Origin of the sequence: Extibacter muris, assembly GCF_004345005.1 — a bacterium.
GTDB classification, from domain to species: domain Bacteria; phylum Bacillota; class Clostridia; order Lachnospirales; family Lachnospiraceae; genus Extibacter; species Extibacter muris.
Genome location: NZ_SMMX01000005.1, coordinates 57672 through 236680 on the forward strand (window position 1 = coordinate 57672; position 179009 = coordinate 236680).

The 179009-nt window shown below is 46.1% G+C and carries 166 protein-coding genes, 1 tRNA gene, 1 other RNA gene and 18 pseudogenes; 123 read left to right on the top strand and 63 right to left on the bottom strand.

Annotated features, from left to right (window positions below; all coding sequences use genetic code 11):
• Positions 1-386 precede the first annotated feature (386 nt).
• The 7 genes from E1963_RS07405 (at position 387) to E1963_RS07435 (ending at position 5538) form a co-directional block, all read left to right on the top strand.
• Positions 387-1670, top strand: a complete 1284-nt coding sequence (locus E1963_RS07405) for an L-cysteine desulfidase family protein (RefSeq protein ID WP_132276768.1) — start codon at positions 387-389, stop codon at positions 1668-1670.
• 28 nt (positions 1671-1698) lie between these two features.
• A complete protein-coding gene (gene srtB, locus E1963_RS07410; RefSeq protein ID WP_132276770.1) occupies positions 1699-2499 on the top strand; it encodes a class B sortase in 801 nt (266 codons plus the stop codon).
• 2 nt (positions 2500-2501) lie between these two features.
• Positions 2502-2690 carry a DUF951 domain-containing protein gene (locus E1963_RS07415; protein WP_132276772.1) on the top strand — a complete coding sequence of 63 codons (189 nt, stop codon included), beginning with the start codon at positions 2502-2504 and terminating at the stop codon, positions 2688-2690.
• Positions 2691-2819: 129 nt separating this feature from the next.
• A complete protein-coding gene (gene rpsF / locus E1963_RS07420) occupies positions 2820-3107 on the top strand; it encodes a 30S ribosomal protein S6 (RefSeq protein ID WP_132276774.1) in 288 nt (95 codons plus the stop codon).
• Positions 3108-3128: 21 nt separating this feature from the next.
• The gene (locus tag E1963_RS07425) at positions 3129-3572 is read left to right on the top strand and encodes a single-stranded DNA-binding protein (RefSeq protein WP_049729755.1); all 444 of its coding nucleotides are present in this window, start codon (positions 3129-3131) and stop codon (positions 3570-3572) included.
• Positions 3573-3614: 42 nt separating this feature from the next.
• Complete coding sequence (gene rpsR / locus E1963_RS07430; protein ID WP_006444751.1) at positions 3615-3881, top strand: 30S ribosomal protein S18; 267 nt, start codon at positions 3615-3617, stop codon at positions 3879-3881.
• Between the two features lie 430 nt (positions 3882-4311).
• Positions 4312-5538, top strand: coding sequence for an ATP-binding protein (locus E1963_RS07435; protein WP_132276776.1), 1227 nt, complete (start codon positions 4312-4314; stop codon positions 5536-5538).
• 193 nt (positions 5539-5731) lie between these two features.
• Here the strand turns inward: E1963_RS07435 and E1963_RS07440 are convergent, their stop codons facing one another.
• Positions 5732-6199, bottom strand: a complete 468-nt coding sequence (locus tag E1963_RS07440; protein ID WP_132276778.1) for a DapH/DapD/GlmU-related protein — start codon at positions 6197-6199, stop codon at positions 5732-5734.
• Between the two features lie 554 nt (positions 6200-6753).
• Between E1963_RS07440 and E1963_RS07445 the strand changes: the two genes are divergently transcribed.
• On the top strand, positions 6754-7008 hold the full coding sequence (locus E1963_RS07445; protein ID WP_243117643.1) for a helix-turn-helix transcriptional regulator: 255 nt from the start codon (positions 6754-6756) through the stop codon (positions 7006-7008).
• A gap of 121 nt (positions 7009-7129) precedes the next feature.
• Positions 7130-7750: a cytidylate kinase-like family protein gene (locus E1963_RS07450; protein WP_132276780.1), complete on the top strand. Its 621-nt coding sequence runs from the start codon at positions 7130-7132 to the stop codon at positions 7748-7750.
• 382 nt (positions 7751-8132) lie between these two features.
• Here the strand turns inward: E1963_RS07450 and gnpA are convergent, their stop codons facing one another.
• Positions 8133-10295, bottom strand: a complete 2163-nt coding sequence (gnpA, locus tag E1963_RS07455) for a 1,3-beta-galactosyl-N-acetylhexosamine phosphorylase (protein ID WP_132276782.1) — start codon at positions 10293-10295, stop codon at positions 8133-8135.
• A gap of 238 nt (positions 10296-10533) precedes the next feature.
• On the opposite strand from gnpA, the gene E1963_RS07460 reads away from it, so the two are divergent.
• Entirely contained in the window at positions 10534-11178 is a 645-nt protein-coding gene (locus E1963_RS07460; protein WP_243117629.1) for a carbohydrate-binding family 9-like protein, read from the top strand.
• Here E1963_RS07460 and E1963_RS07465 read toward each other — a convergent pair.
• Positions 11175-12089, bottom strand: a complete 915-nt coding sequence (locus E1963_RS07465; protein ID WP_132276784.1) for an AraC family transcriptional regulator — start codon at positions 12087-12089, stop codon at positions 11175-11177. The genes E1963_RS07460 and E1963_RS07465 overlap by 4 nt on opposite strands.
• 207 nt (positions 12090-12296) lie before the next feature.
• On the opposite strand from E1963_RS07465, the gene E1963_RS07470 reads away from it, so the two are divergent.
• From E1963_RS07470 to galE, 6 genes are all read left to right on the top strand, one after another.
• Entirely contained in the window at positions 12297-13652 is a 1356-nt protein-coding gene (locus E1963_RS07470) for an ABC transporter substrate-binding protein (RefSeq protein WP_132276786.1), read from the top strand.
• 104 nt (positions 13653-13756) lie between these two features.
• Positions 13757-14662 (top strand): carbohydrate ABC transporter permease, encoded by a 906-nt coding sequence (locus tag E1963_RS07475; protein ID WP_132276788.1) that lies wholly within the window; start codon positions 13757-13759, stop codon positions 14660-14662.
• A 15-nt stretch (positions 14663-14677) separates the two neighbouring features.
• A complete protein-coding gene (locus E1963_RS07480) occupies positions 14678-15562 on the top strand; it encodes a carbohydrate ABC transporter permease (protein ID WP_066571801.1) in 885 nt (294 codons plus the stop codon).
• 40 nt (positions 15563-15602) lie between these two features.
• Positions 15603-16529 (top strand): nucleotidyltransferase family protein, encoded by a 927-nt coding sequence (locus tag E1963_RS07485; RefSeq protein ID WP_132276790.1) that lies wholly within the window; start codon positions 15603-15605, stop codon positions 16527-16529.
• A complete protein-coding gene (locus tag E1963_RS07490) occupies positions 16529-17647 on the top strand; it encodes a phosphotransferase enzyme family protein (RefSeq protein WP_132276792.1) in 1119 nt (372 codons plus the stop codon). The genes E1963_RS07485 and E1963_RS07490 overlap by 1 nt, the downstream gene beginning before the upstream one ends.
• Positions 17648-17659: 12 nt before the next feature.
• Complete coding sequence (gene galE / locus E1963_RS07495; protein WP_132276794.1) at positions 17660-18679, top strand: UDP-glucose 4-epimerase GalE; 1020 nt, start codon at positions 17660-17662, stop codon at positions 18677-18679.
• 454 nt (positions 18680-19133) lie between these two features.
• On the opposite strand, the gene E1963_RS07500 is transcribed toward galE, so the two are convergent.
• Positions 19134-19751 carry a DUF998 domain-containing protein gene (locus tag E1963_RS07500; RefSeq protein ID WP_243117630.1) on the bottom strand — a complete coding sequence of 206 codons (618 nt, stop codon included), beginning with the start codon at positions 19749-19751 and terminating at the stop codon, positions 19134-19136.
• Positions 19738-19977: an AbrB/MazE/SpoVT family DNA-binding domain-containing protein gene (locus E1963_RS07505; protein ID WP_132276796.1), complete on the bottom strand. Its 240-nt coding sequence runs from the start codon at positions 19975-19977 to the stop codon at positions 19738-19740. The genes E1963_RS07500 and E1963_RS07505 overlap by 14 nt, the downstream gene beginning before the upstream one ends.
• A 266-nt stretch (positions 19978-20243) precedes the next feature.
• Here E1963_RS07505 and E1963_RS07510 point away from each other — a divergent pair, with 266 nt between their 5' ends.
• From E1963_RS07510 to E1963_RS07525, 4 genes are all read left to right on the top strand, one after another.
• A complete protein-coding gene (locus tag E1963_RS07510; RefSeq protein ID WP_132276798.1) occupies positions 20244-20615 on the top strand; it encodes a GntR family transcriptional regulator in 372 nt (123 codons plus the stop codon).
• A 3-nt stretch (positions 20616-20618) separates the two neighbouring features.
• Positions 20619-21470 carry an ATP-binding cassette domain-containing protein gene (locus E1963_RS07515; protein ID WP_132276800.1) on the top strand — a complete coding sequence of 284 codons (852 nt, stop codon included), beginning with the start codon at positions 20619-20621 and terminating at the stop codon, positions 21468-21470.
• The gene (locus E1963_RS07520) at positions 21467-22123 is read left to right on the top strand and encodes an ABC-2 transporter permease (RefSeq protein WP_132276802.1); all 657 of its coding nucleotides are present in this window, start codon (positions 21467-21469) and stop codon (positions 22121-22123) included. Before E1963_RS07515 ends, E1963_RS07520 begins: the two co-directional genes overlap by 4 nt.
• A 278-nt stretch (positions 22124-22401) precedes the next feature.
• Positions 22402-22587 (top strand): DUF4177 domain-containing protein, encoded by a 186-nt coding sequence (locus E1963_RS07525; RefSeq protein WP_132276804.1) that lies wholly within the window; start codon positions 22402-22404, stop codon positions 22585-22587.
• Positions 22588-22860: 273 nt separating this feature from the next.
• Here the strand turns inward: E1963_RS07525 and E1963_RS07530 are convergent.
• The 3 genes from E1963_RS07530 to E1963_RS07540 all read right to left on the bottom strand — a co-directional run bounded on the left by E1963_RS07530 (position 22861) and on the right by E1963_RS07540 (position 26310).
• A tRNA-Val gene (locus tag E1963_RS07530) sits at positions 22861-22932 on the bottom strand.
• An 86-nt stretch (positions 22933-23018) separates the two neighbouring features.
• Positions 23019-24551: a response regulator transcription factor gene (locus tag E1963_RS07535; protein WP_132276806.1), complete on the bottom strand. Its 1533-nt coding sequence runs from the start codon at positions 24549-24551 to the stop codon at positions 23019-23021.
• Positions 24526-26310, bottom strand: a complete 1785-nt coding sequence (locus E1963_RS07540) for a sensor histidine kinase (RefSeq protein WP_243117631.1) — start codon at positions 26308-26310, stop codon at positions 24526-24528. The genes E1963_RS07535 and E1963_RS07540 overlap by 26 nt, the downstream gene beginning before the upstream one ends.
• 185 nt (positions 26311-26495) lie before the next feature.
• Here E1963_RS07540 and E1963_RS07545 point away from each other — a divergent pair, with 185 nt between their 5' ends.
• From E1963_RS07545 to hxlB, 5 genes are all read left to right on the top strand, one after another.
• Positions 26496-27551, top strand: a complete 1056-nt coding sequence (locus E1963_RS07545; protein WP_132276810.1) for an autoinducer 2 ABC transporter substrate-binding protein — start codon at positions 26496-26498, stop codon at positions 27549-27551.
• Positions 27552-27625: 74 nt separating this feature from the next.
• Positions 27626-29149, top strand: coding sequence for a sugar ABC transporter ATP-binding protein (locus E1963_RS07550; RefSeq protein ID WP_132276812.1), 1524 nt, complete (start codon positions 27626-27628; stop codon positions 29147-29149).
• A complete protein-coding gene (locus E1963_RS07555; protein WP_132276814.1) occupies positions 29146-30135 on the top strand; it encodes an ABC transporter permease in 990 nt (329 codons plus the stop codon). Before E1963_RS07550 ends, E1963_RS07555 begins: the two co-directional genes overlap by 4 nt.
• Positions 30136-30146: 11 nt before the next feature.
• Entirely contained in the window at positions 30147-31160 is a 1014-nt protein-coding gene (locus E1963_RS07560; RefSeq protein WP_132276816.1) for an ABC transporter permease, read from the top strand.
• Positions 31154-31732, top strand: coding sequence for a 6-phospho-3-hexuloisomerase (gene hxlB, locus E1963_RS07565; RefSeq protein ID WP_167482140.1), 579 nt, complete (start codon positions 31154-31156; stop codon positions 31730-31732). Before E1963_RS07560 ends, hxlB begins: the two co-directional genes overlap by 7 nt.
• Before the next feature lie 114 nt (positions 31733-31846).
• Here hxlB and E1963_RS07570 read toward each other — a convergent pair whose 3' ends face one another.
• Complete coding sequence (locus E1963_RS07570; RefSeq protein ID WP_132276820.1) at positions 31847-32698, bottom strand: AraC family transcriptional regulator; 852 nt, start codon at positions 32696-32698, stop codon at positions 31847-31849.
• A 240-nt stretch (positions 32699-32938) separates the two neighbouring features.
• On the opposite strand from E1963_RS07570, the gene E1963_RS07575 reads away from it, so the two are divergent.
• Genes E1963_RS07575 through dnaB form a run of 3 tightly spaced genes read left to right on the top strand, consistent with a single transcriptional unit; the run spans position 32939 to position 36797 of the window.
• Complete coding sequence (locus E1963_RS07575) at positions 32939-34993, top strand: DHH family phosphoesterase (protein ID WP_132276822.1); 2055 nt, start codon at positions 32939-32941, stop codon at positions 34991-34993.
• Between the two features lies 1 nt (position 34994).
• Positions 34995-35444, top strand: a complete 450-nt coding sequence (rplI, locus tag E1963_RS07580; RefSeq protein ID WP_132276824.1) for a 50S ribosomal protein L9 — start codon at positions 34995-34997, stop codon at positions 35442-35444.
• A 12-nt stretch (positions 35445-35456) separates the two neighbouring features.
• Positions 35457-36797 carry a replicative DNA helicase gene (gene dnaB / locus E1963_RS07585; RefSeq protein ID WP_132276826.1) on the top strand — a complete coding sequence of 447 codons (1341 nt, stop codon included), beginning with the start codon at positions 35457-35459 and terminating at the stop codon, positions 36795-36797.
• Here the strand turns inward: dnaB and E1963_RS07590 are convergent.
• Complete coding sequence (locus tag E1963_RS07590; RefSeq protein ID WP_049729777.1) at positions 36780-37136, bottom strand: hypothetical protein; 357 nt, start codon at positions 37134-37136, stop codon at positions 36780-36782. The two genes, dnaB and E1963_RS07590, sit on opposite strands and share 18 nt — an antisense overlap.
• Before the next feature lie 210 nt (positions 37137-37346).
• Here E1963_RS07590 and E1963_RS07595 point away from each other — a divergent pair, with 210 nt between their 5' ends.
• Both E1963_RS07595 and E1963_RS07600 read left to right on the top strand, forming a co-directional pair.
• Complete coding sequence (locus E1963_RS07595; protein WP_132276828.1) at positions 37347-37778, top strand: zinc-ribbon domain-containing protein; 432 nt, start codon at positions 37347-37349, stop codon at positions 37776-37778.
• Positions 37682-38632, top strand: coding sequence for a hypothetical protein (locus E1963_RS07600; protein ID WP_132276830.1), 951 nt, complete (start codon positions 37682-37684; stop codon positions 38630-38632). Before E1963_RS07595 ends, E1963_RS07600 begins: the two co-directional genes overlap by 97 nt.
• 204 nt (positions 38633-38836) lie before the next feature.
• On the opposite strand, the gene E1963_RS07605 is transcribed toward E1963_RS07600, so the two are convergent.
• From E1963_RS07605 to pflB, 4 genes are all read right to left on the bottom strand, one after another.
• Positions 38837-39007 (bottom strand): DUF362 domain-containing protein, encoded by a 171-nt coding sequence (locus E1963_RS07605; protein ID WP_082912677.1) that lies wholly within the window; start codon positions 39005-39007, stop codon positions 38837-38839.
• Between the two features lie 132 nt (positions 39008-39139).
• On the bottom strand, positions 39140-39892 hold the full coding sequence (pflA, locus tag E1963_RS07610) for a pyruvate formate-lyase-activating protein (protein ID WP_201272013.1): 753 nt from the start codon (positions 39890-39892) through the stop codon (positions 39140-39142).
• A 99-nt stretch (positions 39893-39991) separates the two neighbouring features.
• Positions 39992-40234: an autonomous glycyl radical cofactor GrcA3 gene (gene grcA3, locus E1963_RS07615; protein ID WP_066571935.1), complete on the bottom strand. Its 243-nt coding sequence runs from the start codon at positions 40232-40234 to the stop codon at positions 39992-39994.
• Between the two features lie 58 nt (positions 40235-40292).
• A complete protein-coding gene (pflB, locus tag E1963_RS07620) occupies positions 40293-42407 on the bottom strand; it encodes a formate C-acetyltransferase (protein ID WP_132276834.1) in 2115 nt (704 codons plus the stop codon).
• A 241-nt stretch (positions 42408-42648) separates the two neighbouring features.
• On the opposite strand from pflB, the gene E1963_RS07625 reads away from it, so the two are divergent.
• Positions 42649-43839: a substrate-binding domain-containing protein gene (locus E1963_RS07625; protein ID WP_132276836.1), complete on the top strand. Its 1191-nt coding sequence runs from the start codon at positions 42649-42651 to the stop codon at positions 43837-43839.
• Positions 43840-44046: 207 nt separating this feature from the next.
• A complete protein-coding gene (locus tag E1963_RS07630; protein ID WP_243117632.1) occupies positions 44047-44697 on the top strand; it encodes a hypothetical protein in 651 nt (216 codons plus the stop codon).
• A 5-nt stretch (positions 44698-44702) separates the two neighbouring features.
• Here the strand turns inward: E1963_RS07630 and E1963_RS07635 are convergent, their stop codons facing one another.
• From E1963_RS07635 to E1963_RS07645, 3 genes are read right to left on the bottom strand one after another with little or no spacing between them, the layout of a single operon-like run.
• Positions 44703-46118 (bottom strand): sensor histidine kinase, encoded by a 1416-nt coding sequence (locus E1963_RS07635; RefSeq protein WP_132276838.1) that lies wholly within the window; start codon positions 46116-46118, stop codon positions 44703-44705.
• An 11-nt stretch (positions 46119-46129) separates the two neighbouring features.
• Positions 46130-46834: a response regulator transcription factor gene (locus E1963_RS07640; RefSeq protein WP_132276840.1), complete on the bottom strand. Its 705-nt coding sequence runs from the start codon at positions 46832-46834 to the stop codon at positions 46130-46132.
• A 19-nt stretch (positions 46835-46853) separates the two neighbouring features.
• Entirely contained in the window at positions 46854-49229 is a 2376-nt protein-coding gene (locus tag E1963_RS07645; RefSeq protein WP_132276842.1) for an endonuclease MutS2, read from the bottom strand.
• A gap of 118 nt (positions 49230-49347) precedes the next feature.
• Between E1963_RS07645 and E1963_RS07650 the strand changes: the two genes are divergently transcribed.
• The 6 genes from E1963_RS07650 to E1963_RS07675 all read left to right on the top strand — a co-directional run bounded on the left by E1963_RS07650 (position 49348) and on the right by E1963_RS07675 (position 58035).
• Positions 49348-50622 (top strand): S1C family serine protease, encoded by a 1275-nt coding sequence (locus E1963_RS07650; RefSeq protein WP_132277049.1) that lies wholly within the window; start codon positions 49348-49350, stop codon positions 50620-50622.
• 16 nt (positions 50623-50638) lie between these two features.
• On the top strand, positions 50639-51580 hold the full coding sequence (locus E1963_RS07655) for a 3'-5' exoribonuclease YhaM family protein (protein WP_132276844.1): 942 nt from the start codon (positions 50639-50641) through the stop codon (positions 51578-51580).
• Between the two features lie 85 nt (positions 51581-51665).
• Entirely contained in the window at positions 51666-53309 is a 1644-nt protein-coding gene (gene rlmD, locus E1963_RS07660; protein ID WP_132276846.1) for a 23S rRNA (uracil(1939)-C(5))-methyltransferase RlmD, read from the top strand.
• Positions 53310-53458: 149 nt separating this feature from the next.
• Positions 53459-53890, top strand: coding sequence for a hypothetical protein (locus E1963_RS07665; RefSeq protein WP_132276848.1), 432 nt, complete (start codon positions 53459-53461; stop codon positions 53888-53890).
• 46 nt (positions 53891-53936) lie between these two features.
• Positions 53937-56723 carry a hypothetical protein gene (locus E1963_RS07670; RefSeq protein ID WP_132276850.1) on the top strand — a complete coding sequence of 929 codons (2787 nt, stop codon included), beginning with the start codon at positions 53937-53939 and terminating at the stop codon, positions 56721-56723.
• 292 nt (positions 56724-57015) lie between these two features.
• Complete coding sequence (locus E1963_RS07675; RefSeq protein ID WP_132276852.1) at positions 57016-58035, top strand: virulence RhuM family protein; 1020 nt, start codon at positions 57016-57018, stop codon at positions 58033-58035.
• A 253-nt stretch (positions 58036-58288) separates the two neighbouring features.
• Here E1963_RS07675 and E1963_RS22595 read toward each other — a convergent pair.
• From E1963_RS22595 to E1963_RS07690, 4 genes and pseudogenes are all read right to left on the bottom strand, one after another.
• Positions 58289-58620, bottom strand: a pseudogene (locus E1963_RS22595) (DDE-type integrase/transposase/recombinase); the annotation flags it as partial.
• Positions 58592-58894, bottom strand: coding sequence for a transposase (locus E1963_RS22600; RefSeq protein ID WP_262201688.1), 303 nt, complete (start codon positions 58892-58894; stop codon positions 58592-58594). The pseudogene E1963_RS22595 and the gene E1963_RS22600, both read right to left, overlap by 29 nt.
• 5 nt (positions 58895-58899) lie before the next feature.
• A pseudogene (locus tag E1963_RS22605) lies at positions 58900-59137 on the bottom strand (IS110 family transposase); the annotation flags it as partial.
• Between the two features lie 327 nt (positions 59138-59464).
• Positions 59465-61243 (bottom strand): sigma-54-dependent transcriptional regulator, encoded by a 1779-nt coding sequence (locus E1963_RS07690; protein ID WP_132276854.1) that lies wholly within the window; start codon positions 61241-61243, stop codon positions 59465-59467.
• Between the two features lie 269 nt (positions 61244-61512).
• On the opposite strand from E1963_RS07690, the gene E1963_RS07695 reads away from it, so the two are divergent.
• The 7 genes from E1963_RS07695 (at position 61513) to E1963_RS07725 (ending at position 69549) form a co-directional block, all read left to right on the top strand.
• Complete coding sequence (locus E1963_RS07695; RefSeq protein WP_132276856.1) at positions 61513-62667, top strand: iron-containing alcohol dehydrogenase; 1155 nt, start codon at positions 61513-61515, stop codon at positions 62665-62667.
• 32 nt (positions 62668-62699) lie between these two features.
• Positions 62700-63743: a 4-hydroxythreonine-4-phosphate dehydrogenase PdxA gene (pdxA, locus tag E1963_RS07700; RefSeq protein WP_132276858.1), complete on the top strand. Its 1044-nt coding sequence runs from the start codon at positions 62700-62702 to the stop codon at positions 63741-63743.
• A gap of 15 nt (positions 63744-63758) precedes the next feature.
• Positions 63759-65021, top strand: a complete 1263-nt coding sequence (locus E1963_RS07705; protein WP_132276860.1) for a four-carbon acid sugar kinase family protein — start codon at positions 63759-63761, stop codon at positions 65019-65021.
• Positions 65022-65049: 28 nt separating this feature from the next.
• Positions 65050-65958, top strand: coding sequence for a 4-hydroxy-tetrahydrodipicolinate synthase (dapA, locus tag E1963_RS07710; protein ID WP_132276862.1), 909 nt, complete (start codon positions 65050-65052; stop codon positions 65956-65958).
• 71 nt (positions 65959-66029) lie between these two features.
• Complete coding sequence (locus tag E1963_RS07715) at positions 66030-67019, top strand: hydroxyacid dehydrogenase (protein WP_132276864.1); 990 nt, start codon at positions 66030-66032, stop codon at positions 67017-67019.
• 119 nt (positions 67020-67138) lie between these two features.
• Positions 67139-68467, top strand: a complete 1329-nt coding sequence (locus E1963_RS07720; protein ID WP_132276866.1) for an SLC13 family permease — start codon at positions 67139-67141, stop codon at positions 68465-68467.
• A gap of 218 nt (positions 68468-68685) precedes the next feature.
• Positions 68686-69549, top strand: a complete 864-nt coding sequence (locus E1963_RS07725) for an MBL fold metallo-hydrolase (protein WP_243117633.1) — start codon at positions 68686-68688, stop codon at positions 69547-69549.
• 399 nt (positions 69550-69948) lie between these two features.
• On the opposite strand, the pseudogene E1963_RS07730 reads toward E1963_RS07725, so the two are convergent.
• The 8 genes and pseudogenes from E1963_RS07730 to E1963_RS07765 form a co-directional block, all read right to left on the bottom strand.
• Positions 69949-71142, bottom strand: a pseudogene (locus E1963_RS07730) (integrase DNA-binding domain-containing protein).
• 79 nt (positions 71143-71221) lie between these two features.
• A pseudogene (locus E1963_RS07735) lies at positions 71222-71359 on the bottom strand (excisionase); the annotation flags it as partial.
• Between the two features lie 23 nt (positions 71360-71382).
• The gene (locus E1963_RS07740) at positions 71383-71499 is read right to left on the bottom strand and encodes a helix-turn-helix domain-containing protein (RefSeq protein ID WP_132276870.1); all 117 of its coding nucleotides are present in this window, start codon (positions 71497-71499) and stop codon (positions 71383-71385) included.
• Positions 71500-71527: 28 nt separating this feature from the next.
• Positions 71528-71923, bottom strand: a complete 396-nt coding sequence (locus E1963_RS07745) for an RNA polymerase sigma factor (protein WP_330570746.1) — start codon at positions 71921-71923, stop codon at positions 71528-71530.
• 212 nt (positions 71924-72135) lie between these two features.
• Positions 72136-74028, bottom strand: a complete 1893-nt coding sequence (locus tag E1963_RS07750; RefSeq protein ID WP_167482141.1) for a VTT domain-containing protein — start codon at positions 74026-74028, stop codon at positions 72136-72138.
• A complete protein-coding gene (locus E1963_RS07755) occupies positions 74009-75112 on the bottom strand; it encodes a hypothetical protein (RefSeq protein WP_132276874.1) in 1104 nt (367 codons plus the stop codon). Before E1963_RS07755 ends, E1963_RS07750 begins: the two co-directional genes overlap by 20 nt.
• On the bottom strand, positions 75109-76062 hold the full coding sequence (locus E1963_RS07760; protein WP_132276875.1) for a DUF4097 family beta strand repeat-containing protein: 954 nt from the start codon (positions 76060-76062) through the stop codon (positions 75109-75111). The genes E1963_RS07755 and E1963_RS07760 overlap by 4 nt, the downstream gene beginning before the upstream one ends.
• Before the next feature lie 45 nt (positions 76063-76107).
• Positions 76108-76770 (bottom strand): TetR/AcrR family transcriptional regulator, encoded by a 663-nt coding sequence (locus E1963_RS07765; protein ID WP_243117634.1) that lies wholly within the window; start codon positions 76768-76770, stop codon positions 76108-76110.
• 195 nt (positions 76771-76965) lie between these two features.
• On the opposite strand from E1963_RS07765, the gene E1963_RS07770 reads away from it, so the two are divergent.
• Entirely contained in the window at positions 76966-77325 is a 360-nt protein-coding gene (locus tag E1963_RS07770; protein WP_132276878.1) for a helix-turn-helix transcriptional regulator, read from the top strand.
• A 138-nt stretch (positions 77326-77463) separates the two neighbouring features.
• Positions 77464-78368: pseudogene (locus E1963_RS07775) on the top strand (relaxase family protein); the annotation flags it as partial.
• Positions 78369-78401: 33 nt separating this feature from the next.
• On the opposite strand, the gene E1963_RS23490 reads toward E1963_RS07775, so the two are convergent.
• The 7 genes and pseudogenes from E1963_RS23490 to E1963_RS07810 all read right to left on the bottom strand — a co-directional run bounded on the left by E1963_RS23490 (position 78402) and on the right by E1963_RS07810 (position 84361).
• Positions 78402-78611, bottom strand: coding sequence for a Maff2 family mobile element protein (locus E1963_RS23490; RefSeq protein ID WP_465221082.1), 210 nt, complete (start codon positions 78609-78611; stop codon positions 78402-78404).
• Positions 78612-78879: 268 nt separating this feature from the next.
• Positions 78880-79290, bottom strand: a pseudogene (locus E1963_RS07785) (TraM recognition domain-containing protein); the annotation flags it as partial.
• Between the two features lie 107 nt (positions 79291-79397).
• Positions 79398-81215 (bottom strand): reverse transcriptase/maturase family protein, encoded by a 1818-nt coding sequence (locus E1963_RS07790; protein WP_315974341.1) that lies wholly within the window; start codon positions 81213-81215, stop codon positions 79398-79400.
• Positions 81216-81806: 591 nt separating this feature from the next.
• A pseudogene (locus E1963_RS07795) lies at positions 81807-82883 on the bottom strand (VirD4-like conjugal transfer protein, CD1115 family); the annotation flags it as partial.
• Entirely contained in the window at positions 82880-83362 is a 483-nt protein-coding gene (locus E1963_RS07800) for a PcfB family protein (RefSeq protein WP_132276881.1), read from the bottom strand. The pseudogene E1963_RS07795 and the gene E1963_RS07800, both read right to left, overlap by 4 nt.
• Before the next feature lie 86 nt (positions 83363-83448).
• Positions 83449-83667 carry a DUF5348 domain-containing protein gene (locus E1963_RS07805; protein ID WP_132276883.1) on the bottom strand — a complete coding sequence of 73 codons (219 nt, stop codon included), beginning with the start codon at positions 83665-83667 and terminating at the stop codon, positions 83449-83451.
• Positions 83668-83681: 14 nt separating this feature from the next.
• A pseudogene (locus tag E1963_RS07810) lies at positions 83682-84361 on the bottom strand (DUF6017 domain-containing protein).
• A 468-nt stretch (positions 84362-84829) separates the two neighbouring features.
• Between E1963_RS07810 and E1963_RS07815 the strand changes: the two are divergent.
• The 9 genes from E1963_RS07815 (at position 84830) to E1963_RS07850 (ending at position 90954) form a co-directional block, all read left to right on the top strand.
• Positions 84830-85198 carry a VOC family protein gene (locus tag E1963_RS07815; RefSeq protein WP_132276885.1) on the top strand — a complete coding sequence of 123 codons (369 nt, stop codon included), beginning with the start codon at positions 84830-84832 and terminating at the stop codon, positions 85196-85198.
• A 142-nt stretch (positions 85199-85340) separates the two neighbouring features.
• Positions 85341-86198 (top strand): alpha/beta hydrolase, encoded by an 858-nt coding sequence (locus E1963_RS07820; RefSeq protein WP_132276887.1) that lies wholly within the window; start codon positions 85341-85343, stop codon positions 86196-86198.
• 78 nt (positions 86199-86276) lie between these two features.
• Complete coding sequence (locus E1963_RS07825) at positions 86277-86858, top strand: TetR/AcrR family transcriptional regulator (protein ID WP_132276889.1); 582 nt, start codon at positions 86277-86279, stop codon at positions 86856-86858.
• Positions 86859-86961: 103 nt separating this feature from the next.
• On the top strand, positions 86962-87807 hold the full coding sequence (locus E1963_RS07830) for an ABC transporter ATP-binding protein (protein ID WP_132276891.1): 846 nt from the start codon (positions 86962-86964) through the stop codon (positions 87805-87807).
• Positions 87804-88487, top strand: a complete 684-nt coding sequence (locus E1963_RS07835) for an ABC transporter permease (protein WP_132276893.1) — start codon at positions 87804-87806, stop codon at positions 88485-88487. Before E1963_RS07830 ends, E1963_RS07835 begins: the two co-directional genes overlap by 4 nt.
• Complete coding sequence (locus E1963_RS07840) at positions 88484-89182, top strand: ABC transporter permease (protein ID WP_132276895.1); 699 nt, start codon at positions 88484-88486, stop codon at positions 89180-89182. The genes E1963_RS07835 and E1963_RS07840 overlap by 4 nt, the downstream gene beginning before the upstream one ends.
• 11 nt (positions 89183-89193) lie before the next feature.
• Complete coding sequence (locus E1963_RS07845) at positions 89194-90105, top strand: cation diffusion facilitator family transporter (protein WP_132276897.1); 912 nt, start codon at positions 89194-89196, stop codon at positions 90103-90105.
• Positions 90106-90156: 51 nt separating this feature from the next.
• Complete coding sequence (locus tag E1963_RS19635) at positions 90157-90297, top strand: hypothetical protein (RefSeq protein WP_016295776.1); 141 nt, start codon at positions 90157-90159, stop codon at positions 90295-90297.
• Positions 90298-90567: 270 nt separating this feature from the next.
• The gene (locus tag E1963_RS07850; RefSeq protein ID WP_132276899.1) at positions 90568-90954 is read left to right on the top strand and encodes a MerR family transcriptional regulator; all 387 of its coding nucleotides are present in this window, start codon (positions 90568-90570) and stop codon (positions 90952-90954) included.
• 823 nt (positions 90955-91777) lie between these two features.
• Here E1963_RS07850 and E1963_RS07860 read toward each other — a convergent pair.
• Entirely contained in the window at positions 91778-92674 is an 897-nt protein-coding gene (locus E1963_RS07860) for a LysR family transcriptional regulator (RefSeq protein ID WP_132276901.1), read from the bottom strand.
• Between the two features lie 265 nt (positions 92675-92939).
• Here E1963_RS07860 and prdC point away from each other — a divergent pair, with 265 nt between their 5' ends.
• The 15 genes and pseudogenes from prdC to E1963_RS07930 all read left to right on the top strand — a co-directional run bounded on the left by prdC (position 92940) and on the right by E1963_RS07930 (position 104137).
• Positions 92940-94235 carry a proline reductase-associated electron transfer protein PrdC gene (gene prdC, locus E1963_RS07865; protein WP_132276903.1) on the top strand — a complete coding sequence of 432 codons (1296 nt, stop codon included), beginning with the start codon at positions 92940-92942 and terminating at the stop codon, positions 94233-94235.
• Positions 94236-94249: 14 nt separating this feature from the next.
• Positions 94250-96034, top strand: coding sequence for a D-proline reductase (dithiol) proprotein PrdA (prdA, locus tag E1963_RS07870; RefSeq protein WP_132276905.1), 1785 nt, complete (start codon positions 94250-94252; stop codon positions 96032-96034).
• Positions 96034-96462, top strand: coding sequence for a CBO2463/CBO2479 domain-containing protein (locus tag E1963_RS07875; protein WP_132276907.1), 429 nt, complete (start codon positions 96034-96036; stop codon positions 96460-96462). The genes prdA and E1963_RS07875 overlap by 1 nt, the downstream gene beginning before the upstream one ends.
• 23 nt (positions 96463-96485) lie before the next feature.
• Positions 96486-97211, top strand: a complete 726-nt coding sequence (gene prdB, locus E1963_RS07880) for a D-proline reductase (dithiol) protein PrdB (RefSeq protein ID WP_132276909.1) — start codon at positions 96486-96488, stop codon at positions 97209-97211.
• Positions 97212-97369: 158 nt separating this feature from the next.
• On the top strand, positions 97370-98626 hold the full coding sequence (locus E1963_RS07885) for a glycine/sarcosine/betaine reductase component B subunit (protein WP_132276911.1): 1257 nt from the start codon (positions 97370-97372) through the stop codon (positions 98624-98626).
• 79 nt (positions 98627-98705) lie between these two features.
• An RNA gene (gene ffs, locus E1963_RS07890) (signal recognition particle sRNA small type) lies at positions 98706-98804 on the top strand.
• Positions 98805-98984: 180 nt separating this feature from the next.
• Positions 98985-99218, top strand: a pseudogene (locus E1963_RS22610) (B12-binding domain-containing radical SAM protein); the annotation flags it as partial.
• 610 nt (positions 99219-99828) lie between these two features.
• Positions 99829-99980, top strand: a pseudogene (locus E1963_RS23060) (Ada metal-binding domain-containing protein); the annotation flags it as partial.
• A gap of 123 nt (positions 99981-100103) precedes the next feature.
• On the top strand, positions 100104-100433 hold the full coding sequence (locus E1963_RS07895; protein ID WP_414655368.1) for a helix-turn-helix domain-containing protein: 330 nt from the start codon (positions 100104-100106) through the stop codon (positions 100431-100433).
• A 239-nt stretch (positions 100434-100672) separates the two neighbouring features.
• Positions 100673-101212, top strand: a complete 540-nt coding sequence (locus E1963_RS07900; RefSeq protein WP_132276913.1) for a methylated-DNA--[protein]-cysteine S-methyltransferase — start codon at positions 100673-100675, stop codon at positions 101210-101212.
• Between the two features lie 370 nt (positions 101213-101582).
• Entirely contained in the window at positions 101583-101936 is a 354-nt protein-coding gene (locus tag E1963_RS07910; protein WP_262200877.1) for an ABC transporter transmembrane domain-containing protein, read from the top strand.
• 502 nt (positions 101937-102438) lie between these two features.
• Entirely contained in the window at positions 102439-103269 is an 831-nt protein-coding gene (locus tag E1963_RS07920; RefSeq protein ID WP_243117636.1) for a metallophosphoesterase, read from the top strand.
• A 20-nt stretch (positions 103270-103289) separates the two neighbouring features.
• Entirely contained in the window at positions 103290-103508 is a 219-nt protein-coding gene (locus E1963_RS21850) for a hypothetical protein (RefSeq protein WP_315974342.1), read from the top strand.
• Positions 103496-103714, top strand: coding sequence for a DUF305 domain-containing protein (locus E1963_RS21855; protein ID WP_330570748.1), 219 nt, complete (start codon positions 103496-103498; stop codon positions 103712-103714). Before E1963_RS21850 ends, E1963_RS21855 begins: the two co-directional genes overlap by 13 nt.
• A 72-nt stretch (positions 103715-103786) precedes the next feature.
• Entirely contained in the window at positions 103787-104137 is a 351-nt protein-coding gene (locus E1963_RS07930; protein ID WP_132276919.1) for an Hpt domain-containing protein, read from the top strand.
• A gap of 141 nt (positions 104138-104278) precedes the next feature.
• On the opposite strand, the gene E1963_RS07935 is transcribed toward E1963_RS07930, so the two are convergent.
• The 6 genes from E1963_RS07935 to malQ all read right to left on the bottom strand — a co-directional run bounded on the left by E1963_RS07935 (position 104279) and on the right by malQ (position 111452).
• On the bottom strand, positions 104279-105097 hold the full coding sequence (locus E1963_RS07935) for a Cof-type HAD-IIB family hydrolase (protein WP_132276921.1): 819 nt from the start codon (positions 105095-105097) through the stop codon (positions 104279-104281).
• A 35-nt stretch (positions 105098-105132) separates the two neighbouring features.
• A complete protein-coding gene (locus tag E1963_RS07940) occupies positions 105133-106506 on the bottom strand; it encodes a UDP-N-acetylmuramoyl-tripeptide--D-alanyl-D-alanine ligase (RefSeq protein ID WP_132276923.1) in 1374 nt (457 codons plus the stop codon).
• 5 nt (positions 106507-106511) lie between these two features.
• Complete coding sequence (locus tag E1963_RS07945; protein ID WP_132276925.1) at positions 106512-107576, bottom strand: D-alanine--D-alanine ligase family protein; 1065 nt, start codon at positions 107574-107576, stop codon at positions 106512-106514.
• A gap of 18 nt (positions 107577-107594) precedes the next feature.
• The gene (locus E1963_RS07950; protein WP_132276927.1) at positions 107595-109049 is read right to left on the bottom strand and encodes a nicotinate phosphoribosyltransferase; all 1455 of its coding nucleotides are present in this window, start codon (positions 109047-109049) and stop codon (positions 107595-107597) included.
• Between the two features lie 131 nt (positions 109050-109180).
• Positions 109181-109915, bottom strand: a complete 735-nt coding sequence (locus E1963_RS07955; RefSeq protein WP_132276929.1) for a lysophospholipid acyltransferase family protein — start codon at positions 109913-109915, stop codon at positions 109181-109183.
• A 25-nt stretch (positions 109916-109940) separates the two neighbouring features.
• A complete protein-coding gene (gene malQ, locus E1963_RS07960; protein ID WP_132276931.1) occupies positions 109941-111452 on the bottom strand; it encodes a 4-alpha-glucanotransferase in 1512 nt (503 codons plus the stop codon).
• Between the two features lie 131 nt (positions 111453-111583).
• On the opposite strand from malQ, the gene E1963_RS07965 reads away from it, so the two are divergent.
• The 13 genes from E1963_RS07965 to E1963_RS08025 all read left to right on the top strand — a co-directional run bounded on the left by E1963_RS07965 (position 111584) and on the right by E1963_RS08025 (position 125165).
• Entirely contained in the window at positions 111584-111991 is a 408-nt protein-coding gene (locus E1963_RS07965) for a protease complex subunit PrcB family protein (RefSeq protein ID WP_167482142.1), read from the top strand.
• 13 nt (positions 111992-112004) lie between these two features.
• Positions 112005-113564: a DUF3794 and LysM peptidoglycan-binding domain-containing protein gene (locus E1963_RS07970; RefSeq protein WP_132276935.1), complete on the top strand. Its 1560-nt coding sequence runs from the start codon at positions 112005-112007 to the stop codon at positions 113562-113564.
• Positions 113565-113630: 66 nt separating this feature from the next.
• The gene (ispE, locus tag E1963_RS07975) at positions 113631-114506 is read left to right on the top strand and encodes a 4-(cytidine 5'-diphospho)-2-C-methyl-D-erythritol kinase (RefSeq protein ID WP_132276937.1); all 876 of its coding nucleotides are present in this window, start codon (positions 113631-113633) and stop codon (positions 114504-114506) included.
• A 2-nt stretch (positions 114507-114508) separates the two neighbouring features.
• On the top strand, positions 114509-115186 hold the full coding sequence (locus tag E1963_RS07980; protein ID WP_066572085.1) for a GntR family transcriptional regulator: 678 nt from the start codon (positions 114509-114511) through the stop codon (positions 115184-115186).
• A gap of 89 nt (positions 115187-115275) precedes the next feature.
• Positions 115276-115956 (top strand): stage II sporulation protein R, encoded by a 681-nt coding sequence (gene spoIIR, locus E1963_RS07985; protein ID WP_132276939.1) that lies wholly within the window; start codon positions 115276-115278, stop codon positions 115954-115956.
• An 18-nt stretch (positions 115957-115974) separates the two neighbouring features.
• Positions 115975-117171: a cation diffusion facilitator family transporter gene (locus tag E1963_RS07990; RefSeq protein ID WP_132276941.1), complete on the top strand. Its 1197-nt coding sequence runs from the start codon at positions 115975-115977 to the stop codon at positions 117169-117171.
• A gap of 3 nt (positions 117172-117174) precedes the next feature.
• A complete protein-coding gene (locus tag E1963_RS07995) occupies positions 117175-117885 on the top strand; it encodes an acyl-[acyl-carrier-protein] thioesterase (protein WP_132276943.1) in 711 nt (236 codons plus the stop codon).
• Complete coding sequence (locus E1963_RS08000; RefSeq protein WP_132277053.1) at positions 117885-118718, top strand: CvfB family protein; 834 nt, start codon at positions 117885-117887, stop codon at positions 118716-118718. Before E1963_RS07995 ends, E1963_RS08000 begins: the two co-directional genes overlap by 1 nt.
• 141 nt (positions 118719-118859) lie before the next feature.
• Positions 118860-119093 carry a hypothetical protein gene (locus E1963_RS08005; protein ID WP_006444854.1) on the top strand — a complete coding sequence of 78 codons (234 nt, stop codon included), beginning with the start codon at positions 118860-118862 and terminating at the stop codon, positions 119091-119093.
• Positions 119094-119244: 151 nt separating this feature from the next.
• The gene (locus tag E1963_RS08010) at positions 119245-122724 is read left to right on the top strand and encodes a DNA polymerase III subunit alpha (RefSeq protein WP_132276945.1); all 3480 of its coding nucleotides are present in this window, start codon (positions 119245-119247) and stop codon (positions 122722-122724) included.
• Positions 122725-122791: 67 nt separating this feature from the next.
• A complete protein-coding gene (gene pfkA, locus E1963_RS08015; RefSeq protein ID WP_132276947.1) occupies positions 122792-123769 on the top strand; it encodes a 6-phosphofructokinase in 978 nt (325 codons plus the stop codon).
• A gap of 125 nt (positions 123770-123894) precedes the next feature.
• On the top strand, positions 123895-124713 hold the full coding sequence (gene murI, locus E1963_RS08020) for a glutamate racemase (RefSeq protein ID WP_132277055.1): 819 nt from the start codon (positions 123895-123897) through the stop codon (positions 124711-124713).
• An 8-nt stretch (positions 124714-124721) separates the two neighbouring features.
• Positions 124722-125165 (top strand): YwiB family protein, encoded by a 444-nt coding sequence (locus E1963_RS08025; protein ID WP_132276949.1) that lies wholly within the window; start codon positions 124722-124724, stop codon positions 125163-125165.
• A gap of 38 nt (positions 125166-125203) precedes the next feature.
• Here the strand turns inward: E1963_RS08025 and E1963_RS08030 are convergent, their stop codons facing one another.
• Positions 125204-125644, bottom strand: coding sequence for a hypothetical protein (locus tag E1963_RS08030; protein ID WP_132276951.1), 441 nt, complete (start codon positions 125642-125644; stop codon positions 125204-125206).
• A 143-nt stretch (positions 125645-125787) separates the two neighbouring features.
• Between E1963_RS08030 and cls the strand changes: the two genes are divergently transcribed.
• Positions 125788-127263 carry a cardiolipin synthase gene (gene cls / locus E1963_RS08035; RefSeq protein ID WP_132276953.1) on the top strand — a complete coding sequence of 492 codons (1476 nt, stop codon included), beginning with the start codon at positions 125788-125790 and terminating at the stop codon, positions 127261-127263.
• Between the two features lie 126 nt (positions 127264-127389).
• Positions 127390-128466, top strand: a complete 1077-nt coding sequence (tig, locus tag E1963_RS08040) for a trigger factor (protein WP_132276955.1) — start codon at positions 127390-127392, stop codon at positions 128464-128466.
• Positions 128467-128591: 125 nt separating this feature from the next.
• On the opposite strand, the gene E1963_RS08045 is transcribed toward tig, so the two are convergent.
• The 4 genes from E1963_RS08045 to E1963_RS08055 form a co-directional block, all read right to left on the bottom strand.
• Complete coding sequence (locus E1963_RS08045; protein WP_132276957.1) at positions 128592-128885, bottom strand: hypothetical protein; 294 nt, start codon at positions 128883-128885, stop codon at positions 128592-128594.
• Positions 128886-128926: 41 nt separating this feature from the next.
• Positions 128927-130009, bottom strand: a complete 1083-nt coding sequence (locus E1963_RS08050; RefSeq protein ID WP_315974344.1) for an EAL domain-containing protein — start codon at positions 130007-130009, stop codon at positions 128927-128929.
• The gene (locus E1963_RS21860; protein WP_315974345.1) at positions 130006-130476 is read right to left on the bottom strand and encodes a PAS domain-containing protein; all 471 of its coding nucleotides are present in this window, start codon (positions 130474-130476) and stop codon (positions 130006-130008) included. The genes E1963_RS08050 and E1963_RS21860 overlap by 4 nt, the downstream gene beginning before the upstream one ends.
• 105 nt (positions 130477-130581) lie before the next feature.
• Entirely contained in the window at positions 130582-132504 is a 1923-nt protein-coding gene (locus E1963_RS08055) for an endonuclease MutS2 (RefSeq protein WP_132276959.1), read from the bottom strand.
• Between the two features lie 497 nt (positions 132505-133001).
• On the opposite strand from E1963_RS08055, the pseudogene E1963_RS08060 reads away from it, so the two are divergent.
• Together E1963_RS08060 and E1963_RS08065 are read left to right on the top strand one after the other, a co-directional pair.
• A pseudogene (locus tag E1963_RS08060) lies at positions 133002-133127 on the top strand (sporulation transcriptional regulator SpoIIID); the annotation flags it as partial.
• A 53-nt stretch (positions 133128-133180) separates the two neighbouring features.
• A complete protein-coding gene (locus E1963_RS08065; protein WP_132276961.1) occupies positions 133181-133558 on the top strand; it encodes a TnpV protein in 378 nt (125 codons plus the stop codon).
• Positions 133559-133675: 117 nt separating this feature from the next.
• On the opposite strand, the gene E1963_RS08070 is transcribed toward E1963_RS08065, so the two are convergent.
• A complete protein-coding gene (locus E1963_RS08070; RefSeq protein WP_132276963.1) occupies positions 133676-134533 on the bottom strand; it encodes a helix-turn-helix domain-containing protein in 858 nt (285 codons plus the stop codon).
• A 313-nt stretch (positions 134534-134846) separates the two neighbouring features.
• Between E1963_RS08070 and E1963_RS08075 the strand changes: the two genes are divergently transcribed.
• The 19 genes and pseudogenes from E1963_RS08075 to guaA all read left to right on the top strand — a co-directional run bounded on the left by E1963_RS08075 (position 134847) and on the right by guaA (position 153012).
• Positions 134847-135137, top strand: a complete 291-nt coding sequence (locus E1963_RS08075) for a hypothetical protein (protein ID WP_132276965.1) — start codon at positions 134847-134849, stop codon at positions 135135-135137.
• The gene (locus tag E1963_RS08080; protein ID WP_132276967.1) at positions 135121-135429 is read left to right on the top strand and encodes a molecular chaperone; all 309 of its coding nucleotides are present in this window, start codon (positions 135121-135123) and stop codon (positions 135427-135429) included. Before E1963_RS08075 ends, E1963_RS08080 begins: the two co-directional genes overlap by 17 nt.
• 222 nt (positions 135430-135651) lie before the next feature.
• The gene (locus E1963_RS08085; RefSeq protein WP_132276970.1) at positions 135652-136257 is read left to right on the top strand and encodes a recombinase family protein; all 606 of its coding nucleotides are present in this window, start codon (positions 135652-135654) and stop codon (positions 136255-136257) included.
• A 186-nt stretch (positions 136258-136443) separates the two neighbouring features.
• A complete protein-coding gene (locus tag E1963_RS08090; RefSeq protein WP_167482143.1) occupies positions 136444-137043 on the top strand; it encodes a zinc ribbon domain-containing protein in 600 nt (199 codons plus the stop codon).
• Positions 137044-137074: 31 nt separating this feature from the next.
• Complete coding sequence (locus tag E1963_RS19640; RefSeq protein ID WP_167482138.1) at positions 137075-137311, top strand: hypothetical protein; 237 nt, start codon at positions 137075-137077, stop codon at positions 137309-137311.
• Between the two features lie 136 nt (positions 137312-137447).
• The gene (locus E1963_RS08095) at positions 137448-138830 is read left to right on the top strand and encodes a serine/arginine repetitive matrix protein 2 (RefSeq protein WP_132276974.1); all 1383 of its coding nucleotides are present in this window, start codon (positions 137448-137450) and stop codon (positions 138828-138830) included.
• A gap of 60 nt (positions 138831-138890) precedes the next feature.
• Positions 138891-139565, top strand: coding sequence for a CHC2 zinc finger domain-containing protein (locus E1963_RS08100; protein WP_132276976.1), 675 nt, complete (start codon positions 138891-138893; stop codon positions 139563-139565).
• Positions 139546-140846, top strand: a pseudogene (locus E1963_RS08105) (virulence-associated E family protein). The gene E1963_RS08100 and the pseudogene E1963_RS08105 overlap by 20 nt, the downstream one beginning before the upstream one ends.
• A gap of 321 nt (positions 140847-141167) precedes the next feature.
• A complete protein-coding gene (locus tag E1963_RS19645) occupies positions 141168-141344 on the top strand; it encodes a hypothetical protein (protein ID WP_167482144.1) in 177 nt (58 codons plus the stop codon).
• 132 nt (positions 141345-141476) lie between these two features.
• Positions 141477-142514 carry an ATP-binding protein gene (locus E1963_RS08110; protein WP_132276978.1) on the top strand — a complete coding sequence of 346 codons (1038 nt, stop codon included), beginning with the start codon at positions 141477-141479 and terminating at the stop codon, positions 142512-142514.
• Positions 142515-144764, top strand: coding sequence for a S8 family peptidase (locus E1963_RS08115; protein ID WP_132276980.1), 2250 nt, complete (start codon positions 142515-142517; stop codon positions 144762-144764).
• A gap of 172 nt (positions 144765-144936) precedes the next feature.
• Entirely contained in the window at positions 144937-146472 is a 1536-nt protein-coding gene (locus E1963_RS08120; protein WP_132276982.1) for a recombinase family protein, read from the top strand.
• A pseudogene (locus E1963_RS08125) lies at positions 146459-146647 on the top strand (sporulation transcriptional regulator SpoIIID); the annotation flags it as partial. The gene E1963_RS08120 and the pseudogene E1963_RS08125, both read left to right, overlap by 14 nt.
• Before the next feature lie 50 nt (positions 146648-146697).
• The gene (locus E1963_RS08130; RefSeq protein ID WP_243117637.1) at positions 146698-147240 is read left to right on the top strand and encodes an ABC transporter substrate-binding protein; all 543 of its coding nucleotides are present in this window, start codon (positions 146698-146700) and stop codon (positions 147238-147240) included.
• Positions 147182-147949, top strand: coding sequence for a sensor histidine kinase (locus tag E1963_RS08135; protein ID WP_243117638.1), 768 nt, complete (start codon positions 147182-147184; stop codon positions 147947-147949). Before E1963_RS08130 ends, E1963_RS08135 begins: the two co-directional genes overlap by 59 nt.
• Positions 147946-149466: a response regulator transcription factor gene (locus E1963_RS08140; protein ID WP_132276988.1), complete on the top strand. Its 1521-nt coding sequence runs from the start codon at positions 147946-147948 to the stop codon at positions 149464-149466. Before E1963_RS08135 ends, E1963_RS08140 begins: the two co-directional genes overlap by 4 nt.
• 193 nt (positions 149467-149659) lie before the next feature.
• Positions 149660-149890 carry an HPr family phosphocarrier protein gene (locus tag E1963_RS08145; RefSeq protein ID WP_066572140.1) on the top strand — a complete coding sequence of 77 codons (231 nt, stop codon included), beginning with the start codon at positions 149660-149662 and terminating at the stop codon, positions 149888-149890.
• 126 nt (positions 149891-150016) lie between these two features.
• A complete protein-coding gene (locus E1963_RS08150) occupies positions 150017-151378 on the top strand; it encodes an MATE family efflux transporter (protein WP_132276990.1) in 1362 nt (453 codons plus the stop codon).
• Between the two features lie 86 nt (positions 151379-151464).
• The gene (gene guaA, locus E1963_RS08155; RefSeq protein WP_132276992.1) at positions 151465-153012 is read left to right on the top strand and encodes a glutamine-hydrolyzing GMP synthase; all 1548 of its coding nucleotides are present in this window, start codon (positions 151465-151467) and stop codon (positions 153010-153012) included.
• 206 nt (positions 153013-153218) lie between these two features.
• Here guaA and E1963_RS08160 read toward each other — a convergent pair whose 3' ends face one another.
• Together E1963_RS08160 and E1963_RS08165 are read right to left on the bottom strand one after the other, a co-directional pair.
• On the bottom strand, positions 153219-153824 hold the full coding sequence (locus tag E1963_RS08160) for a hypothetical protein (RefSeq protein WP_132276994.1): 606 nt from the start codon (positions 153822-153824) through the stop codon (positions 153219-153221).
• Between the two features lie 15 nt (positions 153825-153839).
• Positions 153840-154370, bottom strand: a complete 531-nt coding sequence (locus E1963_RS08165) for a helix-turn-helix domain-containing protein (RefSeq protein ID WP_132276996.1) — start codon at positions 154368-154370, stop codon at positions 153840-153842.
• Positions 154371-154503: 133 nt separating this feature from the next.
• On the opposite strand from E1963_RS08165, the pseudogene E1963_RS08175 reads away from it, so the two are divergent.
• The 4 genes and pseudogenes from E1963_RS08175 to E1963_RS08190 all read left to right on the top strand — a co-directional run.
• Positions 154504-155559: pseudogene (locus E1963_RS08175) on the top strand (site-specific integrase); the annotation flags it as partial.
• Between the two features lie 492 nt (positions 155560-156051).
• Positions 156052-156483 carry a MarR family winged helix-turn-helix transcriptional regulator gene (locus tag E1963_RS08180; protein WP_132277000.1) on the top strand — a complete coding sequence of 144 codons (432 nt, stop codon included), beginning with the start codon at positions 156052-156054 and terminating at the stop codon, positions 156481-156483.
• Between the two features lie 85 nt (positions 156484-156568).
• Positions 156569-157942, top strand: a complete 1374-nt coding sequence (locus E1963_RS08185; protein WP_132277002.1) for an MATE family efflux transporter — start codon at positions 156569-156571, stop codon at positions 157940-157942.
• 12 nt (positions 157943-157954) lie between these two features.
• Positions 157955-158218, top strand: coding sequence for a helix-turn-helix domain-containing protein (locus E1963_RS08190; RefSeq protein WP_201272016.1), 264 nt, complete (start codon positions 157955-157957; stop codon positions 158216-158218).
• A gap of 71 nt (positions 158219-158289) precedes the next feature.
• Here the strand turns inward: E1963_RS08190 and E1963_RS08195 are convergent, their stop codons facing one another.
• The 5 genes and pseudogenes from E1963_RS08195 to E1963_RS08215 form a co-directional block, all read right to left on the bottom strand.
• Entirely contained in the window at positions 158290-158604 is a 315-nt protein-coding gene (locus tag E1963_RS08195) for a hypothetical protein (protein WP_132277004.1), read from the bottom strand.
• A 19-nt stretch (positions 158605-158623) separates the two neighbouring features.
• Positions 158624-159365, bottom strand: a pseudogene (locus E1963_RS22615) (plasmid recombination protein); the annotation flags it as partial.
• Positions 159366-159812: 447 nt separating this feature from the next.
• The gene (locus tag E1963_RS08205) at positions 159813-160763 is read right to left on the bottom strand and encodes an AAA family ATPase (protein ID WP_243117639.1); all 951 of its coding nucleotides are present in this window, start codon (positions 160761-160763) and stop codon (positions 159813-159815) included.
• A gap of 124 nt (positions 160764-160887) precedes the next feature.
• Positions 160888-161268 carry a plasmid mobilization protein gene (locus E1963_RS08210; protein ID WP_132277008.1) on the bottom strand — a complete coding sequence of 127 codons (381 nt, stop codon included), beginning with the start codon at positions 161266-161268 and terminating at the stop codon, positions 160888-160890.
• Positions 161265-161522, bottom strand: a pseudogene (locus tag E1963_RS08215) (tyrosine-type recombinase/integrase); the annotation flags it as partial. The gene E1963_RS08210 and the pseudogene E1963_RS08215, both read right to left, overlap by 4 nt.
• 83 nt (positions 161523-161605) lie before the next feature.
• Between E1963_RS08215 and E1963_RS22620 the strand changes: the two are divergent.
• Positions 161606-162517 (top strand): annotated as a pseudogene (locus E1963_RS22620) (transposase); the annotation flags it as partial.
• Here the strand turns inward: E1963_RS22620 and hcp are convergent.
• The 4 genes and pseudogenes from hcp to E1963_RS08240 form a co-directional block, all read right to left on the bottom strand.
• Positions 162496-163995 (bottom strand): annotated as a pseudogene (gene hcp / locus E1963_RS08225) (hydroxylamine reductase); the annotation flags it as partial. The pseudogenes E1963_RS22620 and hcp sit on opposite strands and share 22 nt — an antisense overlap.
• Before the next feature lie 56 nt (positions 163996-164051).
• Positions 164052-164201, bottom strand: coding sequence for a TIGR04076 family protein (locus tag E1963_RS23495; RefSeq protein ID WP_330570755.1), 150 nt, complete (start codon positions 164199-164201; stop codon positions 164052-164054).
• A gap of 149 nt (positions 164202-164350) precedes the next feature.
• Positions 164351-164683, bottom strand: coding sequence for a cupin domain-containing protein (locus E1963_RS08235; protein WP_132277010.1), 333 nt, complete (start codon positions 164681-164683; stop codon positions 164351-164353).
• Between the two features lie 16 nt (positions 164684-164699).
• Positions 164700-165413, bottom strand: coding sequence for an ATP-binding protein (locus tag E1963_RS08240; RefSeq protein ID WP_132277012.1), 714 nt, complete (start codon positions 165411-165413; stop codon positions 164700-164702).
• A 91-nt stretch (positions 165414-165504) separates the two neighbouring features.
• Here E1963_RS08240 and E1963_RS08245 point away from each other — a divergent pair, with 91 nt between their 5' ends.
• A complete protein-coding gene (locus E1963_RS08245) occupies positions 165505-166152 on the top strand; it encodes a Crp/Fnr family transcriptional regulator (RefSeq protein ID WP_132277014.1) in 648 nt (215 codons plus the stop codon).
• 412 nt (positions 166153-166564) lie between these two features.
• Here the strand turns inward: E1963_RS08245 and E1963_RS08250 are convergent, their stop codons facing one another.
• Positions 166565-167089: a helix-turn-helix domain-containing protein gene (locus E1963_RS08250; RefSeq protein ID WP_132277016.1), complete on the bottom strand. Its 525-nt coding sequence runs from the start codon at positions 167087-167089 to the stop codon at positions 166565-166567.
• Between the two features lie 307 nt (positions 167090-167396).
• Between E1963_RS08250 and E1963_RS22625 the strand changes: the two genes are divergently transcribed.
• The 8 genes from E1963_RS22625 to E1963_RS08295 all read left to right on the top strand — a co-directional run bounded on the left by E1963_RS22625 (position 167397) and on the right by E1963_RS08295 (position 176482).
• Positions 167397-167558, top strand: coding sequence for a MerR family transcriptional regulator (locus tag E1963_RS22625; protein ID WP_132277018.1), 162 nt, complete (start codon positions 167397-167399; stop codon positions 167556-167558).
• Between the two features lie 752 nt (positions 167559-168310).
• The gene (chvE, locus tag E1963_RS08265) at positions 168311-169423 is read left to right on the top strand and encodes a multiple monosaccharide ABC transporter substrate-binding protein (RefSeq protein WP_132277022.1); all 1113 of its coding nucleotides are present in this window, start codon (positions 168311-168313) and stop codon (positions 169421-169423) included.
• Between the two features lie 70 nt (positions 169424-169493).
• Positions 169494-171032, top strand: coding sequence for a multiple monosaccharide ABC transporter ATP-binding protein (mmsA, locus tag E1963_RS08270; RefSeq protein WP_132277024.1), 1539 nt, complete (start codon positions 169494-169496; stop codon positions 171030-171032).
• 17 nt (positions 171033-171049) lie between these two features.
• Entirely contained in the window at positions 171050-172201 is a 1152-nt protein-coding gene (gene mmsB, locus E1963_RS08275) for a multiple monosaccharide ABC transporter permease (protein WP_262202007.1), read from the top strand.
• A 12-nt stretch (positions 172202-172213) separates the two neighbouring features.
• Entirely contained in the window at positions 172214-173107 is an 894-nt protein-coding gene (locus tag E1963_RS08280; protein ID WP_132277026.1) for a 6-phosphogluconolactonase, read from the top strand.
• Positions 173108-173126: 19 nt separating this feature from the next.
• Entirely contained in the window at positions 173127-174176 is a 1050-nt protein-coding gene (locus E1963_RS08285; RefSeq protein WP_132277028.1) for a carbohydrate kinase family protein, read from the top strand.
• A gap of 25 nt (positions 174177-174201) precedes the next feature.
• Complete coding sequence (locus tag E1963_RS08290) at positions 174202-175263, top strand: aldose epimerase family protein (protein WP_132277030.1); 1062 nt, start codon at positions 174202-174204, stop codon at positions 175261-175263.
• A gap of 64 nt (positions 175264-175327) precedes the next feature.
• Positions 175328-176482, top strand: a complete 1155-nt coding sequence (locus E1963_RS08295; protein WP_132277031.1) for an ROK family transcriptional regulator — start codon at positions 175328-175330, stop codon at positions 176480-176482.
• On the opposite strand, the gene E1963_RS08300 is transcribed toward E1963_RS08295, so the two are convergent.
• Positions 176479-177138, bottom strand: a complete 660-nt coding sequence (locus E1963_RS08300) for a DUF3298 and DUF4163 domain-containing protein (protein WP_132277033.1) — start codon at positions 177136-177138, stop codon at positions 176479-176481. The two genes, E1963_RS08295 and E1963_RS08300, sit on opposite strands and share 4 nt — an antisense overlap.
• Before the next feature lie 339 nt (positions 177139-177477).
• Here E1963_RS08300 and E1963_RS08305 point away from each other — a divergent pair, with 339 nt between their 5' ends.
• Both E1963_RS08305 and E1963_RS08310 read left to right on the top strand, forming a co-directional pair.
• Positions 177478-177987 (top strand): hypothetical protein, encoded by a 510-nt coding sequence (locus E1963_RS08305; protein WP_132277035.1) that lies wholly within the window; start codon positions 177478-177480, stop codon positions 177985-177987.
• 217 nt (positions 177988-178204) lie between these two features.
• The gene (locus tag E1963_RS08310; protein ID WP_132277037.1) at positions 178205-178621 is read left to right on the top strand and encodes a YjdF family protein; all 417 of its coding nucleotides are present in this window, start codon (positions 178205-178207) and stop codon (positions 178619-178621) included.
• Between the two features lie 145 nt (positions 178622-178766).
• Here E1963_RS08310 and E1963_RS08315 read toward each other — a convergent pair.
• Positions 178767-179009 (bottom strand): transposase (locus E1963_RS08315; RefSeq protein ID WP_145964173.1); only part of this gene is annotated, 243 nt, incomplete at its 5' end.

Here is a 179009-nt window from a genome sequence, read left to right on the forward strand (position 1 = left end):
TTGCCCGTGCAGTACGTCCCCACGATATCATCGGAGATTCTCTGGAGGATACATATTGGAAGATATTTATTTCCAGAGATATTAACAATAAAAACACAAGTATGGAAATGAATATAGGTTTTTTCATAAAATTCGTGCCCCCCCTTTTGCTATCATATGGTTTTAACCTACTTTTTAGGCAAGTGAGCCCACCCATTGAATATTTTGAGTATACCTTAAATCGATGTAAATACAAGAAACGGGTGATTGACATTATGCAAAACGTTTTTGCCGGATACACATAAATTCATAAAATAATTGAGCAGTTGCCGATTGAATGCTATAATGGGAACATAGCGGTACTATGGAACCAGCCGGGAAAGTGGCGGAGCAAGGAGGGAAAAGGCATGCAGGAGCTTACGAGACTGATAAAAGAGGATATGAAGCCGGCACTCGGGGTTACAGAGCCTGGAGCTATCGCCTTTGCGGTTGCCAGGGCAAGGGAGCATACGGAAGGAGAGGTCAGGCAGGTGCGGGTGGCGCTGAACTCGGGCATGTACAAGAATGCATTTACGTGCGGCCTCCCTAATTCCGGACATTTCGGCAATCTGTACGCTGCGGCACTTGGAGCGGTGGCGGCAGATGCATCGCTGGGGCTTCAGTCTCTTGAACATATAACGGAAGAAGACGACGCACATGCGGCAAAGCTTGTGGAGGAAGGCCGGGTAGAAGTGGTTCTGGACCATATCGGCTCGGAGATAACGATTGACGCTTCGGTCACTGCGGGACAAGATCAATGCACGGTCCATATCCGGGGAGGCCATACAGATATTACTTGTATAGAGAAAAATGGGGCCGTCATCTTCAGTGCCGGGGAAAAAGCGGCAGAAGGTCACGAATCCGGACCGGAGATGCCCACCATACACACGTATACGCTTCACGAGATTCTGGACTATGTAAAGACCGTCCAGGAAGGGGAGATCAGCTTTATTCGGGATGCATTTACGATGAACATGGACCTTCTTGAAGAAGGGATACAGTCGCCGAAGACGAAGATTGTCCATCAGCTGCTGAAAGAGAATGAGAGCAGGATTATCTCCGATGATGCGAGGAAGACCGCACAGCTGCTCTGCAATGGTGCTATCGAGGCGAGGGTCCTTGGCCTGGCGCGGCCGGCAATGAGCATAACCGGGAGCGGCGCGCACGGAATTATCGCGAGCATGCCGCTGTTCGCGTTTTATGAAGTGAATTATGAAGTGGTAGATGACGATATCCTGCTGCGTGCGACGGCGCTGAGCTATCTGATTACGATGTACATCAAAGAGTATTCCGGGAAGCTGTCTGCATTCTGCGGGTGCGGGATAGCCGCAGGCACAGGGATGGCATGCGGGCTTGCATATATGAGGAACGCTTCCCAAGAGCAGATTACGATGGTCATCCAGAATATGGCGAGCGGGCTCACGGGCATGATCTGTGACGGAGGGAGCCAGGGATGTGCCATGAAAGGGATCGTGGCTGTAGATGCGGCGTTCCGGGCTGTGGACATGGCCATGGAACACGTATGCATAGATAATATCCATGGCATTAACGGGAAGACGCCGGAAGATACCATGCGGAATATGGGACGGATTGCTTCCCCCGGTATGGTGGAGACGGAGAAGACGATAGTAGAGATAATGGAGCATAAGTAATACAGAGGAGAGACAGGGGATAAGGCACATGAGTACAGACGGGAAGAATAAAAAACGCCACAGAGGGAGAAGAAAGAAGAAGGCAAAGAACAGCCTTGTCACAAATATCGTGCTGGCGGCTGCGGTAGTCGTATTCTGCGTATCGGCATTCCAGCTGATCAAGATTGCCAAGGGATATCTGGACGGGCGTAGCGAGTATAAGAAGATTGCGGACCTGGCACTGAAGGATACCGATGGCAAAGATAAATTCCGGGTGGATTTCGACGAGCTTCTGAAACTGAATCCGGATACGGTAGGCTGGCTGCGTTTCCATCCCGAACCTTCCATCATCAATTATCCGGTCGTACAGGGAGAGGATAACCAGGAATATCTGCACAAGACATTTTCCGCAAACGAAAATACGCTGGGAACCATTTTCCTGAATGTAGATAACAGTAAGGATTTTTCAGATAAAAACTCTATCGTATACGGACACAGGATGAAGGACGGTTCCATGTTCCGGCATCTGTGGGATTATGATGATCAAGAGTTCTACAGCAAGAATCCGTACTTTTACATCTATACGCCGGACGGCAGGGAAATCACGTACCATATCTTCGCCGCCGCGAAAGTGGGGGATACGTCCAAGGCTTATACCACGGTGTTTGGTTCAGAAGCGCAGTTTGAAGAAGTTGTCAAAGGAATGAAAGAAGCGTCGTTCTATAACACGAACGTAGAGGTCGGCGGGGACGATTCGATCGTCACGCTGTCCACCTGTACGGCAGAGAGCGACGATAACCGCATGATAGTATGCGGCGTGAAAGAAAAGGAAGTAAAACTGGAGGATTGAGGATGGATTATACTTATGAAATCGGGGATATCGTCACGATGAAGAAGAAGCATCCGTGCGGCTGCAAAGAATGGGAGATCCTGCGGGTCGGCGCGGACTTCCGCCTGAAGTGCCTCGGATGCGGACATCAGATAATGATTGCCCGCAAATTAGTAGAAAAAAATACGAAGCAATTAAGGAAAAAAGCTTGAAACAAGCATCGTTTTATGATATCATATTAAATCGTGATACATGAAATGTCCGTACGCAAATTGCGGCGGATATCCTTGCTCCCACCAATGAGCGGGGGCCAAAAGACCAGAAGGAGGTGCGAAGACGACATGAACAAATATGAATTAGCTGTTGTTGTCAATGCAAAAATCGAAGATGACGAGAGAGCACAGGTTATCGAAAAGGTAAAAGCGTTAGTAGAACGTTTCGGTGGCAGTGTGACAGACGTCGATGAATGGGGTAAGAAGAGATTGGCTTACGAGATTCAGAAGATGAAAGAAGCATATTACTATTTCATCCACTTCGAATCTACAGCAGAAGTTCCAGGCGAGATTGAACAGAGAATCCGCATTATGGACAACGTGCTCAGATATTTATGCGTGAAACAAGAGGCATAAGCAGGAAGAAGAGGTATAAATATGAATAAAGTAATTTTGATGGGACGCTTAACGAGAGATCCGGAAGTCAGATACTCACAGGGGGATAACCCGTTGGCTATCGCAAGATATACGCTGGCTGTCGACCGCAGGTTCAAGCGGGACGGAGAGGCTACCGCGGATTTTATTTCGTGTGTTGCATTCGGAAAACAGGCAGAGCATACGGAAAAGTATTACCGTCAGGGGCTCAAAGTTACAATCAGCGGCCGTATCCAGACAGGAAGCTATACGAACAAAGACGGTGTCAAAGTATATACGACCGAGGTCGTCGTAGAAGAGCAGGAATTTGCCGAGAGCAAGGCTGCAAGCGACGCCAATGCGGGAAGTTTCCATCAGGCGGCTCCAGCACCGGCACCGGTGTCAGACGCTGGTGACGGCTTCATGAATATTCCGGATGGAATAGATGAAGAATTACCGTTTAATTAAGCGAAAGCAATCGAATATTCATTTTCAGAAAGGAGAACAGCTATGGCTTACGATAAAGGAAATCGTCCGGAAGGCGGCTTCAAAAGAAGAGGCGGCGGACGCAGAAGAAAGAAAGTATGTGTATTCTGTGGTAAAGAGAATAACGAGATAGATTACAAAGATGTGGCAAAGTTGAGAAAATATATCTCTGAGAGAGGCAAGATTCTTCCAAGAAGAATCACAGGCAACTGTGCCAAGCATCAGAGAGCTCTTACTGTTGCTATCAAGAGAGCAAGACATATCGCTATCATGCCATATGTCCAGGAGTAATCCGAACAGATGATATGTGACCGCCGCTGCGCTGCAGCGGCGGTTTTTTGTATCATAGGAAACTTCGTTCCCTATGATATAAAAACCCTCCGGGGGATGCGCACTCGCTTTCGCGGAAGAAATCCTCCCAAAGGTCGGATGCGCTCGGCGCGGAGAGTCCGCAAGCGGACTCTTTGTTCCAGTGGTGCGCCCGGCGGGCGCACGTTCTAACCGGTGAAAGTCCGGAATCCGAACGGTAAATTCGGGGTATTGGGGACAGATGCACGCAATTATTGCCGCTGAACGCGGTACGGCTGCATTCGGCAGCACGGGGAAATAAATTATACAGAGGCGGCGCCCTCCCGCAATTTTTCCATATTGGTTGACAAAGCGAATGAATCAGGATAAAATAACATATACTTTATATTATCCTATGTAAGGAGGGCGCACAATGCAATACATTGAACGCACACTGGAAAGAAAATTTTTGCACATGAGTTCCTTTTTCAAGGCCGTTCTTGTGACAGGCGCCCGGCAGGTCGGAAAGACGACGATGCTAAAGCATTTGGCCGAGGGGCAGAGCAGAACCTATGTGTCGCTGGATAACGCGATGGTGCGGATGCTTGCCCAAACGGATCCCGTGCTGTTTTTTCAAACCTACAAGCCGCCAATTATCATTGACGAGGTACAGAAGGCCCCACAGCTTTTTGAGCAAATCAAAATCCTGTGCGACGAGAGCGAGGAAAAGGGCCTCTTTTGGCTGACTGGCTCCCAGCAGTTTAACATGATGAAGAACGTCCGGGAAACGCTGGCCGGGAGAATAGGCATCCTGGAGCTTTACAGCCTGTCAAAGAATGAAATCGAGGGGATTGCCTTTTCAGACGGCCTCGACTTCTCTCTGCCTTGCCTGCTGGAGAGGCAAAAGCAGGTTAGGAAGAACGACATCATCGACGTATTTGAGCATATTTGGCGGGGCGGTATGCCGCAGGTGCTTTATGCCGACGCAGAGCAGCGGCAGGAATACTACAATTCCTATGTGGACACTTACCTGATGCGCGATGTCGCGGAGGCGGGCGGCATCACAGATGCGGTGCGCTTCCGCAAGTTTTTGAACGCCTGTGCCGCGCTGGTGGCCGAGCAGGTCAATTATAAGACGCTGGCCGAAGCCGCCGAAATCGCACAGCCTACGGCAAAGGAATGGGTGCGGGTGCTGCAAGGGCTGGGGATTATCTACCTTTTACAGCCGTTTTCCAACAACGAATTGAAGCGGCTCACTAAAACGCCAAAGATGTATTTCTGCGACACCGGACTTTGCGCCTATCTCTCCATGTGGCTCACGCCGGACACCTTAATGAACGGCGCGGTCAACGGACATTACTTTGAAAACTATGTGGTGATGGAGCTGTTGAAATGCTATACCTATGCTAAGGCAAAGGCCAACCTGACCTATTACCGCGACTCCAACGCCAAGGAGATCGACGTTTTTGTGGAGGAAAACAATCTGATACACCCGCTGGAGATTAAGAAGTCCGCCAATCCTGACCGCCGCGAGGTGAAAAAGTATGCGCTGCTGGATAAGATGAGCCTGGAAAGAGGCTGCGGCGGCATACTCTGCATGTGCGAGGAAGTCATACCCATTGACGATAAAAACTGCTTCATTCCCTGCAATCTGATTTAGACGCGGAAACGCAAGGAACCGCAGGCGGACCGTTTCACTTCTTGCCGTTCAGTTCCTTCATGATACCGAAAATATAGGGCAGAGCCGCAAATCGACTTTTGGAATCCAGTACGAAGTATTTGCAATGTGAAATTTTAAGTTACTTGGCATTACATTGGGAAAGAACAGGAGTTAATCATTCCACCCTGCTCGTTTACAGATTTTTTACTGCCCGGCAGGGATTGCCGATCGCCAGACAGCCGGGCGGTATATCCTGGGTTACGACGCCTGCACCTACTACGGAATCCCGTCCGATTGTCACGCCGGGCAGGACTATCACGCCGCCTCCGATCCATACGTTTTCCCCGATGCTGATTGGCCGGGCGCAAGTGTGGAAAAAGGGACGGGACATGGGTGGATGCCAGCCTTCCACGAGCCGCTCGCCGGCTTTTAACGGATGGGCCGCCGTGTACAGCTGTACGTTGGAGGCAATCAGCGTATTGTCCCCTATTACGATTTTATTGCAATCTAGAATACTCTGCCTTACGTCAACGGCGTCATATTCGGAACTGTTGTACATGCGGGTCAGCCGTCGCGCATTTTTAATCATAGATACGATCTCCGGAGCATTGGCTATAAAATTTTCGCCGTCATGACATTTCTGTAATTCATCTTTGTTCATAATCCTCTCCTTAACTTGTTATCTTGCTGATTCCAACAGTTGCTGCATGTAGATTGCTGTTTATGTATTTTTATCTTATAATAATAAAAGAGCGGTGATAAGAGGATGTTATGCGCAAGACTTATAATATCATTCACATCAGAATCTATAAGGAGCATAAAAATGCAAAACAGATTTTATGTAAAACATGAGATCATTAATGTCATTAACATATCAAAAGTTGTCACGATACATTATTTTGAGGACAAGGTGGTCAAGATACCGTCTGGACTGAAAGATTTGATCTCGCAGATTATGTCGGAGGGAAAATCTGCATTCGTCCTGCCTATGCGAATAAGGATAGGCTTACGCCGAAGGAGGGTTAGGCAATCGGACCGCAGCAGCTTGTCCGGTTAAGTCTGGAACAGCTGCTCATCATGCTGCTGAGGTGCGGACAGGAAAACGAGGCGGACAGACAGGTATTTACGTCCAAGATTAAATTTGATAATTATGTGGCGGAGCAGATAAAGAGGCTGTTATAAGAACATCTGTATGGAAAGATATCTATATCCCAGATCAGCGCGCAGCTCCACTATGGAAAGACCCATGTATCGAATGTATTCAAAAAGGCATATGGCAGAAGTATCATCGACTATTATACGTATATCAAAGTGGAAGAGGCAAAGCGGCTGATTCGCGAACGGAACCACTCTATAACTGAAATCGCAGACCGCCTGAAGTTCGATACGCTGCAATACTTTTCCATGCGTTTTAGAAAATATGTAGGGATGTCACCGAGGGAATATGCAAAATCGGTTAAGGTAGATTAGAGAAGACGGAATATATTGTGCAAATTCTGAAAGTAAAAGTACACAACTATCTGAAAAAGAGTTATAATAACCATATAATCAAAGGAACCGGAGTCGGGCAGAAGGCGAGGAGATGGTTAATATGAAGAAGAACACGATAATCACGATAGGGAGGCAGTTTGGAAGCGGCGGACATGAGATTGGCAACCGGCTGGCAGAGCGCCTGGATATACCGCTCTATGACCGGAACCTGATCCAGATGGCAGCGAAGGAGCTGGGCATCAGCCATGAGACGGCAGAGACGGTCGATGAGACGATTCTCGGAAAGTTCCTGTCGGCATATGTGGTGAATATGGGCGAGTACACTTCTTTCCTGGACGGGGAGGCCACAGAACCTCTAAGCGACCAGGTATACCAGACTCAGTCAGACATCATCAGGAAGCTGGCGGGGAGAAGCCCGTGCATCATGGTAGGGAGGTGCGCGGACCACATCCTGAAATATGATTTCAACTGTATCAATGCATTTATATATGCGGAAAAAGAAGACCGGGTGCGTCGTGTCATGAGGATATACAACCTGAATGAAAAACAGGCGCAGGAGAAGATGAAAAAGACGGACAAGGAGAGGAAGCTCTACTATGAAGCCCACACGGGCCGTCCGTGGGGCAGCATAGAGTCGCACCAGATGCTGTTCAACGTGAGCAGGCTCGGGATAGATGATATCGTGGATGTGCTGGCCGCCATGTTCCGTGCCAGAAGGTAATGCAGGAATTGGAATATGATAGATTAGAAGCGTACGCCATCGTAAAGATGTGGAATAATTCCTGACTGGTCAGTGCGCTTGCAAGCTGTAAGCAAAAAGGACGCGGAAAACGCAGACTCCAGATGGATTCGAAAGGAAAGCTGAATGCTTTCCCGTCTCAGCCATCTCAAAAACCGGACTAGAGTTCCGGTTTTTGGCCTGCGTTCACCGCGTTCTTTTTGCCAACATCATGGCAAAGCTCCCTCCAACAGCCAGGAACCATCCCACATCTTACCGCTGTCTGATACACCTCAGAGCTCGAATTTTCCAAATCTTCAAGATTTCCCGCACTGTTCCAATGGATATGGGTGATATGGGTGCCGGCTGGCGCCGGGCATGTTTGCTACTTTGACCTCCAGAGGATCTCGCATGGCTTTAGCGTTATGGTCTCGTGGTTGCCTGCTCCGTCGTAGAAGGCGGTCGTCTGCACTTCGTTGGAATTGTTGAGGATTGCGTATTTTCCGCTTTCGGGGTAGGCGTTGACTTCGCAGTTCAGGTTGTCGGCGTACCATCTTTGGAAGTGATTTTCTTTATGGGCAGCGTAGTACAGGGCCCGCATCAGGAGGCGCGTGTTCTCATAGCTGTACGGAAGTCCCGCGATGTATACGCCGCGGCCTTCTCCGTAAGTGTTGGATGCGAGGTGCACTTCGTTGTCAGAGTATTCGATAATCTCCGTACCGGCGGAGAGGGCATAGATATCATGCTTGCTTTCTCCAAAGTCGAAGACGGATGTCCTGTCCTCTGTGATGAAGTGTGTATCGAGCGCTTCTTTATGATATTTGTCCGTAGAGAGGGTGAAGCCAAGCTCCTTGTCTACGCCGAGTACGTCGGCAAGCTGGAAGAAGCGCCCGCCGTGGTGCACCGCAGACGGTTCGCCTACGCCTACGAATCCGCCTCCGGCATGTATCCACCGGCGTATGGTGGTGATAAGCTGCTCATCCAGCCATTCTTCTCCGCCTGAGAATGCGGTTCCGGCATCGCCGGCATTGAGGATGATATCGATATCCTCCGGAATGCCATTGCTTCGGATATCGTCAAAGCTCAGGAACACGACATCCACGGCAGCGCCGCTCAAGGATTCCAGGATACCGAAGTAGGAATAGGTCTGCTTATACCAGAGCGCGTGGGCTACCATGTAGGTCTGCCAGGAACGTAAGCGCCCCCAGGAGTTGAGAATGGCAACCTTGAGGCCGCAGTAAGGTTTCTTTCCTTTTACATTGTCATATATAAGCCGGAACTCGTCCGTAACCTTTTCGATATAGTCTACAAATTTCGGGAACTTGTAAGCCAGGCTCAGGTATCCCCCGTAACCGATCCGGTCTACCGGGTTCCTCATAAGCGCCCTCCTTGCACTGAGCCAGTTGTCGATTGCCTCGATGCACGGGTCGTTCCCCACGTAGAACGTGTCCGGGAAGAAGTAGGGAAGGAAACGGCCTTCTGTATACTTTACTCCCGGGATGTCGGAGATGAGGCGCAGGGTGGCGCCTCCACCCACGCTGCCGACTACGGCGTCGAGCCCGATGCTCTCAAAGTGCGGGCCATATGGCTCTGTGCCGATCCAGTTGTCCCCGAGGAACATCATGGCCTCCCTTCCGGCATCGTGCACCAGATCGACAAGTTCTTTTGCTTTCCCGGCCACGAACTTCTGGATAAATGCCATGTAATCCCGGTATGCTTTCGATGGAACACGGAAGGTCGTGTTGTAATATCCGTTGTCTACGATATCCTCCGGACGGAGCGCATAGCCATACTCCTGCTCGAATTCTTCCAGTGCGCGGATAGAGACGGTGGCACCGTAACCAAACCAGTCGACAAACTTTTCCCGGGCATCCGAATTGAAGACGAGCGTAAAGTGGTAGAAGAAGGTCGTGAACCTGACCACATCCGTGTCCGGATTCTCGATAAGCCATTGCTTCAGATAGTCTTTTGCGAAGGTTCCGGAAGCAGGCTGACGGACATCGAACGGTATATCGTGAGGCTTGTCCCCCCAGTTATTCGTAATGTGATTGTACATCTGGGTCGGGTCCCATATGGCATACACGAAGAAGGATACGGTATATTCGTGGAACGGGACGGCATCTTCCACCGTGACAAGATCCTTATCGGTATCAACGGACCAGCAGCCGGCGGGAACCAATTCCTGGGTCGTACGGTCGATGACTTCCCACCACTTTTTCGGATCATGTACGTAGTCGGCCTGTACCTGTTCACGGTAATACCCGTCCAGAAAATCGATGGTGACGGTCGTATCGACTGCGAGATTGTGCCTGGACATGAGCAGCATCTGCTGGCATTCGTCCATATGTTCTTCGGCGAATGCATTATGGCCTCTTGCAACAAAGTATGTCGTATATATTTTTGCATCTAAAGATTTGATTTCATCGTCCAGTTTCGTGCCATCGCTGTCACGAAGGGCATCCGCGCCCCAACGGTCAAGCATCTCCTGCGTTTCTTTTAAAAAATCCGATTCGCTCGGAAGAGTGACCCTTCCTTTTGTTTTAGACATAATTAACCTCCCTGATTCGACGCGTGCAGAACGAAGAGTTCTGTACGCAGTATTTAATTTGAGTATATGGAATAACAGGTGAGATTACAATAGCACGATTGTTGGTTTTTTTTGTACATTTGTGTCTTATCATTTGTACAATCTTGTATTTCACAATACGGTCTGCTACATTAAAAGGCAGAGTAACAGGATGTGAACAATTGAATATCAATGTGAAAAAGGAGCTGCAAGATTGTCTATGAAGTCTATGGAAGTCGAAGTGATTCAGAGCGCTGAGGATTTGGAAATGCTGTCCCCTTTTAAAGTGGACAACAACTTGTGGGGAACAAAAACTGTCCCGGAAACATATGGGTATCTTGGATTTGTCCCGGGTGACGGATTCTATCTGAAGATGGTATGTAAGGAAGAGGATCCGCTGCGGAAGTACAGGGATATGAATGCGCCTGTATACCGTGACAGTGCCATGGAAGCCTTCTTTCTGTTTGAATCGGAACGGGAGAGGTACATACAGCCGACTTATCTGAACTTTGAAGTGAATGCCAACGGCGCCCTGCTGGCGGCATATGGCAAGGAGCGCATATACCGCACTTATTTTGCGAAGGAAGAGCATCAGGAATTCGCTTGCAGCGCACGGATAGAAGCGGACCGGTGGAGCGCGGCACTGCGCATACCGCTTTCGATCCTGGAACATATATACGGCCCCCTCTGCCTGGAGGCGGGCAGTACATTTACCTGTAATTTCTACAAGATATCGGAGGCGGCTGAAATAGAGCATTATGCATCCTGGTCTCTGATAGAGACGGACGTGCCGAGCTTCCATCTGCCGGAATACTTTGGAACGGCCGTGATATCCGGCGGACGAAGGGGCGGCGGGCAGGGCTAGAAGCTGCCCTCGGCCATCGCTTTTATGGAGGAGGCATATTCGGAAGGCGTCATTCCCGTCACCTTCTTAAACTGCCTGGAAAAATAATGGATGGAAGTATAGCCAAGGTGTTCGGATACCTGCGTGAAGTTCATGCGGTTCGTACGGATCATTTCCTTGGCTGCATCTATCTTCATCTGAGAGAAATACTCGATGATGCCGAGGGAGCTCATCTCCTTGAAGATTTTCTGCAGCTGTGAACGGCCGATAAGGTTATCACGGCAGATCTGTTCTATCGTGACGTGTGAGCTGATATTGCTTTCGAGATAATCAACGACACGGTTGAAGATCTCATTGTCGCTTCTGTTTTTGGTCGTCTTCTGGGTCGCGGCCTTCGGCAGCTTCTTATCAAATATGATCGGATTGGAATATCTTCTTATTATATGTATGAGAAACTGTTCCAGGAAGAGCCGGATAAGCTGTTCCGAACCGAACATGTCGGATTCCTTCTGAGGCATATTCTGCAGATAAGGGTCGTCCAGCCTGCAGTCAAAACACCGGCGCGCCTCAATAATAATTGAAGCGAGCAGATTCCGCTCTGTCTCGTCGATTTTCAGAATACGCTTTTTGAAAAACCGCATGGCTTCGCTGCGGCACTGGAACGACACTACGACGAGGTTAGGGGCAGAGTCGCCGGTCGCTTTTACATTATGGAATTCGTTTGGCTGATGGAATGCCACATCGCCTTTCTTCAGCACGGTGAAAGAACTGCCGCCTGTCACGCCGACCTCTCCTTTGTCCACGCAGATAAATTCCCAGAAGTCGTGGAATTCCCCTTCAAATGAGAAATCGCTCATATATTCAAAGTAGTGGATGCTGTAGATTCTGCCGACAGAAATAGAATCTTTTAATTCAACTCCGTTATATCCCATAACAATCCCCCTGTTTTGTGTGATTTGTAATATGAATGCTGTAGATTTTTGTCTAATCTTACTAATATTATACCTCTTGTTTTGTGAAAAATCAAAACTAAAATGCGGATAGTGCAAATTAAGAGGATTTTAGGACAAAGATTTTTGTGCATATTTGTAATACAATAAATCTATACACAAAGTGAACTTTATAGGAGGTAAAGTATTATGAAAAAAAGAGTTTTGAGCGTATTATTGTGCGTAACAATGATCGCTGCCATGGTTGTCGGATGTGGCAAAAAGTCTGACGGCGATGGGGGAGACAAGGGTGGAAAGAAACTTGTTTACTGGGCGATGTGGAGTGAAGGCGAACCACAGGCGAAAGTAATCAAATCCGCTATTGAAAAGTATACGAAAGATACAGGAGTAGAAGTTGACGTACAGTTCAAGGGACGTAATGGACAGCGCGAAGGTCTGCAGCCTGCATTGGATGCAAAGCAGCAGATCGACCTGTTTGATGAAGACGTCAACCGTGTGAATGGTTCATGGGGCAAATACCTGCTCGACCTGGAAGACCTTGCAAAAGACTTTGAAGCTGAGCACGGCAACGAGACACTGTACAAGATAGCCCGCAACGCATATGCACAGAACAACGACGGAGACGAGACGCTGCATTCTATTCCTTATCAGCCATCGATCTTCGGATTCTTCTACAACAAGACATTATTTGACAAAGCCGGCATCGAAGCAGTTCCTACGACATGGGAAGAATTAGATGCTGCATGTGCTAAGTTAAAGGATGCCGGTGTTACACCTATAACAGGCGACACTACATACATGACATCTTTCATGGGATACCACTTGGGACGTTACCTTGGACAGGACGGCGTGAAGGCTCTCGTTGGAGACCCGGCTGTTGCTGATAAGGTTGAATCCGGCGATATCGAGAAAGTATCCTGGGATGATGAGAAAGTAGTTCAGGCTGCAAAGGATATCGAAGATTTTGCAGCTAAGGGATACTTCTCCAAGAACATAGCATCCAACATCTATCCGGCAGGACAGAATCAGGAATTTGCTCCTGGCGAAGCTGCAATCATCCTCTGCGGTTCCTGGCTGCCGAACGAGATCAAGGTCGGAGAGAATGCTGAGGGCGATGACAAGATTGAAGTGGCAGATGACCTGACATGGGGTTACTTCAACTATCCATCTGTCAAAGACGGGAAAGACGACAGCACGGCAAACAACATTGCGAACCAGGTGCTGGCAATCAACAAAGATTCCAAGATGACAGAAGAAGCTTTTGAACTCATCACATATATCACAGCAGGAGATGCTGACAAGCAGATGACGACGGACGCTCTGTGTATCCCGGCAGACCAGGCAAATTCTGATGCATGGCCGACAGAGCTCACAGAAGTGAAGCCAGGCTTCGACGCTACGACAACATACTATGACTGGGCTGTAGGCGCAGAAAACAATGGAGACCTTACACCGGTTCTTAACGAGAACGTTGTGAAGCTGATGGCAGGAAGCATAACAGCAGATGATTTCATCAAATCTTGCAAAGAGGCATCAGGACAATAAGATCTGTGCGGTTGACAAGAACAGAAGTAAATAGGTAATATATATATATGGTGGCATGGCGTCATACGCTGCCACCATATTTTTTAAGACAAGGAGGTTGTCTGATGAAGAAGAATAAAGGAATGATTGTGGGGTTCCTCGCACCGGCCGTTATTATCTTTCTCATTGTATTCCTGTACCCGATTGTCCGTACGGTGATGATGAGCCTGTATAAGATAGAAGCCGTGACAGACACCATGGATTTATGGACATTCGTAGGAGTACAGAACTACCAGAAGCTTTTTACGACGGCTATTTTTAAGACGGCCATGATGAATATCGTGAAGATATGGCTTATCGGCGGCATTATCGTAATGGTCGTATCGCTGTTCTTTGGCGTAATCCTTACAAGCGGCATCAGAGGGAAGAAATTCTTCCGTGCCATCATCTATCTGCCGAATATCGTAAGTGCGGTCGCACTGGCTACGATGTGGCTGCAGTACGTATACAGCCCCAAATTCGGACTTTTGAAGAGCGTGCTGAACGCGCTCGGGTTACATAAGCTGGCACAGACGCAGTGGACTGCCCCGGAGAACGTATTCTGGGCCCTGCTGCTTGCATACTGCTTTGGTATGATTGGCTACCATATGCTGATCTGGATGAGCGGCATCGAGCGGATCAGTCCGGACCTGTATGAGGCTGCCACGATCGACGGGGCCAACAAGCCGCAGCAGTTCCGCTACATGACGCTCCCTCTGCTGAAGGGTGTGTTTAAGACGAATATTACGATGTGGACCGTCAGTACGGCGGCATTCTTCGTATGGTCACAGCTGTTCTCCTCTGTTACGGCCAACCGGGCCACGATAGTGCCGGTACAGTACATGTACATGCAGATATTCGGCGCGGGCAACGCAGTGACAGAACGTAATGCAGGATACGGCGCGGCTATAGGCATCATCTTGTGCCTGTGCGTAGTCCTGGTATTTACGGTATGCAACAAGTTCATCAAAGATGACGATCTGGAGTTCTAGGAAGGAGGAGCGGTCATGTCTAAGAATAAAGAAAAGAAAGTTAGAGAAAAGATTAACTGGAAAAAAGAAGCAAAACTGGCTCCGGGCTATATCGTCATCATTTTGTGGGTATTATTTACCTTGATGCTGCTTGGATGGATTATAGCAGCCAGCCTGTCTACCACCGGAGATATATTTGCGGGGAAGGCGCTGAAGTTCCCGTCAGGGCTACATTTTGAAAACTATATCGAGGCGTGGGGTTCCGGAGGCGTAGCTACCTTCTTCATGAACTCCCTGATGTACTCTATCGTCTCTTGTATACTGCTCATACTGATCTGTGCGCCTGCGGCATATGTTCTGGCGAGATTCACGTTTCTCGGGAACAAGATTATCCAGACCGGATTCGTGTCCGCGATGGGAGTCCCGATTACGATGATCGTGCTTCCGCTGTTCTGCATCGTCGCAAACATGGGGATACTGAACAGTATCGTGGCGAGCAAGGTGACGCTGATGTTCCTGTATATAGGTATCAACATACCATATACGACCATATTCCTGCTGACATTCTTCGCCAACCTCTCTCGTACATATGAGGAGGCGGCGGCTATCGACGGATGTCCCCCGACGAAGACATTCTGGAAGATTATGTTCCCGATGGCACAGTCAGGAATCGTGACAGTGACGATCTTTAACTTCATCAATATATGGAACGAATACTTCCTGTCCCTCATATTTGCAAACAGCGACGCGCTGCGTCCTGTAGCCGTAGGACTATATGGAATGCTTCAGTCCATGCAGTACACAGGCAACTGGTCAGGTATGTTTGCAGCCGTCGTCATCGTGTTCCTGCCGACATTCATCCTTTATATCTTCCTGTCAGAGAAGATTATCGGCGGTGTTACCGGTGGTATCAAAGGTTAGCTGTTACTGTTGAATAAGAATAGAGCTTGGAGGAAAGACAATGAATAAACCGGTATTGGTCATCATGGCGGCAGGAATGGGCAGCCGCTATGGTGGATTGAAACAGATTGACCCAGTAGACGAAGAAGGACATATCATCATGGATTTCTCCATGTTTGATGCCAAGAGGGCCGGATTTGAAAAGGTCATCTTCATCATCAAGAGGGAGAACGAGGCTGACTTCAAAGCGGCTGTCGGTGACCGGATGGCGAAGTACATGGATGTATCCTATGCTTACCAGGAGATTGACAATATTCCGGACGGCTACCAGGTTCCGGAAGGGCGTGTAAAGCCATGGGGAACGGCCCACGCTGTCTTAAGCTGCATCAATCAGATAGATGGCCCGTTTGCGGTCATCAATGCAGATGACTACTATGGACAGGAGGCGTTCCGGCTTATCTATGACTATCTTGCATCCCATGAGGATGATGAGAGATATCGCTACACCATGGTCGGATATGAGCTTGGCAATACGGTAACGGATAACGGGCATGTCGCACGCGGCGTATGCGATATGAACGAAGAAGGGGAGCTTGAAGCCATCCATGAGAGGACACGCATTGAGAAACGAGACGGCGGAATCGCCTACACAGAGGATGACGGCAAGACGTGGGTGAACGTACCCGCAGATACGACGGTCTCCATGAACATGTGGGGATTCACGCGGAGCATCTTGGAAGAGGTCGAGGCCGGTTTCCCGGCATTCCTGGACGAGGGGCTCAAGGCCAATCCGATGAAATGCGAGTATTTCCTGCCGGCAGTAGTAAGTGATCTGCTCAGCCAGGGCAAGGCCACGGTCGCAGTTCTTAAATCTGCGGATAAGTGGTATGGTGTTACCTACAAAGAGGATAAGCCTGTCGTCATGGCTGCAATAAAAAAGATGAAAGAAGATGGCATCTATCCGGCTCATCTCTGGGAGGAAGCGTAATGTCACAGATAACAAGGGAGCAGCGTGATGAGGTGATTGCGCATTTCCAGTATGAAGGTATGCTGGTGGAGGAAGGCCCATATGGAAGCGGGCATATCAACGATACGTTCCTGCTCGTGTTCGAGATTGCCGAGATGGGGCAGATTAAAGTGATTCTTCAGCGGATGAACAAGGACGTGTTCGAGAAGCCGGTGGAGCTTATGGAGAATATCCTTGGAGTTACGTCCTATCTCAGGGAACGGATTATCGAAAATGGCGGCGACCCGGAGAGGGAGACGCTCAATGTGATACCGACCGTGGACGGGAAACCATACTATCTGGATTCCAGGGGCGACTACTGGAGGTCTTACAAATTCATCACAGATGCCACGAGTTACAATCAGGTGGAGAAGCCGGAGCATTTTTACCAGAGCGCGGTCGCTTTCGGCAACTTCCAGAGGCTGCTGGCGGATTATCCGGCAGAGACGCTGCATGAGACGATCAAGGGCTTCCACGACACGAAAGCCAGGTTCGCGGCATTTAAAAAAGTAGTGGAAGAAGATGTGATGGGCCGGGCGGCGTCTGTACAGGAAGAGATCCAGTTCGTGCTCGACCGGGAAGAGATTGCAGATTACTTCTGCGACCTGCTTGCCAAAGGGGAGATCCCGCTCCGGGTAACGCACAATGACACGAAGCTGAATAATATCATGATTGACAACAAGACCGGGAAGGGTATCTGCGTGATTGACCTGGATACGGTCATGCCAGGGCTGGCAATGAATGACTTCGGCGATTCTATCCGTTTCGGTGCAAGCACCGCGGCTGAGGATGAGCAGAATCTTGAGAAAGTATCCTGTAGCATGGATCTGTTTGACTTATATGCCAAGGGGTTTATCGAAGGATGCGCAGGAAAGCTGACCCAAAGGGAGATAGAGCTGATGCCGATGGGGGCGAAGACGATGACTTACGAGTGCGGCATGCGTTTCCTGACAGACTATCTCCAGGGAGACACCTATTTTAAGATACACAGGGAAGGCCATAACTTGGACAGGTGCCGTACGCAGTTCAGGCTGGTTGAAGATATGGAGAAGAAGTGGTATACTATGCAGGACATCGTTAACAAGTATAGCAACAGCTAGGAGGCAGAACATATGGCAAAGATATTGATAACAGGCGGTGCTGGCTACATTGGGAGCCATACGGCGCTGGAACTGCTGAATGAAGGTTACGAAGTAGTCGTATATGACAACCTGAGCAATTCTTCCAGAGAATCAATCACAAGGGTGGAGGAGCTGACAGGGAAGAAGATTGCATTTTATGAAGGTGATGTGCTGGATGAGGCTGCGCTCGAGAAGATGTTTGACGAGCAGAAGGTGGATGCTGTCATCCACTGTGCAGCGCTCAAAGCTGTAGGAGAATCCGTACAGAAGCCTTTGGAATACTATCACAATAATATAACCGGTACGCTCAGCCTCATGAAAGTGATGAGGAAGGTGGGGGTTAAGAACATCGTGTTCAGTTCCTCTGCAACGGTGTATGGAAGTCCGGAGATCATACCGATTACGGAAGACTGCCCGAAAGGACAGTGTACGAATCCCTATGGCTGGACGAAGTCTATGATGGAGCAGATTATGACGGATGTGCAGAAGGCAGAGCCTGAGTGGAATGTCATCCTCCTGCGTTACTTCAATCCGGTGGGCGCCCACAAGAGCGGCCGTATCGGGGAGGATCCTAAGGAAATCCCGAACAACCTTATGCCTTACATCTCCCAGGTGGCGGTCGGCAAGCTCGACAAGCTCGGCGTCTTCGGAGATGACTATGATACGCCGGACGGAACCGGTGTTCGGGACTATATCCATGTCGTAGACCTGGCGGTCGGCCACGTTAAGGCGATTCAGAAGATATTCGACAAGCCGGGGCTTGCGGTATACAATCTCGGAACCGGCAAAGGGTATTCTGTCCTTGACATGGTCAAAGCGTTCTCCAAGGCGAGCGGCAAAGAAGTGCCTTATGAGATCAAGCCCCGCCGTGAAGGTGACATCGCCATGTGCTACGCAGACCCGAAGAAGGCAAGGGAAGAGCTTGGATGGGAAGCAGAGCACGGTCTGGACGAAATGTGCGAAGACACATGGAGATGGCAGTCCATGAATCCGGACGGATACAGAAGTTAAAGGAAGTAATTTTGGACAATGAAGCGGAAGCCATCGTACCCTTCACATAGGGAAGTGAAAGGTACGATGGCATCTTTGTATCAAAAAACGGGATAGTCTTAGTGGCTATACCGTTTTTTCTTTGTCTGAATGCTTCTGTTTCAAGCGTTCTTGAAACATTTCTTATATTCTTCAGCAGATGGAGCATTAATAATACCGATACCGTTATAAAAAATGTCAATGGGATATATGATTTTTCTGTCAGATATACGTTTTCTCCTTTTTCGCTGATAAAGGTTCTTGTAAAAGGGTCAATCTGAAATCCTTTTACTTGTTGCTTAATGAAAGCTGGAGAACTGGAAATTTAGCAGAAAGCCATTCGACGGTTTGCTGAAACAGTTGTTCTTTATCATCCCTAAATGAAGCGACTAATATTTTCCCATATTACCACCACCTATCTTTTAAACCTAGATACTTAATCAACGATATATATACAAGCCATAGGAATATACATAAACATTAATGATAACCGTTGCCACAATCCTTCATAGGCGATAATTGTGTTTTGGAGATTTGGTTTATCTGCCATAACAAATAGCGTAAAAGTTATGATTGCTAGAATAAAACAAATTAATGAACAAACTGCAAAAGTTGTTCTCTCCGTTTTAAAACCGTATAGGCTAAATAAGAGTGGCGTTAAAGCTAAAACCATAAAACCTATGGCTGAACCGTACCCATGTACCTTTTGTGTAATTGTAACAAGGCTTTTAGTTTCTCCTACAGAAAACAATCCTGATAGAACACAACCTCCTATCGCATAAATTAATATAGCAATAAATAGCAGTATTGCAAGTAATGTTGAATGCCTAGAAACAATTTTATATATCAGAAAATTGTTTAAGATGAGGACAATTCCTAATATTATTAGCCATATATTATAAATACCGTGTAGTGGTGCTTTATCATTTCCTAATACACTCATAACCTGCATCAAATGATTATAACCCTTGTATGATGGAGCTAAAAGAAATGGAATTAGTAAGTCAAATAATAAAACAATAGGCAATATATTAAGTATACTATTTTCCATCATCTATACCTTTACTTAAACCACCAAGCCCTTTTAGTATTTTTACAGCTAGTTCTTTCATTACATCAGCTTTTACTATTGCTATGCCTTGCTCTTCATCTCCAAGCACTAATAGTGTATCTCCTGCTTTTATATCAAAAAGCTGTCGGGCTTCCTTTGGAATGACAATTTGTCCTTTCTCACCTACTTTTACAGTTCCAAATATGTGTTGACCTTTCTTCATAGACATACAATTACCTCCGTTCATACTTTGCTATTAAGCCATACTTTTCATACTCGCAGTAAATAGTATAACTAAAATAACAATATAAGTCAAGCATAAAAGTAACATGCATTCCTATATGAGAAATACATGCTATGTTATTTCATCTAATCGTTGAAAGCGTGCATTTCTGTATGGATTTGCACGCTTTTTTTGACAAACAGTATACAACACTTGACAACAGTTGCAAACTGTTATATACTGTTATCAAGAAAAGGGGAAAGGATATAAAAATGAAAATAATAATCAACACTTCCTTAATGGTTCCTATCTATGAACAGATTGTAGACCAGATTAAAATGCTTATACGCAATGGGGAACTAAAGGAAAACGACAATCTTCCGTCTGTCCGTACTCTCTCTAAGGAATTAAAAATAAGTGCTTTAACAGTAAAGAAAGCATACGATAACTTGGAGAGTGAGGGCTTTACTATAACAGTACATGGTAAAGGAACATATGTAGCGGCTACAAATACAGAACTTCTTCTGGAAGAACAGAAAAAAGAGCTGGAAGCAGATTTAGAGCAGGCTATTCAAAAAGGCAGACGTTGTGGTATTAGTGATGAGGATATAAAAAGTTTATTTGAGTTAATATTGGAGGGCTGATGTATGTTAAATATCGAACACTTAAAAAAGCATTATGATAATTTTTCTCTTGATTGTTCATTGGAACTTATGTCTGGTTGTGTAACTGGTCTGATTGGACAAAATGGAGCCGGAAAAAGCACAACATTCAAAGCAATATTAGGGTTGATTTCAACTGACGGCGGAAACATTACGATACTTGGAAAAGATATAAAAGATTTCACGGCAAAAGATAAAGAGGATTTGGGTGTTGTATTGTCTGACTCTGGTTTTAGCGGTTATCTGAAAATAAAGGATATTATCCCTATATTGCAGAATATGTATACTAAATTTGATAAGTCTTTCTTTATTGAACAGATACAGAGATTTCAGCTACCTTTGAATAAGCAGATAAAAGATTTTTCAACAGGAATGAAAGCTAAATTAAAAGTGTTGGTTGCTATTTCACATAACGCAAAACTGTTGATACTAGACGAACCGACAGCGGGTTTAGATGTAATTGCAAGAGATGAATTGCTTGAAATGTTAAGAGAATTTATGGAAAAAGATGAAGAACGCTCCATTTTGATTAGTTCACATATTTCCAGCGATTTAGAGTCGTTATGTGACAACCTCTATATGATACATGACGGAAAAATCATTTTGCATGAAGATACGGACGTTCTACTTAGTGATTATGCTTTGTTAAAAGTGGACGCAGAACAATATGGTAAGTTGGATAAACAGTTTATATTGCGTTCCAAAAAGGAAACATACGGTTATAGCTGTTTGACAAATCAGAAACAGTATTATATAGAGAATTATCCCAAAATTGCGATTGAAAAAGGTACAATAGATGAAGTCATTACTATGATGATAAGGGGGACTGAACAATGAAAGGATTATTAGTAAAAGATTTTAAATTGATGATGTTACAGAAAAATTTCTTGTTGCTCATTTTGGCCATTGTAATTGGAATGATGGTGTTTACTGATGATATGGCATTCCCGTTAGGATTTTTGAGCTTTGTTGTATCGCTGTTTACAGTAAGTACAATAAGTTATGATGATTTTGATAATGGAAATGCGTTTTTATTTACATTACCTATTACCCGTAATAATTATGTGATTGAAAAATATTCTCTCGGCTTGTTATTTGGGTGTATAGCATGGATTTTAGCCACTGTTTTAGGAATAATCGCAACTGTATTGAAAGGAACATTGCCTATTACAGATTTATTGCTGGTTTCATTGATAATTCTCCCTATTATGATTATCATTCAAGCAATCATGCTTCCTTTTCAACTTAAATTTGGTGGCGATAAAGGTAGAATTGCTATGATTGGGGCATTTGGTGGTTTAGCCATAATTGCTCTCATTATCGTAAAAGGAGCAAACATAATTTTTGATATTGATTTGGTTCACATATTAAATACTTTACCAACTGTAAGTATGGGATTGTTAGTTGTAATTGCAGTCATAGTTGCTTTATTGTTATTACTAATTTCCATGAAAATCAGTCTGTCAATCATGAATAAAAAAGAATTTTAAAGGGGGCAGTGTATGGACTTAACAATATTAGCTGTTGTACTACTATTATGTGGTGGTATTCCTTTAAGAAATAAGATATATAAAGAACGTAAAAGGAAAAAGGAAGATAACAAGGTGGAATAACATATACACAAGGACCCATACTTTGTTTGGGAAAATACCCGTAATACGTTTTGTTTGTTGTAAATGTGGGTGTGTAGAAAACTGGATTGAAACAAAAGAAGAATTATTAGAAGTCAAGAAAGTATTTGGTTAATCGAAAGGTGGAATTTGATAATATGAAAGAATACGAATACGTAGAAGTGAAATTTGAAGCGAAAGGAGTATTATTTCACTGTACTTTTGAACCAAAAGAAATAATCAACAAATATGCGAAAGAAGGATATTCTTATGTTGGGTTTGTTCCAACATTGATAGACGCACATGGCAGTCTTAGAAAAATAAATTTAATTTTTGAAAAGTAAAAATAAAAAGGTTCGTAATAAATGGAATAGAACAATGATAAGACTAAAAAAAATGTGAAAAAACCTAAAGTGAAGTAGAGTCATAGCCATGAGAAAAAGGGAGATGTACAGTTTGTGCAATCTCCCTTGCTCTTTTTCTGTCATATCTAGGCTCATTCAATCGTAGTAAATTCGTGGTAAAACAGTTGCTTTTTTTATTGATGAATAGTTCTTAAATGCTTTATTTGTGCGGATAATCGGATTTTCTATATCAAATTTGACTTAAATAAAAAATGGAGACAACAGGACTTGAACCTGCGACCCTTCGCACGTCAAGCGAATGCTCTCCCACTGAGCTATGTCTCCATGATAGTATTATATCAATAGAAGGCTGGAAAAGCAACATATAATATAGCGTGTGGTGAGAAAGGACGGGAGCGGACCGCTCCCTCCTACTCGATTCCGACGTCACCGTGGAGCATCTTGACATATCTGCTTGGTGACATGCCGGTGGATTTCTTAAATATCTGACTGAAATATTGCGGATTGTTTCCACAGCCTACCATATCCGCCACATTCTGAATGGAGTCAAGGTCGGAGGACGCCAGTATCTCCTTTGCCCTTTTTATCCTCATGTCTGTCAGATATCTGGAGAATTTGCAGCCGGTTTCTTTTAAGAATCTTTTGCTGAGATAGTCAACGTTCATGAACAGGTAATTTTCTGCAATCCATTTCAGAGAAAGTCCTGAATCGCAGATATGTGCCTCCACGTATTCCTGTATCTTATGGCTGATATCGCCGGTGTACCGCTGTGAGTGGTATTCTTCAAAAAAGCAGGTAAGCTGCGCATCTAACAGCTTGGCGATTTCACCGCAGTCTTTTTCCTTTTCCAGCTTTATGAGGAATTCAGCCGCATCCACCATATCGAATGAGCGCAGCCTGGCGACAGAAAAGATAATCACTGAGGCCGCAAGCTGTTTTAAAAAGTCGGCGTCAGAGAGGGAGGCCAATGTACTTTTGAGTTCCAGATATGCCTGAGTGGAGACTGGCTTTTCCGGCGAGTATACGGACGCCGTCAGCCGCTGTACCTCCTTGATGATATTCTGGTAATTATAGATGGAAAGCGTATTGCTGCCCTCTGTGAAATATATGATCTCATATCTTCTTATGTGGGGAATAAGCTCTGTCAGCATATCCGCAAGGCTCGGGCAGTAATTGTGCCTGTACTTGATGGAGACGGCCTGCTCTAATGCGACAGAATTGAGATACTCATATATCTGTTCCAGATTGTCGTTTACCGACTTAAAGAAGAATATCATAGTGTTGTATACATAGATGATATGGAACGTAATGCCGGGGCAGGATCTATCGCGGAAATGCTGTAGCTTATCCAGCAGTATCGGATGGTTTTCCGGTGTTACAAAATAAATATAAAATATCTCATAAGATATATTGTCAAAATCAATGTAGCGCTTGTAGTTTGAAAAAACATAAGAAAAATCTGCATCTGTCTCCTGGCTGAGACTGTCATTGATAATGCCGACCATCAGATTCAGATTCATATTTCTGGCGATAAAGGTCTGCGCGGGGCTATCCTTCGATGTGAGGTAATTGGCATAATCCTTCTGTACGTCCCGCAGACTTTCTATTATCTGTTCCTCGTTACAGGGCTTTAGCAGATAATGTCTGACGCCGTACTGCATGGCTTTTTTGGCATATTCAAACTCCCCGTACCCGGATAGAATGATAAACTGCGTATCTTTGTTGACCGCGTGTATACGTTGAATGAGGTCGAGGCCTGAGAGTCCGGGCATCTTGATATCCGTGAGAACAATCTCCGGGTATTCGTCCAGAATGATATTGTAAGCTTCTATTCCGTCTTTCGCAGTTCCGATGAGCTGAAGGGAGAGGGAATCCCAGTCAATCAGGTCCGCTATAGTCTCGCGTATTATTTTCTCATCATCTACTATCAATACTTTCAGCATGCGTTCCTCCTGGTATTATGATTCTTGCGACTGCGTGTTCTTCGTCCCTGTTAAAAAGAATCAGGCCATAGCCGGTTCCGTAAGTAAGCTGGATGCGTTTGTGGATATTCAGAAGCCCGATGCCAAATCCGTGCGGGGTGATGAGGCCATTTTCGAGCTTCTCGAGCAGATTAGCTTCAAACTGGGAGCCGTTATTGATGACATCTATGGTAATAGTGTCCCCCAGACGGGCGCCTTCCAGCCTTATATGACACACCTCGGTGCTTTTTTCCATCGCGTAGTTGACAGAATTTTCTACGAGCGGCTGTATCGTAAAGTGAGGCAGGGAAATATCAAGTATGCCGGGCTCCACTTCCTGGGAGTAAGTCAGCCTGTCCTCAAAACGGATGCGCTGAATTGTCAGGTAGCACTGTACGATTTCCAGTTCGTGGCTCAGAGTAAAGTTCCGCGTGCCGGAGCTTAAGGTTTCGCGCAATAGAGTTCCGAGCGCCTCTACCATGGAGGATATATCCTTTTCGCCGATTGCCTTAGCCCGCCAGTTCACCGCCTCCAGCGTGTTATAAAGAAAATGAGGATTGATCTGGTTTTCCAGCGCCTTCAGCCTGGCGTCTTTAGAAAGGATTTCATTGACATAGTTCTGCTGTATCAAGTCCTGTATCTTCATGGTCATCTGGTCAAACTGGTTGTGAAGGACGCCGATCTCATCTATCCTGCTGCTGTAGTCGTAGCCGATATCAGGGGCTTTTGACTCATCTTTCCCAAAGGCCTTCATCTTATTTACAAGACGCCGGAAATCTTCTGTCACAGAACGAATCAGCATTCTGGACAGCAGAATTGCAATGAGCACGGATATGAGGATAATGGCCAGCGCCAGCAGCATGGTAAAGCTCAGAGCCTGAAAGATGCGGTCATAGGGTATCAGGCAGATATAATCCCAGGAAGTGTTCTTGATCGTTCCCTGCACCGCAAAATACCTGTCTGAATCGACAGTAACAACTCCGTAGTCCGAACTTAGCTGACGGTTTATGTCCTTGAGCTGCTTTGAGCTGATGCCGTCGGAATGATAGAATTCCGAACCATTTTCCAGCAGGGCGTACTGTGTCTCTTCCGACGGCAGGACGGAACGGGTCGAAGAACGAATCAGCCGGTTCATGTCCACACATACAACGACAGTGCCGAGCCTGTGGAAATTCATCTGTTCCACCCTTCGGGAATCACGGCCGAGAAAGAGTCCGTAGGAGTTGCAGTAGTCTGTAACAGCGCACGGGTACCCCGATACATTATTCGCCGCAGCAATCACTTCCTTGTGAACCTGTTCGGGTACGGAGGAGCTTTGGGCTTCATAACTTTGTACGACTCCGCCTGGATAATAGAGATTGATATAGCTGATGCTGTTGTTTTTGTATGTGGAATAATAATCTGCCAGCAGTGTTTCCAGAGCATTTTCCGCATTGCCGATTCGAATCTCGGATTCCTCATCATTCAGTGTGATCAGGTTCTTGCGTATATTTGAGTTAGAGACTATGGCACTTGTCATCGATTCTATATTGGATATTTTTCTGGAAATATCCTCGGCGCTGTAGGTTAAGGAACCGGCAAGGGCCTGATACAGCAGTTTGTTGCTTGAATTTAATACCATTGTAATACCTGCAATGGAGGACGATATCATAAGAAGCATTACAATTAATATGATGCCTACGATTTTAGTCCCAAGCTGCAGATTAGCGATTCTGTTTATTATTGTTTTTTTATTCTTCATCGTAAATATCTCCATGTCCGTGTGTCAACAATACTTATTATAATGTATATAAGCCGCAGGAAAAAGGCCTGAAACAAATAGAACGGAATTTTAGAAAAACAAGACGGAAAAGTTTATATCATATTGGAAATAAAGCCTCTATAATGTGCTTATGCAAAAGAAAACAAATGTAAGGAGGAATGAAGATGAAAAAATTGGTTTCAGTATTATTGTGCTTGATGCTGACGGCTGCAATGGTGACAGGATGCGGGAGCAGTGATGCAGGTTCAGGAACCGGGGGCAAGAGTACGAAGGAGACAAAAGAGACGGGGGAGGAAAAGACCGCAGACCCGGAGGAGTATCAGGTTGTCATGGTCGTAAAGCAGAGCGATTCATGGTTCGATGACATGGCTACGGGCGTAGAGCAGCTGAAAAAGGATACGGGACTGAACGTCTCGGTCCAGGTTCCGGAGACGGGAGATGCCGCAAGCCAGATCTCTATTATGGAAGATCTGATTGCACAGGGAGTAGATGCAATCTGCGTCGTTCCAAATGACCCGGAGGCGCTTGTGCCGACGATTGAAAAGGCAAGGGAATCAGGTATTGTGGTAGTTACACATGAAGCGCCGGGTATTGCAGGTGATGTGGACCTGGATGTAGAGGCCTTTGTAAATGAGGAGTTCGGCAAGCTGTTTGGAGAAAAGCTGGCAACAGCCATGGGCGGCAAAGGACAGTACGCCGGGTTTGTAGGCGGACTGACGATGGAGACGCATATGGCGTGGTATAAGGCGGCAGTTGCCTATATAGAAGAGAACTACCCGGATATGGAATGTGTCTCGAAAGAACCATATGAGGATGGAAACAGCATAGATGGAGCGCATGATAAGACATTGGAGATTCTGAAGGCTTATCCGGATATTAAGGGATTCTTTGACTGTTCCGCACAGGGAGGCGGTATCTGTGAGACGCTGCAGGAGAAGAACAAGACGGATGATATAAAGGTGGTATCCCTGGCGCTGCCGTCCATGTCCGCCACTTATCTGGAGGACGGTTCTATGGCGGCAGGACTGGCATGGAGACCGGCGGACGCCGGATATGCGACATGCTATGCCGCATATCTGCTGGCATCGGGGCAGAAGGTAGAGACAGGAACCGACCTTAAGATTACCGGTTACGAAGAGGTGGAAGTAAAGGATGGGGTTGCCTATGGCAATGCACCTCTCGAATTCTCAGCCGACAACATCAATGATTACAATTTCTAAACAGAATCAAAGCTGCTGCCCGATTATGTCAATCGGGCAGCAGCTTTATGAGAGACATGCTTGGAGGTAGCATTATGGGAACAGTCTTAGAAGCCAGACATATATACAAGTCATTTGTGGGTGTTCAGGCACTGAAGGATATTAATATCAAGATTGAAAGCGGCAAGATCCACTGTCTTGCCGGAGAGAACGGATGCGGCAAATCGACATTTGTAAAAAACATCTCGGGCGTATATACGCCTGATTCGGGAGAAGTCGTCTTGAACGGCAGCCTGTATCATTCCCTGACACCGTCGCAGGCCATGCGGGAGGGGATCCAGGTGATCTATCAGGACTTATCGCTCTTCCAGCACCTGACGGTGGCAGAAAATATAGCGATCGGCAGGCTTAAGTCCGATAAGAAGCGGATCGTAAACTGGAAGAAGGTACATGCGATTGCCAAAGAGCAGCTGGATAAGATTGGCGTACATATGGACATTAACCAGCCGGTAGGAGAGATATCAATGGCAAACAGGCAGATTACCGCCATATGCAGAGCGCTTGCGCAGGATGCCAGAATTCTTTTTATGGATGAACCTACGACCGCGCTTACGAGGACGGAAGTCGACAGACTGATGAATATAATGCTAGATCTTAAGAAGAAGGGTCTGGCGATTGTCTTTATCAGTCATAAGCTGGACGAAGTGTTTTCCGTGGCAGACACTATTACAATTTTCCGCAATGGTGAGAAAATCGGTGACTTTGAGAGCAAGGAGCTGGATAAGAAAAGTCTTTCCTATCATATGACAGGAAGGGAAGTGGAGTACCCGCGATACCGGCGTTCCGTAAAAGATAACACACCGGTTCTGGAGATAGAAAATCTTTCGAGAAAAAAACAGTATGATTCGCTCTCCCTTCGTGTATGTCCCGGGGATATCGTAGGGGTAACCGGACTTCTCGGTTCCGGGAGAACCGAACTTGCATTATCGCTTTTCGGACTGAATCCCGCGGATAGCGGTCGGATCAAGATAGATGGAAAAGAAGCTGCCATATCGTCGCCCATGGCTGCTAAGAAACTGGGCATCGCCCTGCTCCCGGAGGACCGTTTTCATCAGGGACTGTTCATGGACAGAGAGGTGAAGGAAAATATATCTTCTGCCATAGTAGATGACATTTCCGCAAGAGGCCTTCTGGATAAAGAGAGAGAAAAAAAGATTGCAGAAGATTACACGCGGCAGATGAAGGTGAGGACGCCTTCTGTTGAAACTGCAGTAGGAACTTTGTCGGGCGGCAACCAGCAGAAAGTTGTGATAGGAAAATGGACTGCGGCCAGGCCGAGAGTATTTATCATGGACACTCCTACGGTTGGAATCGACATCGGCTCAAAGGCGGAAATATATGAACAGATACATGAGCTGGCGGCGGACGGAATGTCAATTATCTTTATTTCTGATGAGATACAGGAAATCATCGCAAACTGCAACAGGGTAATGGTTCTCGCGGACGGCAGATGTGTACGGATGCTGGAAGAGGATGACTTGGAAGAAAATGCAGAGCAGACGATAACAGAACTTATTGGACGGCATGCAGAGGAGACCGCAAAGGGGGAAGCATTATGAAGACGAAAAAATTAGACCGGTTTCAAGGAATTCTTCTGTTGATAATTATTATATACAGTGTTTTTGTCGCAATTAAGAATCCGGCGTTCATACATATAGAGACTATTTTTGATATCACCCGTGTCGCGTCAACTACGCTGATGGTTGCGATCGGCCTTCTCGTGGTGATGATATCGGGGGGGATTGACGTATCATTTATGGCGGTTGCCCTGTTCGGAAGCTACACGACGATCAACATTATGATTGAAACCGGAATAGATAATCTGGCATTCGCGTTCGTCAGCGCTGCGCTTATCGGCGGGCTTCTTGGCGTTATCAACGCGCTGCTCATCAGCTGGCTTAAGCTGCCGCCATTTATCATTACACTTGGAACGCAGAATCTGTTCCATGGCATCATGACTACGTTTATCAGTGACAAGTCCTTTGGTGCGGGCGTGCTCCCGGAAAGTCTGCATGCCTTTGGACAGGCGTCTGTATTTAAGATAAAAGATGTCGGGCTGACGGCTTCCGTGCTTCCGGTACTGCTGGCCGGCCTTGCGACCTGGTTCATATTATACAGGACAATGATTGGAAGAGGCATATTTGCAATCGGAAATGACGAAGAGTCAGCCAGAAGGGCGGGGTTCAACCCGTTTAGGATCCGGCTGTTCGTATATGTGTATTCGGGGATCCTTGCAGGAATCATGGGTATGATGTATGTGGCACAGACAAATGCCCTGTATCCAAACAAGCTCGTCGGCGATGAACTGATCGTCGTAGCCGCGGTTGTTATTGGCGGGACAAAGATTACGGGAGGGCAGGGCAAGATATTTGGAGCCGTCCTCGGCGTAATCATCATCTATCTTCTGAATACAACGTTGATTATGATCGGTCTGTCATCCTCGTGGAACAATCTGTTTGTTGGGACTATTCTGGTCATCTCAGTAGCTGTGACATCATATCAGGAGAAGGTGAAAAATCGAAATAACCTTATCTTTACAGAATAGGGAGGCAGAAGATGAATAAAGTAAATAAAATAATCCGCAGAGATTTGAATCTCAGTATTCTTACAGGAGTGACCATGCTTGTGCTGCTGTGGTCGGCCGTATTCTTCGGGGATGCGATGTACTCTCTGAAAAATATACAGTCTATGACGTTCCAGATACCGGAATTTGGATTTTTGGCTTTGGCGATGATGCTATCCAACATGATTGGAGGAATCGACTTGTCCATTATCGCCAATGCAAATACAGTTGCAATTACGAGCGCATACATTCTCAATGGACAGTGGGCATTTGGCATGACTGGCTCAGCAAGAATCGTGGCCGCTGTCGCGGCGGCGGTGATTGTCAGCCTGCTGTTCGGGCTGCTGAACGGGGTGCTCATTTCCAGGACTTCGGCTCCGCCCCTCATAGCAACGCTTGGGACGATGACACTGTTCCAGGGTATCGGGATGGCGGTGACTGGGGGCGCCAGCGTCGGAGATATTGACAAAGGGTTCGCGCAGATGGGCAAGGCCACGCTGATGCAGATTCCCCTCATCTTCTGGCTGTTTCTGCTGACGGCAGTGATTCTGGGCACGGTCTTGTCAAAAAGCAAGTTTGGAAGAAAACTATATCTGTATGGGGACAATCCTACCGCCTCCAGATTCTCTGCGATCGATAATGATAAGATGTGCATCTGTACGTTTCTTCTGACAGGCGTTCTCGCAGGAATGGCAGGCCTGATCGTACTCAGCAGAGTCAATTCCGCCAAAGTAGGATACGGCGATTCCTACCTGCTTCAGACGCTGATTGTATGCGTGGTCGGAGGGATAGATCCAAACGGCGGCAAAGGCAGGGTGTGGGGAGTGCTGATAGCAGTCGTGCTGATGCAGATCTTATCCAGCGCTTTTACGATCATGTCATTGTCCCCTTATACGAAGAAATTGATCTGGGGTATTATGCTCGTACTTGTACTTGGCCTGAATTATGCATTAAGAAAGTATACCAACAGGATGGAACTTAGAAAAAGTCTGAAAGAGGGATGTTAGAAGTGAGAGAAGAAAGATATAAGGATTTGTATAAGACGATACTTCTGGAACACGAAAAGGTGTTTGAAAAGCAGGATCTGACAGAGCTGGGACAGTTCATGGAACATATAAGAACAGCCCGACGCATATTTCTGATGGGCGTCGGAAGGGAAGGCATTGCGGCGAGAGCGTTTGCAATGCGGCTGATGCATCTTGGAAAAGAAGTGCATTGGGTCTGGGATGACACGACGCCCGGCATGAAGGACAAAGATCTGTTCATCGCCGTCAACGGCTCGGGCAGAATAGGACATATTCACTATGTGACGGAACGGGCGAAGGAAAGCGGCGCGGCTGTTGCGGTCGTCACTGGCGGGCCGAAAGAAAAGACACCGGCTCTTGCAGACTGCATATTGTTCGTACCGGCATGCGTCTATAATGGTACCGACGAAAGGGCGGTGCCGTCCATACAGCCGATGGGCAACTTATTTGAGCAGCATCTGTTCCTCTTGTTTGACATTATCATCATACAGCTGGAGGAAGAGATGCAGATTACGCATGCGCAGATGGAAGCAAGGCACAGAAATATAGAGTAGCATCCGGATAACTGCAAAAGCAGCAGATACATGACAGAACGCCGTGTTAACGGCGCAAGCCTGTATCTGCTGCTTTTATCTATAGAAGGGGCAGGCGGCGCTCCTGTCTGCGTCCTATTCCTTCCGTGTGACCGGAATCCATACTTCAAACTTGGCGTTGTCCGGATCGGCATTCAGGTATACCTCGATATCAGGTGCGTCTCCATATTCATATCCGGAACCCGGCAGCCATTCGGTGACAATCCTCTGCTCCAGTTCCTGGATGGAACGGTTGGTCCCTGAACCGGAGAAGATGGCCCATGTAGCGGCCGGTACATGGTATTCTTCCAGATTGCCGGTCAGCTCCTTGCTGCTAGATACTGCCAGGTAGTATCTCCAATCTTCGTCGTCATGGCAGGCGCTCACGCCTAACAGCCCCAAAGGTTCGCGGTCCATCATCTGTGCCAGTGCCGGGATAGTGCCGTCCGCGGCTGCTTTCTGCCACATTTCCGGTACGACATGAAAGTTCTGTTCAATCTCCTTACTAAGAGGTTCCGATACTCCGATTATGCGGAAAGCTTCTTTTGATTCGATGCGGTAATTCATTTCTTCTACTCCTTTTATTGTGATTTGAAAACTTACCGGCGGAAACGACTTAAGAGGTGCACCTTCCTTTTTTGCGGCGGAAGGCGTGATACCATGTACGTTCTGAAATGCCCGGTTGAAGGCAGTAGGAGAGGAATAGCCGTATTTTAATGCGATATCCAGAATCTTTGCTCCGGCATCCTGAAGATCTGCAGCGGCAAGCGTCATCCGCCTGCGGCGGATGTACTCGGAGAGCGGGGTGCCTGACATATAGGCGAACATCCGCTGGAAATGATAGGTGGAGCAGCAGGCGATCTTGGCGGCCCGCGTAAAATCTATCTCCTCCGTAATATTTTCTTCTATATAATTCACTGCTTTGTTAAGACGTTCTATCCAATCCATCCGTACCTTCTCCTTTTCATATGTATCATTATAGTTGCTTCTGTCTCCGGATACCTCTCTTTCCATGCACGAAAAAGAGAGGATTTTTACATAAATGAACGGTGTTATTATTATACAGTTTTACCGAAAAGATACAAGTCCTTTCCTTTCGCCGGGAAAGATGATATAATATTGACGTATATTGTGGCTTTGTTTATGAAAAGAATGTGACTGAGATCAGTCAGATTAGAGGATGGAGATATGAAAGAAAAGAAGAAAGTCCAGCTGAAAGGCCAGCTGAGACTGTATATGCAGTGGCCGGCCATCATGGCGCTGTTCCTTGTGGCCGTGAACATATGGATATATAAGATAGACAGACGTGCGGGAGCGCTGATGTTCATATTCCTGCTCATCTATATCGTGATGGTCGGGATACTGTACCTGTACAGCAAGTCCATCATCATGAAGGATCTGGTTGAATTTGCGGCCCAGTATGGCATCGTGCAGAATACCCTTCTGCGGGAGCTGTCTGTTCCGTACGCGATTCTGCTGGAGGACGGCAAAGCGATATGGATGAATGACAAGTTCGAGGAGATATTTGGAAAAAGGCCGAAAGGGGAGGCATATATCAGCAAGTATATTCCGGAGCTGAATAAGAACATATTCCCGAAAGAAGAGAACGAATCCGTGGAAATGGACGTCTACTACGAGAACCGGGAATATAAGGCGGAGCTCCGGCGCGTGTCGGTTGAGGGATTCAACGAGACAGAGCAGCTGATGGAGCTGCCAAAAGAGCGGGAGTATTTCATCGCGGTACACCTGAATGATGTGACGGAACTGAACATATGTAAGAAGGAAAATGAAGAACAGCGTCTCGTATCGGGGCTTATATATATTGACAATTATGATGAAGTGATCAACAGCGTGGAAGAAGTGCGCCAGTCGCTCCTGATGGCGCTCGTCGACCGTAAGATCAACCAGTACATCGCCAGGGTGGACGGAATCGTCAAGAAGCTGGAAAATGACAAGTATTTTATCGCCATAAAGAAACAGTATTTCAAGAAGCTGGAGGAGGATAAGTTTTCTCTGCTGGAAGATGTGAAGTCTGTCAATATCGGGAACGGGATTCCGGCCACCTTGAGCATCGGGCTGGGCCTGAGCAATTCCGCGTATTCACAGAGCTATAACTATGCCCGTGTGGCCATAGACCTTGCGCTTGCCCGAGGCGGGGACCAGGCTGTAATCAAGGACTGCAGCGGCATCACCTACTATGGCGGCAAGCGGGAACAGACCTCGAAGAATACGAGGGTGAAGGCGAGGGTGAAGGCGGAAGCGCTCCGGGAATTTATCACGGTGAAAGAGCATATCCTTGTCATGGGGCATAAGCTTACGGATGTAGATTCTTTTGGTGCTGCCGTCGGTATATACAGAGCCGCGGCGGCGCTTGAGAAGAAGGCCCACATCATCATCAATGAAGTGTCGGCATCGCTTCGCCCGCTGTATGAGGTGTATGCCAGCGACCCTGCCTATCCCGAGGACCTGTTCCTGAACTCGCAGCAGGCCATCGATATGGCGGACGGAGATACGATGGTCGTCGTCGTGGACACGAACAGGCCGCAGATGACAGAGTGCGAGGAGCTGCTCCGCATGACGCGTACGATCGTCGTGCTCGACCATCACAGGCAGAGCAGTGACAATATCGACAATGCGCTGCTGTCCTATATAGAGCCGTATGCATCATCGGCCTGTGAGATGGTTGCGGAGGTCCTGCAGTATATCGTGGACGACATCAAGATACCGAACATAGAGGCGAGCAGCCTGTACGCGGGTATCATGATCGACACGAACAATTTCATGAACCGGACGGGCGTGCGTACATTTGAGGCGGCTGCCTTCCTGCGCCGCTGCGGCGCGGACATTACGCTTGTCCGCAAGATGTTCCGGGACGATATGGACGCATACCGCGCGAAGGCGGAGATTATCAGCAGCGCGGAAGTGTACAAGGAAAAGTTTGCCATAGCAAGGGGGGCGGGCCTTCACATAGAAAGCCCGACCATCATAGGCGCGCAGGCGGCCAACGAACTGCTTGACATCAGCCAGATCAAGGCATCCTTTGTACTGACAGATTACAATGGGAAGATATATATCAGCGCCCGCTCTATCGATGAAGTCAATGTACAGATTATTATGGAGCGGCTCGGCGGCGGCGGACATATGAATGCCGCGGGCGCGCAGCTGCTAGACCTGGACATCGACGGGGCGGTGGAGAAGCTGAAAGAAGTCATACGAGACATGGTAGAAGGAGGAGACATCTAAGATGAAGGTAATATTAAAAGAAGACGTAAAATCACTTGGCAAGAAAGGGGATATCGTAGAGGTAAGCAACGGATATGCCAGAAACTTTATCCTTAAGAATAACAAAGGCGTCGAGGCCAACAGTAAGAACCTGAATGACCTGAAGCTGAAGAAAGCGAATGCAGACAAGGTGGCGCAGGAGCAGTATGAGGCGGCGAAGGAACTGGGAGCCAGGATCGAGGCGGGCAAGATAGAAGTGTCCATCAAGGTAGGGGAAGGCGGCAAGGCGTTCGGAGCCGTGTCCTCTAAAGAAATCTCCGCAGAGGTGAAGGGACAGATGGGCCTGGAGATAGATAAGAAGAAAGTGCAGCTTAAAGAGACGATCAAGACGCTTGGGACCCACAATGTCCCGATTAAACTGCATCCGAAGGTGACAGCAGAACTGAAAGTCGTTGTTACGGAAGAAGTATAGGAGGATTGCGGTATGGAAGAGGCGCTCATTAAAAGAGTCATGCCCCATAGCGTGGAAGCGGAACAGTCTGTCGTAGGTGCCATGCTGATGGATAAAGATGCCATCCTGACGGCATCGGAGATTATCAGCGGGCAGGACTTCTACCAGTCCGCCTACGGAGTGATATTTGATTCCATGGTGGAACTCTTTAACGAGGGAAAGCCGGTGGACTTGATTACGCTGCAGGAGCGGTTGAAAGAGAAGGACGTGCCGGCAGAGATCGCAAGCCTGGAATTTGTCAAGGATCTGGTGACGGCTGTGCCCACATCTGCCAATGTGAAATATTATGCCGACATCGTGTCCGACAAGGCCATGATGCGCAAGCTCATCAAGCTCAATGAAGAGATCGCCAATATCTGCTATGCGGGAAAAGAGCCGCTCGAATCGGTACTTGAAACGACGGAGAAATCCGTATTCGATCTGCTGCAGAGGCGGAATACCGGTGACTATGTCCCGATAAAGGATGTCGTGCTCAACGCGCTGGACCGCATTGAGAAGGCGTCCAAGAACAAAGGGACCGTGACAGGGATCCCGACTGGCTTTGTGGATCTGGACTATAAGCTGTCCGGCCTTCAGCCGTCCGACCTGGTGCTCGTGGCGGCCAGGCCTTCCATGGGCAAGACGGCATTTGTACTGAACATCGCCCAGTATATCGCGTTCAAAAAAGAGAAGGGCGTGGCGATCTTCAGCCTGGAGATGTCCAAGGAACAGCTCGTGAACCGTCTGTTCTCCCTCGAATCCCAGGTGGATGCCCAGGCTCTCAGAACGGGTAACATGAAGGATTCCGACTGGGAGAAGCTCATAGAAGGCGCCGGAATTATCGGCCAGTCCAACCTGATCATAGATGATACGCCCGGCATATCCGTGTCCGAGCTCCGGTCCAAATGCAGGAAGTACAAGCTGGAGCATGGACTGGATGTCGTCATCATCGACTACCTGCAGCTTATGACCGGAAGTATAGGCAAGAGCTCGGAGTCAAGACAGCAGGAGATATCGGAGATATCCCGTTCCCTGAAGGCGCTGGCAAGGGAGCTGAGCGTTCCCGTCATCGCGCTGTCACAGCTCAGCCGTGCGGTGGAGAGCAGGCCGGATAAGAGGCCGATGCTTTCCGACCTGCGTGAATCCGGGGCGATAGAGCAGGATGCCGACGTGGTCATGTTCATATACAGGGATGAATATTATAATAAGGATTCAGAATATAAAAGGCAGGCAGAGATTATTATTGCAAAACAAAGAAACGGCCCTGTAGGGACCGTTCATCTGGCTTGGCTTGGCGAGTACACGAAATTTGCCAACCTAAGCAGGCAGGAATAATTTTTTGAGCTTTTCCACTGGGCCGGTTCCCGCTGCAGCTTTCCGGTAAGATTGCTGCTGGCGGATGAGCTGGTCCAGTTTTTTGAACTGTTCTTCTTCCTGGCGCTCTTTTGCATCGAGCAGGAATGACATCTCTTTGCTGAACATGGAGAGAAGAACTTCATTGTTGTTTTCCAGCATCCGCTTCATGTACAGCTGCTCCCGCGTACGGCGGATATCGGGGATCAGAGCCTTCAGATCTGAAAAAGGCACCCCCTGCTCGTACAATTCTTTGATACAGCCATACAGTTTTGCGTCGTCTTTTGTCTCGCGTCTCAACTGTTCTAATGCGTTTCCCATTATTATACCCCCTTATGAATAAAGATTCTTTCATGGAATTATCATAGCATACTAATATGGTAAAACGAGTCAAAACCCGTCGAGGACAAGCAAAAAATAAAAAAGGCATATTTATTGCATTTTATGCAAAAATTGTGAAAAGCATTCTAAAAAAATGATATAATAAAAACGAGAGCAATTGTTAAAATATGGAATAGATGAGGGTAAGATATGTATTGCAGAAAGTGCGGTGCAGAAAATGATGCAGGCAGCAGGTTCTGCTGTAAGTGCGGCGCCCCGGTCCAGGGGATTTCGGAAGGGGCAGAAGGAGCGGACGGAGGTTCCCATAGAAGAAACAGGAAGATCCTGTGTATCGTCCTGGCGTCCTGTGTCCTTGTGGCGTCTGTTGCCATAGCCGCGGTAGCAATATCAAAGAAGAGCAGTGAAAAAAGGTTCGGCGATAATGTGGCCAGGGCGGGCAAATATATGGAAGAGCTGGACTATGACAAGGCCGAGGACAGTTATCTGAAAGCTATCAGCATTGATGAGAAGCAGGAAAGCCATACTTGCAGCTGGCACGCATATATGAGAAGAAGAATGAGCCGGAAAAAGCCAGGGCGATTCTGGAAAAAGGCGTTAAAAACACTGGAAGCGGCACGATAAAGAATAAGTATAACCTTTATACATATGTGGATGAGGTGCTCATCCCGGAGCTCGGGCAGTGCAGCCCGGGAACTTACACGACAGAGTATAAAAAGTCCGGCCAATACAGTGCATACGTGGAGAGCATACACAGTGAGAAAGGGGTCGTCACGTCAAGGATAATGGACTTCGATTCCGACGGGGAGGAAGAGCTTCTGGTTGCGGTGATGGACAACACGGCAGAGGATGAACTGTTCCATACGCAGAGAAATAAAATAGTTCTGCAGATGTATGAAAATTCAGGCGGTAAAGTTGTCAAGAATGCGGAGTGGGACGCGTCACAAGCAGTTCTCGGAATGTTTGACTTTGAGGAAGATATATTATTTTTAAAAGAGATAGATAATATTATCTATATTTGTGGCAGCTTTTCAAGCCTAATGAATGTTCTGGGGGACGGCTGGTCATTTGAATCATTTATTCTGACATACGATGGTAATTTCCAGAAGTATGCGGGTACTGATGGGCCAGACGGTGGATCATTTTTTGATGAGAGGATGAATGAAGCCTATATCATGGCGGACAGGCTGGATGGAATTGGACTTACAGCATCAGCATCTGCTATGAGAGACACCTGGATGCTGAAGCTGTCTATGGAAGACGACAAGGATGATGTACTCTTTACTATAAAAGGAAACAGGCAGGAAGAGTACCACTATGTATATCAAGACGAGATTACTCCGGAGGCGCTTGGAAAAATTGATTTGGAATTTGCTATCTGGCAGCAGGGAGAATACAAGAAGCAGGAGGGCCAGGGCACAGCCGTCACAGGAAGTGATACGAATCCCGCCGGGGATTACAGGGCGGCGTCGATATGAATAAGGAGCTCGTTGTCAGTGAAAACATGTCGCCCCACGCGTGGAAGAATCCGGTATGGCGCCACAGGGACGGTTCCATAGCAGAATGGTGAGACAACGGATAGTTCGGCTGTCCCAAAGCCGCCGATAATAAAAAAGCATTGACTGTAACCGCATAGGATTACAGCAATGCTTTTTTCATTATCACTTGATTAAAAAAGCCGATTAGCCCTGAGAAATAGCTCCTGTTGGACATTGAGCTGCACATGCGCCACAATCAACACAAGCGTCTGCATCGATTTCATAATGGTCTGCGCCCTGAGCAATAGCTCCTACCGGACATTCAGCTTCGCAAGCTCCGCAGCTTACACATTCATCACTAATTACGTGTGCCATAGTATGTACCCTCCTTCTTAATTATCGATAGACATAATCCAATTTTGTCTATTCCTATCATAATACAAATAAATTAAATATACAAGTAAAATCATGCTTTAAATTAAGTACAAAGCGCGAAGGAAATCCCCTTTATCCGGGTGCTTCTTTCGCTGCCTTATATGCGGACAATATGACCTTTCTGGCCGCTTCGGCGTCCTCTTTTGACGGCTCTTTCGTGTCCTTCAGAGGATAGTCGTATCCCATGCTCTCATATTTGGAACGGCCCATGGAATGGTACGGCAGGACATCGAGGGCCTTGACATTGCCAAGCTCCGCCATAAAGCGCCCCAGTCCCTGCAGATATTCTTTATAGAATGTGATGCCGGGGACGATGACGTGCCGGATCCAGACCGGAATCTGCCTCTCGTCCAGATAGCGGGCAAAATCCAGGACCCTTTCATTGGAATGGCCCGTCAGTACCTTGTGCCTGCTGTCGTCCATGTGCTTGATATCGAGCAGTATCAAGTCTGTAAGTGATAATAATTGATCAAGTTGATTCATGGATATCTCATTGTTCGGGTTGAACATGATGCCTGACGTATCCACACATGTGTGGATATCATGCTTTTTCAGGTTCCTAAACAGCTCTGTGAGAAATTCCATCTGCATCATCGGCTCTCCGCCTGTCACAGTAACGCCGCCGCTTCTGTAGAACGGAAGGTTAGAGTAGAATCCGTCCAGCACCTCATCCACCGACATCGTCTTGCCGGTGCGCAGCTCCCACGTATCCGGGTTGTGGCAGTAGAGGCAGCGCATCGGGCAGCCCTGGAAGAAGATGACATAACGGATGCCAGGGCCGTCCACCGTCCCGCAGCTTTCAATTGAATGTATAAATCCTTTCAATAAATCCACCCCATTTCTATAGAAGGGACAGGGTAAAGAGCGGTTGGGGACGGGGGTTTTTTAAAAAACCCCCGTCCCCAACCGCGTCTTGCCCTGTCCCTACATGTTATTGTGGAAGGTTCGGGCGATGACGTCATCCTGCTGTTCTTTTGTAAGCTTGATGAAGTTTACCGCATATCCGGATACGCGTACGGTGAGCTGCGGGTAGCTTTCGGGATGCTTCTGTGCGTCCAGCAATGTCTCCTTCGAGAATACATTTACGTTCAGGTGGTGTCCCCCCTGTTCTACGTATCCGTCCAGCATTGCTACAAGATTATCTATCTGCTGTTTGTTTACTGCCATAACGAGTTCCTCCTCTTAATGATTGTTTATCATGGCTGCCTTATGATTTGCAGCCGGGTTATTCGTTGTCGATACTGTCTTCGATGTTCGGTATGCTGCATGCCAGGTCTTTGCAGTCTTCGATTCTGTCCAGATCCAGGTCTCCGGCAAATATCTGATCTTCCTTGCCGAGTGCGCCGGGGATGATGGAAAAGGTGTTGGAGATTCCATCCTGTGCATGCCGGAACGGTATCTTGGCGACGGAGGCGAGGGAAGCCAGGGCGCCGTGGGTGTCGCGCTGATGCATCGGGTTCGCGCCTGGCGCCAGCGGTTCGCCCATTTTTCTCCCGTCCGGGGTATTACCGGTCTTTTTGCCGTACACGACATTGGAGGTGATAGTCAGGATGGACATAGTCGGTACGGAATGGCGGTAGGTGTGGTGCTTGCGGATCTTGTCCATGAAGCTGCGCACGACTTCAACCGCGATATCATCCGCCCGGTCATCGTTGTTGCCGTATTTGGGGAAATCTCCTTCTACTTCATAGTCCACGACAAGGCCGTCCTCATCTCTGACAGGCCTTACCCTGGCATATTTGATAGCCGACAGGGAGTCTGCCACGACAGACAGGCCGGCGATCCCGGTTGCGAAGTAACGCTTTACTTCCCGGTCGTGGAGCGCCATCTGCAGCTTTTCATAGCTGTATTTGTCGTGCATGTAGTGGATGATATTCAACGTGTTCACATACAGGCCGGCCAGCCATTCCATCATGTCGCCGAACTTGGACATGACATCGTCATAGTCAAGATATTCCCCCTCCGCCGGGCGGAACCGGGGCCCTACCTGTACCTTCATCCGCTCATCGACCCCGCCGTTGATTGCATAGAGCAGGCATTTGGCAAGGTTCGCCCTCGCGCCGAAGAACTGCATCTCCTTTCCGACACGCATGGATGAGACGCAGCATGCGATCGCGTAGTCGTCGCCGTGGGTCACCCGCATCAGGTCGTCGTTTTCATACTGTATGGAAGAAGACTTGATGGACATCTTCGCACAGTATTCCTTGAAGTTCCTCGGAAGCTTCGTAGACCAGAGCACAGTGAGGTTCGGCTCCGGGGATGTCCCGAGGTTGTCCAGCGTGTGCAGATAGCGGAAAGAAGTCCGTGTCACGAGCGTCCTCCCGTCGATGCCCATGCCGCCGATGGATTCCGTAACCCATGTCGGGTCCCCGGAGAACAGAGAATTGTATTCCGGCGTACGTGCGAACTTCACAAGCCGGAGCTTCATGATAAAGTGGTCGATATATTCCTGCGCCTGTTCCTCGGTAATCAGCCCTCTGTCCAGGTCCCGCTGAATATATATATCCAGAAATGTGGACGTACGGCCAAGGCTCATGGCTGCGCCGTTCTGCTCCTTCACCGCCGCCAGATAGCCGAAATACAGCCACTGGATAGCCTCCTTCGCATTCCGGGCAGGTCTGCGGATGTCAAAACCGTAGATGTCTCCGAGCTTCTGCAGGTCGCCGAGGGCACGGATCTGTTCGGACAGTTCCTCTCTCAGCCGGATGTTGTCGCCTGTCATCCTTACGAGAGAAGTCTCCAGCTGCTGCTTCTTGTCTTCTATGAGCCAGTCTGTGCCATACAGCGCCACGCGGCGGTAGTCGCCGATGATCCGCCCGCGCCCGTAAGCATCGGGCAGCCCGGTTATGATTGCCGACTTCCTTGCCAGGCGCATCTCTGGCGTATACGCGTCAAAGACGCCCTGGTTATGGGTCTTTCTATATTCCGTAAATATCTTCACGATCTCAGGGTCGACCTCGTAGCCATTTTCTTTGCAGGCATTTTCTGCCATACGGATGCCGCCATACGGCTGTAAAGACCTCTTGAACGGCTTATCTGTCTGGAAACCTACGATCTGTTCTCTGTCCTTATCCAGATAACCCGGTCCATGTGACGTGATTCCTGAGACGATACTCGTGTCCATATCCAGGACGCCGCCTGCTTCCCGTTCCTGCCTGGACAGTTCCATCACCTGGTCCCAGAGCCTGTCTGTGGACTCGGTCGGACCTGCGAGAAAAGAATCGTCTCCCTCATAGGGGGTATAGTTGAGCTGGATGAAATCCCTTACGTTTACAGAGGTACGGTTCCAGCGCCCCGGCCTGAACCCATCCCAGCATTCAGCATGCCATTTGTGTTCCATCATGTCTCCTCCTGTTGTTATATGAATTGTAAAATGTTGGTTAACTTAGACTAACTACTGCACCATCATTATATGGGATAAGATGCCGCTCCGTCAATATATTTGCATGTACAAAATGGGATACAGTATACAAACGTAAAAACTAATATAAAAATTAAGAAAATTTTCAACACTTATTCACCGTTTTGGTGTATAGTGTTTGTTGGCAAAGCAGATTTTATTATATACGGGAGTTGGAATTATGAAAAGATTATGGAATGCTGTTGCAGCGGCGCTATGTGTGACGATGCTGGCAAGTGCTTGCGCTTCGGGTAATGTCAGTGATGCAAAAGCAGATAATTCAGAAGATAAAAAGAAGAAAAGTACAGAGAAAGAATATCAGGGCTGCCTCGATATGATACAGCCTAGGGCGTACAGTAACATCAACGGATTGAACCTGGAGCCGGGCTCTTATATCTCCATCATCGGAAAAAGTGCCGACGGGCAATACTGGGAAGCGGTAGAGAAGGGGGTCCTCCAGGCGGTCAGCGATCTGAACAAGGAACTGGGTTATAAGGGAAAAGACAAGATTAAAGTGACATATAGCGGGCCTGCCACGGCTTATGATGTGGACGAGCAGGTAAACATACTTGATGAAGAGCTGGACAGATATCCTGTGGCTCTTGGGATTGCCATGGTAGACGCGAAAGCGTGCGATGTACAGTTCGACCTTGCCGCGGAAGGAGATATACCGGTCGTGGCGTTTGATTCCGGCAGTGATTACCAGGGGCTGATGGCTACGGTCGAGTCCGACAACGATAAGAGTGCAAGGGCGGCCGCCGACAAGATGGCGGAAGCCATAGACGACGCGGGAGAGATTATCATATTTGCCAATGACTCCAAATCCAAGTCCTCACAGGAACGGGAACAGTCTTTCGCGGCGCAGGTTGCGGAGCAGCATCCGAATGTGGATGTGGTGGATGCCTACCACAAGGATCAGCTGCCTGAGATGCAGAAACGGGTCGCAGATGAGATAAATGCAGGAACATACCTAAGGGACGGAGAGGAGCAGCCGACGGAAGAGATAGCGCCTGACAGCATATCGGAAGAAGATGTCATAAAGTACCTCTTTGCGAAGCATCCAGACGTCAAGGGCTGCTACGCAACAAGCGGCGAGGCCGTCAATATGGTCGTGGACGCCGTAGACAGGCTCGAACGCAAGGATCTGAAGATTATCGGATATGATGCAGACGAAGCAGAGATGGAGGCTCTGTCAGACGGCAAGATTACGGGGCTCATCGTACAGAATCCATTTGGCATGGGATATGCGACGGTAGTCGCAGCAGCGAGGGCCGCCATGAAGGCCGGCAATGAAGCGGTCGTGAATACGGGCTATACTTGGGTGACTGAGGAGAATTATAAAGAGAAAGATATCAAAAAATTATTATATTAGATTCAGATGGATGTTCTGCACTGCTAAAGTGCGGGCTGCGGTGAGACACTGCCGGGGTATATCCACAGCCTGTCCGATTTTTACGAGACGAGGACCGGTGCCGGCAAAGGGCTTATGATAACGGAGACTACGATAGGAGGCTTCAATGTCTACGATGCAGAGAAGGTTCCGTAATTCGCCAGGATCCGTTATGCGGTCCGGTATGCCGTGACGCTGGACGAATTCGTTGAGCTGTTCTGGAAAGACAACAATGGCGGCTATGCAAACACCTGGTTCGTGGGCGACTTAGTGACAAATGAAATCATGCGGTTCGAGGCAGGGCTTAAATTCTGTCATATCGATAAGACGAAAGACGGATATTACGCTGGCTTCAACGCGCCTCTGGATCCGTGTATCCGTAACCTCGAGTGTGCAGACAGCGGATTTGCGGATATACGCAGACACCAGGGTGCGGGACAGGTAAGGATCCCGCAGCTTATGGAGGCGTATAAGGGCAGGATAGATAATGAGGCAGCCCAGAAGATAATAGCAGATCATTATGACGTATATCTTAAAAAAGGGAATCCGTGCTCCAGGACGGTATGTTCCCGTTATGAGCTGGATATGAGAGAATATATGTGCCAGCCAGGACGGCCGGCACCGTATGAACCGAGGGGAGCTGTCGATGGCGTGACGGCCGCTTCTGCCGATGCGCTGGAACGGAGCCTGTGGGCCAGATGGGGGAGCTCATGCGGCATGCCGTTCTGTGCGGCGGAATTCTTAGAGGCCAATCCCCAGTTCGGCCACCTGAGAGAATTCCTAAGAGACCGGCTGAGCCGGCCTTGGACGAGATTCGGACATGAAGCAAGCCGGCAGTAGGTTACCTACTCCGGCTTGCTTTTGGGAAGGGAAAAGCTGAATTCTGTGCCGACGCCTTCCGTGCTCACTACATTTACATTCTCACCGTGTGCCTGGATTGCCTCTTTGACGATGGCAAGCCCGAGCCCGGTGCCTTTCTTGTCTTTTCCCCGGGACAGGTCTGTCTTGTAAAACCGTTCCCAGATTTTGTTAAGTGCATTTCTTGGTATGCCGATTCCATAATCTTTGACAGAGGTATATACCTTATCCCCGCGCTCCGTGGTTTCGATGGTGACGGTGGAATCCGTATCGCTGAACTTGATCGCATTGTCCAGCAGGTTATAAAGAACCTGCTGGATTTTGCGCCTATCTGCATTCACGCATAAGTGCTTTGTGGCAAATATAAGCTCGATGGATATCTTTTTCTGGGTACATGTGCCCTCGAAGGAAGCCGCCACATTCTTTATCATTTCGTGGATGTCGAAGGATTCCTTGTTCAGCAGAAGATTCTGCGTGTCGAATTCATTCAGCGTAAGCAGATCCTGTGTCAGATCGGTGAGCCGATCTGTCTCAAATAAAATAATCTTTAGATACTTTTCCTGAAGCTCCTGCGGTATCGTGCCGTCCACCATAGCTTCTACATACCCTTTGATGGAAGTGAGCGGAGAGCGGAAATCATGTGACACATTAGCCACGAACTTTTTCTGGTAGTCTTCCATATCTCTCAGCTGCGAGGACATATAGTTGAGAGAAGCGCCAAGATATCCCATCTCATCTTCCGTGTTCAGGGGAATCTCGTAGTCCAGGTTGCCGGAGGCATACTGGGTGGCGGCTTCTGTTATCTTGCGCAGCGGGCGGTAGACAAAGAACTGGAACGCCAGCAGGATGATAAAGGACAGGATATATATGACGGCCATGGAGATGTATACCGAGTTCAGGAGCAGGTCGCGGATTTCCATGACATCTGCCATATGCTTGTGTATGATAAGATATCCTTTTGGAGTATAGTTATATACCACCGGTGCGATGACGGTTATGACCTCTTCGTCGAAGCATCCATGGTAATCGCCTACCTGATACTGGGAACTTCCGCCTTCCGCCGGATCAAAGTCTTTGATCTGTCCGGGGGCCATCGGGTAATTCTCGGACTGGGCAGATACGATTATCTTTCCTTCGCGGTCTACGAACCATATGGCAGCGTCCAGATGCGACACCATGCCCCTCAGCTGCAGATGCACGTCTGAGGACGTCAGACGGTTTGAAAAATAATCCGGGAGATAATCGCTTGCCACGATATTGGCTTCCTTGTACATGCTGCCGGACGTATAATCCTCCAGCCGCCCTTCCGTCAGTCCTGAGGTCAAAGTGGCGATCGTGAAGAAGCCGAGGAATCCGAAGATGATATATACAATTATAAACTTTAGATACAGTGTGCTGCGCATGTGCATTCCTCTTATTTTACTTCAAATTTATACCCGATACCCCATACGGTGCTGAGTCCCCATGTACCGTGGTCTTTAATCTTTTCACGGAGCCGTTTGATATGGACATCCACGGTACGGGTGTCCCCGATGTATTCATAGCCCCATATCTGGTCCAGCAGCTGCTCCCTTGTAAAGACCTGGTTCGGGGAGGATGCGAGGAAATATAAAAGCTCCAGCTCCTTTGGAGGCATATCTACATTCACTCCGTCTACGACGACGGAATAGTTGGTCAGATTGATGACGATACCGGGATATTCCACGCATTTCCCCTTGTCTTCCGACGGCTCTTCCACCTTCGGGACCGCCTGGTAGCGGCGCAGGACCGCTTTTACCCTGGCCACCAGTTCCTTGGAGTCGAAAGGCTTCATCATATAGTCATCGGAGCCGAGCTCCAGGCCGAGGACCTTATCGAATACCTCCCCTTTGGCGGAGAGCATGATGATAGGTACGTTGGACTTGGAACGGATTTCCCGGCAGACCTGGTAACCGTCGATTCCGGGAAGCATGAGGTCGAGCAAAATCAGGTTCGGCTGGTACGTATCATAAGCGATAAGCGCCTTTTCCCCGTCATGTACCATCATCGTGTCGAAGCATTCCTTCGTCAGATACAAGGAGATGAGTTCGGCTATATTTTCATCATCATCTACAATCAATATTTTCTGCTTGTTTACCATAACTGGCCTCCTTCAAGTATTATTTCAGTTCCACTATCGTAACCCCGGCGTCCCCTTCCCCAAAGGCGCCGAGACGGTATGATTTCACACGTTTCTGCCGCTTCAGGTAGTTATGGATTCCTGTGCGCAGGGCACCGGTTCCTTTTCCGTGGACGACACGAACTGTAGACAAGTGTGCAAGCGACGCATCATCAAGGTACTTATCCAGTTCTGCGACGGCTTCGTCTACCGTCTTGCCGAGAAGATTGATTTCAGGGCTTACCGAGAAGGCTTTGCCCATCTTCATCTTGCCCTTGCCTGTCTTATGCATCTGCTTTGCGGAGTATGCAGGTGTGTCCTCTATGATCTCCAGGTCAGATATATGAACCTGGGAACGGAGTATTCCCATCTGAACTGTGACATTTCCTTTTGGGTCGGGAAGAGAGCCCACGGTACCGTTCAGGTTCATGCTCAGTACCCGGACGGATTCGCCTAGCCGGAAATCTCCCGGCTTGTGCTGCTTCTTCGGCTTTTTCGCTTCCTGGCTCATGCCGGTGGCGGCGGAATTCATTTTCTTGCGGAGCCGTTCTCGTTCTCTCTCCATGTCCGCGGCAGAGATGTTCTCTTTGCCGAACTTGTGGAAATTACGTATCGTTTCATCAGCCACATCCTTGGCCTCCGCCAGGATAGCATGTGCTTTTTCATTTGCTTCACGCAGGATGCGCTCTTTCTGTTCATCCAGTTTTTTCTGCTTCTGGCTTGCCTCGTTTTTCAGCCGTTCCAGCTCCCGCCGGTAGGACGCTATCTCATCCTGCTCTTTTTCTATCGTGCGCCTGCTCGTCTCCAGATCTGCAAGGAGGTCTTCAAAGGATTCGTCCTGTTCGGACAGGTGCCGCTTTGCCTCTTCTATAATATAGGAAGGAAGTCCGAGCTTTCCGGCGATGGCAAAGGCATTGCTCTTGCCCGGGATGCCGATGAGCAGATGGTACGTAGGACGAAGCGTCTCCACATCAAATTCACAGCATGCATTTTCCACGCCCGGTGTTGTGAGGGCATATACTTTCAGTTCGCTGTAATGGGTAGTTGCCATCGTGCGGATGCCCCGCTCGTGCAGATGGTTCAGGATAGAGATGGCGAGGGCGGCTCCTTCTGTCGGGTCGGTGCCTGCTCCCAGCTCGTCGAATAGGACGAGGGAGTGTTCATCCACCTGTTTTAAGAAGGATACGATATTCGTCATATGTGAGGAGAAGGTGCTCAGGCTCTGCTCTATGCTCTGTTCGTCCCCGATATCGGCATACACGTCATGGAACACGGACAGCTCAGAACGGTCAAGGGCAGGGATGTGGAGCCCTGCCTGGCCCATGAGTGTAAAGAGCCCGACGGTCTTGAGGGAGACGGTCTTTCCTCCCGTATTCGGGCCGGTGACGATAAGCAGGTCAAAGGCATCGCCTAATGTTATCGTTATCGGTACGACGGTATGCTTTTCAAGAAGAGGATGCCGGCCTTCCCGGATATGGATGCGCCCTTCTGTGTTGAACAGGGGCATGCTGGCATTCATGTCCAGGGCAAGGGAGCCCCTGGCAAAGATGAAATCCAGCTCCGTGAGCACCGAAGAGTCCAGCCGGATTGCGGGTATGTGCTCGGCCGCCCCGGCGCTCAGCCGGGCCAGGATGACCTGTATCTCTTCCTGTTCCTTTGCATACAGCTCTTTCAAATCATTATTCAGTTTTACGACGGCCATAGGTTCGATAAAGAGGGTCGATCCGGTGGAGGACTGGTCGTGGATGAGCCCCTGTACGTGGCTCCGGTGTTCCGCTTTCACGGGGATGCAGTACCGGTCTCCGCGCATGGTGACGATCGGGTCCTGCAGGTATGTCCTGAGCGAACCATTTACCATGCTGTTCAATGTCCCATGTACTTTATCGTTGATCTGGCCCATCTGGCGCCGGATGTTCTTCAGCGTGCTGCTGGCGTCATCACTGATCTCATCCTCTTCGATGATACAGCGGCGGATGTCGCCGGACAGTACGGTAACCGGCTGGAGCTGTTCAAAATAGGAGTCTAGGCAGTCGGACAGCTCGTCTGTGGTCTCATGGCGTCCGTATGCCTTGGCACGGCCCGCGGCTTCCAGCAGCTTGCAGATACGAAGCAAATCTCCGCTTCCGAGGACAGCACCGATCTCCAGACGTTTCATGGATTCCTCAACAGTGCTGTTTCCACTAAAAGAAAGCCGTCCCTTCTTTACTATACGGGTAAAGGCGGCGGCCGTCTGTTCCTGGGCGGCCTGTATGTCCCTGGGAGACGTCATCGGTTTCAGCTTACGGCACCGTTCCTTTCCGGCTGGAGAGGATGCGTGTCCGGTCAGCATCTCTATTATCTTATTGTATTCGAGTTTTACTAATGTTTTTTGATTCATTTTATTCACCTAGACTTATTCTAACCTATTTGTCCCATAAAGAAAAGGATAAATATTGAACATTCACCGGTGATACGGTATACTATATTAAGGATTGTAAAGGAGTATTGCTATGTCTATGGAAGAACAGAAAGATCCACTAGAACATACAGAAGAGCAGGAAGAAGAGCAAGAATTTTCCTTTCTGCAGGAAACAATCAAGGACGAGGCGGGCGGAACAAAGAAGACAAGGAAAAATATACTGCGGATGATTGGACTTGGACTTGTATTCGGCATTGCGGCCAGCTTTAGTTTCTGTGTGCTTAAACCGTGGTTTGAGCGGCAGCTTCAGAGCAATCCTGAGAAAGTAACGATTCCGAAAGAAGAAGAGCAGGAGGACACGGCGGACGAGGACGGCACAAAAGACGGCACGCAGCAGGTTCTCGACGAGGAGAGCTACCGTCAGATGAACCAGGCTTTAAACGCGGTCGCGCAGGAAGCGGCAAAGAGTGTTGTAGAGATAAACGGGATATCAGGGGAGGAAGGCTGGCTGGAGGCCGATTACGATAAGAAGAACAGCGTGTCGGGCCTCATCATTGCGGATAATGGACAGCAGCTTCTCATGCTCGCAAAGACATCCATATTAAAAGAGAGCAATGAAGTGACAGTTACATTTTGCGACGGAAAGACGTATAAGGCGGGGGTGAAGAAAAAGGATTCCAACCTCGGGCTTGGCATCTATGCGGTCAACAGAAATGACATCCAGGAGAGTACCTGGTCCCAGTCGAAGATTGCAGTGCTGGGAAGCTCTAATTCACTATCAAAAGGCGAGACTGCCATTGCGATAGGAAAGCCCTTTAATTATGCGGGCGCCGCCGGTTACGGCATCATCTCTTCCAACAAGAATGTCATCGACGCCGCGGACGGACAGTACCGTCTCATCTGTACGGACATACCGGGAACGGTGAAGGGGACCGGGTTCATCGTCAACCTGAAGGGGGAAGTGACCGGCATCATCGACCAGAGCATATCCGATGAGGACAGTATGAAGCTTACGACTGCATATGGCATATCTGACCTGAAGGAACTGATTGAACTGCTTTCAAATGGGAAAGCGGTGCCCTATGTCGGAATATTGGGCATAGACGTGACAGAGAGCATCGAACAGCAGGGGATTCCGCAAGGCGTGTACGTAAAAGAAGTAGAAGTGGATTCGCCGGCCATGTCTGCGGGGATCCAGAGCGGCGACATCATCACGAGCATCGGTGGGGCAGAGATCAAGACGGTATCGGCCTACCAGTCCGTGCTCATCGACAAGGCGGTTGGCAGCAAAGTGAAGATAAAAGGCCAGCGTCAAGGCTCCGGCGGTTATGTTGACATCGATTTCAACGTGACGATAGGAAGTAAAGAATAAAGAAAGAGGCAGCTATATGAGATACATTAATACCCTACAGGAGGGCGAGACAATAAGGAACATCTACCTTTGCAAAGGAAAGCGTTCCGCAGAGACAAGAAACGGGAAGCCATATGACAACCTGCTGCTGCAGGATAAGACGGGAACGCTGGACGGAAAAGTCTGGGACCCGAATTCCGGCGGAATCGCCGACTATGATGAGATGGATTTTATTGAATGTTATGGGGAAGTGACGAGCTACAATAACAATCTCCAGTTGAACATAAAGCAGATCAGGAAGGCCCAGGAAGGGGAATACGTTGCGGCGGACTATATGCCGACGACAGAGAAGAGCCCTGACAGCATGTACGAGGAATTGCTCGGTTATATCAGAAGCATCGACAATTCATACCTTCGTCAGGCAGTGGAATATTATTTCGTGAATGACGAAGCATTTATTAAGAAATTCAAAGGGCACTCCGCCGCAAAGAGCGTACATCACGGATTTTCGGGAGGACTGCTGGAACATACATTGAGCGTCGTGAAATTGTGTGAATATATGGTGGGCGCTTATCCGATACTTAGCAAGGACCTGCTCTATGCCGCGGCAATCTGCCATGATATCGGCAAGACAGTGGAACTCTCCGCATTTCCGGAGAACGATTATACAGATGACGGACAGCTTCTAGGCCATATCGTCATCGGCGTAGAGATGGTAAGCGATGCCGTCCGCACGATACCGGACTTTCCGGAGAAGCTTGCCAGCGAGCTGAAGCACTGCATCGTGGCGCACCACGGAGAGCTCGAATACGGCTCGCCGAAGAAGCCGGCGCTGGCAGAGGCGCTGGCGCTCAACTTTGCAGACTGCACCGATGCGAAGATGCAGACACTGACAGAGATATTCAAAGACAAAAACAGCAATGACTGGCTCGGCTATAACCGCCTGTTCGAGTCGAACCTGCGGAAGACCAGCGTGTAGATAATTGGGGACGTAACAAAATTCAAAAGTGTTACGTCCCAAATTAGCTTTTGCCCTGTACCTTTTTGGGGAAAGGAGAATTATTATGCAGAAAAATGATGTAGTTATGGTTGCGATAGAAGATATCGGAGTGAACGGGGAAGGGATAGGAAAGGTAGACGGATACACCTTGTTTATAAAGGATGCGGTTATCGGGGACGTGGTGGAAGCCAAGGTGACGAAGGCCAAGAAGAATTTTGGGTATGCACGGCTGGTGAATATTCATACAAAGTCCAAATTCCGCACCGAACCGAGATGCGACGTGGCCCGACAGTGTGGGGGATGCCAGATACAGGCGATGTCTTATGAACGGCAGCTTGCATATAAAAATGAGAAGGTCAGGAATAACCTCATACGGATTGGCGATGTACCGGAAGAATTGCTGCAGGAGGTGATGGAGCCCATCTGCGGCATGGAGGAACCTTTCCATTACCGCAACAAGGCGCAGTTCCCGGTCGGTATGGACAGGGAAGGCAATATCATCACCGGCTTTTACGCAGGTCGGACACACCAGATTATCCCTCATATGGACTGCGTTATCGGAAGAGAGGAAAATAAGGATATTCTGGAGACCATCTTAACATTCATGCAGGAATATCAGATTCCGCCTTATGATGAGACAAGCCACAGGGGGCTTGTCCGCCATATATTAATACGCAGCGGGTATAAGACGAACGAAATTATGGTGTGCCTCGTCATTAATGGAACGGAAGTTCCCCATAGCCATATCCTAACAGAACGCCTGGCAGCAATTCCGGGGATGAAGAGCATTACCTACAGCGTCAATCAGGAGAAGACAAATGTGATTATGGGTCGTGAGACCGGACTTCTGTGGGGACAGGAGTACATTACCGACTTTATCGGCGACATCAGGTATCACATATCGCCGCTTTCCTTCTATCAGGTCAATCCTGTGCAGACGGAACGGCTCTATGGAACTGTGCTGGAATATGCGGGCCTCGGCGGCAATGAGACGGTGTGGGACCTGTACTGCGGCATCGGGACCATCTCTTTGTTCCTGGCCAGGAAGGCAAAGCAGGTGTACGGAGTTGAAATCGTTCCCCAGGCCATCGAAGACGCAAAACAGAACGCGAAGATAAATGGAATAAAGAATGCGCAGTTCTATGTGGGGAAGGCCGAGGAAGTGCTGCCGGAGCGATATGAAAGAGACGGAATCTATGGCGACATAATCGTCGTGGACCCGCCAAGAAAAGGCTGTGAGGAATCCGTGCTGGAGACGATGGTGAAAATGCAGCCGGAGAAGATCGTGTATGTGAGCTGCGACTCTGCTACGCTGGCCCGGGATGTGAAGTACCTGAGGGAGAGAGGGTATGAAGTGGGGAAGGTGAAGGCGGTGGATATGTTTCCTCATAGTGTACATGTGGAGAGTATCGTGTTGCTTTCCAAACTTCATACAAAACAGAATATAGAAGTGGAAATCGCAATGAGTGAGATGGATTTGACGGCGGCGGAGAGTAAGGCAACTTATGAAAAGATTAAGGAGTATGTGTTAGAGAAGACAGGACTTAAGGTATCTAATCTGTATATTGCTCAGGTAAAGAATAAGCATGGATTGAAAAAAAGGGAGAATTATAATCTTCCTAGATCAGAGTATGCAAAACGGCCAAGATGTCCAGAGGAGAAGGAAAAGGCGATTGAAGATGCGCTAGAACATTTTGGAATGATATAAGGGATAAATATCAATTACTGTATTTTATTATATGATATTGATGTGTTTCAATTTATGATAGATAATAAATATAATGTGAAGTAGGAGTTGATTAGGGTAGTGGAGTTGAGGGAGCAACAACGAAACCATTTTGAAGAAAGGAACTTCTCATGAATTATAGCGTATTGAATAAAAATCAAAAAAATAGAATGAGAGCTATTAGTAATCATGCATATGTTATGAGATGGGAAGAACCAGAGTTTATGGATTATCTTCTAGGGGAACTACCAAAAGTTAGAAAATATCAAAATGACAGGGAAGTGGAAGCTGAAATATCAGCATTAGAAAAAGTGCTGACAACGTATAATGCTTTTCTTTCAGAAAAATCAACTTTCCTAGATGAAATAGCAAAGAAAATTTCAGATATACATAATTTGAAAGATTCTTGGTACGGATTAAGCTTATATGAAATAGAAACATATATGAAGCTCCATAGCTTTTGTTTGATTTCAGGAACAGGTGGTATTGGTAAGAGTTATTTTATAAAATGTTTCGAAGAACAATTGGAACAAAAAAATATTGAGCATTTTAACAGAACTTAAAAAATATCCTAGAATACGAATTGTAATATCGTACAGAACAAATTCAATGGATAATATGATTCTAAAAAAGTATCAAGAAATATCAGCATATGAGTATAAGTTTCCAGGGGTATCTTTTGAATCGGCATTAGGCGAAATACTTAAGCTATCTGTACCAGATGTATATATGTATGAAGATATTTTGTATTCAAATAATGCGTTATTGTTAAGTATGCTATGTGATGTACTATCGTCACAAAAGATTGTTGATGAAACTGAAAATGGAATTGCGTCTGTTACTTTTATTTTGGAGCAATATATAAAAAAGACCATAGGTAAGGTGTTCAAGGATCATCTAACTTGTCAAGGTGTAGATGTTTGGAAAGATACGAAAAGAGTTGCTCAATGGATGTATAGAAATGGGGAAAAGAGTATTGATGAGAATAGCCTACTTTCGGTAATTAAAACAGGAGAAAATTTTCTTCTATCCATGATACAGATGGGTTTTATGGATTGCTATGAAAGAGATAATAAAAAGCAATATTATTTTGTTATTGATTCTTTGACAGATTTTTTGATTGCTCGTTCCTTATTTGAAGATATCGGGGAGAAAAATTACGAGGAAAAGATTAGTATTATAAAATCAAAAGTAGAGTCTTTGTATAATCTTGAAGAAGCCTTGATTATAGCAATATTCGATAATATGTCTCCGGATTATGAGAAAATAAAGGACTTATTAATTGGTACAGAACTAATTGAGAACTTGGATTTTAATACATTGGTTAAAGTTCATTTTAAACAAGATGATATTGCAACTTTTCTGAGGATGTTTAAACCCATTGATCATAGTACATTATTGCAGGCGATGGGGGGATATACTGACAAACCATTTAACTGTAGCAATTACTTATTTAATTATTATTGTGCAAGTCGTGAAAGATTATGTGATTTGTCAAACACATTGGCAGGGTATCATTTCCAAAATGGGATAAAGAATAGGCTGAAAAATGTATTGTACTTTACAACATTAAATGACAGAGAAGACAGAAGAGACGATGAGGCCTTTTATTTGGGATTGCTCTGTTGTGCAGCACCTAATAAAGATGTTAGATGTTTGGCAATGAAACTACTATATGAGGTGGTTTCAAAGAATGAAGGCTATGTTGATAGACTTATTATTGAATATGAAAGAATTTTTGACTTCTATATACAAGAAGCTATTATTTATGTTCTAAGCCAAATAAAAAAAGATAACGGCAAAATTCTAGACTTTTATAATAAGATTATCGAAAAGCAGGATAATCTGACTGCAAAAAGCATTCGCAGAATTTCAACTTATTTTGGTAATCCTTACTCTTATATTAAGTGGAACAGGAAAAACTTATTTAAATATAATAAAGATGCTATTGTTTCAGATTATTTGAATGACATATTATTTAGCGTTGATCTTATGAATAAAGATTTTTTGCCATTCAGATATTGGGGAAAAGATCATATAGATATGTATACTCGTTTTCTTATAAACGATAAGCATGAAATAGAAAAAATAAACGACTATCTATGCAGAAAATATTCTTGCGTTCGCGGTGGGAATTGTAGTGGATTAATGGCATTTGAAAAAATGATTATGCCAGAGATAAAACCAATGGCAGAGATTGAAACAATGGATATGAATTCTTTTTTGGAAAGCTTTGAAACTGTTTTTAGATATGTTTTTGAATATTTCAACATTCCAGTGGATAGAAAATCTATGAATATGCGGGAAGAAGATTTCCGTCATTCTGTATATATGAAGTGTGTAGATATTGCAACAGGTTTGTATTATGGAAGCTTGATGTGTAACTACTATACCAATCAGTTTGCTACATACAATAATAATCAGAATAGTATTGGATATGAGGTGTATGACCCTTTGGAATATGGAGAAGATGTTATTATTACAGCACCAATTCCAACGTATCAGGATTTTATAGAAAGACTGGGGGATTATGTAATAAACTCAATAGAGATACCTGTGTCACGTGATATTCATTGGGTACGAAATGCCGAACTAACAAGAAGAAATGTATTGCATATTCTTGAAAAAATAGAATTAAAACATCAAGAATGGGTAATACTGGCTTGCAGAGTATCGTTGCATGAGGAAGATAACTATGATACGAAATGGAGAGATACATATGATGTGTGGTGTTGTACTTCGGAAAATGAAACAATCAATAATGATGGCAATGCTCGATATTTGACTATTGAATTGGAAGAATATCTTGGTGAACTAAAGGCGTATCCAGACAATACTTTAAAACCTTGGCTTTGCAAGGATGTAAAGAACATCAATAGTCAGTCTGAAGTTTTTGAGAATACGTCATTGGTTCTGCCGCCATCAGAAATTATTAGTTTTTTTAATCTTAAATTGAATGTTTCAGATTTATCATGGGAAACTCAAGAGAAGGAAAAAGTGATAATATGCAACAATAATAAGAATTCATATTATAGAGACCCTATCGGTGGAACTGTATTTATTCGCAAAGATTTTTTGGATAAGTTTCTTGAAGAACATACAGTTAAGTATTTTGCTTTTACGGAGCGACTAATTCCAGAAACAGGTTATGCAGATGAAACTTCTTTACATTTTGAAATTATAAATGGAAAGATTGTAAAAGAGATTAAAAATGCTGGTGGTTATGGTAGACGGAATAGTGAAAGTAATCCATTGTGTTCGGTATGTCCACATACCAATATTATCGAAAACGAGTCAGACGATTCCCAGCTTTCTGACGTAGAATGGCTTAATAATATGCTTGTTAAATATGGAATTGTAGATGATATTGATACGATTGACGAGAAAGATTTTTAGTACTAAGGAAATTCTTCATAAAGAAATACAGCTTATTGGCAAGATTCCTACTTTGGGCGAAGAAGACCAGTTAAAGTTGCGGATGTTGGTAAAGCCTTTATTGATTTTAAACGGTGACACTGTGCTTGGTGGATTCAAGGAAACAAAGTGAACGAAAAAATTGATTATTAATATATCTATAGATAAACAGTTGTTACTGAATGTCTGAAATTATGGGATATCATGTTTGAAAAGCAGATGGGTTCTATAGGAGTGCTTAGTTAAAAATTAATAGAACGATGGAGGTTTGCAGATGCAAAATGATAAAGATAATTCCAATATTGTCGCAAATGATATTATTATATATCAAACGGAAGATGGACATACCAAAATTGATGTTAAATTAGAAGACGAAACAGTTTGGCTTACGCAGGCGCAATTATGTGAGCTCTACCAAACCAGCAAATCTAATATCAGCGAGCATATTAAGCACATTTTCGAAGAGGAAGAACTGGAGGAAGATACAGTTGTTCGGAAATTCCGAACAACTGCGGTTGATGGGAAAAAATATAATATAATCCACTATAATCTTGATATGATTATTTCTCTTGGATATAGGGTGAAATCTAAAATTGCTACAAATTTTCGCCGTTGGGCTACCGAACGCCTTAAAGAGTATATGATAAAAGGCTTTACAATGGACGATGAACGGCTGAAAAATCTGGGTGGTGGTAATTACTGGAAAGAGTTATTAGACCGTATACGTGATATTCGTTCCTCTGAGAAGGTTATGTATCGTCAGGTGCTTGATTTGTATGCAACAAGTGTTGATTATAACCCAAAGAGCAGTGAATCTATTGCATTTTTTAAAATGGTGCAAAACAAATTACATTATGCAGCACATGGACATACAGCAGCGGAAGTTATATATGAGCGTGCAGATGCAAGTCAGCCTTTTATGGGATTAAAGAGTTTTTCTGGTGATTTTCCTGCATTAAAAGATATAAGTATTGCAAAGAATTATCTCAATGATGAAGAATTAAAAATTCTAAATAATATCGTATCAGGTTACTTTGATTTTGCGGAAATTCAGGCTATGCGTCATAATCCTATGTATATGGCAGATTACGTGGAGCATCTGGATAATGTTTTAAGAACTACAGGTGAAAAAGTATTGCAAGGGGCAGGGACAATTAGTCATGCACAGGCAATCGAGAAAGCGACAAAAGAGTATAGAAAGTACCAAGCACATAATTTGTCTCCAGTTGAAGAAGAGTATTTGGAAAGTATTAAAAATCTTCACAGCACAGTGAAGAAAAATGGTAATAACTGATAGAGAAAATATGCTCTCACATAAATGAAAAAGCCAAAGAGATATTTGGAGGGGGAAACAGTGTACATATAAGTTTGGACAATGATACTCATGTTGAGACTGTCTGCCTCTTGGGCAACCGAAATGCAAAGCCGGATACCCGTGTTAAACTTAGCGTAGACACAGAAGAACTACAGAGAGTGAAGAACGGAGAAGAAATTTAATACACTGAACTTATAGAAGAGAACTGTTAGTGCGTCAAAGCATTAGCAGTTCTTTTTTTGCGCGAGTAACAATCGCTGGTAAATTGTGTGCCTCGGTCACTATGGATAATAGCCCCTCCAAGAGATGGATACGCCGTAAGAGCATTTTCCAGTGTACGGACACATAACTCCGCTTTCATGTTCGTATCCATTGCAGGACCGAGAACAGCAAGATCAAAACAGTCGTAGATTGCTGATACATACAGTTTGCCATCGGATGCTTTGATCTCCGTGATATCTGTGACACACTTTTGAAGTGGGCATCCGAATGGAATTCCCGTTTCAGTAAGTCATCCGATTTCATGGCTTCCCGATCAGCTTTTGTAATCCCGTTTGGCTTCCTCCAGAAACTCGTTTTCCTCTTTCAAGCGGCGGATTTCCTTATCTTGGTCTTTAACGCGCTTACGGAGCATTGTGATTTCTTCGGTCAGACTCATTGCACTGGCAGGTGTATGGGCGCCTACGCCGATGTCCAGTTTCCCGTTTCTGACTGCTTTAAGCCATGTATGAACGGTTCCCTCAGGAATCCCTAATTCCTTAGCAGCCTTATCGCCACCGATTTCTTTTGCCAGTTTTACCGCCTGTACTTTGAATTCATGATCATATTTACGTGCCACTTTTAGTACCTCTTCGAGAAGATTAAAGACAGGAACCCAGTATTTACCTGTGGATTCCATACAGGCATCATGGCAATCATTGTCGAGAAGCCATTGCTTGAATTCAAGAATTGAATTGTTAAAGGTGGAAAAGCGCTTCTTTTGGTAAGAGGACTCAATACCACCGGTAGTTTTGACGATTGTGGCAACGAGAAATGATTTGCGAACATCGACACCACAACAGATTTGGTAAGTAACTTTCATAGTCAGACTCCTTTCGTAAAAGATAAGAAGCCATTGACTGAACTGCCGCACAATTAAACTAAGGCGTTTAAACAATTCTTAGTGTACGGATTCGTGATGCCACTTATTTGTGCTTGAAAAGGCAGAACTTACACTGATTAAAATGCTGTCTAAAACGAAGAAAGTTGTTACAACTCCTCCTCCCGTGCTTTGTAGTGTAGTTTCTTGCAAACTATTTTACAGCACAACGTAGAGAGTTGAAACACTTTCATTACTATTTGTGCCGCCAGCCGAAGGCGGCGGAATGGAGATTAATATGAAAAAAGGGATGGAAAGTTAGCTTCCATCCTATTTTTTTAACATACGCCAAAGTGTACTCCGGCTGATTCCCAGTCGTTTGGCGGTTTTTTCTTTATTTCCTTTTTCTTGCTCTAATACAATTTGGACAATCTGATTGTTCATTTCGTCCAAAGTAAGAGAAAGATCAAATCCATGATTCTTGCCGGATGTCTTTTCGTCCGGTTCATTAGCAAGTACATTTTTCACATCTTCGTAAGATATATAAGGTGTTTTTGTGATAATAACAAGTTCTTTGATTACATGATGCAGCTGATCTAAGTTATTAGGCCAAGAGAATGCAAGCATCAGATCTTTTGCTTCGGTTTCAAAACCAATGATCTGTTTTCCTGTAGAGACATTCATCCGGTGGATGTATAAGGCGGTGATACTTGGAAGATCCTGAATGCGTTCACGCAGTGGAGGAAGTCGTAGTGTCAGACAGGATAATTTGTTCTCCAGATAAGTCCGGCAGACTTCTGTCTGGTCGTTCTCTCTGGAGTTCAGAATCAGGGAGAAAATCAGACGATTCCTTTTTGCCAGGTCTGAATTATCTATATAATTAAAAAGCCCCTCCAGTTGCACTTTTGATAATGAGCCGGGATTCTTGATGTAGATTGTTGTGTTGACATTGGTAAATGGAGAACTGTCGCTGTTCATTAGAGCGTTCCATTTACGTTCGCCCATAAGTTCACAGTTGATGATATAAAGCGGGTAGGAACTGTAATTCCCGGTTTCGTATAAATGTTTGGCGATTTTATCTTTGCCTGTGCCATTTTCTCCGACAATCAATACGGGAAGTGTACTTTTGGAGTATTTCTCGATCATATGTGCGGTATTCCCGACTTTATGAGAACTACTGTATTCATTGGCGAAACCATCTCCTTCCTGATCTAAACTGTTATAGATCGTGAGACCCATATCATCTTCAGAAAGGATCGCAGCCTGCTGATGAATCGTGATCGCTGTATATTTCTGGTCTTCGTAGTAAATATGCCGGTTGCTTAGAATATAGATTTGGTCTCGGATTTGTCTGGTCACAGTCTGATCCGGGACTTTTAGGAATGCTTTCAGGTAAGTTTCTATCAGATTCATAAGGGTGGTATTCTCCTCATCAACAGACAGGCTGGAGAACCACAGGGTTCCTGCTGGGTTGAAGATGAGAAATTCTCGTTCTTCGCCGGTAAGGAGTTCTTGGAACAAATCTTTTTGTTTGTGGACATGTTCGGAAGAGCGTACCAGTTTCACGGCTTCATCTATTGCGGAAGTGATACTTTCTGTACCAGATGAGATCAGGATAGAATTCATGCCAAGTTTCTGCGCGGCTTTAGAGCCGACCATATCGCAAAGGACAAGTGTGCATCCCTCCTTCTGTGCCTTACGCAGTGCCGGAACAGTATCGGTCTCATTGGTAAATGTAATGATATCAATATCGTACTGTAACAGGTCACAGAGTACTTTGGAGCAGTTTGTTATGGCAGAGAAGCCGGCAATGATGAATTTGCCGGAGTAATTCTCGGCAAGTTTGATGGTGCGCAGTACGTCATAGACGGAGATGGGGATGTCAATAACCGGAAGTTCTACATTCGAGCGGATCAGTTCTGCGGTACCGCCACGGGATATGATGACGTCATAATTATTGTGGGCAAGCTCTACTGCAATTCGTTTCCCGGTATCCAGGTCTCCGGTCTGTACAGTCATGCGGATATCGTCACGGGATTGTGCAATGGCAGAGATGGCATCCGCCATGCCTTCGTACGGTGCCACTGCAAGGATTTTGGTTTTCTGCATAAATATTCCTCCTGGATTGTCAATAGTAAGTGTTTTGTCTGGAAATAGAACATAGTGTTTCTATATTCTGTCTCAAAAATCATTTCATAGGCAAGTATATTATTATGATAAATTGAAATGTTTTAAAATGCAACAAAAATATTAATAATGGTTTCGAAATTAAACAATATTTAATAAAAACTAAATTGTAGATTGCTGCAAATAGCAGTATGATATAGAAAATTAAAAAATAACTTGTAAATGTTTCGAAATTAAACAAAGGAGGAAAAATGAGTTATCAGATTAAAATACCACCATATACATGCGGAGGAGAAGGATGTATTGAAAATGTACCGGCAATCATCGAGAAGGAACGTGTAAAGAAGATAATAGTCTTTACAGATAGAGGTATCAGAACAACCGGTCTTTTGGATGTGCTGACAAAGATTCTTGATGGAGTAGATGTAGAATATCAGATATTCGATGATCTCACTCCTGAACCGGCTTATCAAGATGTAGAAAGAGTAATGGATGAGGCGGCGCGTTACGAAGGTGACTTCATTATTGCAATCGGTGGAGGAAGTGTTATGGACGCAGCAAAACTCTGCAGCGTATTAAAAGGAGCGCCTTACACAGTGAAAGACCTTTTGGAAGATCCTGCAATTGCTAAGAAACAGATTAAGACACTTATGATCCCGACAACCTGCGGAACCGGATCAGAGGCAACATGCAACGCCATTGTAGCAATTCCGGAAGAACAATCAAAGAGGGGAATCGTTAATGACGATATGATTCCGGATTATGTATTCCTCGATCCCCAGATGATCAAGAGACTTCCAAAATCCATTATCGCTGCAACAGGCGTTGATGCACTGGCTCATGTGGTAGAGTGTTTTACATCTAAGAAAGCGACACCATTCTCCGATACATATGCAATGGCAGGAGCAAAACTGATTTTTCACAACATCAGAGAAGCCTACAATGACGCTGACAACATGGAAGCAAAGAACAATATGATGCTTGGAGCATTCTACGGTGGCGTTGCGATTGCAGGAAGCGGCACAACAGCAGTACATGCACTGTCTTATCCATTAGGCGGCAAATACCACATTGCACACGGTGTATCCAATGCGATTCTTTTTGCACATGTGATGGATTTTAACAAAGATGCATGCAAAGACAGACTTGCGCTGTTATGTGACGGAGTATTTCCGGAATTTTCAACTAAGAGTGTTGACGAGAAAGCTGATTACATGATCGAACAGATTGCCGGTATCGTGAAAGTTACGAATATTCCTACAGACCTGAATGAATTCGGTGTGAAGATGGAAGACCTTGATTTCCTTGTACAGGCAGGAAGTGATCAGAAGAGGCTTCTGGTAAACAACATGAAAGAACTTTCAATGGATGACATAAGAAACATTTACCTGAAAGTATTAAGATAAGCAGATTGATTTACAAAGAAAGGAATTTGAACATGGCAAAGAAACCGATTATAGGAATTACAATGGGTGACCCTGCAGGAAACGGATCAGAGATCTCGGTAAAAGCACTTGCCGATTCATCAATTTACGAGAAATGCAATCCGATTATTATAGGTGATGCGAACTGTATGGAGAAAGCAGTCAGGATCCTCGGTAAAGAAGATGAGATCAAGATTCGTGTAGTAGAAGATGTAAAAGATGCATTGTTCCGGTTCGGAACGATTGATGTCTATGATATGAAACTGGTAGATATCGAAAAGCATATGTATGGTAAAGTTTCCAAAATGTGCGGAGAAGCAGCTTTCCAGTATGTTGTAAAAGTTATCGAACTTGCAATGAAGAACGAGATCGATGCAACTGTTACCAATGCGATCTGTAAAGAGGCTATCAACATGGCTGGCCATCATTATTCCGGACATACAGAGATTTATGCAGATTATACACATACAAACAAGTATACTATGATGCTTGCACATGGCGATTTAAGGGTTGTGCATGTATCTACCCATGTATCTCTCAGGCAGGCATGCGATAAAGTCAAGAAAGACCGTGTGCTTGAATGCATCAGAATTGCCAATAACGCATGTAAGGCAATCGGGCTTAGGGAACCGAGGATCGGAGTAGCCGGATTGAACCCACACTGCGGAGAAAATGGTATGTTCGGTACAGAAGAGGTCGAAGAGATCCAGCCAGCAATCGACGAGGCAATGGCAGAAGGAATCAATATTCCGGAAAAGAGACCGACGCCTCCGGATTCTATTTTCTCAAAGGCAATCGGCGGATGGTATGACATTGTAGTTGCAATGTACCATGACCAGGGGCACATCCCGCTTAAGGTTGTTGGATTTCAATATAACAAGGAACTGAAGAAATGGGATGCTGTATCAGGTGTCAATGTTACACTTGGTATTCCAATTATCAGAGTTTCCGTAGATCATGGAACAGGATTCGATCTTGCAGGAACAGGAGAATGCAACCCAATCAGCCTTGTGAACTCTATTGATTATGCTATCCGGCTTGCAGAAAACAAACAATAGCAGGAGGAAAAAGACGTGGTAAAACTGTTAATAATAGCTGACGATTTTACCGGTGCTTTGGATACAGGAATTCAGTTTAAAAAATGTGGAATCAGTACCCAGGTTTTTACTAAAACCAAATTAGAGAATAGTGAAATTAAAACTGATACAGAAGTTCTTGTAATAGACAGTGAAACAAGACCATTGTCAAAAGAAGAGGCTTATCTCCAGGTGAGAAAAATTACGAGTTGGGCGCTTTCCATGGGCGTTGAGATCATTTTTAAGAAAACAGATTCTGCGCTCAGAGGAAATATCGGAGCAGAACTGAAGGCCGTTTCCGATGCGGCAGGAGAAGCATCAGTATTCTTTCTGCCGGGTTATCCTGATATTCACAGAATTACAAAGAACGGAACACATTATATTGATGGCGAATTGTTAGAGAATAGTGTGTTTGGCAAAGATCCATTTGAACCAGTAAAAAGGTCGTACATACCGGATATCATCCATGACCAGAGTGATATCAGCGCAGTGAATATCCTCGTCGGGGAGGAACTCCCGGAGACGGGGAAGAATATAGCGGAGATCATCGTATGTGATACGGTCAGCACGGAAGATATCGATAAAAGACTGGATGAGATGGCTGAAAAAAAATGTTTAAAACTGATGGCAGGATGTGCAGGACTGGCAGACAGACTGGTTGAAAAACTTGAGTTCAACCGGAAAGAGAAGATGCGGTTCAGAAAAACAGACAGTATGTATGTGGCATGCGGAAGCATGAACAAAATCACAGAAAACCAATTGGACTATGCGGAGAAGAACGGCGGATTCGCAAGAGTCCATCTGTCAATGGAGCAGAAACTGATGCCTGAATATTATACAACAGCGCAGGGAAAAAGTTTTATGAATGAAATTGTAGAACTTTGCAGGATGAAGAAAAAAGTGATTGTGGATACATTTGATCTGGATGATTCGAAAGAACAGTTTATGAGAGAGCATGAGATCAGACCGAAATCGGTACGATTTAGAATCTCAGATTCTCACGGGTGTATCGTGAATGAGATTGTCCGTCATAATGTGGATGTTACCATTTTGATGACAGGTGGCGACACCCTGATGGGCTATATGAAACAGATTGGATGTACACAGATAGAACCACTGTGTGAGATCGAGCAGGGAGTTGTAGTTTCCAGCATCGAGTGTGGCGGAAGATTTGTGCAGGTAATTTCAAAATCAGGCGGATTCGGAACGGAAGACATCATGTGCCGGATCGCTGAAAAAGTAATAAATAAAGAATCATAATATTTCAGCAATGAAAGGAGAACTTATCATGAAAAAAGTGAAACTGAAAGGAATCATTACACCTATCTTAACACCAATGAAAGAAGATGAAAGTGTAAACACAGAGGAACTTCGTAATCAGATTGAGCGTCTGATTGACGGCGGTGTACATGGTATCTTTCCATTTGGAACAAATGGCGAGGGATATATCTTAAACGAGAATGAGAAAGTGGAAGTTCTTGAAGCAGCTATCGATCAGGTAAAAGGAAGAACTCCGGTTTATGCAGGATCAGGATGCATCTCTACAGCAGATACCATCCGTATGAGCAAGAAAGCCGAACAACTTGGAGCAGATGTGCTTTCAATCATTACACCAAGTTTTGCGGTAGCATCGCAGAAAGAGTTATATGATCATTATGTAGAGGTCGCAAAACACGTAGATACACCCATCGTACTTTACAACATTCCTGCACGTACAGGGAACAGACTTCTTCCAGAGACGGTTGCAAAACTTGCCAAAGATGTAGATATCATCATTGGTGCAAAAGATTCAAGCGGTGACTGGGAGAACTTAAAAGCATACATTCATATGACACAGGATCTGGACAAAGATTTCTATGTATTGTCAGGAAATGATTCGCTGATCCTTCCATCTCTGCAAGAAGGTGGGTTCGGCGGTATCGCAGGATGCTCTAATGTATATCCTCATGTATTATCTTCTATCTACAACCTCTTCAAAGAAGGAAAGATCGAAGAAGCAGAGGCGGCTCAGGAGTCCATTGCAAGTTTCCGTGCAGTATTCAAATACGGCAATCCAAACACTGTAGTTAAGAAAGCGGTTGCAATGCTTGGATATCCTGTAGGAGAATGCCGTAGACCGTTTAATTATCTGTGTACTGAAGGTGTTGAGGCGTTGAAGGAAGTATTGAAAGAAAATGCTGACAGAGGTATGAACTGATTTGTAACATATTTGAAATAGCAGGCATTCGCAATATGCCAGTTAAAAATAAGAAAAGTGAGGAATGAAACATGAAATTCGTAATGACACAGGCTGTGTGCCCGGAAGGTCTTCAGATGCTAGATGGTGTCGCAGACATTTACGTAGCGGATGACCAGGATCCGAACAACTATCTGGACGAGATGAAAGATGCAGACGCCCTGATCGTAAGAATTGCTCAATGTGATGGACATGCAATTGAGAATAGCCCGAACTTAAAGGTAATCGGACGTACCGGTGTTGGATATGATTCTGTAGATGTGAAGACGGCCACCGCACATGGTATCCCAGTAGTTGTTACACCGGGAGCCAATAACAGAAGTGTGGCGGAACATGCAGTAGCAATGATGTTTGCGCTTTCCAAGAATCTCGTAGAGGCGCAGTGGGAAATGTGCAGAGGCAACTGGGAGATCCGTGGAGCCAGGAAAGCATTCGAACTGGAAGGCAAGACTGTCGGAATCTTAGGACTTGGAGCAATCGGACGTGAGACAGCGAAGATCTGTGAAGGATGCGGAATGAAAGTGGCGGCTTATGACCCGTTCTTGTCCAAAGAAAAGGTGGAAGGATTCGGAGCAGAATATTATGAGAATTATGAAGATCTCTTAAAAGCAAGCGATGTGGTATCCATCCATGTACCACTTACAGATGAGACAAGAAATATGATCGCTAAGGAACAACTTTCCGAGATGAAAAAGACAGCACTTATCATTAACTGTAGCCGTGGCGGAATCATCAACGAAGTTGATTTGGTAGACGCATTAAAGGCAGGAGAGATCGCAGGGGCAGGAACAGACGTATTCTGTAATGAACCTCCGCAGACCGGTGATCCGCTTATGAACTGCCCGAATCTGATCGTAAGTCCTCATTCGGCAGCACAGACAAGAGAAGCAGTAATCAAGATGGCTCAAATGTGCGTGAAAGGATGCCTGGCAGTAGCAGAAGGTAAGAAATGGCCATTCGTAGCAGATAAGTCAGTATATGATCATGAAAAATGGAAAGATGCTGAATGGGCTGAGGTATAGAGATTAAGGAGATTATGAGAATCGTAAAAATTCTGTAAATACAGGAGAGATGATAGAAGTAATTTTCAGGTTAGAAAAACAAGAGAGAAAAAATACGTGGGGAAACGGAGAAGAAAACTATGAGTTCAAGTATTATAGCAATTATAATTGCGGCAATCACAATTGTATTGTTCATGTGGAACAAACTTCCGATGAGTGCTGTAGCAATGGGAAGTTCAGTAGCAATGGGAATTTTTATTCCCGAAATGGATCTGTCTGCAGTATATGCTGGATTCAGTGCACCAGGATGGGCAATGGTAGTCGGCATGTGTATCGTAAGTGCTGCGCTTTTTGAGACCGGTGTTGCACAGGATATCGGTGAAAAGATTGGAAATTCGTTTCTGGCAAAGACTGAACGTAGGTTTATCGTAACAGTAAGTGCAGTATGCTGTCTGATGTCAGCATTCATGAGTAACAATGGAACCGTTGCTATTTGGATGCCATTGATTGCAGTTGTAGCAGCAGGATCAAGCGGACGTATCCGTTCTAAGATGGTCATCTTCCCGGCAGGTACAGCGGCCATCATCGGAGGTGCTTGTACATTGGTTGGTTCAACATCGCAGCTTGCAGCAAATGCGGTACTTCAGGGATATGAAGGATACAAAGACGGTATGGGAATGTTCGATATGACAAAGATCATGCTCCCGGCAGCCGTTGTACAGGTTGTTTTCTGGGGGACAATCGGATACACATTATTGAAGAAAGTTCTGAAACCAGAAAGCCCGGACTTCAATGAAGGAAATATGTATGCAGATGCGCCAGCAGTAGAAGAAAAAGCAGCAGAAGATCCGGTAGTTAAGCAAAAAGGTCATATCGCAGCATTTACAATGCTGCTTTGCATCTTCCTATTCGTAGCAAGTGGATTTGCGCCATTTAATAAATGTTTTAACATCGGTGTTATCGGTATGTTAGGTGCAGCAATTGTTCTTGGAACCAGATGTATTTCGGTAAAAAAAGCATACTCGGATCTTCCTTGGGACGTACTGATTACAATCGGTGGTATCGGCGGACTTGGAACAGGTCTTGACGTATCTGGTGGCGGAGCCCTTATCGCTAACGGAGTGCTGAATCTCTTTGGTGGAAAGAATGCGTCTGTAGTTGTTCTTACAATCGTAATTGCAGTATTAACAAGTGTACTGACAAATTTTATGTCAAACAACGCAACAGCAGCTATGTTGAGTCCAATCGCCATCGCAATGGCACTGGGACTTGGAATCAGCCCTCTACCGTGGGTAATCGTAATTGCAGCTTGCTCCAACCTGGCAATTGCAACATCGTACGGAACAGCTGTTAACATGCAGATCTTACCGGCAGGATATAAGTTCTCTGACTTCGTTAAAATCGGCGGACCACTGCTTATCATATTGATCGCAGTCGTAACTGTAAGTTCAGTTGCATTCCTCTTTTAAAAGTTGAATATGCCGCATGGTGGGAAGTATAGAATACGCTATACTTCCTGTTGTGCGTTATTTTGCTATAATAGTAAACTTGCAGTTTCTTCCCCATGTAGCTGCAAAAGTATAAAATAATATTGGATTATATATAATCTGTTCACCTGTAATAAAAGATAATGTTGCAAAAAAATTGAGGGAACAGAAGATAAAGTGTAAAAGAATGGAGAATGTGTATGTCAATAAAATCGGAATATCAGGATTATTTGGAACGACAAGAAAAAATCAAAAGTAAAAGTACAGGAAAATTCTGGATAAATCAAGAGAGCCGTTATGTAAAACCATTTCAGATTTACGGAAATCTGTATTATGTCGGAGACAGCTGGGTATGCGTACATATCGTAGATACGGGAGATGGCCTGCTTATGTTTGATGCAGGAAACTGTGGCGCTCAGGCAATGCTGATTCAGTCCATCTGGGAAATGGGATTTAATCCGGCAGATGTAAAATGGATCATTCTTTCCCACGGCCATGCGGATCATTTTGGAGCGGTCAATTTCTTTAAAAATATGTTCGGCACGAAAATATATATGGGCGAACCAGATGTGAAAGCCTTTCACGAACGTCCGGAACTTGCATTGGTACAGGAAAGTGGAAACTGCATGGATACATTATTTGATGCCGACGTTGCAATCAAAGAGGGAGATGTTCTGACATTTGGCAACACTACCATTGAATTCCTTTTGGTACCAGGACATACAAAAGGCTGCATTGCATGTTTCTTTGATGTAACGAATGGTAGAGAAAAAAAGCGTGTCGGTTATTACGGTGGATTTGGCTTTAATACCCTGCAGACTGATTATCTGAAACAAATCGGCGATACCACATTCGAGGCAAGGAAAGAATATTTGAATTCCCTTGAAAAAGTCCGCAATCAAAAAGTAGACCTCTTCATGGGAAACCATACAGATAACGTAGATTTACTGAATAAACGACAGTATATGTTGGAACATCCCGGAGAAAATCCATTTCTTGATGGCGAGGCATGGAAGAAATACCTGGACGGAAAGAAAAAGCAGTTAATGGAATTTTTGTTGTAGGTAATCCGATCAGCCGTTAGATTACGAAAGATAATGATTTTAAGATGGAACCGGATTGTAATACGTATCATGCAGATGAAGTTCCCGTATAGACACTACGGAATTATATGATGAAATTGAAGCGGTTGAGAACAGCATAGAAGAAGTGAAGATCAGAATGCTGAATATTCAACAGCAGAAGATTTCGGAGGATAATGTCTATCAATTTCTGCTATATTTATGCTAAATCAAACTATACTTTTTGACTATCTCTTTATAAGTTCTTATATGCCGGTATAGCCTGTATTTACAGGCTTTCCGGCATTTATCATATCGGAAGATGTTCTCAAATATTCTTATATCCCCTCATGTTTCTGCGTTCAAAGGTAGTAGAAAGAGTAGTAAAACCTCTATTTACTACTACGCAATCAGCCGTTCCATTTCCGCTAATGCACTGTCAGAAGTGGCATGAGCATAATAGTTCAACGTCATGTTGATGTTGGAATGTCCCATGATATACTGTAATGCTTTCGGGTTCATTCCGGCGTTTGCTAAATTGGTACAGAACGTATGACGTAAGGTGTGTGGCGTTGTCACGTTCGGTAATGCTTCCTCATGGCACTTGTTGTATTTCTTCACAAGCCCCCGGAACATACTTTCATAGTTTGCCGCCACTTTTGGCAAGCCGTTACGGTTAAGGAAAAGGAATTTACCGTAACCGTCAATAATGATAGGCTTTGCCCGTCCTCTGTTTTTCAGCACTCGCTCGAACGCTTCATATACCTTTGTACTCATGCGAAGCTGCCTGATACCGCTTTTTATTTTCGGCGTTTCAATGTGATAACCAATTCCCGATACTTTTAAAAGTTGGTGGTCTATGTTGATTAGCCTGTTCTCAAAGTCAATATCATTTTCAGTCAGCCCGCAAAGTTCAGAAATGCGAAGCCCTGTTCCTAACAGTATGATAATCTCGTCATAATACTTCTGATAGACAACATCATTCTGCAAAAAGGACAGGAAAGACGCTTCCTGTGTGGGGGATAAGGGAACCTTTGGTTCGGTGTTATCTTCTAACACTGTGTTCAACTGGAAGTCAAACGGATTTTTCCGAATACAATCATCCTGTATGGCTGTGTAAAAGGCAGCTTTCAGAGAACGCTTGTGGTTGTTGATGGTCTTGAAAGAGTAGCCTTTTTCTTTCATACGCAAAGCCCATTCTTTCGCGTCGGACAGCTTCACGTTTTCAATACTGCAAGCTCCAAGACTATCTTCTTCCAATATCCGCATAAGCTGTTTGCGTCCCTGTTTGGTGCCATGCCGTACATTCGCCCGGTGTCGTATCTGCTTCGCGTAGAGCTGGCAGACAGTCATTTACTTTCCTATGGGGTCGATACCGTCGTCAAGGTCTTTCTGAATTTCTTTTTCCTTTTCCCGGAGTGAAATATCGTCCCGCTTTCCTGCCGGGGTTTTGTCCGTGGGTACTAACTTCCAAGCATAAACAAATTGCGGCTTTCCAAAGGTATCAGTATATTTGTAAGCATATCTTCCGTCTTCTCTCTGGCTTTCTCCTGTCCGTAAGATACGGTTTTTGTTATCTCGTCTTTTTTCCGACATCTCTCGTCATGCTCCTTTCATGACGGAAAAAGCCTTGATATGCCTACATCTATTATAGCATATTCAAGGAAAAATTACATCATATTACGTCCAAAGTATCTATGATTTTTTCAAACTGTTTCCGCTTGATTTGTATACGGTTCCCATTCATAATTACCCAACCTGCGGTGGGGTTTTCCTCTGCCAGTTTGCGGAGTTTGTTCTCTCCAAAGCGGAAAGGGGGACGCTTCGCCTATGCCCTTAGTAGTCTGCCTTGAAGTTCAGGACAGCCCGCATGAGTTTGGCTTGCAGCCGTTGGCGTAAGTCCTCGTCTATGCCCCAATAGGTATTACCGTTTTCGTCACGGATTCGTCCCATTCATCAGCACGTTACTCCAAATATCGTTTTAGCAGTCAAAAGAGCTTGTCCGGCGGTACTGTACTGTGCTGCGGGGTATCTTCATTGCTTCCGCAATCTCAACGTCGGTCATGTTGAAAAAATAGTACAGCAACACGGCTTGCCGTTTATCCTCCGGCAAGGAGTGCAGGGCTTCGGCAAGCAGCTTCGCGGTTATCTTCAAATCTCCCACGCAAAAGGCTTCTTCTTTATCCTCGTTGACAAAATACTTGTCCACGGTATAAAGCTGCTTTTCCTCATGCGGGGTAAGGTCTGAAAAGGTCACTTCGCGGCGATGCCGACGTTTGCGTTCCCGGCTTGCGTCAATTAGTTCATTGCGTAACGTGCGCTTGCAGTACGCATTAAACTCGCACCGGGTCTGCCATTCAAACCGAGCAGGGTTCATGTTCTCACCCCCTTTCCAATCCGGGGGGCGGAGTAGTGTTATCCCCTTTCGGCAGCCCTCCACGACAGCGGCGGGAATATGCCAAAGAAAACAGCAAACTTTTTCAAAAAAGTTTTGTCGGTTTATGTCGATACAAAAATAACACGGCAGCACCTCCTTGATACCGCCGTGTCCTACTGGCTATCCCTTAGTCGCCATCTTTTGATAGTTATTTAGTTCATGTTCACCCATTCTAAAATTTCGTTCTTGACTTCATCTAAAATGTTCTGCCCGGTCACACTGTCCTCATTCTGACCTATTAAAGTGCAGTTTAGCGTACACACGTTTTGAAATGTGCTTACAGATAATTGAAAATCAGGTGGTAATCGGTACGTCCCCGTTGTATAGCAGCTTTTAATTTTGCAGCCCTCAAAGAACAGTTTTGTATGATCTATTCTTCCGAAGTTCGTATAAGAAACAGGGAATAATTGGTAAGTCCATTTAATAATCTGTGCCATAACAGGGTGCGGTATTTTGTGAAACACATAGTCTAACGGGCGTATACCGACAAAACAACGATAACGTGATTTTTGCAGTTGCATTTCTATATGAACTTGCAATAAGGTTTCGTGGAAAGAGTGCTGCGGCTTAATTTCAACAACTATCTTTCTATAAATTCCCGTCATGTTTGCTATGCTCAATTTATCCGACATAGACGAAAATCCACGCAAGTCTGCCGGACAGGGAATAACAATGGTCTGTATCTTATGCAAACGGGATATTACACGTGCATAAGCTGTAATAAATATGTCATTGAGTGTTACATTTTGTTTTTTACTTTTGCTGTAAAGAGCTGAAAAGTCTTTAGGGCAAATACGGCTACACAAACAGAAATACAGTTTCCCGTCGCTGTCCGCCCTTAAAGGTGGAACGGTAATGTGCCGTTGTCGCCATGTCTGTTCCGTTGGTCGCCCAATATGGATATTCCTCAAAACAGGCGAAATATCTCTGCTATTCTCCAATGGAAAAGAGGGGGTCTGTCCGTTATAAAGGGAAGCCAACAAGTATAGATATTGCAAAAACCCCTCGCCGTCAGTCAGAATGTGGCTCATGCCGATTGTTATTTCATTTTCATCACCATTCATCACAATTTGAAGCTGCGGTTTTTTGCCTAAATCCCATTGTAGCAGGACAGAGGCGCGGCTAATGGTATCGTCCACGGTAAAGCCTTTATCAATAAAGCGTCCTCTTGTAAAATCGTAGGTGTAGAGGATTTCCGGCACATATTGACAGGATCGGGCGATAGCAGACCGCAAACGGCTTATATCTAAATTTCCCTCAACTTCCATGTGGCAATACATAAGAGGATATACCTTGTGTCCGTGTGCTGCTTCGACAAAATCCAAGCTCTCACATTTTGCTGTTAGCCTTTTCTCTTTGTTTGCCCTGCTTTGACAGAAACGGATTACTCGTTCCTTAAAACCAATCCCAACTATCCCGATGATTCCCGTGACTAAAAATACAATCAGAGAAATTTTCCATTCCCCCTGTCTCATAGTTGAGCCAATAATTGTTGAGGAAAGGACAGAGGGAATACGGGCAAACGTGGATATGCCTATAAATTTCCAAACACTCATATCTGTTACGCCGACAATGTAAGTAAGCATATCTTTGGGCGTTCCGGGTATTAAAAACAGAATGAACGTCACCATTGAACATTTCCGGCTGTCTTGCAGCCATTTCCACCCCTGCACTTTTTCCTTGCTGAACAAGCTATATAGAAGCGGCTTTCCGTACCGTTTGGATAGGGCAAATATAATTGTTGAAGCTATCACACACCCGGACAAGCAGATAAGAAGCCCGCCCACCGTTCCATATAACGCGCCAGAAAAAATCTCTACCGGCTCACCGGGGATAAAGGCAATAACAACTTGTAAAATCTGAATACCCAATACTACAAGGAAGCCCATAACCCCCATTTTTTCTAATAATGCTTCTATGTCATTCTGAGATTGAGGGTCGGACAGGCGTTCAATATAGGGAAATAGTGCAATGGTTATTCCTACAATAAGCCCTACAAATAAAATGCAATAAACAATCACTCGCTTACGAGTTTTCTTCTTCATACGCATTATCTCCGTTATCTAAAACAATCCTGTCTACAAATTGCAGCTTTCGGTAATAGTCAAGCTCTATAAAATCTGTTGGTCTGACGCGGGCGGCTTTCTGTTCAAAATAATTCAGCCCTGCAATTTCCAACATGGTATATGTGAATTGTGAACAGAACATAATATTGGGTTTCCGCGAGAATTTGAATACCAATCCAATTAAGTTATAGGCGCTTCCCTCGTTATTTATTTCCTGTACCTTGTTAAGCATGGTTTTTTTCTGCTGACGGGTCGCCGGAAGTTGATAAAGCATAATTGACGCGCCTGTTTTCTCTGTCAGATGTTCAAGCAGTTCAGGGTTAAGTCCGGGTGGCTTGATCTTTTCGCCGCCGTTATAGCTGATAATCGTCTGCAAATCTCTGTCAAAAGAAAGTGACACATGGTTAAATAGCCTGTTGGTAAACAGTCCGATTACTTCACTTGACGCACTTTTTGTCTGTGTAATGACAAGATAAATAAAGCCGTCGTTAAAACTTTCAGCAGCTTTTTGAAAATACTCTGCTGTAAGGCTTCCGTTGTTGATGTAAGAAAATGAGCTGTGGCGCGGCAAGTCATGTAAAATTTCCTGCAAATGCGCTTTAGACAATACCTGTCCTGTACTTTTCAGCTTTTCAATTTTAGAAGCTATTTCATTTTTGTTACTCATCAGTTCAGAATAGGTCAGTGCCGGATATTCACCTAATACGCAAAAGGGAAAACCATTGCGCCTGTAAAAGAATATCTGCTTAATAATAATGGGAATAAAGATAAACAGTATTCCAAGTAATCGGCATAAACAGCCAATTATACCGTTGTTCTCAAACAAACTGCGTAATACTAAGGTATTGAAAAGTATCTGTACTACCATAACAAGTGCATATATAATAATCTGCACTATTTTTTCCAAAATTGTTGAAGCCGAAAAGAGAGCGTAAAAGAGCAGAAACACAAAGGAAAAAATGTATGCAAGGTTATATTCGGTGTAGCCGCCGCCAAAATAAAACGCGATACAGGCTAAAATGACTACACCTAATATCAATATGGGAAAAAGACGCTGTTTCATTGCGTCACCGCTATATTCCCGTTGTTGGTTTCTGTTTTTACCGTGACGGCGGGAGTGCTGCCGACAGTTCCACGGGTAGTACGTCCGTCAATGCTGATACTTTCTTGAAATGATGTAGAAACAGAGCCGTTTTTTGTAGTCGCTTCAAACTCAAATTCCAAATCCTGCGGGAGTATCAATTCGATATCGTCATTCTTGTTAAAAAATGATAGGTCGCCTGTCACTTCGGTATAAGCCACTTTTAGATTGCCGGAATTATTTGCCCGATAGCTTCCAGAGCCGACAGCAGATTTTACATCAATGTCACCACTTGTAGAGGTATAGGTGACAGCTCCGTTAAGCTCCGCACAAGTCACGTTACCGCTGGTGGTATCAAGTCTGATTTGTTCGCCTGTTATGTTCCCTAAATCCAGTTTTCCGCTTGTAGAGGACAAATGAACAACGGAAGCGTCGGCGTTGTCTAATTGTACTGTTCCGGCGGTGCTGTCAATACGAAGCGAGTTTAAGTCTAAGGTTAAATCAGACATATCAATGTTGCCGTCAGTAGTTGTAACAGTAAGGTTTGCCTGATATTCCTGCGGAAAATATATTTCTATGTACCTCGTAAAATTGCTTTTGAGGAATGGCTTTCCACCTTCGCTAACGTGAATACTTCCACTGTCTTGCTTCACGTCAGCATAATAGCGGCTTTTGTTTTCAGTCATATATTCCTTGATTATTAGCTCGTCATTTTCTGATTGGAAAAAGGTAACGCTTTCTTCATCATAAGAAATAGTTACGTCTGAAATACCGTTTAGATTAAATTGCAGCTCGTTTGCCGCTTGTGCAGGAGTAGAGTGTGAACAGCCCGACAGGGTAAAAAGGCAAGCCGCCATAAGCATACCGTTAATGATTTTTCTTTTCATTGTCATTTTGAAAACCTCTCTTTCTTTACTAAATGAATTATTCATTCATACTGTGGTAAAAAATCAGGGACAGTTGACTGCCACTAATTTTTAGGATTTATATGCAGATATAATATTGTCTATACAGACTTTTTTTGCGAGTTCGGGGGGAATGTCCTGTGTTTCAAAAGACGTGTACCGTATATCCATCGCCCACCATGATAAAATTTCAATAATCAAGGTAGTAGTCAGTTCAAGCTGCTCTAATGGTCGTACGTTGCCGCTTTCAACAAAGGATGTTAAGTATTGTGTCATAGTTTCAAGAAATTTTTTGCGGTACGCTCTGTAATGCTCTGCTAAAAATTTGAAATCAAATTGATTTTTTTCAATGAATAGACAACCAACTGCATATTGAGCAAGAATGTCAAAAGCGTCGGACACAAGTGTTTCAAGGTCATAATCGGCTGCTTTGTTCACAAGGTGCTTTGCAAAATCGCTTCCTGTTTTTTCAAATACGGCAATAATATCATTTTCCAAACCGACAAATAAATCATCTGTAATAGGTCTTTCAAAATTTTGATTGATAAATGCCGGTTCTATGGTACATTTTAAGACAAAGTGCATGATTTCCTTTTTCCCGGCAAAATCGAGATAGATTGTACCAACAGATACACCGACAGCTTTTGCAATATGGCTAATCTGTGTTTTGGAATAGCCTTGCTGTAAGAATAAATACGTTGCAGCGCCTGTGATTGACTTTATGCGGTCATTCATGTTCCACCCTCCATTTCTTGTGAATGAATTATTCATTTACATAATACCACCACGATATTTTAATGTCAATTACCGTTCAAATAAATTTCCCGGTCGTCGAGTCTGCATATATGCTCTATTACTATCAATACTATGATATGTGTAATCATATCCAAGAAAGAAAGGTGAACGGTAAAATGTAATAGGGTGAAAAATATGAAGCAGGACAAAGTGAAGTATGATTTTAAGGCTTTCGGGCAAGCCATAAAAGAAGCAAGAAAGGCAAAGGGCATATCGCGCAACCAGTTAGCAGACAGGCTGAACATTGCGCCGCGCTATATCGCGTCCATTGAGAACAGCGGACAGCACCCAAGCCTCCAAATCTTTTATGAGTTTGTTACCTTTTTAGATGTGTCAGTAGACCAGTTCTTTTTTCCAAATGCGGAAACGGACAAATCCACGCAACGGCGGCAGCTTGAAAGTCTGCTTGCCGATATGGACAGTCGGGATTTAACGATTATGACGGCAACAGCAAAGGGAATACAGGAAGCGAAAAACAAAGAAACGGGGGAATGAAATCCTCCGTTTCTTCGTCTATACCACCGTTAGAAACGTCGCAAGGTGCGGCGTTTTTTCTTTTTCCGGGGATAAGTTGGCATTTCCCCGTCTTTGACGTGGAAGTATGCGAAAAGAAGAATAGCAAGCATAGGAAGAGTGGTTCCGGGCAAAGGCAGCAAGGGAAAAAGCTATGCAGAATACCAAGCGGAAAAGACGGGGACGAGTTGGAAAGGCAAGCTAAAGATTGCCGTTGACGCGCTTATTCCCCAAGTGGCAGACTTTGAGGAATTATTGCGGCGGTTGGAAGCGGCGGGCTATGAACTCAAACGGGGGAAATACATATCCTGCCGCGCTCCCGGACAGGAACGGTTTACCCGCTTGAAAACCCTCGGCGCGGACTATACAGAGGAAGCCATAACCGAACGGATAAGCGGCAAGCGCATACGCGCCGCCAAAGCTCCACGGGCAGAGAAAAAGGGCGTGTCCCTGCTGATTGATATTGAAAACAGTATCAAGGCTGGGGAGAGCCGGGGCTATGAGCAATGGGCTAAAATCCACAATCTGAAACGGGCGGCAAAGACGCTTAACTTCCTTACGGAACATCAGATTGAACAGTATGCGGATTTAGTCAGCCGGATAGAGGAAGTCACGGCGGCAAGTGAACAGGCTTCCAACGCACTAAAGAGCATGTAAAACGGCTTGCGGATATGGCGTTGCTGATTAAGAACATCACGACATACCAAAAGACAAAGCCCGCCTATGACGCATACCGCAAGGCAAAGAACAAAGAGCAGCATCGCGCCGTCCATGAGGGAAGTATCATTCTGCATGAAGCGGCAGCAAAGGCTTTAAAAACGGCGGGCATATCCGGCAAGCTCCCGAACGTCGCCGCCCTGCAAGCTGAATATACAAAGCTCCAAGAGCAGCGGAAATCCCTATACGCTGATTATGGCAAGATGAAAAAACAGGTCGGGGAATATAATGTTATCAAGAGGAACATTGACAGCATTTTGCGGCAGGACAGAGAGCCGGAACGGGATAAGGAAGTGGAACGCGGATAGATTTTGTCACATAGACATTCTTTTTGCGGTATGCTATGATTGATTACATAACTTTATTAAGACAGGAGGGAGTTTATGGGTACGCTTGTTGCCTATGGTGTGCTTACCGCAATCAGTATTGGCTCCGGGGTTGTCGTTGCCGTAGCCCTCCAAAAGATTGATTACTCCCCAGATACCAAGTCCGGCTCCAAGAGCGATAACAAGGGTCTGCAATACGTCTACTGCGCTGTTGAAAAATTCCATATATAGTCCTCACTTTCTGCCGCTATGCGGCTGTCAAAATTGTTTGGTTTTGTTTTTGGGTATGAAAAAAGCCGCCCTGTGTGTAAGGCGGCTGTCCCCACGCTGCGGCATATCTGCGGCGCGGCGGTATTCGGTTGTAAGGTTTGCGGTTCCCAAAAGTAGGGGCGCGTACCATGTAGCCTGTGTTTACGTTCTTGCTTTTCCATGTGCTGTGAATGGCGTTTTCCATAGCGCAATAGCCTGTTATCCATATTTCCATGACGCGGTTTTAAAGCTCTGTGTCCTCTGGCAACTCTGCCGCGTCGATTTCGTAGTAATCAAATACTTCGTCCGGCTTCACGATTGGGGGACGGCGTTTCAAGTGCTTTTCCATGTCAAAGGCGTTCCTCTTGTCAAAATCGGAAAGGTACTTGTATTTCGGGTGCTTCGTTATGTCGTACTTTTCGCTAAAGAATGGGCGTACCCCTCTAAGTTGCATGATACATTTCCCGCCGTCCATGACTGCGATTTCGTCCTGTGTCATAAGTTCCTTGCCTAACTTCTGGTAGTTCAGCCCGTGGGAAACCTCCCGTCCCCGGTTCTCCGACGTGTTGAAACTGTCTATTGTTTCTTTCCCCAAGATTTCCGATATTTCTTTGAGGGTCGTTTTTTCCTTGCCGCCCAAGAACAGGGTCGTATCATGAGGTAAGGTTCAGCTCATCCTTTGCAGGACTTGCATCCCCTCCCTCCCAAACCGTACGTACACCTCTCGATGTATACGGCTTTCCGCTTATTATATTTGCGGTATTAAGAATGAATCAGTTTATGACATTCGGGACATATCACAAGAGTTTTCCGTCTCCTTTTGCGCATAAGGAGTATCCACTCCGCATTGCCCTTTAGGTCTTTTAGTTTCTTTACTTGATGGATTTCCAGATTTCTGCAATCCTTTCCACAGAGTTCACAGGTATGGCGTTCCACTCTCTGTTTCAGAGTGTTGGTTTTAGCGTATTTTGAGAATTGCGGAAGTTCGCTCACATTGTCAAACTTTGTAGCTGATTCTTTTCGCTTAAACCCATCTCTGTAAAAGGTCGTGGTTTTCCTGCCTGCTCTGGTATCGTATGCGATTGTAAACAGACCTCCAACACAATATCTGCGCTTGATTTCGTGAACATTTGTTTTATACTTACAGGCAAATGTCTTGTACATACTGTACTTCATAAGATTGGCAAATCTGCCTATCTTAAAGGAATCATTTGCTATAGCATAGTAGTTGTAAAGTCCACGAACTTCCGCATTATATCTTGCCAGAATTTCTATATCGCTTTGATTTACCAGTTTTCCCCTGTGCAGGGCTACAAATCTTTCTTTTCCGTTTTCGTTAATCTTGATTTTGATTGCATGATATTCCAGTAATTTTCCCACCCATTTTTCTCTGGGTACAAGCAGTTTCACCACACCTGCATTGCTTCTTATTTTGTATCCTCCTGCGGATTTCTTTAAATCCTGACTTCTGGATACCGTAATGTCATAGCCTAAAAATCTGGCTCTGTCTCCTGTATGCGTAACCTTCGTTTTGGTTTCGGACATTTCCAAATCCAGTTCTTCCCTGAGAAATCTGCCGACATCAGCTTTCATCTGTTCTGCGTCCGCTTTGCTCCCGATTACTCCGATAATGAAATCATCAGCATAACGGGTGTACTGAATCCGTTTATATGTCTCATCCAAAGGTTTGGTAGGAGTTAATTGTCTTGCTTGCTTTTCAAGCATTTTCAAGTGCTTATTGCGTTCCTGACGTTCTTCTGGAGGTAAATCCGTCCACTTCTTTTTGCCCATACATCTATAATAGGATGCCTTTTTGACAACTTTATTGTAGTCGGAGTTCATTTGTTTCTTCTTTCCTCGATTATATTTCTGCGCATATTCCTCCATGAATTTATCTAATTCGTGAAGGTACACGTTTGCAAGCACTGGACTGACACCTGAACCCTGCGGTACACCGCTGTAAGTCCGATTGTACGTCCATTGCTCCATATAACCTGCTTTTAGAAACTTCCATATAAGTTGTAGAAACATTTCATCATCAATACGTTTTCTCAGCAATCTGATGATTGTGTGGTGATTAAAACTGTCGAAGCAGGCGTGTATATCGCCCTCAACAAACCAGTTCGTTCCCGTAAAGGTTTTCTGAATCTGGTATAATGCTGTCTGACAGCTTTTGTTTGGTCTGAATCCATGTGATGTTTTCTTAAACACAGGCTCATAAATGCTTTCTAAAATCATTTTCACTACTTCCTGCACCAGTTTGTCATTGCCCGACTGGATTCCTAACGGACGCTTTTTATTACTTTTTTTCTTAGCAATATATTCCCTACGTGCAGGTTTTGGCAGGTAACTTTTATCTCGCATGGATTCAATGATCCTTTGGATTCTTTCGTCACTCATGCCATCAATGGTAGTTCCATCTGCACCGGCAGTCATACTGCCTGTGTTTGCATATATGTTTTTATATGCAAGCCAGTAGAACTCTGGATTGTACAGATTCCGATATAATCTCTGAAACCTGTAAGATTCATTCTTTGACTTTTCCGTCAAACTACTTAATACTTGGATTGGATTTCTCAATGCCTCTCGCACCGTCCTTTCATGTCGTATTAGTAAATAAGCTGCTCCCCTTCGCCATGTGAACGTCATTAACGTCTCGGACTACTATGGGAGCTGTGTGACCATGCCCGTTACCGGGTTTAGGTCATCCCCAGTTAGTATTTATGAAATTAGCGTTTCGTGTTGTCGGCACCGACTTTCGCCATTTACCCGCTGTCTTGCGGTTGTCCTTCCATGAGTATCGCTTACTTTCATAACTGCGAAATGAAACCAACATGGAATAGCATACGTTTCAATCCTTTTCGTATGCGGAGTCAGGATTCCCCCACTCTGGCTATCGTTCAGGCAGTTTAGCTTTGTACCTCATACACGAATTTTTATTCTTGAACTTTCAGATACACAGGATTAGTACCTTATGATTCAGGTTCTCGTCTATTGACAAGAGCGACAACATGCTACACTCCCCTTCGGGTTTCCCCTCTCGGATAAGTTGTAGAATAATAGGCTGTGATTTTTCATCACTTGATACTTTTACCTACTGCTTGCTAAAGGCAGTATTCCATAAATACCACGCCGCCGAATTTATAATGCGCTGGCGACTTCTGGGCGCACGCAATTCCCTACTATGGTGTCGGCGTTGTCTTTGTAAATGGCTTTTAACTGGCTCTGGCTTTGCAGAATGATACAAGCCGATATTTCCCGGCTTCTGATTGTGGCAATGAGCTTTTCAAACTTCGGTATCTGCCCGATATTCGCAAATTCGTCAAGCAGACAGCGCACATGGACGGGAAGCCGCCCGCCGTATACGTCGTCGGCTTTGTCACACAAGAGGTTGAAAAGCTGTGTGTAGAGGATTGAAACAACAAAGTTAAAGGTGTCGTCGGTGTCGGAAATGATAACGAACAACGCCGTTTTTCTGTCCCCTATGGTGTCAAGCTCCATTTCGTCGGTTTCCATCAGCGCCCGCAATTCCCGAATGTCAAAGGGGGCTAACCTTGCGCCGCAACTGACAAGGATTGAGGAACGGGTCTTGCCCGCACTTAACAGGAATTTTTTGTACTGCTTCACGGCAAAGTGTTTCGGGTCTTTTTCCTCCAAGCGTTCAAACATGAGGTCAACCGGGCCTTGAAATTCCGGGTCGTCCTCGCGGGCTTCCGACGCATTTATCATGTCAAGCAGGGTCGTGAAGTTCTTTTCTTCCTCCGGGGCTTCGTACCAGATGTAGCCGATTAGGGCGCAATAAAAGAGCCGCCCCGCAGTAAGAGCTTGCCGCACTCGACTAAAACCGTCCCTTTTGGGTCAGTGACTACATAGCTGCTGTGCATTTGCATGAGGTTAGGCTTCACGAAAAACCGGGTCTACATAGGGCTTTATGTCCTCTGCATTTCCCCAACGGGCAGAACCGTACTCTACATTCTTGCGGTACTTCTTCGCGTTCTTGCCTTTGACATACACAATCAGCCGGATAAGGACAGCCCCGGCAACGCCTACAAGCATATCCACGGGGGTAATGCTCGGCGCGAATGAGGAAAAGGCAGCGGTGAAGCCGTCCCCGATATGCAGCACTTTAGCGGAAAAGTCCGCACCCGGTGCAAGCCGCGCCGCCTGTGCCACCTTGTCAAAGAGGTAGACAAAGAGCAGATAGGGTATGTTGGGAAGTATCAGCTTTTTCAGATTGACGTTGCTCATAGTTCGCGCCCCCTGTCCTTGTTCTTCACCTTTTCCCGGCTGGCGTTCAGCAGCTTTGCCTTTTCCTTAAAGGCGGCTAATGCCTTGCGGATTGAGGGTTTTTGTTCCTGCGTCAGCTTCTTTGCGGAAAACTCCTTAAAGGCTGCGGTAAGCACGTCCGCGTCCCTGCCCTTGAAAAACACGAGATAACGGGGCGGGGTTTCCGTCGCGTCCTTTTTCAGCGCAAAATCAACGCCGTTTTTCTTCGCGGTACTCTCAAAGGCTTTGATATTGCTGTCAGTGATTTCGATATTCGACACGCCCGCGTTCTGCTTCATAAGCTGCTTTAAGGTCTGCTTGCCGTGGGGCGTTGCCTGTTTGTCAAGCTGCTTTTTTGCCTGTGCAAGCAGCTTTTTCATGGCGGCTTGTAAAAGTGCCGCTGTCAGTTTGGTTGCCTTTATGGATATGGCAACGGTCTTTTCGTTTACTTCGTCTTGCATTTACCGTCCTCCTTTCCCGGTAGGGTCTGCTTTAGGGTGGTACGCCGCTTTTCTGGCTGTCCCCGTCTGTGCTGCGGCGCATGGGCTTAAAGCCGCACCCGTAAGCCGTTCAAGTCCCCGGCGCGTACCCCCACAAGATACCATTCCTGTTCCGGGTTCATTTCAATGCGGGTCGGCTTCCATTTGCCGCCAATCATCACGTCGAAACATTCCCCGCAATGCAAGCCGCCGTAGTAGTCGGCAAGGTCAAAGCGAATGTCGTAGCGGTCGGTGGTTTCGTCAAAAATCAAGGCTCCCTGTTTCATGGTCTGTACTCCTTTCAGATTTTGCCGCTTGCCATGTCGTGAGCGACAAGGGCGGTATAATAGCTGTCAATGGTGGTCGGGGCGTTAAAGAGTACCGCCCGTAAATACTGCTTGATGTTGCGGATTTTGGTGGTGTTCTCCCGCATACAGTCAAACACGAATTGATTGTGTGAGCTGTTAAGCCTCATAAACTTTGTTTGAACACTTCCGTTCCTTTCCGTTCCGGCTCTGCCGTGTCCTGTTCCAAAGGCAGGGGATTTAGGGAATGGATAGGAATGGAATGGGTACTTGATAAATCCGTAGTTGATAAATCTGTTTTTTGTAAGTCAGTTCTTTGTATCTCTTTATTTAATTGCGTTGGATTTTCCAACGTAGGTAAATCCAACTTAGGCGGTTGTGGCTGCGGCTGCTCGTAAATCACATATTCCGCGCCCCGCAAGCGTCCTTTCTCGTCGCGCTCTCTGGAACGCACGATATATCCGGCGCGTTCAAGCTCCCGTACCGTTTCCCGGATAGCGTCGATTTTTTCCCGGTTGATAAGGGACAGCCCCGCAAGGATGTAGTCCCAATCCTCCGGCAAGGACAGCATTTGCGACAACAAGCCCTTTGCCTTTAAGGTCAGTTCCTTGTTGCGTAGGTGGTGGTTGCTCATGACGGTATAGCCCTTGTTTCGTTCCACGCGGAAAACTGCCATAGCTTCATCACTCCTTTGCTGTGGATTTGTCACGCGGTAGGACGGCGTTTTTGAGGGTTTCGGTATATTTCCCTTGCCCGGTCAAAACCGCACCCGTAAAGCCCCATGATATAAGGCTTCCTTTGCCCCTACTGCGTGACATGAGGGCATAAAAAAGCGGCGTTCTTGTTCTTCCATGTGGAAGTAAGAAACGCCGCCTGTCTGGTGGTGTGTTATGCTTTCTATTTCATTGCTGATGTACCACGCCATTTGATAACGGCGGTATGGGTTATCTTCAAAAGGATTTCGGCAGCATATCAAAGCTAACTCCGTAAGTAGTAAATTGGTAGTAATTTCAGCCTACAATCCTTTGAAAACGCCCGTAAATCAAGGGTTTTCCGAGATAATCATTGAATTTTATATAAATTATATGACAGTATAATATTGATGTATTTAAAATATTCAATAAAGAAAGATATGGAATAAGAAATGATTAGTGATATTTCAGGTTTTGCTTATGATTGCCAAGATGCTGATGCATTGTCAGATTTTTATGTAAAGTTACTTGGGTGGGAGAAAATCCTTTCAGGGAATGGCTGGGCAGGTTTACGCTCTCCTCAAGGTTGGATTTTTGCGTTTCAGGAAATTGAAGAATATGTAGCACCAGTATGGCCATGGCAGAAAGATAAACAACAACAAATGGCACACATTGACTTTCTGGTTGATGACTTAGAAAAAGGTGTTTTACATGCTTTAGAATGCGGGGCAACGAAATCTGAAATTCAGTATTATGACACTTCAACAGTTATGTTTGATCCAGAAGGTCATCCGTTTTGTTTAAGTACAGTCAAACAATAAAATCCTATACTTATTTTAAGGTATATGATTTGTTAGAAAGTGTTTCTTGGTAAAATCATATATTTATAGCTGTTGACTTCTCGGTTGCAATAATATATAATATGACTATAAAACCAAATTAGTCATATAGGAGGTATGTGGTATGTATAAAGAAGTTGACATTTCTTCAAATAATGTTCCGATAACACTTTCTATCTGGTATACAGAAAGAAGTAGTCCTACCATTGTTTTTTTGCCGGGTACTATGTCACATCCTCTCATGTATGAGAATTTTCTATGCGGATTGAGTGAAAGAGGATTTAATATAATAGGCGTTCACTATCTTTCACACGGAAAAAGCCCTAAAATCAAGAAAAATTATATAATGGAAGATATGTTGCATAATGTATATGACGCAACGACTTACGGAATAGAAAATTTCGGTGAAAACATAGCTGTCATGGGTTCCAGTCAAGGCGGGATTTTAGCTGCAATGGCGGCGGGTAGGGACACAAGGTTAAAAGCTGTTTTTCCACATAATATCATGCTGACTACATTAAAAGAAACTATGAGCCTAACAAAATATCCCGTATGGACACACCGTTTTATGGGGCTGATACAATGGGGCTTTCGCGTGGGCGGAAAGTTGTTACCTAACTATAAGGTACCGGGAGATGCTTATTTAGACTATAACAAAGTATTTTATAGTGAACAGGCAAAACACGATTGCTTAAATGACCCTATGCTTTTATCCTATTATCCTTTAAGATTTGTCGCCAGTTTATTCAATGCTGACTTATCGTGTCTGGAGAATGGGTCTATACAATGTCCAGTTATTTTAATTACGGCCAAAGGCGACCCGCTTTTTAGCTTTGATTATACCAACAAAGTATTTGATTTAATTCATGCGCCGCAAAAGGAATTGCTTACTTTAGAACTCAATCGTCACATGATTTTTAATGAGGATACAGACACGACGATAAACGCATTGGAACCTACATTGCATAAATATCTCGGATAGTATATTGATAATATGAGCAGTAAATGTTATACTTTTCGTGACGATACTAACAATTTAGTCATAAGGAGGTTATGAAAATTGCCACGATTTACAGAACAAGAGAAAGAAATCATCAGCAATAAACTTTTGATAGAGGGAGAAAAGCTGTTTGCATTACACGGTTTGAAAAAAGTAACGGTTGATGATTTAGTGGCCGCCGTAAACATATCAAAGGGTTCTTTCTATGCTTTTTATCCCAGTAAAGAACATCTATACGTGGACATCAATTTTCGTCTACAAAAAGAGCTGTTTGAAAGTATAGAAGCAACCATTAAAGAGAAAAAATATAAGAACCATAGAGATTTAGCAAAGGACGTTATTATGCTAAGTTTAACGGGTTTGATTACTTCACCTATTCTTTCGCAGATTGACTTATCTATATTGGACTATCTGCAAAGAAAATTATCACCGGATATTTTTGAAAGCCATATGCACAATGATATTCGTATATTGGAGATACTGGAAGATTTAGGGGTTGTATTTTTGGTTCCGCATACGGTTATCATAAAATCCCTGTATTCTGTTTTGTCCTGTTTGGAACAATTCAAAGAGGACGAAGAACTGAATATGATACAAAATCTTTTAGTGAATGGTATTATTCAGCAAGTAGTAGCAGAGTAACAATTTTGTTTGGTTATTTGACAGGCAGGTAGCCAAACAAATTTTTTACAGCATATATGACTATATATCTATAATCGTCATAAAGTTAAAGGAGGAAAGTGTAATGATTGATGTAAAAAAACTGTATTTTAGCTATACTGACAAACCGTTTGTTGAGAATGTAAGTTTCCATGTTGGGAGAGGAGAAATTTTCGGTTTTTTAGGACCCTCTGGTGCTGGAAAATCAACTATTCAAAAAGTTTTAACTGGGCTTAATACAAGATATAAAGGCAGCGTAAAAGTTGCAGGTACAGAAATAAGGGAGCATACAAATCGGTTTTATGAAAATATTGGAGTAGACTTTGAATTTTCAACCTGCTACGAGAAATTCACCGCACGACAAAATCTCGCCTATTTTGCTTCTCTATATGAAAAGCAACCTCGGTCTATTGATGAATTATTGCATATGGTAGGCTTGGAAAATGATGGGGACAAAAAAGTTGCTGACTTTTCCAAAGGTATGCGTTCTCGCTTGAATTTCATTAAAGCGTTAGTCCATGACCCTGATATATTATTCCTTGATGAACCTACAAGCGGTCTTGACCCTACAAATAATCGTTTAATGAAAGATATTATTCTTGCGGAAAAGAAACGCGGAAAAACGATTATCATTACTACTCACAATATGTTTGACGCAACAGAGCTATGTGACCAAGTAGCCTTTATCGTTGCCGGAAAAGTCAGTGCATTGGATAGCCCGCATAATTTGATTATGTCAAGGGGAGCTGCCAAAATACAATATACCTACTATGATAAAGGCGAGAAAACCGGAGAATGTCTGCTTGATAGAACCACAGAAGATAAATTGTTAAAAAGTTTAATTTCCGAAAACCGTTTGCTTTCTATTCATAGTAGTGAGCCTACATTAAATGATATTTTTGTTGATATTACAGGGAGGACACTTCAATGAGATTGGGACGTTTAATTTGTGGTGATATACATTTCCAATGGAAATATGGTTTTTATTTTATCTACTTTATATTAACAGTTTTATATGTGTGTGGGATTGCCGCTTTGACGGGACATTGGAAAACGGATATTGCTTCTATCATGATATACTCTGACCCGGCAGCAATGGGATTGTTTTTTATGGGAGCGATTGTCCTCTTGGAAAAAAGTCAAAAGGTGTTAAATGCTATGGTAGTATCGCCTGTAAAAGTATCGGAGTACATACTTTCAAAAACAATCGCGTTGATTGCTATTTCTACAATCATTGCGTTGATATTGGGATTTGTTTCCGGCAGCAATCATTTACTTGGTATCACAGTTGGTACGGCATTGACATCAGCAATCTTTACTATGATTGGAATTATTGCGGCTACAAGAATTTCAAACTTGAACCAATTTCTCATTGTGATTATGCCCATAGAGATTGTTTGCTTTGTTCCACCAATCGTTGGTCTGTTTGTAAAGTTACCAGATATATTTCGCTTTTTCCCTTTTACCGCCTGCATGAACCTTATAACCGGGAAAAACAGTTTACTATCGTTTGATATGGTACTTGTAATTGCTACGTTGATTATTCTCTACATAGTTGCGCGACGTACAGTTCGGCATATGTGGAAAAGTTTGGGAGGTGTAAAGATATGAAAAGGGTATTATCCAGTACCATGCAGATATTTAAGCAAATCAAGAGCGACCCTATGATGTTTGCAGCTTGTTTTACGCCTTTTGTCATGGGAGCTTTGATTAAATTCGGTATTCCGTTTCTTGAAAGGATAACAGATTTTTCTTTGCAAGAATACTATCCGATCTTTGATTTATTGCTTTCTATCATGGCTCCTGTATTGCTCTGCTTTGCATTTGCAATGATTACGTTAGAGGAAATCGACGATAAAGTGTCACGGTACTTTTCGATTACCCCTCTTGGTAAGTCGGGGTATCTCTTTACAAGGTTGGGAGCACCCTCAATTATTTCGGCGGTCATCGCTTTTATTGTACTGTTGCTTTTTTCATTAGAAAAGTTGTCCATTGGAATGACAATATGTTTGGCGCTTCTCGGCTCAGTACAGGCAATTATTGTTTCACTTATGATTATCACATTATCAAGCAATAAATTAGAGGGTATGGCAGTTACAAAACTAGCTGCACTTACATTACTCGGAATACCAGCCCCCTTTTTTATTGATAGTTACTACCAGTTCGCGGTTGGCTTCCTTCCGTCATTTTGGGTAGCAAAAGCCATGCAGAATGAAGCGGTTCTTTATTTCTCCATAGGATTGGTGGTAGCTTTAGTCTGGTACTACTTCCTTGCAAAACGTCTGTTTCGGAAGCTGGCAGGATAAGGAGGCATATTATGGAAAAAGGTAGACTTCTGCAAAACAAAAATGTAAATAAGGCTATTCAGGTTTCCAAAATCACACTAATCATCAACATGGGTTTATCGCTACTTAAATTTACTGCCGGATATATAGGAAAGTCAAGTGCTATGCTGTCGGACGCTGTACACTCGGCTTCTGATGTATTAAGCACAATCGTTGTGATGGTTGGAATTAAAATATCAGAAAAACAGCCTGATAAAGAACATCCTTATGGGCATGAACGTATGGAATGTGTGGCTTCCATTATTCTCTCTGTTGCCTTGGCTATAACGGGTGCTGGAATAGGATATTCAGGGATCAAGAAAATCTTTTCAGGACAGTACAATACGCTTTCTATCCCTAGTGGAATCGCACTTACGGCGGCAGTCTTATCCATTGTTATAAAAGAGTGGATGTACTGGTTTACAAGAAATGCTGCAAAGCATACAAATTCTGATGCGCTTATGGCTGACGCATGGCACCACCGCTCTGATGCACTCTCGTCAGTTGGTTCCTTAATTGGCATTTTAGGGGCGCGTTTAGGCTATGCTATTCTCGATCCTATTGCAAGCGTTGTGATTTGTGGTTGTATCTTAAAAGCTGCTTTGGACATTTTCAAAGAAAGCATTAACAAAATGGTAGACCATAGTTGTGACAATGCTACTGAAACAAAGATTAGGGAAGTTGTGCTTAAGCAGCAAGGGGTTGATGGTATTGATGAATTAAAAACCCGTATGTTTGGAACGAAAATGTATGTAGATATTGAAATATTAGCTGATGGCAATTTAGCTCTTTATGACGCTCATGGAATTGCTGAGGCAGTCCATCAAACGATTGAAAACAACTTTCCACAATGTAAACATTGTATGGTACATGTTAATGCGAATGAACTTCTCTATTCTACATAGGACAGGGAAGATGATTTAAGACTATTGAAAGGGAAAGGAGGGGAGTAGGTTATGGAACAATACTGGTGGATTATCATTGTTGTGGTTTTGATTGTCGTTGGTTTACTTAAACTTGTAATTATGAAGAAGTATAATCAAAAGAGAAATTCTAACAATCGTTCAAAAGATAGCGAGGACGACAAGATGTATTAAGGTTTATTGAAATTTGTTATGTTGTAGAATGATGTTTTTAGACACTAGAAAGTGCTTTAAGGGGGCTAACGTTATGGAAAGCTTTAAGTACAATTCTTTACAATCAAGCACAATCTAATAAAGCTTTAATAAAAATTGAATGCAATACAGCTTTAAAGGCTCGTACAAACCATATGTTTTGTGCGGGCTTTTTTATATAAATATGTATATTCTTCTTGACCTTATACCGCACTGTAAAGGTTAGAATAACAGTAGAAAGAGGTGAGCAGTATGTATCGAATAGGTGAATTTTCAAAAATTACAGATCTAACAACACAGACTTTACGTTATTATGACAGTGAAAAAATCTTATCTCCTTCATATCGAAATGAGGGAAATGGTTATCGCTATTATAGTGCAGACGACATTGAAACAGCTCAATATATTTCATTGTTAAGAAAATTCAATTTCTCGATTATGGAAATCAAAGATGTTCTATCCAATATGAGGACACAAGAGGACTTCAACGATTTTATCAATGAGAAAATTGTATTAACGGAAAGTCTAATTATGCAGCATAAATCTGTAATTGATGAAATGAAATCTTATTTATCTCTGAGACCTCTTGAAAAAAAGGAGGTCGAGAACATGAAATACAAGTCAACATCACAGAATTAAATTTAGGTATGGCATACAAATCCTTATTTGATTACGCAAATGATAACAACTTAGACTACACTGCACCAATTATTGAATTTTATGATAAGAATATGGGATATACCTTAAAGGGAAATCCAGACAAGTACGAAACAAGGATTTATTTGCCCATCAAAAAATAAAAATTGCTCCTATGCGGTAAATAAAAAAAACTGCTGCTGAATTTATTTTGCCTAACGGTGGACAGACTACTGGATGGTTTTGTTTTAGCGGCTTGGGAGGGAGCCGCATGGAACGCCTGCATATTCGACAACATTCGACCATTGGTAGACCGTTAAAAAAATCCGTTTAATTTCTGCGGTGCTACATACTCCTGTATATGGTTTATCACATCATATAGCAGGAACAATCCGGAAATCACAAGATCAGTACGTCAGTATTGCCCTTGTGCTTTTTTGATGGACAAAACTTTTTCAAAAAGTTTTTGTGGTTGGGTATCAAAACCCACCTCTTGCGGCGAGTGTTAGTGCGAAAAGAGGTAGAAGCCTTTTCGCTTTAGCAACTTTAGCTGGACTTATTCTCATGATTTTATTATGAAATCCTTGAGAATAAGCTGTCAACTTTTTTTATACCACACCATTTAAGGGGAGCGACGAGTCAAGAGCAATATGGCTTGAACGGAGCTATGGGAAGGATGTGTAAGCAGAATTCCCATAGTCAAAAGAGAAAGCCAGCGTCTTGAGGCGCCGGCCTAGTAACAAGGGCTTATAGCCCTAGAGCAAACCAACCGTTGGACGAGTGGTCCTGATTTAAACCTGAACCTCAGATTTATACGGATCTGCACTCATTCATTGTCCGCTGTAATCAATTGAGTAATCATCTTTTGAGATAATTTGATGAATGCTTTGGAACTGGCGGAAAGTGTTTTTTCGGATAAAATACCAATTCCCAGAGTTCTCACGGAACAAGGCGAAACCGGTATTTTCTGAATATTTGTATCATGCCCCTTCAAAAACATACTGGGAAGCAGTCCGACTCCCAGACCCTTTTCTACCATTGGAATGATTGTGTGATCATCATGGCAGGTGAAACAGGTCATCGGTGTAACGCCGGCTTGAGCCAGTGCAGCACTTACATCGTGATCAACACCGTTTTCGGATGCAATAAAAGGATATTCTGCAAAAGCAGAGATCGGAAATGTTTTCTGATACTCTTCGGGTATGGAATATCCCTTGGGCAGAATTGCGTACAAAGAATCCCTTGCCAGTGAAAGAAACTTAAAATTCTGGTTCTTTTTCCAGCTCAGAAAACCAAAATCAATGCTTCCTTCATATAACCAGCGTTCTACATCACTGACACCGCCTTCACGGATACGGATGGCGATATTCGGATAAAGCTGCTGGTATTTCTGGATAATTTCCGGAAGCCATTGAGAAGCAATACTGCAATAGGTACCGATACTGAGAGAGCCGCGTTGAAGACCGAGAATGGAATCTACAATGTCATCAAGTCGCTGATAGTGCGTGACGACCAGACGGATATAAGGCATGAGAAGTTCTCCTTCGGTGGTGAGTTCTACACCGTGTTTGGTACGCTTGATGATGGAAATTCCTATTTCAGATTCCAGTTTACTGATGGCGTGGCTGACACCGGATTGGGTATAACCCATCCGCTCGGCACTCAGCGTCAGATTGTTAGTATCTGCAACATCACAGAGTAATGCAAGCTTACTGATATCCATATAGACCTCCATTCTTAAAAATTTGTCAAGTCAAATTTTTGCCCTGAAAAAAATAATGCCATTTATTTTGAGTAAAGGCATGATTTATCAGGACTTTTTCAGTTATGAAAGTTTTGCATGTCATATATTAAACAATGTCAGTTCCTTCATTGGTAATTATAACATATAATCCAAACATAGACAAATAATTGCTGTGTGTATAAAGCACAAAAAGTGAAAAATCTACACAGATTATTGTGAAAAATTCAGAAAGGAGGTGCCGACGATGGAATTTGTTTTTGCACTTAAACAGCATGCGGGTGTGCCAGCCCAGCCGATTGTTTGTAAAGGAGTTAACATTGTAAGGGGGCAAATGATTGCTGCGAAACCGAAAAACGCATTGGGAAGCAATATTTTCTCAAGTATCAATGGAAGAGTAACAGCAGTCGACGATTGTAATATCACAGTCGAAGAATCCAACACAAATTATGCAGAGTACCGGAAACTGACAGGAAACTCTCCGGCAGAGCTGATCGAGGAAGCAGGAATCGTCGGATTGGGAGGTGCAGGTTTCCCTACATCCGTTAAATTGAATGTAAAATTTGACGGTGGCGGTGCTGTACTTGTCAATGCGGCAGAATGCGAACCAATACTTTCCCATAATATTGCAAGAATTGAAAAAGAACCGGAACATCTTATTGCTGGACTTAAGATCGTGATGGAACTGGTGAATGCCGAAAAAGGTATTATTGCAGAAAAAGGGATTCATAAAGAAGCAATCGCAAAATTAAAAGAAGAGATCACGGAAAAGAATATTGAAATTTCCGAGCTTGAAAATATTTATCCAATGGGCGAAGAGCGTGCTGTTGTGCGTGAAACTCTTGGAATCTTACTGGAACCGAAACAGCTTCCGATGGCTGCAAATGCAATTGTGATCAACGCAGAGACAGTTCTTCGAATCCGTGAGGCAGTAGAAGACAAGAAACCGTTGATCGATAAAGATATGACGGTTGCAGGAAAACTGAAAGAAGATGCATCTGTGCATATTTTCTTTGATATTCCAATCGGCATGAAAGTTGCGGATGTCATTGAGAAAGCAGGAGGTCTGGGAGAAGAATACGGCGAGCTTATTATGGGCGGACCATTCACCGGAAAGAGAACGTCAATGGAGGCTTCTGTTATAAAGACGACAGGAGGCATTATTGCAGCGGAAGAATTTCTTCCGGGACCGAAAAAAATCGGACTGCTTGTCTGTGCATGTGGTGCCAATAAAGAACGTCTGGAAGAACAGGCGAAGAGCATGGGCTCAGAGGTTGTAGGCGTTGAATATTGCAAACAGGCAAAAGAATTGAAAAACAGCCGTAAATGTGAGAATCCGGGACGTTGTCCTGGACAGGTACAGAAGGTTATGCAGCTGAAAAAAGACGGAGCCCAGGCGGTTCTGATCAGCAACTGTACCGATTGCAGTAATACGGTAATGTCATGTGCTCCACAGCTTAAATTACCGGTTTACCATTGCACAGACGGTGCACTGAGAGCGGTAAATCATAAGCTGATAAGAAGATTTAAAAAGGACGAATAAAGGGAGGTAGTAAAATGTCTATTACACAGGAAACATTGCAGCAGCATTTAAAGGATCCGGCAATCTTCTGCTGTAGAAGAGAGAAAGGACTTGTGATCAGCGCAGCAGATCTGGAGGATCCGGGACTGTTCGAAGACATGCAGGAGGCAGGTCTTTTAACACTCACACCGGACGGACTTCGCATTGAACAGGTAATTGGCTGCACATTACTTCAGGATGTTGAAGCACTTACACCGATTACAAAAGATGTGCTTGACAAAGTGAACGAAGTTAAAGGGGAAAAAGCAGAGGAACCGGCTGCAGTAGAAGAAGCAGCACCGGCACCGGTAGTACAGCCAATTACAGGAGGTAACGGAATGATTCATATTGAAATCGGAAAAGCAGAGAAATTTGATGGATTAAAACTGGACGTACCAGTATTTGCAGGTGGAGTACCGGCAGCACCGGCACCGGCAGCAGTACCAGTTGACGAAAAAACAGGTGAGAAAACAGTAATCAGAAGTCTGATTAAAAAACACATTAAAATTTCAGATGTTAAACTCGGAGATGAAACATCTATCAAAGATGGTGTAATCACAATCAACAAAGACATCGTAAATGACGCTGTAAAAGAAGACGTTCTCTGTAAAAGTCTGGAACTCGAAGTAATCCATCCGGATGAAAGACATATCTACACAGAGACAATCATGGACGTTTGCCCAATCGCTACAAAGGTAGAAGGTGTACTTGGAGAAGGTATCACAAAAGTAGCTGATGGTGTTGTATTCATGCTGACAGGTGTGGATGAAGATGGAGTTCAGGTACATGAGTTCGGATCTTCAGAAGGATACCTTGATGAGAAAATGTATTTCGGACATCCCGGATGTGCAGATGAAAATGATATCATCATCCGTTGCCATGCTGTAATCCAGAGATTATCAGGAATGACAAGACCTGGCCCGTTTGCAGCACACAAATGTCAGGATTATATCGTACAGGCAATCCGTAATGAGCTTAAAAAATACGACGGCGAAATCGTTCGTGAGGAGCTTTGCGAGGATGTAAGAAGAGTTGGAAATCCAAGAGTTGCTCTTGTTAAAGAAATCATGGGACAGGGAGCTATGCATGACAACGTACTTTGCCCAGAAGAGCCATGTGGAATCAAAGGCGGACAGAAGAACGTTGACTGTGGAAACGTACCGATCTTGTTAACACCAAACCAGGTAAGAGATGGATCCATCCATGCACTTACATGTATCGGACCAGCTACAAAAGAAATGACACGTCATTACATCAGAGAGCCACTCGTAGAAGGTCTTGCTGCAGATGACGAACTGGATCTGATCGGTGTTATCTGTGTAGGATCTCCTCAGGTTAACGATGAGAAACTCTGGGTATCTGAAAGACTTGGATCATTAATGGAAAGCATGAACCTTGATGGTGTTATTATTACAACAGAAGGTTTCGGAAACAACCATATCGATTTCATCCAGCATATCGGACAGGCTGGTAAGAGAGGTGTTCCGGTAGTAGGAGTTTCCTTCTGTGCATACCAGGGACAGCTTGTTGTTGGTAACGAGTACGCAGATGCTATGGTTGAAGAGAACATGGATAAAGGTGGATTCGAGAATGATATCGCAGGTACATCCTGTGTAACACCTGAAGTTGCAGTACGTGCGATTCAGATGCTCAAGAACAAGATGGCAGGCGTTCCGATTAAACCAGCTGAGAAGAAATGGAATAATGATGTTATCAATGCAAATAACAGATTATTAGGTCTTCCGGAAACAAAACTTGTAGAAAGTGGAACACTGCACTAATGGATTACATAATTAACCCTGTAAAAATGGGCGGCCTTGTAAAAAAAGTGACGGATGGAATGTTAAAAATTCATCTACATGGAAGATTAGGTGTTTTTATAGTACCCGAGAGCCTTGTTATCGACGATACGCCGATCGAGCCGGGACATGATCTTGAATTTTATTTCAGCTATATCCAGATTGTAGAAGATCCGTACGATTACGATGATTCAGATATGACAACTGATCACGAGCCGCAGCCATGCCTTGTAGGCGGCAAAATAACAGAAGTAAATGACACTGCGATCAGTGTAGCCATCATGAATAATAAAGGAACGATCAACGTTCCCCGCAGATGGGCATTTACACCAGTTGAACTGCAGGTAGGACAGGATGTAGAGTTTTATTTTAGCTGTATGAAAATTATAGGAAAAAAAAAATACCGATAGAATCAGTCTAAGGAGGTAATACAATGAAATTAACAGTAAAAGAAGGCATGCAGTCAGAAATCTTCGTTCCGGTTACACCAAAGCCGGTATTTACAGAATTAAAGAAACCATTAAGCGAGTGTAAAGTTGCATTTATCACAGCAGGTGGAATTCATAAAAAAGACCAGACTCCATTTAACACATCAGGAGATTTCGGTTACCGTACAATTCCATTTGACACACCATCTGATCAGTTAATGGTTACACATGGTGGATTTGATAACTCCGATATCAACAAAGACGTAAATGCAATGTTCCCGATCGATCGTCTTCATGAACTGGTAGACGAAGGATTTATCGGATCTCTTGCAAATGAGACATACACATTCATGGGCGGCGGCGGAAACGTTGAGAAATTCAAAGGTGAAACAGGACCGGAGATTGCTCGTAAATTAAAAGAGCAGGGTGTAGATATCGTTCTTTGTACAGGTGGATGTGGAACATGTCATCGTTCCGCAACAATCGTTACAAGATGCTGTGAAGAGGCTGGTATGAGCTGTGTAGTTATCGCTGCACTTCCACCAATCGCAAGACAGCAGGGTGCACCTAGAATCACAGCACCTCATGTGCCGATCGGATCAAACGCAGGAGAGCCAAACAACATTCCAATGCAGATTGCAATCTTAAAAGAGTCTCTGGAATGGGTTCGTGATTGTCCGAGCTTTAACCAGACAAAGATTCTGCCATACGAATATCGCCATAATGTATAAAAATATCATTTATTGTTAGAAAGGTGATACAAAACGAAGAGGCTGTCAGAAGAGATAGCCTCTTCGTTGTACTAAAGTAGCGATTTGAGATACAATTCCAAACTCTTGAAAAATCAGATTTCGGAAGTATATTTAGATCAAAATGAAGGAGGATGTTTATGGGACTGGGACCAAGTATTAAAATGACATCTTTACATCACTACAGATGTCCGGTGACAGCGGAAATCGTAAAAAATGATGATCTGGAATATGCAGGCATTATTGTAGATGGAGTCTCAGAGGTGTGTGATGATAAGATCTACACAGCAAAACGTGTAGGAGATATCGCACAGGTTCTGCGCGCAGACGGCGCGATCGTCGCAATCGACGGCTGGGGCAATCATCATGTAGATTTCGTGAATGTGATCGAGCAGCTGGGAATACGCGGAATACCAAGTGTAGGACTCAGTTATATCGGTCAGCAGGGAAGACTGGTTTGTACGAATAACTACGTGGATTGTGTTGTAGATTTTAATAAGAATATATCCGGATATGAATCGTGTGTAGTCGGAGACAACAACCTGACAGAATATGATGCAATGAAAGCAGTGGCTCTGCTCAAGAACAAACTCAGAAAAGCCGAAAAATACGATTCGGACCAGAAGGATGATTCTGCAGGAAATGCACAGACACTCAGACGGCTGACCAGAAAAACATTTCATATAAAAGAAGTGAGATTCGGTGATGAAACGAAGATCGAAGCCGGAGTTCTTACGATTCGTAAAGGTCTTGAAAAGTCTCTGATCATGCAGGAAGCAAGGATCAAAGATATTCAGGTGAAAATACTCGAGCCGGGCGAAAATGACATGTTTGTGAATTCAAATCTGGATTATTCTCCGATTGCATGCAAAGTTCGTGGTGAACTTGGAGAAGGTGTGACCCATCTTCTGTCTGGTGTGACGGTAATGATTACCGGAGTAGAAGATAAGAGTGGCTTCCAGCCTTCGAACATCGGATCATCTGAAGGTGTTTTGAAAAACCAGGTGGTTCTGGATCGTGCGGGTACGCCGGCATCTTCTGATTACATTCTTCATATCGATGTTCTCTTTGAAGAAGGAGAGGGAAGAACAGCAGAGGGTATTATGGCAGCTCATCGGGCGGCAGACTGGATCGTACAGGATATTCGTAAAGTTCTGAAGGATTTTCAAAACATGGCCTACACAAGAGAAGAGTTTACGGATGTGGCAAGACCTGGAAAACCGAGGATCATTCAGGTGAAAATTGTGTCTGGCCTTGGAAATATGTATGATTCGTCTATGTTCCCTTATGAGCCGGCAGGCTTCCTTGGCAGTCACAATATGATGGATTCCAAGAATATTCCTTATGTGATCACTCCGAATCAGGGAAGAGACGGAGCAATCCATTCGCTGTTATAGAGGCTTATAGTAAAGCGGTATTTGGTGGCTTTGAGTGCGTTTTTCATTGATAGCCACCAGATTCTTAAGTGGCATTGAGATTTGGGTCTCACGCGACAGAAATCTGTGAACCGTGTCAGGTCGGGAACGAAGCAGCACTAAGCAGAACCTTCTGGGTGCCGTGAGGGTCCCTGGGTTGAGTTAACTGCAGGAGTAACGTCTGGGGATACGTTCGAAGTGTGATGCACATGAAATAAAAGACAACATAAGAATTACCAAAGTATAATATATTTAATATGATGAAAAAGGAGGGAGAAGCTGAAAAGTTTCTCCCTTTGCTGTATCTGATTAGCAGCAAAAGCGGGAGGGGGAGATTCTGCTGAAAACAATTCTGGCAGCAGTCAATGCCAAATACATACATTCCAATCTGGCGGTTTACTGCCTGCGCGCATATGCCGGAGAACATCTGGCAGAAGAAGGCGCGGAGGAGATCCGGATTGCACAATACATGATCAATCAGCCGGTGGAATCCATCATTCAGGATTTGTATCTGCAGAAACCGCAGATCCTCTGTTTCTCCTGCTATATCTGGAATATCCGATTTGTGGAGGAATGTAGAGAGTTGTTTGCCAGAAATATTCGACAAAATTATAAATAAGAGTACTCAAATAAAATCGACAAGAAAAAATTTATCGGATGAAATTAAAAATAAGATGTCAATAATTATTGTTACACAACTCTTACGTACATAATTGTTATAAATCTTTTAGTCCAGAAGTTCCGCTTATTTTAAAAAGTACAAAAGAAAAGTTGCATCTGTTAAAAAAGCGAACAGGAGAAACTTATATTTCTAAAGTAGGAATAGAGGCATTTGCTAAAAACCAATATCTTGAATTAAGCAACAAGTGATAATCCAGTTATGCTATAAAATGAAAAGCTAAAATCATATAAAATGGAAGTTAATATAACTGACAGTAATAATTTTGAAATATGTTTCCGGTTCCTGTGGTGTGGTAAGGAAAATGGACGAAGGCCTTTCATAGTTGAATATATTGTGATAATTTCAGGTTATTTTTTAATAATATACTTTTGTAATAAGTGATATAATCATAATGTGATATGGGGGAGATGTCAAGGGGAATACCATGTCCGAATATGGCGGGATTTCAGAATGGAAATGCAGTATAGTGGTGATAAGGATGATTAGGACGGGAGGATGTGCCATGAAGAAAACGGACAGAGCTCTGTTTGAGGCTTTTAAGGCAAAGGACACAAGGTTTGACGGAAGATTTTTTGTGGGAATCGCTTCAACAAAAATCTATTGTCGCCCAGTCTGCCGGGCAAAGCAGGCCAGACAGGAAAACTGTACTTTTTTTCTACTGCTGCGGAGGCGGAGCTGGCAGGATACCGTCCCTGTTTATTGTGCAGGCCGGAACTTGCGCCTGGCCATTCTATCGTAGATGCTTCCTCTGTACTTGCTCATAGAGCTGCACGTCTTATGGAGGAGAACTGTGGGGGTGGACAAAGCATAGAGGAGCTTCCCACCGAACTGGGGTGCACGGGCCGGCATCTGCGGCGAGTTTTCGTGGAAGAATTTCATGTTACGCCCGTAAAGTATCTGCAGACCTGCCGGTTACTGCTTGCCAAGAATCTGCTGACAGATACGGACCTGTCGGTGCTTCATGTGGCGATGGCGTCAGGATTCGGCAGCCTGCGCCGGTTAAATGATTTATTTAAAAAGCAGTATTATCTGTCTCCCACCGCTCTGCGCAGGAATGCTGCGGGCGGGAAGATACGATCTAGTGAGAGTAAGGTTGCCTTGGGCTAGGTGTGATTGCATCCCGCTCTAGGAGCATTTTAGCGCTGGCAGAGGCACTTGAGAGCGGAGAGATAGAACTGGCCGGATGCGTTTTTAGAAACGGATATTGGAATCAGGCATGCACTTCCGGGTCATACGCCAAAGGAGCTGCTCGCATTGTCTGAAAAATGGCGGCCATGGCGCAGTTATGCAACAATGAATCTGTGGAATAGCTTGTGACAGTAAAGTGAAAAAAGGAGAGGTAAGATATGTATTATACTATGGGTTATGATTCTCCCATCGGCAGACTTTTGCTTGCGGAGAGGGATGGAGCTCTTACAGGGCTCTGGATGGAAGGGCAGAAATATTATTGTGATTCTCTGCAGGGGGAAAGGTTGGAAAAAGCGGATACCGAAGTTCTGCTTCAGGCAGGAGTGTGGCTGGACCGGTATTTTAAGGGAGAGAAACCATCTGCCGGCGAACTACCCCTTGCCCCGGAGGGAAGTGCATTCCGCAGGGAAGTGTGGAAGCTGCTCTGTGAGATTCCTTATGGGGAGGTCACAACCTACGGGGAGATATCCAAGAAAATTGCAGCAGTCAGGGGGCTTTCCAACATGTCAGCGCAGGCTGTGGGCGGTGCTGTCGGCCATAATCCTATCTCCATTATCATTCCCTGTCACCGGGTGGTCGGTACAAATGGGAGCCTGACAGGGTATGCAGGGGGCTTGGAAAAGAAGATTAAACTGCTTACCCTAGAAGGGGTGGATATGGACAAGTTGTCTGTCCCTGCCAGGGGGACGGCGCTTTAGGAAGGGAATGGAGGAATATCAAATGGCAAATGTGATTGTATTATTTGAGGTAATACCCACGAAGGAAGGAATGAAAAAATACCTTGACCTTGCGGCGATGCTGAAGACTATGCTGTGAGGATTTGAGGGATTTATACGGGCGGAACGGTTTGAAAGCCAGAAGGAAGGCCGGGAAAAATTGTTTGAGTCTTACCGGATTACGGTCTGCTCTGCCGTCCGGGAATATTCAGATACCGACCGCAGCCAGGCGCCGGAGGATTCCATTGAATATTTCCGGGAAAGGGTATGACAGAATGGCTGTACATGATGTTAAAGAAATGTCAGAATTTCGGATTTTTATTTCTTACTTTAGGCAGCACGGGCTTTAGTAATCACCATTATGATTCCCATATTTCTATTTGTCGCAGGCCGATGCCGCAGATTCATGAGGAATGCCTCTATACAGGTAAAACGGACGACGGCTTCCATCAATCCAGAATTTGAATCTTGTCTGTCAGGGATTAAAACGGCGAAAGCTTTTGCCAATGAAGCTGCGGAGCTAAATAAGTTCAATGCGGCGAACCATAAGTATGGAATTTTTATGTGTATCCTTTCTGCGGCTGTGATCGCGGTTGGTGGCGCTTTGGTTATGAGGGAAGAATTGAATCTGATTGATCTGATTACGTTCAGCCTTTATGTAACAACTTTTATCACCCCCATCCGCCGTCTGTCGGTGATATTATAGAGGTACCGGGTACAGCATATGGGAGCGTACCGTTTGGCGTTGCCGGACCATTATCCAGTACGATAACAGTCAGCCGGACCGGTAACGAACTGGTGGTGGGAGAAAGCGGCATCTACCAGATTACAATATCTATCAGCGCTGAGGCAACAGCTTACCCGGATACAGAACAAGAACCGTTCTTTAACACTCGTTCAGCTGAGCATGTAGCACATTTTTCATGTTCGGCAGTAGATGTTCCGATGAAGCATACTGCAATAGTGCCACCGTGTTCGGAGAGGTGGCACTTTTATATGGACTGACTGGCTGAAATATAGTAGACTGAATCTAGTCAACAATCGATGCGTGCAGCTTAAAAGCTCAGTTTAACCTTGAGTAGAAGGAGAAAACTACCATGCAGATTATTATGATTCTTATAGCTTTGGTGGCATTTATCAGCTTGTACGTAAATGCAGGACATAGATTATTCCTTTGGTTCCGTCCCCTATTTTCAGGTGTCGGCCTGGTGGCATTCGGAATTTCATATGGCGTTATCTTTGCAGCCGTCCTGGTGTTCTTCGTGCTCAGCCGCATTCCGGACTGCCCGGTACCTCGAACGCTTTTTCTGATAGACCATTATGCATTGGGTGTAGTTGTTCTTCTGATGCTGTTTGTCAACCTTGCGGATCTGGCCTTGTTATTGGCCAGGCTGTGCCATCTCGTCCCGACGCCTCTGCCACAGGGAGCTGCAATTACCGCAGGAGCGGCAGCGGTCGTTCTGTCGGTCGTATTATCGGTCTGCGGAGGAATCCATGCGTCGAAGATACAGACGGTAGACTATAAGATTCAGATGCAAGAGGGTAACGGAGCTACAGATGCAATGAATATCGTTTTAATCAGCGATCTGCATATCGGATATGTCGTGGACGAGAAGCATGTGGAAAAGATTGTGGCGTCGGTAAATGCTGCAGAGCCTGACCTTGTCTGCATAGCAGGAGATATATTTGACGGTGATATTACATCGGTGAAACATCCATCGGTGCTTCAGAGATTGTTTCGCAGCATAAAGGCACCTTATGGCGTATATGCCTGCCTTGGAAACCACGATGCAGGGGCTGGATATGAAGACATGTTGAAATTCCTTGACAAAGCGCAGATTCACCTGCTTCAGGATGAGTCGGTGCTGATTGGCAATAAGATGATACTGGCCGGCAGGAAAGATTCGGGTCCTGTTTTCTGCGGCAGAGGCCGGGAGCAGGGATTAAAAGGCCAATGTCCGCCCAGGCTGCCGAAAACGGCGCGGATCGGCATAAAGTTTATAGACCGTGTACACCAATGGGCCACTTCTGTCATATGATAGCAAGAGGTGAAAATATTATGAACATGTGCCGTTTAAGCAATAATACGAGAGATTATGTAGAGCAGTATCATTGCATACTAGATGAGATGATCCGCAATATGAACTGCGCCGAGCTTACAGACAGCCTCTCAGGCAGCTTCATTACGCAGATGATACCACACCATCGTGCCGCGATTGAGATGTCAAAGAACCATGTACGGATAATAATATCAACTGCAACTTTATGCGTGAGATGATACCGCATCACAGAGGAGCGGTACGCATGTCAGAAAATGCGCTGCGTTTTCCGCTCTGCCCGGAGCTGGTTCCGCTGCTCGATGCAATCATCGTATCGCAAAAAGAAGGAATCAGAAAGATGCAGTGCCTGATGAAAAGAGCAGGCTCTTCAGCAATCAGCTTCATAACGGAAAATATCAGGCCGCTGTTTGAAGATTATGAATAAAGAGTATATTTTTCAACAGATCCATGCTATACTTAGAGCTATAACCTGTAAGATTCATAAAAGGAGATTGCTATGGAGTTTATAGATGTACTTATAAAGATGGAGATTGATCCGCAGGAGACAATCCGCAGATTCTGCCAGAACGAGTCTATGCTCAAGAAGTATCTGCTGAGGTTCCGTGATGAAGCCACATATCCGAACTTAAAAAAGGCGATCGCGGAGAAAGACTATAAAGAGATCGAGACGTGTGCACATACGCTGAAGGGCCTGTCTGCCAACCTGGGTATGAATAACCTGAGCAAGAGATGTGCGTATATTGTGGATGCAGTAAGAAATGATACGTACGATAATCTGGATGAGCTGTTTGCGAAGGTGGAAGAAGAGTACGACCGGCTGACCGGCTGCCTGAAAGAATTGGAGTAGAGCCCGCCAGGGAGGGCAGTGCCCCCCCGGCGGTCCGCTGCGGCCTGCAATAGAGGAATATGAAAGGAAGCTTTGTATGTTTCATTACAGAGCTTCCTTTTGTCCGTCTATAAGCAGAACGGCCTTGATGACCGCATTCCGCTAATCCATCATGAACTTCTCTATCACATGGAGCACGCCGTCCTCGTCGTTCGACTTCGTTATGTAGTCGGCTTTTTCCAGCACGAGAGGCTGGGCGTTGGCCATGGCCACTCCCAGACCGGCGGTCTCTATCATGGTCACGTCATTATAGCCGTCCCCGCAGCAGACCATCTCATCCGCGGTCAGGCCGATGCTTGTCAGCAGCCGGAGCAGAGAGTGCGCCTTATCGATGCCCGGGGGCATGATCTCCAGAAAGAACGGGTCAGACAGATAGATATATAGGTAAGAGCGGAAGCATTCCGCGATTTCGGCCTTTACCTCCTGTATCACGTCAGGTTCGCCGGTCACGAGAAACTTGTTCGCGGGCGCAGTAATATGGGACGGGAAATCATCCACGGATACGACAGGCATATGGTTGATACGGGATTCCAGATCACTATATTTGTTCGTGCTGCCGCCTGACAGCAGCACATCAGAAGTATAGCCGACGATATCAACTCCCCGTTCCCGGTACTTGTTCACGATATCAAATAGAGGCGCCACGATGTCCATAGGAAGCGTCTTGTTATAGATGACCTCCCTGCTCCTGCAGTCCGTAATCCGGCCGCCGTTGAAAGACAAGATATAACTGCCGTAGCGGTCCAGGCTGAGCTGGCCTGCCAGCGGCTGCACGCCCTGCGTGGGCCGTCCGCTGGCGAGCACCACCTTCTTGCCCTGCTCCTGTATATGGATCAACGCGTCAAGCGTGGGCCTGGAAACCTCCTTTTTAGAGTTGGTCAGGGTACCGTCCAAATCCAATGCTAAAATCTGATAATTCATGCATAACTCCTTTAATTTAAAAAGGGGTCAGACCCCTATGAAAATTTTACGAGTTGTTCGACAATTTCGGGGAACCACATTCCGTGTGACGCTTTCACCAGGACGTTGTCCCCTTCCTTTATTATGCTGTTCATCTGTGCGAGGAAATCCTGCTTTGTGGCGAACCAGAGCACTTCTATGCCAGGAGCTCCGTCTGCTCCGGCGGCGATTTCTTTTGCCAGCTCCCCGATTGCGCACAGGACGTCTACGCCGTGCCTTGCGGCGTAGACGCCGACTTCCCGGTGGAGTTCTTTCTCATTATTCCCGAGTTCCCCCATGTTGCCGATCACGGCTACCTTCCGGCCGATGGCCATGTCAAGGACATCGATGGCCGCCTTCGTAGATATCGGATTGGCATTGTAGCAGTCATCCAGTATCATGAGACTGCCGGTGGAGATGATGTTATTGCGCCCCGGGAGTGTCGTGTGCGCCTCGATGCCGGCCTTGATCTCCTCTACGGCAAGGCCGAGGGCAGCACCTACCGCAGCGCCCGCCAGGGCGTTGGATACCATATGTGCGCCGGGGGTAGGGATGAGGCAGTCGAAAGCTTCGCCGTCCGGCATGTGTATCTTGCAGGCAGTCCCTTTTAAGCCCATGGGCACGATGTCGGACGCATGGCACTGGCAGCCTTCCGACGTGCCGAAGAGGACAGGTGTTACCCCTTTTACCGGCCCCATCCTGGAGAGCAGGTCATCGTCGCCGTTGAGGAGGATGCTCCCGCCATTTTTCATATCCTGTATCATCTGGGATTTCTCCTGGAGGATACCTTCCCTTGTCTTGAAGAATTCCAGATGGGCCACGCCGATATTCGTGATAACGCAGATATCGGGGCTTGCAACAGAGGAGAGGCGGCGCATTTCCCCGAAATGGTTGACGCCCATCTCGAGGATTACGACCTCATGCTCCTCGTTCATCTCAAATATCGTAAGGGGAAGCCCCCATTCATTGTTGAAGTTGCCTAACGTCTTGTGGACATTGTATTTCTGTGACACGACAGAAGCGATCATTTCCTTTGTACTTGTCTTGCCGACGCTTCCTGTGATACCGACTACCGTCACATCAAAAGAGTCCCGATACAGTTTGGCGATGTCCAGCAGCGCCTGCCCGGTGGACTCTACGAGAATATATGGAAAGTCCGTATCACCGAGGTCCTCATGAGACACCACGCAGAGGGCGCCTCTTTCAATTGTATCAGGGATAAACTTATGTGCATTGACATTCTCTCCGTCAATGGCGACAAACAGGTAATCCTTCTCGACTTTTCTGCTGTCGATTACGACACCAGCCACTTCCCGGCCCATTTTACTTTCATCGCCGTGGTACGTGCCGTGGCAGGCGTCTGCAATATTTTCCAGTGTAAGGTTCTTCATATTCCTTATCCTCTTACTTTCATTGATTCTTCAATTATTTTCTCACACAGTTCTCCGTAATCCATGCCGGCATTCAGGGCGGCTCTCGGAAGAAGGCTCGTAGGCGTCATGCCCGGCAGCCCGTTCATCTCCAGGCAGTAGAACCTGCCGTCCGTCTCATCCACGATAAAATCAGCCCGGGCGTAGACGTCCATGCGCAGCGCCTCGAACGCTTTCTCTCCGGCGCGCTGAATCTTCTTCATCGTCTTCGCGTCCAGGGAGACCGGCGGGCATATCTCGGTCGCGCCTCCGTCCTGGTACTTGTTTTCATAAGAAAACACTTCGTCCCTCGGTATGATCTCTACAAGAGGCAGTGCCTTGCCTGCAAAGATGCCGCATGCATACTCACGTCCCCTGATAAAAGGTTCGATGACGACTTCGTCCTGATGGTCCTCGTCAAAAGAGCGGCGGACCGCCTCCTTATAATCCTCTTCGGTGTAGCAGATATATACGCCGAGGCTGGAACCGCTGGAACAAGGCTTTACGACAAGCGGCAGATAATAGCCGAGCTCATCGAGCGTCGTGTCCTTCGTCTTTTCCGTGAGGGAAGTCCCTCTCGGGGTAGGCACACGCGTCATCTTGAACACCTGCTTAGCCACAAGCTTGTTCATGGACATGGCGCATCCGAGCGAATTAGGTCCGGTGTACTTGATTCCGAGGACATCGAACGTGGCCTGCATCTTTCCATTTTCCCCCACGGAACCGTGAAGCCCCATGAACGTAATGTCGGCCAGACGGCACAGCTCGACGACATTCGGACCAAGGTAGCAGTCAGACTGGTCTGGGCGGGAAGCTTTGACAGCCTCGATATCCGGTGCGGTCGTCTTGATGCCCTGGGCAATCTCAAGCCCCGCGCCGGGAAGATCGAATACTTCTTCCAGCTTATCAGAATCGTAAGGTAATCCAAGATAGACATCCAGCAGAAATGCCTTGTGTCCCCGTTCTCTTAAGGTTCTGCAGATACCGGCGCCCGAGATAAGGGATACATCCCGCTCGGGGCTCAGTCCTCCTGCTAAAACGATAATCTTCATAAACAAATGCTCTCCTTTTTAGTTAGTCGTGCTTATCTGATCCAAGAGTGATTTCTTTACTTCATACAGATCCTGTGACAAATCTACATATACGCGGTGCGGGTAGAACAGCCGCTTCGTCTCTTCCCACAAAGTCTTCTTCTCCTGACGGCAGTATGCGGCAATTTCTTTTACAGATGGAGACTTATACACACATTCTCCGTTCTTGAAAACAGGAACGAGTATTTCACGCATCGTGTAGGAGCCACCCGGCAGCTTTGTCTTCTTCCATGTCTCGATCGGGTCGAACAGAAGCAGGTCGCTGCCCGCGTCATATTCTTCTCCGACAAAGCAGATCAGATCGGCTTTTACTTTACCTGTTGTTTTATCATAGATTCTATAGATCGTTTTGTTACCAGGATTTGTTATTTTCTCAGTGTTTTCTGATATTTTTATCTTCGGTATGAATGCGCCGTCCTCGTTCATGATGGCCGCAAGCTTGTACACCCCGCCGAATGACGGACAGTCTTTGGACGTTATGAGGTTTGTCCCGACCCCCCAGGAATCGATGGCAGCCCCCTGCATCTTCAGATCGTGGAGCAGGTATTCGTCAAGGTCATTGGAAGCGGTGATGGTCGCATCGGCAAATCCGGCCGCGTCCAGCATCTTGCGGGCTTCTTTGGAAAGGTAGGCAAGGTCGCCGCTGTCGAGGCGGATGCCGTATTTTTTGAAATGGACGCCTTCCTCCTTCATCTCTTGGAACACGCGTATCGCATTCGGCACGCCCGACTTGAGCGTATCGTACGTATCCACAAGCAGGGTACAGTTATCCGGATACATCTGTGCATAAGTCCGGAATGCGGAATACTCGTCCTTGAAGCTCATGATCCAGCTATGCGCATGTGTGCCCATGACCGGTACGTCAAACAGCTGCCCCGCCAGTACGTTGGATGTTCCTACGCAGCCGCCTATCATGGCAGCTCTCGCCCCGTACAGCCCTGCATCCGGGCCCTGGGCGCGGCGCAGGCCGAATTCCATAATGCCGTCCCCGTTGGCGGCGAACACGATACGGGATGTCTTGGTCGCGATCAGAGACTGATGGTTGATGATGTTCAGTATCGCTGTCTCCACAAGCTGCGCTTCCATAATCGGGGCAATGACTTTCAGCAGAGGTTCTTTCGGAAATATGACAGTCCCTTCCGGAATCGCATAGATATCGCCGCTGAAATGAAAGCCGCTCAGGTAATGGAGGAAATCTTCGCTGAAAATGCCCAGGCTCCTGAGATAGTCCACATCATCATATGTGAAGTTCAGATTCTTGATATAGTCGATCACCTGGTCAAGTCCGGCACATATGGAATAACCGTTGTTACAAGGATTCTGGCGGAAAAACACGTCAAAAATCACAGTTTCGTTCTGTCCCTGTTCATAATAACCCTGCATCATGGTCAATTCATACAGATCCGTCAGCAAGGTCAAATCTCTTCTGCTCATTTTCCTGTTAAAACTCCTTTTTTCTCGGGGCAGTCCTGCCCTGTCTATATGAATACCCGGTATGGGATATTCTGTCTTATTATATCACCAGACGCATAAAATGTAAAAGAGAAAAGTAATTAACCAGAGGCTCAGACGAGCCCCTGGTTCTTGTTGATTGTTTCCTGTATGATATTCTGGCAGTACTGTCCGAGATGCTTCTTCGTCTCCTTGTCCAGGCTGCCCGGATAGATCGGTTTGCCGTATTCCAGCACGACATGCGTCTTTTTGATGCGCGGAAACTGCTGCTCAAAGATGGCATGCGTATTGTTGAGGCTCATCGGGATGATGGCACAGCCGGTCTTTTCCGCAATCTTGAAGGAACCGTCGTGGAACGGCAGCATGCTCAGCTCTTCCCCGTCGTTGCGTGTCCCTTCGGGAAAGATGCAGACCGAGATGCCTTCCTTCACATACTCTATCGCCTTCAGGATCGTCTTCAGCCCCTCTTTCGGGGTACTTCTGTCAAGAAACAGACAGTACAGCCGTTTCATCCAGTCTCTGAGAAGCGGATAGCGCAGCATCTCCTTCTTTGCAATATAGCCGGTGAGGCGCCGGCAGCGGGAATACGTGATGAGTATATCAAAGTAGCTTCTGTGGTTTCCGATATAAAGTACCGGTTCATCCGGGACATTTTCCTCACCTATGACGGTGACTTCCACACCGGAGATGCGCAGCATCAGGCGGAAGACCCACTGTACGAGACGCAGGGAGCTGACATCTGCAGTCCTGCGTCTGAACTTACGGATCATCCATTCCACACCGAGTACAGGGATGCCAAGTACAAGATACAGCATCAACACGATTACAACACATATAAATCTTATCATCAGTATAACCTCTCTGTTTTGTTATTTAATATCTTCCATATAATATGGCCATGTCTTTCAGCTCTTTTGCAAGCGGCGCGCTTAATATCCCCTTTTTGAAGCGCCAGTTCCAGTTGCCGGCGGCAACGCCCGGTATGTTCATCCTGGCTTCCTTCCCGTAAGACAGGACATCCTGCATCGGTACGACCGCATAGGCGGCGATGCTGCCCAGGCAGAGGCGTATGAATTCTTTATTGATCTTCGTGCCGTCCGAGTTGGTGTACCGTCTTACCTTCTCCTGGCAGACCGGGTCCAGCGTCTCATACCAGCCGAGCGTCGTGTCATTGTCATGCGTCCCGGTATAGCAGACGCAGTGAGGGGTCGTAAACTGGTGGGGGAGGAATGCATTCTCCTGCGTGCCCTCGAATGCGAACTGCAGGACTTTCATGCCCGGAAAGTGAAAGTCGTTCCGCAGCGCCTCGACTTCGGGCGTTATGACACCGAGGTCTTCCGCTATTATCGGCAGCCCCTCTCCAAGCGCATCTTCAATGGCATGGAACAATTCCCGGCCGGGAGCTTTGACCCACTCGCCGTGTACGGCTGTCTCTTCTCCGTACGGAACAGACCAGTATGCTTCAAAACCACGGAAGTGGTCGATACGGAGAATATCGAGCAGCGTTAGCTGATGGCGTATCCGGAAGATCCACCACGCAAAGCCTTCCTCTTCGTGCGCAGCCCAGTGGTAGAGCGGATTCCCCCAGAGCTGTCCTGTCTCGGAAAAGTAATCAGGAGGCACGCCTGCCACTTTGACAGGATATCCCTTTGAATCGAGCTGGAACAGATGCTGGTTCGCCCACACGTCCGCGCTGTCCATCGAGACGAAGATGGGGATATCGCCGACAATCCGTATGCCATGCCTGTTCGCATACGCTTTCAGCTCGCTCCATTCTTCAAAGAACAGGAACTGAAGGAATTTGTAGAACCCGCTGTCTTTTTCATAAGCCTCCCGCAGATGGGCTTTGCATTCCGGAGACGGATTTCTGCATTCATCCTCCCATTCGAGCCAGCTCACGCCTCCGTGTGCATCCTTGCACGCCATAAAGAGGGCGTAATCATCCAGCCAGCCGGCATTCTGATCACAGAATGCCTCGTATGCCGTTAAGAGCTCCCGGTGGGCACCCTGATAGGCGGAAGCGCAGAAGCGGCGGTAAGCATTCTTAAAGATACGCTGCTTCCAGGGGATGATGCCGCCGTAGTCGACGTGTTCGTCGTCGCGTACGGGACAGTGCAATATCTCATAACCCTGTACAAGCTCCAATTCTTTTAAATGTGCCGGGCTGATAAGGAGCGGCTGCCCTGCAAAGGCAGAGAAGCTCTGGTAGGGGGAGTCGCCGTAGCCGGTATGTGTGAGCGGAAGCATCTGCCAGATATGCTGTCCCGCGCGTTCCAAAAAGTCTACGAACTCATAGGCCTCTGCCCCCAGGTCTCCGATACCGTACGGGGACGGCAGGGAAGTCGGATGCAGCAGAATGCCGGATATTCTGTCGTGTTCATTCATATGGGTACGCCTGCTTTCTATAGAGATTAAGTAGTTTTATGACAAATATGCGTCTATTATACTACAAAATTGGAATTTTTCATAGCTTTGCTGTGTATGATGTTAAAGAGAATGTAGCTTTGAGGAATCTGATGAAAAGATTATGCTCCTATGTGCTTCTTCTGGCCTGTACATTCCTTCTGACAGCATGTTCCGTCACAAAGACGGACAAAGACAGAATACGCGATATCGACTTTACCGTGGTCGATACGGAAGCTGTCCCGGAAGAGCTGGCCGCACAGATAGAAGAGGCGAAGGCGGAACCATTCAGGCTTACTTACGGGGATGATGGATATCTGTACATTGCCCGTGGATATGGGACAAAAGATACAAGCGGGTACAGTGTGGAGGTGCCGGAATGCTATGAGACATCCAACGCAGTCTGCATGAAAAGCAGTCTTCTGGGTCCGGACAAAACGGAAGAAGTGCAGAACAAGCCGACTTATCCGTATGTTGTTATAAAAATGGAATACAGCGACAAAAACGTAGAATTTGATTAAGGAGGAATGAAGGATGGAATATATGAAAAAACAGGTACAGACTTACCGGACGGGGAAAGTCATTACCGACCAGTTCTACATTGACGATGATTATAATGTACCGGACGTAAAAAGTGACGTGATGCGCATCATACTCGGAGAGGGGATGCTGGATGTTGAAGACATGAAGGTCGTGGAAAATTACATCCGTGTAACCGGAAAGATGAACTTCAAGGTGCTGTACGTGACCGAGGAGGGAGAATCGAGGCTGTCCTCCCTGGAAGGACGGATTCCGTTTGAGGAGATGATATACACGGAACAGGTGCCGGAAGGGATGCCGTTCATCAAGGCTTCCAATATCGACCTGACGGTGACGACGATACACTCCAGGAAACTCAACCTGAAAGCGCTCGTGGAACTTCAGGTGTCATCGGACGGTATGGACGACCTGGAGGTGACGACGGATATTCTAAGCGATGCCCCTCTGTATAAGCGGTATGCCGCAAAGCAGATGCTGCGCATGCTCACATCCAAGAAAGATACATACCGCATCAAAGAGGAGGTTGCCATCAGCGGGACGAAGGAAAATGTCGGCACGCTGCTCTGGACAGATGTCACGAGCCGCAAGCTCGATACGAGGCTCGGCACGGACGAGATGCTCATACAGGGCGAGCTGATGCTGTTCTGCTTCTATGAGTCTCTGGAGGGCAAGACAGACTGGATCGAACAAGTCATTCCTTATGAAGGACGTATAGAATGTTACGGCGCACAGGATAATATGTATCATCAGATATATCCGGAGCTTGCGGATGTCAACATCGATGTGCGCATGGATGAAGACGGCGAGATGCGCCTGCTCGGCGTGGAGGCCACGCTGGAACTCAGGCTCATCGTATATGAGGAAGAGAATGAGGATGTGCTGGAAGACGTATATTCGCTGGACCAGACCTGCATCCCGAGGATAACAGAAGAGACGTTTGAAAAGCTGCTCATGCAGAATCATTCAAAATGTAAAGTGATAGAACAGCTCTCCCTTCCGGAGATCAAGGACAGCATGCTGCAGGTGTGCCACAGCAGCGGAAAGATCCAGCTGGAACGGACCGAAGTCGTGGACGGCGGCATACAGATAGAAGGTGTGCTTCATATCAGCTTCCTCTATGTGAAAGCAGATGATGTCATTCCGTTCGACACGTGGCAGGGGATGGTCCCCTTCTCCTATCTGCTGGAGAGCAATGAAACGAGCAGTGACATGACCTATGACCTGACGTATGCCGTCGAGCAGCTTTCTATCGGACTGCTCGGCAGCGACGAGATAGAGATCAAGGCCGTGCTGGCATTCAACAGCTTCCTGAAACAGCCGGTACGGGTATCCAACATCGAAGAAGTAGACTTTGAACCGGTCGATATGGAGGAGATGGAGCGGCGGCCCGGTATCGTCGGTTATATCGTGCAAGATGGAGATATGCTCTGGGATCTTGCAAAACGATACAGTACGACGGTAGAAGGGATCATGGAAGTGAACGGCCTGGAATCAGAGCAGGTGAAACCGGGGGATAAGATATTGATTTTTAAGGAAAATATAAGTATACTATGAGTACACTGTATACAAGATACAACGTTCTGAGGATAATGTAAACGTTAACATACAAGGAGATAAATTATGGATAGACTGGAGTTGAAAGCACTGGCTAAAGTGAACCTGGGCCTGGATGTACTTGGAAGGCGCAGCAACGGATACCACGATGTACGTATGGTGATGCAGACGGTGTACTTGTATGACCAGGTCATTATGGAGAAGAAGAAGGAGCCGGGTATCGAAGTTGAGACGAACCTGTATTTCCTTCCGGTCAATGAGAACAATCTCGCTTACAAGGCAGCAAAGCTGCTCATGGATGAATTTCATATAAAAGAAGGAATCAAGATTACGCTTAAGAAGCATATTCCGGTGGCGGCAGGCATGGCAGGCGGCAGTTCCAATGCGGCGGCAGTGCTCTATGGGATGAACCGCATGTTTGCCCTGAAGCTGCCGGAGAAAGCTCTGATGGAGCGGGGGGTGACGCTCGGCGCGGACGTGCCTTACTGCATCATGCGGGGAACCGTGCTTGCGGAAGGTATCGGCGAAGTCCTTACGCCCCTGAGCCCCATGCCGAAGTGCCATATATTGTTAGCGAAGCCGCCCATCAGCGTATCGACCAAGTTCGTGTACGATGAGCTGGACTCCCGTGAGATAACGAAGCACCCTGACATAGACGGTATCATAGAAGGACTGGATGGACAAGACCTGGCCCGGACGGCCCGATGCCTTGGAAATGTGCTGGAGGAGGTAACCGTGCGGGAATATCCTGTTCTCGAGCAGATTAAGAACGTCATGAAGGAACAGGGAGCTATGAACGCCATCATGAGCGGCAGCGGCCCGACCGTATTCGGTATATTTGAGGAAAAAAGCAGGGCAAGGGAGGCCGGCAGAAAGATAAAGGAAACAGGATTAACGAAGCAGGTGTATGTGACGAACGTGCATAATGCAAGGAGGAAATGAGCATGGAACCAAACTTTCAAGTCAATATGAACGAATACCTCCCGCTCCGGGACGTCGTATTCAACACGCTCCGCCAGGCAATCCTGCGGGGAGAGCTGAAGCCCGGGGAGAGGCTGATGGAGATCCAGCTCGCCAATAAGCTCGGAGTCAGCCGCACCCCCATACGTGAAGCGATCCGTAAGCTGGAGCTGGAAGGGCTTGTGCTCATGATTCCACGAAAAGGGGCAGAGGTGGCAGAGATAACGGAGAAGAGCCTGCGGGATGTGCTGGAAGTCAGGAAAGCGCTGGAGGAGCTGGCAGTTCAGCTCTGCTGTGACAAGATTACCAGGGATGAGATCAGAGAGCTGGAAAAGGCGGCGGAAGATTTCAAGACTGCCATCCGAAAAGGAGGCCTTACAGAGATAGCCGAGGCGGACGTCAAGTTCCACGATGTCATCTATATGGCAACGGATAACCAGAAGCTCATCCAGCTGCTGAACAACCTGCGTGAGCAGATGTACCGCTACAGGATGGAATATCTGAAAAGTGATGAAGTATATCCGCAGCTCATCGCTGAGCATAAAGACATTATCCGCCATGTTGCCGGCAAAGAGAAGGAAAAAGCGACCGAAGTCGTCAGCAGGCATATAGATAATCAGGTCGAGGGCGTCATCGATACGCTCCGTCTGAAAAAATCATAAATTTAACGCCTGCTTTTGTATAAGCGCCGGGAAATATGTACAGACTTCTTATAACATCCGAGGGGGTCGTGAATAAGGAGGTACATATTATGCGGGAAGAAATTGAAAAGAGATATAGAAAGAAACAACTCATCTGTGTTATACTTGGTGTCTGTATAGCACTTATCCTGACAGGGAGCATCGTCAGCCGGCGGATGAAAGTGGTCGACGCGAAAGTGCGGGAAACCCAGGAGAAGCTGGCAGGGGAGGTGTTCCGTTTCCACGTGCTGGCTAACAGCGACAGCGAGGAGGACCAGGCGCTGAAGCTGAACGTGCGGGACGCGGTGCTGGCGTATATGAAGGCTGATATGAAAGACGGGACAGACGGCGAGCCGACCGCGGAGGATACGAAGAGCTGGGCCCGGAACCACCTGGAGGAGATTGAGGAGAAGGCAGAGGAGGTCATCCGTGAGGAGGGGTATTCCTACGGAGCAGAAGCTAACGTGCAGTTCTGCCATTTTCCGGACAAGACTTACGGGGACATCACGTTTCCGGAAGGCGATTATGAGGCGCTTCGTATCGTGATAGGGGAAGGCAAAGGCCACAACTGGTGGTGCGTGCTCTATCCGAACTTATGCTTTATGAGCACGACGTGCGCGGTCGTAAGCGATGAGGGGAAAGAGGAGCTGAAAGAAGTGCTCACAGACGATGAATATGAAATGGTGACAGCCACTTCAGACTTTAAGATAAAATGGTTTTTCTTTGGGGGAGACGAGAAGGAAGACCGGTAGAGACATGGAGGCAGTTTCATGACTGAGTTTTTAGTAAGACATTTCGTTAAGAATCATGAAGATGTAGAAAAGGTGTCTGTCCGTACGGCCTATGGAGTGTTGGCAAGTGCGGTGGGCATCTTTTGCAATGTATTGTTATTTGTGGTCAAGGCAGCCGTAGGCTTTCTGCTCCACAGCATATCTGTAACAGCAGATGCGTTCAACAACCTTTCCGATGCCGGATCCTCCGTCATCGGGCTCGTGGGCGTCAAGATGGCCAGCAAGCCTGCGGATGAGGATCATCCGTTCGGCCACGGCAGGATAGAATATATCGCGGCACTGATCGTAGCGTTTCTCGTAATGCAGGTCGGGTTTACCTTTTTCAAGGATGCCATCGGGAAGATACGCGAGCCGGAGATGATGAAGTTCAGGCTCATATCGGTCATCATACTCGTACTGTCTGTCGGGGTGAAGCTATGGATGGGCGTATTCAACCGGAAGCTCGGACAGCGGATCGACTCCAAAGTTATGCTTGCGACGGCGGCAGACGCTCTGGGAGATGTGATAACGACGTCCGCCACGATTGCTTCGCTCTTGTTCTGGAGGATGACAGGAATCAATATCGACGGCTTCGTAGGTCTGGGCGTATCGCTTGTCGTCATGTGGGCGGGAATCGGCATTGCCAGAGATACGCTGGAGCCCCTGATCGGGGAACCCGTGCCGGCGGAAGAATATGTGAGGATATCGAGGTTCGTGGAAAAATATGACGGCATCGTCGGCAGCCATGACCTGATCGTACATAATTACGGGCCGGGGAGGAGCATGGCATCCATCCATGCAGAAGTGCCGAACAATACGGATATAGAAGAATCGCATGAGATCATAGACAAGATAGAACGGGATGCGGCCAGGAAGCTTGGAATCTTCCTCGTGATACATATGGATCCAGTAGAGACGAAGGATGAGCAGGTGCTCGTGGCGAAGGAGCATGTGGAGGGTGTGGTGTCGCGTCTGGACGGCAAGGCGAGCATCCATGACTTCCGTATGGTGGACGGAAGACATCAGATCAACCTTATCTTCGACCTCGTTGTTCCGAGAGAATACGGCAGAGAGCAGCAGAACACCTTAAGCCATGCAGTCATGGAGGAACTTCAGAAGATAGATGAGAGATACCAGTGCGTCATTACGGTTGAGATGAGCTTTGTGGCAAGTGCACGGAAAGGACAGGAAGAATAAGAGATGTATTCATTTGACAGCAGAGTCAGGTTCAGCGAGGTGGACCACACGAAACAGATAACCCTGCCTGCGGTTATCAATTATTTTCAGGATTGCAGCACCTTCCATTCGGAGAGCCTCGGCCTCGGGGTGGATTACTTCGCGGAACATAAGCGGGCATGGGTGCTGAATGCGTGGCAGGTCATAACGGAACGCTATCCGAAGCTTGGAGAGCATATCACGGTCAGCACGTGGGCTACGGAATTCAACGGCCTGTACGGGCTCCGCAACTTCCGTATGGCAGACGGGCGGGGCAGGACTGCCGCATATGCCAACTCCGTCTGGGTCTATATGGATATGGCGAAGGGCAGGCCGGTGAAGCCGCTTCAAGAGGAGATAGAGGCATACGGGGAAGAAGAGCCTCTGGCGATGGAGTATGCGCCGAGGAAGATCGCACTCCCGGATGCATGGGAGGAGAGGGAATCCTTTCCGGTGAGGAAGTATCATATCGATACGAACGAACATGTCAATAACTGCCAGTATGTGCAGATGGCTCTGGAGGTGCTGGAGAGCGAGCCGGACATACGGCAGGTGAGGGTAGAATACAGGAAATCGGCTGTCTATAAAGATAGTATCATCCCCCGTGTGGCGAGGGAGGACGGCCGGACGGTCGTGTCACTAGGAGATGCACAGGGGAGACCTTATGCAATAGTAGAACTGAAGGAGAACATATGATGACGTTAGAAAAGGGATTAGGGAAAAAACAGATGCTGCGCGTAGTGAAGCTGGTAGACTTCGGGGTATACCTCGGATCCGAGGAAGAGAAAGTGCTGCTCCCGAAAAAGCAGGTTCCCGAAGGGACAAGAATCGGGGATGAGCTGGAAGTATTTCTCTATAAAGATTCTTCGGACAGGCTGATTGCCACCACGGCAGAGCCCGCTCTTACGCTCGGCGGACTGGCGGCGCTGACGGTGGCGGATACCGGACGGGTAGGCGCATTCCTCGAATGGGGGCTGGAGAAGGATCTGCTGCTGCCGTTCAAAGAGCAGACGGCAAAGGTGGAGAAGGGGGACAAGGTGCTTGTGGCGCTGTACGTGGACAAGAGCCGGCGCCTCTGTGCGACGATGAAGGTGTATGACAGGCTGCAGAAAGATTCACCGTATAAGAAAGACGACCATGTAAGCGGTACGGTCTATGAGTTCAGTGATAATTTCGGGGTGTTCGTGGCGGTGGACAACCGGTATTCTGCACTGATACCTAAGAGAGAGGCATTTGGCAGCCTGAAAGTGGGAGATAAGGTACAGGCGAGGGTCGTGAAAGTACATGAGGACGGAAAATTAGACTTGAGCATCAGGGAGAAGGCATTTATCCAGATGGACGCGGATGCCGCCGCAATCGTAAGACGGATGGAAGAATATGGGGGAGAGCTGCCGTTTACGGACAAGGCGGAGCCGGAGCTCATCCAGAAAGAGTTCGGCCTGAGCAAGAATGCTTTCAAACGCGCGGTCGGACGGCTGCTGAAAGAGGGAAAAGTTGAAATCAGTAAAAGCTCCATCGTTCTTAAGTAAATATTGCCATAAATTGGAGTGAAAAATTGTGCACTTTTTAAAAAGCGCCGAAAATCAACATTTGCCTTGATTTTGCCGTGGTTTTCGTATATATTGAGGGTGTAAAAAGAAAAGAGTAGAAGAGAAAAGGAGAGTAACAAGATGAAAGTTCAGAATATCACAAATATCGAAAAGTTTTTCGAAGTAGTAGACAGTTGCTCAGGTAAGGTAGAATTAGTAACAGGTGAAGGAGACAGACTTAATTTAAAATCTAAATTATCTCAGTATGTGTCTATGGCAAATATCTTCTCTAACGGAGAGATTCCGGAGCTGGAAATCGTAGCGCATGAGAAGGAAGATATCGACAAGCTCGTTGCATTTATGATCAACGGCTAAAGGCCAAGATCTTATATACAGGCTGGCAGGCGGCGGCAATATTACCCTCGTGACGAGGAGAATATTGCCGCCGTCTTTTCTTATGCCGCAAAATTTGTTATAGTAATCTTATCAGATACTATAAGACGACATTCACAGAACAGGAGTAATTATGAGTTTTGCACATCTACATGTCCATACGGAGTACAGTCTGCTGGACGGTTCTAATAAGATCAAAGAGTGTATAGCCAGGGTGAAGGAGCTTGGCATGGACAGCGTGGCAATAACAGACCACGGCGTCATGTTCGGCGTCATAGACTTCTACCGCGCGGCAAAGGAGGCCGGGATAAAGCCGATCCTCGGCTGTGAGGTGTATGTGGCCCCCGGTTCCCGGTTCGACAAGGAGGCGGGCGGCAGCGGTGAAGACAGGTATTACCATCTTGTGCTGCTGGCGGAAAACGACCTTGGTTACCACAATCTGATGAAGCTCGTGTCAAGAGGCTTCACGGAAGGGTACTATTACAAGCCACGTGTGGACCTGGAACTGCTTCAGGAGTACCATGAAGGGATTATTGCGCTGAGCGCCTGCCTGGCAGGAGAAGTGCAGCGCAATATCATGAGGGGGATGTACAGCGAGGCGAAAGCGGCGGCAGAGTGCTACGAGGGGATATTCGGGGAAGGGAATTTCTTCCTGGAGCTTCAGGACCATGGCATGCAGGAGCAGAAGATGGTAAACCAGTCGCTGCTCCGGCTTTCCCAGGAGACAGGCATCGAGCTTGTGGCCACGAACGACATCCATTACACGTATGAGGATGACGTCAAGCCTCATGACATACTGCTCTGCCTCCAGACGGGAAAGAAGCTGGCGGACGAGGACCGTATGCGCTATGAGGGCGGCCAGTACTATATCAAGTCAGAGGCCGAGATGCGGCAGCTGTTCCCGTATGCCCTACAGGCGCTGGAGAACACGCAGAGGATTGCAGACAGATGTAAGGTAGAGATAGAGTTCGGCGTGACGAAGCTTCCGAAATACGACGTGCCGGAAGGATACTCGTCCTGGGAATATCTGAGAAAGCTCTGCTTTGAAGGGCTTGAGCGCCATTATCCGGACGGGGGGGATGCGCTGGCGGAACGGCTCGAGTATGAACTGTCGGTCATCCAGTCTATGGGATACGTGGATTATTTCCTCATCGTGTGGGACTTCATCAAATATGCCAAAGACCATGATATTATCGTCGGCCCGGGCCGTGGCTCCGCGGCGGGAAGTATCGTGTCGTACTGCCTGGATATCACGAGCATAGATCCGATAAAGTATCAGCTTCTATTTGAGCGGTTCCTGAACCCGGAACGTGTGTCCATGCCTGATATCGATATCGACTTCTGCTTCGAGCGGCGTCAGGAAGTGATCGACTATGTGGTGGAAAAGTACGGCTCTGACAGGGTCGTGCAGATCGTCACCTTCGGTACGCTGGCGGCCCGCGGCGTCATCCGGGATGTGGGGCGGGTAATGGATCTGCCGTATGCGTTCGTGGACAATATCGCCAAGATGGTTCCGACGGAACTCAATATGACGCTGGAACGAGCACTCAGCATGAATCCGGAGCTGAGGAGGGTGTACCAGGAGGACGGACAGGTACGGGAGCTCATCGACATGTCGAAGCGTCTGGAAGGGCTTCCCCGGCATACGTCCATGCATGCGGCCGGCGTTGTCATCAGCCAGAAGTCGGTGGATGAATATGTGCCGCTGTCCCTCGGTTCCGACGGTTCGGTCACGACGCAGTTCACGATGACGACGCTGGAAGAGCTCGGCCTTCTGAAGATGGACTTTCTCGGGCTCCGTACCCTTACGGTCATCCAGAACGCAGCGCAGCTTGCCGGAGTGAGCAGGGGCGAGCCGCTTGACATGGACAGCATAGATTATGATGACAAGGATGTGCTGAGCTCTATCGGAACAGGCCGGACAGACGGCATCTTCCAGCTGGAGAGCGGCGGGATGAAGAGCTTCATGAAGGAGCTGAAGCCCCAGAGCCTGGAGGACATCATCGCGGGCATCTCCCTGTACCGTCCGGGACCGATGGACTTTATCCCCCAGTATATCAAGGGCAAGAACAATGCACAGAGCATCACCTATGACTGCCCGCAGCTGGAGCCGATCCTGGCGCCCACATACGGATGTATCGTCTATCAGGAACAGGTCATGCAGATCGTCCGCGACCTTGCCGGGTACACGCTTGGGCGGAGCGACCTGCTGCGCAGGGCCATGTCGAAGAAAAAGGGCGACGTGATGAAAAAAGAGCGCCGGAACTTTGTATATGGCAATGAAGAAGAGGGCGTTCCGGGATGCATCAAAAACGGCATAGATGAGAAGACGGCCAACAAGATATATGATGAGATGATCGACTTTGCGAAGTATGCGTTCAACAAGTCCCATGCGGCCGCATACGCAGTTGTCTCCTATCAGACCGCGTGGCTCAAATATTACTATCCGGTAGAATTTATGGCGGCTCTTATGACATCCTGCATCGATAATCCCGGAAAAGTGGCGGAGTACATCTATACATGCCGTCAGCAGATGGGTATTGACATCATGCCGCCGGACATCAACAAAGGGCTCGGCAACTTCACGGTCGAGGACGGCCGCATCCGTTACGGTCTGGCAGCCATCAAGAGCATAGGGCGGCCGGTCATCGATGCGATTGTCAACGAGCGGAGCAAAGGAGGGCCGTTCAAGACGCTGAAAGACTTTATCGAGCGCATGTCCGGGAAGGAAGTCAACAAGAGGACGCTGGAGAACTTCATCAAATCAGGAGCCTTTGACAGCCTTGGCGGGACGAGGAAGCAGTTCATGGTAATCTATGTGCAGGTCCTGGACCAGGTAAACCAGGAGCGCAAGTATTCCATGACCGGACAGATGTCCTTATTCGATATGGTGGACGACGACCAGAAGGCGGAATTTGATATCCCGCTGCCGGACGTAGGAGAGTACGAAAAGGAAAACCTGCTGTCTTTTGAAAAAGAGGTACTGGGAATCTACTTAAGCGGGCATCCTATGGAAGAGTATGAGGAGAAGTGGAAGAAGAGCATCACGCGGACGACGCTGGATTTCCAGCTCGATGAAGAGACCGGGAGGACGAAAGTACATGACGGGGCAAGGGAAGTCGTAGGAGGAATCATCGCCGACAAGACGACCAAGTACACGAAGAACAACAAGACGATGGCCTTCCTCACGCTGGAGGATCTGGCGGGTACCGTAGAGATCGTCGTGTTCCCGAAGGATTACGAGAAGAACCAGCAATACCTCACAGAGGAGAACAAAGTGTTCGTAAGAGGAAGGGTCTCAGAAGAGGATGAAGCGGCGAGCAAGCTTATCTGCGAGTCGGTCATCCCGTTTGAACAGACGAAGAAGGAACTGTGGCTACAGTATGAAGGGAAGGCAGATTTCCTGGCGCGGGAAGCGGAGCTGTATGACTTGATCAAAGAGTCTGACGGCGACGATCAGGTCGTCATATACTGCAAGGCGGAGAAGGCGGTCAAACGTCTTCCGAGAAGCAGGAATATCCATGTGGAACCAGGAATATTGAGCAGGTTGACGAATTACCTGGGGGAATCTTGTGTAAAAGTTATAGAAAAACCCATTGAAAACATTTCATAGATAAGGTAAAATGAACCACGAAGAAAAGATAGAATGAGAATGATCACAATACGATGGAGGAATTGAGATGGCAGACAAAGTGATTCGTACGATAGGTGTTTTGACAAGCGGCGGAGATGCCCCTGGAATGAATGCCGCTATCCGTGCAGTTGTCAGGACGGGATTAGGTAAAGGCTTGAAAGTGAGAGGCATCAGAAGAGGATATCAGGGTCTTTTAAATGAAGAGATCATAGACCTGTCGGCCAGAGATGTATCCGATACCATCCAGCGCGGAGGTACTATCCTCCAGACAGCAAGGTGTGAAGAGATGCGGACAGAAGAGGGGCAGCAGAAGGCTGCCGCCATATGTAAGAAATACGGAATAGACGGCCTGGTAGTCATTGGCGGAGACGGCTCTTTTGCCGGCGCGCAGAAGCTTTCCAGACTGGGAATCAATACAATAGGGCTTCCAGGAACGATAGATCTCGATATCGCCTGTACGGAGTACACGATCGGATTTGACACCGCGGTCAACACGGCGATGGAAGCGATAGACAAGGTGAGGGATACATCCACGTCACATGAGAGGTGCTCCATCATCGAAGTCATGGGAAGAGATGCCGGTTACCTTGCGCTCTGGTGCGGAATCGCTAACGGTGCGGAGCGTATCCTTATGCCGGAAGAGCACGATTACAATGAGGAAGCGATTATCGAGGACATCCAGGAGTGCAGAAAGCGCGGCAAGAAGAACTATATCATCATCAACGCAGAGGGTATCGGCGATTCTATGAACATGGCGAAGAGAATCGAAGAGGCCACCGGCATGGAGACGAGAGCGACCGTCCTCGGGCACATGCAGCGGGGCGGAAGCCCGACCTGTAAAGACAGAGTATATGCGTCTATCATGGGCGCTATGGCCGTAGACCTGCTTATCGAGGGCAAGTCCAACCGTGTCGTTGGTTACAAGCACGGAGAGTATCTGGACTTTGACATCGACGAAGCGCTCGGTATGAAGAAGGGTATCCCGACATATCAGTATGAGATAGCGAGAGAGCTGGCACTTTAGGATATCGGTTTTCAGGACATCAGAGACGTTCAGGGCAGAGAGTTTTCTTTCACTGGATGTCTCTTTTTTCAAATGGTACAGTCAGACAGAGTACACGAACACAGTGAAAAGAGGGAAGCAGTTTGATGATTCATAAAGACAGGACAGCGCCGGTAGGAGTGTTTGATTCCGGCGTGGGCGGGCTTACCGTGGCGCGGGAGATTATGCGCCAGCTGCCAGATGAGAATATCGTGTATTTCGGCGATACGGCGAGAGTTCCATATGGCAGCAAGTCGAAGAACAATATTATCCGGTTCTCCCGTCAGATTATCCGTTTTCTTGAGACGAAGAGCGTGAAAGCGATAGTCATAGCATGTAATACGGCGAGCGCTCTGGCACTTGACGTGCTGAAGGAGGAATCCGACATTCCGGTCATCGGTGTCATCACGCCCGGCGCCCGGGCTGCGGTGAAGGAGACCAGAAGCAAGAAGATAGGTGTCGTCGGAACAGAAGCTACCATCCGCAGCCATACATACTCCAAGGTCATCACGGAGATGGAGCCTGAGGCGTCGGTAATCGGCAAGCCGTGTCCACTGTTCGTGCCGCTGGTGGAGGAGGGGTTTGCAAAGCATCATGTCACGGATGAGATTATCGAATACTACCTGAAGGAGATGAAGCATTCGGATATCGATACGATGATACTCGGCTGTACCCATTATCCGCTGCTCAGGTCGCGTATCATGGAATACTTCGGAAAAGACGTCCACATCGTCAATCCGGCCTATGAGACAGCGATGGACCTGAAAGCGCTGCTTGTGGGGCAGGATATGGACAATGATTCGGGAAACCTTGCCAGATATGAGTTCTATGTGAGCGATACGGCTGAGAAGTTCAAGCATTTTGCCAATTCCATACTGCCGTACAATGTAGAGACGATCCAGCAAATCAATATAGAGGAATATTAGGTGAGAATATGACGAAAGATGTACTGTTAAGCATATCCGGCCTCCACTTAGACGCCGTGGGAGGAGAAGCGGACGATAATGAAGCGATAGAAGTGATCACGCCTGCCTGTTACTATAACAAGAACGGCAAGCACTATGTCATATATGAGGAGCCGGTGGAGGGCATGGCAGGCACGGTCAGGAACACGATCAAGATTACAGGAGACCGTGTGTTTGAGATTATCAAAAGCGGTCTGGCCAATGCCCACATGGTATTTGAAAAGGATAAGATCAATATGACCCAGTATGAGACGCCTTATGGGGAGCTGCTCGTCGGAATCCATACGAGGAAGATAGAAGTGGATGCCAGGGAGGACAACATAGCCGTAGCCGTAAGCTATGCGCTGGACATCAATGACGAGAAAGTGGCGGACTGTAATATCGATATGAATATAAAAGCATTGGAACGCTAGTCCCAATGCTTTTTATAATGTACCGTATCTGATTCTTGCTACCTGCCTGTAATCCGTTTGAAGAAGCCTTTTTTCTTGGGCGGTGTCTCAAGTGGTCCTCTCAGACCTTTAACACCTGTGATGTAGATGCCGCTCACCGTTGCCTTCACTTCTTTTTTGACAGGGATGAGCGGGAATACCTGGGCATCGCACATCAGCGTCATGACCTTTGGACCGACCTTGGCTTTGACGACAGGAACTTTGGAGCGGCGGAGATACTTAGGGGTGCCCTCCACCACGACGGGAGGGAAACCTGCGTCCTTAAGGCGCATCTTGCCCTTGTCGATGATAAGCATAGACGCGGTCTGCGCCACCGCATCCAGCTGTTCCTGCTGGGCAGCCTGCTTCTTTTCCGCTCTTTTTCCGAGAAAATATAATACAACACATGCTATAATTAATACAATTAAGATAACAAGCAGTACGATTGTTAATGTACTCATGGGGACCTCCTGCAAATAGACTTTTTCACGATGTACATTGTATCATTCTTTTTGTTGAAGTGCAAGAGATTTGACATTTTAGGGTTACTTTTCTCGGCAGATGACGTTATAATAGAACACATATATTATGAGGGAGTGAATTTATGTTACAGAATATAGCGCAGGGTGTGGGAACGACCTACTGGTGGATCCTCGACCATCTGTTGTTTATCAATATTATATTTTCCCTGCTGATCATCTTTTTCCAGCGGAGGAATCCTACCACTGTCTGGGCGTGGCTGCTCCTGCTCTACTTTGTTCCTATCCTTGGTTTTATACTGTATCTTGTCCTTGGACAGAACTTCCGCAAGGAGCGGATGTTCAAGATGAAGGAGATAGAAGGGGAGATCAAGTACGCCGTCCGGCGGCAGGAGGAGTCCATATACCGCAGGAAGCTGCGGCTGCGCGATCCGGAGCTGGAACGGTTCAAGAGCCTGATCTTGTACAACCTGAACGAAGGGGAAGCGGTGCTGACGGACAATAACGACATCCGCATCTACACGGACGGCAGGGAGAAGTTCCAGGCGCTCATGACGGAGATGGAGCATGCCAGGAACTATATCCATCTGCAATACTATATCATCCGCAACGATGAGCTGTGGCAGGAGATCGAGGAGGTGCTAGTCCGCAAGGCGAGGCAGGGCGTGGAAGTAAGGGTGCTTTTTGACAGCATGGGCTGCAGGGGCATGCACAACGCAGACTGGGTGAGGCTCGAGAAGGCCGGCATCGAGGTGGCGGAATTCTTTCCGGCTGTGCTCGGCAAGCTTCAGCTGCGCGTCAACTACCGCAACCACAGGAAGATCGTCGTGATAGACGGACGGATCGGCTTCGTGGGCGGCTTCAATATCGGGAGGGAATATCTTGGGCTGGACAAGAAGTTCGGCTACTGGAGAGATACGCATATCTGTATCGAAGGCTCGGCAGTCACTTCCCTGGCGGTCAGATTCGTGCTTGACTGGAACTATGCGGCAAGGGAGAACCTCTTCCTGGAAGACCGTCTCTTTGAGATACCGACTTATATCCGCAACGGGCGGGATCCCGTCCAGATCATATCGAGCGGACCGGACTCGAGGAGCCAGGAGATACGCAACAACTACCTGCGGCTCATCCATATGGCCAGAAAGAGCATCTATATCCAGACGCCCTATTTTATTCCGGACGAGGATATCAGGGACGCGCTCGTCATCGCGGCCAAGTCGGGCATCGACGTGCGCATCATGATTCCGTGCAAGCCGGACCACCCGTTCGTATACTGGGCCACCTATTCGTATGCAGGAGAGATGATAGAGGCTGGAGCGAGATGCTACACGTATGACAACGGGTTCCTCCACACGAAGTGCCTCTGCGTGGACGGACTTGTAAGCTGCATCGGGACGGCCAATATGGATATCCGCAGCTTTGCCCTTAACTTCGAGGTGAACGCGGTCATCTACAGCGCCAGGACGACGGAGAAGCTCATGGAGGCTTTCGTCAACGACATTCCGAAGAGTACGCTTATAACGAGAAAGGGCTACGAGCGCCGCGGGCTCGTCATCCGTGTCAAGGAACAGTTCTGCCGTCTCCTCTCTCCGGTATTATGACAGCCAGCCTTTAAAAAGTGAAATAAGTGTGAAAAAGGTTTCAAATTCAAAGGGAATGTGCTATAACTAATAGTGTGTGTCTGGGACAGAGGGACATAAAAGATAAAGAATCGACGAGGTGTAAGTATGAAAAAGAAATTAACTGCCGTATTGGCATTGGTATGTGCCGGTTCCATGGCACTGGCAGGATGTGCAGGAAGCAATAGGATCGATACCGATGCAGTGACGGTTGAAGGATATAAAGGTATTGAAGTACCAGAGGTTGAGAAAGCCGCCAAAGTGACCGACAAGGATGTAGAGAGCACGATCCAGTCCACGCTGGAATCCAAGGCGACACAGAAAGAGATTACCGACCGGGCGGTAGAGAACGGAGACACGGTAAATATAGATTTCGTGGGAAAGATTGACGGGGAGGCGTTCGACGGCGGAAGTGCCGAAGATTATCCCCTTACAATAGGCTCCGGCGTATTTATCGAAGGGTTTGAGGAAAGCGTCATCGGGCATAACGTCGGGGAGACGTATGACTGGAACGGCAAGTTCCCGGACAATTACGGCAATGCGGAGCAGGCCGGTAAAGATGTCGTATTCACGATTACGGTGAACAAGATAACCCAGGATGAAGTCCCGGAATTAAACAACAAGTTTGTGAAATCCGTATCCAAGAAGTCCAAGACGGTAAAGGAATACAAGCAAGAAGTAAAGAAACAGCTGTTAGAAGATGCTGATACCGCGTACAATGACAACCTGTCCTCTGCAGTATGGGAGGCAGTGCTTGACAAGTCGAAGGTCAAGAAGTATCCCAAGAAAGATGTCAAGGAGATAGAGGATAACCTCATCCAGCAGTATAAGGATGCCGCAGAGTATTACGGCATGGAGTATGAGGCATTCATCCAGGAACAGATGGGAGCTTCGGTAGAAGACTTTGAAAATCAGGTGAACAAGGCGGCAAAGGCAAGCGTGAAGCAGAGCCTTGTCACAAAGGCTATTGCAGATAAGGAGAACATAAAGCTGACGGCTGACGAATACAAGAAACAGCTCAAGCAGATGGCCGAGAATTACGGCTATGAGGATGCAAAAGCGCTGAAAGAAGCGGCACCAGAAGAGGATCTGAAAGAGATGGCGCTGAACAACCTCGTAAAAGACTGGCTTGCAAAGAACTGCGTGCAGGTGGCAAAGACAGAGTCAAAAGATACAGAGGAATAAATAATCGAGAAGAGCCGGAATCAGGCGACAGTATGTTATATGAGATAACATCCTCGTACCTGATTCCGGCTCTTCTTAATAAAAACGGCTTTCGCAGCGAAGCGAGGAAGCCAGACATGCTACAATCATGTTACAAAGCGTACCCTCGCCCATGTCAGTAACGTAGACAGCCGGAGAGCATCTGCCGGGCTGTATATATAGAACAGACAGGAGCCCTCTTTCCTTTCCTCCTTGATAGACGCCAACTTTTCCACAGGAATATCACATATGATAATATCGCTGTCCTGCCAACCAGTCTGCATAGATGTCGATGTATTTACGTTGTTAGTAACAGGCCCTTCTTCCATGACAGATCGAATCAGAGGTTCTAAGTCAGTATGTTCAGAGAAAATAGTTATTTTACGTTCTTCATGATACATAGTAAGACCTCTCCCTTTCTGAGTCCCGATGAATCCAAGCGCTAGCTGTTCCAGTATTTTTCTTCAAATTCTTCCGGGGTGACCGGCTTAGAGATATAGTACCCCTGGATGCTGTCTGCAGACATGCTTCGGACGGTGTCCAGTTCGTCTTCATATTCCACGCCTTCCACGCAGACCGAGATTCCGATGCTGTGGCACAGGCTGATGACGGCCTGGATGAACGAACGGTTGAAGAAATGCTCTTTATCATTAATCAATGAGATGAACATCCGGTCTATCTTGACGATATCCGCCAGTGTCTGTGAGAGCATGCCCAGGGAAGAATAGCCTGTCCCAAAATCATCCATGGCGATACATATGTCTATATCCTGCAGACGCTGGAACGTAGCTTTCAATGTAGGCATGTCCGTCACGAAATAGCGTTCTGTCATCTCGAGTACGATGTGCCTGGCAGGAAGGTCATATTTCTTCAGCAGCTCCTCTACATAAGATACAAAGTCATCTTCAATTATCTGAACGTATGATACATTGATATTCATGACGAAGTCAGGCCATCTGTCAATCCATTTCTTACAAGTGCAGAAGGCCTTATCCAGTACCCATTTGCCGACGGTTTCGATATTTCCGTTGGATTCCAGAAGAGGTATGAACTCCGCTGGCCCTACCTTTTCCATCTTCGGCGAATACCAGCGCAGCAAGGCTTCCGCGCCCTTCAGCCCGAGCTCGTCTGATTTGACGAGGGGCTGATACACGACGGAGAACCCATCCATGCCGTTCATCACGCAGCGCTGCAGTTCGTTCGTCAGTTCCATGATATGTAGGTTGGACTGAAGAAGGCCCGGAGTGAACGCGGTGCACATGTTCTTGCCTTTCTTCTTAGATGCCTCCAGTGCGCTCATGGCACATTTTAAGAGGCCGAGGTAGTTGTCCGTATCCGTGCCGAGCATGGCTATGCCGGCTGAAATCGTGCAGTAGTAGGAGATGCCGTCAATCTCGTGTTCTTTGTTGGCATAGATATGTATCTTGGAATATAAGCTGTTCATGTCCTCGAGCGTGGCACCCGGACAGAAGACGGCACCTTCGTCTCCGTCAAACCGGAAGGTTTCTGCCTTATGTGGTATCATATGGCTTCAATATGGCTCTTGCATTCCTCCTGGGTAAAAAGTCCGGTCGTCCGGTCCATCTTCCCCTTGCTGCCGACCGGAGTGACGACGCCCGCGAACATGGTGGGCTTACCGCCGCCGTCCCTGGACAGCAGGACGCGGCAGCAGACCCAGATGTATTCATTCTTCTTGTTCAAGATCTGGTATTCTACATCGTGGATATCCGTATATCCAGACAGCATCTCATCGATAGAGTCGTAATAACGCTGATTGTCCTTCTCATGTATAAGTTCCCCCCAAAGAGGTATGAGTCCCGGCTCGAGCCGCCCGGGCAGATCGAAATCACGGGTCATGTTCTCGGACACGAGGGCAGTATCCGTGGACATATCCACGATATAGATATAATCTTCGGTACTTTTGACGATGGCATTATAGAAGGCATCTGTATCTATGTAAAATGAATCAGGTATGCATTCATGATGTTTCATAAGCCCACCCTTTACACAAACAAGCTTTAAGTTCATTGTAGATGACCGGGTATGTTAAATCAACCAAAAGTAGCAAATAATTACTGTTTGTGCAGATTATGGGGGTTATTCGTCGAATACTTCTATCTCCAGGTCTCCCTGGTACTTCCGTTCCATCTGGTGCCGGGCTTTCCGGTGCTCTACCGTGTCAAAGATGATTGAAAAATCATAGTCCTCAGGATACAGCTGTGACGCGGGGACCTGCAGCTTCAGACGCTTTTTGTTGACGATAAGCTTCTCTTTCTGCACCTGTACGAGGACATTGCCGCGGCTGTCCGCCGTCTGGACGACGATGCCGATCTTCCGGTCCGGCAGAACCATGACACTGTCACCCCTCGTGAAACTGTCTTCCTGCGCTGCCGCGGGCTTTATATGATCGACGGGCTTCAGACGTGGGGCAGATACTTTGCAAAATGGTTCGGTTGCTTCATAGCCCTTCAGTTCGGCGATGACATGCTCCGCACGCGGCCCGTAAGCTTCTCTGGCGGCAGCCGCCAGCATCCCGTCGGGCACACCGAGCCGCTTGGCGATATACAGAGCGCAGCTGTCTCCAGATTCACCGATGGTGAGGCGGTAGAGCGGCTTTAACGTCTCCTTGTCGAATTCCATACGGGCATTGGAAATGCCGGGGTGACGTCCGGCGTATTCCTTCACTTCCGGATAGTGGGTCGTCACAAAGAACAAGGCGCCGCTTCTGCGCAGCTCTTCCAGTATAGAGATGGCAATCCCCATGCCCTCGGCGGGATCAGTGCCGGAACCGAGCTCATCCATGACGACAAGGCTGTCCTTGGTCACTCTTTTTAAGATATCCAGCACATTTTTGATATGTGCCGAGAAGGTGGACAGATTATCTGCTATATTCTGCCCGTCCCCGATATCACACAGAATCTGGTTGTTCATTGCAACGTCTGCAGACGTACATGGGACGTGCAGGCCGGCACATGCCATAGCGCTTACGAGGGCGACGGTCTTAAGGGCGACCGTCTTCCCTCCGGTATTCGGACCGGTAATGATGATACCGCTTGTGCCTCGGCCGGCCTCGAAGTCGAGCGGCACGCACGTCTCTCTCTCCAGCATCGGATGCCGCGCGCCGGTGATGGAGATATACCGGTCAAGGTTGATGGCGGGTTCTGACGCGTCCATATCGAGGCTCAGCTTCGCTTTGGCGAATACGAAGTCGAGGACTGCGATGACCCGTACATCTTCTTTTAAGGCCTCCTCATTCTGGGCGATCTGCTCGAGCAGCTCGTAGAGCACCCTGCGTTCTTCGGAATCTTCCTGGATCTTCCATACTTCCAGCTCTTCCCGGAGGGCAGCGACAGCCTCAGGTTCGATGAACAGCGTTGCACCAGAAGCAGACTTGTCTACGACGCTGCCGGCTACTTTCGTACGGCATTCCTTCTTGACCGGAATACAGAGCCTTCCGTTGCGCTGGACGATAAAGGAATCGCTGGCGCAGGCACCGGCAGCCTTCAGGGCGCGGGATGCCTTCTCGCTGATCTTCTCTTCCGAGCGCTGGATCTGCCGTCGGATGTCCTTCAGATACCCGGAGGCATAGTCATCTACACGTCCGGCACGGATACAGCGTTCGATATCCTCCTTCAGCTCCTCGGGAAGATACAGGTTGTCATTGTAAAAGGCGATCCGTATGCGCTGTTCCTCCCCCTTTTTCAGATAGAGCTTCAGGCGGCGGACGGCATTGAGGAACAGCCCTATCTCCTCGAGCTGTTCGGGCAGGAGCAGCTCTCCGATGACTGCCTTTTCTATAAACGCTTCGATGTGTTCCATTGCAGGAAGAGGCGGCAGGCCGAGCAGTTCGACCATTTCACGTGCCTGTGTCGTCTCACGCATGTTTTTGCGCAGCTTTGACTCGGACAGGAAGGGGTGGAGAGAGCGTATCTGCTCTTTTGCACGGGCGGTAAGGGCACAGTCTGCCAGTTTCTCTATAATTTCATAATATCCGATGATTTCTAATGATTTATTGTACATGTGCATATTCCTTTCTGGTATTAAAATAAAAGACCACAGAAGCGTATCCGCCCTGTTCAAGGCATACGGCTTCTGTGGTCCAAAGAACAGACAGACTGGGCAATAAAAAACACAGCCCTTACAAGCTGTGCATTCCATAGGATCCCTTCACTGTCTATATAAACAGGAAAGCGTATGAATGTGTATCGTAAGGCGAATATACCGGCGGAATCGGACGCACCGGCATAGAGAGTACGACGGCCCGAAAGCCAGGGTACTCCGACAACGTATTTATTTCGCTGTATATCCCTTCACTGACACAATTAACATACACTACCTCGTTCATTGATTATTCTATGATTATTGGATTTATTATAACATATGGGGTAAAGTTGTCAACCGGAAAAGTGGTTTTGCATAATATTGGCATGCATTTGCAGAAGATTGGGGCATAGCAAGTCATACTCGTTCGCCCCCCTGCATAGATTGTAAAAACAAATTGTGCAGGGGTTATTTATATGAAAGATTATATTCAGGAACGAGCAGTAGAGATTGCGTACTATATCATTGAGCATCAGGCTACGGTGCGTCAGACGGCAAAGCAGTTTGGAGTGAGCAAAAGCACGATACATACTGTTGTAACAAAATAGAACGGTTCGTTTGGGTAATAGAATAACAAACCAAGGAGGAACGAACCATGAAGGAATTGAAAAAAAGAATTACGGAAAATGGCATTGATTATGTGCTTGTTGGAGACTACTATATCCCTGACCTAAAACTGCCGGAGGAAAACCGCCCTATCGGGAAATACGGAAGCCTGCACAGGACTTATCTGAAAGAATGCCACCTTGCTCGATACAGCAATCTTATCCTGACCGGGGAACTCTGGACATATCTTGCCGACTTGAATGAACAGGCACAGGAAAGGCTTGACACTATCATGGAACAGATGAAAGCTGTTGAGGGCGTGACGGAAGAACTGAAAGCAGCAAATCAAATGGAATGGGTGCAGCGTCTTAACAATATCCGCAACCAGGCGGAAGAAATTATTTATGCGGAACTGGTCTATGTATAATACGGACGGTTTTATTTCCGAAAAGATAACTCTACAGCTGGGAAAGTGAATCCAAAATATGATATGTAATGCAAGAGAGCTACGAACCGTTTCAGCGGAAAACGTAGCTCTTTTGTGTCATTCTTTTGGCTTTTTCTTTCCAAACAGGGACAGCAGCTTTGATTTCCCACGCTGGCTGGCGGCTGCCGGAAGTAAGGGGGATTTTTTGAATACACGTGCAAGAGCGATACGGTCATCTTCCGGAAGTTTCATATAATCAATTCCGAATACCCGGCAGATAGTAAACGCCCGCTTTTCGTCTGCTGTTCCTTTGTGCATGAGGGCGTCCAGCAGTATTACGGGAATATTTCTGGCAAAATCCGCTGTGGGTGTTTCAGGTTCGGCAGTTGTCCTGTCGGATTCGTGCCGGGTGCGGAGGTCTTTTACAATCCGGTCAAGGTCATCATGGATAACATGGCTGAAAAACATCTCCTCGCTGACCTGCCCCAGCTCCAAAGTACGCATATAAAGGTCATTTTCGGGTGTCTGGTGCTGTTCCATGACGGACTGCCTTGCTTTTTCCAGAAGTAAATTCATGTCTTGGACACGCATATCTGCAATCCGGTCAATGCAGATTTCTATATCCGTCATCAGACGCATAAATCCGGGGTGGCAGAAAAGCTCACAAAGAAGCCGGTTGTTCATTGTACCGCTTTTTAATAAATCAACTGTGGAATCATTCAAATGCAGCTCATACAGGGAGGTATTTGGATGATTTTTATTTTCGGTCAGTCCCATGAGGTAATCCATAGACAGACCGTAATATTCTGCCAGTTTTGCCAGATTAAACGGACTTATATCTGTGCAGTTGTCGGATTCATATTTTCCCAGAGTGGCTTTTGATATGCCCGTTGCCTTTTCCAGTTCCGCAAGCGTCATGTGGCGTCTGGTTCTTTCATCCTTCAATTTTTCCTGAAGCGTTAATTTAATATACATCACTCATCTCCTCCCAAAACAGCGTTAAATTCATTATAACACAGAGCATTTCCGAAAACGTAGAAATTTCCGCTTTTTTGGCTTTTTTCTAACCTTTCGGACATACGGGGGAAGCCGGTTTATTTTGTTAAGATTTCAGTATCACAGGGACATTGAAAACAGAATGACCGGCTGCAAGTGATACCGTTCCCGGGGAAGTAGTGCCATGACAGGAGCATACCAAAGGAACGAAGAACGCTGGGATAATTCCGGGCAGGAACGGATTGCAGGTAAAACGGCGGAAATAAAAAAATCAATTTATGGAGGTAGGAATATGAAGTTAAACATGGAAGAAAAGAAAATTTTATATGCGTTCGGGTGCGGGAATCTTGAAAATACGGTACGCCGATTAAAATGGATTACCGCCATGACAGTGGACACAAAGGCAAAACGCCGGGTGCTGTGTCTGGCAAGAAAGCTGGACAGCAAAAATGTTAGAGAATGGTATCCCTGCTTTTACCGTCGTCTCCGCTTGGAAATGGAAAGATATTTTGAAGCAAAGAAATATATCCACGTTGTGGAAACAAGCACAGACTGGGAGGATTTATATGGGAAAGCTGTTTAAATACGAAAAAGAAACGATTGTGAATTTCAATGAGAAAGAAAGTGAAGCCACCATTTACACACATAATGCCGACCTAAAACGCAGGCTTGCGGAGTTTAGCAGAAAGTATCCTGCCCTGTGTCGGCTGATGTGCCAGAATTTGGAAGGCGGTGTCACTTATGTCATGGACAAGTCAAGGCTGTCCATTCGCCTGATTCCGCCTTACAGCGAGGAACGCCGGGCGGCGGCAAGAGAATATGCAAAACAGCATGGTTTTCAGGCATTACAGACAGAGGACAGAAAAACAGCATAATTTCGGGGCGATTTACGGTCAAAACATCGGGTGCAGACTTGATATTTTGATCGTTTCCTGTAAGCAGGGTACAAAGATAAGGGGAACAGTGAAAGGGTACTTTTGAGCGTTACAGGGAAGAAAATAAATAAAATATTTTCCAGAGTGCATGGCATTCTGGAAAGTGTCCTGTGTCGGAGTGCATGGGGCACTTTCATTTTGCAGAAAAAACGGGAGGATTGCATGGAAGATAAGAAATATCTCGGCTATATGCGTGTCAGCAGCCGGGAGCAGAATGAGGACAGACAGAGGATAGCACTTCTTGAAATGGGTGTGCCAAAAGAAAATATCTATATGGATAAGCTGTCGGGTAAAAATTTTGACAGACCACAATATAAGAAGCTGCTGCGGAAACTGAACGGGAATACGGTACTGTTTGTAAAATCCATTGACCGTTTAGGCAGGAATTACGCAGATTTGAATGAGCAATGGCGTATTATCACAAAGGAAAAGGGGGCAGATATTGTTGTGATTGATATGCCACTGCTTGATACCAGACGGGAGAAGAATCTGCTTGGAACGTTCATCAGTGATATTGTGCTGGCACTGCTGTCCTATGTGGCAGAGAACGAACGCCTTAACATCAGGCAAAGACAGGCAGAGGGCATTGCGGCGGCAAAGGCAAGGGGCGTAAAATTCGGCAGACCGCCAAAACCATTACCGGATAATTTCTATGAAGTTCATAAGGCATGGAAAAACAAGAAACTGACACAGAAAGAAGCCGCCAAAGCCTGTAATATGGCGGAAAGCACATTTCATGACAAGGCTAAGAAATTCGGAAAAGATTAAGTTTTCGGGGAGGTACTGTAAATCGGAAAAGTGTACTTTTTCGATTTTCTGTTCACTTAACCGATTGCATATAATTATACCAAAAAACAGCTAAAAAGCAAGGATAATATAAAGAAATTCTGATGAAAAACCATTCTTCAAATTAGTTGCGAAAAAGTACACTTTATCTAAGGAGGAATTTCTAAAATGGAAAAGCAACCTAAATTAGTCACATGTAAACACTGTGGTGAGGAAATTGCGGCAGGAGCAAAAGTATGTCCAAAATGTGGGGGTAAAAACAAAAAACCAATTTATAAGCGTCCTTGGTTTAGTGTTCTTGTAGTTTTGATTGTTATTGGAGCAATAGGCAGTGCTGGGGGGAAAAATGAATCATCTAATACTGTAAGCAACGAAAATAATACAACTACAAATGATAATGTTGCAGACAGCAAAGATTCAAGCCAAAAGGAAGTAGATGAAGAAATCAGTTATACCGCTTATGATGTTTCTGAGCTTATGGATGATTTAAAATCCAACGCTATGAAAGCAACTGACAAATATGAGAAACAATATGTAGAGTTGACTGGAAGATTAAACGTAATTGATAGCAGTGGAAAATATATTTCTATTACGCCTGTCGATGATGAGTTTGCAATTATGGGAGTTCAATGCTATATAAAAAATGATGACCAAAAGACTGTGATTATGGATATGTCCATAGGAGATACTATTATCGTCAAAGGAAAAATTACTGATGTCGGAGAAGTCATGGGATATTCTCTTGACATTGATGAAATTAGTAAATAAATTCACCCTTTAGTATAGAACAGGTTATGCTTTGAAAATGAATATTTGTGAATTTTTTAAACAGACCATTTTACTGGAAAGTAAGGTGGTCTCTTTTTTTCAGAAGTTTCCATTAAAGGACTTTGAAAAAAGCGAGAACGAGCCACTGGGAAAATTGCAGGATTCGGCTTTTTCGGGCGGGAGTGCAGAGGGCGGCAAGCCCTTTGTGCAAGGGTACAGGGAATGCAATATCCCTGTGCGGGTCAAGGGCGGCAGCCTTGCCCAGTAGGAGTGATGCCTGCGTCGCTCCATACTGGGTATTATCTGACGCAAAAGCACAGCAAAAAGTAGCTTCGCTGCCAGTGACCGCATAGCTGTCACTTTCCCCTTGTGGGGGAAATCTTGAAGAAACGGAGGGAAAAAGTTTGAAATTGACGAAACACAACGGGCGTGCCGGGAAGCATGGCGTTTACAATCCGAAGCACAATGACCGCAGTTTTGATGTGAGCCATAGCGAACACATTGACGGGGAACGGGCAGAAAGAAATGTTTATTGGGACTGCTATAACGGGTATCGCCGGCTTGCGGAAAAGAACAGTGATGAAATCGAAATGGCTTCCACTTTTGAGGAAGTTGAACAGCTTTATTATCACAACCGCTATATGGATTATACAGTCGGGCAGAATGCCCGGAATGAAAAGAACCGCCACACAGAACGGAACCGCACAACAGATGAAATCCTTAAAAATAAAAAGACCTGCCCGGAGGAAAGTTTACTGCAAATCGGAATGAAAGAAGAACACGTTCCGGCAGAAACACTTCTGATAATTGCGACAGAGTTTTTTGCAGAATTTGAGGAACGCTTCGGCTCCCATGTCCACATTCTGGACTGGGCACTGCACATTGATGAAAGTACGCCCCATATCCATGAACGCCATGTTTTTGACTGTGAAAACCAGTACGGGGAGCTTTGCCCACAGCAGGAAAAGGCTCTGGAAACCCTCGGCTTTGAACTGCCGGAGCCGGACAAAAAATCAAGCCGGTACAATAACAGGAAAATGACTTTTGACGCTGCCTGCCGGACCATGCTCTTTGATATATGTAAAAAACATGGACTTCATTTGGAGGAAGAACCGGAATACGGTGGTCGCAAATATCTGGAGAAGCAGGACTTTATTTTATCGAAACAAAAGGAAGAAATGGCGAAGCAGTACAGTCAGATTCGGTCGCAGGAAACCTTTCTTCAAAGCCAGAAAAAATCCATTCAATCACAGAGCGAAATGATGTATCAGCAGCGAAAAGCATTGCAGTCCCAGCAAAGCCGGATTGAAAAACAGGACGCAGTGATTCAGGAGAAAGAAGGGAAACTGGAAGAATTGACATTGAAGCTTGGTGATGTGGAATCCCTTATTGATGATGTTTCCGAAATTGCCTATGACAAGGCGGTGGAGGTTGTGAGTGATACTGTCCGGGTGGAAACGCACAGGCAGGATATTAAAATGGTGGAGCAGTCCAAAGCATGGGTACTCTCCCCGGAGCGTAAGGCTTCCCAGAAAGAAAAGGACTATGCCGCCGCCCGTCTGGACGGTGTGGTTACCAAAATCACAAAAGCCATGCAGACAGCAATGACAGCGATTAAGGCTACGCTGATGAAGCCGGAAGTCAGGAAAGCAAATACAGAGCAGATTAAGGAAAAAGCCAGAACTTCTATCCTTGATAAGCTGCATAAAAATCAGGCTGATATTGCCCGGCGGGAAGCGGAAAGGAAAAATACGCTGCCACACAGAAAACAGGATATGGAACTTTAACAGGCACTTACCATTTTCGATTGAGAATGATGAGTGCCTTTTTATTTTGGAGGTATTGATTTGAATGTGTTTGAAGCAGTAAAGCAGTCCGTCACGACAAGGCAGGCTGCGGAACATTACGGAATAAAGGTAAACAGAAACGGAATGGCGGTCTGCCCGTTCCACAATGACAAAAATCCCAGCATGAAACTGGATAAGCGTTTTCACTGCTTCGGCTGCGGAGCAGACGGGGATGTGATTGACTTTAGTGCCCGGCTGTTCGGACTTGGATTGAAAGAAGCGGCTGAAAAACTGGCGGACGATTTTTTCATCGCTTATGACAGCAGAGGCAGAGCGTCCCCGAAAGAATCTGTCCGGTTAAAACTGGCACAGGAAAAACAGTCCAGACAGGAAGAACGGGACTGTTACCGGATGCTGTGCGACTATCTCTACTCTTTGTATGAGTGGAAAGAAAAATATGCGCCCAAACCGGAAGATGACGAGTGGAATCCGCTGTTTATTGAAGTATTACAGCGGACTTCTTATATCGAATATCTTCTGGATATGCTCCTTTTCGGGGATAAGGAAGAAAAAGAATGGATTGTGCGGGAGCATGGAAAGGAGGTCAGAAAACTTGGAGAACGGTTATCAGAAATCAACAGAAAACGGAGAAGAAACAGCATTGCCGACATTAGGGGATACCGAACCGGCAGGGAACGTGGCAGAAGTCTGGGATATGCTGGAGAGGAACGATAAAGGGAATGTGAAGAATACGATTGGGAACTGCCTGACGGTCTTTCAGTCTGACCCGGTATTGTTTCATGCAGTCCGCTATAACCTGCTGACAGAGCGTGTGGACATTGGAAAGCCGCTGTGGTGGGAGAAAAATTCCCCTGCTCTTACAGACACTGATATATGCTATTTTATGTATTATCTGGAAAAGAATTACGGTCTTACCAGTGAGAAAAATATCCAGAAAGCAATCCGGCTGACAGCCGATCAGAACCGCTACCACCCGATAAGGAACTACTTAAATTCCCTCTGCTGGGATGGAAAAGAGCGTATCGGTCATGCCCTCTCCCATTTTCTTGGTGCGGAAGAAAGTAATTACTGCCGGGAAGCGTTACAGCTTTTCATGCTGGGGGCAATCCGCCGGGTATTTGAGCCGGGATGTAAATTTGAGGTCATGCTCTGTCTGGTGGGCGGTCAGGGTGCCGGAAAATCCACTTTTTTCCGTCTACTTGCAGTCAAAGATGACTGGTTTACAGATGATTTGAAGAAGCTGGATGATGACAATGTTTACCGCAAATTGCAGGGACATTGGATTATTGAAATGTCGGAAATGCTTGCTACCGTTAATGCAAAGAGCATAGAGGAAATCAAGTCTTTTCTGAGCCGGTCAAAGGAAGTCTACAAAGTTCCCTATGATACGCACCCGGCTGACCGTATGCGTCAGTGCGTGTTTGGTGGAACGTCAAACACCATAGACTTCCTGCCCCTCGACAGAACCGGAAACAGGCGTTTCCTGCCGGTCATGGTAGAGCCGGTCAAAGCAGAGGTTCATATCCTTGCGGATGAAGCTGGTTCAAGGGAATATATCGGGCAGATGTGGGCGGAAGCAATGAGTATCTACCGAAGCGGGGACTATCCCCTTTCTTTTTCCCCTGCCATGCAGGACTATCTGAAAGAATATCAGGCTATTTTATGCCGGAAGATACAAAGGCTGGCATGATACAGGAATTTCTGGATGATTTTAAGGGAAATATGGTCTGCTCCAAACAGCTTTACAAAGAAGCCCTGAACCATGCCTTTGAAGAACCGAAGCAATGGGAAATCCGGGAAATCAACGATATTATGAACCACTCTGTTTCCGGTTGGCAGGCATTTAAGAATCCGAGACGGTTTCCCAGCTATGGCAGACAGAAAGGCTGGGAACGTGCAACCGGCACTGACAATCTGTCCGGGAACGGGACAGATGGCTTTACGGAACTGACAGAGGAAGAAGCCTGTCAGATGGAACTTGTCTTTGAAAAATAGGGACGGGTTGCAGGTCTGGTTTATGTTTCGTTGCAGGGCGTGTTGTCAGAGAAATCCCCTGATTTTACAGGGTATTTGCTGTACTGGCAACCATAACAACCAAATAATAATAAAAAAAGAAAACAGTAACAGATACAACCATAACTGCCTGACAAAACAGGAATCTGCGTTTTTTTACGTCCGTTGCCGGACTTCGTTGCAGCTTCTTCCTTGTCGGGCATATTTCATTCACAGGAGGTATTGAACATTTAACAGGACTATTTTACAAAATGTTTTCATAGTTATGGACAAGGAGATATGGGAGGAGGTGGAAGTTCCGCTATGAAAAAGAGAAAGCTTAATTACAGGTTTCATAATCCGAACACAGCGGAAGTGACCGCCGACTATTTGTTAAAGGTATTGATTGAAGCGAATGAGGGGAAAGTGGAACAGGCGATACAGGAAGCTGCAGATGAGCTTCCTGAGGATACAAAGGTTATAGAAGCATATTTGGTATGATATTATGTAAGGGCATTTTTGGTGAATAAACCATTTTTCTTACGAAAAGTCAAATTGTAAAAAGAACAATATGTCCCAAATATATTGACTTTTGTCCCAATGTTTGGTATGGTATTTACAGAGGTGAAAGCGATGAAAAAACAAAATCTAATCAATTTAGTTAAATATCATGTAGAAAAAAAAGATGATGCATTTATTAACGAAGTTGCAACAATCGCTCGTGCTTTTGATGCTAAAGGAGATAACGCGGTAGCACAGTATCTTATGGAATTGATTTCTACGGCGAATTTTTATGTGCCACAAGCAAGTTATAAAAATTTAAACTATTTAAGAAAAGTAAATTATTCGACCAATCCATTGATTTTGCCAGATGTTATAGAACAAGATATTATTGGTATTACAAAAGCTATAAGTAATAAAGTAGGTTTGTCTAAATTCCTTTTTTATGGAAAGCCGGGTACAGGAAAAACAGAGTCGGCGTATCAGATTGCAAGAATATTAGAACGAGATATTTTGTCTGTTGATTTTGAACAACTTATCGACAGTAGGCTTGGGGAAACTGCAAAAAATGTTGCAAAACTATTTGACGAAATTAATCATTTGCAATATGGGAAGGTAATTATTGTATTTGATGAAATTGATTCATTAGTTTTAGATAGAATCAATAGCAATGATTTAAGAGAAATGGGACGAGTTACCTCAGTTTTCATTAGAGAGTTAGAAGAACTTAATGAAAATATTGTACTGATTGCAACCACAAATTTATTTGAAAAATTTGACAAGGCAGTCGTACGTAGATTTGATGCAACAATATCATTTAACCGTTATAGTAAAGAGGATCTTATTGAAATTGCAGATTCTATGTTGACAACGAGCCTGAAAAAAGCAAGTAATTTACGAAAAGATATTAGATTGTTTAATAAGATTTTGAAAAATCTAAAGGAAATTCCATATCCTGGAGACTTAAAACAAATAATTAAAACGGCTGTAGCATTTAGTGACGAGACAAATGAGTACGACTATTTGCGGAAAATTTATCTCGCATTGAATCCGACAAATGAGGAAATGCAACTTCAAAAATTGAGCGAAGAGGGATATACAGTTAGGGAAATAGAAATTCTATCCAGAGTACCTAAAAGTAGCGTTTCGAGAAAGTTGAGGGAAGAGTAAATGAATAAGATTTTACAAGTGAAATTGAAATTCTCAAATGAGAAGAATAATCAACGTCCGAACGCAAGAAATTTAAGAGCACATGCAGAAACTTCAATTGATAAGATTGACAGTATATGTGATGATTTGCGAACTATATTACGATTTTATAAAAATTCTCCCCAATTTTTAGAAAATATTTTAGTTGATGTAAATTATAACGATATTATAGCAAAATCTAATAGAGTGCAGGCGTTATTAAAACCATCAGGGAAGAAAACTAATGATATGGTAGTGGGAGCAAGATTTTCAGATGCTCCAGAAGGTCAAGAAAATCATATTATAACCTATTATGTGGATAGAATGACCATAGAAAATACAATAGAAAATTTAAAGAAAGTAAAAAAGTTTTTACAAAATAAGTTGAATGGGAAGGCTACTGCAAGCAATTTTAATGAACCTGATAATAAGTTAAAGTATGAGGGGTATGAACTTTCAAAAAGTAAGATCCGCGATTTTATAGTAGATTGTTCAGTGGTTGAATCGCTTTCAGTGCCACATATTTCTAATGTTCCAGATAAAGAGTCGTTCCTTGTAACATTTTATAAGACAGAACTGTCTGTTGCAAAACTCTTGGAAAAACTCAAAGTTGATGATATAAAGCATCAATATTATTTTTATGGTGATGATACGATTTCTGTAAATAAAGAATTATATAATTTTTTAGAAACAAATGTACCATATCTTATTTCGATGGTATCATCTGATTTTTCGAAAATTACATTGGCAGATATAAAAGAAGATAATGCAGAAGAAGAGATAATTATCCCTGATCCGGCTCATGAACCTACCATAGGAGTCATTGATACCTTGTTTGACGAAAATGTATATTTTGGTAATTGGGTTGAAAACGTTGATTATTTGGATGAAATAGAAAAGTTGATGGATAAGGGGAAAGATAGAACTCATGGAACGGCAATTTCTTCCATAATAGTGGATGGACCAAGATTGAATCCTTGGTTAGATGACGGATGCGGAAGATTTAAGGTTAGACATTTTGGAGTTTGTGCTGAGAGAATATCTACAGTAAAGTTGATGAAAAAAATTAAGGAAATTATTGCAAACAATTCTGATATTCATGTGTGGAATCTTTCTTTAGGAACAGACGATGAGGTGTCAAAAAATTTTATATCGTATGACGCAGCAGTATTAGATGAGTTACAAGCTCAGAAGAATATTGTTTTCGTTATTTCGGGAACTAATGATAATCGTAGCACAAAAAATGGAATATTGAGAGTTGGTTCGCCAGCAGATTCACTTAATTCAATAGTAGTTAATTCAGTTCGTCGGGATGGAACTCCAGCAAGTTATTCAAGAAAAGGTAATATTTTGTCTTTTTTTAATAAACCTGATGTTTCATACTATGGTGGAGATTATAACGAAAGAATTAAGGTTTATACTTCAAATGGAGAAATGAATGAATATGGGACTTCTTTTGCAGCACCATGGATTAGTAGAAAGTTATGTTATTTAATTGATGTTGTGGGTTTACCAAGAGAGGTGGCAAAAGCTCTTATAATAGACTCTGCTGCAGGATGGGAATATAAATTAGGTGCATATAAAAACAAAGATATTTTAGGATATGGTGTTATTCCTATAGACATATCTAGAATACTGTCTTCTGAGAGTAGAGAAATAAGGTTTATTGTTTATGGGACATCACAGTCATACAAAACAACAAATTATGCAATTCCGGTTCCAAGAGATGATGAAAATAAATATCCATATATAGCAAGAGCAACGATGTGTTATTTCCCAGATTGTAGTAGAGCACAAGGGGTCGATTATACTAACCGAGAATTATCGATGAAGTTTGGACGAGTAAAACCTAATGGGCAAATAGATGATATAAATGAAAATATACAGGACGAAGAAGGACTACATGCAGATGAACGTCAATCAAGAAAAGAATTTAGAAAATGGGAAAATACAAAATTTATTTCCAAGGTGCTAAAGGCTAATCGTCCAATAGTATCTTATGGTGAGCGCTTGTGGGGAATATCAGTGATTTCTAAAGAACGTTTATCTTCTCAGATGGAAAAAGATTTAAATTTTGGTGCTGTAATTACGCTGAGAGAAGTTAATGGTATAAATAGAATAGAAGATTTTATTAAAGCATGTACCTTGAGAGGATGGATTGTATCAGAGATTGATGTTGAAAATCAAATTGATGTATATAATACAAATCAAGAGGAGATTGTATTTGATTAGTATCAATTTTTAGATTAAGAGATTGTGCTTAAAAAAATTTATTTGAATAGCGTTAACAAGGTATTGCTGAAAAATTTGGTAATACCTTGTTTTTTTTACTTTACAAATAGCGAGTTTGAGATATAATAAGGATGTAACAGAACGGTTTAGTTATAACAGAAAGGTATCGGATATGAATATAGCTGCCTATTGCCGAGTTTCCACTGATAAAGCCGACCAGCTCAACAGTCTGGAAGCACAAAAAGAATTTTTCTCTGAGTACACCCAGCGTACCGGTGACAACTTAGTAAGATTATATGCTGACGAAGGAATTTCAGGCACAAAAATCAAAAATCGTAAAGAATTTTTACGCATGATGGCAGATGCAGAGCATGGACTGTTTGATATGGTGGTTGTAAAGGACATCTCCCGTTTTGCAAGAAATACGGTTGATCTTCTGCAGAACGTCCGCAAGCTGAAAGCCTTGGGCATCGAAACGCAGTTCCTGACAGCCAATATGACCAGCATGGGAAATAGTGAATTTGTCCTGACGATTTTCGGTGCGCTGGCACAGGAGGAAAGCGCCAATACTTCTAAACGTGTGAAGTTCGGTAAGAAAATGAATGCGGAAAAAGGACGGGTTCCGAATATTGTGTACGGATATGATAAAACCATTGGCGATTATTTCAATTTGGCAATCAATGAGGAAGAAGCAGCTGTTATCCGGCAGATTTATCGATGGTATATCGAAGAGGGATATGGTGCCGCTAAAATTGCAAATATGCTGAATGCCAAGGGTATCCGAACAAAGCGTAATTGCCAGTGGAGTCAGAATGCAACTTGCCGGATTCTGACAAATGAGCTTTATACCGGTAAAATCATCAATGGTAAGCAGGAAGTAGCTGATTTCCTGACCGGACAGAGAACGGATAAAGATGAAACAGAGTGGATGGTGGTAGAACGTCCGGATTTGCGGATTATTGATCCGGAAATGTATGAAAAGGCACAGGAGATATTGCAGTTCAGAAGCAAAACCTTTAAGCTGGATAAAGAAAGACAAAGCAATAAATATCTTTTTTCTACACTTATCAAATGTAAGGAATGCGGATGGTCTTTCAGGCGAACCGTTCGTACCTATAAGAATACTTATATTCGCTGGGTCTGCTCTGGTCATAACGGACGTGGCGCCGATAGTTGCCCGAATGCCCAGACGGTAGATGAGGAAGAACTGATTGAAGTCTTGTCCGAATATTTTTCAGGACTGCTGAAAGCAAAGAAAAATGTCATTCGCCATGTGACAAGCGAATTCCAGCGGGTTTACAAGGCGAAAGACGAGAACTTGAATTACGAAAAAGAGCTAAATGCCCAACTTCAAAAGCTTCAAAAGATGCGTCAGAAATACATGGATATGTACACAGACGATCTTATTACCCGGGAGGAACTGAATGATAAAATCGGCGGCATGAGAAAAGAAATTGAACGGCTGGAAAACGAACTGAAGATGGTAGCGTATCATCTTACCAAAGGGGAACAATTGGAAAGCGTCCTCGGAAGGACATTCAAAGAGATTGAGGATATAACAGATGTACACCAGATGACCAATGCCCAGCTGAAACGCATTATCCAGAAAATCGAAGTGGATAAAGACGGGAATGTGGATATTTACCTGCGTTTGCTTGGGGATTTGGGCTTGGACGAAACCGTTCTAATTCATCACGACGAAACATAAGGATGTGACGGAGCGGCTCTTACAGATCAATCCGGCTCTGGCTAACCAGGCGCGCAAGGTGCTGGACATGAACAAGTCTGAGCGCCATATCCGCGGCGGGATGGCTACGCGTGAAAAGTATCTGCATAGCCGCCACGATGAGGAACAATGCGTTCACAGTGAAAGTATGGTATAATACATACATATACTGAAACGGACTTGTGTACGAATGAAGGAGATACGGTATTGAGAAGAACAGGAAAGCCTGCATCTGTAATTCTGGCCTGCCTGCTCACAGTGGTGGCTGCAGCATGCGGTATTACAGGATGTAAAGGTGAAGAAAAAGCGGAAGCGAAGAAGAAGGCAGAGATTGTCCTCTGGCATTACTGGGACCTTCCGCATCAGAGGAGAACGCTGGAATCGCTTGTGGATGGCTATAACCAGTCCCAGGATGCCGTCCGGGTTAAGACAAGGTATATACCTGACGCGGACTTCAAAAAAGAACTTGCGCTTAGCATAGCGGATAGCAAGACGCCGGACATCGCGCTTGTCGATTCTGTCGATTTCCAGTTTTTTCATTCCATGCAGCCGTTCGTGGATCTGACGGATGAGATCCAAGAGCTGGGGCAGTATCTGCCATCGGCAGTGGAGCCATGTACGGTAGAGGGGCGCACGCGCGGGCTTCCGGCGGGGCTCAACTGTACCGCCCTGTTCTATAACGCCGATATGTTTGAAGAAGCAGGCCTGTCCGTACCCGGGACGTGGGAAGAATTCCAGCGGCTTCAATGAGATGGTAAAGCACATCGAGATGCTCATCGACCAGGTGAAAGCCGCTATCCTGGAACAGAAGAATGCGGAGCTGTCCGCTTTGGAGGCCCAGATCGATCCACATTTCCTCTATAATACGCTGGATACCATCAACTGGAAGGCCATTGAAAGAGGCGAGTTTGAAATCAGCGGGATGGTGGGAGCGCTGGCGGACATCCTGAGGTACACGGTTAAGAACGCAGGGGGCGAGACGTCCATAGAGCAGGAACTGTACTGGCTCCGCCAGTATATCATATTGCAGAGCGCCAAGGCGGGCAAAGAGATGCTGGTTCGGCTGGATGTGCCGGACAGCCTGAGAGGCTGCCGCATACATAAGCTGCTGCTGCAGCCTTTTGTGGAAAATGCCATCAAGCACGGAATGAAGCACAAAGAAGGGGAGTGCAGGATTGACATCACCATGCGCAGTACAGAAAGCCAGATCCACATCATCATCACGGACAATGGGACAGGCATAGCCGCCTCCACGCTTGCGGGGCTTAATTCTCAGGAACTGGAGAATGATACGGAATATGCCGGGAACCATCTTGGAATTACGAATGTCAGAAAGCGGCTCAGGTTATATTACGGGGAGCAGGCCGATATCTATTTTGAGAGCAGGCCTGGCTCCTATACGAAGGTACACCTGTTTATTCCGGCGGTACCCGCCGGGGAAGGAGGAACACGGGCATGAAAATCGTAGTGGTAGAAGACGAGGCGCCAATCAGGAACGGCATGAGCAAGCTGCTGGAAAAGATCAATCCTGAATATGAGCTTGCGGGTACGGCAGAAAACGGACTGCAGGGGCTGGAGCTGATCGAGAGGGTAACCCCCGATCTCGTCATCATGGATATTCATATGCCGGACATGGACGGGCTTACGATGCTTGCAAAGGTCCGGGAAAAGGGGATGAACTGCAAAGCCATCGTCTTGTCTGCATATTCGGACTTCTCTTATGCCAAGATAGCGATCGAGCTTGGAATTGAGAACTACCTGCTGAAGCCGATCAAGATCCCGGAGCTGAAGCGGGCGCTGGAACAGGTGGAGAGAACGCTCATAGAGCAGCAGAGCAAGGAGGAGTTCTTCACGCTGGAAAATATATTTTACCGCAGCGCGACGGGGCAGTTCAAGTCTGACAGACAGACGGATATCACATTGGAAGAACACTTCCGTATCGCTCCGGACGAGGAGATTACGGTTCTGCTTGTCAAGCTCAGCGGCTGCTACGCCGTCTACCATGATACGGTCCGGTCGCTGCTGGAAGAGACGGGCATCCACAAGGGTACGTTTTCCTCCTGCCTGCTGGAGCTTGAGGAGAGAGAAAGCGTCATCATGCTTCTCTATAAGACGGACGATAAAGAAGAGCTGCGGCAGTATTTTCAAAAAGCCGTCATGCCTATGCTCTGCGGCCAGGTAAAAGGCAGCATCACGGCTGTCTGGCAGTCATGCGAAGGTCTGGCGGGAGTGAATCCGGCGCTGGCGAAGATGAGGGAGACTCTGGAATGGAATCTCGTCCTTGGACGGGAAACGCTCATCAGCGAGACCCGGATAGGACAGACGGAGCCTGTACCGGTCAAGTATCCGGTGGACATAGAGACGCAGGCCAGGCAGGCAATCGTCTCCAACAACAAGGCGGAGTTTGAAGCGTGCACGAAGCGGCTGAAAGAATATTTCCTGGCGGCTGTGCACGCACCGAAGGAGATAAAAGAAGCCTGCACCCGCTACTGCATGGCAGTGTACCATACGGCCAAAGAGGCGGGCAAAGTGTCTGAGGATATATCGACCCAGGACATCATGAATAAGATAACTCGCGCCTATACGTGGGAGCAGATAGGGGAAGCGTACCGCCAGTTCTTTGAAGGGCTCAGGTTCCACCGGGAAGAGGAGGCCACGAGCCTTATGGTGCAGCGTGCGGCGCAGCTCATACAGGAGTACTATAACCAGGGGATTACGTTGGAAGAGATTGCACGTAAGCTGTGTGTATCGGAAGAATACCTAAGCGCCCAGTTCAAGAAAGAGACGGGCAGGACATTTACAGAGACGATCCGCGGCTACCGGATAGAGAGGGTGAAAGAGCTGCTTCTTCAGACAACCCTGAAGCTGAACCAGATAGCAGACCTTGCCGGCTATACGGACCCGAAATACATGAGCAAGGTATTCAGGGATGAGGTGGGAGTGACGCCTGCAGAATATCGGAAGTTGAATAATTAGGGTAGAAAAATGTCGAAATCTGGACAAATCCTGCTAAATATTTCTACCTTTTTGAAAAATTTCCACCTTTTTAATGAAACAATATATGGTAACATGGCAATAATAAAATGGAACATATGGACTAGATATTGAAAAGCTCATTGAACATTCAACGTTCGGTGCGCATAGATTAAAAAGGTAAGGAGAGATTATTATGAGTAGAAAGACAGTGGTATTTCAAAGACCTGACGATGTCTTAGACTTTGTTAACAAGGTGGGCAAGTATCCTTATGATATGGATATGAAGCGTGGCAGATTCATCGTAGACGCAAAGTCTATATTAGGACTTATGAATCTCGGACTAAAGAATAAGATTGAGCTGCAAGTCTATCATGACAGCTGTGACGAGCTCTGGCATGATATCGAAAAATACATCGCGGCGTAATATAGCACTTGAAGGAGGAAACCCCTCGGCGTATAATATATAGTTACCGGGCCGTAAATGTCTGGTAAGTATATATGTGCCGCGCAGACGATGCGAGGCAGGATATACGGTGAGGAGTTTTTTATTATGGAAAATAAAGGAAAGGCAGGCAGGAGCGGCTATCTCTTTGACAATAAGACGCTCCTGGCATTGATTCTTCCGCTTATCATCGAGCAGCTTCTGGCAGTGCTCGTCGGTATGGCGGATTCTATTATGATTGCAAGCGTGGGAGAGCCGGCCGTGTCGGGCGTATCTCTCGTAGACCAGATTATGGTGCTGCTCATCAACCTCTTCGGAGCACTGGCGACGGGCGGGGCGGTCGTAGCCGGACAGTACCTCGGCCAGAAGAATAAGAAGCAGGCGTGCAAGGCAGCGACACAGCTTGTCTGGTTTATCACGATTAGCGCAGTCGCCATAACCATAGTCGTGTACGCGTGCAAGTATCTCATACTGCACGGCGTCTTTGGAAAGATAGAGCAGGACGTCATGGGCCATGCCAATACATATCTGATGATCGTGACCGCCTCCATTCCGTTCATGGCGCTGTACAACGGCGGAGCGGCTATCTTCCGGGCCATGGGCAATTCCAATGTGTCCATGCAGGTCTCCATCGTGATGAACATTATCAACGTGACAGGTAACGCCGTGCTGATCTACGGCTTCCACAGGGGGACGGAAGGCGTCGCCATACCGACGCTCGTGTCCCGTATCGTGGCTGCGGTGCTCATCATGGCGCTGCTGGTGAATGAGAAGAGGACGCTGCATGTAGAAAAGACGCTGCGTTACCGTCCCGACTGGAGGCTCGTCAAAAAGATACTAAGCATCGGCATCCCTAACGGGCTTGAGAACAGCATGTTCCAACTCGGCAAGATACTCGTGCTGAGCCTCGTATCGACGTTCGGCACGTATGCCATCGCCGCCAATGCGGTATCCAATGCCGTGGCGCTGTTCCAGATACTTCCGGGCATGGCGATGACGCTTGCGGCCACCACGGTCATCGCACGTTGCGTAGGTGCAGGCGACTATGAACAGGTCCGCTATTATAATAAGAAGCTCATACGGATTACCCATGTCTGCATGGTAGTGACAGTGGGAGCTATCTTCCTCATCCTTCCGCTAATTCTCAAGGCATACCATCTGTCGGACATGACCGCAGTAGTCACGAGGCAGATATTGTATTTCCACGGAATCAGCGCCATCCTCATATGGCCGGTATCCTTTATTCTGCCGGCTACGTTCCGGGCGTCGGGGGACGCGAAGGCCTGTATGTACATTTCCATCCTGTCCATGTGGATATTCCGTATCATATTCAGCTACGTTCTCGGCAAATACCTGGGACTCGGCGTATTCGGCATCTGGGTGGCGATGGTCATCGACTGGATATTCCGCGCGGTCTGCTTTGTCATCCGTTATTTCCGCGGGAGCTGGAAGAAAAAAGCCATCGTATAATCTTCCTAAAGTTACAGGTTACCCTTGTAAATACAAGGGGGCTCGTATATAATTGAAAAATAGTTTAGACATAGGAGGAACTTCTTGTGAAGAGAGAATTGGTGATAGTGATAGATTTCGGCGGCCAGTACAACCAGCTTGTAGCCCGCCGCGTCAGAGAGTGCAATGTATATTGTGAAATCTACTCTTATAAAACAGATATAGGCAAGATAAAAGAGATGAACCCGATGGGCATCATCCTGACGGGCGGCCCGAACAGCTGCTATGAGGCGGATTCGCCGACCTGCAGCAGAGAGCTGTTTGAGCTTGGAATACCGGTGCTCGGCCTCTGCTACGGCGCACAGCTCATGATGCATGTGCTTGGCGGCAAGGTAGAAAGGGCGGATGTCAGGGAATACGGCAAGACGGAAGTGATAATAGATAAGATGGATTCTAAAGTATTTGAGGAAGTCGTATCCCCGACCATATGCTGGATGAGCCACTTCGACTCTATCTCAAAGGCAGCGCCCGGATTCGAGATTACTGCCCATACGGCGGACTGTCCAGTGGCAGCGGCAGAGAACGAGGCGGAGAAGCTATATGCAATCCAGTATCACCCGGAAGTGCTCCACACAGTGGAAGGCACGAAGATGCTGTCCAACTTCGTACATGGCGTGTGCGGATGCGCCGGTGACTGGAGGATGGACTCCTTCGTGGAAGAGTCCATCAGAACTATCCGTGAAAAAGTCGGAGACGGCAAGGTGCTCTGCGCCCTCTCAGGGGGCGTGGATTCCTCTGTGGCAGCAGTCATGCTCTCCAAGGCAATCGGAAGCCAGCTCACGTGCGTGTTCGTAGATCACGGCCTGCTCCGGAAGAATGAAGGCGACGAAGTAGAAGCAGTCTTCGGGCCGGAGGGCAATTATGACCTCAACTTCGTGCGCGTCAATGCACAGGAACGGTTCTATGGAAAGCTTGCCGGAGTGGCAGAGCCGGAAGAGAAACGGAAGATTATCGGTGAAGAATTTATTCGTGTGTTTGAGGAAGAGGCGAAGAAAATCGGCGCTGTAGACTTCCTCGTACAGGGGACGATATACCCGGACGTAGTGGAAAGTGGTCTCGGCGGAGAATCCGCCGTCATCAAATCCCACCACAATGTGGGCGGCCTGCCGGATTATGTGGATTTTAAGGAGATTATCGAGCCGCTCAGAGATCTCTTCAAGGATGAGGTCCGCAAGGCCGGGCTGGAAATGGGGATACCGGAGTACCTCGTGTTCCGTCAGCCGTTCCCTGGGCCTGGGCTTGGTGTCCGCATAGTGGGAGAAGTGACTGCCGAGAAGGTGAAGATGGTCCAGGATGCGGATGCAATCTACCGGGAAGAGATTCAGAACGCCGGTCTTGATAAGGGAATCGGACAGTATTTTGCCGCACTCACGAATATGAGGAGCGTCGGAGTCATGGGCGATGAAAGAACGTATGACTATGCGGTGGCGCTACGGGCGGTGAATACGGTTGACTTCATGACGGCGGAGGCGGCGGAGATACCGTGGAGCGTGCTGCAGAAGGTGACGAGCCGGATTGTGAATGAGGTGGCGCATGTGAACCGGGTGCTGTATGATTGCACGGGGAAGCCACCGGGGACGATAGAGCTCGAATAAACCGAGAGGTCGTAAAATCCAGTGTTTATGCGGGTTTGCGGCACTCGGAGAAGTCTTTTGATAACAATTTGATAACAGTTATATCAGAGCGATTATTCTTGTAATCCACTGGTTTGTGGGTAAAAGAAAAATGGCTTTCTGATATAACAATCCATATTAAAACGCCCTTAGCTGTGGGTAACACGGCTAAGGGCGTTTTGTCGTTCTTATGCGGCTTGTTCAAAAATATGTTTTTGCATATTCAAATAATATTTCAAATCGTCTGCAGTTTTCTTTTTGAAATATTTTGGTCGGTTTATAGACTGTGTGCTAATATTATTAGCTTCAGCCAAACGCTTAGTATAATCGAATATGCAATTTATCAAGTCACCAAATTGAGCCATTGAAATGTTAAAGTTAATAGATTTTTTCGGACTGTCCTTTTCAATAGTTTCAATGGAACAAATAAGAGTATCTAAGATTTCGATACTTAAAGTTCCATTTCGAGCAGAATCTAAATATTCTTGTAAAGCCGTTCCAAATTGTTTGTCGAGTTTTCGCTGCTTTCTATGTGCTATATATCCGACTGTGCCAGCGACTGCACCGCCTATGACAAGGACACCACCAACTATGATAGTTCCTTTTTGATGTACTCGGATAAAATCGACAGCTTTAGATGCGCCCTCTTTGGCTGCATCAGCAACCGCAGGAATATGTTTGGCAACTCTTTTGTTATCTACTTTTTTGGCTAAACCACATAGCTCTAAAACACCTGCTTTAACACCTGCGTATGTTTTTTCGTCTATATCAAGATAGATAGGAACAACTGGCATTTTTTATCAACTCCTTTACTTATCATTAAGTTGGTCTTTGAATTGCTCCAGCAAAGCATCGCTCAATTCCTGAGATGGCACTTTCGCCCATCGCTGTGTGGTGTCGTAGTTTGGATAATGGTAACGCCATTGGTCGTACTGTTCTCTGTCGATTTCGTCAGCAGATAGCTTGTCCGCTTGCTCTTTCCAAGCATAGAGCATTTTCAGTAACTCAGCAGCGTCCTTGCTTTTATCCTTGTTGACTTTCAGACAGACTTCGCCGTCTGTTTCGCTGACAGTCAGACCGTAAATGTCCTCAAGGGTAAATAAGGTGTGCATAAGTCCGATGTAGCTGTCAATGTCGGGAACATCAAGAGCCTGTGGTGCAACATCAAGTACCTGTGCCAAAGCTGCTGTTAAGTCAGCTTTTGGTTTGCGTGAGCCTGTTTCATACTGTGCCAAACGGACATCAGCACTTCTTTCGGGGAAGCCGACAGCAGTACCGAGATACTTCTGTGTCATTCCACGCATAAGTCTGAAAAAATGTATTCTTTCGCCAATAGCCATATATGTTTCACTCCTTGTTTATGTATCTGCAAATAGTATAATTGAAAGCAAAGGGCTTTGTTACGATTGCAGGGCGTGTAAACCGCCAGTATTTTTATGAAAGGCTCTACGGAGCAGGAAAGGAGATGAAATAATGCCCGTATTTAAAAATGAGGACAACGGCACTTGGTATGTGATGGCTCGCTATGTGAATTGGAAGTGCGAACGCAAGCAGAAATGCAAGCGTGGATTTGCCACAAAGAAAGAAGCACAGGAATGGGAGCGAATGTTTCAGTTGCAGACTTCTTCCGACCTTGATATGAGTTTTGAAGCCTTTACCGAATTGTATATCAATGATGTGAAAAACCGTCTGAAAGAAAACACTTGGCTGACAAAGGAGCATATTATCCGCACGAAGATACTGCCCTTTTTCGGCAAGTTGAAAATCAGCGAGATTTCCACAAAGGAGATTATCACTTGGCAGAATGAAATGCTTGCCTATCGTGATGATAAGAAAAAACCGTACTCACAGACCTATCTGAAAACGCTGCATAATCAGTTGTCGGCAATCTTCAATTATGCGGTTCGATATTATGACTTGAAAGACAATCCATGCAGAAAAGCTGGAAGTATCGGAAAGAGCCACGCCGGGGAAAAGGAGTTTTGGACGAGACAGGAATTTAAACAGTTTCTTGTGACTGTGGAGAACAAGCCGGAAACAAAAATGGCGTTTCTGCTCCTTTACCGGACAGGCATGAGGATTGGGGAATTACTTGCTATAACTTATAATGACATTGATTTGGAGAAGCGCACAATTTCCATAAACAAGTCTTATCAGCGGATAGAGGGCAGGGATATTATCACGCCGCCCAAAACACCAAAGAGCAAACGAATTATAACAATACCGCCATTTTTGACGGAAGAATTAAAAGAGTATATTTCACATTTGTATGGAATTATGGCAGACGAAAGAATGTTCCGCTTTACAAAATCCTATATGGAGCATGAGATTATCAGAGGTATCAAGGCTTCGGGAGTAAAAAGAATATGCTTGCATGATATTCGTCATTCACATGTTGCACTATTAATCAGCATGGGGGTGAATCCATTGATCATCAAAGACCGTCTTGGCCACGAAAAAATCCAGACGACTTTAGGGACCTATGGACATCTATATCCTAACAGCAACTTTGAGGTTGCTAAAATGTTAGGCGGAGTTATTAACTTCACGCCTGCTACGGAAAGCGTAGCTGATTACACGCATAATCAGTTCACCGCTTCTTATCACAGGAAATATAAAAATGCAATGATAATGCAATCCAGAGGCACCGGTGCCGGAAAAGCCCGTAAATAAAGGCTTTCTGTCCCACCACCGACTATTCGAGCTCCTCGGCGGATAGCTTGAACTGGCTACTTTTCTCTGATTTTTAATTGTTTTATTATCCATATTCTTCAAAAAATACTCTTGTATTTGTACCAGTCAAAATTTTTAGAACCAAAATAGAGCCAAACACCACCTTCTAAATTTTCTCCTTATCCGCCCTTATTACATGGTGCTAGCACCATGTGTAAAACCGTCAATTAAGAAAATTTAATATGCTTCCTGCCATTTCCTCTCTTTAGGTTTTGCAAAATTCAATCGCATACTATTGATATTCAACAAAAATTATGCTATGCTACTTTACAGATTGGAGGGTTGAAATTGAGTGAAGCAAATACCTGCGGAATTTTAATACGTCAAATACACAACGCTTTGGAGAAAAGGGCAAACAGCCAACTGAAAGCCGACAACCTTACCTATTCCCAAATGTCTGCTTTAGTTGCAATCCGAAATGCGCCTGCAAAAAAACTTACGTTTAAGGGACTGGAAAAATGCTTGTCACTTGCTCAATCCACGACTGCCGGATTGATTTTCCGTTTAGAACAGAAAAAACTTGTTTTGGTTTCGGGGGATACAGAGGATAAACGGATAAAGTATGTGGAAATAACTGCTCTTGGAGAGGAATTTTGCAATAAGGCAAAACAGGAATTGGAACATACAGAAAAAATGCTCTTAGAAAATCTTTCAGCCGTGGAAAAAGAAAGCCTATTAACTTTGTTGGAAAAAATAAATCACACAGCAAAGAAGATGTAGTGTCTGCCTGTATCGGGCAGACAAAAAAATATCCATATCAATCGCTTGCTTTCAATCGCAAACAATCATTAAAGGAGGAAATACAATGAATAATCAAAAATCTATGGAAGTCTTTAGTAAAGCACCTGTTTCACAGGCAGTATTCAAAAATGCCCTGCCCGCTATGGCGGCAATGCTTATGGTTCTAATTTACAATTTAGCTGATACGTTCTTTATCGGACAGACACATGACGCTTTACAGGTTGCGGCTGTATCGCTTGCAACTCCTGTATTTCTTATATTTATGGCAGTAGGAACAGTTTTTGGTATTGGCGGCACATCTGTCATTTCCCGTGCATTAGGTGAAGGGAAAGAGGACTACGCAAAAAAAGTCTGCTCTTTCTGTATGTGGAGCTGTATCATTGCAGGCGTAATTATGGCGGCATTATTTTTAATTTTTATGAACCCTATCCTATCACTGATTGGGGCAAGCTCTGATACATGGAATTTAACAAAGACCTATCTGACAATTGTTGCGTGCAGCGGACCTTTTGTACTAATTTCAAATTGCTATGCAAATGTGATCCGTGCAGAGGGAAAATCGGGTAATGCCATGATGGGACAACTCCTTGGAAACCTTTTGAATGTCATTCTTGACCCGATTATGATTCTGGGTTTTGGTTGGAACATAGCAGGTGCGGCGATTGCTACCGTAATCGGAAATGTAATAGGCGCAGGGTATTATATCTGTTATTTTCTCCGGGGAAAATCAAACCTTAGTATTAGTTTCAAAGATTTTACAGTAAAAAATAAAGTTTGCAGCAGCGTTTTTGCAATCGGTATTCCCGCAGCATTAGGTTCTTTGCTAATGAGTATTTCACAAATCATTGTCAACAGCCAAATGGCAGAATACGGGGATATGGCGGTTGCCGGTATTGGCGTTGCCATGAAAGTAACAATTATAACCGGTATGATATGTATGGGGTTAGGGCAGGGAATACAGCCCTTGCTAGGTTTCTGCGTAGGAGCAAAATTATGGAAAAGGTTTAAAGATATTTTTAAGTTTTCAGCCATATTTGCGTTGATTTTAGGTGTTTTTATGACAGTCCTCTGTTATCTGTCACTCAATCAGATAGTCAGTGTATTTCTGACTGATACGACTGCCTTTAATTATGCTGTCCAGTTTTCACGCATTTTGTTAATAACAAGTTTTTTGTTTGGTTTATTTTATGTTCTTGTCAATAGCATACAAGCTATGGGGGCAGCTACCGCTTCACTCATTATCAGTTTAAGCAGACAGGGCATTGTCTACATTCCTGCCCTGTTCATCTTAAAGGCGGTTCTTGGTCTGACCGGGCTTGTATGGGCACAGCCCGTAGCTGATATATTTTCTACTATCCTTGCCGCCATATTGTATATCAAAACATACCAGAAATTAAGCAGGGAACAGATAACAAGACAAATTGAAAATAATAAATAAACATGCTAATTGATGAAAGGGGAGGTATGTATTGGGAAAATATTAATGCGGATACTTAATGAACAAGAGGAAAAAGTAATTGATAAAATCATATCGGCAATATCTGATTGGATACAATTTGAACCTATGCAGATTGCTCCTGCTTCTATTCTATCTTTTCCGGGACTGGAAATCAGACAGCACTACCACCGGGTGCTTCAAGACGGAAGGGAAATTAACCTTACCTGTCTTGAATACCGTACCCTTGTACTTCTTGCTTCCAATCCCGGAAGTTAGGTGTCGGCTATAAATTTGACATAACAAATGCCGGGGAATGACTTTCTGTAACTGTCATTCCCCGGCAAACTTTATCGCTCCAATGCCCTCTCTATCTGCTGTTTCTGTCCTTTCAAATCGTTCTGCTTCTCATACAGACTATTTCGCTCTTTACAAAGTTCTTTCATACGCTCCAACTGCGCCCGCACTCCCACCCGGCAGTCCGGCTGTATCTTTTTATATTCCCCAGTTAGATTACGAATTGTATTATTGTTTTCCTTTATCTGCTCCGATAAGCATACCCAGTCTATCAGATTTTGTACTTCCTTATCCGTTTCGTAAAGGTCTGTTTCTGCCACGATATTAGCACACAGCCGCACCATGACTTTCTTCTCCATATCCGTCATATCCTATCAATCCTCTTTCCTATCTGCTCATTTCAAAGGCACGTTTCGGGCGTTTATTTGCCCTTTCTGCCTGTTCTAATACCTTTGATCGTTCCACTATCGACTGCACCTGTTCCCTGCCTAAATGACGTTCCAAACGCCTTAAATCAGACATTTTTTCCTGCAATCGGTCTATGGTGTCGCTCTGCTCCATGACCTTATCCGTCAAGCGGCTAATCTGCGTCTGTTGTCCGTTCACTTTAGCAGTCAGCTTCTTGCTCTGTTCCGTAAGCTGTACGCACTTGATAGTCAGATTTTTTACTATCTCTTTCAATTTCTCCACAAGTGGTAAAGCCTTTTTATCCCGGTAAGCCTTTGCGCTCATCAATGCCCCCCGGCTCTGCTAACTGCCATTTTACATCTTCATCATAGGCGTGAATATTGCGCTCCATGACTTCCTTAGACTGCACCATTTTGTTGATTTCCTGCTGTAACTTTTTCTGCTGTTTCTCCAATTTCTCATTTTCGGATAACAGCTTTTCCTTATCCTCTGTCAGCGTTTCTGTTTGCTCTTTTAGCAGATGATTTGTTGCGGAAAGTTCAGACACTTCCTGCCGGATTGCTTCTCCCTCTTTCCGTATCTGCTCCGTTTCCTGTTCTGCCGCTATCTGCTGATGAAGAATAGATGATAATTCCTCTTTACTGCCGGAGATTGTCTGTTCCAGTTCTTCAACCTCTTTCTGCCGTTCTTGCTTCTCAAAATCAAGTACAGACAAATGTTTGTGTGGCAGAACTCCACGTTATCCCGGCTTCGTTCCTTATCCACATTTTAGCTGTAAAGGCTCTTGTATTGTGATTGACCGAACCTTTCCCTACCATGCCGCTAATCGTTCTTTCCAATAGGCATATCCTCCACATTCTCTATATTTGTGTCACTATTTTTACTGCGCCGAAAGGCGTAAGGCTTTGTTACTTTCCCGAAAGTAACGCAAAAGCACTTTCGACAGGCTACGCTCTATCAAAAGTGCCTTTGCGCCCTGCCGGGGGCTTTTCCGTCCTTACGGACGGGGCGGCTTTTCGCCGCCTTGTTGCCGCCGCTTTCCGGCTTTCTTCCCAATACCGCAACAATGCAATCTCTATAATCTTTGCAACCTTGCAATCTTCAAGAACGCAATTCCAAGACTGCAAAATTCTAATACCCTGCATTGTTGCGCTGTTGCCTTTCTCCGTCACTGTCTGATTTTATCCAGTTCCCAATACCATGTATTGTTTATCCGCTTCGCTCGTATACCTAACTCTTTCTTTGCATTTTCCAGTGTCCGTTTCGATATAGCCTGTTCCTCTGCAAGATTAAAAATTTCATTGCTCTGCATGGCGTTGTTTGTTTCTGCCAGTTCCCGGAGTAGCCGCTTTGCCTGTTCCATTTTATTTGCTTTGGGAGCGATACCGCCTAATACTTCATCTGCTGTTATCTCATAATCTCCAAGCCAATGAAAACCGTCCTCTGACAATGCAAATGCTTTCGGGTGTCCAAACGCCGCAAGGTTATTTTTAATCTGCACCACAGCCCTTGTATTTTCCTCTCCCTCTACTCTGCCGACCAAGAGAACACTTCTTGCAACTGCAAAGAAATCAATCGAACCCATTCCCCGGTATGCCGCCTTATTTCCTGCCGCTTTGTTCATGTGACCAACAAGAACGATAGCACACTGATATTTCTCTGCCAGTGCCGCTAACCGCTTTGTCATATCCCTTACTTCATTCGCCCGGTTCATATCCATACCACCGCCCAAATAGGCTTGTATTGGGTCTAAAATCAACAGCTTTGCTCCTGTCCTTATAACAGCTTCTTCCAACCGTTCATCTATCATGGAAAGGGATTTTATCTTTTCATCAATGACCGAAATTTTCTCACAGTCTGCCCCTGCCTGTTCTAACCGGGGCTTTACCGTATCGGCAAGTCCGTCCTCTGCACTCTGATAGATTACATTCAAAGGCTCTGCGAGGTTCATTACACTGTCTATGCCCTCTCCCTTAGACAGTTTCGCCGCTATATTCAGTATAAAGGTTGTCTTTCCGTCACCCGGATCGCCTTGAATGATTGTCAGCTTGCCATAAGGGATAAACGGAAACCACAGCCAAGAAACTTCCTGCGACTGTACTTCTGATAATTTAATCAACTGTAATTCGATTTTTGTTTCTCCCTAATGACCTCCATTTCTGAAAAATCGTTGCCACTGGAAGAAACCTCTGCCATACCGATATTGTGAGGTTGATAACAGAGGTTTTCCAGTTATCACAGCCCTAACAGTTGCCGCTGTCGGGGCTTTTTTCTTGTTTGTCTTGCCACAGATATTTTGCTCCATCCAACACCCAAAGGATAGCTTTCAGCATATCAAGACAGTCATTCCGCATATCTTCCAATCCCTCCGGCGTTAAATAAATCTCTGCCTTTTCAAACTCTTCTGTCACTTCCCGGATATTTGTCTGCATTATCTTTAGTTCCTCTACCAACTGATAAACCAGTTCTTTTTTACCGACCACGCACACCCGGTTATAAATACAGGAACGGACAAAATAATCTTTCTTGGAAAGTCCGCTTGCTAAAATTTTTGCTTCGATTTCTTCCCTTTCTCTGGGGGAAATGTGAAAGCTGATTGTCGGGTATTTATGCACTCCGCTCATTCTACTTCCTCCCTGCTGTTCTCTATCTCCAATTTATCTGCAAGTTCCCCCTGCTTGTTTGGATATAAATGTGAATAAGTATTTAGTGTTGTTTCGATTTTCTCATGTCCTAACCGCTCCGCAATCGCTAATGGCGTAAAACCCATTTCTACAAGTAACGAAGCGTGAGAATGACGTAAAGCATGGATCTTAATTCGGTGAACGCCGGCAAGCCCTGCCAGCTTTACCAGGGCTCTTGGCAGGGTATGCTTGCTGGGGAGTATGAAAAATTTTCTGTAAATATGTTAGTGAAAAGTTCTTCTATGATAAAATCTAATTCATAGGAGGGCCTTTTATTATGGCAAAACAAAAGAAGCCTGTACACCGGGTACAAATGACGGAGGGCAAGCGTAACATCATTCATCAGCTACTGGAAGAATACGATATTCAGACGGCTGAAGATATCCAAGATGCACTTAAGGATCTTCTTGGTGGAACCATCAAGGAAATGATAGAAGCGGAAATGGAGGACCATCTCGGATACGAAAAATCGGAGCGTTCTGATAATGACGATCACCGAAATGGTTACAAGCGTAAACGCGTGAACAGCGGCTATGGCTCCATGGAAATTGAAGTTCCACAGGACCGTAAATCCACTTTTAATCCTCAAGTAGTCAAAAAACGCCAGAAAGATATTTCTGATATCGACCAGAAGATCATTTCCATGTACGCCAAAGGGATGACTACCCATCAGATTTCTGAAACGATCGAAGACATTTATGGTTTTGAAACCTCCGAAGGATTTATTTCTGATGTAACAGATAAGATTCTTCCCCAGATTGAAGACTGGCAGAACCGGCCTCTGGATAAGGAAGTCCTTACCATTCAGGTTGGAGATAACGAAAGTTCTAAATACTGGCTGTCTGTTCTGAATGAGCTGAAAAACCGTGGTGTAAAAGATATCCTGATTCTCTGTGCTGACGGCCTCACTGGGATTAAAGAAGCTATTGCGGCTGCATTCCCTAAAACAGAATATCAGCGCTGCATCGTCCATCAGGTAAGAAATCCACTGAAGTATGTTCCAGATAAAGACAGAAAAGCTTTTGCAACGGATCTAAAAATAATATATCAGGCTCCAGATGAGAAGAAATCCCTGGCAGCCCTTGACCGGGTAACTGAAAAGTGGACTCTGAAATATCCGAATTCCATGAAACGATGGAAAGACAACCGGGATGCGATTTCTCCAATTTTCATATCTTCTTCCACTGTACCAATTCCCGCAATACCGAAGTTCTCAACCAAAACTTTTGCCACATTGGGGCTGAGGAATGCCGGAAGCGTAGGACCGAGATGGATATTCTTCACACCAAGATACAAAAGCGCCAGCAGGACGATAACCGCCTTTTGCTCGTACCATGCGATATTATAGGCGATCGGCAGATCGTTAATATCATCCAGACCGAAAACATCCTTGAGTTTCAGGGCGATTACGGCAAGAGAGTAGGAATCGTTACATTGACCGGCGTCCAGAACACGCGGAATGCCGTTGATATCGCCTAAAGGCAGTTTGTTGTACTTGTATTTTGCACAGCCGGCAGTAAGAATCACAGCGTCCTTGGGCAGAGCCTTAGCAAATTCCGTATAGTAGTCACGGCTCTTCGCCCGACCGTCACAACCTGCCATAACCACAAACTTTTTGATTGCGCCGCTTTTTACAGCTTCTACAACTTTATCCGCCAGAGCCAGAACCTGCGCATGGGCGAATCCGCCGATGATTTCACCCGCCTCGATTTCATTTGGAGCGGCACATTTTTTTGCCTGCTCAATAATCACGGAAAAATCCTTCTGTTCGCCAATTTCTCCCGGAATATGAGTGCATCCCGGATACCCCGCAGCGCCGGTGGTATAGAGTCTATCCTTGTAGCTGTCCTTAGGCGGCACAATACAGTTGGTCGTCATAAGGATAGGACCGTTAAAGGATTCAAATTCCTCTTTTTGCTTCCACCATGCATTTCCGTAGTTGCCAACAAAGTTGGGATATTTTTTGAAGGCTGGGTAATAGTGGGCGGGCAGCATCTCAGAATGCGTATAGACATCTACGCCGGTTCCCTGGGTCTGCTCCAGCAGCATTTCCAGATCACACAGGTCATGACCGGATACCAGAATACCGGGATTCTTTCCAACGCCAATATTTACTTTCGTAACTTCAGGATTTCCATAACTATCTGTGTTAGCCTTATCCAGCATTGCCATACCGGATACCCCATATTTTCCCGTTTCCATAGTCAGGGCAATCAAATCCTCTACACTGAGGCTGTCATCCAGCGTAGCTGCCAGTGCTCTCTGAAGAAACGCGTCGACTTCATTGTCATCCTTCAGCAGCACATTTGCGTGCTTGGAATAGGCAGACAGCCCCTTCAAGCCGTAGGTGATCAGCTCCCGCAGAGAACGGATGTCCTCGTTTTCGGTGGAAAGTACGCCAACCGTCCCGGCCTTTTCTTCCCAATCGCCGGAGCCGTCCCACTTTGCGGCTTCGGGCAGGGCGGACGGGTTTTGAACCTGTGTCAGCAGGACTTCTTTTTCCGTCAGCGTAGCACGGATTCTTGCCTCAATGCTCTCTTTATCAAAATTCGCATTGGTGATGGTAGTGAACAGGTTCAGGGTGATTAGATGATTGATTTCAGCAGATATCTGCTTACCTTCCTGACGCAATACAGTTGTAACAGCTGAAATCCCTTTTGTTCCATAATTTACCTCCATAATAAAAAATATATAAATTTGTTATCTCAATATAAGGATTCGTTTTAATCGGTTTTATCCTCAATTTCTAGCTTAAAGACATTGATTACATCTACATCCGGGCAGCAAAAAACAACGGAGCCGTCCGGTTGACTTGGCAGGTTTCCACCATAGCGCAGGATATCTATATAATGAAATGCGACATGCATAGTCATAGGACAAAGGTTTCCTCTTTCGGTATCAAAGTAAAAGTGTCGTCAATCTGATGACCACGAGGACATCCCTTGTGACCTTTTTGAGCAATCAAGCTGATTTTTATTTTTGTTTTTTCATCATCAACTTCCTATATAATCGCTGTTCTCGCTTAGAATACAACAACTAAAAGCATCTTGAACGCTTCCTGCCCATATACCGCATGAGGGTGTCCTGCCGGCATGACAATGGATTCTCCTTCGTGCAGCAGATATTCAACGCCATCAATGGTGATTTTTCCAACACCGTCTAAGCAGGTGACGAAGGCATCCCCACCCGATTCATGGGTGCTGATTTCTTCCCCTTTTGCGAAAGAAAACAGGGTAATACTTACCGCTGGGTTTTGTGCCAGAGTTTTGCTGACAACCTGTCCCTCCTGATAAGAAATCTGTTCTTTCAGCGTCAACACTTCTGATTGGGCAATGTTTTTCATTTTCATATTCATAGTAAACCTCCTCCTTTTATTCCAGAATTTTACCGTCAACTGATATGGTGACAACCTGCCAGGGAATGAATTTTCCGCTTGCCTGTAATGCTTTTTTTGCCGCTAATTCCAGTCCGCCGCAGCAGGGAACTTCCATTCGCACAATTGTCACACTTTGAATGTTATTGTTTTGAATGATCTGTGTCAGCTTTTCGCTGTAGTCCACGCTGTCAAGTTTGGGACATCCAATAATCGTAATCTTCCCGCGCATAAAATCATCATGCATTCTGGCGTAGGCGTATGCGCTGCAATCAGCTGCAATTAACAGCTTTGCGCCGCCAAAATACGGTGCATTGATTGGAACCAGCTTAATTTGACAGGGCCATTGTCCAAGCTGTGACTCAGCCTGCACCTGAGCGGGAGAGGCAGCTTCCTGTGAATGCTGAATACGCTGCATACGACTGCCGGGGCATCCCGCGTGAGGAACAGCAGAGGTATGACTATTTTCTTCCTTTTTCCTCATATTTTCCTGTACAGCCTTTTCGTCATATGCGGCGGCTTCCCGTTTTTCAAAGGAAATTGCACCTGTTGGGCAGGTCGGCAGACAATCTCCAAGACCGTCACAATAATCGTCCCGTAGAAGTTTTGCCTTTCCGTTTACCATGCCGATGGCTCCTTCATGGCAAGCGTCGGCACATGCGCCACAGCCGTTGCATTTTTCTTCGTCTACTTGGATAATTTTTCTAATCACTTTAAATTCATCCTTTCTCTTGCGTTTCTGGGTATAGTATACTATAATCAAACTTGAAAGTCTGTTGTTATAACAACAAAAGGAGAAAAATATGAAATTATCCGATACGCAATTATTCCGTGGGTTAGGAGAAGATGAAATCACCTCTCTTTTAAGCTGCCTGAATGCCGTAAAACGCAGTTACAAAAAAGGAGAGGTGATTCTTTCGGAAGGGAGCATTACAGAAAATATCGGAATTGTGTTGTCAGGTATGGCTATGATATCCTGTAACGACATATGGGGCAATACCGGCATTTTGGGAAATGTTGCTCCCGGTTCCGTATTTGCCGAGGTATATGCTTGTATTCCGGGACAGCCGATGCTGGTTACGGTGTCTGCTTCGGAAGATACTTCCGTACTGTTTATGAATGTGGGGCGTGTCTTGACCACCTGTACCAATGCCTGCCCCTTTCATACAAAACTTGCACGGAATCTACTGACTGTCTGCGCCCACAAAAGCCTCCGGCTTTCTCAAAGAATTCAGCATACCGGTTCAAAATCCATACGGGGTCGGTTGATGTCCTACTTTTCAGAATGTGCCAAATGCGCTGGAAGCAATTCTTTTCTGATTCCATATAACCGCCAGCAGTTAGCAGATTACCTGAATGTTGACCGCAGCGCTATGTGCAATGAGCTTTCCAAAATGCAGAAGGATGGCATAATTGAATACGAAAAAAATCGTATTTTGCTCAAAGACTAAAAGTATATGAAAAGGAAGATAGATGTAAAGTGCTTAGTTGTTCAGCTCACAGGGACAAGCGAAGTGTGGTATGAATCTGAATAGAGGTTGATTTTTTAAGCAAAATCGCTTATAACTTGAAGCAGAACATATTGCTATTATCCACAGTTACTTGAGCGAGTGATATCAACGCCGATAACAAAATGATAACATTAGCCCATATAGGCATGATAATATGGATATATCAAATAATCAGTCCAGTGTTTATGCGGATTTCAAGCATATTTTCTTAGTGAGTGGCAACAATTTGGCAACACTTTTCACATCACGCACTGAATAAAATACTTCAATAACATAGAGAAACCTTACTGATTTTCAGAAATGAAGCTGAAAGTCGGTAAGGTTTTTTGCGTTGATAAGAGCCGGGAGAGAATCATTCGGATTCATCTTTCAATGCGTCTGTGAGGAAGTCGCTTAGATCCTGTGGGAGAGCTTTTCGCCATTGCTTAGAGGTGTCCAATTCGGGATATTTATACCGCCATTGGTCGTATTCCTCTTTGGTTATCTCGCCTTTCTCTAACAGGGCAGACTGCTCCTGCCATGCATGGAACATTTCAAACGTAGAGGAATAAGCTGTGCCGGTGGACTTATCCAGCCGCAGGCAGATTTCTCCATCAATTTCCCCGATTTTCAGTCCGTACATATCTTCCAGAGCAAAGAGGGTGTGCATAAGTCCGATATTACTGTCTATTTCCGGCACTGTAATCGCACGGGGACTGACATCAAAGATATGCGCCATTTCTTTTACAAGGTCGTGTTTTGGTGTTCTTGCTTCTGACTCGTACTGTGCCATACGGACATCAGAGGTCTTTCCGAGAAAGCCGAGGACTTCGCCCAGTTGCTTTTGCGTCATGCCTTTGCGGTTGCGGAAAAACTTGATACGTTTGCCTATTGCCATAATAAAACCTCCGATATAGTATTAGTGGTACCGTCATGCCAGCTCGATTACGCTTCGCTTCATCTCGCTGTGGCGGTGCGCCATATAAGCATGTCAAAAAGCAGCCCGTCGTGTGCAAGCCCCCGCTGTTCTGCTTTCTGCCAGTCGTGCATGACTTGTATTAAATAAATTTGTTTAATTTAGTATAGCATGTGTAATAGAAATGGCAAGAATAACTTAAATAAAAAAAGTTAAGATTCTTTTAAAAACAACTTGGATTAACGGAATATATTTAGTATTATACACATGAACCGCAGAAAAATCATTTATGACTGTGGAGGAAGTGGCAGCGGAATTACGGGTGTCAAAGTCAAAAGCCTACCAGATTGTGCGAGAATTGAACGCAGAGTTACAGAAACAAGGGTATTTGACGGTGGCAGGACGTGTGAACGCTACATTTTTTCATAGAAAGGTTTGTAACAGCGATTAAGACGAAAGGAGCCGATGGAATTGGCTGTATACAAAGATAATGCCACAGGAACGTGGCGGGTAATCTACTGTTTTACCAACTGGAAGGGGGAACGCCAGCATCCAACGCCATATGGAGTAGCAGACCAACGACATGAATGCTGCGGAGATTATGGACCGTGTGGTCAAGGGCTACATAGAAGCGGAGCAAAGGGAGCAGAAAGAGGCTGGGAAGAGGCTCGGGCAGCAGCTGGAGTGCCGGAATTGAAATTGCTTGTAGACGCAGTACAATTGTCAAAATTTATTACGCGGAAGAAGACAGCAGAACTAATTAGTAAATTAGAGAAACTGACCGACCGGTTCGAGGCAGAACAATTACAAAGAAAAGTATGGTTAGTGATATTTTTAAGGGAGTCTTGCTGATTTGATTAGTATTATCTGAAAGTATCGTCTAAACAAAATCCCCCGTGGAAATATTTAACAACACATCAATTTTGGTTGACAAATCCCCACTTATAAAATATAATTAATTTAACTTTAATAAATATATGCGCGAAACAACGCATGGAAACACAAAAACATGCAAAATACAACATTATTACGGCATTTTTTGCCATAATTATGAAATAAACTTTAATTAATTAAAAAGTTCGTTTCATAATTATCAGTTCAGAAAGGGGGATGCCGCAGCAATTTATGAGACGGACGGCCGGTCACGGTACACAACGGTAATTCTATTTAAAGAACATTAATTCATTCTAAAAGGAGAAGGGTATGAAGAAAATTTACAAGAAAGTAATTGCGGTTTTGATGGTTTTGACAATGATGTTATCTCTGGCTGCCTGCACGAGCGGAGATTCCGGTAAAAGCGGCAGTGCTTCCGGCGGAAGCAAGAAGGACAGCAAGAAGGTCGGCATCGCCATGCCGACGAAAGACCTGCAGCGCTGGAGCGAAGACGGCGCCTACATGAAAGAGGCCATGGAAAAAGCAGGCTATACGGTAGATATCCAATATGCAAATAACGATATCGGCGTACAGGCGTCACAGATTGAGAATATGATTACAGGCGGGTGCGGAATCCTCGTTATCGCCTCTATCGACGGCGGGGCCCTTTCGGAAGTGCTGGAGAAGGCCAAGGCTGCCGATATCCCGGTTATCGCATATGACCGGCTCATCATGAATACAGACGCAGTTACATATTATGCAACCTTTGACAATGAGAAGATTGGAATCATGCAGGGACAGTACATAGCTGACAAGTTAGACCTGGAACATCAGGACGGGCCGTTTAACATCGAATTGTTTACCGGGCCGACCGATGACAACAACGTGAATTTCTACTTCGGCGGTGCGATGTCCGTTCTGCAGAAATACGTAGATGAAGGGAAATTAGTCATCCAGTCCGGCACAGAAGCATCACTGGCCGCATGTGCCACGCCGAACTGGTCGACGGAAGAGGCGCAGAAGCGGATGGAAAACATCATTACGAAGAGCTACACCGGCGGCGTGAAGCTGGACGCGGTGCTGTCATCCAATGATTCCGTGGCAAATGGAATAACGAACGCTTTGGTTGCCGCGGGCTACACGGCGGAAGATTTTCCGATTATCACAGGACAGGACTGTGAGATCACGTCGGTGAGGAACATGATCAAAGGGCTGCAGTCGATGTCTGTCTTTGTGGATACGAGAGAGCTGGCCAATGTGACGGCGGATATGGTCGAGTCCATCATGAAGGGCGAAGAGCCGGAGATTAACAATACAAAAGACTATGACAACGGCACTGGCATCATACCGACTTACCTCTGCGAACCGCAGGTTGCTGATATCGACAACTATAAAGAAGTGCTCATTGACTCCGGATATTATACAGAAGACAGGCTTCAATAGCAGATTTACAGATGGATCAGGTCAGGGCTGCTGCACATTGCAGCAGCTCCTTTAGAAAGGGAGAGATATTTTGAGCAGAATACTAATGGAGATGAAGGGGATTACCAAGACTTTTCCCGGCGTCAAGGCTCTGGATGATGTAAACCTTAGGGTGGAAGAGGGCGGGATACACGCACTTGTCGGTGAAAATGGCGCCGGCAAATCAACCTTGATGAACATCCTAAGCGGAGTGTATCCGTATGGGAGCTATGAAGGGGAAATCATCTATGAAGGGGAGCGCTGCGAATTTCAGAAGATCAAAGACAGCGAAAGAAAAGGGATCGTGATTATCCATCAGGAGCTGGCGCTCGTACCGTATATGACGATTGGAGAAAATATGTTTCTGGGCAATGAGCGGGGCAGCCGCTATAACGTGAACTGGAATGCCACGTTCACCCAGGCGGAGGAGCTGCTTGAGACCGTCGGATTGTCCGAGCCGCCCCAGACCCTGGTGAAAGATATCGGCGTCGGCAAGCAGCAGCTTGTGGAGATTGCCAAAGCGCTGGCCAAAGACGTAAAGCTGCTGATACTGGATGAACCGACCGCCTCACTGAACGAGTCGGATTCCAGAAAGCTGCTGGATCTGCTGCTGACGCTGAAGAAGAAGGGGATGACCTCCATCATCATATCCCACAAGCTGAATGAGATTGCCTATGTGGCAGACAAGATTACGGTGCTGCGGGATGGGATGACGATAGAGACGCTGGACAACGAGGCACATGTCATCGATGAAGATCAGATTATCAAGGGGATGGTCGGAAGGGAGCTGACGAACCGGTTTCCGGCAAGGGAGAATGTGGCAATCGGCGAGGTCAGCATGGACATCAGGAACTGGACGGTCCATCATCCCCTTGCTCCTGAGAGGAAGGTGGTCGATAACGTCAGCATGTATGTCAGACGCGGCGAAGTGGTCGGCATATCGGGCCTGATGGGAGCGGGGCGCACAGAGTTTGCCATGAGCATATTTGGCAGGAGCTATGGAGTGAATATCAGCGGCGAGATGACGCTTTGCGGAAAGAAAGTGAAGCTTACTTCCGTCCAGCAGGCGATCGACAATAAGCTGGCCTATATAACCGAGGACCGTAAAGGCAACGGGCTCATATTAAGCAATCCAATCCGGGTCAACACGACGCTTGCGAAGATGGATCAGGTGAGCCGCTTTGGCGTCATTGACAAGGACAAAGAATTTGAGATAGCCGAGACGTATAAAGAGAAGCTGCGGACGAAGACGCCATCCGTGGAGCAGAATGTGGGCAACTTAAGCGGAGGTAACCAGCAGAAGGTCCTGCTTGGAAAATGGATGTTCACAGAACCGGACATCATGATTCTGGATGAGCCGACGAGAGGGATTGATGTCGGCGCTAAATATGAGATCTACAGTATTATCAACGCGCTGGCTAAGGAGGGGAAGTCCATTGTCATGATATCATCTGAACTCCCGGAGATCCTCGGCATGTGCGACCGGATTTATATCATGAACCAGGGCAGGTTCGTAGGCGAGCTTGACCGGGAAGAGGCGACGCAGGAGAAGATCATGACACTCATATTGAAGCAGGGTGCAAAGCAGTAAAGGAGGAGAGGATTAACGTGAATCGTGTAAAAGAGATACTGAAGAAGAATACAATGTTGTTTATTCTGCTGATCGTCGCGTTGTTTTTCGGCTGGAAGACGAATGGGGTGCTATTTGACCCTCAGAATGTGACGAACCTGATTGCCCAGAACGGCCATGTGGTAATCCTGGCGGTCGGCATGTTGCTATGCATTCTGACAGGTGGCAATATCGACCTTTCGGTCGGTTCGGTCGTGGCATTTATAGGGGCTGTGGCAGGCAAGCTGATGGTGACATATAAGATGAACTTTGGGCTCGTTATCGTCATCTGCCTTGTGCTTGGCATCTTGATCGGGATGTGGCAGGGCTTTTGGATTGCTTATATCAGGATTCCGTCCTTTATCGTGACACTGGCAGGTATGCTTCTGTGGCGCGGGGTGGCGCTTATTATCCTGGATGGGCTGACCATATCGCCGTTCCCCGATGCCTTTAAGATGATATTCAACAGCTATATCGCGGATACCTTCGGGGGAAGTATCAATGTGACATGTATGCTGGCTGCCGTGCTGGCGTGCCTGGCCTATCTCTTCGTATTTATTAATGGCCGCAGAAACAGGCAGAAAAAGGGATATGCGGCAGAGAAGCTTTTGCCCTCTGCGGGGAAGGCAGGCGTCATCTGCCTTGTCATCCTTCTGGCAGCGTACCGTATGGCTCAGTTCCAGGGGCTTCCTACCATCCTTGTCATACTGGCGGCAGTGGTCGGCGTCTATACATATTACACGTCCAAGACGGTGGGCGGACGCTACCTTTATGCGGTCGGCGGCAATGAGAAGGCGGCGAAGATGAGCGGGGTCAATACGAACCGCGTGCTGTTCTTTGCATTTACCAATATGGCATTCTTAAGCGCCGTAGCCGCGCTCGTATGCGTGGCCAGATTCAACTCGGCGGCGCCGACAGCCGGCAAGAACTACGAGATGGACGCCATCGCCTCCTGCTACATCGGCGGGGCTTCCGCTTACGGTGGCACCGGAACGGTGATGGGAGCCGTAATCGGCGCGGTATTTATGGGGCTGCTCAATAACGGAATGTCCATCATGGGTGTGGATTCCAACTGGCAGCAGGCAATCAAAGGGCTGGTTCTCCTGGCCGCAGTTGCCTTTGATGTAATATCGAAGAAAAAAAGCAGATAAGGAGTGGCAGATATGGATTTAAAAAACTTATATAAATGGTGCAGCATTCCGGCCAAAGAGCTGGCAGAGAGGGACGACTTGAAGGTACCCCTGCGCATTGTAGAAGATTCCGGCGAACTGGGGACAGTTATGGCAAGGGACCTTGTGGACGAGATCAAGAAAGCGAACGAAGAGAAGCGCATCTTCCGGCTCATCGTACCGTGCGGTCCAAAAGAATGGTATGGGCCATTTACCGATATGGTGAATGAAGAGCAGGTGTCCCTGCGAAATATGGTCTGCTACCACATGGATGAGAACCTGGACTGGGAGGGAAGGCTGCTGCCAAAAGAAGACCCCAATAATTTCCGCACTTTCATGGAACGGCATTTTTACGGCGGCATAGAGGAGGAACTGCAAGTCCTGTCGGAAAACCGGCATTATCTGACTCCATATAATATGCAGGAGATGTCCCGGATGATCTCGGAGGTGGAGATTGACTACACGCTGGGAGGATGGGGCCAGGACGGGCACATCGCATTCAACCAGGCGAACCGCAACCCGTATGTGGAAGTGTCGCTCGATGACCTGCGCAATTCGACCGCAAGGATACAGAACAACAACAACGATACGATACTTGCATTATCCCAAAGGGGACTTGGAGGAGCGTGGCAGTTCATGCCGCCCATGTCGATAACGTTAGGCGTCAGAGAATGTATGAAGGCGAAGAAAATCAGGGTCTATTCCGCCACAGGGGCGTGGAAGCAGACGGCTCTGCGGGTCGCCTTGTTCTCCGAGCCGACGGTGGAGTATCCGATGACGCTTCTGCAGGAGCATCCGGACGCTTTGATTACAGCGACAGAAGAGACAGCCTCCCATCCCATCAGCGAGCACCCGGAGTGGGAGTTCAGGGCGGTAAACAGCAGATAAGGATAAAGGTGGGAGATATATGAAGTTTGACAAGATTATAGCGACCGGAGGTATCGGCACCGGCATGCTGTTTCTGAGCAGCAGGCAGGAAGCGCTTGGCAGAAGCGAGTCACGTCCTGTGACGCTGAGCTCCGCAAAAGACTATTGCAAACAGCAGATCGTCCTGTATTACGCAGCGGCCCTGCTGAAAGACACGATACCGGTGTACCCGGTTGGATATGTAGGAGCCGACAGCAGCGGCCGTGCCATCATCGAAGAGATGAGGAAACAGGGGATGGACGTGAAGTACATATCCCTAAGCCCGGACTTTCCGACGACCATCAGCATCTGTCTGCAGTATCCGGACAGGGAGACGTGCAACTTTACAGCCGCTAACAGCGCTTCGGGGCTCGTCACGCCGGAATATATCAAAGAAGCAATGGCACAGATTGGCGTGGATGAGAAGACGATCGTCTGTGCGATTCCTGAAGTGCCGGTCGCTTCCAGGGCAGAGATGATAAGAAGCGGAAAAATGGAGGGGGCCCTTACCGTCTTGTCGGTACCGGTTTCGGAGGCAGAGGAGTTTGAAGCGCTATCCATATACAGGCATGTGGATATCCTTGCCGTCAACATGGAAGAGGCGCAGGCAGTCGCTCATAGCAGAGAGACGGGGACGAAGCTGCTCAGGCAGCTGGCAGATAAGCTGGCAAAATCGAATCCCCGCCTGTCCATCCTCATGACATGCGGCAAGGAAGGGGCGTATACGTTCGTCAACCAGACGGTCGAAAGGATTCCACCATTACCCGGCAACGCTATCAATACGACCGGCGCCGGAGATGCATTCCTGGGCGGCACCCTGGCCGGCATCGCCCGCGGCATGGAGCTTCAGAAGGGCCGCAGCGACCGTGTGTTCGGCGAATCGGCGCTGTCAAGCGCGCCGGAGCTTGGAACGATCTGTGCGGGGATGGCGGTCGAATGCGAGGACAGCATCGCATTCCATGTGAGCCCTTTGACGATTCAGGAACTGATCCGCAAAAAGGGATGGGCTGCAGGAGATCATTTTATCAAGCAGGCAGGACGAATGAGATAATATACGAAAAAGAGGTGAATCATATATGGCACATATAAAGGTCCAGCCGTTTGGCACGCTGGTGACCGGGCAGGAGGCGTATCTGTATACGCTCAAGAATAAAAATAATATGACTGTCAGCGTCACCAATATTGGCGCTGCCGTGCAGGCCATCGTGCTGCCTGTCAAGGATGGGCAGAAGAGGGATGTAGTGCTCGGATTTGACAGCGCGGCCGGATATGAACGTACGGGCCTCTACCTAGGGGCCACGATAGGACGGTACGCCGGACAGATACGGGGCGGGAGCTTCTGGCTGGAGGGAAGGCAGTACCATTTATTTAAAAATGATCATGAAAATACCCTCCACGGGGGAAGGCGTGGCTTTGACAAGCATTGCTTTACCGCCAGCCTCGAAGAGGATGACAATAAAGTTACATTCCGCGCATGGATAGAAGACAAAGAAGAAGGATTCCCGGGGAATCTGGAAGTGGAAGCAAGCTACGAGCTGACCGATAAGGATGAGGTCATAATGGTACACCGTGCGCACAGTGACAAAGACACGGTGCTGAACATGACGAACCACAGCTATTACAATCTCGACGGGCATGACAGCGGCAGCATAGAGAACCACAGGCTGAAGATCTACAGCAGCCAGTTCCTCGAACTGTCAGAGGACTGCTGTCCCAATGGCAATGTGCTAGACGTGTCTGGGACACCGATGGACTTTCTCACCATGACGAGAATCGGCGAACGGATCAGACGCCCGGATCGGCAGCTCCATATCAGCGAAGGGTATGACCACAACTGGACTATAGGCGGGCCCACCGGCACGATGAAGAAAGTTGCAGAGCTGGAAAGCAGCGCAAGGGATGTGCGGATGGAGCTGTATTCCGACCTTCCAGGCCTGCAGTTTTACAGCGGCAACTATCTGAACGGCGGTGAAACAGGAAAAGGCGGATGCCGCTATGGCCTCCGGGGCGGATTGTGCCTGGAGCCCCAGTATTATCCGGCGGCGCCCAACTACAGACAGTTCCCGTCGGCCGTGCTCAGACAGGATGAGACTTATGAACATACGATCAGGCTGAAGTTCTGCTGCACCCCAGGGTAAACTGGGAATTGTTGTAAATCAGGCGGCATCATGGTATAATTGGCGTTAAACAGGAGGGTATGAGATGAAAAAAGGAGGCAAACCTGAAGATCTTGGCGAGGCGAACAGAATGTTGATTCTGAACTGCCTTCGCTTGAATGGAAGCATGTCGAAAGCCGATCTGGCCAGAAGGCTTGGGATGAGCTTTCCGGCAATATCAGCGAATGTGAAGATATTAATTGAACAAGGTCATGTCAGGGAATCCGGGGAAGGGGACAACTCATTGGGACGAAAGTCCATGCTTCTGTCATTTAATGAAGAGATGGGATTTGTCATCGGCGTCGACATCGGCAGGTTTTGGATCCGCGTTATGGTTGCCGACCTGATGGGAACGGTATTGGGCTATGTGAAGGCTCCCGCCGTCTCTGGCGGGGACGCAAAGGAACTGCACGATGCGGTGGCGGAAGTGATCAGACAGGCACTGGCAAAGAGCGGTAAGACGGAACAGGATATCCTCTGTATCGGAATGGGGCTGCCAGGTGTAATCAGAGGCGACACTATCCTGCTGGCACCATATTTCCCGGATATAGATCTAAAAGCGTTCAAAAAGAGGATTGCAGAAGAATTTGAGACGGAGCTGATTCTGGAAAACAGTGTCAACATGGGCGCGATAGGAGAACAGGCAGAGGGAGCCGGAAAAGGCTATGGCAACTTTATCGTCATCAACTATGGGGTGGGTGTCGGCTCGGCGCTCGTTCTGAACGGCAAGATATATTCCGGCAGCCATAACGCCGCGGGTGAAATCGGGTACATGGTGGCAGAGCCTATGAAGCTCAGGGGCTCGTTTGAAGAAGTAGGTGTGCTGGAAAGTATCATCTCAAAAGAGAAGATAGAGAAGTTCATCTCACATGATAACTTTCAGCAGGAAGTGGAACGGCTCGTGGAAAGGTACCGGGCGGATGATCTGTATGTCCGTTCGGTTCTGGATGAGATATCGATCAATATCGGAGTGACGCTGATCAACTTATGCGCCGCTCTGGATCTGGAGGCGGTCATCATCTCCGGCGGTCTTGGAACAGCATTCGGCAACGTGTTTATTGACACGTGGCGTTCCATGCTCCGCAACCATATTCCGTTTCCGCCGGAAATCGTCCTCTCGAAGCTGGATAACAAAGAAGGCGTCCTCGGAGCGATACATAAGAGTATCGAACACTTATTTACAGCAGACAGCATCATCTAGGCAGGATGCACAGTTTCCCGGAAGGGAAGCTCGAATTCAGGCAGCCCGCTTGAATAGGGGGCGATATCATACTGCTGGAAGTATATGACAATCCCGTCTGGATTCAGATAATAGTTCTCCATATGGAAGTTCTTCCGGATAAGTTCGGTATAATTGTCAAAATATGTCGAAGGGGCGGCCTTCAGCCTCTGGGCGGTCTGCTCCTCTATACAATCCTTTATGCGGTCTGAAACATCATTGTTCCCTGGATAGAAATCGGACAGCGCTATCCGGCGGCCGGAACGGAAGTCCCAGGTGTCGGATCTCCGTTCGGTGGCGCCATGGGCTCCGCCCATATACGTATACTGCTCGGTATAAAGGCTTGTGATGCAGCGTTCGTTATAAGTGACCGTGTACGTTTCTTCCAGCTCATAACTGTGGAACGGAGGATAGTTCTTCTGTATATAGCGGGCGCTTTCTACCGCTTCATCATACAGGACGGTACGGCAGTATTGTTCCAGCTTTTCTGCTTTGGCGGCATAATACGTATTGATGCCGCGTGCGGCCGAGGTGCTGCACGTAGTGAGAAAGAACGGGTAGTCTATCTTGTAGGTGAAGACGGCAATGTCATTGTAGAACAGGATGTCTTTCAGCGTTTTCTTCCGGATTTTCTGCATAGGACCCTCCAAACCATAAGGCATACTTATTGAACCGCTAACATTCAATAAGGCATACTTATTGAACTGCTAACGTTCAATAAGGCATACTTATTGAACTGCTAACGTTCAATAAGGTATCATATGAGGCAGGTCTAAAATATCCCGCCCCGTTTCCATATCATATATAATATATTTCCGGGCGGCTTAAAGTATGAATATTTATGGCCTCTGTCCCGGCCGTGCCGTGCACACCACAGCTTCGCATCTGTATCCGCCCAAGTGCGTATACCTTGCAGGTTGTGTTTTTCCTGATTATTCTTTATAATTAAGAAAGAGATTGACAAGGGAGCAGATAGCATGAAAAAAGTAGTCATCATTATAAACGGCAATGGGGGGGTAGGTAAGGATACGCTGTGCGATCTGGCGGCTGAAGCCTTTCAAGTGACGAATATATCTTCTATAACCCCGATCAAGGACATAGCGGCCGAATACGGCTGGAGAGGGGAAAAGGATGCCAGGTCCAGAAAATTTCTGGCAGATCTGAAGAAGGTATTTACGGAATACAATGACCTTCCTACAAGATATCTCGTGGAAGAATACCAGAAGTTTCTGGACAGTGGATCTCAGATTCTTTTCGTCCATATAAGAGAGGGCGAAGAGATAGACAAGTTTAAGAACAAGGTGGAGACGCCATGTGCCACGCTCCTTGTCCGCAGAAGCCATATGGAACATGCGAGATGGGGCAATGAAGCAGATGATAATGTGGCAGGCTATGCCTATGATTTTCAATATGACAACGACAAGCCGCTGCCGGAGGCAGGCCCAGACTTCGTACGGTTCCTGAAGGAGATCATAGAGAAGGTATAAGAGAAGATGCGTAAGAGAGACGTTCTGGTGATGGAACGTCTTTTTTGATGTTTACAGAGTCCATCTTGACAGGGAGCGGGAAAGAGATTAGCATTAAAGCAGCAGAGATAAAAACACAGTCTGGTTGGTAGTCCAGGCATATCCGCAGGATATCAGTAACCTTCCTCCTTAGGTCGTCCATTCTTTGTCTTTGAAAATATGTTAAGGAGGAAAAATCATGGACAAAGTATCGGTATCAGTATGTGTGTATTTCGAGGATCCATTCTGGGTCGGGGTGGTGGAGAGAACCACAGAGGAAGGGCTGTCGGCCTGCAAGGTTACGTTTGGGCCGGAGCCGAAGTCCTACGAGGTATATGGATTCCTACTTGAGAATTACTACAGGCTGCGATTCAGTCCGGCTGTGGAGACGGCTGTCAAGGAGCTGCATGTGAACCCGAAGCGGATGCAGCGCAAGGTGCGTAAGCAGATGGAAGTCCGGGGGACGGGGACCAAGTCCCAACAGGCATTGCAGCTGCAGCATGAGCAGATGAAAACAGAGCGGAGGGTATCGGTTAAAGAGCAGAGAGAAGCCGCGCAACTGCGCAAGTTTGAGTTGAAGCAGCAGAAGAAGAAGGAAAAGCACCGGGGCAGATGATGCTCCGGCGCTGCCTGCATAAAGATGAAAGACCAACTATTAAAAGTCAAGTAGATAATTAAAAAAAGTAAAAAGAAATTTTCTGGTAAAAAGAGCACGACAATAAGGCCTGCTATCATGCAAGCCAGAACTGGGATATAAGGAGTTACGCTTTTGGAACATAAGGCTCATTATTTTTTAGAACAGCATAGATGATGTTGCACATTTTTCTGGCAACAGCTCCCACACAAGTTAAGTGATGTTTTCCTTCACTCCGTTTTTTCTGATAATAGTCACTTAGTACGGGATCTTTGAAGGAGGCAATCAGGGCAGCTTGGAAAATAGCTTTTCTGAGATACGGTGAACCACGTTTACTCATAACATTGTGGGTGGCTTCAAATTCACCAGA

What these genes read in the sequence shown, in the direction of transcription:
- E1963_RS07405 (WP_132276768.1), top strand. Translation starts at nt 387, where the DNA reads ATGCAGGAGCTTACGAGACTGATAAAAGAGGATATGAAGCCGGCACTC.
- srtB (WP_132276770.1), top strand. Translation starts at nt 1,699, where the DNA reads ATGAGTACAGACGGGAAGAATAAAAAACGCCACAGAGGGAGAAGAAAG.
- E1963_RS07415 (WP_132276772.1), top strand. Translation starts at nt 2,502, where the DNA reads ATGGATTATACTTATGAAATCGGGGATATCGTCACGATGAAGAAGAAG.
- rpsF (WP_132276774.1), top strand. Translation starts at nt 2,820, where the DNA reads ATGAACAAATATGAATTAGCTGTTGTTGTCAATGCAAAAATCGAAGAT.
- E1963_RS07425 (WP_049729755.1), top strand. Translation starts at nt 3,129, where the DNA reads ATGAATAAAGTAATTTTGATGGGACGCTTAACGAGAGATCCGGAAGTC.
- rpsR (WP_006444751.1), top strand. Translation starts at nt 3,615, where the DNA reads ATGGCTTACGATAAAGGAAATCGTCCGGAAGGCGGCTTCAAAAGAAGA.
- E1963_RS07435 (WP_132276776.1), top strand. Translation starts at nt 4,312, where the DNA reads ATGCAATACATTGAACGCACACTGGAAAGAAAATTTTTGCACATGAGT.
- E1963_RS07440 (WP_132276778.1), bottom strand. Translation starts at nt 6,199, where the DNA reads ATGAACAAAGATGAATTACAGAAATGTCATGACGGCGAAAATTTTATA.
- E1963_RS07450 (WP_132276780.1), top strand. Translation starts at nt 7,130, where the DNA reads ATGAAGAAGAACACGATAATCACGATAGGGAGGCAGTTTGGAAGCGGC.
- gnpA (WP_132276782.1), bottom strand. Translation starts at nt 10,295, where the DNA reads ATGTCTAAAACAAAAGGAAGGGTCACTCTTCCGAGCGAATCGGATTTT.
- E1963_RS07460 (WP_243117629.1), top strand. Translation starts at nt 10,534, where the DNA reads ATGAAGTCTATGGAAGTCGAAGTGATTCAGAGCGCTGAGGATTTGGAA.
- E1963_RS07465 (WP_132276784.1), bottom strand. Translation starts at nt 12,089, where the DNA reads ATGGGATATAACGGAGTTGAATTAAAAGATTCTATTTCTGTCGGCAGA.
- E1963_RS07470 (WP_132276786.1), top strand. Translation starts at nt 12,297, where the DNA reads ATGAAAAAAAGAGTTTTGAGCGTATTATTGTGCGTAACAATGATCGCT.
- E1963_RS07475 (WP_132276788.1), top strand. Translation starts at nt 13,757, where the DNA reads ATGAAGAAGAATAAAGGAATGATTGTGGGGTTCCTCGCACCGGCCGTT.
- E1963_RS07480 (WP_066571801.1), top strand. Translation starts at nt 14,678, where the DNA reads ATGTCTAAGAATAAAGAAAAGAAAGTTAGAGAAAAGATTAACTGGAAA.
- E1963_RS07485 (WP_132276790.1), top strand. Translation starts at nt 15,603, where the DNA reads ATGAATAAACCGGTATTGGTCATCATGGCGGCAGGAATGGGCAGCCGC.
- E1963_RS07490 (WP_132276792.1), top strand. Translation starts at nt 16,529, where the DNA reads ATGTCACAGATAACAAGGGAGCAGCGTGATGAGGTGATTGCGCATTTC.
- galE (WP_132276794.1), top strand. Translation starts at nt 17,660, where the DNA reads ATGGCAAAGATATTGATAACAGGCGGTGCTGGCTACATTGGGAGCCAT.
- E1963_RS07500 (WP_243117630.1), bottom strand. Translation starts at nt 19,751, where the DNA reads ATGATGGAAAATAGTATACTTAATATATTGCCTATTGTTTTATTATTT.
- E1963_RS07505 (WP_132276796.1), bottom strand. Translation starts at nt 19,977, where the DNA reads ATGTCTATGAAGAAAGGTCAACACATATTTGGAACTGTAAAAGTAGGT.
- E1963_RS07510 (WP_132276798.1), top strand. Translation starts at nt 20,244, where the DNA reads ATGAAAATAATAATCAACACTTCCTTAATGGTTCCTATCTATGAACAG.
- E1963_RS07515 (WP_132276800.1), top strand. Translation starts at nt 20,619, where the DNA reads ATGTTAAATATCGAACACTTAAAAAAGCATTATGATAATTTTTCTCTT.
- E1963_RS07520 (WP_132276802.1), top strand. Translation starts at nt 21,467, where the DNA reads ATGAAAGGATTATTAGTAAAAGATTTTAAATTGATGATGTTACAGAAA.
- E1963_RS07525 (WP_132276804.1), top strand. Translation starts at nt 22,402, where the DNA reads ATGAAAGAATACGAATACGTAGAAGTGAAATTTGAAGCGAAAGGAGTA.
- E1963_RS07535 (WP_132276806.1), bottom strand. Translation starts at nt 24,551, where the DNA reads ATGCTGAAAGTATTGATAGTAGATGATGAGAAAATAATACGCGAGACT.
- E1963_RS07540 (WP_243117631.1), bottom strand. Translation starts at nt 26,310, where the DNA reads ATGAAGAATAAAAAAACAATAATAAACAGAATCGCTAATCTGCAGCTT.
- E1963_RS07545 (WP_132276810.1), top strand. Translation starts at nt 26,496, where the DNA reads ATGAAAAAATTGGTTTCAGTATTATTGTGCTTGATGCTGACGGCTGCA.
- E1963_RS07550 (WP_132276812.1), top strand. Translation starts at nt 27,626, where the DNA reads ATGGGAACAGTCTTAGAAGCCAGACATATATACAAGTCATTTGTGGGT.
- E1963_RS07555 (WP_132276814.1), top strand. Translation starts at nt 29,146, where the DNA reads ATGAAGACGAAAAAATTAGACCGGTTTCAAGGAATTCTTCTGTTGATA.
- E1963_RS07560 (WP_132276816.1), top strand. Translation starts at nt 30,147, where the DNA reads ATGAATAAAGTAAATAAAATAATCCGCAGAGATTTGAATCTCAGTATT.
- hxlB (WP_167482140.1), top strand. Translation starts at nt 31,154, where the DNA reads ATGTTAGAAGTGAGAGAAGAAAGATATAAGGATTTGTATAAGACGATA.
- E1963_RS07570 (WP_132276820.1), bottom strand. Translation starts at nt 32,698, where the DNA reads ATGGATTGGATAGAACGTCTTAACAAAGCAGTGAATTATATAGAAGAA.
- E1963_RS07575 (WP_132276822.1), top strand. Translation starts at nt 32,939, where the DNA reads ATGAAAGAAAAGAAGAAAGTCCAGCTGAAAGGCCAGCTGAGACTGTAT.
- rplI (WP_132276824.1), top strand. Translation starts at nt 34,995, where the DNA reads ATGAAGGTAATATTAAAAGAAGACGTAAAATCACTTGGCAAGAAAGGG.
- dnaB (WP_132276826.1), top strand. Translation starts at nt 35,457, where the DNA reads ATGGAAGAGGCGCTCATTAAAAGAGTCATGCCCCATAGCGTGGAAGCG.
- E1963_RS07590 (WP_049729777.1), bottom strand. Translation starts at nt 37,136, where the DNA reads ATGGGAAACGCATTAGAACAGTTGAGACGCGAGACAAAAGACGACGCA.
- E1963_RS07595 (WP_132276828.1), top strand. Translation starts at nt 37,347, where the DNA reads ATGTATTGCAGAAAGTGCGGTGCAGAAAATGATGCAGGCAGCAGGTTC.
- E1963_RS07605 (WP_082912677.1), bottom strand. Translation starts at nt 39,007, where the DNA reads ATGGCACACGTAATTAGTGATGAATGTGTAAGCTGCGGAGCTTGCGAA.
- grcA3 (WP_066571935.1), bottom strand. Translation starts at nt 40,234, where the DNA reads ATGGCAGTAAACAAACAGCAGATAGATAATCTTGTAGCAATGCTGGAC.
- pflB (WP_132276834.1), bottom strand. Translation starts at nt 42,407, where the DNA reads ATGGAACACAAATGGCATGCTGAATGCTGGGATGGGTTCAGGCCGGGG.
- E1963_RS07625 (WP_132276836.1), top strand. Translation starts at nt 42,649, where the DNA reads ATGAAAAGATTATGGAATGCTGTTGCAGCGGCGCTATGTGTGACGATG.
- E1963_RS07635 (WP_132276838.1), bottom strand. Translation starts at nt 46,118, where the DNA reads ATGCGCAGCACACTGTATCTAAAGTTTATAATTGTATATATCATCTTC.
- E1963_RS07640 (WP_132276840.1), bottom strand. Translation starts at nt 46,834, where the DNA reads ATGGTAAACAAGCAGAAAATATTGATTGTAGATGATGATGAAAATATA.
- E1963_RS07645 (WP_132276842.1), bottom strand. Translation starts at nt 49,229, where the DNA reads ATGAATCAAAAAACATTAGTAAAACTCGAATACAATAAGATAATAGAG.
- E1963_RS07650 (WP_132277049.1), top strand. Translation starts at nt 49,348, where the DNA reads ATGGAAGAACAGAAAGATCCACTAGAACATACAGAAGAGCAGGAAGAA.
- E1963_RS07655 (WP_132276844.1), top strand. Translation starts at nt 50,639, where the DNA reads ATGAGATACATTAATACCCTACAGGAGGGCGAGACAATAAGGAACATC.
- rlmD (WP_132276846.1), top strand. Translation starts at nt 51,666, where the DNA reads ATGCAGAAAAATGATGTAGTTATGGTTGCGATAGAAGATATCGGAGTG.
- E1963_RS07665 (WP_132276848.1), top strand. Translation starts at nt 53,459, where the DNA reads ATGAATTATAGCGTATTGAATAAAAATCAAAAAAATAGAATGAGAGCT.
- E1963_RS07670 (WP_132276850.1), top strand. Translation starts at nt 53,937, where the DNA reads ATGGATAATATGATTCTAAAAAAGTATCAAGAAATATCAGCATATGAG.
- E1963_RS07675 (WP_132276852.1), top strand. Translation starts at nt 57,016, where the DNA reads ATGCAAAATGATAAAGATAATTCCAATATTGTCGCAAATGATATTATT.
- E1963_RS07690 (WP_132276854.1), bottom strand. Translation starts at nt 61,243, where the DNA reads ATGCAGAAAACCAAAATCCTTGCAGTGGCACCGTACGAAGGCATGGCG.
- E1963_RS07695 (WP_132276856.1), top strand. Translation starts at nt 61,513, where the DNA reads ATGAGTTATCAGATTAAAATACCACCATATACATGCGGAGGAGAAGGA.
- pdxA (WP_132276858.1), top strand. Translation starts at nt 62,700, where the DNA reads ATGGCAAAGAAACCGATTATAGGAATTACAATGGGTGACCCTGCAGGA.
- dapA (WP_132276862.1), top strand. Translation starts at nt 65,050, where the DNA reads ATGAAAAAAGTGAAACTGAAAGGAATCATTACACCTATCTTAACACCA.
- E1963_RS07715 (WP_132276864.1), top strand. Translation starts at nt 66,030, where the DNA reads ATGAAATTCGTAATGACACAGGCTGTGTGCCCGGAAGGTCTTCAGATG.
- E1963_RS07720 (WP_132276866.1), top strand. Translation starts at nt 67,139, where the DNA reads ATGAGTTCAAGTATTATAGCAATTATAATTGCGGCAATCACAATTGTA.
- E1963_RS07725 (WP_243117633.1), top strand. Translation starts at nt 68,686, where the DNA reads ATGTCAATAAAATCGGAATATCAGGATTATTTGGAACGACAAGAAAAA.
- E1963_RS07740 (WP_132276870.1), bottom strand. Translation starts at nt 71,499, where the DNA reads ATGGGACGAATCCGTGACGAAAACGGTAATACCTATTGGGGCATAGAC.
- E1963_RS07745 (WP_330570746.1), bottom strand. Translation starts at nt 71,923, where the DNA reads ATGAACCCTGCTCGGTTTGAATGGCAGACCCGGTGCGAGTTTAATGCG.
- E1963_RS07750 (WP_167482141.1), bottom strand. Translation starts at nt 74,028, where the DNA reads ATGAAGAAGAAAACTCGTAAGCGAGTGATTGTTTATTGCATTTTATTT.
- E1963_RS07755 (WP_132276874.1), bottom strand. Translation starts at nt 75,112, where the DNA reads ATGAAACAGCGTCTTTTTCCCATATTGATATTAGGTGTAGTCATTTTA.
- E1963_RS07760 (WP_132276875.1), bottom strand. Translation starts at nt 76,062, where the DNA reads ATGAATAATTCATTTAGTAAAGAAAGAGAGGTTTTCAAAATGACAATG.
- E1963_RS07765 (WP_243117634.1), bottom strand. Translation starts at nt 76,770, where the DNA reads ATGAATGACCGCATAAAGTCAATCACAGGCGCTGCAACGTATTTATTC.
- E1963_RS07770 (WP_132276878.1), top strand. Translation starts at nt 76,966, where the DNA reads ATGAAGCAGGACAAAGTGAAGTATGATTTTAAGGCTTTCGGGCAAGCC.
- E1963_RS23490 (WP_465221082.1), bottom strand. Translation starts at nt 78,611, where the DNA reads ATGGAATTTTTCAACAGCGCAGTAGACGTATTGCAGACCCTTGTTATC.
- E1963_RS07800 (WP_132276881.1), bottom strand. Translation starts at nt 83,362, where the DNA reads ATGCAAGACGAAGTAAACGAAAAGACCGTTGCCATATCCATAAAGGCA.
- E1963_RS07805 (WP_132276883.1), bottom strand. Translation starts at nt 83,667, where the DNA reads ATGAAACAGGGAGCCTTGATTTTTGACGAAACCACCGACCGCTACGAC.
- E1963_RS07815 (WP_132276885.1), top strand. Translation starts at nt 84,830, where the DNA reads ATGATTAGTGATATTTCAGGTTTTGCTTATGATTGCCAAGATGCTGAT.
- E1963_RS07820 (WP_132276887.1), top strand. Translation starts at nt 85,341, where the DNA reads ATGTATAAAGAAGTTGACATTTCTTCAAATAATGTTCCGATAACACTT.
- E1963_RS07830 (WP_132276891.1), top strand. Translation starts at nt 86,962, where the DNA reads ATGATTGATGTAAAAAAACTGTATTTTAGCTATACTGACAAACCGTTT.
- E1963_RS07835 (WP_132276893.1), top strand. Translation starts at nt 87,804, where the DNA reads ATGAGATTGGGACGTTTAATTTGTGGTGATATACATTTCCAATGGAAA.
- E1963_RS07840 (WP_132276895.1), top strand. Translation starts at nt 88,484, where the DNA reads ATGAAAAGGGTATTATCCAGTACCATGCAGATATTTAAGCAAATCAAG.
- E1963_RS07845 (WP_132276897.1), top strand. Translation starts at nt 89,194, where the DNA reads ATGGAAAAAGGTAGACTTCTGCAAAACAAAAATGTAAATAAGGCTATT.
- E1963_RS19635 (WP_016295776.1), top strand. Translation starts at nt 90,157, where the DNA reads ATGGAACAATACTGGTGGATTATCATTGTTGTGGTTTTGATTGTCGTT.
- E1963_RS07850 (WP_132276899.1), top strand. Translation starts at nt 90,568, where the DNA reads ATGTATCGAATAGGTGAATTTTCAAAAATTACAGATCTAACAACACAG.
- E1963_RS07860 (WP_132276901.1), bottom strand. Translation starts at nt 92,674, where the DNA reads ATGGATATCAGTAAGCTTGCATTACTCTGTGATGTTGCAGATACTAAC.
- prdC (WP_132276903.1), top strand. Translation starts at nt 92,940, where the DNA reads ATGGAATTTGTTTTTGCACTTAAACAGCATGCGGGTGTGCCAGCCCAG.
- prdA (WP_132276905.1), top strand. Translation starts at nt 94,250, where the DNA reads ATGTCTATTACACAGGAAACATTGCAGCAGCATTTAAAGGATCCGGCA.
- E1963_RS07875 (WP_132276907.1), top strand. Translation starts at nt 96,034, where the DNA reads ATGGATTACATAATTAACCCTGTAAAAATGGGCGGCCTTGTAAAAAAA.
- prdB (WP_132276909.1), top strand. Translation starts at nt 96,486, where the DNA reads ATGAAATTAACAGTAAAAGAAGGCATGCAGTCAGAAATCTTCGTTCCG.
- E1963_RS07885 (WP_132276911.1), top strand. Translation starts at nt 97,370, where the DNA reads ATGGGACTGGGACCAAGTATTAAAATGACATCTTTACATCACTACAGA.
- E1963_RS07895 (WP_414655368.1), top strand. Translation starts at nt 100,104, where the DNA reads ATGGAGGAGAACTGTGGGGGTGGACAAAGCATAGAGGAGCTTCCCACC.
- E1963_RS07900 (WP_132276913.1), top strand. Translation starts at nt 100,673, where the DNA reads ATGTATTATACTATGGGTTATGATTCTCCCATCGGCAGACTTTTGCTT.
- E1963_RS21850 (WP_315974342.1), top strand. Translation starts at nt 103,290, where the DNA reads ATGAACATGTGCCGTTTAAGCAATAATACGAGAGATTATGTAGAGCAG.
- E1963_RS21855 (WP_330570748.1), top strand. Translation starts at nt 103,496, where the DNA reads ATGCGTGAGATGATACCGCATCACAGAGGAGCGGTACGCATGTCAGAA.
- E1963_RS07930 (WP_132276919.1), top strand. Translation starts at nt 103,787, where the DNA reads ATGGAGTTTATAGATGTACTTATAAAGATGGAGATTGATCCGCAGGAG.
- E1963_RS07935 (WP_132276921.1), bottom strand. Translation starts at nt 105,097, where the DNA reads ATGAATTATCAGATTTTAGCATTGGATTTGGACGGTACCCTGACCAAC.
- E1963_RS07940 (WP_132276923.1), bottom strand. Translation starts at nt 106,506, where the DNA reads ATGAAGAACCTTACACTGGAAAATATTGCAGACGCCTGCCACGGCACG.
- E1963_RS07945 (WP_132276925.1), bottom strand. Translation starts at nt 107,576, where the DNA reads ATGAAGATTATCGTTTTAGCAGGAGGACTGAGCCCCGAGCGGGATGTA.
- E1963_RS07950 (WP_132276927.1), bottom strand. Translation starts at nt 109,049, where the DNA reads ATGAGCAGAAGAGATTTGACCTTGCTGACGGATCTGTATGAATTGACC.
- E1963_RS07955 (WP_132276929.1), bottom strand. Translation starts at nt 109,915, where the DNA reads ATGATAAGATTTATATGTGTTGTAATCGTGTTGATGCTGTATCTTGTA.
- malQ (WP_132276931.1), bottom strand. Translation starts at nt 111,452, where the DNA reads ATGAATGAACACGACAGAATATCCGGCATTCTGCTGCATCCGACTTCC.
- E1963_RS07965 (WP_167482142.1), top strand. Translation starts at nt 111,584, where the DNA reads ATGAAAAGATTATGCTCCTATGTGCTTCTTCTGGCCTGTACATTCCTT.
- E1963_RS07970 (WP_132276935.1), top strand. Translation starts at nt 112,005, where the DNA reads ATGGAATATATGAAAAAACAGGTACAGACTTACCGGACGGGGAAAGTC.
- ispE (WP_132276937.1), top strand. Translation starts at nt 113,631, where the DNA reads ATGGATAGACTGGAGTTGAAAGCACTGGCTAAAGTGAACCTGGGCCTG.
- E1963_RS07980 (WP_066572085.1), top strand. Translation starts at nt 114,509, where the DNA reads ATGGAACCAAACTTTCAAGTCAATATGAACGAATACCTCCCGCTCCGG.
- spoIIR (WP_132276939.1), top strand. Translation starts at nt 115,276, where the DNA reads ATGCGGGAAGAAATTGAAAAGAGATATAGAAAGAAACAACTCATCTGT.
- E1963_RS07990 (WP_132276941.1), top strand. Translation starts at nt 115,975, where the DNA reads ATGACTGAGTTTTTAGTAAGACATTTCGTTAAGAATCATGAAGATGTA.
- E1963_RS07995 (WP_132276943.1), top strand. Translation starts at nt 117,175, where the DNA reads ATGTATTCATTTGACAGCAGAGTCAGGTTCAGCGAGGTGGACCACACG.
- E1963_RS08000 (WP_132277053.1), top strand. Translation starts at nt 117,885, where the DNA reads ATGACGTTAGAAAAGGGATTAGGGAAAAAACAGATGCTGCGCGTAGTG.
- E1963_RS08005 (WP_006444854.1), top strand. Translation starts at nt 118,860, where the DNA reads ATGAAAGTTCAGAATATCACAAATATCGAAAAGTTTTTCGAAGTAGTA.
- E1963_RS08010 (WP_132276945.1), top strand. Translation starts at nt 119,245, where the DNA reads ATGAGTTTTGCACATCTACATGTCCATACGGAGTACAGTCTGCTGGAC.
- pfkA (WP_132276947.1), top strand. Translation starts at nt 122,792, where the DNA reads ATGGCAGACAAAGTGATTCGTACGATAGGTGTTTTGACAAGCGGCGGA.
- murI (WP_132277055.1), top strand. Translation starts at nt 123,895, where the DNA reads ATGATTCATAAAGACAGGACAGCGCCGGTAGGAGTGTTTGATTCCGGC.
- E1963_RS08025 (WP_132276949.1), top strand. Translation starts at nt 124,722, where the DNA reads ATGACGAAAGATGTACTGTTAAGCATATCCGGCCTCCACTTAGACGCC.
- E1963_RS08030 (WP_132276951.1), bottom strand. Translation starts at nt 125,644, where the DNA reads ATGAGTACATTAACAATCGTACTGCTTGTTATCTTAATTGTATTAATT.
- cls (WP_132276953.1), top strand. Translation starts at nt 125,788, where the DNA reads ATGTTACAGAATATAGCGCAGGGTGTGGGAACGACCTACTGGTGGATC.
- tig (WP_132276955.1), top strand. Translation starts at nt 127,390, where the DNA reads ATGAAAAAGAAATTAACTGCCGTATTGGCATTGGTATGTGCCGGTTCC.
- E1963_RS08045 (WP_132276957.1), bottom strand. Translation starts at nt 128,885, where the DNA reads ATGTATCATGAAGAACGTAAAATAACTATTTTCTCTGAACATACTGAC.
- E1963_RS08050 (WP_315974344.1), bottom strand. Translation starts at nt 130,009, where the DNA reads ATGATACCACATAAGGCAGAAACCTTCCGGTTTGACGGAGACGAAGGT.
- E1963_RS21860 (WP_315974345.1), bottom strand. Translation starts at nt 130,476, where the DNA reads ATGAAACATCATGAATGCATACCTGATTCATTTTACATAGATACAGAT.
- E1963_RS08055 (WP_132276959.1), bottom strand. Translation starts at nt 132,504, where the DNA reads ATGTACAATAAATCATTAGAAATCATCGGATATTATGAAATTATAGAG.
- E1963_RS08065 (WP_132276961.1), top strand. Translation starts at nt 133,181, where the DNA reads ATGAAGGAATTGAAAAAAAGAATTACGGAAAATGGCATTGATTATGTG.
- E1963_RS08070 (WP_132276963.1), bottom strand. Translation starts at nt 134,533, where the DNA reads ATGTATATTAAATTAACGCTTCAGGAAAAATTGAAGGATGAAAGAACC.
- E1963_RS08075 (WP_132276965.1), top strand. Translation starts at nt 134,847, where the DNA reads ATGAAGTTAAACATGGAAGAAAAGAAAATTTTATATGCGTTCGGGTGC.
- E1963_RS08080 (WP_132276967.1), top strand. Translation starts at nt 135,121, where the DNA reads ATGGGAAAGCTGTTTAAATACGAAAAAGAAACGATTGTGAATTTCAAT.
- E1963_RS08085 (WP_132276970.1), top strand. Translation starts at nt 135,652, where the DNA reads ATGGAAGATAAGAAATATCTCGGCTATATGCGTGTCAGCAGCCGGGAG.
- E1963_RS08090 (WP_167482143.1), top strand. Translation starts at nt 136,444, where the DNA reads ATGGAAAAGCAACCTAAATTAGTCACATGTAAACACTGTGGTGAGGAA.
- E1963_RS19645 (WP_167482144.1), top strand. Translation starts at nt 141,168, where the DNA reads ATGAAAAAGAGAAAGCTTAATTACAGGTTTCATAATCCGAACACAGCG.
- E1963_RS08110 (WP_132276978.1), top strand. Translation starts at nt 141,477, where the DNA reads ATGAAAAAACAAAATCTAATCAATTTAGTTAAATATCATGTAGAAAAA.
- E1963_RS08115 (WP_132276980.1), top strand. Translation starts at nt 142,515, where the DNA reads ATGAATAAGATTTTACAAGTGAAATTGAAATTCTCAAATGAGAAGAAT.
- E1963_RS08120 (WP_132276982.1), top strand. Translation starts at nt 144,937, where the DNA reads ATGAATATAGCTGCCTATTGCCGAGTTTCCACTGATAAAGCCGACCAG.
- E1963_RS08140 (WP_132276988.1), top strand. Translation starts at nt 147,946, where the DNA reads ATGAAAATCGTAGTGGTAGAAGACGAGGCGCCAATCAGGAACGGCATG.
- E1963_RS08145 (WP_066572140.1), top strand. Translation starts at nt 149,660, where the DNA reads ATGAGTAGAAAGACAGTGGTATTTCAAAGACCTGACGATGTCTTAGAC.
- E1963_RS08150 (WP_132276990.1), top strand. Translation starts at nt 150,017, where the DNA reads ATGGAAAATAAAGGAAAGGCAGGCAGGAGCGGCTATCTCTTTGACAAT.
- E1963_RS08160 (WP_132276994.1), bottom strand. Translation starts at nt 153,824, where the DNA reads ATGCCAGTTGTTCCTATCTATCTTGATATAGACGAAAAAACATACGCA.
- E1963_RS08165 (WP_132276996.1), bottom strand. Translation starts at nt 154,370, where the DNA reads ATGGCTATTGGCGAAAGAATACATTTTTTCAGACTTATGCGTGGAATG.
- E1963_RS08185 (WP_132277002.1), top strand. Translation starts at nt 156,569, where the DNA reads ATGAATAATCAAAAATCTATGGAAGTCTTTAGTAAAGCACCTGTTTCA.
- E1963_RS08190 (WP_201272016.1), top strand. Translation starts at nt 157,955, where the DNA reads ATGAAAGGGGAGGTATGTATTGGGAAAATATTAATGCGGATACTTAAT.
- E1963_RS08195 (WP_132277004.1), bottom strand. Translation starts at nt 158,604, where the DNA reads ATGACGGATATGGAGAAGAAAGTCATGGTGCGGCTGTGTGCTAATATC.
- E1963_RS08210 (WP_132277008.1), bottom strand. Translation starts at nt 161,268, where the DNA reads ATGAGCGGAGTGCATAAATACCCGACAATCAGCTTTCACATTTCCCCC.
- E1963_RS23495 (WP_330570755.1), bottom strand. Translation starts at nt 164,201, where the DNA reads ATGACTATGCATGTCGCATTTCATTATATAGATATCCTGCGCTATGGT.
- E1963_RS08235 (WP_132277010.1), bottom strand. Translation starts at nt 164,683, where the DNA reads ATGAATATGAAAATGAAAAACATTGCCCAATCAGAAGTGTTGACGCTG.
- E1963_RS08245 (WP_132277014.1), top strand. Translation starts at nt 165,505, where the DNA reads ATGAAATTATCCGATACGCAATTATTCCGTGGGTTAGGAGAAGATGAA.
- E1963_RS08250 (WP_132277016.1), bottom strand. Translation starts at nt 167,089, where the DNA reads ATGGCAATAGGCAAACGTATCAAGTTTTTCCGCAACCGCAAAGGCATG.
- E1963_RS22625 (WP_132277018.1), top strand. Translation starts at nt 167,397, where the DNA reads ATGACTGTGGAGGAAGTGGCAGCGGAATTACGGGTGTCAAAGTCAAAA.
- chvE (WP_132277022.1), top strand. Translation starts at nt 168,311, where the DNA reads ATGAAGAAAATTTACAAGAAAGTAATTGCGGTTTTGATGGTTTTGACA.
- E1963_RS08280 (WP_132277026.1), top strand. Translation starts at nt 172,214, where the DNA reads ATGGATTTAAAAAACTTATATAAATGGTGCAGCATTCCGGCCAAAGAG.
- E1963_RS08285 (WP_132277028.1), top strand. Translation starts at nt 173,127, where the DNA reads ATGAAGTTTGACAAGATTATAGCGACCGGAGGTATCGGCACCGGCATG.
- E1963_RS08290 (WP_132277030.1), top strand. Translation starts at nt 174,202, where the DNA reads ATGGCACATATAAAGGTCCAGCCGTTTGGCACGCTGGTGACCGGGCAG.
- E1963_RS08295 (WP_132277031.1), top strand. Translation starts at nt 175,328, where the DNA reads ATGAAAAAAGGAGGCAAACCTGAAGATCTTGGCGAGGCGAACAGAATG.
- E1963_RS08300 (WP_132277033.1), bottom strand. Translation starts at nt 177,138, where the DNA reads ATGCAGAAAATCCGGAAGAAAACGCTGAAAGACATCCTGTTCTACAAT.
- E1963_RS08305 (WP_132277035.1), top strand. Translation starts at nt 177,478, where the DNA reads ATGAAAAAAGTAGTCATCATTATAAACGGCAATGGGGGGGTAGGTAAG.
- E1963_RS08310 (WP_132277037.1), top strand. Translation starts at nt 178,205, where the DNA reads ATGGACAAAGTATCGGTATCAGTATGTGTGTATTTCGAGGATCCATTC.